Below are 228,038 nucleotides of genomic sequence, written 5' to 3' on the forward strand. Positions count from 1 at the left end.
TGATAGGGTTACGGCGGTTATGGCGGAAGGGAAACGCCCGGTTACATTCCGAACCCGGAAGCTAAGCCTTCCAGCGCCGATGGTACTGCACTCGGGAGGGTGTGGGAGAGTAGGACACCGCCGGACATTCTTCGATTTGAGGGCCACCCTTGTTGGGGTGGCCCTCAAACGTATGTCCACACGAGACACTCACCGGCTCGGGACGGGGACGGACTTCGAGGTACGCCACCCCCCCCCCGGGGGCACGCGCCGGGCAGGCACACTGGCCCGCGTGACCGCGGCACCGACCCACCGCTCGTACCAGAATGCCGTGCCCCCTGCCAGGACGCCGACGCCACGCAATGCCACGGCCGGCGGGCCGGGCATGCCGGCCTGAACTGCTTTGCTCTGCTTCAACCCACGCAACAACCAGCAACGAAAACCAGTGCGTGGATTGAAGCAGAGCAAAGGCCTACCCAACGACGGAGACCGCCAGCGACAAGAGCCGCCGGCGAGAGTGGGCTGCTGGCGGGACCGAGACTGGCGAGAGAGGTCGGTTGGAGGGTCAGTCGCGGGTCTGTACGGTTTCCCTGATCTTGCGGAGGAGTCCGGCTGCTTCGTCGACGGGGCGGAAGGGGAACATGGCGATGGCCACGCTGCCGTGGTCGGCCCAGCCGCAGACTGCGAAGTCGCCGCCCTCGCCGCTGGTGGTGCCGCATTTCATCACGCCGCCGAGTCGGCCCGGGGTCATGTCGCGTAGGCCGGTTACCGCACCCGTCTCGTCGGACATCAGGCCGAAGAGGCTCTCCAGGTCTCGCTCGGGCTGCCAGAGCAGGGTGGTGCCGCCGAAGAACAGTACCGACCGACGCTCGTCGGCGGGGTCCTGGTAGACGGCACCGAAGCTGGTGTCGAGCTGGATGTCGGCGGCGAGGCCGCTGCGCAGGTAGTCGGCGGTGCTCACGGCCCGTTCGCTGTCGTCGCGGGTGAGCCCTGCGATCGTGTCCGGCGTGGCGATCAGGGTGTCCTTCTGCTGGACGATCCGCCAGCCCCAGGCGCCGAGCGCACCCACACCCGTCAGCGCCAGGACGGCCAGGAGGGCGATCACGACGCGGCGTCGGCGGCCACGGGCTGTGGGGCGATCCGGGTCGTCCTGCGGGTCGCGGTTGCTCAGCTCGATCGGCTCGTCGGTCAGGTCAAGCGGCGGAGCCCCCTCGTCGAGCTGGCGCGCGGTGCGATGTGCGTCCGACATAGCCGCCACCGTACGCGAAAGCACCGGTGGTGGACGTCGGGTCTGCGGAAGCGCTCCGTAGACTTTCTTAGGTGACCGAGAACCTGGATACCCGACGCCCCGACGCCCCGACCATCGCCGGCCAGTACCAGCCCGGTGAGGTAGAGCAGCGACGGTACGAGCAGTGGGTAGCCGACGGTCGGTTCCGGGCGTCGGCAGACAGTGACAAGCCACCGTTCACCATCGTGATCCCCCCGCCCAACGTCACCGGCTCGCTGCACATGGGCCACGCGCTCGACCACACGGTGCAGGACGCCCTGGTGCGGCGGAAGCGGATGCAGGGGTTCGAGGCGCTCTGGCTGCCGGGCATGGACCACGCCGGCATCGCCACCCAGAACGTGGTCGAGCGGCAGTTGGCCGCGCAGGGGCTGTCTCGCCACGACCTGGGTCGGGAGAAGTTCGTCGAGCGGGTGTGGCAGTGGAAGGCGGAGTCCGGGGGCGCGATCCTCGGCCAGATGCGTCGCCTCGGTGACTCGGTCGACTGGGACCGTGAGCGCTTCACCATGGACGAGGGCCTGTCGCGGGCCGTACTGACGATGTTCAAGAAGCTGTACGACGACGGCCTGATCTACCGGGCGAACCGGATCATCAACTGGTGTCCGCGCTGCCTGACCGCCCTGTCGGACATCGAGGTGGAGCACTCCGACGACGACGGTGAGCTGGTCTCGATCCGCTACAGCGACGACGTGGTGGTGGCCACCACCCGGGCCGAGACCATGCTCGGTGACACGGCGGTGGCGGTGCACCCGGACGACGAGCGGTACCGGCACCTGATCGGCACCGAGGTCGAGTTGCCGCTGACCGGCCGTCGGATCCCGATCGTCGGTGACGCGCACGTCGACCCGGCCTTCGGCACCGGCATGGTGAAGGTGACCCCGGCGCACGACCCGAACGACTTCGAGATCGGACAGCGACACGAGCTGCCCGCGTTGACGATCATGGACGAGCGGGGTGTGATCACCGCGCCCGGCCCGTTCGAAGGGCTGGACCGGTTCGAGGCCCGCCCGGCGATCGTCGCGGCGCTGCGCGCCGAAGGGCGCATCGTGGCGGAGAAGCGGCCGTACGTGCATGCCGTCGGGCACTGCTCGCGGTGCCGGACCACGGTCGAGCCGCGGCTGTCGTTGCAGTGGTTCGTCAACACCTCCCCGCTGGCCAAGGCGGCCGGTGACGCGGTGCGCGACGGCCGGGTGGCGATCGAGCCGGCGGATCTGGCCAAGCGGTACTTCGCCTGGGTCGACAACATGCACGACTGGTGCATCTCCCGCCAGCTGTGGTGGGGCCACCGCATCCCGGTCTGGTACGGCCCGGACGGCGAGGTGGTCTGCGTCGGCCCCGACGAGCAGCCGCCGACCGGCGAGGGCTGGCACCAGGACGAGGACGTGCTGGACACCTGGTTCTCCAGCGGGCTGTGGCCGTTCTCCACCCTCGGCTGGCCGGAGCAGACCCCCGAACTGGCGAAGTTCTATCCGACCAGCGTGCTGGTCACCGGGTACGACATCCTGTTCTTCTGGGTCGCCCGGATGATGATGTTCGGCCTGTACGCGATGGACGGCAAGCAGCCGTTCGACGTGATCGCCCTGCACGGCATGGTCCGCGACGAGCACGGCAAGAAGATGTCTAAGTCGTTCGGCAACGTGGTCGACCCGCTGGACTGGATCGACCGGTACGGGGCCGACGCGACCCGGTTCACCCTGGCTCGGGGCGCCAACCCCGGCGGGGACGTGCCGGTCAGCGAGGACTGGTGCCAGGGGTCGCGCAACTTCTGCAACAAGCTGTGGAACGCGACCCGCTTCGCGCTGCTCAACGGCGCGCACACCGAGGGGCCGCTGCCGGGCGCGGCCGAGCTGTCGACCGTCGACAGGTGGATCCTGTCCCGGCTGGCGCAGGTCACCGCCGAGGTGGACGAGCAGTTCGAGGCGTACGAGTTCGCCAAGGTCTGTGACCTGCTCTACCACTTCGCCTGGGACGACGTCTGCGACTGGTACGTGGAGTTGAGCAAGCCGGTGCTGGCCGCCGGTGGCGCCGCCGCCGACACCAGTCGCCGGGTCCTCGGGCACGTGCTGGACCAGTTGCTGCGGCTGCTGCACCCGGTGATCCCGTTCGTCACCGAGGAGCTGTGGACCGCGTTGACCGGTGGCGAGACGGTGATGACGGCCGCCTGGCCGGTCGCCGACCGGGCCCGGATCGACACCGGCGCCGAGGCGGAGATCGCCACCCTGCAGCGGGTGGTCACCGAGGTCCGCCGGTTCCGTTCCGACCAGGGGCTGCGTCCGACCCAGCGGGTCGCCGCCCGGCTCGACGGGCTGGCCGGTGCCGGTGTCGCGGCGCACGAGCCGTTGATCCGTTCCCTGGCCCGGCTCGACGCGGCCGGTGACGACTTCCAGGCCAGCGCGACGTTGGCCATGCCGGGGGAGGTCAGCGTCGCGCTGGACACCCGGGGTTCGATCGACGTCGCCGCCGAACGCGCCCGGCTGACCAAGGACCGCGCGGCGGCCGAGAAGGAGGCCGGGCAGGCGCGGGCGAAGCTGAACAACCCGGCGTTCGTCGGTAAGGCACCGGAACCCGTGGTTGCGAAGATCCGTGACCGGCTCGCCGCCGCCGAGGCCGACCTGACCCGCATCGACGCCGCTCTGGAGGCGCTGCCCTCGTGACCGACAGCAACGAACACGACGACCGCAGTGGTGCGGGCCGACCGGCGTCCGCCGGTCGGCCCGGCCGCGCCGACGAGCGCCCCGAGCGGGGCAAAGCCGCCGAGCGGGCCGCCTTCGCCGAGATCGAGGCGGAACTGGCGGGGCGCGGCTTCACCCGGATGGTCTTCGAACTGGACCGCATCTCGGACCTGCTCGACCTGCTGGGCAGCCCGCAACGGGCGTACCCGTCGATCCACCTGACCGGCACCAACGGCAAGACTTCCACGGCCCGGATGATCGACTCGTTGTTGCGGGCGTTCGGGCTGCACACCGGGCGGTACACCAGCCCGCACCTGGAGACGGTGCGGGAGCGGATCAGCCTGGACGGTGAGCCGGTGGACGAGGCCCGCTTCACCGCCGTGTACCAGGAGGTCAAGCCGCTCGCCGAACTGGTCGACGACCGTTCGGCCGAGCCGCTCACCTACTTCGACATGACCACCGCGTTGGCGTTCGCCACCTTCGCCGACGCGCCTGTCGACGTGGCCGTGGTCGAGGTGGGACTGGGCGGAGCCGAGGACGCCACGAACGTGATCCAGGCCGGGGTGTGCGTACTGACGCCGATCGGGCTGGACCACACCGAGTGGCTCGGTGACACGTTGCAGGACATCGCGGTCGCCAAGTCCGGCATCATCCATCCGGGCGCGACGGTCATCGCCGCCGCTCAGGAGGAGGAAGCCGCGCGGCCGATCCTGCAACGCTGCGCCGAGGTCGGTGCCACCATCGCCCGCGAGGGCTCGGAGTTCGGCGTACTGCGCCGGGCGGTGGCGGTCGGCGGGCAGGTGCTCACGTTGCAGGGCCTCGGCGGGGTGTACGAGGAGGTGTTCCTCCCGCTGCATGGCGCGCACCAGGCGCAGAACGCGGCGGTGGCGCTCGCCGCCGTGGAGGCGTTCCTCGGCGCCGGTGCTCGGCGTCAGCTCGACCTGGAGACGGTCCGGGAGGGTTTCGCCACCGCCAGTTCCCCGGGTCGGCTGGAGCGGGTGCGTACCGCCCCGACGATCCTGCTCGACGGCGCGCACAACCCGCAGGGCATGGCGGCCACGGTCACCGCCCTGCAGGAGGAGTTCGCCTTCAGCAAGCTGGTCGCCGTGGTGGGCACGCTTGCCGACAAGGACGCGGCCAGCATGCTTGAGCTGTTGGAGCCGGTGGTCGATCAGGTGGTGGTGACCCGCAACAGTTCGCCACGGGCCCTGCCGGCCGACGAGTTGGCCGCGCTCGCCGCCGAGGTGTTCGGGCCCGACCGGGTCGAGGTGGCCGAGGAGATGCCGGACGCGATCGAGGCGGCGGTGGCGCTGGCCGAGGAGGACGTACCGGGTGAACTGGCCGGGGTCGGTGTGATCGTCACCGGTTCCGTGGTGACGGTGGCCGACGCGCGCCGGTTGTTGAAGCGATGAGCGGACCGGAGGGCCCGCAGCAGCGGCGCTCGGGGCTGCGTGACCCGCAGCGGGCGGTACGCGGCCTCGGGGCCGGCACCCTGGCCCTGGAGGCGCTGGTGCTGCTGCTGGCCATCCAACCGATCCGGTTGGTCGGCGGTGACCTGAGCGCTGCCGCGATCGGGGCGGTGGTGGCGCTGGCCGTGGCCGCCGCCATGCTGGCCGGTCTGATGGGCCGGCCGTGGGCGTGGAACGCCGGCACCGTGTTGCAGGGGCTGCTGCTGCTCTCCGGGCTACTGCACTGGTCGCTGCTCGTGCTGGGGGTGATGTTCGCGTTGGTGTGGGCGTACGCCTGGCATGTCCGTCGGGTGATCCTCGGCTGAGCCGTGCTCAGGCGTCGGCGCGTTCCCGCCACTGGGTGAGGGCGATGCCGTGACCGTCCGGGTCACGGAACGCCGCCGCCCACACCTCCAGCCGGTTGCCCCGGTTGACGACCCTCGGGGCGTAGGTGAACCGCACACCGGAGTCGCGTAGCTGTTCGTACGCCCCCTGGATGTCGTCGACGTCGAGGTTGACGTGCACCAGTCGACGGCTGACCGGCTGGGCGCCGGACACCTCGCGCAGCACCAGTCGGGTCGCCCCGGAGGCGAGCACGGCGTTGCCGGTGCCCCGGTCGACCTCGGTGAAGCCGAGCCGCCCCTGGTAGAACGCCAGGGAGCGGGCAAGGTCGGTGACCAGCAGGGTGATGCCGACACCGCTGATCGGCGCGGCCGGGTCCGCGGTGTCGACGGCCTCCGGGTCGTACCCGAAGATCGCCTCGTCCAGCTTGCGGGCCTCGACGGCGTCGTCGACCGCGGCCTCGCTGTCGACGGAGGCCTCGCTGTCGACGGCGGACGGTGCCGGGTCGCTCGCCGTCGACGGCCCTGATGCGAGGTCGCCCGCGGCCGTCGGTCGTGGTTGCGGGTCGTCCAACGGGAGGTCGAGCGGGTCGAGCGGATCGGGTGAGCGGGGGGCCGCCTCGGCCAGCCGGGCCCCGCTCGGCTGGGCGTCGACGAGAGCCTCCGTGGAGGCGGTGGCGGCGGCGAACCGTTCCTCGGCCGGGGTACGAGGTGCCGGCGTGGCCCGGCGGGGCAGCTGATGGTCGTTCGACTGTTCCACCACCGTCCCCTCCAGCACGACCGGGCCGCCCGGACGCTGACGGACCCGTACCGGCTCCCGTGGCTCGACCGGCTCGACGGGTTCGTCACCGGTGGGACCAGCCAGCGGATCACTCAGCGGGAAGTCGTCCTCCGGCGCCCGGTCGGCCCACGGTGGGGCCTCCTGACCGATGAGGACCTCGTCCGGCGGCACCTGGGTGGCGTACTCGGGAGGCGGCTCGGTGGGGTCGGTCTCGGCGTGGGTGGGCACCTCGTCCCAGAGCACCCGGACGTGTCGCGGGTCGTCCAGGGCCACCCGGATCGGCAGGCTCTGGCCCAGCGACGGCCACTTCGACACCGGCACCCGAGGCTCGATGATCTTCTTCGACCGGGGTGGTAGGCCCGGGGCGTCGATCACCAGTTGGAGTTCGCAGCGCCCGAAGGCGTACTGGGTGGGTGGCTCCGAGGCGCTGTGCACGTGCCCGGCGCCCACGACCCAGGTGCGCCCGCCGGCGCGGACCGTGGCCAGCGCGATCGCCAGCGCCAGGACCGCGACGCCCAGCGCCACGATGGCCCAGCTGGTCATGCCCAGGCCGAAAAGGATGACGAAGGAGGCCACGGTGCCGAGCACCGCAGCGACCAACTTGCGTACCGGTGCGATGGGTCGGTTCCCGCCGTTCGCCACAGTGGACCTCCCGGGTGGTCAGGGCCAGGCTAGGCCGGATCGGGGATCGGGGGAAGCACCGACCACCGCGCCGGCGCCGGGACCGGGTCGCTAGGCTGACCGTACCCAGCCCGACCGGCTTCCGCTCTGAGGAGGAACCCAGCGTGTCCAGCAGCAGCCCGGACGAGCGTACGCTCGTACTGATCAAGCCCGATGCGGTCCGCCGTGGATTGGTCGGCGAGATCATCTCCCGCTTCGAGCGCAAGGGGCTGCGGATCGACGCCATGGTGTCCCGGACGATGGACGCCGCGCTGGCCGACGAGCACTACGCCGAGCACGTGGACAAGGCGTTCTACCCGCCGTTGAAGGCGTTCATGACCGGTGGTCCGCTGGTCGCCCTGGTGCTCTCCGGTGACCAGGTCATCGACGTGGTGCGCGGCCTGATCGGGGCCACCGACGGGCGTAAGGCCGCCGCCGGCACCATCCGGGGTGACCTGTCGCTGTCCAACCGGGAGAACCTGGTGCACGCCTCCGACTCGGCCGACAGCGCCAAGCGCGAGATCGCACTCTGGTTCCCCGAGCTGAGCTGACGCCTGGTACGCGGCGGGGCGGCTGTTCAGGCCGCCCAGGTCAGCTTGTCCGGGTTCGCCACCAGGAAGATGTCGGTGATCCGACCGTCTGCGGTGGCGAGGGTGAGGGCGTACCGGTGACCGGCCGCGGTGACCACGACGGCGGCCGGCTGGCCGTTGAGTTCCGTGCGGTGCACGGTGAGCGGCCAGCCCTTGGCGCGGATGCCCAGCAGGAAGCGGGTGACCCGGTCGACGCCGGTCACCGGGTTGCGGGCGGACCGCACCCGGCCGCCACCGTCGCTCCACGCGGTCGCCTCGGCGGCCACCAGGTCAGTCAGCGCGGCCAGGTCGCCGTCGTCGACGGCGGCGATGAAGGCGTCCAGCAGCCGCTGCTGCTCCGCCCGGTCGACGGTGAAGCGGCGCTGGTCGCGGCCGATCCGCATGGCGGCCCGATGATGCAGTTGCCGGCAGTCCTCGGCCGAGCGGTCCAGTAGCTCGGCGATCTCGGCGTACGGCATCTCGAAGGCGGTGTGCAGCACGTAGACCGCGCGCTCCGGCGGGGTGAGGCGTTCCAGCAGGTGCAGCAGCGCGGTGGCGAGCGAATCGCGCAACTCGGCACGTTCCAGCGGGCCGAACGGCGAAGGCGCGGTGGGCACCGGCTCCGGCAGCCACATCCCGACGTACGCCTCCCGGGCTGCCTGCCGGGCGCGGAGCCGGTCGATGGCCAGATGGGTCACCACCCGGGACAGGTAGCGGCGCGGCTCGGCCACGCCGGCCCGGTCGACCCGCATCCACCGCAGGTACGCCTCCTGGAGCACGTCCTCGGCGTCGTGCCGGCTGCCGAGCAGCCGGTAGGCCAGACCGAGCAGCATCGGCCGGTGCGCTTCGAGCGCACCGGCCGCCTCCACCGCGTCGATCGGGCTCAGACCTCGGTCGGCAGGTCCTTGCGGAAGGTCACCGCGATCCGGTTCCACACGTTGATTGTGGCGATCGCCAGCACCAGGTCGGCGAGGGCCTTCTCCGGCCAGACCTTCGCGGCGGCCGCCCAGACGTCGTCGGGTACCCCGTGCTCGCCGAGGCGGGTGACCGCGTCGGTGAGCGCCAGCGCGGTCCGCTCCCGCTCGTCGAAGAAGGGCGCTTCACGCCACGCCGCCACCGCGAACAGCCGCCGATGCGACTCCCCGGCGTCCATCGCATCCCGGCTGTGCATGTCGACGCAGTACGCGCAGCCGTTCAGCATCGACGCGCGCAGTTTCACCAACTCCAGCACGGTGTGATCCACGTTGGCCCGGACGTACTTCTCCAACCCCAGCACGCTCTGGTACGCCTCCGGCGCTACCTCAGCCACATCCATCCGCTGCACGACAACCCCTCCTGACAGTGCCTCCAACACCCCCACGACGCCCCACCCCACCCCCACCGTGACACCCCACCCCTGTGACCCCCACCACCCCCGCACCCTGACCCGCCGCCCCGCCCCCTCACGCCCCGTCACGCCCTCGCGCCCTCGCGCCGTCGATCTTGCACTTTGTGTCGGTGCATATCCATACAGAAGCCGCGTATGGGCGACCGGAAGTGCAAGATCGCGGGGGGAGGGGGGTGGGGTGGGGGTGGGGTGGGTTATGGGGGTGAGGGGGGTGGGTGGGGTGGGTAGGATGGGGGGAGTGGCGATGATCCGGCTATCACCGGGGAGCCTCCGGAAGAAAGGGCCTTGTGCCCGAGTAGAACCGGACGGGTTCGGCCCGTTACAGCCGGCCTAACGAGCGGGCGGTTGATCCTGACCGTCAAGCGGGGTGGTACCGCGGGCCTTGCCCGGGGCGCTGGTGACGGCGTACCGGTGACGGGCTCGTCCTCGCAAGACCCACACGACAGTGAGCGTCAGCGAGGAGAGCGACAGGCGATGGCCTATCCGTTGCACGACCCGACCGCCGCCGGAGTCCCGGCGAGCCCGGACCTGCCCGCGGTCGAGCGCCGGGTGCTGGAGCACTGGACGGCCGACAAGACCTTCGAAGCCAGCGTCGAGCAGCGGCCGGCCTCCGGCCGGCAATCGGAGACGGGTGCCGGCGGAGACGCCGACAACGAGTACGTCTTCTACGACGGCCCGCCGTTCGCCAACGGGCTGCCGCACTACGGGCACCTGTTCACCGGGTACGTCAAGGACGTGGTGCCGCGCTACCAGACCATGCGGGGTCGCCGGGTCGAGCGGCGTTTCGGCTGGGACTGTCACGGCCTGCCCGCCGAGGTGGTGGCGGAGAAGCAGCTCGGCATCACCAGCAAGGCGGAGATCCTCGACCTGGGCGTGGCCCGGTTCAACGAGGCGTGCCGCACGTCGGTGCTGGAGTTCACCCACGACTGGGAGCGGTACGTCACCCGGCAGGCCCGCTGGGTCGACTTCGCCAACGACTACAAGACCCTCGACCTGGACTACATGGAAAGCGTCATGTGGGCCTTCAAGACCCTGCACGACAAGGGTCTGGTCTACGAGGGCTTCCGGGTGCTGGCGTACTGCTGGCGCTGCGAGACGCCGCTGTCGAACACCGAGACCCGGATGGACGACGTCTACCGGGACCGGCACGACCCGACGCTGACCGTGTGGTTCGAGCTGACCGGCGACGAGTCCGCGCCGGAACTGGTCCGTGGGCCGGTCAAGCTCGGTGTCTGGACCACCACCCCGTGGACCCTGCCGTCGAACCTGGCCCTGGCCGTGGGCCCGGACATCGAGTACGCCGTGCTGGAGCGCGACGGCGAGCGGTACCTGGTGGGTGCCGGGCGGGTGGCCGCGTACGCCAAGGAACTTGAGGGGTACGAGCAGGTCGGCACGGTACGCGGGGCGGACCTGGTGGGGCGGCGCTACACCCCGCTGTTCGACTTCCTGGTCGAGCAGGCCGGTGCGAACGCGTACCAGGTGCTCGGGGCGGAGTTCGTGACCACCGAGGACGGTACCGGGATCGTGCACCTGGCCCCGGCCTTCGGTGAGGACGACCAGAACGTCTGCAACGCCGCCGGCATCCCCACCATCGTCACCGTGGACGACCACACCCGGTTCACCGCGCTGGTGCCGCCGTACCAGGGCGAGCAGGTCTTCGACGTCAACAAGCCGGTGATCCGGGAGCTGAAGGACCGGGGGGTGGTGCTCAAGCAGGACACCTACACCCACTCGTACCCGCACTGCTGGCGCTGCGACACCCCGCTTGTCTACAAGGCGGTGTCGTCGTGGTTCGTCGCGGTGACCAAGTTCAAGGACCGGATGGTCGAGCTGAACCAGCAGATCAACTGGACCCCGGGGCACATCAAGGACGGCTCGTTCGGCAAGTGGCTGGCCAACGCCCGGGACTGGTCGATCAGCCGGAACCGGTTCTGGGGCTCGCCGATCCCGGTGTGGCGCTCGGACGACCCGAACTACCCCCGCATCGACGTGTACGGCTCGCTCGCCGACATCGAGCGGGACTTCGGCGTACGCCTGACCGACCTGCACCGGCCGGCGGTGGACGACCTGGTCCGCCCCAACCCGGACGACCCGACCGGCAAGTCGATGATGCGTCGGGTGCCGGAGGTGCTGGACTGCTGGTTCGAGTCCGGCTCGATGCCGTTCGCCCAGGTGCACTACCCGTTCGAGAACGCCGACTGGTTCGAGCATCACTACCCGGGCGACTTCATCGTCGAGTACATCGGGCAGACCCGCGGCTGGTTCTACACCATGCACGTGCTGGCCACCGCGTTGTTCGACAGGCCGGCGTTCCGTAACTGCCTCAGCCACGGCATCCTGCTCGGCTCGGACGGGCGCAAGATGTCCAAGAGCCTGCGCAACTACCCGGACGTGTACCACGTCTTCGACTCGTACGGCTCGGACGCGATGCGCTGGATGCTGATGTCCTCGCCGGTGCTGCGTGGCGGCGACATGCCGGTCACCGAGTCGGGCATCCGGGACGCCGTCCGGCAGGTGCTGCTGCCGCTGTGGAACGTCTGGTACTTCTTCTCGCTCTACGCCAACGCCGACGGCTACACCGCCCGGCGTCGGACGGACAGCACCCACCTGCTCGACCGGTACGTGCTGGCCAAGACGAACGAGCTGGTGGCGACGGTCGGCGCGCAGATGGACGCGTACGACATCTCCGGTGCCTGCGCCACCGTGCGGTCCTACCTGGACGCGCTGACCAACTGGTACGTGCGTCGCTCCCGGGACCGGTTCTGGTCCGGCGGCCCCCACGCGTTCGACACGCTGTCGACGGTGCTGGAGACGCTGTGCCGGGTGGTGGCGCCGCTGGCGCCGCTGACCGCGGAGGAGATCTGGCGTGGGTTGACCGGTGAGCGGTCGGTGCACCTGACCGACTGGCCGGTCGCCGAGGAGTTCCCGGCCGACCACGACCTGGTGGCCGCGATGGACAACGTCCGGGCGGTCGCCTCGGCGGCGCTGTCGCTGCGCAAGGCCAAGGGTCTGCGGGTGCGGCTGCCGCTGTCCACGCTTACCGTGGCCAGCCCGGTCGCCGAGCAGCTGCGTCCCTTCGCCGACCTGGTGGCCGACGAGGTAAACGTCAAGCAGGTCGTCTTCACCGGCGACGTGTCGGCGTACTGCCAGCAGGTGCTGACGGTGGTGCCCCGGGCGCTCGGGCCCCGGGTCGGCAAGCAGGTCCAGCAGGTGATCAAGGCGGTCAAGGCGGGGGAGTGGGAACTGGTCGACGGTGACCCGGTCGCCGCCGGGGTCACCCTCGCCGAGGGCGAGTACGAGCTGCGCCTGATCGCGGCCGACGCGGAGCACTCGGCACCGCTGCCCGGCGGCGAAGGGGTGGTGGTGCTGGACACCACTGTCACCCCGGAACTGGCCGCCGAAGGGCTGGCCCGCGACGTGGTCCGGGTGGTGCAGCAGGCCCGGCGCGACGCCGACCTGGACATCTCCGACCGGATCGTGGCGACTGTCGACGCCTCGGCGCAGGTGCGGGAGGCGGTGTCGGCGTACGCCGACTTCGTGGCTCGGGAGGTGCTGGCCGACCGGGTCGACTTCGCCGAGGGAATCGACGGGTTCGCCGGCGAGGCCGGTGAGGGCGAGCGGGTCACCGTCTCGGTCCGCCGCGTCTGACGAGTGAGCGGGCGCGGTCGCCGCGCCTGACGGATGAGCAGGGGCCCTTGTCGACGCCCTCGGGCGGCAGCGGGGGCCCCTGTCACCATCCGGTCGTCCAGCCAGCGGATCCGGCCCACCTCGCGCATCACGACGTGCGTCCGTCCGCTACGGTGTCAGCGCCCCACTGCGTACATCACCCATCGTCGGAGGACCAGTGCCGCTGCTCTACACCATCGGCAAGCTCACCGTGGCGCCCACGCTGCGGCTGGCGTTCCGACCGACCGTGGAGGGTCTGGAGCACGTACCGGAGACCGGTGGGGCGATCTTCGCCGGTAACCACCTGTCGGTGGCCGACGAGTTGTTCCTCGGCACGGTCGTCCCCCGGCACCTGGCCTTCTGGGCCAAGTCCGAGTACTTCAAGGGCACCACCCTCAAGGGGCGCTTCTCGAAGTTCGTCCTCACCGGCCTCGGCGCGATCCCGGTGGAGCGGGCCGGTGGGCGGGCGGCGCTGTCCGCGTTCGACGCGGCCATCCCCGCGCTCAAGGGCGGTGACCTGGTGGTCGTCTATCCCGAGGGCACCCGTTCGCCGGACGGACGGCTCTACCGGGGTCGCACCGGAGCGGTCCGTCTCGCCATCGCGGCCGGGGTCCCGATCATCCCGGTCGGCATGATCGGGACTGACAAGGTGCAGCCGATCGGCGCTCGGGTGCCGCGGCCCTTCACCGGGAAGAAGATCACCGTCAAGTTCGGTAAACCGCTGGACTTCACCGGCCGACCGGACGACCGGCTCTCGCTGCGGAAGATGACCGACGAGATGATGGCCGAGATCCAGAAGCTCACCGGTCAGGAGTACGTGCCCCGGTACGCCCCGCCGCGCGCTCAGCCGAAGGCCACCGGCGAGCCGAGCGCCGACTGACCCACGCCGGTCACGGCGCCTTCGAGGAGCGGCGTTTCTCCTGATCGCGTACGGCGTCGAGGTCGCCGAGCCGGTTCATCTGCGCCATCGTGCGCGCCATCCGGGCGTTGGCCGGGATGCGGTCGCGGTTGCGATCGAGGAACGACCAGTAGCCGGCGGTGAACGGGCAGGCCCGCTCACCCAGGCGGACCTTCGGGTCGTACCGGCAGCCGCCGCAGTAGTCGCTCATCCGGTTGATGTACGAGCCGCCGGCCACGTACGGCTTGGTGCTCATCCGTCCCAGGTCGGCGTACTGGCTCATGCCGACGACGTTGACGGTCATCACCCAGTCGTAGCCGTCGACGAAGCTGCGGCGGAAGAAGTCCACCACCTCGGCCGTTCGCCAACCGCGCTGCAACGCGTAGTTGCCGAGCACCATGAGCCGGGGGATGTGGTGCACCCAGCCGTGGTCACGCAGATCGGCCAGCACATCCGACAGGCAGCGCGCCTGCACCGCGTCGGCGTCCAGGTCGCGGAACCAGCCCGGCATCGCCGCGCGGGCACCCAACGCGTTGCTCCGCTGGTAGCCGGGCTCGAAGTACCAGTACAGGTTCCAGACGAAGTCCCGCCAGCCGAGGATCTGCCGGATGAAGCCCTCCACGCTGGGCAGCGGCACCTTCTCCTTGCGGTACGCCTGCTCCGCGCCACGGATCGCCGCCATCGGGTCGAGCAGCCCGAGGTTGAACGAGGAGGAGAGCATGCTGTGCGCCAGCCACGGGTCACCGGCGAGCATGGCGTCCTCGTACGGGCCGAAGTGGGGCAGCCGATGCTTGAGGAAGTGCCGTAGCCGTGCCTGGGCCTCCTTGGCAGTGACCGGGAATCGGCGGGGACCGTCCCGCCCGACGAACCGGATGCCCTCCCGTTCCCAGCGGTCCAGATCCTCCCGCACCTCGGCGTCGATGTCGTCCTCGCGGGGCATCGGCGGAGGCGGTACGTCGAGCCGCTCGACACCCTTCGGTGGCGGCTGGCGGTTCTCGGTGTCGAAGCTCCACCGCCCGCCGACCGGCTCGGCACCGTCGACGAGCACCCGATGGTGTTCCCGGGCGAACCGGTAGAAGGTCTCCATCCGCAGCGCGCCGCGCCGAGCGTCCGCCCAGTCGGCGAACTCGTCCAGCCCGGTGACGAAGCCGCGAGGCGGCAGTACGGTCACCTGGTCCAGCCCACGGACGAAGTCCAGCGCGGCGCGGGACGTCGGGTGGCAGACCTCCAGCGGTTCACGTACCCGCCGCAGTGCCTGCCGGTAGGTCTCGGCGCGCAGGAAGATCGCCTGATTGCCCAGTTCGGCCGCCCGGTGGCGCAGGGCGGAGAGCACCAGGTGGGCCTTCTGCCGGTGGAAGGCCCGACGACGGAAGACCGCCTTCGACTCGATCAGCAGCACCGGTTGGCGGCGCTCGTCGAGGAAGTGTGGTCCGAGTTGGTCGGCGAACAGCCAACGCCGAGGCATGACCCGATTGTCCCCGAGCGGGCGCGGGTCGGGGTGGAAACCGGCTCAGGTCAGGCAGGCGTGATGATCTCTTCCCGCAGGGTGTCGAGCAGCCGGGCGCTGTCGTCCACCGAGAGGCCGGTGAACACCGCGGTGGTGAGGCTGCCATGGTCGACGGAGGTGCAGACGACCACCCCGATGCCGTCGGAGCTGCCCACCGCGCAGCGCCCGTGCCGCCCCCGGACGCCGCTGTCCACCACCTCCGCCGCGCCGAGGGAGTACTCCTGCGTGAGGCGTTCGATCTCGGCGTCGGCGTCGGAGGAGGGGGTGAGCCGGAATCCGGTGCCACCGAAGACCGTCACCCGCTTGCCGACGCTTGTGGTGTACACCCCGGCGAAGATGTTGTCGGAGAGCAGGTGCGCCTGGCGCGTCTGGGCTTCCAGCTTCCGGGCGGTCTGCGCGTTGCGCGGATCCTCCCGCAGGCGCAGATCCGCCACCTGCCTGGGAAGGGCCGCATCGGCCGGGTACTGGGTGGCCATCGGCATGCCGTAGTAGGCCGGGCAGCCGCAGCAGCACGCCAGGGTCAGCAGCAGCACCCAGGGCCAGCGGCGCCGTTTGCGGGCCCGAACGTTTCCGGGAGGCGGTTGCCAGCCGGGCGGCGGCGCGGCCGGTGGCAACTTCTTCACCTTCCGCCCTCGGGCGGGCGGTGGCGGTGGCCCGACCGGGGCCGGCGGTCGGGCGGCGGGACGCGGCGACGGCGCGGGCGCCTGGTGCACCGGTGGCGGCGGATAGCCTGCCTGCGGATACGCCGGAGAAGCCGGTGGCATCGGGGGAGCCGGCACCGCCGGCGGGGGGAAGTTGGCGGCCGGTGGCTGCTGGGCTGGCGGCTGGTGGGCCGGTGGCCCGGAGTACGGCGTGGTCGGCGGTGGCGCCGGGTAGGAAAGCGTCGGCGGCAGCGCCGGGAAGTCGGCCGAGTGCAGTTCCCATCCGCTGGTGTCGACACCCGCCCACGGGTCGACCGGGGTCTGGTGCTCCGGCTGGTGGGCCGCGGCGACCGGCGGCGGGGTCGGCTCGGCCGACTCGCCCCAACTGGGGCGGCGCGGCGCTGCCGGCGGTACGGCGGCGGACCCGCTCCAGCGCGGCGCGGGCTCCTCGTCCGGTACCGGTTGTGACATGACGCGGGTGCCCTGCGGACCGACAGCCGTGGGCGGCGTACCGGCGGACTGCGCGTCACCTGGGTCGATGGCGGTGCGCTGCGCGTCGCCCGGGTCGATGGCGGTGCGCTGCGCTTCACCCGGGTCGATCGTGGTGCGCTGCGCGTCGCCCGGATCGATCTTGGTGGGGTGCGCGTCACCGGAGCCGCCGGCGGCCTGCCGGGGGCTGCGCGGCACGTCGTCGGGTTGTCCCGGTGCGGTGGCGGTCGGTGCCGTGGCGTCGGCGTCTGCCGGCGGGGCTGCCGTGGCGTCACTTCCGACGGCGCTGTCCTCCCGCGTCGGCTGGTCCGCGTCACGTGGTGCACTGGTGGGGTCGGGCGCGTCGGCAGGCAGCACCCGGGTGCCGTCAGGGCCGGTGGGGGCCCCGAGGACCACCGGGGTGGGCTGTTCCTGGGTGACCGCGGGCTCCCCGTCGCGGTGTGCGTCCGGCCGGTTCCCGTCGACCGGCCGGTCGGTACCCGGCTGCGGCTCCGGCATCGCGGCAATCTCCTCTCACGCCGACCCGAGGTTAGTACCGTCGTGCCAGCGTGTCCGAATCAGGCCGCGTCCGGTCCCGGTGGTCGGCCACTTCAGGGGGGCCGGTGGCCCGGCGTGCCGGGGGGACAGGTGTGGCGCGGCCGTCGACGGGCGGGCGCGTACCCTTGGGCATCATGAGCGTCCCGTCCACCACACCGCGCCCCGTCGCGGCCAATTCCGTGTGGCCCCGACTGGAGCCGCTGCTGCCCCAGGTGACCAAGCCCATCCAGTACGTCGGTGGCGAGCTGGGTGCAGTGGTCAAGGACTGGGACTCGGCGACCGTACGTTGGGCGCTGATGTACCCGGACGCGTACGAGGTCGGCCTGCCCAACCAGGGCGTGCAGATCCTCTACGAGGTGCTCAACGAACTGCCCGACACGCTCGCCGAGCGGACGTACGCGGTCTGGCCGGACCTGGAGAACCTGATGCGCGCCCACGGCGTGCCGCAGTTCACCGTCGACGCCCACCGGCCGGTACGCGACTTCGACCTGTTCGGCGTGTCGTTCGCCACCGAGCTGGGTTACACAAACCTGCTCACCGCGATCGACCTGGCCGGCATCCCGCTGCTTGCGGCCGACCGGACCGACGCCGACCCGGTGATCGTGGCCGGCGGGCACGCCGCGTTCAACCCGGAGCCGATCGCCGACTTCGTCGACGCCGCGGTGCTGGGCGACGGCGAGGAGGCGGTCCTGGAGATCACCGCGATTCTTCGGGACTGGAAGGCCGAGGGGTGCCCCGGTGGCCGCGACGAGCTGCTGCTGCGGCTGGCGCGTACCGAGAGCGTCTACGTGCCGCGCTTCTACGACGTGGACTACCTGCCCGACGGTCGGATCCAGCGGGTCGTGCCGAACCGGGCGGACGTGCCGTTCCGGGTGCACAAGCGCACGACGATGGACCTGGACGCCTGGCCGTACCCGAAGAAGCCCCTGGTCCCGCTGGCCGAGACGGTGCACGAGCGGTACGCGGTGGAGATCTTCCGGGGTTGCACCCGGGGCTGCCGGTTCTGCCAGGCGGGCATGATCACCCGCCCGGTACGGGAGCGGTCCATCACCACGGTCGGGCAGATGGTGCAGCAGGGGCTGGAGTTCTCCGGCTTTCACGAGGTGGGGCTGCTGTCGCTCTCCTCGGCCGACCACTCCGAGATCGGCGACATGTGCTCCGGCCTTGCCGAGCAGTACAAGGGCACGAACGTGTCGCTGTCGCTGCCGTCGACCCGGGTGGACGCGTTCAACATCGAGTTGGCCCAGGAGTTGTCCCGCAACGGGCGGCGCACCGGTCTGACCTTCGCCCCGGAGGGCGGGTCGGAGCGGATCCGCAAGGTCATCAACAAGATGGTCTCCAAGGACGACCTGATCCGTACGGTGGTCACCGCGTACACCAACGGGTGGCGGCAGGTGAAGCTCTACTTCATGTGCGGGCTGCCCACCGAGACCGACGCCGACGTCCTGGAGATCGCCGACATGGCCCACGAGGTCATCCGGGCCGGTCGGGCCGCCACCGGGTCCAAGGACATCCGCTGCACGGTCTCCATCGGCGGGTTCGTGCCGAAGCCGCACACCCCCTTCCAGTGGGCGGCGATGGAACGGCCGGAGGTCATCGACCACCGGCTCAGGCTGCTCAAGCAGGCGATCAACGCGGACCGCTCGCTGGGCCGGGCCATCGGCTACCGCTACCACGACGGTGAGCCGTCCCTGATCGAGGGGCTGCTGTCCCGGGGCGACCGCCGGGTCGGCGCGGTGATCCGCAAGGTCTGGGAGAACGGCGGCCGGTTCGACGGCTGGAGCGAGCACTTCTCGTACCAGCGCTGGGTGGAGGCCGCCGCCGAGGTGCTGCCCACCTTCGGCGTGGACCTCGACTGGTACACCACCCGCGAGCGCGACGAGCTGGAGGTCCTGCCCTGGGACCACCTGGACTCGGGCCTGGACAAGGACTGGCTCTGGCAGGACTGGCAGGACGCGCTCAGCGAGTACGAGCAGGACGACTGCCGGTGGACGCCGTGTTTCGACTGCGGCGTCTGCCCGACCATGGACACCGAGATCCAGATCGGTCCGACCGGCCGGAAGCTGCTCCCGTTGACCCCGGTCAACGGCTTGAAGCTGCCCACCGGCGCCCAGCAGTGATCTGATCGGATCTCTCAACGAGGAGCATGAAGATCAGTAAGAGACCACAGCCCGAAGGGGGCCAGGCGCCGGTCGTCCAGCGTGTGCGGATCCGGTACGCCAAACGGGGCCCGTTGCGGTTCACCTCGCACCGGGACTTCGCCCGGGCGTTCGAGCGTGCGTTGCGCCGCGCCGGCGTGCCGATGGCCTTCTCGCAGGGCTTCACCCCGCACCCCAAGATCTCGTACGCCAGTGCGGCGCCGACCGGGGTGGCGAGCGAGGCCGAGTACCTGGAGATCGGCCTGCGTGAACCGGTCGATCCGGACGCGCTGCGTCTGGCGCTGGACGCCGCGCTCTCTCCCGGCCTCGACGTGCTCGACGCCGTGGTGGCCACCGGCAGCGGGTTGGCCGACCGGATCGAGGCGTCCCGGTGGCGCGTCGAGTTGCCGCAGGTCGATCCGGAGGTGCTCGCCAAGGCCGTGGCCGCGTTCAGCGCCGCCGAGGAGGTCCAGGTCGAGCGGATGACCAAACAGGGGCGGCGCACCTTCGACGCGCGGGCGGCAGTCATCGCCATCGATGTGGGCGTTGCGTCGGCGACGCCTTCCGAGGCATCAGCCGTACCGTGTGCGATACTCGAACTGGTTGTACGGCAGGTCACCCCGTCCGTACGACCCGATGACGTCCTTTCCGGCCTCCGCGTGGTGGCCGGCCTGGAGCCGCCGGTGGCCCCGAAGGTGATCCGGCTGGCTCAGGGCACGCTGACCGCGCAGGGTGCGATCGTGGATCCGCTGGACGCGGATCGCGACGGGGCAACCATCGGCGGACGCTGACCGACGGTCGGCGTCCAGGCAGGCAGACTTCGCCGGTCGCGCACGCCGTGCGCCCGGGGAAACACCTTTTGCGGCATCCCTGCGTGGCAGCGCTCACCCGCGCCCGGGGAAGCCAGAACTGGAGAACGTCCATGCTCGAGAACGAGCCCGAGGGCGGCGAACGGACCGGTGTGAACCCGGCCGCCGAGCCCACCACCGTCGACGCGGCGAGCGAGGCCGGCGGCACCGCCACGCCGCAGGAGACCACTGCCACCGGAGCGGGTGCCTCCCCGTCGCAGGAGGCCACCGACACGGTGAGTGGTACGGCCGACCTGGCGGGCGTGCCCACCGGCGAGACACCGCCGCGGCGGCGGACCACCCGACGGCGCGCCACCCCGGTCAGCCAGCCCGAACAGACCGACGCTCCGGTGGACGCGCAGAGCACGCCGGCCGTGGGCAGTGCGGAAGCCCCGCAGGCGGAGGTCCTGGCCCCGGTCTCCGGTGACCTCGAGGCGGCACCCAAGACCACACGGCGACGCCGCAAGGCCACCACCGCGGCGAAGAGCACCGAGGAGCCCGTGGCCGCGGCCGAGGTCGAAGCGGCCGCCGGTGACGTCGTACCGCCGGTCAAGGTGACCCGTACCCGGCGGCGGAAGGCCACGCCCGCGGTGGTCGAGCCGGCCGTCGAGACCCCGGCGGAGATGCCGAGCGCCGAAGAGCCGGCGGCGGCCGAACCCGCCGCCGGAACCGACTTCGGAGCCGCAGCCGTTCCGGCCGAGAGCGCTGCCCCCGCACCTGACGAGTCCACCGAAGAGGTCGAGCCGACGGCGCCGACGCCGGCTGCGGGCGCGGCGGCCGAGCCGGCACCGGGCGCGGTGCCGCCACCGGTGACGCAGGTGCCACCGGCGCCGGAGCCGGTCGCGGAGCCGGAGCCCAGGTCGCGCCGCCGCCGGGCCGCGCTCACCGCGCCGACGGTGCTGTTCATGGCTCCCGAGGAGATCACCGCGGCCCGTATCGCCGCCGCCGCGGCGGCGGCCGAGGAGGAGGTCGCCGAGGAACCGGTCGAACCCTCCCGCCGCCGACGGCGTAGCCGGCGCGAGCCCGAACCGGTCGTGACGGTCGAGGCCGACGAGGAACCCGCCGTCGAGGAGGTCGAGGAGACCGCCGACGAGGACGAGGACGAGGAGACCGCCAGCGCACGGCGTCGCCGTCGGCGTGGTCGCCGGGGCCGGGGACGCGGCAAGGGTGGCGCGGAAGAGGCCGAGGACGGCGAGGACGCCGAGGCCGAGGCCGAGACTGAGACCGCCGAGGCGGGGGAGACCGAGGCCGAGGCCGAGACCGACGAGAACGGCGACGACACCGAGGGCGACGGGTTGACCCGTCGGCGTCGGCGGCGTCGTCGGCGGGGTGCCGGTGACACCGAGGGCGCCGCCGATGACGGCGTGCCGACCGTGGTGAAGATCCGGGAGCCCCGTCGTACGGTCGACGAGGTGCAGGGCGTCTCCGGCTCGACCCGGCTGGAGGCCAAGCGGCAGCGCCGTCGGGACGGTCGTGAGCAGCGCCGTACCCGCCCGCCGATCCTCAGCGAGTCCGAGTTCCTGGCGCGCCGGGAAGCCGTCGACCGGGTGATGGCGGTACGCCAGCGCGGCGACCGCACCCAGATCGCGGTGCTCGAGGACGGTGTGCTTGTCGAGCACTACGTCACCCGCAGTTCCACCGGCACCATGGCCGGCAACGTCTACCTCGGCAAGGTGCAGAACGTGCTGCCCAGCATGGAGGCGGCGTTCGTCGATATCGGTCGCGGTCGCAACGCGGTGCTGTACGCCGGAGAGGTCAACTGGGACACCAGCGGCCTGGAGGGCCGGGCCCGCTCGATCGAGCAGGCCCTCAAGTCCGGCGACTCGGTGCTGGTGCAGGTCACCAAGGACCCGATTGGGCACAAGGGCGCCCGGCTGACCAGCCACGTCGCGCTGTCGGGCCGGCACCTGGTGTACGTGCCCGGTGGCAACGCCTCCGGGATCAGCCGCAAGCTGCCCGACACCGAGCGCAAGCGCCTGCGTGACGTGCTGAAGAAGCTGGTGCCCGACGGCGCCGGTGTGATCGTCCGGACCGCGGCCGAGGGGGCCAGCGAGGACGAGTTGGCCCGCGACGTCAAGCGGCTCCAGGCGCAGTGGGAGGACATCCAGGCCAAGGCCGCCGAGGGCGGCGCGCCGGTGCTGCTCTACGAGGAGCCTGACCTGGTCATCCGGGTGGTCCGGGACCTGTTCAACGAGGACTTCCGTGAGCTGGTGATCGAGGGCGACCAGTCGTACGACATGGTCGAGTCGTACCTGTCGCACGTCTCGCCGGACCTGCTCGCCCGGCTGCGTCGGCACGTGGGCACCACTGACGTCTTCGCCGAGTACCGCATCGACGAGCAGATCCTCAAGGGGCTCGACCGCAAGGTCTTCCTGCCCTCCGGCGGTCACCTGGTCATCGACCGGACCGAGGCGATGACCGTGGTCGATGTGAACACCGGCAAGTACACAGGTGCCGGCGGCAACCTGGAGGAGACGGTCACCCGCAACAACCTGGAGGCGGCCGAGGAGATCGTCCGTCAGCTGCGGCTGCGCGACATCGGCGGCATCGTGGTGATCGACTTCATCGACATGGTGCTGGAGTCGAACCGGGAACTGGTGTTGCGCCGGTTGACCGAGTGCCTGGGCCGGGACCGTACCAAGCACCAGGTCACCGAGATCACTTCGCTGGGCCTCGTGCAGATGACCCGTAAGCGGATCGGCGCCGGTCTGCTGGAGGCGTTCAGCGAGACCTGCGAGTGCTGCAAGGGCCGGGGCCTGGTCATCCACACCGAGCCGGTGCCGGAGAAGCCCCGCTCCGGTGGCGCGGAGAAGGTCAAGGCGGTCGCCTCGGCTGCTGCGCCGACGACGGAGCAGCCGACCGCCTCGTCCCGGCGTCGGGCTCGTAAGAGCGCTGCCGAGCGGACCGTCGTGGAGGTCGCCGAGGTCGACGACACGAGCAGCGCCGACGCCGACTACCACGACACCATGGGCTACGACCTGTCGCGCTACGAGGCGGAGACCCCGGCCACGCCGGACATCGCCGACAGCCAGCAGGGTGAGTCGGCGCGGCTGGCCGCGCCGGACGACCCGGATGCGCTCGCCGAGGACGACGAGGACGACAGCGGCTCCGGTCGCCGTCGCTCCCGCCGGGCCGGTGCTCGGCGCCGTACCCGGCCCTGACCTGAGCACAGTCGTGGTGGCCCCTCCCTGCGGTGACGTCCGCGAGGAGGGGCTGCTGCGGGTCGGCGGTCGGGCCGGGCCCGGCGTGGGGCGGGGGCGGTTTGGGGCGCGGGGCAGGCATGGCGTACGCTTGCCTGCGGCGCACCCTTGTGTGCCGAGTTCTCGCGTGCCCGCGCCGCCGTGCCTCTGCTACCCGGCGAGCCGCCGCGGGGACGACCGACCGGCAACGGTGGGTAAAGACGCTAGCAGCCTCAACGACAGGGAGTGCGCCTCCGATGTACGCGATCGTCAAGACCGGCGGCAAGCAGTACAAGGTCGCCGAAGGCGACGTGATCGAGGTCGAGAAGCTCGTCGGTGCTCCCGGCGACGCGGTGAAGCTCGCCGCGGTGCTCCTCGTCGACGGTGACGACCTGGTGACCGACGCGGCCAAGCTCGCGCAGGTCGAGGTGTCCGGCGAGATCGCCGCACACACCAAGGGCCCGAAGATCCGGATCCACAAGTTCAAGAACAAGACCGGCTACCACAAGCGCCAGGGTCACCGCCAGCCGCTGACCCAGGTCAAGGTGACCGGCATCTCCAGCGGGAAGTAGGTCGTCTCAAGATGGCTCACAAAAAGGGTGCGTCCAGCTCGCGTAACGGCCGGGACTCCGCGGCCCAGCGGCTCGGCGTGAAGCGCTTCGGTGGTCAGGTCGTCAGCGCGGGCGAGATCATCGTCCGGCAGCGCGGCACCAAGTTCCACCCCGGTGACCTGGTCGGCCGCGGCGGCGACGACACGCTCTTCGCGCTGGCCGCCGGTGCGGTCCAGTTCGGCAGCAAGCGCGGTCGCAAGACCGTCAGCATCGTGCCGCAGCAGTAACTCTCCGGCGTGAGCGGGCCGTGGACCTGATGTCCCGGCCCGCTTCGCCTTTTCAGATGCGGGGCTGCTCCCCGCTGGAAGGATTGCGGCGTGACGATGTTCGTTGACCGGGTCGTCCTGCACCTGCAGGCCGGCGACGGTGGGCACGGCTGTGTCTCGATCCACCGGGAGAAGTTCAAGCCGTTCGGCGGCCCCGACGGGGGTAACGGCGGGCACGGCGGCAGCGTCTCCCTGGTGGTCGACCCGCAGGTGCACACGCTGCTCGACTTCCACTTCCGCCCGCACATCAAGGCGCAGAACGGTCGCGGGGGTGCCGGTTCCAACCGGGACGGCGCCAACGGCGCGGACCTGGTCCTCACCGTGCCCGACGGGACGGTCGTGCAGACCATGGACGGCACCGTGCTCGCCGACATGGTGGGTGCCGGCACCACCTTCGAGGTGGCCCGGGGTGGTCGTGGCGGCCGGGGCAACGCCTCGCTGGCCAACGCCCGCCGCAAGGCCCCCGGTTTCGCCGAGCTGGGCGAGCCGGGTGAGCACCTGGATGTGGTGCTGGAACTCAAGAGCGTCGCCGACGTCGGCCTGGTGGGTTTCCCGTCGGCCGGCAAGTCGTCGCTGATCTCGGTGATCTCCGCAGCCAAGCCGAAGATCGCCGACTACCCGTTCACCACCCTGGTGCCGAACCTCGGTGTGGTCCGGGTCGACAACCACACCTTCACCGTGGCCGACGTACCCGGCCTGATCCCCGGCGCGGCCACCGGCAAGGGCCTCGGGCTGGAGTTCCTCCGGCACATCGAGCGGTGCGCCGTGCTGGTGCACGTCATCGACACCGCGACCCTGGAGCCGGGTCGGGACCCGTTGGCCGACATCGACACCATTGAGGCGGAACTCGCGGAGTACGGCGGTCTGGCCGATCGACCCCGACTGGTCGCGTTGAACAAGATCGACGTGCCCGACGGGCGGGACCTGGCCGACATCGTCCGGCCCGACCTTGAGGCGCGCGGGCTGCGGGTCTACGAGGTGTCCGCGGCCACCCGGGAAGGGCTCAAGGAGCTCACCTACGCGATGGCGGAGCTGGTGGAGCAGTCGCGTGCTGCGGCGCCGCCGGCCGAGCCGACCCGGATCGTGCTCCGACCGAAGGCGGTCGACGACGCCGGCTTCACCATCGAGGCGGAGCCGGACGGCTCGTACACCGTACGGGGTGTCCGACCCGAGCGGTGGGTGCGCCAGACGAACTTCGACAACGACGAGGCGGTGGGCTACCTCGCCGACCGGCTGGCCCGACTCGGTGTCGAGGACCAGTTGGCCAGGGCGGGCGCCCAACCGGGCGACCTGGTCCGCATCGGTGAGCGGGAGTTCGACTGGCAGCCGACCCTCTACGCGGGTGCCGAGTTCACGCCCGGGACCCGGGGACGTGACATCCGGCTGGAGGAGAAGTCGACCCGGGCGAGCGCGGCCGAACGGCTGGCGGCCCGCAAGGCTCGCCGGCAGCGGCCCGCCGACGAGGTGGAGGCGGCACCCGAGGCTACGGCGGCCATCGAGGCTAGGGCGGCCATCGAGGCGGACGACGCCGAGTAGGCCGGCGGCCGCCGCTGCGAAAGATCAGGGGCGGTCGAGGGGATCATCGAGCCGACCGCCGGTGCCGACGTTGTTGGACAGCAACAGGCCCAGGGCCAGCATGCCGAACCCGAGCCCGAGGTGCAGGAAGTCGTCCGCGCTGTTGACCGGGATGAAGTTGGCGCTGCTGTCGTCCTCGGTCGCCCACCCGTACAGCCACAGGGCCAGGTAGACGGCCCCGCCGGCGGTCAGGAAGATCCGCGCGCCGGCCAGCCGGCGGGCCAGCAGCAGGCCGATCAGGCCGAAGCCGAGATGCAGCAGGTTGTGCAGGATCGAGACCTGGAACAGGCCGAGCAGCTTCGCCCCGGAGTGGTGCCCGGCGAAGGTCATGTCGCCGTAGCCGGTGGTGATGCCGGGGATGAAGCCTGCCACGCCGAGGACCAGGAAGAGGGCTGCCACGGCCAGGGCGGCGAGTTGGACGCGGCTACGTCCGGGCCGACCGCGGCGTGCGTGATGCGCCATTGATGTCACCCCTGTGGATCTGGATACGCGCGCGGCCGAGGGGGCGGCGAGGCTGGGCACCGTGCCGGGCGATCTCGCTGGCCCGTTGGTCCTCCATTGTCGTAAGCCCGGCGGTGCTCCCGCAGCGAAACGACCAATCAGACACGACCCGGCACCTGGCGACTGGAAGCGCCTGACGTGTCGTTTCGTCGGCCGCGGTCCGGGTAGCGCTCGGGGTGGACGGTTCAACGCCGGACGTCCGAGTGGAGGAGACATGACGACAAGCAACGGCGCGAGGTGGGCGCTGCTCGGCGCCGCCACCGTGACCGCGATCGGCGTCGGCCGGGCGGTGGCCCGGCGGCGACATCGGCACCAGCCTGTCAAGCAGGACGGCTGGTACGTGGTGCGGCGCGGGGTGACGATCGACCGGCCGGTCGAGGCGGTCATCGGCTTCTGGACCGACCAGGAACGGCTCGACCGTGCCCTGGCCGAGTGGGCGACCCTGGAACGGATCGACGACGAACACTGGCGGTGCGTGGCGCTCGACGACTCGGGCGCAGGCGTCGAGTGGCGGGCCGAGATCACCGTCACCGGTCCGGGCCGGTTGAGCTGGCAGGTCACCGACGGGCCCGAACAGCAGGGCACGGTGAAGTTGGTGACCGCACCGCAGGGCCGGGGCACCGAGATCCGGGCCGAGTTGCGGTACCGCTCCGGTCCGCTGCGCCGGGCCCTCGGCCTCGCCGGTGACCACGAGCCGGACCTGCGACTGCGCGACACGCTGCGCCGGGTGAAGTCGCTGATCGAGTGCGGTCAGATCATCGAAACCCGACGTGACCCGTCCGGTCGTGGCCGGATGCAGGAGCGCGCCACCGACAAGGTGCGTGAGCGGCTGTCGGCGGGAGGACGGGCATGAGGGCGCTGTGCTGGGAAGGAGTCGGCAAGCTGAAGGTGCGCGACGTGCCGGAGCCGACGGTACGCGCGGACGGGGACATCATCGTCAAGGTGCGGGCCAGCAGCGTCTGCGGCTCCGACCTGCACCTGATCAACGGGTTCCTGCCCGCCATGCGGGAGGGGGACATTCTCGGCCACGAGTTCATGGGCGAGGTGGTGGAGACCGGGCCGGGCGTACGACGCATCGCTGTCGGCGACCGGGTGGTGGTCGGCTCGGTGGTGGCCTGCGGCGGCTGCTGGTACTGCCGGACCGAGCAGTACTCGTTGTGCGACAACTCCAACCCGCAGCCGGTGTTCACCGAGAAGCTGTGGGGCCATTCACCGGCCGGCATCCTCGGCTACTCGCACGCCGCCGGCGGCTACTCCGGCAGCCACGCCGAGTACGTCCGGGTGCCGTTCGGTGACATCGGTGCCTTCAAGGTGCCCGACGGCGTACCGGACGACTCCGTGGTCTTCGCCTCCGACGCGCTGCCCACCGGTTGGATGGCCGCGGACTTCTGTGGCCTGACCGGCGGCGAGGTGGTCGCGGTGTGGGGTGCCGGGGGAGTAGGTCAGATGGCCGCCCGCGCCGCTCAGTTGCTCGGCGCCGAACGGGTCATCATGGTGGACCGGCTGCCGGAACGGCTGTCCACCGCCGCCGACCGGCTCGGCGTGGAGACGGTCAACTATGCCGAGACCGACGTGCTGGAGGCGCTGCGTGAGATGACTGCCGGCCGTGGACCGGACGCCTGCATCGAGGCGGTCGGCATGGAGGCGCACGACGTCGGCCCGGCGTACGCGTACGACCGGGCGAAGCAGGCCACCCGGACGCAGCTGGACCGGCCGACGTCGGTCCGGCAGGCCATCCTGGCGGCACGCAAGGGCGGCACGGTCAGCATCGTCGGCGTCTACGCGGGTTTCGTGGACAAGTTCCCGCTGGGTGCGGCGATGAACAAGGCCCTGGTGCTGCGGATGGGGCAGATGCACGCCCAGCGGTACATCCCGATGCTGCTGGAGCGGCTCGCCGCCGGGGAGATCGACCCCGCTTACCTGGCCACCCATCCGATGTCGCTGGAGGAGGGCGCCCGCGGCTACGAGATTTTCGAGAAGAAGCAGGACGGGTGCCTGCGGACGGTGTTGCACCCGGCCTGAGGCCTGACGCGCCGGGGCTGCGGCCCCGGCGTCACCAGGTGGACCGTTGTCGATTCGGCGGTGTGGGCCAGCTGGCCCCTCCCGCGAGCAGACGTTCCTGGTTGACTGCGGTCAGCGTCGGCGGCGCCGCCCACCCGGGCGGTGCGCACCGCGTCGGCCGGCCAAGCTTGCGGCAGAGCGTCGGCGGGGCGGGGTGCGGCAGGTGGGCCGGCGGGCACGCGGGGGAGGACGCATGCGGGACAACAGGCCGCCACACTGGCGACGGTGGATGGCCGGGGCGCTGTGTGGTGGCGGCGACCCACCCCTGATCGGGCCGCCCCGACGGGTGGTCCGGCCGGATCGGTTCTTCACCGCGCACCTCGGCTTCACCGCGCCTGATCTGGCGACCGCACGGGAAACGGCGGTCGGATACGCGGAGGCGCTGAGCGTGTTGCGGGCCGAGGTGGCGCTCGGCGCGTCCGCGGTGTCCCCGGCCGAGGACTGGCGGCGGGCCGAGCGGCTGTTCTGCGGGGCGGTCGGCCCCGACGGCGAGCGCTGCGTCGACGTCGCCGGTCACCCGGGGTTCCATCACGCGCCGGGGCCCGGTGGGCTGGGTTGGGGTGATGGCGATGTCGTCTGAGGGATCGCCCCGGTCCGGCACGGCGGGGTCGGGCCCGCCGACCGGGGCGGTGGGTCCCGCCGGTCAGTCGAGGTCGAACTCACCGTCCTGGGCGCCCGCGACGAAGGCGTCCCACTCGGCCTGGGTGAACACCAGCACCGGGCCGTCCGGCTCGGCGGAGTTGCGCATGCCGATCAGGTCGTCGACGAAGGCGACCTCCACGGCGGCCTCGGAGGTGTCCCCCTCGGCACGCTGCCAGACCGCCCGGGAGAGGTCGAAGTCGCCCTTGGGGTGCGTTGTCATGGTCCAGTCCTCCAGCGTCGGTGGGTGGGGGCGCTCCATGCGACCCCATCCGGCAGGATAAGCGGATGCCGAGCCTGAGCCGTGCAGAGTCGACCGCGCGTGGCGCGTCGATCGCCGTCGAGTCGTACCACGTGGATCTCGACCTGACCGGGGGCGGCGAGCGGTTCCGGTCGCAGGTCACGATCCGGTTCACCGCCACCGGCACCGAGACCTTCGCCGAGGTCAAGCCCGCGAAACTGCTGGCCGTACGCCTCAACGGCGTCGACCTCGACCCGGCCGGGCTGGACGACAACCGGCTGGCCCTGACCGGGTTGGCCGAGGAGAACACGCTGACCGTCGAGGCGGAGATGGCGTACACCAACACCGGCGAAGGGCTGCACCGGTTCGTCGACCCGGCCGACGGGGAGACCTACCTCTACGCCATGTCCTTCCTGGACGACGTGCAGCGCATCTTCGCCGCCTTCGACCAGCCCGACCTGAAGGCCCCGGTGACTCTCTCGGTCACCGCACCGCCACACTGGACGGTCGCGGCAAACGCCGAACTGGCCGCCCAGCCCGGGCCGGGGCGTTGGGAGTTCGCCCCCACCCTGCCGATCTCGACGTACCTGTTCAGCCTGATCGCCGGGCCCTGGCACGTCCGCCGCGACGAGCACGACGGCGTTCCGCTCGGCATCTACTGCCGGCGTTCCCTGGCCGAGCACCTGGACGCCGACGCCGAGGAGATCTTCACCGTCACCAGGCAGTGCCTCGACCGGTTCCACCAGCTGTTCGACGAGCGCTACCCGTTCGGCAAGTACGACCAGGCGTTCGTGCCGGAGTTCAACGCGGGTGCCATGGAGAATCCCGGGCTGGTCACCTTCCGCGACGACTACGTCTTCCGATCCGCGGTCACCGACACGCAGCGCGAGCTGCGGGCCACCACCATCGCCCACGAGATGGCCCACATGTGGTTCGGCAACCTGGTCACCATGCGGTGGTGGGACGACCTGTGGCTCAACGAGTCGTTTGCGGAATACCTCGGCACCCGGGTCACCGCCGAGGCGACCCGGTTCGACCAGGCATGGACGACGTTCGCCATGCGCCGCAAGGCGTGGGGGTACGCGGCGGACCAGCGTCCCTCGACCCATCCGGTGGCTCCGGACGAGCTGTCCGACGCGGCAGAGGCGCTGCTCAACTTCGACGGCATCTCGTACGCCAAGGGTGCCAGTGTGCTGCGGCAACTGGTGGCGTGGCTGGGCGACGAGCCCTTCCTGGCCGGGCTGAACGACCACTTCTCCCGCCACCGGTTCGGCAACGCCACCCTGGCCGATCTCCTCGCCAGCCTCGGCTCGGCGAGCGGGCGGGACCTGGCCGGTTGGGCGCAGGCGTGGTTGCGTGCCGCCCAGGTCAACACGTTGCGGGCCGAGGTGGCCCTGGACGCCGACGGCCGGTACCGGGAGGTGGCGGTCCTGCAGACCGCGCCGCCGGCGCATCCGGTGCTGCGTCCGCACCGCATCGGCGTGGGGCGGTACGCCGTCGACGGCAGCGCCGACCGCTTCGAGGTCGACCTGGATCCGAGCACCGACGGTGGCCGGACGGTGCTCGACCGGTTGACCGGTGAGCCGGCGTCGGCCGTCCTGCTGCCCAACGACGGCGACCTCACCTTCGCCAAGATCCGTCTCGATTCCGCCTCGGTCGATGCGGTGCCGCTGCTGCTTCCCCGGCTGGCCGATCCGTTGGCCCGCGCTCTGCTGTGGGGCGAGGCGCTGGACGCGGCGACCGACGGTGAGCGGCCGGTCATGGCGGTGGTGGAGCTGATCGGACAGGCGCTGCCCACCGAGACCGAGGTGATCATCACCGAGGACGTGCTGGCCCTGAGCCGTTCGCTTGTCGACCGTTACCTCGATCCGTCGATGCGGCCGACCGCCCTGGCGGTGATCGACGAAGCCTGCCGCCGGATGCTCGACACCGCTCCCGCCGGCGGGTCCATGCAGCTGGCCGCGGCGCGGGGCCGGATCGCCGCGACCATCGACGCCGCCCTGCTCACCGGCTGGCTCGGCGGCCGAGGTGTCCCGGACGGCCTGGCGATCGACACCGAGTTGCGTTGGAAGATCCTCGGTCGGCTGGTGGTGCTCGGTGCGGCGGGTGCGGCCGAGATCGAGGCGGAGGCGACGGCCGACCGGAGCGCGGCAGGTGCCGAGCATGCCGCGCGGTACCGAGCCGCGCTGCCGGATCCGGCGGCCAAACAGGCCGCATGGCAGATGATCGTGGCCGACACCACGGTCTCCAACCGGCTGATCGAGGCGACCGCAGCCGGCTTCTGGCAGCCCGAGCAGGCCGAGCTGACCGCCGAGTACGTGCCGCGCTACTTCGCCGACATGCCGGCCATGGCGCGGCTGCGTACGCCCTGGGTGGCCGACGAGGTGGCGAAGCTTGCCTTCCCCCGCTACGCGGTGGCGCAGCCCACCCGGGAGGCGGCCGCGGCGCTGCTGTCCCGGGACGACCTCACGCCCGGCCTGCGCCGGGTGATCACCGACGCCGACGACGACCTGCGCCGTGCCCTGGTCGCGCGGACGGCGGTGGCTGCCACGACTGCCTGATCTGCGTGGCGGGACGTGAGCTCTCCGTCATGCCCGGCCTGAAATGAGGTCGGCTCGGACTACGATCATGGGGTGACGGAAGACAACCGGCGGATCGGGATCATGGGCGGCACGTTCGATCCGATCCATCACGGGCACCTGGTGGCCGCCAGTGAGGTCGCGGACCGGTTCGGGCTGGACGAAGTGATTTTCGTGCCGACCGGCGAACCGTGGCAGAAGGCGGATCTTCCGGTCAGCTCGGCCGAGGACCGTTACCTCATGACCGTGGTCGCCACCGCCTCCAATCCACGCTTTCAGGTCAGTCGGGTGGACATCGACCGTGGCGGCCCGACCTACACCGTCGACACGCTGCGGGACCTGCACGCGATGTACGGCCCCAAGGCGCAGCTGTTCTTCATCACCGGCGCGGACGCGCTGGAACGCATCCTGAGCTGGAAGAACCTTGACGAGATCTTCGAACTCGCCCACTTCATCGGGGTGACCCGACCGGGATTCGCATTGTCCGACGCTCACCTGCCCGCCGACACGGTCAGCCTGGTCCAGGTGCCGGCGATGGCGATATCCTCCACCGATTGTCGGGCGCGGGTCGCCCGCGGTGAGCCGGTCTGGTATCTGGTGCCGGACGGTGTGGTGCAGTACATCGCAAAGCGGCGTCTCTATCAGCAGTGATACGTCCACTTATGCGATAGATAATGCCGATTCCGGGCTGAAGCTGGCGGGTCGCACTCGCGGGCCGTGTGAGAGGCTTGGGTATCGCACGGTTGATCGAAGGAGAACGGTGACAGTTTCCGAGCGCGCTCACGAGCTGGCGATCGCCGCAGCCCAGGCGGCGGCGGACAAGAAGGCTCAGGACATCGTCATCATCGACGTGGGTGACCAGCTCGCCATCACCGACGCGTTCGTGCTCGCCGCGGCGTCGAACGAGCGGCAGGTGCTGGCCATCGTCGACGCCATCGAGGAAGCCCTGCTCAACCTGCCGGAGAAGGCAAAGCCGATTCGGCGCGAGGGCGAGCGCGGCGGGCGCTGGGTGCTGCTCGACTACGTCGACATCGTGGTGCACGTCCAGCACACCGAGGAGCGCGAGTTCTACGCCCTCGATCGGCTCTGGAAGGACTGCCCGACCATCCCGTTCGTCGACCGGGACCTGGCTCGCGTCGAGGCCGCCGCCGGATCGGGCGAGTGACCCGGCTGCTCATCTGGCGGCACGGCAACACCGACTGGAACGCCGCCAGCCGGGTGCAGGGGCAGACCGACATCCCCCTCAACGATCTCGGCCGTGAGCAGGCCCGCGAGGCCGCGCCGTTGCTCGCGGCACTGCGTCCGGACGCGATCGTCGCCAGCGACCTGAGCCGCGCGGCGGACACCGCCGCCGCGCTGGCCGCGCTCACCGGCCTGCCGGTACGCTCCGACGCCCGGCTGCGGGAACGCCACTTCGGCCGCTGGCAGGGGCTGCTGCTCGCCGAGGTCGCCGCACAGTTCCCCGACGAGTATGCCCGTTGGCGAGCCGGTGACCCGGCACCCGGCGCGGACGTCGAACCCCTCGACGAGTTGGGCAAGCGGATGGGCGCTGCCCTGCACGAGATCGCCGACGAGATGGCCGGTGGCACGATCGTCGTCGCGACCCACGGCGGCGCGGCACGGCAGGGCTGCGGGCAACTACTGGGCTGGGATCAGTCCGTGCTGCGTGCCGTCGGCTCCCTACGCAACTGCCACTGGACCGAACTGCACCACCACCCCGAACAGGGCTGGCACCTGCGCGCCCACAACGTAGGCCGCATCACCACACCCCCCACCGAACCCGTCTGAACCACGCCGCCCCCGGCTGGGTAGTTGATCAAGAAGTTTGCGTCGTGGTCGCGTTGTTCGGTGACGCAAACCTCTTGGTCAACCAGATGGTTCGGGGCCCAGGGTGGGTTTGGGGGTTGAACCGGTGGGGGTGGTGGCAGGGGTGATCCGCTACGGTGCCGGCATGCCCGTCGCGGTCGTGACCGACTCCACCACCTATCTGCCACCCGAACTGGTGCTGGCGCACCGACTGACCGTGGTGCCGCTGACCGTGGTGCTCAACGGCGTCGAAGGGCTGGAGGGAGTGCAGGTCTTTCCCGCCGACGCCACCCGGGCCCTGAGCGCGCGACGGATCTCGGTGAGCACCTCCCGCCCGTCACCCGAACAGTTCACCCGCACCTACCGCAGCCTGCTGGAGGCCGGCGCGGAAGGGATCGTCTCGGTGCATCTGTCGGCCGCGCTCTCCGGCACCGTCGAGGCCGCCGAGTTGGCGGCGGCCCAGTTCGGCGGGCAGGTGACGGTGGTGGACAGCCGATCCTGCGGCATGGGCCTCGGCTTTGCGAACCTCGCCGCGGCCCGGGCCGCCGCCCAGGGCGCCGACCTGGCAGGCGTACGCGCCGCGGCCGTCGACGCGGCGGGGCGTACCGCCACCTTCTTCTACGTCGACACGCTGGAGTTGCTGCGCCGAGGCGGCCGGATCAACGCGGCCGAGGCACTGCTCGGCACGGCACTGTCGGTCAAACCGATCCTGCACATGCCCGACGGCGGCATCGTGCTGAAGGACAAGGTGCGTACCGCCAGCCGAGGGGTGGCGCGCCTGGTCGACCTGGCCGTCGAGGCGGCCGGCGACGCACAGGTGGATCTCGCCGTGCACCACCTCGCCGCGCCGCAACGCGCCGAGGATCTGCTCGGTGCGCTGACGGCTCGGCTCGGCGACCGACTGCACGACACGTACGTCACCGAGGCCGGTGCGGCCGTCGCCGCCCACGTCGGCCCCGGGCTGGCCTGCGTGGTGATCCACCGACGACCGTGAAGCGTGAGCGAGGTGGCGGATGTCCTGTGTGGTGACCGGCGGCGGGCGGGGGATCGGGCGGGGGATCGTCGAGCACCTGCTCGCCGGCGGTGAGACCGTGGTGGTGATCGAGCGGGACGCCGACGTGGTGTCCTGGGTTTCCCGACATCCCCACGCGGACCGCCTGACCGCCGTGGTGGGCGACGCCGCCGACGAGGCGGTCACAGGCCGGGCCGCCGACCTGGCGGAACGGCACCAGCCGCTCACCGGGTGGGTGAACAACGCCGCGGTGTTCCGGGACGCCTCCGTACATGACGCCCCGGTGGGCGAGGTGCTCGACCTGATCACGCGCAACCTGCGGCCTGCCGTGGTCGGGGCGGCCACCGCCGTACGGCGTTTCCTCGCCGCCGCGACGCCCGGCGCCATCGTGAACGTCTCGTCCCACCAGGCGAGCCGTCCGGTGCCGGGCTGCCTGCCGTACGCCACCGCGAAGGCCGCCGTGGAAGGACTGACCCGGGCGCTCGCGGTCGAGTACGGCCGGTACGGCGTCCGGGCCAACGCGGTCGCGCTGGGTTCGGTGACGACCGAGCGGCACGAGGCGTTCCTCGCCGGCCAGGACGCCGGTGAGGTGCAGCGGATCGAGGCCGAGTTGGCCCGGCTGCACCCGGTGGGCCGGATCGGACAGCCGCAGGACGTGGCGAGTGCGGTGGCATACCTGCTGTCGCCGGCCGCCGGCTTCGTCAACGGCGTGATCCTGCCGGTCGACGGTGGGCGCAGCGTGCTTGGCCTCGACCCGGAGTCGGCCTAGCACATCGAGGGCATGATCAGGGCGTTGTCCACAGGGCGCTGGTTGTCCACAGCGAAGCGTTCGGGACCAACGGGCGCCGTCCCGATCGTCCTAGCCTCGCGCGGTGTCCAATGACGAGGAGACGGCGGTACGGGCGCGCCTGTGGCGACTCATGCCCGGCGCGGCCGAACGCGCTGCTGACGTACCGGCGGTTCCCGGCGCACCTGCGGCCGAGCCGGAATCCGAGGACTCAGGCCTGCCCGAGTTCTCCCTGCGCGACCCTCGTCCGGCGTCGGTGACGGCCTCCACGCCGCTGGATTGGCCGACGGTACCGCTACCCGTCCGCCCCACCACCGTCGGCCGGAGCCCCCTCCCGCCGACCGTGGCCGGGCCGACCGTGGCCGGGCCTGCCCGATTGGCGGGGCCGGGGTGGAGCGATGTGGAGCCGTCGGTCGGGCCGGGGTCGGCTGATCCGGGGCCGTCGGTCGGGCCGGAGTCGTCCGATTCGCAGTCCGGGCTCGACGCGGCCGAGGTCGCGTCGGCGTCGCGGTTGCCGGGGCCGGGGGCGTTCGATCCGGGTCGGCGGGGGGTTCGGGCGCTGGCCGTGGTGGCGGTCCTGGTGGTGCTCGGTGCCGCCGGCTGGACCTGGCGATCCCGACCCCAGGTCGAACCGGTGAGCGCGGTGACCGGTGCCCCCACGACGGTCCCGTCCGACAACCGGGGAAACGAGCCGGGAGACGAGCCGGCCGACAGGGCGACCGGCGAGGTGGTGGTCGCGGTAGCGGGCAAGGTCCGGCGTCCCGGGCTGGTGCGACTGCCGGCCGGTGCGCGGGTCGCCGATGCCGTCGAGGCGGCCGGCGGAGCGTTGGCCGGAGTGGACGTGGCCATGCTCAACCCGGCCCGCAAGGTCGCCGACGGCGAGTTGATCCTGGTTGGCGTGGCGGCGGCCACCCCGGCGGTGGGGGCTGCGCCAGGTGCCGGCCCGGCGGCGGGCGCGGACCCGGGTGGGCGGCTCAACCTCAACACTGCGAGTCAGTCCCAACTGGAAACGCTGCCCGGCGTCGGGCCGGTGCTGGCCCGACGCATCATCGAGCACCGCGACGAGCATGGCGGCTTCCGGTCCGTCAGCGACCTGCGCCAGGTCAACGGCATCGGCGACGCACGGTACGAGGAACTCAAAGACCTGGTGACGGTGTGACGACGGACGGGGCACCCACATCCCGGCACACCTCGGCGCCGGGCGGGCTGGTGCGCTCGGGCGACGGCACCTTCGGAGCGGCCGGGGCGATCGCCGGCCTGGACGGTGCCCAGATCCCCGATCTCCGGCTGGCCGGGCTGGCCGTGGCAGCGTGGCTGACCGCCCTGGCGGGGCTGCACGTCGACGCCGGGCGGGCGCTGCTGGTGGCCGCCGTCGCGGCCGGTCTGGCCGTGCTGGTGGCACTGCACCTGATCGGGGTGGCAGGCCGTCCCGGCACGGTCGCACGCCGCTACGGCTGGATCGTGGTCTCGGTACTGATCGGCGTGGTCTGCGGCGGCGCCGCGACCTCGGCCCGGTTGGCCGTACGCGACGCCGAACCGATCCGCGCACTTGTCGACGACCGGGCACAGGTCACCGCCGAACTGGTCGTCCGGGACGATCCACGACCGGTACGCGGCGGCATCGTGGGCCGCCCGCCCACCCTGCTGGTACGGGCCAAACTGGTGAACGTCACCGGCCCGGCGGGGCAGCGGGTGGCCGTACCGGCCCGCGTGCTGGTGCTCACCGATGATCCGGCCTGGCGGCAACTGCTGCCCGGGCAACGGCTCACCGCCGAGGGGCGGCTGACCGAACCGCGCGGTGGTGACCTGAGCGCCGCCGTACTGCTCGCCGCCGGCCCGCCGGACCGGCTCGGGGCACCCTCGGCGCTGCAGCGGGCCGCCGGTCGGCTGCGTGCCGGTCTGCAGCAGGCGTGTGCGTCGTTGCCGGACGAGCCCGGTGGCCTGCTGCCCGGGCTGGTGGTCGGCGACACGAGCCGGCTGCCCGACGCGGTCGAGGAGGACTTCCGCGCCACGGGAATGACGCATCTCAATGCGGTATCCGGTTCCAATGTCGCGATCATCGCCGGGGCGGTGTTGCTGGTGGCCCGCTGGGCGCGAGCCGGCCCCACCCTGGCCGCCGTGCTCTGCGGGCTGGCTCTGGTGGGCTTCGTGATCCTGGTGCGTCCCTCGCCGAGTGTGGTTCGGGCAGCCACCATGGGTGCGATCGGGCTCGCCGCGCTGGCCGCCGGCCGCCCCCGAGCGGCGGTACCGGCGCTGGCCGCTGCTGTGGCGGTGCTGGTGCTGGTCGACCCGGATCTGGCCGGGGATCCCGGCTTTGCGTTGTCGGTGATGGCCACCGGTGGTCTGTTGCTGCTCGCGCCACGGTGGCGTGACGGGCTGCGGCGGCGGGGCGTACCTCCGGGGGCGGCCGAGGCGCTGGCGGTGCCGGCTGCCGCGCAGTTGGCCTGTTCACCGGTGATCGCCGGTCTGTCGGGCACCGTCAGCCTGGTCGCGGTGCCGGCGAACCTCCTCGTGGTGCCGGCGATCGCCCCGGCCACCGTGCTCGGTGTGGTGGCCGCGACGGTGTCGCCGGTCTGGCCGTTCGGCGCCGAGATGGCCGCCTGGTTGGCGCACTGGCCGGCGTGGTGGTTGGTGCTGGTCGCCCGGTACGGCGCACGCATGCCGATGGGGAACCTGCCCTGGCCGGGCGGGGTGACCGGGGCGCTGCTGCTGGCGGCGCTGACCGTGGCCCTGTTGGTCGCCGCCCGGCGGCCGGTGGTGCGCCGCCTGGTCGCGGTGGGCACGGTCGCCGTGATGCTCGGCACCGTGCCGGTGCGGGTGATCGCGCCGGGCTGGCCGCCGAAGGGCTGGGTCATCGCGGTCTGCGCTGTCGGTCAGGGTGACACGGTGGTGTTGCCGGTGGCGCCCGGGCGGGCGGTCGTCGTCGACACCGGCCCGGATCCGGGGGCGGCGGACGCCTGTCTGCGCCGGCTCGACGTGCGCAGGGTGCCGTTGCTGGTGGTCAGCCACTTCCACGCCGACCACACCGCGGGGGTGGCGGGGGTGTTCCGGGGGCGGCGGGTCGACCTGGTGTCGACTCCGCAGTGGCCGGAGCCGGCAACCGGGCGGAACCAGGTCCACGACACCGCCGCCACCCACGGCACCCGGGTGGTGCCTGTTGCCGCCGGATGGCGGTACCAGGCCGGGGCGGTCGACCTTCTCGTCGTCGGCCCGCCTTACCCGATGCGGGGAACCCGGTCGGATCCGAACAACAACTCGCTGGTGTTGCTCGCCACGGTGGCGGGGGTGCGGATCATGCTCACCGGCGACGCGGAGACCGAGGAGCAGCAGGCACTGCGGGAACGGTTGCCCGCACACCGGCTGCGGGCCGACGTGCTGAAGGTTGCCCACCATGGCAGCGCCTTCCAGGACGCAGCCTTCCTGGACGCGATCGCCCCGGCGGTCGCTCTGGTGCCGGTGGGTGCGGGCAACACCTACGGGCATCCGAGCGACGCGCTGCTGGCCCGGTTGTCCCGAGGCGGGGCGCGGGTGCTGCGTACCGACGTCGACGGGGACGTGGCGGTGGTGCTCGACGCGTCCGGGCTGGCAGTGGTGCTGGGCGGTGTCGATCTGAGCCGGTCCACCTCGTGAAGCAGGTTCACTACCGACCAGAAAATAGACCCCAATTTATGGGGATTGGCGGCAAATTAGATATATGTCTGGATTTGCGCTGTGTGCGGGGTCTGCCCGTGCGGTGCGGCCGACCGGACTGGACCGGGCCGCTGAGCGTGCGAATATGGGCGGCGTGACCGCCGCCAGTGCCGCTCCTATTGTGCTCGTCCTCGGTGACGAGGAGCTGCTCGCCACGCGTGCGGTGGCCGAAACCGTCGCCGCCGCCCGGGCCGCCGACCCGGACGTCGATGTCCGCGAATACCAGGCTGGTCAGCTCAGCGTCGGCGAGATCGACGAGATGCTCAGCCCGTCGCTGTTCGGTGGTCGCCGGGTGCTGGTGCTGCGTTCCGGTCAGGACGCCCGCAAGGACCTGGTCGCGGCCCTGCTGGCGTACGCGAAGCATCCCGACCCGGACGTACAGCTGATCGTGCAGCATCTCGGTGCGGCCAAGGGCAAGGCGTTCGCCGACGGGCTGAAGGCGGCCGGTGCCCACATCATGCCGGCAGCCAAGCTGAAGGGGCACCGTGACCGGGTGGCCTTCGTCCGGGACGAGTTCCGCCGGGCCGGCGGGCGGTGCACCGACGACGCCGCCGAGGCGTTGATCGCCGCGGTCGGCAACGACCTGCGGGAGCTCGCTGCGGCCTGCGCACAGCTGATCGCCGACACCGACGGTCGGATCGGCGCCGACACCGTGGCCCGCTACTACCGGGGCCGGGTGGAGGTGAGTGGCTTCACCGTGGCCGACGCCACCATGGTCGGTGACCTGCCGGGTGCGCTGGAGGCGCTGCGGTGGGCCCTGCACGTCGGAGTGGACCCGGTGCCGATCGCCGACGCGCTCGCCGACGGGATCCGGACAGTCGCCCGGGTCGCCTCCGCCGGGAGGGGCAGCCCGTACCAGTTGGCGAGCAGCCTGGGCATGCCGCCGTGGAAGGTCGAACGGGCCCAGCGGCAGGCACGTGGCTGGACGCCCGAGGGGCTGGTTCAGGCGATGCAGGCGGCGGCCGAGTGCAACGCGGCGGTCAAGGGCGGCTCGGACGACCGGGCGTACGCGCTGGAACGGGCCGTCTTCTCAGTGGCCGCCGCGCGGCGGGACGGCAGCAGATGAGCGGAGCCTCCCGTGGCTCGTGGGCCACGATCCCGGCGGACGAGCAGCGGTACCGCCCGTTCTACGCCCGGGCGCTGAGGCTGCGTTTCGTCAATCCGGGTGGGGTGCTCTGCTTCCTGTTCTTCGAGGGGGCGATCGCGTTGGCGACCCTGCTCGTCCTCGCCGAACTGGTCAAGTGGTGGGCGATCGTGGTGCTGCCGACGGCGGTGGCCGTCATGGTCAAGCTCAACGACCTGGTGGCCGCGGTGGTGATCCGTTCGGCGGCCGCCGTGCCCGAGCAGGAACGCGACCGGTTTCGGCGGCAGATGGAACCGGTCGTGGGGCGGGCCCAGGTCGACTGGCTGCCGCACAGCGTGCCCGGTGTGGTGGTCCGGGTCGGGCCGGCGGACGGCGTCAAGCCGACCAGCGGCACCGAGGCGGCGTCCGGCCGGTCAGCAGGCAGGCGAGAGTAAGCCCCGGCCGGTCGACGGGGTGGCAGAGAGCAAGCCGCAGCCAGTCGGCGGGTGGACGACGAGAGCGGTGGACGACGAGAGTAAGCCCCAGGGCAGTGCCCCGGGGCTTACGTCAGGTCAGCGGTCGCTGGCTCAGGAGGCGAGCGACGCCACGCGCTTGGCGATCGCCGACTTACGGTTCGCCGCCTGGTTGGCGTGGATGACGCCCTTGCTGGCCGCCTTGTCCAGCTTGCGGGAGGCCTCCTGCAAGAGCACGGTGGCCTTCTCGGTGTCACCGGCCTCAGCAGCCTCGTGGAACTTGCGGATGGCGGTCTTCAGCGACGACTTGACCGACTTGTTACGCAGCCGGCGCTTCTCGTTCTGCCGGTTGCGCTTGATCTGGGACTTGATGTTCGCCACGCGACAGCCTCGTCTTGATAGCTCGGGTTGGTCAGCTTGTGCGCGCGACGAGCATGCGTCATCGCTGCGCGAAGAGCCAGGTTACCAGGTCGGCTCGGACGAGCCAAAACGGCACCCGACCAGTCAGGTCCACGCCTGGCGGCGGGCCAACCAGGCCAGGGCCTGCTCGCCGGTCCACCGCTGGTGGGCGGGTAGCTGGGCCGACGCCGTCGGTGGGGGCGAGGCGGCGGCCGTCAGGTGGTAGCCGGCCAGGGCGGCCAGCGTCACGTCCAGCGCGTCGGCCGGCGCGTCGGCGGCGGCCGGGTGGGTGGCGAAACGGCTGTCCACGTCCAGGCCGCTGGCGTACCCGGTGATCAGTAGTCCGGCCAGGTCGAACCAGGCCGGCCCGTGACACAGCCAGGTCCAGTCGCAGAACCAGGCGGTCGCGTCAGTGCCGATCAGGATGTTGTCCACCCGCAGGTCACCATGGGTCAGACCGGTCGCCTCGGCGGCGTACCCGGGCAGTTTCGACTCCAGCGCGACCAGTTCGGCCAGCCGGCCCGCCACCGGTGCGGGTAGCGGCGGTGTCGGTTCCCGGCCGGCGGCCACCTCACCCCACCAGAGGATGTCCTCGCGGGCCAGGTCGGCGAGGCGGGGCAGCCCGAGTTCGGCGAGGTCGGTCGGCGGCTCGGCGAGCGCGGCGGCGATGTCGACGAACCCGGCGAGCGTGGCGTCCAACTCCGCCGGATCCCACGGCAGCCGGGGTGTGTGCCCGTCGACCGGGTCCAGGCAGAGCGCGTACCAGCCCGCCTCCCACAGTGTCCAGCGCAGTCGCGGAACGGGCAGCCCGGCGGGTAGCCGGGTGAGGATCGCGGCCTCCCGGGCGTACCAGTCGACCAGGTGTGGCTGCTCGGCGTGGGCCGCGGCCTTGACGAACGCGCTGCCGCCGTCGGCGGTGCGCAGCACTGCGGCGAAACCCCGGGTGAAGCCGGCGGTGGCGACCCGGGCCTCGACCACCGGCGCGCCGAGGCGGGCCGACAACGCGGCCCGGACCGCCGCCGGCAGGGCCGCCCAGCCGGGCCGCTGGGCGGTGGCGTGGTACGACACGGGCGACGCAGGCGGGTTGCTCACCCCACCATGCTGCCCGGTGGCAGCGCCACCGCACGCCCGGCTGCCGAGGGGCACGGCGCGACCGGCCAGCGCGTCCGGGGAGCGACCACGCAAGGGCGACCATCACCGCGCGTGCCGTGCGGTGGTGGTCGCGGCGTCTGCCAGACTGCCAGGCCATGAGGACCGACGAGTTCTGGCAGTTGATCGACAGCGCCCGGTCCGGTGGGGGAGAGCCGGACGCCATCGCCGCTCGGGCGGTCGCGCTGCTCGCCGCCCGCGATCCCGAGGAGATCATCGGGTACGCCCGCCACCAGCGGCGTGTCCTCACCGCCTCCTATCGGGTCGACCTCTGGGGTGCGGCGTACCTGATCAACGGCGGTGCCTCCGACGACGGCTTCGAGTACTTCCGGGGCTGGCTGATGACCCAGGGCCGGGAGGTCTTCGCCCGTGCGGTGGCCGATCCGGACTCGCTGGCCGACCTGCCGCGCGTGCGGTCCGCCTCGCTCAGCGGCGAGGAGTTCGAGTGCGAGGACATGCTGGCGGTGCCGTGGGACGCGTACCGCAAGGCGACCGCGACCGAACTCCCCACCGACCGGGAATCGCCGCCGGTGCCCGACCTGAACGACTTCTGGGACTTCGACGACGCCGACGAGGCCCGGCGTCGGTTGCCCAAGCTCGCGGCCCTCTTCGTGGAGCCGCCGCAGGAGTGACGGACGCCCGGCCGACGCGCGGCGGGGACGTGGGAGCATAGAGGGGGCCGGCACGAGCCGGCCTGCTCACGTCAGCCGACCAGAACGGACCGCTGTGCCACCGACGCTCGATACCGGCGCGAACGCTCCTGGTGCCACCGACCCGGCGCGGATCAGGAACTTCTGCATCATCGCCCACATCGACCATGGGAAGTCGACCCTGGCCGACCGGATGTTGCAGCTCACCGGAGTGGTCGACCCTCGGCAGATGCGTGCGCAGTACCTCGACCGGATGGACATCGAGCGCGAGCGCGGCATCACCATCAAGAGCCAGGCCGTACGCATGCCGTGGACCATCCGCGATGGTGAGCGGGCCGGCGAGCAGGCCGTGCTCAACATGATCGACACTCCGGGGCACGTGGACTTCACCTACGAGGTGTCCCGCTCGCTGGCCGCCTGCGAGGGCGCGATCCTGCTGGTCGACGCCGCCCAGGGCATCGAGGCGCAGACCCTGGCGAACCTCTACCTCGCCCTCGAGAACGACCTGCACATCATCCCGGTGCTCAACAAGATCGACCTGCCGGCCGCCCAGCCGGAGAAGTACGCCGAGGAACTCGCCCACCTGATCGGCGGTGACCCGGCGGACTGCATCAAGGTCTCCGGCAAGACCGGTGAGGGTGTGCCGTACCTGCTCGACGAGATCGTCCGGCAGTTCGTCCCGCCGGTCGGTGACGCCGACGCGCCGGCCCGCGCGATGATCTTCGACTCGGTGTACGACGTCTACCGGGGCGTGGTCACCTACGTCCGGGTGATCGACGGGCGGATCAGCGCCCGCGACCGGATCAAGATGATGTCCACCGGCGCGGTGCACGAGTTGCTGGAGATCGGCGTCATCTCGCCGGAGATGGTGAAGTCCGAGGCGCTCGGCGTCGGCGAGGTCGGCTACCTGATCACCGGGGTGAAGGACGTCCGCCAGTCCCGGGTCGGTGACACGGTCACCATCAACGGGCGCCCGGCGGCCGAGCCGCTCGGCGGCTACAAGGACCCGAAGCCGATGGTCTACTCGGGCCTCTACCCGATCGACGGCTCGGACTACCCGGCCCTGCGTGACGCACTGGACAAGCTCAAGCTCAACGACGCCGCGCTGACCTACGAGCCGGAGACCTCCGGTGCGCTCGGCTTCGGGTTCCGCTGCGGCTTCCTCGGCCTGCTGCACCTGGAGATCATCGGGGAGCGGCTGGAGCGGGAGTTCAACCTGGATCTGATCTCCACCGCGCCGAACGTGGTCTACCGGGCCATCTCCGAGGACGGCCAGGAGGTCGTGGTCACCAACCCGAGCGAGTACCCCACCGGCAAGATCGCCGAGGTGTACGAGCCGACGGTGCGGGCCAGCGTGCTGACCCCGAACGACTACGTCGGTGCGGTGATGGAGCTGTGCCAGAGCCGTCGGGGCAGCCTGCTCGGCATGGAGTACCTCTCCGCCGACCGGGTGGAACTGCGCTACACGCTGCCGCTGGCGGAGATCATCTTCGACTTCTTCGACCAGCTCAAGAGCCGCACCAAGGGCTACGCCTCGCTGGACTACGAGCCCACCGACGAGCAGGCGTCCGACCTGGTGAAGGTCGACATCCTGCTGCACGGCGAGCCGGTGGACGCGTTCAGTGCCATCGTGCACAAGGACAAGGCGTACGCCTACGGCACCACGATCGCCGCGAAGCTGCGCAACCTGATCCCGCGCCAGCAGTTCGAGGTGCCGATCCAGGCCGCCATCGGCAGCCGGGTCATCGCCCGGGAGACCATCCGGGCGATCCGCAAGGACGTGCTCGCCAAGTGCTACGGCGGTGACATCAGCCGCAAGCGCAAGCTGCTGGAGAAGCAGAAGGAAGGCAAGAAGCGGATGAAGATGGTGGGCCGGGTGGAGGTCCCGCAGGAGGCCTTCATCGCCGCGCTCTCCTCCGACTCCGGGGACGGGAAGCCCACCGGCAAGAAGTAGCCCCCTCGGGTGCGGTAGTCGTTTCGCCGCAATGGCGGTCACCAGGCAATCCGGTGACCGCCATTGCGGCGAAACCGTGTTGACCCACGGGTACGGGCAGGGCGGTGAGACCGGTGGACTGTCGACCGGCATAGGTCGGTTTGAGTTCTTCGCGGGTCGGGCATTAGGCGGTCACGACAGGAAAACCACAAATGTGGATCGTCTTTTGTGAAGGAGAGCGACCATGGAGCTCACCGTCTGGGGCATCATCACCGCGCTGATCGTCGGTCTGATCGTCGGCGCACTGGGCCGCCTGGTGGTGCCGGGCCGTCAGCCCATGCCGATCTGGCTGCACATGCTCATCGGTGTCGGTGCCGCGCTGCTCGGTACCGTGATCGCCCGCGCCTCCGGCTTCGCCGAGACCGCCGGCATCGACTGGCGGGAGCTGATGCTCCAGGTGCTGCTGGCCGCCATCGCGGTCGCGCTGGTCGCCGGGGTCGGCCGCAGTCGCCGGGGCGTCACCCACCGGTAACCGCTGATCACGAGAAAGGCACCCGACCATTCAGGTCGGGTGCCTTTCTTTGCCGTGCGCTTCGCCACCCGCGTTGCTCTCATCAGCGCCGGTGCGGCGGTGTGTGCCGCGAGGTGCTGCCGGGTGTTAAGAAGGGCACCTTTTAGTACGCGAGGCGTTAATAAGGGGCCCTTCCTTACACCTCAGCGGAGCCAGGGGATGTTGCGGTTGAGCAGGCCGCGCTGCTTGAGTTCCTTGCGCAGCGGGATCTCGTCGTCGATGTAGCCGTCCCAGTTGATGCCCCAGTAGTTCGCGGTGTGGGTGCCCTCACCGCAGAGCTGGCGCTGCACCGGCGTGCGGTTGTTCCACCACTCGCCGTTCTTGTCGATGTGCAGCTCGTCGAGGGGACGGATCCACCGGTAGGTGTAGCCGACGAAGAGCATCTTGCGGGTGATGTTCGACAGGTTCGTCGACCGCGAGTGCCACTGGCGGCGGTCGAAGATGAAGGCGTCGCCCGGGTTGGCGGTGATCTCGACGGTGCCCTCCGGGTCCGGGTTGTGCACCGTGGTGTCCGCCGGACGCGGCAGCGAGTTCCACAGGTGGCTGCCCGGGATGACCTTGGTCGCGCCGCGGCCGGTCTCCGACAGGTCGGAGAGCACGTAGGCGACCTTCAGCGAGAACATCGGCCGGGGCAGGTTCGGGTCCATCGTCTCCGGGTCGGAGTTCTGCCGGTACCCGTCCTGGTGCCACCCCCAGTACGGCTTCTCCGGCTCCAGCGCCGGTGGAGTCACGTCGAGGTGGTTGTGGTGCGAGTAGATGTTCCACCCGGCCAGGCCCCACATGTACGGGAAGGCGATCGGGTGGGTGAGCAGATCGCCGAAGAGCTCGTCGCGCTCAAGGAAGCCCAGCAGGTGCAGGGTGCCGTCCTTGGTCGTGTTGCCCTTGGCCTTCTCCTCGGCGTACACCCGGTCGACCGCGGCTTCGAGGGCCGCCCGGTGGTCCTCGGTCAGGACGTTGCGCAGCAGGAGAAAGCCCTGCTCGTGGAACTCCTTGCGGTCGACGTCACTGATCGGTTCATAGCCGGTGCGGTCGCCGTAGTCGAAAGCCACGTCGTACCCCTCCCCAAGAGGTGAAACCATTTCTGGCACAGGTGGCCGATCGTAACGCGCCGTGGCATCGGCCGCCGGACCGCCCGTATCGATCCCGGCGATGATGACGACGCACCGCAGTGACGCGACTACCTGCAGTCACTCAGAGTGGCAATGCTGGGCTATTGATAACGGAATGCCGGTTTTTGCGGTTACTGCGGGTAAGGAGATCGGGGTCTGTCAGGCGTCCGCGAATACCTCGGCGACGACCTCGGCATGCTCCCGCGAACCGTCACCGACCCGGCTCCACGAACCACCCCGGTTGGTCCACTCCAGGTCGCCGAAGCGCACCCGTTTCACCCCGTGATCGTTGGCGTGGGCGACCAGCCAGTGCGCGTACCGCCAACCATCGAGTTGGTTCGCCGCGGTGACCGTGAGCCCGGTCAGATGCGCCGTGGTCGCCGAGGCGGTCAACCCCCAGTCGAGGTGGAGACCCTGGGTCAGCGCGGTGGCGGCAGCCTCACCCCGCATCGCCGGATCGCCGCCGAAGGTGCAGACCACCGCACCCGTGGCGTGGCCGAGCAGCGCGCGGGCGAGCACCTCCGACTCGTCGGCCCACTTCTCGTACGCCTCGGGGAAGGCGGACCGCTGCACCTTCTGCGCCGCGTCGGTGACCCGCATGTCCTGCCAGCCGCGCACCTTCTTCAGCGCGGCGTAGAACCGGTCGGCCGCGTACCGGGGATCGCGGATCTTCTCGGGGGTGCCCCAGCCCTGGCTCGGTCGCTGCTGGAACAGGCCGACCGAGTCGCGGTCGCCGCCGGCCAGGTTGCGCAGCCCGGACTCCTGGTAGGCGGTGGCGAGCGCCACCACCACGGCCCGGTCGGGAAGCTCGTGCTGGATGCCGATGGCCGCGATGGTCGCCGCGTTGGCCATCTGATGAGCGTCGAGGGTCACCTTCCCGTCGGCCTGCACCGTGCAGGCCCGGCTGGCCAACGGCAGCCGTAGCCGCTCTCCCACCTGCCGCATGCCGAGCACGATGCCGATCACGGCGACCAGCACGACGACCAGGAAACCACCCACGACCACCCGAGTTCGCACCCACACCTCCCGTACGACGTCCGCCGAAAGCGTACGTCCCTCAGCGCCCGACCTGGGTCGTCCGACCAGTTCCACCGCAAGCGATCCGCGTCGGGACGGAAGTTCCCCGATAGCGGCCGATCCTCACCTGTCGAGTTCGGCGACCCAGCGCGGCGGACGCTTCTCCCGGAACGCGGTGACCCCCTCGATGCCGTCGCTGGACAGGAAGTAGCGGGTGGACAGGGTGCTGAGGTCCGCAAGGTCGGCGCGCAGCTCGGTGGCGGGCGGACGGCGCAGCAGTTCCTTCGCCCCGGCCAGCGCCGACGGGGCGCCCCGCACCAGCGAGTCGAGGTAGCGCTGCACCGCGGCGTCCAACTCCTCGGCCGGCACCGCGGCGGTGACCAGACCGATCTGCGCCGCCCGCCGGCCGTCGAAGGTGTCACCGGTCAGGTACAGCTCGGCCGCCGCCCGAGGGTGCAACCGGGGCAGCACGGTCGCCGAGATAACCGCGGGGATCACCCCGATGCGTACCTCGGTGAAGGCGAAGGTGGCCTCGGCGGCGCAGATCGCCAGGTCGGCCGCCGCGATCAGGCCCAGACCACCGGCTCGGGCCGGGCCGGCGACCCGGGCCAGCACCGGCTTCGGGCACTGCCAGACCGCCGCGAGCACGTCACCCAGCATCCCGGCGGGCACCGTCCCACTGGCGTACGCCGCTGCCGTCTCCTTCAGGTCCGCCCCGGAACAGAAGACCGGGCCGGTGTGGTCCAGCACGATCACCCGGACCGTGTCGTCGGCGACCGCGGCGTCCAGCCCGGCCAGCAGTTGGGTCATCAACGGCGTGGAGAGGGCGTTGCGGTTGGGTGGGCTGTCCAGGGTGAGGGTGCTCACCCCGCGGGCCGTGGTGACCCGTACCAGCGCGTCGGGAGAGGTCATGGGAGGGCACACTAGTGGCCATGCCCGGCGTCCTTCCAGCAGGCGAACCCGTCCCGACCGACGGGTCGTTGCCCGCCTCCGCCCGAGCGAGCGTCGGTGACCAGGGCTTCGGTGTGTACGTGCACGTGCCCTTCTGCGCCAGTCGGTGCGGCTACTGCGACTTCAACACCTACACGGCGCAGGAGTTGGGCGGCGGCGCGAGCCGGGACAGCTACGCCGACACCGTGCTGGCCGAGTTGGCGCTCGCCGCGCGGGTGCTGGGCGACCGTCCGCCCCGTCGGGTGGAGACCGTCTTCGTCGGCGGTGGGACCCCCACCCTGCTGCCCGCCGACGACCTGGCCCGCATCCTCGACGCCGTCGACCGCACCTGGGGACTGGCCGCCGACGCCGAGGTGACCACCGAGGCCAACCCGGAGTCGGTCACCCCCGCCTCCCTCAAGGAGTTGCGGGCCGCCGGCTACACCCGGATCTCGCTGGGCATGCAGTCGGCCGCCCCCGGGGTGCTCGCCGTGCTCGACCGCCGACACAGCGCCGGCCGGGCCACGGCCGCCGCGCTGGAGGCCCGCGACGCCGGATTCGACCACGTCAACCTGGATCTGATCTACGGCACGCCGGGGGAGCGGCCGGAGGACTTCGCCGCCTCGCTGGACCAGGTCGTGGCGGCGGGCGTCGACCACGTCAGCGCGTACGCCCTGATCGTCGAGGACGGCACCCGGCTGGCCGCCCGGATGCGTCGCGGTGAGCTGCCGTACCCGGACGACGACGTCGCCGCGGACCGCTACCTGGCCGCCGAGGCCGCCCTCGACGCGGCCGGCTTCTCCTGGTACGAGGTGTCCAACTGGGCCCGTACGCCGTCGGGCCGGTGCCGGCACAACCTGCTCTACTGGACCGGCGGCGACTGGTGGGGTCTCGGTCCGGGGGCACACAGCCACGTCGGCGGGGTGCGCTGGTGGAACGTCAAACACCCCACGGCGTACGCCCAACGCCTGGCCGCCGGCCGGTCACCCGGCCTGGCGCGGGAGGTGCTGACCGCCGACGAGGCCCGGATGGAGGAGGTCATGCTCCGGCTGCGGCTGGCCGAGGGCCTGCCGCTGGACGTCCTCGACGACGCCGGGCGCGCGGCTGCGGCGCGGGCGGTGGCCGACGGCCTGCTGGCCGCTCCCGCCCACGCGGCCGGCCGCGGGGTGCTGACCCTGCGCGGCCGGCTGCTCGCCGACGCCGTGGTGCGTGACCTGCTGCCCTAGCTGCCGATCAGCCCTTTATGAAGGAGAAGCTCATCGGGTACCGGTAGAGGACGCCTTCGTTGGCCTTGACCCCGCCGATGATGCCGAAGATCAACGGCACGAGCCAGACCAGCATCGGGACGAAGAAGAGAATGCCGCAGGTGATCGCGGTGAGCACCCAGCTCAGCAGCCCGACGACCGCCCAGGTGAGCTGGAAGTTCAGGGCCGCGACGGCGTGCGCCCGGACGACCGGGGACTGCTGCCCGCGGGTCATGTTCGCGATCAGCGGCGCCACCCAGCCGAGCAGGCCGCCACCGAAGACCACGCCGAGCGGGCCGCCGAAGTGGGCGATCAGGGCCCACGTCTTGTCTTCGTTGGTGCCGTAGCCGCCACCGGGCGCGCCGTAGCCGCCGGTCGGGTAGCCGACACCGGGCGGAGGGTAACCACCGGGCGGCGGATAACCACCCGGCGGTGGGTAGCCGGCCGACGGAGGCTGGTCACCGGGCGGCGGGTAGCCGCCGGGCGGGGGATATCCGCCCTGGCCAGACGATCCGGAAACGGGAGCCGTGGGATCGTCGCCGAAACTCGGGGGACGAGGTGGTTCAGTCATGGGGCTCACGGTAGGTGCCAGCGGCAATGACGCACCATAGCGACACCGGCGAGTGTCAAGTCTCCGATCGGACTGCGGACAACTCCGTTTTCTTGATCATCGCGCTGCGGGGGGCCTCGACGTAGACTGGCACTCGCTACAGTCGAGTGCCAGGGCGTCCGCCGACGGTGGGTGACGCTCGACACTGACCTGCGACAGGAGGTGGAGATGGGTCTCGACGACCGCAAGCTCGCCGTACTGCGGGCGATTGTCGAGGACTACGTCGCCACCCAGGAGCCGGTCGGCAGCAAGGCCCTGGTCGAGCGGCACCAGCTCGGTGTCTCGCCGGCCACCGTCAGAAACGACATGGCCGTGCTTGAGGAAGAGGGCTACATCCGGCAGCCGCACACCAGCGCCGGTCGAGTGCCCACCGACCGCGGCTACCGGCTCTTCGTCGACCGGTTGAGCCGGGTCAAGCCGCTCAGCCCGGCCGAACGCCGGGCGATCGAGCGCTTCCTGGCCGGCGCAGTCGACCTCGACGACGTGGTGCACCGCACCGTCCGGCTGCTGGCACAGCTGACCCGGCAGGTCGCCGTGGTGCAGTACCCCAGCCTGGCCCGGTCCCGCGTACGGCATCTGGAGCTGGTGCCGATCTCCACCACCCGGCTGATGCTCGTCGTGATAGCCGACACCGGGCGGGTCGAGCAGCGGCTGGTCGAGCTGCCCGCCCCGATCCACGCCGACGACGTGCTGGATCTCCGCCGGACGGTCAACGAGAAGCTGGTCGGCATCCAGTTGTCGGAGACCCCACCGCTGGTGCAGACCCTCATCGACGAGTGCGTCCCGCATCTGCGTGGTGCCATGACCACCCTGTCCACCGTGCTGCTGGAGACACTTGTCGAGCGGCACGAGGAGCGGATCGCGCTGGCCGGCACCGCCAACCTCGCCCGCGGCGGTCTCCTGGACTTCCAGGGTTCCCTGCGGCCGATCCTCGAAGCCCTCGAGGAGGAGGTCGTGCTGCTCAAACTCATCGGCGAGGTGGAGCCGAGCACGCTACGGGTACGCATCGGTGACGAGAACGAGATCGACAACTTGCGGGCGGCCTCCGTGGTCAGCACCGGCTACGGCCCGGGCGCGACCATCGTCGGGGGGATGGGCGTGCTGGGGCCGACCCGGATGGACTACCCCGGGACCATCGCCACGGTGAGGGCCGTGGCACGCTACGTGGGCGAGCTGCTGGCCCAGAACTGATCAGTCAGGGCCGACGGTGGGCTGCCGCCGCCGACCGGCGTAACGCGAGACGAACACGAGGACACGGAACGCAGTGGCCAGGGACTACTACGGCATTCTCGGCGTCAGCCGGGGCGCCTCCGATGACGAGATCAAGCGCGCGTACCGCAAGCTCGCGCGGCAATTCCACCCGGACGTGAATCCGGATCCGGAGGCACAGGAGAAGTTCAAGGACATCAACGCCGCGTACGAGGTCCTCTCGGACGATCGGAAACGGCAGATCGTCGACCTCGGTGGCGACCCGTTGGCCCCGGGCGGTGGCGGTGCCGGTGGCCCGGGCGGGCCCGGCGGCGCCGGTCCGTTCGTCGGCTTCCAGGACATCATGGACGCCTTCTTCGGCGGGGCCACCGGTGCCGGCCGGGGACCGCGACCGCGTACCCGCCCCGGTGCCGACGCGATCCTGCGGCTGGAACTGGACCTGCAGGAGACCGCCTTCGGGGTGGAGGCGCCGATCACCGTGGACACTGCGGTGCTCTGCACCACCTGCTCCGGTGCGGGCACCGCCGCCGGCACCCACCTGGCCACCTGCGAGGCGTGCGGTGGCCGCGGCGAGGTGCAGTCGGTGCAGCGCACCTTCCTCGGTCAGGTGGTCTCCGCCCGGCCGTGCACGGTCTGCCAGGGCTACGGCACCACCATCCCGAGCCCCTGCCCGACCTGCGCCGGTGACGGCCGGGTCCGGACCCGCCGGTCGCTGACCGTCAAGATCCCGGCCGGGGTGGAGGACGGCATGCGGATCCGGCTGGCCCAGCAGGGCGAGGTCGGCCCGGGCGGTGGCACCGCCGGTGACCTCTACGTCGAGATCCACGAGCGGCCGCACGACGTCTTCTCCCGCAAGGGCGACGACCTGCACTGCCGGGTCACCGTGCCGATGACCGCCGCGGCGCTCGGCACCCGACTGACCATCAAGACGCTCGACAGCGAGGAGCCGGTCGACGTCAAGGCGGGCACCCAACCCGGCAGCACGCTGCGGCTGCGGGCCCGGGGCGTACCCCATCTGCGGGGCACCGGTCGTGGTGACCTCTACGTCCACCTCGACGTGCGTACCCCGACCAAGCTCGACGCCGACCAGGAGCGGATGCTGCGCGACTTCGCCAAGACCCGCGGCGAGGAGGTCGCCGAGCTGACCAAGCAGGGCGGCTTCTTCTCCCGGATGCGCGACGCCTTCAACGGTCACGGCTGACCGACGTCCCGTGTCCGCTCCGCTGTTCCTGGTCGAGTCGCTGCCCACCGCCGACACGATGGTGCTCGACGGCCCCGAGGGGCACCACGCCGCCACCGTGCAACGGCTACGGGTCGGCGAGGAACTGCTGCTCGGCGACGGCCGGGGCGGCACGGCCGCCGCCGTGGTCAGCGCCGTCGGCCGGGGCACCCTGGACATCGAGATCACCAGCCGGGGGTACGTCGACGCGGCGAACCCCCGGCTGGTGGTGGTGCAGGGCATCGCCAAGGGCGACCGGGGGGAACTGGCCGTACAGGCGATGACCGAAGCGGGAGTGGACGAGATCGTCCCCTGGGCGGCCGGCCGGTCGGTCGCGCAGTGGCGAGGGGACCGGGGCGTACGGGCCCGGGACAAGTGGGTGGCCACGGCCCGCGAGGCGGCGAAGCAGGCCCGCCGGGCGTGGCTGCCCGTGGTGGCGGGCGCGCCGGACGAGCCCACCGCATCGGTGGCCCGACGCATCTCCGGCGCCGCCGCCGGCTACGTCCTGCACGAGGAGGCGACCGACCGGCTGACCACCGTCGAGTTGCCCGACCAGGGCGAGATCGTGCTGGTGGTCGGCCCCGAGGGCGGCATCACCCCGGCCGAGCTGGCAACCTTCCAGCAGGCCGGCGCACACCCGGTCCGCCTCGGACCCTCGGTGCTGCGCACCTCCACCGCCGGCGTGGCCGCCCTGGCCGTCCTCGCCACCCGCCTCCTGCGCTGGTAGAACCCGCTGTCGGCCTGCTGCGTCAGGTGCGCAGGTAGGAGGCACCGTTGAGGTCGATGATGGTGCCGGAGGCCCATTCCGCCTCGGGGCTGGCCAGCCAGTGCACGGCGGCGGCGATCTCCTCGGGCCGGGCCACCCGGTCGAACGGGCTCTGTGCCCGGATGGCGTCGCCGCGCGGCGCCTTCAGGTGCTCGTTGGTCATGTCCGTCTCGACGAAGCCGGGCGCGACCGTGGCCACCGCGATGCCGTACGGCGCCAGGGCCACCGCCAACGACTGGGCCATCGCGTTGAGACCGGCTTTGCTGGCGCCGTACGCCGGGTTGGTCGGCTCGCCGCGGAACGCGCCGCGCGAGGAGACGTTGACGATTCGCCCACCTCGCGTGCGCATGTGCTGGGCGGCGCACCAGGCGGCGTTGGCCGCCCCGAACAGGTTGGTGTCGCAGACCTCGCGCCAACGTTGCCGCCACTGCTCGTAGCTGCTGTCGAAGACGGGGTGCGGCGGGTCGGCCGGCCCGAACACGCCGGCGTTGTTGACAAGTACGTCGAGCCCGTCGAGGCGGTCGGCGGCCTCGTCGACCATCGCCCGTACCGCGTCGGGGTCGGCGAGGTCGGCGCGGACCACCACATGGCCCGTGCCCGGCAGCTCGGCCCGCAGCTGCTCGGCCAGGTCGGCCGAGTCGCGGTGGTGGATCGCCACCCGGTCGCCGGAGGCGGCGAACGCCTGCACCACCGCCCGCCCGATGCCACGTGAACCGCCCGTGACCAGCACTGCCCGTCCTGCCATGGGCGACATCCTGCCGTACCTGCTCGGTGGTGTTAACAAGGGGCCCTTGCTCTACCTGAGGCGTTAAGCAGGGGCCCTTCCTTACACTGCCCGGGTGAGTACTGACTGTCTGTTCTGCCGGATCGTCGCCGGGGAGATCCCGGCCACGGTGGTCCGCGAGACCCCCACCACGCTCGCCTTCCGGGACATCGACCCGAAGGCGCCGGTGCACGTGCTGGTCATCCCCAAGGAGCACTACGCCGACGTGGCCACCCTCGGCCAGGGTGACCCGGCGTTGGCCGGTGAGGTGCTCGCCACGGCCGCCGCGGTGGCCGAGGACGAGGGGCTGCTCGGCGACGGCTTCCGGCTGATGTTCAACACCGGCCCGTACGGTGGCCAGGAGGTCTTCCACGCGCACGCGCACGTGCTGGGTGGTGCGCCGCTCGGACCGATGCTGGCCCGGAGCATGGCGTGAGTTCGGCCGCCGGCCGTACCGCAGCCGCCCAGCACCTCGAACGGCTGGTGCGGCGGGTCCAGGCGCAGGCTCGGGTGCCGGCGGTCTCGGCCGCCGTGCACCGGGCCGACCGGGCGCTGTGGACGTGCACGGTCGGCGGCACCGGCAACGACACCGCGCTTGACGAACAGACCCGGTTCCGGATCGGGTCGGTGACCAAGACCTTCACCGCCGTACTGGTCATGCAGTGTCGCGACGACGGGCTGCTCGACCTCGACGATCGGTTGGACCGGCACCTCGACCTGCCGGCGCACGGCGAGTTGACCGTACGCCGGCTGCTGTCGCACACCGCGGGCCTGCAACGCGAGCCGTACGGCGACGTCTGGGACACGCTTCAGGTGCCCGACGTCGACCGGCTGGTCGCCGAACTGGACCGGGCCGAGCGGGTGTTGCCGCCCGGCCGGCGGTTCCACTACTCCAACCTCGGCATGGCGCTGCTCGGCCGGCTGGTCGGGCAGGTACGCGCAAGCACCTGGGCCGAGGTGCTGACCGAGCGGGTGCTGACTCCGCTCGGACTGACCAGCACCACGGTTTCGCCAGGCCCCCGGGCGGCCACCGGTTACCTGGTCGACGCGTACTCCGACGAGGCGCATGCGGAGCCGCCGAGCGACTTCGGTGCCGTCGGCCCGGCCGCCCAGCTCTGGAGCACGGCCACCGACATGGCGCGCTGGGCTGCCTTCCTGGCCGACCCGGCGGCGATGGACGCGACCGGCCGGGTACTCAGCCCGACCACCTGTGAGGAGATGCGCTGGCCGGTCACGGTCACCGACGAGGCGCTCTGGAACGCCGGGTTCGGCCTCGGCCTGATCCTGGTGCCGCAGGGCGACCGGGTGGTGCACGTCGGGCACGACGGCGCCATGCCCGGGTTCCTGGCCGGGGCGTACGGCCGCCGGGGCGGCGAGGGCACACCTGCCGCCTTCGGGGCTGCCGTGCTGGGCTCCTCGGGCACCTCGGCGGAGCTGCTGGAGCTGCCGCACCGGCTGCTCGCCGCCGCCGCCGAACACGACCCGGCCGAGATCACCCCGTGGCGACCCGGCGAGCCGGCCCCCGCCCAGCTGCGTGGGCTGCTCGGCCGCTGGTGGGGCGAGGGTTTCCAGTACGTGTTCAGTTGGCGGGACGCGACCCTGCAGGCCCGGGGCGCGGACGATCCGCCGGGCAAGCCGCCGGCGGTCTTCGCGCCGCTACCGGATCGGCCGGACGTGTTCCGTACGGTCGCCGGGCGGGAGGTCGGCGAGTTGCTCCGGCTGACCCGCGACAGCGACGGGGTGGTGGTCCGGATGCACTGGGCGACCTACCGGTTCACCCGGCACCAGGAGGCCTTCGACGGGTACGACTTCCGGGCCTGACCCGCCCGGACCGCCACGCCTTTTGTGCCGGTTCGTCCGCTCGTGTACGCCTGTATCGTGCCAGCGGAATTGGGCAGCGTGTCCGCGCGGGCGACCCGATACGATGGAGGTAACGTCAGCACGCCGTGGCGCCACGCCCGGCACCGAGATCGAGAGCAGGTGGCGCAGGGCCCCTTGGCCCGACCTATGACCGGCACCCCACCTCCCGGCCCACCCCGGGTGCAGACCAGGATCACCGTCCCCGACTCGAAGATCATGGTGAACCTGCTCGGCGCGGGTGACGAGATCCTGCGACTGGTCGAGCGCTCGGTGAACAGCGACGTGCACGTACGGGGCAACGAGATCACCATCACCGGCGCGCCCGCCGACAATGCCCTCGCCGAGCGGATCTTCAGCGAGCTGCTCGAACTCATCGAGAAAGGCGAGACCCTGACCACAGATGCTGTCCGGCGTACCGTCGGCATGCTCGAACAGGGTGGCACGGAACGACCCGCCGAGGTGCTCACCCTCAACATCCTCTCCCGGCGCGGGCGCACCATCCGGCCCAAGACGCTCGGGCAGAAGCGCTACGTCGACGCGATCGACGCGCACACCATCGTCTTCGGCATCGGCCCGGCCGGTACCGGCAAGACCTACCTCGCCATGGCCAAGGCCGTCCAGGCGTTGCAGGCCAAGCAGATCAACCGGATCATCCTGACCCGGCCCGCCGTCGAGGCGGGGGAGCGGCTGGGCTTCCTGCCCGGCACGCTCAACGAGAAGATCGACCCGTACCTGCGCCCGCTCTACGACGCGCTGCACGACATGCTCGACCCGGAGACGATCCCGAAGCTGATGGCGGCGGGCACGATCGAGGTCGCCCCGCTGGCGTACATGAGGGGCCGGGCCCAACCGTACGACGCGCGGGTTCTCACGCCTCAAGGGTTCAAGCGGTTCGGGTCGCTTCGGATCGGTGACCTGGTCATCGGCTCGAACGGCAGGCCGACCCCGGTGATCGGCATCTACCCACAGGGGCCCAAGCAGGTCTACCGGGTCACCACCGGAGACGGGGCCTCCACCCTGTGCTGCGGCGAACACCTCTGGACAGTCGCTACCGCCGAGGACAAGCGACGCGGATGCCGGCGCACGCTCGAGACGCAGGAGATGATCGGCCAGGAGTGGCGGGGCCACACCCGCCGGTACGAGCTGCCGGTCGTGGCGCCCGTGCAGATGGAGCCGCAGGACGTCCCACTCGACCCTTACGCGCTCGGGCTGCTGCTCGGCGACGGCGCCATCTCGTGCCAGACGACGCCAGGGTTCAGCACCGCGGACCCGGAACTCGCCCGCGCGATGGAGGATGCGCTCGCCGACATCGAACTCGTCCGCAAGAGCGAGTACGACTACGTGCTGCGGCACGTCAACGGGCAGCGGGGCGGGGTGATCGTCGCGAACCCGGTGACAGTCGCGCTCCGTGAGCTGGGCCTGGCCGGGACCAGGTCGGGCACCAAGTTCGTGCCCGAGGTCTACCAGCGCAACAGCCTCGACGTTCGGTTGGCTGTCCTTCAGGGGTTGCTGGACAGCGACGGGGGGCCGGTCGTGCAGGCCGGACGCACCTGCCGGGTGCAGTACGCGACCACCTCCGCCCAACTGCGAGACGACGTCATCTACCTGGTCCAGTCGCTGGGTGGGGTCGCGACGTGGCGCGGCCGCGCGGCCGAGGGTCGGCCGCCCGGTCGGGCGAAGGGCCGCCCGGTCCCGTACCGGTCCGACGCGTACGTCGTGGAGATCCGCCTGCCCGAGGAGATTCCGCCGTTCCGGCTGGCTCGCAAACGCCAGCGGTACGAGGAGTACGGTGGCGGGCGGCCGATGCGGTTCATCGACTCGATCATCCCGGCCGGGGTGCAGGAGACGATGTGCATCCAGGTGGCGGCGGAGGACTCGCTCTATGTCACCGACCATTTCCTGGTGACGCACAACACGCTCAACGACGCGTTCATCATTCTCGACGAGGCGCAGAACACCACGCCCGAGCAGATGAAGATGTTCCTCACCCGGCTCGGCTTCGGCTCGAAGATCGTGGTGACCGGTGACGTCACCCAGGTCGACCTGCCCGGTGGGACGACAAGCGGCCTTCGGGTCGTCCGGGAGATCCTGGCCGGCGTCGAGGACGTGCACTTCGCGCAGCTGTCCAGCGCCGACGTGGTACGCCACCGACTGGTGGGTGAGATCGTCGACGCGTACGCCCGCTGGGACGCCGAGCGGGAGAACCAGCAGGCGCAGGCCGTGCACGCGGTGCCGGGGCGCAACGCCCAGGGCAACCGCGCCGGTCGGCGCCGCTAGACCGAGGGAAGACAGTTGTCCATCGAGATCGCCAACGAGTCGGGTGTCGCCGTCGACACCGACGCCGTGCTGGCCGTCGCCCGGCACGCACTCGACGAGATGGGGGTCAACCCCCTCGCCGAGCTGTCCGTGCTGCTTGTCGACGTCGGCTACATGACCGAGCTGAACCATCGCTGGATGGGCGGCGACGGCCCGACCGACGTGCTCGCCTTCCCCATGGACGAGGGCAGCATCGACCACGGGCCGGGTGAGAACGCGGCCGTCGGCGGCGAGCCGGCGCTGCTCGGTGACATCGTGCTCTGCCCGGAGGTGGCGGCGAAGCAGGCTGCCACCGCGGGCCACAGCGCCGACGACGAGCTGCACCTGCTCACCGTGCACGGCGTCCTGCACCTGCTCGGCTACGACCACGCGGAGCCGGAGGAGGAGCGGGAGATGTTCGGGCTCCAGGCCCGGTTGTTGTCGAGCTGGCGGTCGACCCGCACCCGGTGATGGATACCTCGCTGGCCGCGTCCGCCACCGGCCTTCCCGACCTGCAACTACTCGCCTTCGCCGCCGGGCTGGTGGTGCTCGGCGGTCTCATCGCGATGACCGAGGCCGCCCTGGCCGCGGTCTCGCCGGCTCGGGCCGCCGAGCTGGCCCGGGAGGGTGCCCGGGGCGCGCCCACCCTCCAACTGGTCGCCGGTGACGTGGTCCGCCACCTCAACCTGCTGCTCCTGCTGCGGCTGCTCGCCGAGCTGACCGCCACCACGCTTGTGGCACTGGTCGCGGTGGACACCTTCGGTGCGGGCTGGCGGGCGGCGCTGGTCACCGCCGGGGCGATGACCGTGGTCAGCTTCGTCGTGGTGGGTGTGGGTCCGCGCACCATCGGGCGGCAGCACGCGTACGCCGTGGCCCGCTTCGCCGCGCCGCTGGTGCGCTGGCTCGGACGGGCGCTCAACCCCCTCGCATCGCTGCTGATCCTGATCGGCAACGCGGTCACGCCGGGTCGCGGGTTCCGGGAAGGACCCTTCGCCACCCAGGTCGAGCTGCGGGAACTGGTCGACCTCGCCGAGCAGCGGGGCGTCGTCGAACACGGCGAACGGCAGATGATCCACTCGGTCTTCGCGCTCGGTGACACCATCGCCCGCGAGGTCATGGTGCCGCGTACCGAGATGGTGTGGATCGAGTCGACCAAGACGCTGGCGCAGGCGTTGGCGCTGTTCCTGCGTTCCGGCTTCTCCCGCATCCCGGTGATCGGCGAGAGCGTCGACGACGTGCTCGGTGTGCTCTACCTCAAGGACCTCATCCGGCGTACCCAGGGTGGCGCCGCCGAGGACCGTCAGCTGCCGGTGGCCGAGCTGATGCGCCCGGCCACCTTCGTGCCGGACTCCAAGCCCGTCGACGACCTGCTGTCGGAGATGCAGGCCGCCCGCAACCATCTGGTGATCGTCGTGGACGAGTACGGCGGCACCGGCGGGCTGGTCACCATCGAGGACATCCTGGAGGAGATCGTCGGCGAGATCACCGACGAGTACGACGTCGAGCGTCCGCCGATCGAGCAGCTGCCCGACGGTGCGGTGCGGGTCACCGCCCGACTGCCGGTCGAGGATCTCGGCGAGCTGTTCGACACCGAGTTGCCGCACGACGAGGTGGAGACCGTCGGCGGCCTGCTCGCCCAGTGCCTCGGCCGGGTGCCGATCCCCGGAGCGGAGGTCGAGGTGGCCGGGCTGCAACTGCTCGCCGAGGGCACCACCGGCCGACGCAACCGGATCGACACGGTGCTGGTGCGCCGGGTCGAGCCGACCGACACCCAGGACAACCCGGGCGGTGGGCCGACCGCCTCCCGGGGCGACACCGATCGATCAGAGGAGAGGCAACCCGCCGATGCCTGAGTCACCTGCCGTACCAGCCGCCGTACCCGCCGGCTCCGAGCTCAGCGCCGAGGACGGCAAGCTGGTGATCCTGGCCCGGGGGGCGCGCGGCCGGGTGGGCGCCGTGGAGGGTGCCGCGGTACGCGACCAGGACGGTCGGACGTACGCGGCGGCCAGCGTGTCGCTGCCCTCGTTGACGATCACCGCGCTGCAGTTGGCGGTCGCCTCGGCGGCGGCGGCGGGTGCCACCCGGTTGGAGGCCGCCGCCGTGGTCACCGAGGCCTCCACTCTCGACGGTGCGGGGTACGCGGCCGTCCGCGACCTGTCCGCCGATGCACCGGTGCACGTGGCCGCGCCGGACGGCACGGTGCTCGGCACGGTGACCGAGTGAGCGCCGCGCCGACGCCGCGCGCCTACCGGGCGGGCTTCGCCTGCTTCGTCGGTCGACCGAATGCCGGCAAGTCGACGCTGACCAACGCGATCGTCGGGCAGAAGATCGCGATCACCTCGAACAAGCCGCAGACCACCCGGCACATCATCCGGGCGGTGCTGCACCGGCCGGATTCGCAGCTCGTGCTGGTGGACACGCCGGGTCTGCACCGGCCGCGTACCCTGCTCGGCGAGCGGCTCAACGACCTGGTCCGGCAGACCTGGAGCGAGGTCGACGTGATCGGCCTGTGCATCCCCGCCGACGAGCCGATCGGCCGTGGCGACCGGTTCATCACCGGCGAGCTGGCCGAGTTGAAGGCGACAGTGCTGGCGGTGGTCACCAAGACCGACCTGGTGGACAAGAAGCGGCTGGCCGAGCAGTTGCTGGCGGTCAGCGAGCTGGGCGAGTTCGCCGAGGTGGTGCCGGTCAGCGCGGTCGCCGGGCACCAGGTGGACACGCTCGTCGAGGTGATGACGCGGTATCTGCCCGAGTCTCCGCAGCTCTATCCCGACGACATGCTCACCGACGACCCGGAGCAGGTGCTTGTCGCGGAGCTGGTCCGGGAGGCCGCCCTGGAGGGTGTCCGGGATGAGCTGCCGCACTCCATCGCGGTGGTGGTCGAGGAGATGATCCCCGAGGGGCAGCTGACGAAGATCTACGCCGATCTGTACGTCGAGCGGCCCAGTCAGAAGGCGATCGTCATCGGGCACCGGGGCAGTCGGCTCAAGGCGGTGGGCACCGCCGCGCGGCGGCAGATCGAGGAGTTGCTGGGCACCCGGGTCTATCTCGACCTGCATGTGCGGGTGGCCAAGGACTGGCAACGCGACCCCAAGCAGCTGCGCAAACTCGGCTTCTGACAGCGCCGGTAATCCGGACTTCTCGCGCTGCATCTGACTGATCGGTACCGGTCAGGCATATGGGAAGGTTCACTATCTGGTCGGGCCTCTGGGCGTTTCCACCGCCCACCCCGGAGGGTAGAGAGACGTACCTATGCCCCCGGATACAGATGCAGGCTGATGCGAAATCGATACCTGGACCTGCTGCGCTTCCTGGCCATCGTGCGAGTCGTCGTCTACCACGTCACCGGTTGGGCGTCGCTGACCCTGCTGTTCCCGGCGATGTCGGTGATGTTCGCGCTGGCCGGGTCGTTGATGGCGACCTCGCTGCTCAGGTCCGGTCCCACCGCGGTCGGCCGTCGGCTGCGCCGGCTGCTGCCGTCGCTGTGGGTGCTGGCCGGGATCTTCGTACCGGCGATGCTGCTGACCGGGTTGCCGCTGACACCGAAGGTGCTGCTCTGGCTCTTCCCGGTCGCCGATCCACCGGCGAACTACTGGGGCGCGTTGGCGCTGAGCCCGATCTGGTACCTGCGGGACTACCTGTGGTTCGTGCTCGCCTCACCGGTCGCACTCTGGCTGTTCCGGCGTTATCCACTGCCCACCCTGCTCGCCCCGTACTGCCTGCTGTTGGCGATCGAGTTGGGCATCTACCCGAACGCCCCCGGCGTGCTGCGGGAGTTCGGGCTCTACTTCGGTGCCTGGCTGCTCGGCTTCGCCCACCAGGCGGGGATGCTGCGCCGCCTGGCGAACCGGGTGCTGGTGCCGACCGTGCTCGCCCTCGCGGCGACCGGTGGTGCCTGGCTGCTGGCCCATCCCGGGCCGCGCGGCTACGACCTGAACGACAACCCGCTCGGCAACGCCCTCTGGTCGGCCGCGTTCATCCTGGTGGCGCTGGGACGGGCCCCGTCGAGTGCGGACTGGGTCGACCGTAACCACGTGTTCGGTCGCGCGGTGACCGTGCTGAACCGCCGGGCGTTGACCGTCTACCTGTGGCACATGGCGTTCGTGGTGGCGCTCACCCCGCTGGTGGACGTGGTCGGCTGGTCGCATCAGGACCTGCTGGGCCTGGCGATCCGGGTGATGCTGGTCTTCCTGCTGGTGGGGGTGGTGACCGCACTTGTCGGCTGGGTCGAGGACGTCGCGGCGGGGCGCCCGCCCGAGTTGATCCCCGGCGGACGCCGTCACGCCGTTCCGGCCGCCCGCCGGCACGCGGAATCCCGCCGCGGTGTCGAGGCCGACCGGACCGCCGAGCCCGGCGAGACGGCCGTACCGGGTCAGCGTGACCGGGAGACCGAACCCCGGGAGGACGCGGTGTCGGGTCGGCGGGGCCGGGACGTCACCGGGTCATGAGGGAGATGTCGCCGCTGCCCGTTCGCACGTCGAGCACCAGAGCGGCGGTCGGGTCGTTCGGTACGCTCACGTCGACCGAACCGGAACCGGCCTCCGACCGGATCTGGTAGCTGCCGGCGGGTACCCGCAGCTCGACGTTGCCGCTCGACGCGTGCGCGCGGGCCGAGGCGGGAGCGTCCAACTCGACCGTCACGTTGCCCGACGAGGCCTGTGCGTCCACCTCCCCGCGCAGCCGGGTGGCGGTGATGTCTCCGGAGCCGGTCCGCAGCACCACGGTGGACGTCAGGTCGTACACCTCGATCTCGCCGGAGCCGCTCTCCACCCGGACCGGGCCGGCGGCACCGACCACCCGGACGTCGCCGGAACCGACCGTCACCTCGACCTGTCCCACCCAGCTCAGGTCGATGTTGCCCGAACCGGTCTCGCCCTCGACCCGGACCCCCTCGCCCGCGACCACCTCGTAGGAGACGCTGCACCGGCGTCCGCACGAGGTGTCGAGCACCAGTTCGGTGCCCTTGATCTCGTACGTGATGCCCGGCTCGTCACCCTGGTACCGCACCACCCGCTTGATGCGGATCCGGTCCGGTTCGCCGTCGGCGCGGATCACCACGTCACCGGCGCCCGGCAGCAGGCGGATGGTGCTGATCCGGGCCTCCTCGGTGGTGTCGAAGTCGAGCCGACGGAAGGAAAGGTTGTTGCAGCCGGCCAGGACGGTCAGGGCGATCGCCGCGGCGATCACCGTGCCGACCCGACGGACCGGGGTACGCCGAGCAGGACGAGCAGGTCGAGGGGGGATGGTCCGGTGTGCAGCCATGCCGAGCACGCTAACGCCGGTGCTGGTGGGGGCACATCCGGGTCAGTGGCCCCCGATACCCGGAGCGGACCCTGAAATCCGACCCGGGGTGCCGACGGGTGTCCGGCCGCGAGGGAGAATGACGCGATGGCCGGATACCGCCGACAGCTCTACCGCGACGACGCGGTGGTGTTACGCGTACAGAAGCTCGGCGAGTCCGACCGGATCGTCACCCTGCTCACCCGGCGGCACGGCCGGCTGCGTGCGGTCGCCCGAGGCGTACGCCGGACGACCTCCAAGTTCGGTGCCCGGTTGGAGCCGTTCGGCCACGTCGACCTGCAACTCGCCGGTGACCCCAAGGGCGAGTTGGGCAGTTCCCTGCACACCGTCAGCCAGGTCGAGGGGATCGACCTGTACGGCAAGCGGTTCCTCGGTGACTATCCCCGCTACACGGCGGCCAGCGCGATCGCCGAGACCGCCGAGCGGCTCACTCCCGTCGAGCGGGAACCGTCGTTGCGGCTGTTCCAGCTCACCCTGGGTGCGCTGCGGGCCCTCGCCCAGGGCGAACACGCCATTACCCTGGTGCTCGACGCCTACCTGCTGCGGGGCATGGCCCTGGCCGGCTGGGCGCCGGCGTTGACCGCCTGCGCCGTCTGCGGCACCCCCGGCCGGCACCGGGCCTTCTCGGTGCCCGCCGGCGGCGCGGTCTGCCCGGACTGCCGTCCCCCCGGTGCCGCCCATCCCGCCCCGGCCACCATCGACCTGATGTCCGCGCTGGTCGGCGGAGACTGGCGGGTCGCCAACGCCACCGACACCGGGGTACGCCGGGAGTGCAGCGGGCTCGTCGCGGCGCACCTGCAGTGGCATCTGGAGCGCACGCTACGCTCGCTGCCGCTGGTCGATCGGGGTGGCCCGGCGACCACAGCGGTCCCAGAGCGTGAACAGGGGAGAGCCGAGTGATCCGATCCATCAGGGCCGGCCGGCGCGAGCCGGTGCCGCCGACCCCGCACCCGTCGGGTGCCCGGCCGCCGGCGCTGCCGCCGGGGGCGGTGCCCAAGCACGTCGCCGTGGTGATGGACGGCAACGGCCGTTGGGCCAAGGAGCGTGGGCTGCCCCGCACCAAGGGACACGAGGCGGGGGAGTTCTCCCTCTTCGACACGGTCGAGGGGGCCATCGAGATGGGCATCCCCTACCTGTCGGCGTACGCCTTCTCCACCGAGAACTGGCGGCGCTCGCCGGACGAGGTCCGGTTCCTGATGGGCTTCAACCGTGACGTCATCCGTCGACGCCGGGACCAGTTGATCGACCTCGGGGTGCGGGTGGTCTGGTCCGGGCGGGCCGGGCGGCTGTGGAAGAGCGTGATCAGCGAGTTGCAGACCGCCGAGGAGATGTCGCGGGGCAACTCGACGCTGACCCTGCAGTTCTGCGTCAACTACGGCGGGCAGGCGGAGATCGCCGACGCCGCTGCCGCGATCGCCCGGGATGCGGCAGCCGGGAAGCTCGACCCGGCGAAGGTGACCGAGAAGACCGTCGCGCGCTACCTCTACCACCCCGAGGTGCCCGAGGTGGACCTGTTCCTGCGGCCCTCCGGTGAGCAGCGCACCTCGAACTTCATGCTCTGGCAGAGCGCGTACGCCGAACTGGTCTTCCTGGACACGCTCTGGCCGGACTTCGACCGCCGCCACCTGTGGTACGCCTGCGAGCTGTACGCCCAGCGGGACCGCCGCTTCGGTGGCGCGCTACCCAACCCGGTGGCACCGACCACCTGAACGCATAGGGTGCGCCCGGACTGGGTACCACCGCTGGTAGCAGCCACTGACGGAGGTGAAACCACATGATCCGCAAGCGCGTTGCCCAGTGGGCGGTGATGGCCGTGGCGGTTCCGTTGGCGGCAGCGGGTGCTCGCCGGCTCAGTCACACACTGGAGTCGCGGCGCGGCCCCTCCGGGGCCAGCCGCATGCTCACCCGGGGAGCCGACCTGCTGCGCCCCCAGAAGGCCCGGCGTCGCCGCTTCTTCTGACCCCGTAACCTGACGCGCCCTGTCCCGGTGTCCCGGGGCAGGGCGCGTCAGCGTCGGCTCAGGCGTCGGCTCGACGGTGCGGTCCTCAGGCCTCGACCTCGGCGCGGTCCGGCGTGGCCCACAGGGTGTGGAAGGAACCGTCGCGATCGACCCGACGGTAGGTGTGTGCGCCGAAGTTGTCCCGCAGGCCCTGGATCAGGGCGGCGGGCAGCCGCTCGGCGCGCAGCGCGTCGAAGTAGGCCAGGGACGAGGCGAAGGCGGGCGTCGGGACACCGGCCTGCGCCGCCTCGGCCACCACCCGCCGCCAGCTGGGCACGCCGTCGCGCACGGTGTCGGCGAACCACGGTGCCACCAGCAGGGTGGGCAGCTCCGGTTGCTCGTCGTACGCCTGCTTGATCCGGTCCAGGAAGCGGGCCCGGATGATGCAGCCGCCCCGCCAGATGCGCGCCGTGCCGCCCAGGTCGATGTTCCAGTCGTACTCGGCGCTGCCGGCACGGATCTGGTCGAAGCCCTGGGCGTACGCCACGATCTTCGAGGCCAGCAGGGCCCGGCGGACGTCCTCGATGAACGCCTCGCGGTCGGTGACCTGCCACTTCTCCCCGGAGTCGGGGAAGGCCCGGACCGCGGCCTCACGCTGCCCGACGTGCCCGGACAGCGACCGGGCGAAGGTCGCCTCGGCGATGCCGGTGATCGGGATGCCCAGGTCGAGGGCGATCTGGACGGTCCATCGCCCGGTGCCCTTCTGCTCGGCCCGGTCCTGCACGACGTCCACGAACGCCTCGCCGGTGGCGGCGTCGGTGTGCGCCAGCACGTCGGCGGTGATCTCGATCAGGAACGACTCCAGCTCGCCGGTGTTCCACTCCCGGAAGATCTCCGCGAGTTCCGACGGCGTCGCGCCCAGCCCGGCCCGCAGCAGGTCGTACGCCTCGGCGATGAGCTGCATGTCGGCGTACTCGATGCCGTTGTGGACCATCTTGACGAAGTGCCCGGCACCGTCCGGCCCCACGTGCTGGCAGCACGGCTCACCGTCGACCTGCGCGGCGATCTTCTCGAAGATCGGGCCGAGCTTGCGGTACGACTCGACCGAGCCACCCGGCATGATGCTCGGCCCCCACAGCGCGCCCTCCTCACCACCGGAGACACCGGTGCCGACGAAGTGCAGGCCGTGGGCCCGCAGCGCCTCCTCCCGCCGACGGGTGTCGGCGAAGTGCGCGTTGCCGCAGTCGATGATGATGTCGCCCGCTTCGAGCAACGGCACCAACTCGTCGATCACCGCGTCGGTGGGGCCGCCCGCCTTGACCATGATGATCACTGCGCGGGGGCGCTCCAGCGCGGCGACGAAGTCCGCAAGGGACTCCGTCGGGACGAAGGTGCCCTCGTCGCCGTGCTCGGCCACCAGCGACCGGGTCCGCTCCGGCGAGCGGTTGTGCAACGCCACGGTGAACCCGTTGCGGGCCAGGTTGCGGGCCAGATTTCGACCCATCACCGCCAGCCCGGTCACACCGATCTGCGCCGTAGCCCGATCCGCCATCCTCGTCGCCACCTTCCGCGTCTGTCAGTAGTGCTGCGACGGTAGCGCGCTTCGATGCCCGCCCGCGTCATCCCCCACCCCTGGTCACCATGTGGTCGCCCCCTCTTGCGGCGACGATCATGCACTCTCGGTCGCCGTTGCGCGTAGATTATCCCCTTTGCGGGGACGGCAACTGCATGATCGACGGGAGCCAGGGGGAGGGGCGTAGGGGAGGGTGGAGGGGTGGAGGGTTAGGGGGTGAGGGGGGTGAAGGTGCCGAGGGTGATGCTGATGGTGAGGGCGGCGGCGGCCAGGGCGGGGGCGCAGATGAGCAGGAGCCAGTCGGCGGTGGAGAAGGGCTGGTGGCGGGCGAAGGTGCGCCCGGTGGTGGAGTCGAAGCCGCGGGCGTCCATGGCGACGGCGAGTCGGGTGCCCCGGCGGATCGCCCCGACCAGCAGGGTGAACGCGGTCGAGGCGAACAGTCGCAGCTTGGCCACCGGGTTGCGGCCGGCCTCCACGCCCCGTGCCCGGCGGGCCATGGCGATCATCTGCCACTCCTGGCTGAGCAGCGGTAGCAGCCGGAACGCGGCCAACGCGCCGATGGCGAACCGGGCCGGTGCCTTCGCGTTCTGCACCAGCGCGTCGGCCAGATCGGTCGGATCGGTGGTGGCGAAGACGATCACGCCGGGCAGCGCGACCGCGAACAGGCGCAGCACCAGGCCGAGGGCGGTGAGCAGCACCGACGAGGTGACCATGATCGGCCCGGCGTCGAGCAGCACCCGTCCCGACCGGTCGGCGGCGAACAGGACCAGGGTGACCAGTACGCCGCCGGCGGCGAGCAGCAACGGCCAGGCCCGACGGAGCAGCACCCGGTACCGCAGGCCGAACAACGGCAGTACTGCCAACTCCACCGCCAGGGCGATCGCCGGCGCGACCGGATCCAGCGTCGCCAGCAGCGGGAAGGCGAACAGCAGCGCCGCTGCCAGCTTGGCCACCGGGTTACGGCGGGCCAGCGGGGCGTCCGGGTGCGCGACCGGTTCGAGGTCGATCATCGTTGCCCCGCCGTCGCCGGCCCGGCATCGTCTGTCGGCGACATCCGCATCCCACCCTCGCTTCCAGCCGGCCGTCCACGATCAACGGGGCGACCGTCACCCGGCTCGCGGGTAGGCAGGTCGGGGCGGTCGCTGGGGTCGTCGCCGCGGCGCGGTACGGGCCGCAGGGTCAGGGTGCGGTCGGCCAGCGCGGCCACGAAGTCGGTGTCGTGGGTGACCGTCACCAGGCCGTGGCCGGCGTCGCGCAGTTCCGCGAAGAGGTCCACCAGCTCCCGCCAGGTCCGCCGGTCCTGCCCGAAGGTGGGCTCGTCGCAGATCACCAGCCGGGGCGCGGTGGCCAGGGCGGTCGCGACACTCAGCCGCCGCGCCTCCCCGCCGGAAAGGGTGTACGGGTTGGCCCCGACCAGCTTGTCCAGCCGCAGCCGCTGCAGCAGGTCGTCGACGCGCTGGCGGACCACCGCATCGGTGGCGCCCGTCCGGCGCGGACCCAACGCCAGTTCGTCGAAGACCGTGCTGGTGACGAACTGGTGTTCCGGATCCTGGAACACCGAGCCGATCCGGCGCGCCAGCGCGGGCGCACGCCACCGGTGCGGTGCCGTGCGGGCGTCGGCCCCGGCCAGTTCCGTGCTGCCCGACAGTCGTCCGGTGCCGGGCTTGAGCAGCCCGCCGAGCAACAACGCGAGGGTGGACTTGCCTGCGCCGTTGGGACCGAGCACGGCGAGCGCCTCACCGGCGCGTACGGTCAGGTTGGTGGGGGCCAGCCGGGGTGGCTGGCCGAGGCGGTCGGCGGTGAGCAGCACCTCGCCTGCCGGAGCGATGGCCGGGCGTGGCGGGAACTGCCGGCCCGGCACCCAGACGCCGTCGGCGGCGAGGGCGTCGCCGTGCGCGGCGAAGACGGCTTCCGGCGTACCGTCGGCCCGCACGCCGCCACCGGCTTCGAGCACGACCACCCGGTCCACCAGGGGCAGGGCATCGGCGATCCGGTGCTCGACCAGGATCAGTGTGGTGTCGCCGTCGACCGCGCGGGCGATCGCGGCGCGGATCAGGTCGGCACCGGCCGGGTCGAGGTTGGCGGTGGGCTCGTCGAGCAGCAGCAGGTCGGGGCGCAGCGCGAGCGCACCGGCCAGGGCGAGCCGCTGCTGTTCGCCGCCGGAGAGCGCCGCGGTGCGACGGTCCCGGTGGTACGGGAACCCGACCCGCTGCAACGCCTCGTCGACGCGGGGCCAGATCTGTGCTGCCGGTACGCCCCGGTTCTCCAGCCCGAACGCCACGTCGTCGCCGCTGCGGGCCATGACCAGCTGGGACTGCGGATCCTGAAAGACGATGCCGACCCGTTCGCGGACCTCGGCCGGCGGGCGACCGTCGATCTCGATGGTGCCCTCCTGCTCACCGGAGTCCTCCGGCAACAGTCCCGCCAAAGCGGCCAGCACCGTGCTCTTGCCCGCCCCGGAAGGCCCGAGCAGCAACACCCGTTCCCCTCGCCGCACCCACAGGTCCACCCCGCGCACGGCCCACGCCCGCCGCCCCGCATGCCGCCACCCGAACCCCCGCAGCCGCACCCCACCCACCCCGTACCCCCCTCCTCCCACCGTCACCCACCCACCGTCACCCACCACCCCGCCATCGCGCGTTGATCAAGACGTTTGCGTCCGAGAAATGCAGGTCGACAGACGCAAACTTCTTGATCAACAGGGGCGGGGGGTTAGACGAGGGTTTGGGTGCGGCCGGAGGGGAAGCGGGACAGGGCGCCGGTGCGTGCGAGGGAGTTGGTGAGGGCGTACGCGCCTACGCCGGCGATCGCGGCGGCGCTGAGGATGGTGAACAGCGCGTACGGGATCCGGTAGCTGACCAGTTCGTACGCGGTGTTCCAGACGAAGAAGTCGAACAGGGCGGCACCGAGGCCGGTCATCGCGCCGGCGAGCAGTGCGGTCGGCAGCCGGAACGAGCGGTAGCGGAAGGCGGCGAAGGCCAGTTCCGCGCCGAGGCCCTGGATCAGGCCCTGGACGATGGTGACGCCGCCCCACTCCGAGCCCAGCAGTGCGGAGACCGTCGCCGCGACCGCCTCGCAGAACAGCGCGGCACCCGGCTTGCGGATCACCAGGCCGCCGAGCACCGCGGGGATCAGCCAGACGCCGTACATGATGGCCTGGCTGGCCGGGAAGAAGGCGAAGGCCGGGTCAACGGCCCGCCAGAGCAGCCCCCAGGCCCAGAAGATCACACCGAAGGCGACGGCGATCACCGCAGCCACGACGATGTCGATGGTGCGCCATCGGTTGGCGGTCGGTCGAATCATGATTGCTCCCAGTCCAGTGTTCGAACCAGGTAAGACGCACGCCGCGCCCGACGGCACCGGGCCGTGGCGGGCTGGAGGTGGACCGAACTCCCTGCGCTGGCATTACCCAGATCAGGTACGGAGGGTCTGCGGGCGAACCCGCACTCTCAGCGCTGTGCGCTCCCCTGTCGGAGGTGAAGTTGTCTCGCCGACGCTAACACCTTTAAAGATCAACAGGCAATGTGATCTACGCAGGTCACGCCAGGTGCGGCCCGAGCCGCCCGTACGTCCGCCCGCCACATCCACCCGTTTCCGTGACATTCATCGACGTTGTCGGTTCCGGACGGTAATCTCAGCCCGCCAAATCTCCCAGGTGAAGAGACGACAGGGTGAGCACAGACACGGATCACGCCGTACCGGCCGACGAACCGCAGGGCCGTCCCGGCGGCGTCACCACCGAGGCGCCGGCGACCCACCCGGACGGCCCCACGCCACCCCGACGATGGCTCGGTGACCGGATCGGCTCGGTGGAGGTGCTGGCCGCGCTGCTGATCCTGCTGATCATCTTTCGGGATCCGCTGGCCGGGGCGCTTGACGATCCGCGCCTGCAGACCTGGACCACGGTGTTCGTCTCGATCATGGTGCAGGCGGTGCCGTTCCTGGTCTTCGGGGTGCTGCTCTCGGCCGTGATCGCGGTCTTCGTACCCCGGTCGTTCTGGGCCCGGGCGCTGCCCCGGCACCCGGCCCTGGCGGTGCCGGCGGCCAGCGCGGCCGGCGTGGTGCTGCCCGGCTGCGAGTGCGGGTCCGTGCCGATCGCCGGTTCGCTGATCCGCCGCGGGGTCACCCCGGCCGCCGCCCTGGCCTTCCTGCTCGCCGCACCGGCGGTCAACCCGATCGTGCTGACCGCCACCGCGGTCGCCTTCCCCGACAACCCCGAGATGGTCCTCGCCCGGGGCCTCGCCAGCCTCGTCGTGGCGATGGTGATGGGTTGGCTCTGGCTGCGTCTCGGGCGTACCGAGTGGATCAGGATGCCGCGCCGACCCGAGTTGGACGACCCCCGGCGCGGGCGGGCGTTCTGGGCCGCCGTCCGGCACGACGTCACCCACGCCGGTGGCTTCCTGGTGCTCGGCGCGATGGCCGCCGCCAGCATCAACGTCCTGGTGCCGGAACGCTGGCTGCAGACCCTCGCCGACAACGCCTGGCTGTCCATCCTGGCGCTGGCGGCACTCGCCGTGCTGCTCTCGCTCTGCTCCGAGGCGGACGCCTTCGTGGCCGCCTCGCTGTCGCAGTTCTCCCTCACGTCCCGACTGGTGTTCCTGGTGGTGGGGCCGATGGTCGATCTCAAGCTGATCTCGATGCAGGCCGGTGTCTTCGGCCGCCGGTTCGCGTTCCGGTTCGCGCCGACCACGTTCGCGGTGGCCCTGCTGATCGCCGTCGGTGTCGGGGCGGTGCTGCTGTGAACCGGCAGGCCCAGGCGGTGGTCCTGCTGCTGCTCGGCGGCGCGGTGCTGCGGGCCAGCCTCTCCGACCTCTACCTGCGCTACGTCAAGGAAGGGCTACGACCGTTCCTGATCGCCGCCGGTCTGTTGCTGGTGGTCGCGGCGATCATGACCCTCTGGTACGAGCTACGTCCGGTCCGCACCCGCTCCGACGAACCTGCCGACGACCACGACGACCACACCCACCACGAACCGCGCGTCGGCTGGCTGCTCATCCTGCCCGTGCTCGGCCTGCTGCTGGTCGCCCCGCCGGCCCTCGGCTCGTACGCGGCCAGCCAGTCCGGCACCGCGCTGAACGCCCCGCGACAGTCCGACTACCCGCCGCTGCCCGACGCCGACCCCGCGCCGGTAAGCGTCCTCGACTACGCGGCCCGGGCGTTGTTCGACCGAGGTGCCTCGATCGGCGACCGGCGGGTGCTGTTGACCGGTTTCCTCGCCACCGGCGAGGACGGCCGACCCATCCTGGCCCGCATGGTGCTGTCCTGCTGCGCGGCCGACGGACGGCCGGTCAAGCTCGGCCTCACCGGCGACGTGCCGGCCGGTCTGCCCGACGACACCTGGGTCGAGGTGATCGGCCGGTACAGCGACCGGATCGGTCGTGACCCGGTCAACGACGCCGAGATCCCCTACCTGCAGGTCGAGTCCTGGCGGCCGATACCCACCCCCAAGCAGCAGTACGACTGACCGTCCACCTCGGTAGGCTGCGGGTCATGCACATCGACGCCCGAGGTATGCGGTTCGACGTCACGGCGGGCGGCCCGGAGCACGGTGAGCCGGTGCTGCTGCTGCACGGCTTCCCGCAGCACGCGGGCGAGTGGAACGACGTGACGCCGACCCTGCACGTGGCCGGTCTGCGCACCTACGCGGTCAACCAGCGTGGCTACTCGCCGGGCGCCCGACCGACCGAAGTCGAGGCGTACCGGTTGACGGAGCTGGTCGCCGACGCGGCCGCCGTGCTGGACGCCCTCGGCGTCGACTCCGCCCACGTGGTGGGGCACGACTGGGGTGCCGTGGTGGCCTGGGCGCTGGCCGCCGAGCATCCGGAGCGGGTCCGCACGCTGACCGCCGTCTCCGTGCCGCATCCGGCCGCCATGGCGTACGCGCTCAGCGAGGATTCGCAGCAGAAGGCGCGCTCGGCGTACATGCTGCTGTTCCGCCGGCCCGGGGTGGCCGAGAAGACGCTGCTGGCCCTGGGGGCCCGCGGGTTGCGCCGGATGTTGCGCGGCGTCGGCGACGCGGCGCGGGTGTCGGCGTACGCCGAACCGATGCGCGAGCCCGGCGCGTTGACCGCGGCGCTGAACTGGTACCGGGCGATGTCCTGGACGGACCTGGCGGCCACCGGCCCGTCGCGGGTGCCGACCACCTTCGTGTGGAGTGACCGGGACGTGGCGATCGGGCGTACGGCTGCCGAAGCCTGCGTCAAACATGTGCAGGGGGACTACCGGTTCGTCGAGATCGCCGGGGTCAGCCACTGGATTCCGGACGAGGTGCCGACGCGGCTGGCCGAGGCGATCGTGGCCCGGGTGCGCTCCGCGGCCTGAGCCCGGCGTCGATGGTGCCGTCGTGCCTTGATGCCTGCGGAGGGCTGGCGGAAGGGCTGGCGGAGTTGCTGGCGGCTGGCGGAGTTGCTGGTTCGGCGAGAAAGCGGAGTGACGATGACGTTGAGTGCCGACGGTTACCTGGCCGTGGTGACCGCGACGATGAACCGGGTGGCACAGGGTCAGCGGGACCAGGTGGCCCGTGCTGCGGACCTGATCGCCGAGGCGATCCGGGCCGACGGGGTGGTGCACGCCTTCGGCACCGGCCACTCCGAGGCGCTGGCGATGGAGATCGCCGGCCGGGCCGGCGGGCTGGTGCCGACCAACCGGATCGCCCTGCGTGACCTGGTGCTGCACGGCGGAGCGTCCGCCGATGTGCTGGGACCGAAGCTGGAACGGGACCCGTCGGTGGCCCACCGCCTCTACGAACTCGCCCCGGTCGACCCGGCCGACATCTTCGTACTCGCCTCGAACTCGGGGGTGAACGGGGCGATGGTGGAGTTCGCCTCGCTGGTACGCGAGCGCGGCCACCGGCTGGTGGCGATCACCTCGGCGGAACACTCGGCCCGGATGGAGTCCCGCCATCCGTCGGGTCGCAAGCTCGCCGACTTCGCCGACGTGGTGCTGGACAACGGCGCCCCGTACGGCGACGCGACCCTGCCGCTGCCCGACGGTGGCGCGGTCGGTGCGGTCTCCTCGATCACCGCCGCGTTGCTGGCCCAGCAGATCGTGGTGGAGGTGGTGGCCCGGCTGCTCGCGGCAGGTGAACGTCCGCCGGTCTACCTGTCCGCCAACATCGCCGGCGGCGACGCGCACAACGACACCCTGGAGGCCCGGTACGCGGGACGGATCCGCCGCGGCTCCTGAGCGCCGGGCTTCCTGAACGCCGGGTTTCCTGAACGTCGTGGCTCCTGAGCGCTGCGGCGGGTTGGCCGGGGCGCAGTGGCGGTGGTCCTGCGAACCGGTTTCGGATCGACGGCGGTGGGGCAATCAGCGTTGCCGCCGTCGCCGAACCGGTCCGGCGGCAGGCCGTACCCCCGGAGGTCAGCGGTGTCCAAGGAAACCGAGAAGCAGCGGTGGCAGCGCAACTTCGCCGACCTGTTGCAGGAGTTGCGGGTCGCGCAGACCGGCGTGCAGATCCTCTTCGCCTTTCTGCTGACCCTGCCGTTCAGCAACGGCTTCGGCAGCACCAGCCCGTTCCAACGGGACGTCTACATCGTCGCGTTGCTCGCAGCGGCCGGCGCCACCGCGATGATCATCTCGCCGGTGGCGTTCCACCGCGCGCTGTTCCGTCAGGGACGTAAACCGGAGTTGGTACGGTTCGCGCACCTGATGGCCTCCGGTGGCCTCGCCCTGATGCTGATCGCGATGGTCAGCTCGGTCCTGCTGATCACCGACTTCGTGCTCGCCCGCCCGATCGCCTTCCTGCTCAGCGCTGTCACCGGACTCTGGTTCCTCACCTTCTGGCTGATTCTGCCCTTCTCCCGCCGCAACTGGGGCGACGACGACATCGACGACGACGAAGACCCCAGCGGCCTGGCCAACACCTGACCCACCCCCCTGCCTGTCCCCACCTCGCCCCGTTGATCAAGAAGCTTGCGCCGGAATTCGGGCCGATGATGACGCAAACCTCTTGATCAACGCGGACGGGTGGCTGGGGACGGTGGGGTGGGGGTGCGGAGACCCAGGTGGCGGAGTTCGAGGGTGGCGAGGGCGGTGATGGTGTGCTCGTCGCCGTCGCGCCACGCCTGGGCCACGTCGGGGTTGATGCGGGTGAGTCGGCGTAGTGGTTGGTTGGCGAGGGCGCGCAGGGCCAGCAGGTCCTGACCGGCGGGTGCGGCGGCCAGCGTCGCCGCCGAGCCGGCCCGGCGCATCCAGCGCACCCGCAACGGCAGCCAGCCGAACAGCACCAGCCCGAGCGGGACGATCATCACCCCCACCGACAGGGCCAGGGCCAACTGGTCGACAAGTTCCTGCTGGTCACGCCCAGCCTCGGCGAGCGACCGCGCCGCGTCTGCCGCCCGTTCGAACGGCGCCGTCAACTCGTCACCCACCAGCGGCACCCGGCCGACCTTCCCGCCGGCCTCGGCCAGGTTGTCGGCCAGCCCACCGCCGGCCCCTTCCAACTTCTGCCCGGGTACGGCCAACCTCTGCACCAGGTCGTGCAACCACAACGCGCCCCGGATCGTCCCGTAGACCCAGGCGACGACGAGCAGATCGGTGAATACCTGCCGCAGTGCCACCGGAAAGCGATCAGCGTAAATCTTCACGCCGCCCACCCTGCCACGCCCGACCCGCCCCCGCCTCACCACCCAGCCCTAATCGATCTTGCCCAGCCCTCGCCCCGCCCGCCCAACCCTCCCCACCGCGCCCGCTCCTCCCACCGCCCTCCCGCCCGTGCTGCCCCGCCCCGCTCCGCCCTCTCGCTCTGTCCCGCTCAGTCCCGCCCCGCCCCGCCGTGCCCCGCCCCGCCGCGCCGATCTTGCACTTCTGGTCGCTGATTCGCCCCTTATGCAGCCTTTGGGGCGGCGCAAAGTGCAAGATCGCGTGGGCCTGGGTGGACGCCCCACCTGCACGTGCCCTCGCCTCGCCCGCACCCGCCTCGGCTCCGTCGATCTTGCACTTTTGGTCGCGGATATACCCTTTTCGCGGCCTTCGCGGCGACACAAAGTGCAAGATCGCGCGGGCGGGCGCGGGCGGGGGCGGGCGGGGGCGGGGAGGGGGGCGGGGAGGTCAGGGGGTGCAGGTGGGGCAGGTGCCGAAGATTTCCAGGGTGTGGCTGACGTTGGTGAAGCCGTGTTGGGCGGCTACCTTGTCGGCCCAGGTCTCCACTGTGGGGCCGGCGACCTCGACCGTGCGACCGCAGGCTCGGCAGACCAGGTGGTGGTGGTGTCCCTCGCTGCACCTGCGGTAGAGGTGCTCGCCGCCCGGCGGGCGCATCACGTCGATCTCGCCCGCGTCGGCCAGGCCCTGCAAGGTCCGGTACACCGTGGTCAGGCCGACCCGCTCGCCGCGATCCCGCAGCATCGCGTGCAGATCCTGGGCGCTGTGGAAGCCTTCCACCTCGGCCAGCAGGGCGCTCACCGCCGAGCGTTGCCGGGTGTTACGGACCGCCGTCCCGCTGTCGCTCATGACGGCACTCCACTGCGCTGCTCATCACCCCGAGGCGCGGTCGCGCTGACCTGGCAGACCACGATGGTGCCGGGCTGGGCGTCGCCACCAGGCATTGACGTTCTGAGCTGACCGATTCGCTCGCTCATGATCCCTCCCCGGCATGGCTCACCGCGTCGGCGACGATGTGCGCAACATGCTCGTCGACCAGGGCGTACGCGATCTCCCGGCCGCGCCGGGAACCGCGGACCACGCCGGCGCCGCGTAGTACCCGTAGGTGCTGGGAGACCAGCGGTTGGGCGACGCCGAGCTTGTCGACCAATTCGTGCACGCAGCGCTCGCCGCCGGCCAGCTCGCTGACGATGGCGAGCCGGATCGGCGCGGAGAGGGCACGCAGGAGCTCACTGGCGCCCTCGTACGCGTCGTATCCGGATTCGCTGCTCACTCTGCAACGGTAACCAATACCGACAGGGTCATCGTGGTCAGGACCGGTCGAGCACCACCTCGGGTGGCTCGGGTGCGGGCACCGGCTCCGGTCGGGTCCGGCGGATCCGACGCCAGCCGGCGGCGAACAGGGTGATCACCACGAACGAGGCGATGGCGAGCACCACCACCGAGGCGCCGGGCGCGGTGTCGGCGACCGCCGCCACCCAGATGCCGGCGCCGGCGGCGAACAGGCCGAGGGTCATCGCCGCCGTCATGGTGGCGCGGAAGCCTCGGGTGACCTGTTGGGCGGTGGCCACCGGCACCACCATCAGCGCGCTGATCAGCAGTACGCCGACCGCCCGCATCGCGATCGTCACGGTGATCGCGGTGGTGACCGCCAGCAGCAGGTTCAGGGCGCGTACCGGCAGGCCGGAGACCCGCGCGTACTCCTCGTCCTGGCAGACCGCGAACAACGCGGGCCGCAGGGCGATCATCGTGATCAGCACGGCCACACCGAGCACCGCGATGGTGACGAGGTCGCTGCGGGAGGTGGTGGTGAGCGCCCCGAACAGGTACGCGTTGAGGTTCGCGCTGGTGCTGTCCGACAGGCCCACCAGCACCACGCCACCGGCGATGCCGCCGTAGAAGAGCAGGGCCAGGGCCAGGTCACCGGAGGTACGGCCCCGTTCGCGGATCAACTCGATGGCGACCGCACCGATCACAGCCGCGATCACCGCCATGATCACGGGGGAGGTGCCGAAGAGCAGGCCCGCGCCGACACCGGTCAACGCCACGTGCCCGATGCCGTCCCCGATCAGCGCGAGCCGCCGCTGCACCAGGTAGATGCCGAGCGCCGGTGCGGCCACCCCGATGACGAGCGCGCCGATCAGCGCGTTCTGCATGTACTCGTACTGAAAGAGGGTCAATTCGTGCCCCACAGCCCGGCGGGTTCCTCGGGACAGTGCGGATGCACGTGGTCGTGGTCCGGCGCCGCGTGGTGCCCGGCCGGTTCCGGCACCGCGCCGTCGTGCGCGATCAGACCCTGGTGTACGACGACCGCCCGGCTGATCAGCGGCTGGAGCGGACCCAGCTCGTGCGCCACCAGCAGGACGGTGCCGCCGCCGTCGGTGAAGCCGCGCAGCGCCTCGGCGAACGCCTCCTGGCTGGCGGCGTCCACCCCGGCCGTCGGCTCGTCGAGCACCAGCAGTTCGGGCTTACCGGCCAGCGCGCGGGCGATCAGGGTGCGCTGCTGCTGCCCGCCGGAGAGGGTGGCCACCGGGTCCTTCGCCCGGTCGGCCAGACCGACGGCGTGCAGCGCCTCGGTGACGGCCGTGCGGTCGGCGCGCCCCGGTGGGCGCAGGATGCCCCGGCGGGCCAGCCGGCCGGAGGCCACCACCTCGGCCACCGTGGCCGGTACGCCGCTGCCCGCGCCGAGGCGCTGTGGGACGTACCCGATGCGGTGCCACTGGCGGAACCGGCGTGCCGGCTCGCCGAAGAGGGTCACCGAGCCGGAGCTGAGCGGGACCAGCCCGAGCACGGCGCGGATCAGGGTGGACTTGCCGGAACCGTTGGCGCCGAGGACCGCGACCACCTCACCGGCGGTCACGGTCAGTGAGACGTCCCGCAGCACGGGGCGGCCGTCGTAGCCGACCACCCCGTGCGTGACGGTGATGACTTCAGGTGTCACGAGCAGCTCAACGCCGTCCGCAGGGTTTGCAGGTTGGTACGCATCACCGAAAGGTAGTCCTCCCCGCTGTTGCCGGTGGACAGGCCCTCCAGCGGGTCGAGCACCGCGGTCTGCGCGCCCACCTCCCGGGCGATTGTCTCGGCGACCTTGGGGCTGACCAGCGTCTCGAAGAAGATCGTGGTGGCGCCGTGCTCGCGCGCCTCCTCGGTGACCGCGGCCAGCCGCTGCGGCGACGGCTCGTCCTCGGGCGAGAGGCCGGTGATGCCGATCTGCTCCAACTGGTAGCGCTGCGTGAGGTACCCGAACGCGGTGTGGCTGACCACGATCTCCCGGCGCTGGCAGGTCTTCAGCCCCTCGGTGAACTCGGTGTCCAGCTGCTCCAGTTCGGTGCGCAGGGTGGCGGCCCGCTGGGTGTACTCGTCGGCGTGGTCCGGGTCGACGGCACCGAGGCGTTCGGCCAGCTTGTCGCCGATGGTGGCCAGCCGGGTCGGGTCGAGCCAGACGTGCGGGTCCTTCGCGCCGTCGGACACCTCGTCGGCATGCTCGTCATCGTGGTCGTGCTCGTCACCGTGGTCGTGGTCGTGGCCGCCGGCGGTGGCGTCCAGCAGGGGCTCGACGGCGGCCACGTCGAAGGCCCGGTCGCCGCCGTTCTGCTCGATCGCGGTGTCCACCGCGGGCTGGAAACCGTCCAGGAAGATGATCAGCTCCGCGTCGATGATCTGACCGACCTGTCGCGGGTTCAGCTCCAGGTCGTGTGGCTCGGCACCCGGACGGGCCAGGTTGGTCACCGTCACGGCGTCCCCGCCGATCCGCTCGGCCAGGAACTGCAAGGGGTAGAAGCCGGCCACCACGTCGACCCGCTCCGGGTCGCCACCGGAAGTGGTGTCGGTGCTGCAAGCGGCGACGCCGGTCAGGGCGAGCAGCGCGGCGGTGGCGGTGGCCAGGACTCGGGGGGTGGTGCGGAAGGTCATGTCATCGACTGTCCGCGACAATGACAATGATTGTCAAAAACGCATAATTGCATGTCGGAGCAGGTCGATCAGAGCAGCTTCACCAGGCCGACGGTGACCAGCAGGGTCAACATCAACAATCGGATCAGCCGGGTCGGCGGCGTCTGCACCGGCCAGGTCGTCACCAGCAGGGCGGCCACCGCGGCGGCGAGCAGCAGGGTGAACAGCCCGCCCAGCGGGCCCGGGGTGAAGAACGCGACAAGTACGAGAAGCAGGGTGATCAGGAACACGGTCGTCGGGTTGGCCCGGGCCAGGCGGCCGGCGACCCGGCGCTGCGTACGCTGCATCCCACAGACTCTACGAGGAGGAGTGCCCGGTGCTCGTGACCAACCGGTTCGTGGTCGACGACGACGGCGCGCAGGATTTCACCGAACGGGCCCACGCCGCCCTCGCGGCGCTGGCTGCCCGCCCCGGTTACCTGCGCGGGCAACTGGTCCGGGCGCTGGACGACCCGCGACACTGGTGCCTGGTCACCGAGTGGGAGTCGGTGGGCACCTACCGCCGCGCGCTCGGTGGCTTCGACGTCAAGGTCACGGCGATACCGCTGCTCGCCGAGAGCATCGACGAGCCGTCCGCGTACGAGACGTTGGCCAGCGCCGCGCCCGACGGCGACGTGGTGGTGGTCGACAGCGATCGCGCTGCGGGTCCTTACCGCTGAGCTGTCGGGCACTACGCTGGCTGCTATGACCGATCCCGGACCGGCGGCCCCACCACCCCAGCCCCCGCTGCCCGGCCAGCAGAATCCCCAGCCGCCGAGCCAAGGTGCCTTCGCACCGCCCGGTGTGGTCGAGTCAGGCGTGCCGACACCACCGACCGGCCCCGGAGTGGCGCCGCCGTTCGCGGCGCCGCCGACCGAGGGCCGTCGCTCCCGACTCTGGCTCGGCCTCGGTGCCGGGGCGTTGGCGCTTGTGCTCTGCTGCGGTGGCGGGGGCGCCGCAGTGGTCGGCCTGCTGGTCAGCGGGGTGCAGGCGATCGAGGAACAGGGCCGTACGGTCTCCAGCGACTACTACCGCGCCCTGGCCGACGGCGAGTACGGCCAGGCGTACGACCAGCTCTGCGAGGACGCCAAGCGGCGCGAGTCCCGGCAGGAGTTCGAACGCCGGGCCGCCGCCGAGCCGCAGATCGTCTCCTACCGGGTCGGCAGCGTGGACACCACCACGCTTACCGTGCCGGTGGACGTCACCCTCGCCGGCGGCGGTCAGGAACGGCAACAGGTCGTGCTCGGCCAGGACCAGCAGACCGGTGCCATGGAGGTCTGCGGAGTCAACTGACCGGCCGCAGGTAATGTGCTGGGTTCGGGACCACGGCAGTCGTACCGTTGTCCCGAACTGTTCCTGCCATCCCACCGCGTCCCCGCCGACCGCCAGTCGGCGTAGGAGGAAACATGCCAGCAGACCGTATCGACGCCATCGTCAGCCTCGCCAAGCGCCGAGGCTTCGTCTTCCCCTCCAGTGAGATCTACGGAGGCACCCGATCGGCGTGGGACTACGGCCCGCTCGGCGTGGAGCTCAAGGAGAACGTCCGCCGGCAGTGGTGGAAGACCATGGTCCAGCAGCGTGACGACGTGGTCGGGCTGGACTCCGCGGTCATCCTGGCCCGGGACGTGTGGGCGGCCTCCGGCCACCTCGACGCCTTCGTCGACCCGCTGACCGAGTGCCAGTCCTGCCACAAGCGGTTCCGCGCCGACCACCTGGAAGAGGCGTACGCGGAGAAGCACGGCAAGCCGCTCGCCTCGCTCACCGAGCTGAACTGCCCGAACTGCGGCAACAAGGGCACCTTCACCGAGCCGAAGATGTTCAACGGGCTGATGAAGACCTTCCTCGGCCCGGTGGAGAGCGACGAGGGCCTGCACTACCTGCGCCCGGAGACCGCCCAGGGCATCTTCGTCAACTACAACAACGTGGCCAACGCGGCGCGGAAGAAGCCGCCGTTCGGCATCGCGCAGACCGGCAAGTCGTTCCGCAACGAGATCACCCCGGGCAACTTCATCTTCCGTACCCGCGAGTTCGAGCAGATGGAGATGGAGTTCTTCGTCGAGCCCGGCACCGACGAGCAGTGGCACGAGTACTGGCTCTCCGAGCGCTGGAACTGGTACGTCGACCTCGGGCTCTCCGCGGAGAACATGCGCTTCTACGAGCACCCCAAGGAGAAGCTCTCGCACTACTCGAAGCGCACCGTCGACATCGAGTACCGGTTCCAGTTCGGCGGCAGCGAGTTCGCCGAGCTGGAGGGGATCGCCAACCGCACCGACTTCGACCTCTCCACGCACAGCAAGCACTCCGGGGTCGACCTGTCGTACTTCGACCAGACCAAGAGTGAGCGCTGGGTCCCGTACGTGATCGAGCCGGCCGCCGGCCTGACCCGCGCGGTGCTGGCGTTCCTGCTGGAGGCGTACGACGTCGACCAGGCACCCAACGCCAAGGGCAAGATGGAGGAGCGCACCGTCATGCGCTTCGACCCGCGGCTGGCCCCGGTCAAGGTGGCGGTGCTGCCGCTGTCGCGCAACGAGGCGCTCTCGCCCAAGGCCAAGGACCTCGCGGCGCAGCTGCGCAAGCGTTGGGTGGTCGAGTTCGACGACTCGCAGGCGATCGGCCGCCGCTACCGTCGCCAGGACGAGATCGGCACCCCGTTCTGCGTCACTGTCGACTTCGACACCCTGGACGACAACGCGGTGACCATCCGCAACCGGGACACCATGGCCCAGGAGCGCATCGCCCTGGACCAGGTCGAGCGCTACCTGATCGACCACCTCCCCGGCTGCTGAGGTGTAAGGAAGGGCCCCTTCTTAACGCCTGGCGTAGAGGAGGGGCCCCTTGTTAACAAGTGGGCTGGCCGACGCATACCCGGGCCGTGGCACCGACACCGCGTCGGGAGTCGTACGCGTCCTCCACCGTGCGGCGCACCCGGCGTGGCTCGCGGCGGATCTGCGCGGGCGTGAAGTGCAACACCAGGATGCCGTGCCGACTCAGCTCGTTGTGCCGGTCGAGCGTGCGCGTCCAGTCCGCAGGTCGGAAGTGGTACTCCTGCGAGTCGACCTCCAGCGCCACCGCCGCGTCGGCCAGATAGCCGTCAGGTGTCGGCAGCGACGTGTCGTCCGCGCCGAGCAGCCGGGGATTCCAGTGGATCTCGCTCAGCACGCTGCTGCCCGCCAGACACTCCCGCAAATCCGCCTCGGGCGCGGACCGGGTGCCCGCCGTCACCTCCTCGAACGCCTTCCTGATCAACGCAGTCCGGCTGCGTCGGGCTCGCCTGATCTCCTCGTCCAGGGACGTGAGATCGGCGTACCCCCGCTGCACGGCCTCGGCCACGATGGCGCGCACCGGGCGGAGTTGCCGCAGGTCGCGCGCCGCGTCGACCACCGCGCGGGCCGGTGAGCACACCGGGTACAGCGGCGTGGCCCGGGCCCGGTCGTCCAGGGCGAGAGCCCGCGAGACCACCGCGAAACCTGCGGACCTGCGTCGTGCGTGATGCGGCACGATCAGCTGTACGTCGTCGCTGCGCGGGCTCTGCCTGAAGCCGTACCAGGTCAGCGCGGCCAGGCCGGTGAGTTGCGCCTCGCCACCGGCGTACAGCGCCGCCGAGATTCGCCGCTGCTCGTCGGTCAGGGTGCCGGTGACCAGGGCGTACGTCGCGGGCAGGACCCGTTGCCAGAGGGCGCGCCGGGTCTGCCGGTACAGGTACATGTCGTCGAAGCCGCAGGCCAGCAGTTGGGTGCGGCTGACGATCTGCTGTTGCCGCTCCGCCAGCTCGGAGAACTCGGGTGGATGGGTACGCATGCCGCGCAGCATCACCAGCCGTGCCGGCGCGTGTCCCGCCCGCGCCGGGCATCTGTGGACGACCGCGCACGCTGTGGACAGCGCCCCGACCTCGACGTGAGTGTGTTATGCGTCGCGTTAACAAGGTGCCCTTCCTATGCACGAGGCGTTAAGAAGGGGCCCTTCCTTACACTTGGGCGGTGATGATGTCGAGTGCTGCGCTGGGGCCGTTGAGGATTGGGCGGCACCAGGTGTGGCCGCCGGTGGTGCTCGCGCCGATGGCGGGCATCACCAACGTCGGTTTCCGGCAGCTCTGCCGGGAGCAGGGCGGCGGCATCTACGTCTGCGAGATGATCACCACGGTCGCCCTCGTCGAGCGGAACCCGAAGACCCTGCGCATGATCGCCTTCGGGGCGGACGAGAGCCCGCGCAGTCTCCAGCTCTACGGCACCGACCCGGAGATCACCGCCGCCGCCGTGCGGATCGTGGTCGAGAAGGACCTCGCCGATCACATCGACCTCAACTTCGGCTGCCCGGTGCCGAAGGTCACCCGACGCGGCGGCGGCGCGGCCCTGCCCTGGCGACGCCGACTCTTCGCCCGCCTGGTCAAGGCCGCGGTGGACGCCGCCGCACCCGCCGGGGTGCCGGTCACGGTCAAGATGCGCAAGGGCATAGACGACGACCACCTGACGTACGTCGAGGCGGGGCTGGCCGCCCAGGACGCCGGCGTCGCCGCGGTCGCCCTGCACGGGCGTACGGCGGCACAACGCTACTCGGGCACCGCCGACTGGGACGCCATAGCCACCCTCAAGCAGGCCCTCGACGTGCCGGTGCTCGGCAACGGTGACATCTGGGAGGCCGACGACGCACTGCGGATGGTGACGCACACCGGCGTCGACGGGGTGGTGATCGGGCGGGGCTGCCTCGGCCGCCCGTGGCTCTTCGCCGACCTGGAGGCCGCCTTCGCCGGGCGTACCGACCGGCGCCTGCCCACCCTCGGCGAGGTGGCGCTGACCATGCGCCGGCATGCCGAACTGCTGGTCGAGCAGTTCACCGCCGGGGCGCGCAACCCGGCCCGGGGTGAGCGCGACGGCTGCACCGACTTCCGCAAGCACGTCGCCTGGTATCTCAAGGGCTTCCCGATCGGCAGCGAACTGCGCCGCGCCCTGGCAATGATCGACAGCCTGGCCCAGCTCGACGACCTGCTCGGCAAGCTGGACCCGACGGTGCCCTTCCCGACCGAGACGCTGGGCCAGCCGCGCGGACGGACCAATTCCCCGGGCAAGGTCTTCCTGCCCGACGGTTGGCTGGCCAGCCGAGACGACGACACCGTCCCCGAGGGTGCCGAGCTGGACGACTCCGGCGGCTGAGCGCAGACCGGCGGCCTTCGGGCATTACCTGGCAGGTAATCGACTACGCACCGGTGGTCCGGCACGCTGGCGTGGACGCCCGAGGACGAGGAACCCGATGAACCTGCCCCCACCGCTGTGTCGATCGTGCCTGTGCCCGTCCGCGCTGGACGCGGTACCGCCGGAGCTGCCGTGACCGCCACCGTGCCGGCGCTCTCGGTCGGTCCGGCGCTGCGCCGGTGGCGGGAGGCGCGGCGGTTGAGTCAACTGGAGATGGCCGCGCGGGCCGACATCTCCACCCGCCATCTGAGCTTCGTCGAGACGGGCCGGTCGCGACCGAGCCCGGAGATGGTGCTTCGCCTCGCCGAACACCTCGACCTGCCGCTACGCGAACGCAACCGGCTGCTGTTGGCGGCGGGCTACGCACCGGCGTACCCGCAGACCGCGCTGACCGCCCCCCGGATGGCGTCGGCCCGCGCCGCCGTCCGGCAGGTGTTGGCCGGCCACGAGCCCTACCCGGCGGTGGTGGTCGACTGCAGGTGGCAGATGGTGGACGCCAACCAGAGCCTGACCATCTTCACCGATCTGGTCGCGCCCGACCTGCTGGCGCCTCCGGTGAACGTGCTGCGGGTGAGCCTGCATCCGGACGGCCTCGCCCCGCACATAGCGAACCTCGGCCAGTGGCGTGCGCACCTGCTGGCTCGGCTGGCACGGCAGGTCGAACTGGCCGGTGACGCGGGGCTGGCCGCCTTGGACGGCGAGTTACGTGGCTATCCAAGCGACGGCCCGGAACCGGACGTCGAACTGCCCGGCCCAGGCGACATCGTGGTGCCACTGCGACTGCGGCACGACGGTGGAGAGTTGGCCTTCATCAGCACCATCGCGACGTTCGGTACGCCACTGGACGTCACGTTGGCCGAACTGTCCATCGAGTCGTTCTATCCGGCGGACGAGCGTACGGCGGCAGTGCTGCGCGAACGCAGCCGATCGTGACCGTTGTCCCCTGCCATTGGAGGTCGTGAAGTGTCCGCTACCCGGCAGACCGTCGACACGCTGCTGTCCCGCATCGTCGCCGGTGCGGCACCCGAGCAAGTCGCCGAGCTGTACGCCGACCAGGTCGACTGGCAGGTCAACTGGCCGAGCAGCGAGCACCTCGACGTGCCGTGGATCCGTCCGCGCTCAACCCGTGCCGACGTCGTCGACCACCACCGCACGCTGGCTGCGGCCACCGTGCCGGGGCAGGCCGAGGCGACCGTCACCGGCATCCTCGTCGACGGGCCGGACGCCGTGGTGTTCGGCCAGGTCGCCCAGACGGTACGCCGTACCGGCAAACGGTTCACCGCTCGTTTCGCCCTGCACCTCACGGTGGTCGATGGCCGGATCGTCCGGCACCACGTTTACGAGGACAGCCTCGCCATCGAGGCAGCCTGCCGGAGTTGACGCCTGCGGGTGACGACGGCAAGGGCCGACCCCGTGCGGGGTCGGCCCTTGCCGTTCGCGATGGTGGATCGTCAGCTGGTGGCGGTGTAGCCGCGGGTGGCGATCCAGTCGGCGAGGTCGTCGATGGTGAGCTGGTAGGTGGCGGTGGCGGGGTTGGCGGAGTCGGCGATGGTGACGGTGTCGCCGTCGTCCTGGTAGCCGGTGACGCTGATGTAGTGGCCGCCTTCGAAGCTGTGGACGACGCCGTCGGTGTCGGTGGTGGTGCCGGCGATGTTGGCGACCACGGCGTGGCCGCTGTCGACGGTGCGCTTGATGTCCTCGCGCAGCTTGTCGGTCTGCTTGTCATCGGCCTTGGCGCCGGGGAGCTCCACCGACTTGTAGACGTCCTTGCCGGTTTCCTTGTTCAGCACCGGAGTGATGTCGTTGATGGAGTCGGTGCCGTTCTCGGTGGTGCCCATCTCCTTGGCCATGGTGTGGACGTCGATGTTCTTGCCCTGCACGCTCAGGGCGTTGCGGGCGGCGGCGGGGCCGCAGTAGTAGAAGTTGGGCTGCGCTTCGTAGCGCACGTCGAGCTGGCGCTCGCCGCCCGGCTTGCGGTCGGCCTGCACGGCGGTGGGGGTGCTGGGTGCGGCATGGGCGGCGATGGCGGGGCCGGCGATGCCACCGGCGGTGGCGGCGGCAGCGGCGATGGTCAGGGCGGTCTTGCGCAGCATGGTGGTACGCATGATGGTGTTCCGCCTTTCGTTTCGGGGGTGCGCGCGGCAGCGATGGGGGTCGCGGGTGCCGCGCGAAAAGGGGGAGATCGTGATGGGCCGTCTCAGGCAGCATCGTGTTTGGGCTGCTGCTGTTGGCCTTGTTCGGGCGTCGTGAGGCCCGGTACGAACATCGCGGGAGAGGCTGCTGGGCTGCTCACCGGCTCGGGAGCCGTTCACGATGTCCGGGAGATGTGTAACGCCGGGTGGGGGGCGGTCATTCCGACCCGGTCCCGGGGGCGTCGCCGTCGAGGGGGCGTCGCGGTTACCCCCTGTACAACGCCCGGGCTGGGGACATGATTCCGCCGCCACGGTGACCCAGCCCACTGGCCACCGGGGCATTCGTCGGACATATCGCCTGAGCGTCGCCGGGTCCGCCCTCGCCGTTACGCCGAGACGGCGGGTTCAGAGTGGCAGGAAACCGCCATTCCGGCGTAATGGAGTCGATCACGCCGGTCAGGTCACATCCCACCGATGCTGAGGTGGGACCGCCGGGTTGACGATCCTGCCGTCGATGTCCGGGTTGAGCGCAGCCTTGGGCGGGACCGTCAGCCTTGGGCGGTATGGGGCGCGCTTTCGGCAGGCGGCGCGGGTCGGGGCGCGGGGACTGAGGGCTGCGCCGGCCAGGGTAGGTCGGGCGAGCGGTGGAAGGCGATTCCCGCCGCCGTCCAGCGCGGGGCGTGGCCGGCCAGCCGCTGCCGAAAGTCGGACCAGTCGTGAGCGGCCCGGTCGGACTGGGCGGCCCGGTCGGACTGGGCGGACGGGTGGGGCTGGGGGGACTGGGGGGACCAGGCCAGTTCGGCGATTGCGGGGAGGCGGGGGAAGAGCATGAACTCGATCTCGGTGCGGGTGGTCACGGACTCGGTCCAGAGCGGTGCCTCGACGCCGAGCACCGCGTCGGCCGGTACGTCGGTCAGGTGGGTGGCGGGGTCCCAGTCGTACGCCTGGTGCACGTCGATGTGGGCGGCCCAGTCGTGGCCGATCGGGGTGTCCGGGGCGTACTTCATGTCCAGGTAGGCGTGGTTGGCGGGGGAGAGGATCAGTTTGGCGCCCCGGCGTACCGCGTCGGCGGTGGTCGGGTCGTCGGGGCGGGTGCCCCACCACTGCAGGATCCGGCCGTCGGTGTGCGCGGCGGGGGCGATCTGGTGCCAGCCGATGACCGTCTTGCCGAGCCCGGTCACGATTCGTTGTACCCGTTCGACGAAGCGGGTGTAGACCTCGGCGGGCACCTTGAACGCCTCGTCGCCGCCGATGTGCAGCCACGGGCCGGGGGTGAGCGCGGCGAGTTCGCCGAGCACGTCGGCGACGAAGTCGTACGTCCGCTCGCTTGTCGGGTCGACGTAGCTGAACCCGATCTCGGTGCCGGCGTACGGCGACGGGGTTGTTCCCGGCGGTGCCAGTTCGGGGTGGGCGACCAGCGCGGCGTTGGTGTGGCCGGGCAGGTCGATCTCGGGGATGACGGTGATGTGCCGGGCGGCGGCGTACGCCACGATGCGCCGGTAGTCGGCCTGGGTGTAGTGCCCGCCGGGGCCGCCACCGACCTCGGTCGCCCCGCCGACGGCGGCCAGTCGGGGCCAGGAGTCGATGGCGATCCGCCACCCCTGGTCGTCGGTGAGGTGCAGGTGCAGCCGGTTGAGCTTGTACCGGGCCAGGTGGTCGATGACCCGCAGCACGTCGGCGACGCCGAAGAAGTGCCGGGCCACGTCGAGCATGGCGCCTCGGTGCGGGTACCGGGGGCGGTCGAGGATCGACCCGCCGGGCAGCAGCCACCGCTCGGCGACCGGCGTGCGGCTCTCGATGGCGGCGGGTAGCAGTTGGCGCAGTGTCTGCACCCCGTGGTGCAGACCGGCGGCGGTGCGGGCGCGCAGGCGTACCCCGTCGCGTGTGACGTCGAGCCGGTATCCCTCGGCGCCGAGGTCGGCCTCGTCGGTCAGCTGCAGGGCGATGCCGCCGGCGGGCGGTTGCCCGACCACGGCGGTCACCGGCAGCGGGTACCCGGTGGCGGGGCGGAGCAGCGCGGCGAGTTGTTCGCCGACGGCCAGTGCGGCCGGGTCGGCGCTGACCCGGATCACCGCGTCGGCGGTCAGCAGGTGGTCGGCGTCGGGATCCGGCTCGACCCGCTCGGGCGCCGGGATCACCTCACCCAGCCGGACCACCGAACCCAACTGGACCGCCGCGCCCAGCTGCACCACCGAACCGAGCCGGACCGGCGCGGCCGGGGCGAGCTGCGTCGCCGCCGCCCGCTCCGCCGCGCCCGCCAACTCCTCGGCGGTACGCGTGGTGCTCTCGGCCGGGTGCAGCGGCTGCGGTGGGGTGTCAGGCGGCGAGGACAACGACAGCTCCGAGGACAACGAGGGCTCCGGGGGGTGTATTCGCGGCAGGGGTGGCAATGGTGCGAGGTGTGGTCACAATGCGTGTCGTCAAGAGTACGGCGAGGCCGCCCAATGCGTATTCGTGCGTATGGAAACGTTCCCAGAAACCGCGACGATCGCGGACAGTCGTGATTGCTGTGCCTATTGTCACCGAATGGCCCCGAGCCACTCGTTGTTCGCTTAACCTTCGCCCACCGATCGGCACAACTCCCTGGATTGCCAGCGAGTACTTCCGGGGTAGAAAACTGAACCTTCGTTAAGTGTCAGTCCGGGCGCGTGGGAGGCTCTGGTGGCAGCGCAGGAAACGGTCGAGCACAAGTACGTCTACGACTTCGCCGAAGGCAACAAGGATCTCAAGGACCTGCTCGGCGGCAAGGGTGCCAACCTGGCCGAGATGACAAACCTCGGTCTGCCGGTTCCGCCCGGCTTCACCATCACCACCGAGGCGTGCCAGGCGTACCTGGCCAGCGGGGAGCAGCCCGCCGGGCTGGCCGACCAGATCGCCGCGCACCTGGCCGCCCTGGAGCAGGGCATGGGTCGACGCCTCGGTGACCCGGACGACCCGCTGCTGGTCTCGGTACGGTCCGGGGCGAAGTTCTCCATGCCCGGAATGATGGAAACCGTCCTCAACGTGGGGCTCAACGACCGCAGCGTGGTCGGGCTGGCCGCGCAGGCCAACGGCAACCAGCGGTTCGCCTGGGACTCGTACCGGCGACTGATCCAGATGTTCGGCAAGACCGTCTGCGAGGTGCCGGGCGAGGAGTTCGAACACGCGATCGACGAGGCCAAGCGGGCCAAGGGCAGCACCGACGACCTGGACCTGGACGCGGACGACCTGCGTGCGCTCGTCGACACGTACAAGAAGATCTTCAGTAAGCACACCGGGCGGGAGTTCCCGCAGGACCCCCGTGAGCAGCTCGACCTGGCCATCGGTGCGGTGTTCGACTCGTGGAACGCCGAGCGGGCGGTGATCTACCGTCGGCAGGAGCGGATCCCGGCCGACCTCGGCACCGCGGTCAACGTGGTGGCCATGGTCTTCGGCAACCTCGGCCCGGATTCGGGCACCGGCGTCGCCTTCACCCGCGACCCGGCCAGCGGCGCGCAGGGCATCTACGGCGACTACCTGGCCAACGCCCAGGGCGAGGACGTGGTCGCCGGCATCCGCAACACCGTGCCGTTGCAGGAGTTGGAGCGGATCAACAAGGCCGCCTACGACGAACTGCTCGACTACATGGCCCGGCTGGAGCGACACTACAAGGACCTCTGCGACATCGAGTTCACCATCGAACGCGGCAAGCTGTGGATGCTGCAGACCCGGGTCGGCAAACGCACCGCCGCCGCCGCGTTCGTCATCGCCGGCCAACTGGTCGACGAGGGCCTGATCGACCTCGACGAGGCGCTGCACCGGGTCAACGGCGCCCAACTCGCCCAGCTGATGTTCCCGCGCTTCCAGCTCGACCACGGCTTCGAGGCGGTCGCCACCGGCATCGGCGCCTCGCCGGGCGCGGCGGTCGGCAAGGTGGTCTTCACCTCGGCCCGCGCCGTCGAGCTGGCCGGTCAGGGCGAGGACGTCATCCTGGTCCGGCGGGAGACCAACCCGGACGACCTGAACGGCATGATCGCGTCCAGGGGCATCCTCACCTCACGGGGCGGCAAGACCAGCCACGCCGCCGTGGTGGCCCGGGGGATGGGCAAGACCTGTGTCTCCGGCGCCGACGCGCTCGACATCGACGTGCCGAAGCGGCGGTTCACCGTGGCCGGGCAGACGGTCACCGAGGGCGACGTGGTCTCCATCGACGGCACCACCGGCAAGGTCTACCTGGGCGAGGTGCCGGCCACCCCGTCGGAGGTGGTGCAGTACTTCGAGGGGGAACTCGACCCGGAGGCCACCGACGACGCGCTGGTCAGGGCCGTACACCGGATCATGTCGCACGCCGATGCCACGCGGCGACTCACGGTACGCACCAACGCCGACACGGCCGCCGATGCGGCGCGGGCGCGGCGCTTCGGCGCCCAGGGCATCGGCCTGTGCCGCACCGAGCACATGTTCCTCGGCGACCGGCGGGAACTGGTCGAGCGGTTGATCCTGGCCCGCGACGCCAACGAGCGGGACGAGTCGCTCGCCGCGCTGCTGCCGTTGCAGCGGGCCGACTTCGTGGAGATCTTCCGGGCGATGGACGGGCAACCGGTCACCGTCCGGTTGATCGACCCGCCGCTGCACGAGTTCCTGCCCCCGCTGGAACAGCTCGCCGTCGACGTGGCGGTGGCCCAGGAACGCGGCGAGGACGTGGCCAAGGAGGAGGCGCTGCTGGCCGCCGTACGCCGGATGCACGAGGAGAATCCGATGCTGGGGCTGCGCGGCGTACGCCTCGGTCTGGTCATCCCCGGCCTGTTCGCGATGCAGGTCCGGGCGATCACCGAGGCCGCCGTGGAGTGCACCCGCCAGGGTGTGCGCGCCTGCCCGGAGATCATGGTTCCGCTGGTCGGCGCGGTGCAGGAACTGGAGACGGTACGCACCGAGGCCGAAAAGATCATCGCCGAGGTGGTCGGCGGCAGCGACGTCGAGGTGCTGATCGGCACGATGATCGAGGTGCCCCGGGCGGCGTTGACCGCCGGGCAGATCGCCGAGGCGGCCGAGTTCTTCTCCTTCGGCACCAACGACCTGACCCAGATGGGCTGGGGCTTCTCCCGCGACGACGTGGAGGGTGCCTTCTTCTGGCGCTACCTGGAACTGGGCATCTTCGGCATCTCGCCGTTCGAGTCGATCGACGCCGACGGCATCGGCCGGCTGGTGCGGATCGCGGCCGAGGAGGGTCGGGCCGCTCGCCCCGGCCTCAAGCTGGGCGTGTGCGGCGAGCACGGCGGTGACCCCGACTCGGTGCACTTCTTCCACTCCGTCGGGCTCGACTACGTCTCCTGCTCGCCGTTCCGGGTGCCGGTGGCCCGGCTGGAGGCGGGCCGGGCGGCCGTGGTCACGGCGGGCTCGGACAGTCGCTGAACTGATCGGGTCGGCGGGCGATCGTCCGCCGACCCGGCCGGTGCTCAGATCGGTGGCCGCCGCCAGGTGATGTGCGGGTCCCGACGGGGACGTGGGCCGGGCAGGCTGGCCATCGGGGTGCGTACGGCCAGCGGGGTGCGCCCGTCGGTCTGCAGCGGCGGCATCGGCGTCGATCGGCGGCAGGCGGCAAGCGTCGGCCCGGCCCGATGCACCATCGCCAGCGCCTCCTCGCGCAGCGCCACCAGGTCGGCGCCGGGGGCGGTGACCACGGTCAACAGGACATCCCCGCCGGCCGGATAGGTGATCACACAACCGGCTGCGGTGTGCACCACGGACTCGTGGAACGGGCCCTGCCGGACCGTTGCCGCCATCCGGTTGCCGACGCCGAAGTTCGCGGCGGCCAGGGCTGCCAGGTAGGTGGCGTCCGTCGTGGGCAGGTCGCTGGAAATCAACAGGCCGTCCGTGCCGGCGAGCACCGCGCCGGTGACCTCGGGTCGGCGTCGGCGCAGCGCCTGCAACTCGGTGCCCATCATCGTTTCCGCGTTCACGAGCGTGTCTCTCCCACCGGTCGTGTCTCCGCCTCAACAGGTGACGTTCCGCGTTGGCGACGCTACCCGTGGGCGTCGATAAACGCGATCCCGTGACCGTCGGCAATCGGACGACAACTCTAGTCTGATCGGAGGATGTGAACTCGTCGGCCTCAGTTCGTCGTCGCGCCGTCCGGCGCGGTCGGGCGTAACCTGATGCTCGCCGGAGGACCGTCGTCGCAAAGGGGTGGCCGGATGAGTGTGCGTACCGGGCTGTCGGGTCCTGCCGGTGACCGACCGGAGGTGTCGGCATGACCGTCGTCTGGGCGAGCCTGACCATCGACGCCCGCGATCCGGCCCGGTTGGCCCGCTGGTGGGCCGAGGCGCTCGGCTACCAGGTGATCACCGAGCAGCCCGACGAGGTGGAGATCCGGCAGTCCGTCGACCGGCTGCCCGGCATCGTCTTCGTACCGGTCACCGGTGCCAAGGAGAGCAAGAACCGGCTCCACCTCGACCTGCGCCCGGCCGACCGGGAGGCCGAGGTGGAACGGCTCGTCGACATGGGTGCCCGGCACGTCGACGTGGGCCAGGACGGTACCGACTGGACGGTGCTCGCCGACCCGGAGGGCAACGAGTTCTGCATACTCGCACCGCGTGACGACTGACGCGCAGCGGCGGGTGACGGAGCCGGTCAAGGACGCCGGGGGAGGCCGTTCGCCGTACGAGCGGGACCGGGCCCGGGTGCTGCACTCGGCGGCGTTCCGCCGGCTCGCCGCGAAGACCCAGGTGCACACGGCCGGCACGGACGACTTCCTGCGTACCCGGCTGACCCACTCGCTGGAGGTGGCCCAGATCGCCCGGGAGATGGGCGCGCGGCTGGGCTGTGATCCGGACGTCGTGGACACCGCCGGGTTGGCGCACGACCTGGGACACCCGCCGTTCGGACACAACGGCGAGGCCGCCCTGGACACGGTGGCCGCCGCCTGCGGCGGCTTCGAGGGCAACGCGCAGACGCTGCGGGTGCTGACCCGTCTGGAAGCCAAGGTGTACGACGCCGACGGCACCTCGGTCGGGCTCAACCTCACCCGCGCCTGCCTCGACGCGGTCAGCAAGTACCCCTGGCCACGCCGGCCGGGCCGACGCAAGTTCGGGGTGTACGCCGACGACCGGCCGGTCTTCGACTGGCTGCGGCGCGGCGCGCCGCCCGGCGAGCGGCGTTGCCTGGAGGCGCAGGTGATGGACTGGGCCGACGACGTCGCGTACTCGGTGCACGACGTGGAGGACGGCATCCACGGCGGATACCTCACGCTGGGGTTGCTGCTCGCCGACGCCGACGAGCGGGCCGCGCTCTGCGCCGACGTGGCCGCCACCTACTCCGCCGAGCCACCCGACTACCTCGGCCAGGTGTTGATGGAGGTGCTGGCCGACCCGCTGCTCGCTCCGCTGGCCGGCTACGACGGCAGCCACCGCGCCCAGGCCGCGCTCAAGGCCACGACAAGCGTGCTCACCGGCCGCTTCGTGGCCGACGCGGTCGCCGCCACCACCGCCCGGTTCGGTCCCGGCCCGCACCGTCGCTACGCGGCCGACCTCGTGGTGCCCCGTTCCCTGCGGGCCCGGTGCGCCCTGCTCAAGGGCATCGCCCTGCGCTACGTCATGCGTCGCCCCGGGGCGCAGGGGCGCTACCAGCGGCAACGGGAGATCATCACCGACCTGGTACGGGTGCTGACCGATCGGGCCCCCGAGGCCCTCGACCCGGTGTTCGCCCCGCTGTGGCATGCCGCCCCGGACGACGCCGGCCGACTGCGGGTGGTGATCGACCAGGTGGCCTCCCTCACCGACCCGGCCGCCCTGGCCTGGCACGCCCGCCTGATCGACTGACGCCGCCCGGCTGCCGCTCTCGCCTGGCCCGCCGGCATGACCGACTGATGCCGCCCGGCCGGGGGGCGGTGGGTGAGGTTAGCCTAACCAGATGACGGAGCGCCCGAAGACAGTCACCGCCACCCGCGTGGTCCGCACCGAACGACCCACCGCGCACGTGGTCCGATTGGTGTTCGGCGGGCCCGAGCTGATCGGCCTGCCGGTGGGCGAGTTCACCGACCACTACATCAAGTTCGTCTTCCCGGTGCCGGGGGTCGACTACCCGCGCCCGATGGAACTTGCCGCGATCAAGCGGGAACTGCCCCGCGAGCAGTGGCCCCGGCTGCGGGCGTACACCGTGCGGGACTGGGACGCCGCGACCGGGCAGATGACCGTCGACGTGGTGTACCACGGTGACGCCGGCCTCGCCGGGCCCTGGGCCGCCGCCTTGCGACCCGGCGACGAGGTGTTGTTCACCGGCCCCGGTGGGGCGTACGCGCCGAGCCCGGACGCCGACTGGCACCTGCTGGTCGGCGACGAGAGCGCCCTGCCGGCGATCGCCGCGTCCCTGGCCCGGCTGCCGGTGGGCGCGCCCGCGCACGTCTTCGTCGAGGTCGACGGCCCGGCCGACGAGCAGCCGCTGCCCAGCCCCGGCACGGTGCAGCTGACCTGGCTGCACCGCGGCGGAGGCCCGGTCGGTGCGGCCCTGGTCTCCGCCGTCCGTGAGCTGGAGTTCCCGCCCGGCACGGTGCACGCCTTCGTCCACGGCGAGGCAAGCTTCGTCCGCGAGCTGCGCCGCCTGCTGCGGGTCGAGCGGGCCGTGCCCCGCGAGGCCCTGTCCATTTCCGGCTACTGGCGTAAGGGCTTCGACGACGAGGGCTGGCGCGCCACCAAACCCGACTGGAACCGCCAGGTCGAAGCCGACGAACAACCCCAACCGCTCCCCGCCCGGTGATCACGAGGCCGACGGCGGCCAGGTAGTGCCAGCCACCTCATGGCCAACCCGGGAATCGGGGGCAGGGGTGGGCAGGGGAGGATGTGAGCAGAAGGGGGTGGGGGTGTGGCGGGGCGGATTCGGGACGAGGACATCGCGCTGGTTCGGGAGCGGGCCTCCATCGCTGAGGTGATCTCCGACACGGTGACCTTGAAGTCGGCGGGTGCGGGCAACCTGAAGGGGTTGTGTCCGTTCCACGACGAGAAGAGTCCGTCGTTCAACGTCTCGCCCGCTCGTAACGTCTGGTACTGCTTCGGCTGCGGTGCCGGTGGCGACGCCATCAAGTTCCTGATGGACGCCGAGCATCTGAGCTTCGTCGAGGCGGTGGAGCGGCTCGCCGCCCGGGTCGGCCTGCAACTGCGGTACGTGGAGGACGACCGGTCCACCCCCCGCCGGGAGCGACCGCAGCAGGGCCAGCGGCAGCGGCTGGTCGCCGCGCACGCCGCCGCGGCGGAGTTCTACACCGCCCAGCTCACCACTGCCGGCGCGCGTGCCGCCCGGGAGTTCCTGGCCCAGCGCGGCTTCGACCGGGCCGCCGCCGAACGGTACGGCTGCGGATTCGCCCCCGAGGGCTGGGACCCGCTCACTCGACACCTGCGCCAGCGCGGGTTCAGTCACGACGAACTGGTCACCGCCGGGCTGTCCCGACCGGCCCGCTCGGGCAGCCTGATCGACCGGTTCCGGCGTCGGCTGCTCTGGCCGATCCGCGACCTGACCGGCGACGTGATCGGCTTCGGTGCCCGCAAGCTGTTCGACGATGACGACGGCCCGAAGTACCTCAACACCCCCGAGACGCCGATCTACAAGAAGTCGCAGGTGCTCTACGGCATCGACCAGGCCAAACGGGAGATCGCCAAGCAGGGCCGGGTGGTGGTGGTCGAGGGCTACACCGACGTGATGGCCTGCCACCTGGCCGGCGTACCGACCGCGGTGGCGACCTGCGGCACCGCCTTCGGCGGCGACCACATCGGCGTACTGCGCCGGCTGCTGCTGGACACCGACGCCGTGGCAGGGGAGATCATCTTCACCTTCGACGGGGACGCCGCCGGGCAGAAGGCAGCGCTGCGCGCCTTCGAGGACGATCAGCGCTTCGTCGGGCGTACCTTCATCGCGGTCAGCCCCGACAACATGGACCCGTGCGAGCTGCGCCTGGCAAAGGGCGACCTGGCCGTCCGTGACCTGGTCGCGCGCCGCGAGCCGCTCGTCGACTTCGCGCTGCGCCACGTGATCAGCCGGTTCGACCTGGACACCGTCGACGGGCGGGTCGAGGCGATGCGTCGGGCCGCGCCGCTCGTCGCCAAGCTCAAGGACCAGGAAAAACGCCCCGAGTACGTACGCAAGCTCGCCGGTGACCTCGGCATGGAGATCGAGCCGGTGCAGCGGGCCGTGCTGGCCGCCGCCTCCGGACGACCGATGGACACCCCGGCGCGTCCGGCGCGCAGCGAGCCGAGCGTGGACAGTCCGCAGTCGATGGTCGAGCGGGAGGCGCTCAAACTGGCCCTCCAGGAGCCGGTGCTGGCCGGGCCGATGTTCGACGCGGTCGAGGCGACCGACTACCGGCACCCGGTGCACGTGGTGGTGCGTACCGCCATCGCCGAGGCCGGTGGCGCCGCCTCCGCGACCGCCGGTGCGGTCTGGGTCGAGGCGGTACGCGACGCCTGCGAGGACCTCGCGGCCCAGGCCCTGGTCGGCGAGTTGGCGGTCGAGCCGCTGCGGATCGACGGCGAGCCCGACCCGCGGTACGTCTCGATCACCATGGCCCGCCTGCAATGGGGATCGGTCACCGCCCGGATCCGGGACCTCAAGTCGCGGATCCAGCGGATCAACCCGGTCAGCAACAAGGACGAGTACTTCGCCACCTTCGGTGAGCTGCTCTCGTTGGAGCAGCACGCCCGGGCCCTGCGCGAGCAGGCAGCGGGAGGATTGTGATGATCAAGTTGTTCCGTCGCCGACCCAAGCTGCCGCCCGCCGCCCGGCCACCCCTGGAACGCGACGAGCGGGTGCTGGCCTGGGCCGCTGTCGGCAACGGCGAAGGCGACGGGGTGGTCGTCGCCAGCAACCTCGGGCTGTGGCTGCCCGGCCGTGGCCACCGGATCGGCTGGCACGACATCGTCAAAGCGGTCTGGTCGGGCCGGGAACTGACCGTCACTGTCGGTGAGCAGGTCGCCGAGCGGGACGGCTATCTCGTCATCGCCGACCGCCCGGCGGAACGCTACCTGCTGCTCGACCCGGGCGAGCTGCCGCACCAGGTCCGCGCCCGGGTCACCAAGTCGGTGGCGTACACCCAGCATCACGCCCTGCCCGGCGGTTCCGGCCGGATCGTCGGTCGGCGGGTACCCGGCGTCGACGGTCTGACCTGGATGGTCCACTACGACGTCGGCACGCCTGTGGACGACGAGGCCGTGATCGCCGAAACCGACCAGCTGGTCGCAGCGGCCCGCGTAGCCACCACCCCCGAGGGCCTCTGACCCCCGCCCCTCCTGCTCGCACCGTTCTTTCGCGCCGCGCCTCACGCGCCGGGATTGCGTCGACTCGATCTGGGATTGAGTGGCTATGCCGCGGAGGGAAACCACTCGATCTCAGATCGAGCGTGGGAACGACAAGTGTCCAAGATCTGGTGGAGAGATGGTGATCGGGCGGCCACGGTAGGCGGGTGATCGTTCCTGACGAGCGGGCGGGAGTGCTGGAGCGGCTCGTGGCCGAGCAGGCCGGGGTGCTCACCGTCGCGCAGGCCCGTACTGTGCTCGGCGAGCGGGCCGTGCGAGGGCTGGTGCGTTCCGGGCGGTGGCGTTCGATCAGTCGGGGCCTGCTGCTGGCCGGCAGCGGGCGACTGACCAGGGAACAGCAGTTGTGGGTGGCGGTCCTCGCGGCGGGGTCGGGTGCGGTCCTCGCGGGTGCCACGGCGGCCATCGAGGCCGGGGTACGCGGGCTGCGGATCGAACCCGTGCATGTGCTCGTGCCGTCGGCCCGTCGACCGGGTCGTCGGAGCCTGCGGGGGATGCCGATCGACATGGCGGCCGTGGCGGTGCATCGGACGACGGTGTTGCCCGCCGCGCACCTTGAGGTGGGGCGTCCACCTCGGACCATCGTCGCTCGAGCGCTTGTCGATGCGGCCGGGTGGGCGTCGTCTGCTCGGCAGGCGCAGGAGATCGTCGCGGGTGGGTGCCAGCAGGGGCGGGTGTCGCCGGAGGAGTTGGCGGCGGTGCTCGAGGTGTTGCCTCGGGCGCCTCGGCGGCAGGTGATCCGCCAGAGCATCGACGAGCTGGCTCAGGCGTACGGTCGGATCGAGTTCGTCAGGTGCTGCCGTCGGGCGGGGCTGCCGGAGCCCGAACTGTCGTCACGGCGTACCGACGGGTCCGGACGGGCCGGCTGGTGGGACGCGTACTGGCGGGCGTGGCGGGTGCACGTGGAAATCGACGGTACGCATCAAGGAGACGTACGCGATTGGGTGGACGTCCGCAATCAGGTGGCGGACCTGGAGCATCAGAACGACATCTCGACCACCGGCGACCGCGTCCTGCAATTTCCGGCCTGGCTGGTGCGGACCCACCCGGATCAGGTAGCCGACACCGTAAGACGTGCTCTGCTCGCCGGCGGCTGGGGGCCTGACGAGTGAATCCTGCGGCCGAACCACGATCGCAGACATTGTCGATCATCGTTGTACGTGCCCCTGTCCGTCGTTGGGGAAAGCCAATTTGCTCGGCGTCGATTCAGGCTCATTGAATGCGACGACGGTTGTTCGGGCCGGCTGTGGGGGAGGTGAACCGGCGGCGGCCGAGCATCGGAGAGTCGTCGGGCGCCGCGTGGTGACGCTCCGTGAACGTTTTTGTGGAGCGCGGCGGGTGTGAAGCCGGGAGCGCGGGCCTCCGTCGGGGTGTCGAGAGGATCTCCATCGAAGCCCATCATGATCGCGAACGGTGCGCGGGAGATGACTCTTCGGAGCCCTATTGACCTGGGGAAAGGCAATCGGTCCGTACCGGCGGTAGCTTTTGCTTGATCCAACAAAAGTTGGCACCGATTCTCTCTAAGGTCTGGACACCGCGCATCGAAGGCTCCTACTGTGTCGGGCACTACACGTCGGTATTTCATCGATGTGAACGAGCCTGGTGGAGAGGTGAGCCGTGCACACCGCCGACCCCCTGCACGTACGGTTGCTGCGGTTGCTCCGTGACGAGGGCGCGCTGTCGCGCGCCGAGCTCGCCGACCGGCTGGAGATGCCTCGCCCCCGACTGCTCACCGAGCTGGAACGGTTGGTCAGCCTCGGGTTCGTCGCCGAGGCCGGCAAGGCCGCCTCCCGCGGTGGACGTCGCTCCACCCTTGTCGAACTCAGCCCGCACCTGCGGTTCGCCGCCGTCGACCTCGGTGCCAGCTCCATCGACGTCGAGGTGGTGAACGGCCGCCTCGAACCGGTCGCCGCGTACGCGGAGTCGGCCGACATCCGGTCCGGGCCCAAAGCCATTCTCCAGCGGGTCAGCGAGTTGCTGCACAAGGCCCGGGTGGACGGTGCCTACGACCGGCTCGACGCGGTCGGCATCGGGGTGCCCGGCCCGGTCAGCTTCCGCGACGGCGTGCCGGTGTCCCCACCGATCATGCCCGGCTGGGACCGCTTCCCCGTCCGGGAACTGCTCACCCGCGAGCACGGCTGCCCGGCCGTGGTCGACAACGACGTCAACATCATGGCGATCGGCGAGCGGCACGGCGGCGTCGCCCACTCCGTCGACGACTTCCTGTTCGTCAAGATCGGCACCGGCATCGGGTGCGGCATCTACCTCAGCGGCGATGTCTACCGGGGCACCGACGGCTGCGCCGGGGACATCGGCCACATCCAGGTCGACCCGCATGGGCCGATCTGCTCCTGCGGCAACGCCGGCTGCCTGGAGGCGCTGTTCAGCGGGGCCGCGCTGGCCAAGGACGCCACCGCCGCGGCGCGTACCGGCGCCTCGCCCGCGCTGGCCGAGCGGCTGGCCGCCAACGGCACGGTCACCGCCCTGGACGTCGCCGCCGGTGCGGTCGAGGGCGACGTGACCTGCATCCAGCTCATCCGCGAGGGCGGTCGGCGGGTGGGCAGCGTCCTCGCCGGGCTGGTCAGCTTCACCAACCCGTCGATGATCGTGATCGGTGGTGGACTCGCCCAGCTCGGGCACGTGCTGCTCGCCGAGATCCGCAGCGTGGTCTACCGCCGCTCGCTGCCGCTGGCCACCGGCAACCTCCCGGTGGTGCTCTCCGAACTGGGCTCGCGCGCCGGCGTCGCCGGTGCCGCCGTGCTCGCCAGCGACCTGGCCTTCGGGGAGGCGACGTGAACCACCGCCAGACAACGGACCGAGGCCCGAAGTGGAGTGGAGAGCCGGCATGAGCGAAACCGGACGTCCCCTGGTCGAGGCACCCGCCGACGCCGTCGCCGGTGAGGTGGTGCTGCGGCTGTCCGACGTGGTGAAGACCTTCCCCGGCGTACGCGCCCTGGACGGGGTGCAGTTGGAGGTCCGCGCGGGCGAGGTGCACTGCCTGCTCGGGCAGAACGGCGCCGGCAAGTCCACCCTGATCAAGGTGCTCGCCGGGGTGCACCGGCCCGACTCGGGGCTGGTCGAGTGGCGGGGTCAGCCGGTCAGCTTCGCCAACCCGCAGGCCGCCATGCGCGCCGGCATCGCCACCATCTACCAGGAACTCGACCTGGTCGAGGACCTGTCGGTGGCCGAGAACGCCTTCCTCGGCCACGAGCCGCGCAGCCTGGGCTTCATCCGCCGGGGCCACATGGCCCGCCGTACCCGGCAGATCCTCGGTCGCCTCGGGCACGCCGAGATCCCGCCCGGGCGGATGGTCCGGGCGCTGCCGGCGGCCGGCAAGCAGGTGGTCAGCATGGCCCGCGCGCTCTCCCACGAGGCCCGACTGATCATCATGGACGAGCCGAGCGCGGTGCTCGCCCACGACGAGGTCGAGAACCTGTTCCGGATCATCCGTGAGCTGACCGCACAGGGCATCGCGGTCATCTACATCTCCCACCGGTTGGAGGAGATCCGCGAGATCGGCGACCGGGTCACCGTCCTCAAGGACGGCCGGACCACCGCGGCGAACCTGCCGGCCCGCGACACCCCGACCCGCGACCTGGTCTCCCGGATGACCGGCCGCACCATCGAGTACGTCTTCCCGGAGCCCTCCGCCGACACCACGGTCGGCGAGAAGCTGCTCGAAGTCGACGGGCTGACCCGATCCGGCGAGTTCGCCGACGTCTCGCTCACCGTCGCGGCCGGCGAGATCGTCGGCATCGCCGGGCTGGTCGGCTCCGGCCGCTCCGAGGTGCTGGAGACCATCTACGGCGCCCGTCGCGCCGAGTCGGGCACCGTGCGGATGGCCGGCAAGGCGCTGCGGCCCGGCAGTGTCGGTGCGGCCGTACGGGCCGGTCTGGGCATGGCCCCGGAGGAGCGCAAGAGCCAGGCTCTGCTGCTCGGCGAGCCGATCTACCGCAACGTCACGCTTGCCACCTTCGCCCGCTACGCCCGGCTCGGCTTCACCGACATCGGCAAGGAGCGGGCCGAGGCCGACCGGATCGCCGAGAGCCTGGAGATGCGGCCGCGCGACGTGAACCGGCCGGTACGCACGCTCTCCGGTGGCAACCAGCAGAAGGTGGTGGTCGGACGCTGGCTGCTCGGCGGCACCCGGCTGCTGCTGCTTGACGAACCCACCCGGGGCGTCGACGTGGGCGCCCGAGCCGAGCTGTACCAGGTGATCCGGGAACTCGCCGCGCAGGGCGTCGGGGTGCTGCTGGTCTCCAGCGAGGTGCCCGAGGTGCTCGGCCTGGCCGACCGGGTGCTGGTGATGCGGGAGGGGCGGGTCGTGCGTACCGCTCCCGCCGCCGAACTCGACGAATCCACCGTCCTCGACCTCGTGATGTCGGGGTCCCTGATGGAAGGCGCAGCGGCATGACCGATAGTCCGCCCACGACCAAGCTGCCGGCGCAGTCGCCGCCGGTAGACCCGGCCGAGACGGAGGTGGCTGGGCACAAGGCATCGGCCGGTACCGCTCGACTGTCCTGGTGGCACGGCGACGGCGGTGACGGGGCACGGCGCAACCTGGCCCTGATCGGGGTGCTGCTGATCCTGTTCGTGATCGGCGCGGCGACCCGCTCGGACCTCTACTCCAACCCGGACTGGGTCTGGGCGAACATGCTCAGCATCCTCAAGCTCGCCTCGGTGGTCGGGGTGGTCACCGTCGGGATGACCTTCGTCATCATCGGCGGCGGCATCGACCTCTCCGTCGGCGCGATCGTCGCGCTCGCCGGGGTCTGGTGCACCACTGTGGCCACGCAGAGCTTCGGCGCCGCCGGCATGATCTTCACCGCGATCGTCGTCGGGATGGCGGTCGGCCTGGTCAACGGCACCCTCATCGCGTACGGGCGACTGGTGCCGTTCATCGCCACGCTGGCCATGCTGGTGGCGGCCCGAGGGCTGGCCGCCGAGATCTCCGACAAGCAGACCCAGATCTCGCAGAACAGCACCATCAACGGCATCGCCAGCAACAGCCTGCTCGGCATCCCGCTGCTGGTCTACATCCTGGCCGCGGTGGTCATCGCCGGTTGGGTGCTGCTCAACCGCACCACCTTCGGCCGGCGTACGGTCGCCGTCGGTGGCAACCCGGAGGCCGCCCGGCTGGCCGGTATCAACGTCAAGCTGCACACCCTGCTGCTCTACGTGCTGTCGGGACTGTGCTGCGGCATCGCCGCCATCATGCTCACCGCCCAGGCCACCTCGGCCCAGGCGGCGATGGCGAACCTCTACGAGTTGGACGCGATCGCTGCCGTGATCATCGGTGGCACGCTGCTCAGCGGCGGGCGGGGCACCATCGTCGGCTCCCTGCTCGGTGTGATCATCTTCGCCACCATCACCAACCTCTTCGCCATCAACGGCCTCTCCACCGAGGCCCAGAACATGGTCAAGGGCGGCATCATCGTCGCCGCCGTCCTGATCCAGCAGGTCCAGTTCGGCAGCCTGTCCCAGTTCTTCCGTCGCAACAACCGGCTGACCACCAGCTGAACACCGATTCACCCAGATCACCGGCGCGCATCGACGGTGGTCGGGTCTCGCACACCCAAATTCCCTCTCCACCACTGATAATCAGGAGGTCGTGATGACCCAGCACAGTCGCCGCCGGCTGCTCTTCGGCGGGGCGGCCGTCGGGGCCGGCGTACTGCTCGCCGGCTGCACCAGCAACGAACAGGCCACGCCGACCGAGGCGCAGACCAAGGCGGCCGAGGGCGGCGGCAACTCCGAGCCCGGCAAGCAGGTGACCATCGGCTTCTCCGCCCCGGCCGCCGACCACGGCTGGATCGCCGCGATCACCAACAACGCCAAGGCGCAGGCCGCCGCGTACTCCGATGTGGAGTTCAAGACGGTCGAGGCCGGCGCGGACGCGGCGGCCCAGCGGGCGGCGCTGTCCACGCTGATCGCGCAGAAGCCCGACGTGATCGTGTTGCTGCCGCACGACGGCAAGGAACTCAACTCGTTCGGCCTGGAGGCGATGGCAGCCGGCATCCCGGTGGTCAACCTGGACCGGGCCTTCCCGGACGCCAAGGCGTACCGGTTGCAGATCAAGGGCGACAACTACGGCATGGGCGTGGCCGCCGCCACCTTCATCGTCGAGCAGCTCAAGGCCAAGGGCGTCAGCAACCCGGTGATCGCCGAGATCGCCGGCATCGACTCGCTGGAGCTGACCCAGGAGCGTACGCAGGGCTTCAACGACACCCTGGCCCAGCACAACTTCAAGGTGGCCAACCGGCGGGCGGCCGAGTTCACCGTCGACTCCGGGCAGCGTGAGGCGAGCCAGCTGCTCCAGGCCCTGCCGAAGATCGACGCGATCTGGAACCACGACGACGACCAGGGCATCGGTGTCCTGGCGGCGATCAGCCAGGCCAACCGCAACGAGTTCTTCATGGTCGGCGGCGCCGGCTCGAAGAAGGCGATGGAGGACATCCAGGCCGACAACACGGTGCTCAAGGCGACGGTGACCTACAGCCCGTCGATGGCCTCCTCGGCCATCTCGCTGGCCCGGCTGATCGGCCAGGAGCGGGGCATGTCCGACCTGGTGGAGCTCCAGGTGCCCAAGGAGATCGTCCTCGCCTCCGAAACGATCACCAAGGAGAACGCGAGCAACTACCTCAAGCTCGGGTTCTGACACGACCGGGGGGAGACCCAACCTTGTCCACGAACGACAACGAACTGCGGGTCGGCATGGTCGGCTATGCGTTCATGGGCGCCGCGCACTCACAGGCGTGGCGCACCGTGAACCGGGTGTTCGACCTGCCGGCGCGGGCCCGGATGGCGCTCATCTGCGGCCGGGACTCCGGGAAGGTGGCCGAGGCCGCCGACCGGCTCGGCTGGGACGAGCACACCACTGACTGGCGGGAGCTGGTGTCCCGACCAGACATCGACGTGGTGGACATCTGCACACCGGGTGACAGCCACGCCGAGATCGCGTTGGCCGCGCTGGCCGCCGGCAAGCACGTACTGTGCGAGAAGCCGCTGGCCAACACAGTCGCCGAGGCACAGGAGATGGCCGCCGCGGCGGCCAGCGCCCGCGCCGGCGGGGCGCGGTCGATGTGCGGATTCAACTATCGGCGGGTGCCCGCGGTGGCGCTGATGCGCCAGCTGGTCGCCGAGGGGCGGCTCGGCGAGATCCGGCACGTGCGGGCCACCTACCTGCAGGACTGGATCGTGGACCCGCAGTTCCCGCTGGTCTGGCGGCTGCGTAAGGAGGTGTCCGGCTCCGGCGCGCTCGGTGACATCGGTGCGCACATCATCGACCTCACCCAGTACGTCACCGGCCAGCAGATCACCGGCGTGAGCGCGGTGACGGAGACGTTCGTCAAGGAACGGCCGCTGCCGAGCGAGTCCAGCGGGTTGGCCGCGCAGACCGACGGGGGCAGCGCCGCCACCGGACCGGTCACCGTTGACGATGCGGCGATCTTCGTCGCCCGGCTCAACGGTGGAGCGTTGGCCACGTACGAGGCGACCCGGTTCGCCACCGGGCGTAAGAACGCTCTCCGGGTGGAGATCAACGGGTCACTGGGCACCGTCGCCTTCGACCTGGAGCGACTCAACGAGCTGGAGTACTACGACGCGACGCGACCCGCCGTCGAGCAGGGCTTCAGCCGGATCCTGGTGACCGAGAGCGATCACCCGTACCTGTCGGCCTGGTGGCCGCCGGGGCACATCATCGGGTACGAGCACTCCTTCACCCACCAGATGCGCGACTTCATCGAGGCGGTGGCGACCGGGGTCGACCCGAGCCCGTCCTTCGCCGAGGCGTTGCAGGTGCAACTGGTGCTGGACGCGGTGGTCCGGTCGGCCGAACTGGGGTCCTTGTGGACCGCTGTGGAGCCGGCACTGGCGACGGCCACCGCCTGAGCCACCTTCGGTACCCGACCGGTGAGGGCCGGCCGCGGTTGCGCCCCGCAGCCGGAACGGGTCGGGTACCGGAGGACGTGCCCTCGGGCTGCCCGGCCCGCAAGGCACGAGCAATGCGGTTCCTCCGGTGCGGTCGGACCGGGATTCCCCGGCCGCACCGGAGGACCGCCGCCCGATTCGTCACCAACCGGCCCCAGGACCCACCCGGGGCTACCACCGGAGGAGTTCAGTCGTCGTCCGGCCGGTCGCGCTGCCATGCGGCCGGACCGGATGCGGGTAGGCAGAGGCGAGACGCCGACCGTCGCTGCCTGCCAGCCCCGTCCGTCCGTACCGCTCCGGGTCGCCGGTCCGGCGGTGACGCCGCCGACGTCGGCGCCGGTCGGTGACTCGCATCGGAGCGGACGGCGGACGGGGCGCAACATCCCCAGGACGGTCCCATCGAACGGGAAGGAGCGCCATGCGTACGGGTGTCTGGCTGGTGGGAGCGCGCGGCTCGGTCGCGACCACCAGCATCGTCGGGGCGCTCGCGCTGCGCGCCGGGCTGACCAGGCCGACCGGGTGTGTCACCGAACTGCCCGCGGTGGGTGGTCCCGCCCTACCGACCTTCTCCGACCTGGTCTTCGGCGGGCACGACGTGGTCGCCACCCCACTGGCCAAGCGGGCCGAGACGCTCGCCGCCGCCGGGGTGCTGCCCGCGCGACTGGTCGCCGCACTGCCCGAGGAACTGGCCGCGGTCGACCAGGAACTGCGTCCCGCGCCGACCGACGGCAGCCAGGCCGACCGGGCCGCCGCGATCGTCCGCGACCTCACCGGGTTCCGTGACCGACACGGGCTGGCCCGGGTCGTGGTGGTCAACGTCTCGGCCACCGAAGCGGCCCCCGAGCCACACCCCGCCCACGCCGACCCGGCCGCGCTCAGCGCCGCCCTCACCGGCCCCGACGAGGTGCTGCCACCCAGCTCGCTGTACGCGTACGCGGCGGTGACGGCGGGCTGCCCGTACGTCGACTTCACCCCGTCGACCGGGCTGCGGCTGCCGGCGCTTAGCGCGTTGGCCGAGCAGCACCGGGTGCCGTACGCCGGGCACGACGGCAAGACCGGCGAGACGCTGCTCAAGTCCGTACTGGCTCCGATGTTCGCGATGCGCAACCTGCACGTGCGCTCCTGGTCCGGCACCAACCTGCTCGGCGGGGGAGACGGCGCCACCCTGGCCGACCCGGCCGCCAACGCCGCCAAGGTACGCAGCAAGCAGCGGGTGCTCGGCGAGACGCTCGGCTACCTGCCCCAGGGCGACACCCGCATCGACTACGTCGAGGAACTGGGCGACTTCAAGACCGCCTGGGACCTGATCACCTTCGCCGGCTTCCTCGGCACCGGCATGCGCCTGGAGTTCACCTGGCACGGCTGCGACTCGGCGCTGGCCGCCCCGCTCGTGCTCGACCTGGCCCGGCTCGCCGCCGCCGCGCACGCCGCCGGCCGTAGCGGGCCGCTGACCGAGTTGGCCTTCTTCTTCAAGGACCCGCTCGGGGAAGGCACCCACTCGCTGGCCGACCAGTGGACCCGGCTGTGCGAGTTCGCCCACCGGCTGCACACCGGAGGCACCGATGACCCGCGTGGCTGACCTCGTCGAGTTGGTCCGGGCCCCGGCCGCCCTCTCGGTGCCCGGTGACGTGGTCGCCGGTGCCGCCGCGGCCGGCGCGCTCGGTCCCCGTACGCCGGCTCTGGCGACCGCGTCGGTGCTGCTCTACTGGGCCGGCATGGCCGCCAACGACTGGGCCGACCGAAAGCTGGACGCGGTCGAACGCCCGGAGCGGCCCATCCCGAGCGGGCGGATCAGCCCCGGCGCGGCGGTCGGCCTCGCCGCCGGCCTCACCGCCGCGGGCGTCGGCCTCGCCGCCGCCGCCGGGGGACGCCGCGCCGCCGCCGTCGCGGTGCCGCTGGCCGCCACCATCTGGGGGTACGACCTCCTGGCCAAGAACACCGCCGCCGGCCCGGCCGTGATGGCCGCCTGCCGTGGGCTGGACGTGCTGCTCGGTGCCGCCGGTGGCCGCCCGCTCCGGGCACTACCGGCAGCGGTGACCGTGGCCGCACACACCTGGACCGTCACCGCCCTGTCCCGACGCGAGGTCGACGGCGCTGACAAGGCGCTGCCGCTGCGTACGCTCGCCGGCACCGCCCTGGTCGCGGCGAGCGCCGCGGTACCCCCCGCCCTCCGTGCGGAAGACCCCGCCGCCCGGCAGGCGCACGGCCCCCGCCGCGGCGAGCGCTTCGGAGTCGGCCGCCGTGCGGTCGGCGCGGTAGCGGCGGCGCTGCCGGCCGTTCTCGCCGGGTGGTACGCCGCCCGCTACGGCGCCGCGCAGGCTCGGGTGGTCAGCGAGCCCACCGCCGGCCGGGTCCGCGCGGCTGTCGGTGCCGGCATCACCGGTCTGCCCGCCCTGCAGGGCGCATTGACCGCACGGGCCGGTGCCGGCCTGCTCGGGGTGGCCGTGGCGGCGGCGGCACCACTGGCTCGACGGCTGGCCCGGAAGGTCTCCCCGACATGACCGCTGCCGAGGGCAGGCCCGTCCCCCCGGTCGGCGGGCCTGGCGGCCTACGCTTCGGGTACGGCACCAACGGCTTCGCCAACCATCGTCTCGACGACGCGCTGGCGGTCATCGCCGACCTCGGTTACGTCGGCGTCGCGCTGACCCTGGACCACGACCATCTCGACCCGTTCGCGCCGGAACTGGCCCGGCGGGTCGACGCCGTCGCGCGTCGGCTGACCGACCTCGGCCTCGCCGTGGTGATCGAGACCGGTGCCCGGTACCTGCTCGACCCGTGGCGCAAGCACGCCCCGACACTGCTGCACGACGACGCCGCGCTGCGGGTGGAGTTCCTGCGCCGGGCCGTAACCATCGGCGCCGACCTCGGTGCCGAGGCGGTCTCCTTCTGGGCCGGGGTACGCCCCGAGGCGGTCGCACCGACCCTGGCCTGGGACCGCCTGGTGGCCGGCTGTGCCACAGTGGTCGAGGCGGCCGACCGGGCCGGCGTGACGCTCGGTTTCGAACCCGAGCCGGGCATGCTGGTCGAGGACATCGCCGGCTGGCGGCGGCTGCACGCGGCGCTCGGCGCACCGGCCTGCCTGGGCATCACCCTCGACATCGGACACTGCCGCTGCCTGGAGTCGCTGTCCGTGCCCGACTGCGTCCGTGACGTCGGCAACCACCTGGTCAACGTGCAGATCGACGACATGCGGCGCGGTACGCACGAACATCTGGAGTTCGGCGAGGGCGAGATCGACTTCCCGCCGGTGCTGGCCGCGTTGCGCGAGGTCGACTACCGAGGCCTGGTCGCGGTCGAGCTGCCCCGCCACTCGCACGCCGCACCGGCCGTAGCAGCCCGATCGCTGGACTACCTCCGCATCGCCTCCACCGCGCTGCCCGCCCTGGCCACGCCGGTGGCCGGCACTGCTGAGCGTGCCGCCGCGGCGGACGACATTCCTACCGAACCCCTTTGCTCTGCTTCACCGGACGCATCACTGGCGTCCGATATCCGGACAGCGACCGCTGCGTGGGTTGAAGCAGAGCAAAGGGGCCGTGGGGACGACCCGGGTCTGCGATGACGAGGCAGCGCGACATGAGAGGGGTGAGGACGGCGATGAGATCGGACGACCTGCGGGCGGCCCTGCGGGGCATACCCGACCCGGACTGGTTGGTGGCGGCCCTGGCGGGCGTCGCGGCACAGCCGTCGGCGATCACGAGGTTCTTCCCGGCGGTCGGCCGGCGCTGCGGCCGGGCCGACCTGCCCGACCTGCCCGGGTGGACCGCTGACGAGGCGGCCCGCGCGCTGCTGCTGGCCAACCTGCCGGCCGAGCACGCCGAGCGGGCCGAAGCGCTGTACCGCACCGGCGACGCCGCCGAGAAGCGGGCCGTGCTCAAGGCGTTGCCGCTGCTGCCGATCGGTGCGGCCGGGGTGCCGCTGCTGCACGACGCGCTGCGTACCAACGACACCCGGCTGGTCGCCGCAGCCCTCGGCCCGTACGCGGCACATCTCGACGCCTCGACCTGGCGGCAGGCGGTGCTCAAGTGCGTCTTCACCGGCGTACCGCTGGCGGTGGTGGCGGATCTCGACGCCCGCGCCGACGGGGAACTGGCGGTGATGCTCGCCGGGCTCGCCGCCGAACGGCAGGCCGCGGGCCGGAGCATGCCCGACGACGCCACCGCGCTGCTGGACCGGCTGACCGCCGGCAGCCAACCGCACCACAGGGAGGCGTGATGCGCATCTTCGACCCGCACATCCACATGACGTCCCGCACCACCGACGACTACGAGCGGATGGCCGCCGCAGGGGTGCAGGCGATCGTGGAGCCGGCGTTCTGGCTGGGCCAGCCGCGTACCAACGTCGGATCGTTCACCGACTACTTCGACTCGCTTGTCGGCTGGGAGCCGTTCCGGGCCGGGCAGTTCGGGATACGGCACCATGCCACGGTCGCGCTCAACCCGAAGGAGGCAAACGACCCGCGTTGCCGGCCGGTGCTCGACGTGCTGCCCCGCTACCTGGAGAAGGACGGCGTGGTCGCGGTCGGCGAGATCGGGTACGACTCGATGACGCCGGAGGAGGACGCCGCCTTCGCCGCCCAACTCGCCCTGGCGGTCGCCCACGACCTGCCGGCGCTGGTGCACACCCCGCACCGGGACAAGGCCCGCGGTGTCGACCGCACCCTGGCCGTGGTCGCCGAGTCCGGCATCGAACCGGGGCGCGTGGTGGTCGACCACCTCAACGAGGTGACCGTGAAGCAGGTCCGGGACACCGGCTGCTGGCTCGGCTTCTCGATCTATCCGGACACCAAGATGTCGCCGCCCCGGATGGTCGAACTGCTCAAGGCGTACGGCACCGAGCGGATGCTCGTCAACTCCGCCGCCGACTGGGGGCGGTCGGATCCGCTGCTGACCCGGGCCACCGGCGAGGCGATGCTGGCTGCCGGGTTCACCGACGAGGACGTCGACCGGGTGCTCTGGCGCAACCCGATCGAGTTCTACGGGCAGTCGGGTCGGCTCGACCTCAGCGACGGTGACGGTGCCGAAGCCACCTTCGCCGGCAACTCGATCCTGCGCGGCGGCGGCTGATGCGACTACGGCATGCCGGCGGGCGCACCATCCACCTCGGCTACTGCACGAACGTGCATCCGGCCGAGGACCTCGCCGGCATCCTCGCCCAACTCGACCGCTACGCGCTGCCGGTCCGTACGGCGCTCGGTGCCGACCTGCTCGGCCTGGGCCTGTGGCTGGCCGCCCCGGTCGCCGCCGAACTGGCCGCCGACGCGGACGCCCGCCGTCGGTTGCGCACCGAGTTGACGGTACGGGGGCTGGAGGTGGTCACGCTCAACGGCTTCCCGTACGCCGCCTTCCAGGCGCCGGTGGTCAAGGGCGCGGTCTACCAGCCGGACTGGACCACGCAGCAGCGGCTGGACTACACAGTGGATCTGGCCCGGGTGCTGGCCGACCTGCTGCCCGACGACGCCGCCCGAGGCTCGATCTCCACCCTGCCGTTGGCCTGGCGTACGCCCTGGGACACCGCACGTGCGGACGCGGCCCGGCGGCGTCTCGACCAGCTCGCCGCCGGCCTGGCCGCGGTCGAGCGGGACAGCGGCCGGGTGATCCGGGTCGGCTTCGAGCCGGAGCCCGGCTGCGTGGTGGAGAGCAGCGCGCAGGCGGTGTCGGCGTTGTCCGGGATGGACACCGAGCGGCTCGGCGTCTGCCTGGACCTGGCCCATCTCGCCTGCGCGTGGGAGGAGCCGAGCATCGCCCTCGACCGGCTGGCCGCGGCCGGCCTGCCGGTGGTGAAGGTGCAGGTGTCCGCCGCGCTGGAGGCCACCGACCCGGCGGGCGAGACGGCCGCGCTGCGCCGCTGGGTCGAGCCGCGGTTCCTGCACCAGACCCGTACCGTCGGCTGCGCCGGGTCGCACGACCCGGCGGATCCCCGGTGGGCCGCCGACGACCTCGATCTCGCTCTCGACGCCGGGCTGCCCGGCCCGTGGCGGGTGCACTACCACGTGCCGTTGCACGCCCCGCCCGAACCGCCGCTGGACTCGACCCTGCCGGTGCTGCGCGCCGCGCTGGCCGCCCTCTTCGCCGGGGTCGATGCCGGCTGCGACCACCTCGACGTCGAGACGTACACCTGGGGGGTGCTGCCGGCCGCGCGGCGCCCCGGCACCGACGCGGAGCTGGCCGCCGGGATCGCCGCCGAGTTGGCCTTCGCCCGCGACGAACTGGTCGCCCTCGGGCTGACCCCGACCGAAACGGTGGTTACCCCATGACCCGAAAACTGCTGGTGCTGGACGTGGTGGGGCTGACCCCGCGGCTGCTGGCCCACATGCCCCGGCTGCGCGCGGTGGCCGACACCGGCTTCTCCGCCGAGCTGGGTACGGTGCTGCCGGCGGTGACCTGTTCGGTGCAGTCGACCTTCCTCACCGGTGCGCTGCCGGCCGAGCACGGCATCGTCGGCAACGGCTGGTACTTCCGTGATCTCGGTGAGGTGCTGCTCTGGCGGCAGCACAACGCGCTGGTCGGCGGGGAGAAGCTCTGGCAGGCCGCCCGGCGGGTACGCAGCGACTACACGGTGGCCAACGTCTGCTGGTGGTACGCGATGGGCGCGGACGTCGACTGGACGGTCACCCCGCGGCCGGTCTACTACGCCGACGGCCGCAAGGAGCCGGACTGCTACACCGATCCGCCGCAGCTGCACGACGACCTCACCGCGCGACTGGGCACCTTCCCGCTGTTCACCTACTGGGGGCCGGGCGCGGGTCTGCCGTCATCGAGCTGGATCTGCCGGGCCGCCGAGCAGATCCTCACCGAGCAGTCTCCCGACCTGACCCTGGTCTACGTGCCGCACCTGGACTACGACCTGCAACGCTTCGGGCCGTCCGCACCCCAGGCCGCCGCCGCGGCAGCCGAACTGGACGGGGTGCTCGCGCCGCTGTTGGACGCCGCGCAGGCTCGGGACACGACGGTGGTGGTGCTCTCCGAGTACGGCATCACCGACGTCTCCCGGCCGGTCGACGTGAACCGGCTGCTGCGCGCCGAAGGGCTGTTGCGGGTGCACACCCAGGCCGGCATGGAGTACCTCGACCCGTGGACGTCGCGGGCGTTCGCGGTCGCCGACCACCAGATCGCCCACGTCTACGTCCGCGATCCGGCGGACGTGCCGGCGGTGGCGAAGCTCTGCGCCGGGCTGCCCGGGGTGGCCGAGGTGCTCGACGCGGACGGCAAGGCGGCACACGGGCTGGACCATCCGCGCGCCGGTGAACTGGTGCTGGTGGCCGAGCCCGACGCCTGGTTCACGTACTACTACTGGCTCGACGACGCCCGGGCGCCGGACTTCGCCCGGCTGGTCGAGATCCACCGCAAACCCGGGTACGACCCGGCGGAGCTGTTCTTCGACCCGGCCGCACCGGGCGCGGCGAAGCGACGGGCGGCCGTTGCGCTGGCCCGCAAGAAGCTGGGCATGCGGTACCTGATGAGCGTGGTCGGCCTGGACGCCGGTGCGCGGGCGGTACGCGGCTCGCACGGTCGGCTGCCGACCGACCCGGCCGACGGGCCGGTGCTGCTCTGCTCCGACCCGTCGCCGGCCCGGGACCGCATCGCCGCCACGGAGGTGAAGGGGCTGCTGCTGGAGCTGGCCGGACTGGAGGCGTTGTGACGGCCACGATCACTCCGACGGACGCGAACGAACTGCGGGCCCGGTTCGACGCGGAGTTGACCGCCTTTCTCGACCGGCAGGACCCGGACTGGCCGGACGGCGCGCCACGGGGCGTTTTCACCACGCTGCACCGCTTCGTGCTGGCCGGCGGCAAGCGGCTGCGACCGCTGTTCTGCTACTGGGGCTGGCGGGCGGCCGGTGGCCCGGACAGCACCCCGATCGTGACCGCCGCCGCGGCGCTGGAGCTGTTCCACGCCTTCGCGTTGATCCACGACGACATCCTCGACGGCAGCGACCGCCGTCGGGGCGAACCCTCGGTGCACCGGATCTTCGCCGACCTGCACACCCGGTCGTCCTGGCGGGGCGACCCGGAGGCGTACGGGCGCAACACCGCCCTGCTCTGCGGCGACCTCTGTGCGGCCTGGTCGGACCAGATGTTCCACGAGTGCGGGTTGGACGCCGAGTCGGTGCACCGGGGCTACGCCGTCTTCTCGTTGATGCGTACCGAGGTGATCGCGGGGGAGTACCTCGACCTGGTCTCCGGTGTCGGGGGCGGCTCGGTGGCCAGCGCGCTCACCGTGATCCGGATGAAGGCGGCCCGGTACACGGTGACCCGGCCGTTGCAGATCGGCGCCACGTTGGCCGGGGCGTCATCGGAGCTGGTCGACGCGCTGGCCGAGTTCGGCGACCCGTTGGGCGACGCCTTCCAGCTGCGTGACGACGTGCTCGGGGTCTTCGGTGATCCGGCGGTCACCGGTAAGTCGATCCTCGACGATCTGCGCGAGGGCAAGCCGACGGTGATGATGGCGTTGGCCCGCGACGCGGCGAACCGGGCGCAGAGTGCCCGGCTGCGGGAGCTGTTCGGCAATCCTGACCTGGACGCCGAGGGCGCCGCCGAGCTGCGCGAGATCATCGAGAGCACCGGTGCGCGTACCACGATCGAGCAGATGATCCAGGTCCGGGCCGACGCCGCGTTGGCCGCTCTGGCGCAGACAACTGTGACGCCGGAGAGTCGGGCGGCGCTTACCGCGTTGGCGGCTCAGGCGGTCGACCGCCACCGTTGACGTGCAGGTGGATCGTTCGGAACCTCCCCAACTTCTGATCATATATACGAAAGTCCATGCGTCCTCGGCGGAAGGTATGGACACATCGACGAATGCCACTTAGTGTCATAGCCGGTACCGAAATGTTTCGATGAGGTGAACCGGCGGCGCGGGAACCTCGGACTGACCCGTCTCCATCCCCGCGCGACCACGCACCCCGGCCATCGGTCGTCCGGGCAATCCCCCCCGCTACGGCATTCGGCGCGACGGCGCGCGCCCCGCCTGGCTTTACCCGTCAGGAAGGGACAGCCTCCAATGTCCACAATGGACAGCACTCGCCACCCCGCACGGTGGCTCACCTCCGGCGCGGCCCTGCTCCTGGCCGTCACGGCCGGCACGGTCGCCCTCGGTGCCGGTCCGACCGCGCTCGGCGGACCGACTCCGGCCCAGGCCCACCCCATCGTGGCCACCGACTTCCAGCAGGTCACCCTCGCCAAGGGGGTCGCCGAGGTCGGCGAGCCGATGACCCTGGCGGTACTGCCGGACCGCTCCGTCCTGCACACCGCCCGCAACGGCACGTTGCGCCGCACCGACGCGGCCGGCAACACCACGGTGATCGGCACGATCCCGGTCTACACCCACGACGAGGAAGGGTTGCAGGGCGTCGGCGTGGACCCCAACTTCGCCAGCAACCGGCACATCTTCCTCTACTACGCGCCGCCGCTGTCCACCCCCGGCGGTGACGCCCCGGCCACCGGCACCAGCTTCTCCGCCTGGCAGGGCGTCAACCGGCTCTCCCGGTTCACCCTCAACGCCGACTTCACAGTCAATGCGGCCAGCAAGGTCGACGTCCTCGACGTCGCCGCCGACCGGGGCATGTGCTGCCACGTCGGTGGCGACATCGACTTCGACGCCGCCGGCAACCTCTACCTCTCCACCGGTGACGACACCAACCCCTTCGACTCCGGCGGCTACGCCCCGATCGACGAGCGGACCAACCGCAACCCGGCGTACGACGCACAGCGCAGCGCGGCCAACACCAACGACCTGCGCGGCAAGATCCTCCGGATCAAGGTCAACGCCAACGGCTCGTACTCGATCCCGGCCGGCAACATGTTCGCCCCCGGCACCGCGAACACCCGCCCGGAGATCTACGCCATGGGCCTGCGCAACCCGTTCCGGATGAGCGTCGACAAGGCCACCGGCATCGTCTACGTCGGCGACTACGGGCCGGACGCCGGCTCCACCAGCGCCCGTGGCCCCTCCGGACAGGTCGAGTTCAACCGGATCACCGGCCCCGGCTTCTACGGCTGGCCGTACTGCACCGGCACCAACACCACCAACGAGACGTACGCCGAATGGAACTTCGCCAACAACACCGCCGGGGCGAAGTACAACTGCACCGGCGGCGCCACAAACAACTCGTTCCGCAACACCGGCCTGACCACCCTGCCGGCGGCCAAACCCGCCTGGATCCGGTACGCCGGAGACGCCGGCAGCCCGCCGGAGTTCGGTGGCGGCTCCGAATCCCCGTCGGGTGGGCCGGTCTACCGCTACAACGCCGCGTCGACGTCGACCACCAAGTGGCCGCAGAGCTTCGACGGCCAGTTCTTCGCCGGTGAGTTCGGCCGAGGCTGGATCAAGCCGATCCACGTCAACGCCGACGGCTCGGTGGGCACCATCGACGCCTCGTTCCCGTGGAACGGCAAGCAGGTCATGGACATGGCCTTCGGCCCGGACGGCGCGCTGTACGTGCTCGATTACGGCACCGGCTACTACAACGGCGACGCCAACTCCGCCCTCTACCGCTACGACTACGTCGGCGGTGGCAACCGGGCGCCGACGGCGGTGGCCTCGGCGAACCGCACCTCCGGGATCGCCCCGTTGACCGTGAACTTCTCCTCGGCCGGGTCATCGGATCCGGAAGGTGGGACGCTCACCTACTCGTGGGCGTTCGGCGACGGCACCACCTCGACGGCCGCCAACCCGAGCAAGACGTACACCGCCAACGGCAACTACACCGCCACGCTGACCGTACGCGACCCGCAGGGCGCGACCGGCACGGCGAGCGTACGCATCGGGGTCGGCAACACCGCCCCGACGGTCACCATCACCAGCCCCGGCAACGGCCAACTGTTCAGCTTCGGTGACACGGTGCCGTTCAGCATCACCGTCACCGACCCGGAGGACGGCACCATCGACTGCACCAAGGTCAAGATGACCTACGTACTGGGCCACGACAGCCACGGTCACCAGATCACCTCGCAGAACGGCTGCACCGGCACGATCGCCGTACCGGTCGACGGTGAGCACGACGACGCGGCCAACATCTTCGGCATCTTCGACGCCGAGTACACCGACGCCGGTGGGCTGACCACCCACACACAGCACACCCTCCAGCCCCGCAAACGGCAGGCGGAGCACTACAGGACCGCCTCCGGTGTCGACGCCTTCGACAAGCCGACCGCCGAGGGCGGCAAGACCGTCGGCAACATCAACAACGGTGACTGGATCGCGTTCGAGCCGTACCGGCTGGGCAACGTCACCTCGTTCAGCGCCCGGGTCTCCTCCGCCGGGGCCGGCGGCACCCTCCAGGTGCGGGCCGGTTCGGCCACCGGCACCGTCCTCGGCTCGGCGACCGTTCCCGTCACCGGGGCCTGGGACAGCTTCACCACGGTCACCGGCGCCATCAGCAACCCGCCCACCGGCACCACCACGCTCTACCTGACCTTCGCCGGCTCGGGCACCGGCCACCTCTACGACCTGGACTCGTTCGCCTTCACCACCGGCAGCGGCAGCACCGTCCGGACCGGGCCGATCACCGGCCTGGGCGGCAAGTGCCTCGACGTACGCAACGCGGCCACCGCCGACGGCACCCAGATCCAGATCTACACCTGCAACGGCAGTGCGGCGCAGACCTGGACGGTGACGCCGAACTCGACGATCCGGGCGTTGGGCAAGTGCCTGGACGTCAACGCCGCCGCCTCGGCGGACGGCACGAAGATCCAGCTGTGGACGTGCAACGGCGGCGTCGCCCAGGTCTGGTCGGCGCAGTCGAACGGCACGTTGCGTAATCCGAACTCCGGTAAGTGCCTGGACGTGTCGAACAACAGTTCGGCCGACGGCCAGGCGGTGCACCTGTGGACCTGCCACACCAACACCAACCAGCGCTGGATCCTTCCGTAGCTGAAAGGAAGGGCCCCTTGTTAACGCCTAGCGTTGTACAAGGGGCCCCTCCTAACACGACGACCGTTTGGGAGAGCGACATGCGCAGACTGCTCCGCCCCGTTCTCGGCGTGGCCACCGCGGCCCTCGCCGTGATCGCCTGCACCGCCCCGGCCACCCCGGCCAGCGCCGCCGACACCCCGTACGACGTGCTGGTCTTCTCCAAGACCGCCGGCTTCCGCCACGACTCCATCGCGGTGGGCACCCAGACCATCCGCGACCTGGGCGCGGCCAACAGCTTCACGGTCACCGCCACCGAGGACGCCGGTGTCTTCACCACCGGCAATCTCGCCCAGTACGAGGCAGTGGTCTTCCTCAACACCACAGGCGACGTGCTCAACGCCAGCCAGCAGACCGCCTTCGAGTCGTACATCGGCTCCGGCGGCGGCTACGTGGGTGTGCACGCCGCCGCCGACACCGAGTACGGCTGGTCCTTCTACGGCAACCTGGTCGGGGCGTACTTCCGCTCCCACCCGGCCATTGCGCAGGCCACCGTCCGGGTGGAGAACCGCGCCCACGCGGCCACCGCCCACCTGCCGCAGAACTGGACCCGCACCGACGAGTGGTACGACTTCCAGGCCAATCCCCGCCCGGGCGCCCGCATCCTGGCCAACCTCGACGAGTCGTCGTACTCCGGCGGGGTGATGGGGGCCGACCACCCGATCGCCTGGTGCAAGACGTACGCCGGAGGTCGGTCCTTCTACACCGGGGCCGGGCACACCCAGGCGTCGTACTCCGAGCCGGCCTTCCGGGCGCACCTGCTCGGCGGCATCCGGTACGCGGCCGGCCGCACCAAGGCCGACTGCCGGGCCGAGACCGGCTACACAACGCTCTACAACGGCTCGACCACCGGCTGGTCGCAGGCCGGCCCGGGCAGCTTCACCAACTCCGACGCCACCCTCAGCTCCACCGGCGGGATGGGCCTGTACTGGTACAGCGCGAAGCAGTTCACCAACTACTCGCTCAAGCTGGACTGGCGGATCGCCGGAGACGACAACTCGGGGGTGTTCATCGGCTTCCCGCCGTCGAGCGACCCGAACTCGGCCATCAACAACGGCTACGAGGTGCAGATCGACCCCACCGACACCGCCGACCGCACCACCGGCGCGGTGTACGGCTTCAAGTCCGCCGACCTCGCGGCCCGCGACGCCGCGCTGAACCCGGCAGGGGAGTGGAACACCTACGAACTGCTGGTGGAGGGGGAGCGCCTGCAGGTGTTCCTCAACGGGGTGAAGATCAACGACTTCACCAACACCGACCCGGTCCGCTCGCTCGCCGGTCACATCGGCATCCAGAATCACGGTACGGGCGACGACGTCTCGTTCCGCAACATCCGGATCAAGGAACTGGGTGGCACGAACCCACCGCCGGGCAGCAACACGACCGTGCAGGCCGAGGCGTACAACTCGGCCAACGGGGTGACCGTGGTCGGCAAGACCGGCGCCAACGGCGGCCAGGTGCTGGGCTACATCGATCCGGGTGACTGGGCGGCGTACAACAACCTGGACCTGACCGGTGTCACCTCGCTGCGGGCCCGGATCGCCTCCGCCGGCCCCGGCGGGACCATCCAGGTGCGTACCGGCTCGACCACCGGCACCGTGCTCGGGTCGGTGTCGGCACCGAACACCGGCAACTGGAACACCTTCGTCGACGTCAGCGCCCCGCTGTCAAACGTCCCGTCCGGCACCCGCAACGTCTACCTGACCTTCACCGGCTCGGGTGGCAGCCTCTTCGACGTCGACGACTTCACCCTGGTCCGGGGCGGTGGCGGCACCGGCGGCACCGGCCCGATCACCGGGCTGGGCGGCAAGTGCCTCGACGTACGCAACGGGTCGTCGGCGGACGGTACGCAGATCCAGATCCTCACCTGCAACGGCAGTGCGGCGCAGACCTGGACGGTGACGCCGAACTCGACGATCCGGGCGTTGGGCAAGTGCCTGGACGTCAACGGCGGGGCCTCCGCGGACGGCACGAAGATCCAGCTGTGGACGTGCAACGGCGGCGGCGCGCAGAACTGGTCGGCGCAGTCGAACGGCACCCTGCGCAACCCGCAGACGGGCAAATGTCTGGACGTGTCGAACAACAGCTCCGCCGACGGGCAGGCGGTGCACCTGTGGACCTGCCACACCAACGCCAACCAGCGCTGGATCCTCCCGTAACGAGGTAAGGAAGGGCCCCTTGTTAACGCCTGGCGTGGTACAAGGGGCCCCTCTTAACACCGGCAAACCGGAGGGCCTTTTGCGTCGCGGGTGACAGGCCTAGAGTGAAGGCGGCGACCGCGAGGTGGCCGGTGAGCCGACGGGAGGCGCAACCCGTCGGCCCCAGGCGCGACCACGCCCACCGGCACACCGTCGAGGCCGCCGCATCCGGCATCCCTCGCCCCGGTCCCGCAGTCACGGAATCCCCAACACCACGACAGGGGAAAAGGACAGATGGCGCGACCGATCACGCTGTTCACCGGCCAGTGGGCCGACCTTCCGTTCGACGAGGTGTGCCGGCTCGCCGCCGAGTGGGGCTACGACGGCCTGGAGCTGGCCTGCTGGGGCGACCACTTCGAGGTCGACAAGGCCCTCGCGGACGACTCGTACATCGAGCGCAAGCGCGAGACGCTGGCCAAGCACAACCTCCAGGTCTTCACGATCTCCAACCATCTGGTCGGCCAGGCGGTCTGCGACCACCCGATCGACGAGCGGCACCAGGGCATCCTGCCCGCCCGGATCTGGGGCGACGGCGAGCCCGAAGGCGTCCGCCAGCGGGCCGCCGAGGAGATCAAGGACACCGCCCGTGCGGCGGCCAAGCTCGGCGTCAACACCGTCGTCGGCTTCACCGGCTCGTCGATCTGGCACACCCTGGCGATGTTCCCGCCGGTGCCGCCGTCGATGATCGAACGCGGCTACCAGGACTTCGCTGACCGGTGGAACCCGATCCTCGACGTCTTCGACTCCGTCGGGGTGCGGTTCGCCCACGAGGTGCACCCGAGCGAGATCGCCTACGACTACTACACCACCAAGCGGACCCTGGAGGCGATCGACCACCGGCCCGCCTTCGGCCTGAACTGGGACCCGTCGCACTTCGTCTGGCAGGAGCTGGACCCGGTCAACTTCATCTTCGACTTCGCCGACCGGATCTACCACGTCGACTGCAAGGACGCCAAGGTGCGTACCGGTGACGGCCGGCGCGGCCGGCTGGCCTCGCACCTGCCCTGGGCCGACCTGCGGCGCGGCTGGGACTTCGTCTCCACCGGTCACGGTGACGTGCCGTGGGAGGACTGCTTCCGGGCGCTCAACGCGATCGGCTACGACGGGCCGATCTCGATCGAGTGGGAGGACGCCGGGATGGACCGCCTGGTCGGTGCCCCCGAGGCGCTCCAGTTCGTGCGCCGGCTCGCCTTCGACGCCCCCTCCGCCGCCTTCGACGCGGCGTTCAGCAGCAAGGACTGACCGCACCTTCCGTGCGGCCCGACGACCACCGGGCCGCGCGGACGCGGTCAGCCGGACGTGAAGACGTGATCGCTGGCCAACCGGGCCGCACCGACCAGGGCGGCCCGGTCCGCCAGGTCGGAGAGCACCACCGGCATGGTCCCGGTGGCCAGCGGCGCGGACCGGCGGTAGACCACGCCACGGATCTCGGAGAGCAGGATGTGCCCGAGCCCGTCCGGTGCCCCGCCGATCACCACGATGCCCGGGTTGAAGAAGCTGACCAGTCCGACGAGTACCCGCCCCACCCGGCGGGCCGCGTCGCGGACCAGCGCCTGGGCGGCTGGATCACCGGCGGTCGCCGCCGAGGCGATGTCCGGCACGGTGAGCGTGCCCGTCTCGGCCAGTCGGGCCGCCAGCAACTCCGACCGGCCACCGCGGGCAGCCGCCGACGCCGCCCGGATCAGCCCCGCGTCCCCGCAGTACGCCTCCAGGCAGCCGAATTCGCCGCAGGCGCAGACCGGCCCGTCCTCACCGAGCGGCAGGTGGGCGATGTCACCGGCGCTGCTCGTCGCCCCCCGGTAGAGCGAACCGCTGAGCACCAGCCCGCAGCCGATCGCGGTGCCGAGCTTGAGGTAGAGGAAGTCGTCGAAGGTCCGGCCGATGCCGGCGTGCTGCTCACCGAGGGCGAGCACGTTCGCGTCGTTGTCGACGAGCGCCGGACAGCCCAACTCGGTGGCGAACGCGTCCCGGACCGGGAACCGCTGCCAGCCGGGCAGCACGGCCGGCGCGACCGAGGCGCCGCCGTCGACCGGCCCGGGCAGCGCGATGCCGACCCCGGTGAGTTCGGCGACGCCGAGTTCGGCGCGAAGCTTCTCGACCAGTTCGACAGCCCGGGCGATCACCGGCTCCGGCCCGCCCCGAACGTCCGCCGGTTCACCGGTCTCGGCCAGCACGTTGAGCTCACCGTCGGTCAGCGCCACGCTGATCCGGTCGGCCGCCACGACGACGCTGGCGAAACGCACCCGACCGGCGAGGCGCAGCAACGACGACCGGCGTCCGCCCCGGGAGGCGGCCTGCCCGGCGGTCTCGACCAGCCCGCGGGCGACGAGTCGATCCAACTCGGTGGTGAGCGTCGAGCGGGACAACCCCAGGATGTCACCCAGCTCCACCCGGGAGCGGGGGCCGTCGTCGCGCAACAGCCGGACCAGCCTCGCCTGCTGCGGATTCTCTGGGCGGACGAGTGTCATCACCAACACCTCCCGTCCGAAGTCTTTCATGTAGGTGTTTCCAGCCTGTAGCGAGCCGGGGCCGCATCCGTCACCGGATGCGGCCCCGGGATTGAAGATGTCACCGCGGGCGGTGCCGGCACGGCGGGCGGGCCCGCCGCGCCGGCACCGCGTCCACGGTCTCCCGCATGTCGAGTCCGTCAGCCCCGCAGACCCGACATGTGCTGGTAGCTCACCTCGGCGTAGCGCAGCGAACGGCCCGGGTCGGCGGCCCCGCCCGGCGCGTTGTCCTGCTCCCACATCGGGTTGTGGTAACCCTTGGCGCCCATGTTGGCGAAGAAGTTGCCGTAGTCGATGTCGCCCTGGCCGAGCGGCACCATCTCGTACCCGGCCGCGACGTTCGGGTTGAACGCGCCGTCCTTGGCGTGGAACAGCGGGAACCGCATGGTCCGGGTCGCCACCGTGGCCAGCGGGTCGAAGACGTCGGTCTGCAGGTTGCCGTCCGGGTCGGTGTAGGCACGGAAGCGGTGCTGGGCCACGTGCGCCCAGTAGATGTCCATCTCGAAGAAGACCCGGTCGGCCTCGGTCTTGTCGAAGAAGTACTCCAGCTTGCGGATGCCCGAGGAGCGGGTGGGCCGACCCAGCCCGTCCAGCGGCCCGCTGTCGAGCAGGAAGTTGTACGCCGCGTCGTGGTTGTGCGTGTACAGCTTCAGCCCACGGGCACGGGCCATCTCACCGAACAGGTTCCACCGGTCGGCGGCGGCGTCCCAGTCGGCCTTGTAGTTGCTGCTCGTCGGGTCGCTGCCGGTGCCGATGTGCTGCATGCCGAGGATCTCGGCGGTGTCGAGGGTCTGCTCGAACGCGGCGATGGTGTTCGGCGTGACGGTGCTGGGGATCGAGGCGTGCGAGCCGTTGGCGCGCAGCCCGTTGTCGTCCAGGATCTTCCGGATCTCCGTCGGGGTGATCTGCCGGCCCAGGATGCTGGTGTGCTGGGTGTAGCCGGCGAACTCCACCTCCTTGTAGCCGATCTCGGCGAGCCGGCCGAGCACCCGCTCGAAGCCGTACGGCACTCCGCTGGTGTCCGGGGCGGCGCTGATCCGGTCCCGGACGCTGTACAGGATGATGCCCCGCTTGCCGGGCGGGACGAGCACCCCGTTGCCGTTGCCCTTGCTGTTGGCAACGGCGGCGGAGCCGAAGCCGGCGGCGCCGACGGCCGCCGCGCCGGCGACCCCGGCGAAGGCGCCGAGTATCCGACGCCGGCTCATTCCGTGCTGACTGTCGCTCATGTCCTACTGCCTTTCTCGGTGGTGTTACCGGTGGGGTGGCTGGGGTCGTCGGGTGACGACCCCAGCCGGAGGGTGCCTACGGGGTGAGGCCGATGCCCGGACCGTTGAACTGCACCCAGTTGAGGTTGCCGAAGCCGCTGGCCGGACCGCCGGCGACGGTGGTGAACACCAGGTACAGCCGGAACGTCTCACCGGGGTCGGTGATCGGCACGCTGGTGCTGGTGAAGGCGTTGTTGCCGGTGGTCGCGTTGACCGTTGCGGTGGTCAGCAGCGGACCGGTCGGCGAGTCCCGGCGGAACTCGACGTTGAAGCGTGGCTGCCCGGCCGTGGCCGCGCTGCCACCGGAGGTACGCAGGGTCACCGAGTCGATGTTCCGCAGGTTGACCGTGCCGTTTATGGCGATCCAGTCACCGTTGTCGAGGCTGCCGCGTTGCTGCCCGCCGCCGGCGTCCGCGGTGTTGCCGACCGTGGTGCCGGACTGTTCCCGGGCGAACTCCACCTGCTGCAACTTGTCCTGGATGACCTGCTGACCGATGGTGGTCAGCGGCGGCTGACCGTTGGCGCCGTTGTCGGTGTAGGTCGCGCTGATCACGCCGTAGATGTAGCCGCCGTGTGAGGCGTCGTCGGCGAGCGTGGGCAGCACCCCGGAACAGCCGAGCTGGTTGGCCTCCCCGTGCCCGTGGTCGTCGTGACCGAGAACGAAGGTGACTTCCACCTTCGCGCAGTCGATCGGGCCGTCCTCCGGGTCGGTGACCGTCACCGACCAGGGGATGTCGTCACCCCAGCTGAAGAAGCCACCCTCGATCGGTACGTCCACCCGTACCGTCGGGGCGGTGTTGCCGACCGTGATGGTGGTGTTCGCCGTCGCGGTCTTGCCACTGGAGTCGGTCACCGTCAGCCGCGCCGTGTAGACGCCGTTGCTGGTGTACGTGAACGAGGGGTTCGGGTCGACGGAGTCGGTCGTGCCGTTGCCGTCGAAGTCCCAGGCGTACGAGATGGAGTCCGCCGGATCCGGGTCGCGTGACCCGTCACTGGAGAACGCCACGGTCAACGGGGCCTGCCCGTTGGTCGGGGTCGCGTTCAGCACGGCCGTCGGTGCCCGCAGGCCCTTGACGTAGCTGAACTTCACCATCGCCGCGTCCGGGTTGATGTTGAAGAACCCGTCCCCGTACGTGAGCAGGTAGAAGTTGCCGTCCGGACCCCACATCATGTCCATCGGGTTGTCGCAGAGGAACGGCCTGGCCGGCGTGACCGGACCTCCGCCGCAACTCAACAGATCGTTGATCTTCAGGACGTCGCCCTGCGAGTCGAGCCGGATCTCCCGCAGGTAGTCCCGGGTGAACTCACCGAAGAAGATCGCGCCGTCGTAGTACGCGGGGAACTTCGTCTCCGACCTCAGCTCCGGGTCGTAGTCGTACTTCGCCGCGCCGTGCGGACCCACACCGCCGGTGCCGAGCTCCGGGAAGAGCACCGGACAGGTCTGGGTCGGGGTGGACAGGTAGGACTCCGGGCAGGGCGTCGGGGCCTGGAAGGAGTACCAGAGCTCCGACTTCTCCACCGGCGGCAGGTCGACCAGGCCGGTGTTGTGCCGGGAGGTGTTCTTCGGCGCCGCACAGTCGAACGGCGCGATCGGCGAGATCGGGCTGGTGGTCCAGTTCATCTCGTAGTACGGCAGGTCCGGCTGTACGCACAGCGGCCAGCCGTAGTTCGCGGGCTTGTCGACCACCATCATCCGCCCGGTGCCCGCCGGCCCTCGCCCGACCGCGGCGGTCGAGGAGTCGGGAGAGTAGTCGGTGATGTACGCGACGTCGTTCTTGTCCAGGGTGATCCGGAACGGGTTGCGCAGCCCCATCGCGTAGATCTCCGGTCGGGTCTTGTCACCCGGATCCTGCGCCTCGGGGAACAGGTTCCCCTCGGGGATGGTGTAGCTGCCGTCCGCCTGGACCTTGATCCGCAGGATCTTGCCCCGCAGGTCGTTGGTGTTGGCGGAGCTGCGCCGGGCGTCCACGAACGGTGCCTGGTAGACCCCGCTCGCGCTCACCGAGTCGTTGTGCGGGGAGAAGCCACCCGAACCGCCGCCGCCGGCCGGGGTGTCGTCCCCGGTGACCAGCCACAGGTTGTTCTCCGAGTCGAAGGCGATGTCGCCGCCGACGTGACAGCAGGCGCCCCGGTCCACCGGTACCTGCATGATCTTCTGTTCGGTGCTCAGGTCGAGCGAGGGGTTCTCGCCGTCGACGAACTTGAACCGCGACAGCTGGAAGTAGCCCTTCCAGTTGTCCCAGGCGTTGGGGTTGGTGCTGGTCGTGGGCGCAGCGCCGGTGGGAGTGTCACCCGGTGGGGCGTAGAACAGGTAGACCCACTTGTTGGTGGCGAAGTCCTTGTCGATCGCCGGGCCGTACATCCCGTCCTCGCTGTGGGTGTAGACCGGGATCTGGGCCAGCAGGGTGGTGCGGTTGCCGTCCGGCTCGTGCAGCCGTACGCCACCACGTCGGTCGGTCTGGATGACCCGCCCGTCGGGCAGCACGTCGAAGCCGATCGGCTCGTTGACGTTGGGCTGTGCACCGATCACCGTCATCTGGTAGTTGGCCAGCACCGTCGCGCCACAGTCGCCGTCGGTGACGCCGGCCGCCCACTGGATCGCGCCACCGAGGTGAGCGCGCAGGTCGGTGCCGCTGAAGCTCTCCGGGGTGGCGCCGAGTCCGGTGTAGAACGAGCGTCCGCCCTGGTAGTCCTTGCACCAGGTGATGGGGTGGTCGAAACCCATGCTGCCGCCGGCGTACGTCTTCTCGTCCACCGTCGCCAGGACGTGCGAGAAGCCCCGGACGTTGGCCGCGAAGTTGTACCACCGGTCCGTCGTGGTCCACCGCTCGGGCAACGAGGCCGAGGCCGGGTGTACCCGGTCGGCCACGGTCACCGTGGCGGCGCTGGCCGGCGTCGCCGCGCCGACGGCGCGGGTGCCGAGGACCTCGTCGAGGAAGCCCCAGCCCGGCTCCGCCTCGATCGCCGAGTGCACGCCGACGAAGCCGCCACCGGCGCGGTAGTACTTCTCGAACGCGGCTCGTTGGTCGTCGTCGAGCACATCGCCGGAGGTGTTCAGGAACACCACGGCGCGGAACTGCTTGAGGTGCGGCTCGCGGAACTTGCGGGCGTCGTCGGTGACGTCCACCGTGAACCGCCGTTGCTTGCCGAGCTGTCGGATGGCGTCGACGCCGGCCGAGGTGGCGGGGTGGGCGCCGTCGGCCGACCGGGTGAAGACCAGCACCTTGTACTGGATGCCGTTGTTTGTCGATGTCGCCTCGCCGGCCACCGGCGCGGCTTGCGCCGGCGTGGTCTGCGGGGCGCCGGTCGCGACGAGTGTCGCGCCGACGAGGGTGAGGAGACTCAGATAGGTGAGGGCTCTGCGGCCCAACGGTCTGTGCATCGAACCTCGCTCTGATCGGTCAGTTCCGTCCCGGCACGCGCGGTGCCGGGGCGGTTGGGGGTTACCAAACGAGCCTGGCCAGGTCTAACGAGGACGATATTTGCGGCCGGCAATAAAGAGAAGGGGTCAGAGGCAGAAGTTTCAGCGATATCGCCGGGACTTTCGTTCAATACGGGCGAAAGTTACCGCGAGGGTGGACACTTTGCCGGTGCGCACACAGCAGCCGGGCCCGACCGCCACACTGGCGATCGGGCCCGGCTGAAGGGTTGCTACAGATTCGTGCCGTTGGTGCCGGACGGCTTGCTGCGGGCCGTGGTCGACGTCGTCGACCCTGCGGTCGACCCCGACGAGCTGGGGCCGGGCTTGGCGCCGGCCGTGGCCGGCGTGCCGGCGAAGGCGTCGTCGGCAGCGGTGGGCCCGTGCTTGCCGTTCTGGTTCAGCTTCTCGCCCAGCTTGGAGTGGCCGAGCTTGTCCTTGCCCTCGTGGTAGAGCCGGCTGGCCTGGGCCTGGGCGACCCCGGCCGCCTCCTGGACGGTCGGGTGGTCGAGCACCTTGCGGCCCTGGACCATCAACTCCTCGTACTTCTCCCGGCCGGCACGGGCGCCCAGGACGAACCCTGCAGCCAGCCCGCCAAGGAACATGATCTTTCCGCGCATGGCGGCTCCTCTCGTACCTGACGCGCCGTCGACCCGCCCTCGATCACCGGGAGCGGGGCCGACCAGTTCGCGCCTGCGTCCTGTCGTCGGCAGCTAACTACCCATCCTGCTCTCTGCTCATACCTCCTTGTGCCCCGATGGCGATTTGCCCCAGACAATCCGATCGGTCGGTCCGATGATCAGGAGGGTAACCCCCCTGGACCAAGACCCCCCGGAGTCCTGTACTCTTGTGCCCGGCGCACGGCGCGGAGAGATCCGCACCGGGCGGCTGTGCAGTCCCCCGTAGCTCAATTGGCAGAGCAGCCGGCTGTTAACCGGCAGGTTTTTGGTTCGAGTCCAAACGGGGGAGCTTGCTTCTCCAGCACGACATGCCCACCGGCAGTCCGGTGGGCATTCGCCGTTCCCGGGCCGCCGAGATGTCCGTACCCCGCCGCTACCAGGACGCCAGCCGCATCGACCGTGCTGGTGCGGCCGGTGGGCGGGGCGGGATCAGATTTCCCGGCTGCCCGCTGTATTCTCGCGTTGCCCATCGTGCTGCTGAGGCGGAGGGCGACGCCGGTATGAGCGGCCGGTGATCGACAGGGGCGGGATCACTCCGGCCCCGGTGCCGGGGCGGTAGCTCAGCCGGTTAGAGCAGGGGACTCATAATCCCTCGGTCGCGGGTTCGAGTCCCGCCCGCCCCACTCGAAACGGATACCCAAACGGAGGGGTGCAAGTCCGCGAACGCAGGCCACGGCCGTCGTCGTGGCCGGGCGTCAAGCGGCGGCCGGACTTCGTACAGGGTGGTGGATTCGCGGGTCAGTTCTGGCCGGGGCTTGCTACGGGTAGTCCTGCTTCCTTGGCGCAATCGAGCAGCCGCCGGTCGTAGGTGACGAAGGCGGTGAGTGCCGTGCCGGACTCGTTGGTCAGTACCTGGGCGGTGGCCAGGTGGATGGCGTCGAGGCTGCGGAGCGTCGGCTCGGCGAACGCGGCTGCGGTTGCACGGATCGTGCTGTCGATCTCCAGTCGGAACAGCCGTCCGACAGCAGCCGGCACTCCGATCAACGCCTGCGGAGCTGATCGGCGCAGCGCTCTGGGCACTTCCACCTCGACGAGCGCGGAGGAGACCAGCGGCACGTCGTCGTGCTTGTTGAGCCAGGAGACAAGGTCGGCGCTGCATGCTTCCTGCCGCACCAGCTTGACGACGGCGGCGGAATCGAGATAGATCACCAGCGCTCCTCGTCACGCATCGCAGCGAGCGAGGCGGCCACGTCTACACTCTCGTCACCGAGCTTCGGTGGAAGTGGAACAGAGCCCCCTCCGGTGGGGGCGACGGCCCGCCCTGCCGCTACCAGCTTGGCCAGAATCGACCTGTCGTCGCCCACCGGAACAAGTCGAGCGATCGGGTGTCCACGATCGGTGATCTCGACGGTCTCCCCGCCACTCACCCGAGCCAACACCTGGCTCGTGTTCTGGTTTAGCTCCCGGACACCGATGCGTTCCATGGACACGAGTGTAGAACTAAATGTTCTACGGTTCTAGCTCCTGGCGTAATCCGGGCTGTCTGTTCGCTGACCAGGGAGATCAACGAGGCATGCCACGCTAGATCCCGACGCCGCCGACTTGCCGTCAACGTCGAGGCGGATCGATGGCGGTGTGACACCTGACCCGGTCTGGCACCCGCCGCTGACTCGTCTCCGTGCATCCGGCGGGCCGGTCAGCGCAGGAACGCTGTCAGGGTCTGTCGGAACCACTGCGGATCGTCGTGCCAGGGCTGGTGTCCGCCGGTTGGCAGCACGGCCAGCTCAGCCTGCGGAAACAGCTTGGCGTACGCGGCGGCGCAGCTCGGGGGAAGTGCGACGTCGTATTCGCCGGCGACGAGCAGGACCGGTGCCCGGAGGTGGGCGAGGTCGGCTCTGGTCGCCTGCGGGTCAAGGGTTCCGGCCGAGTAGTAGATGCCGGCCGCCTCCGCGTTCCTCTGACTCGCCTCCCGGTCGAGCCGAGTCCGGAGGTCGGCATCCCATCGCCCGTGCATGAAGGGCTCGATCGCCTGCCAGTCAGCCGCGGTGGCATCGCCCGACCAGATCCGCTCGAAGGCGGCGAAGGCGGCAGGGAACCAGGGCTCGCTGTGGCGCAGTTCCGCGACCTGGCGACGGTCGGCGTCGGTGACCTCCAGGTCGACCACCCGCGGGCTGGGGGTGACCAGCACGAGACGGCCGATCCGGTCGGGGTGGCGGGCGGCGTACCGCACGGCGAGACCGCCACCGGCCGAGTGCCCCAACAGGTCGATCCGCTCCTGGCCGAGATGCGCGCGTAGCGCTTCGACGTCCTCGACGAGCCGGTCGACGCGATAGGTCGTCGGGTCCGCCGGGATGGCCGAATCACCGGTCCCGCGCAGGTCGAGACGCACGATCCGGCGGTGGGCCGACAACCCGCCCAGGTCACCGAGGTAGGCCGAGGACTGCATCGGGCCGCCGGGAAGGCAGATCAGCGGGGAACCCTCGCCAACCTGGTGGTAGGCGAGCCGGGTGCCGTCGGTGCCATCGAAGAAGACCATGCAGGGACCGTACGCGTCGGAAGCCTTTGTCAGGGGGCGGCGGACGGGGCTTGACCCTGACGCAGCGTCAACCCTCCATGCTGCCGGTCATGAGCATTCCACCACCAGCCGGTCGGGCCGAGGGGCCGGCGATCCAGGTACGAAATCTGGAGAAGTCGTTCAAGCAGTTGCCGGTGCTGCGCGGCGTGGACCTCGACGTGGCGCGGGGCAGCATCGTCGCCCTGCTCGGCTCGAACGGGGCGGGCAAGACCACCCTGGTGAAGATCCTGGCCACGCTGCTGCGGGCCGACGCGGGCACCGCCCGGGTCAACGGTTTCGACGTCGCCGGGCAGGCCGGCCAGGTACGCGAGTCGATCAGTCTGACGGGGCAGTTCGCGGCGGTCGACGAGATCCTCACCGGGCGGGAGAACCTGGTCCTGGTCGCCCGGCTCCGGCATCTCGCGGATCCGGGTGCGGTCGCGGACGACCTGCTGCGGCACTTCTCGCTGACCGAGGCGGCCAACCGGCGGGTGGCGACGTACTCCGGTGGCATGCGCCGCCGGCTGGACATCGCGATGAGTCTGATCGGCAACCCGCCGGTGATCTTCCTCGACGAGCCGACCACCGGGCTGGACCCGCAGGCGCGCATCGAGGTGTGGCACACCGTCAAGGAACTCGCCGGTGGAGGTACGACGGTGCTGCTCACGACCCAGCATCTCGACGAGGCGGAGCAACTCGCCGACCGGATCGCGATCCTCCACCAGGGTCGGATCCTCGTCGAGGGGACCCCCGACGAGCTCAAGCGGCTGCTCCCCGCGCCCGAGGTCGAGTACGTCGAGAAGCAGCCGAGCCTGGAAGACGTCTTCCTCGCCCTCGTCGGCACCGCAACGGAGAAGGCAGACCTATGAACAAGCATCTTCTCGGCGACACCGCGGTCCTGCTGGGCCGCTCACTGCGCCACATCGCCCGCAGCCCGGACACCATCATCACCACCGCGATCATGCCGATCGCCTTCCTGCTGCTGTTCGTCTACGTCTTCGGCGGCGCGATCGAGACCGGCTCCGAGTCGTACGTGGACTACCTGCTGCCCGGCATCCTGGTCATCACGATCGCCTCCGGCATCTCCTACACCGCCTTCCGGCTCTTCCTGGACATGCAGGGCGGCATCGTCGAACGGTTCCAGTCCATGCCGATCGCCCGGTCCTCCGTACTGTGGGCACACGTCCTGACCTCGCTGGTCGCGAACCTGATCTCGCTGGCGGTCGTCCTCGGTGTCGCCCTGGTGGTGGGCTTCCGCACCGGGGCGGGGGTGCTGGGGTGGCTCGCGGTCGCCGGCATCCTGGCCCTGCTCACCCTGGCGTTGACCTGGCTCGCTGTGCTGCCCGGCCTCACCGCGAAGTCGGTGGACGGCGCGAGCGGGTTCGCGTACCCACTGGTGTTCCTGCCCTTCGTCAGCTCGGCCTTCGTGCCCACCGAGTCGATGCCCGGCCCGGTCCGGGCCTTCGCCGAGCATCAGCCGGTGACCGCGATCGTTGACGCGATCCGGGACCTGTTCGCCGGGCAGCCGGTCGGTGCCGACATCTGGACCGCCCTCGCCTGGTGTGTCGGCATCCTCGTCGTCGCCTACGTCCTCGCGGTCGTCACCTACCGTCGTCGGGTCGCCTGAGTCGGCGGCGACAGGGGGCAGGATCAGAGCATGCTGACGATCGGTCAACTGGCGGCGTACGCCGGTGTCACCGTGCGCGCGGTGCGGCACTATCACCAGGTCGGGCTGCTGCCCGAGCCGGACCGGGACGCTTCCGGTTACCGGCGCTACAGCGCCAGGGCGGTCGTGTCCCTCGTGAAGATCCGTACGCTGGCCAACGCCGGCGTGCCGCTGGCCCGCATCGGTGAGTTGCTCGACGCCGATCCGTCGGCCTTCGCCGACGCGGTCCGGGCCATCGACGAGCGGCTGCGCGACCAGATCGAGCGGCTGGAGACCAGCCGCAGGCAGATCGCGCAACTGGTCGGCGGCGACCGGCTGACGCTCCCGCCGGAGGTCACCGCCTACCTCGATCGGCTCCGCGAGCTGGGGGTGTCGGAGCGGGTGGTGGAGGGTGAACGGGACGGCTGGATCCTGGTCGCCGCTCGCTGGCCCGAACGGATAGCCGAATTCATGCCCGGCAAGCTCGCGCAGCTCGACGATCCGCAGGTCGTCCGGCTCTACCGGGTGCTGTCGGAGATCTTCGACGACGAGCCGGGTGAGACCGACGACCCACGGCTGGCGGAAGTCGCCGACATCATGGTGGGCCTGGCCGAGCAGGCGTACCGCGCCGGTGAGATCCTCCGCGACGAGGCGTCCGACGAGTTGCCACAGGACCTCGTCGACGTGCTCGCCGTGGAGTCCGATCCGAGGGTGCAGCGGCTACGGGACCTGCTGCGCGAGCGGGGCTGGGCCGGGTGGAACCGGATGGAGCCGCTGCAAGGGTGCTGACCTCAGGTGTCGCAGGCGACGCCGATGCCGAGGCGTACCTGTGACGTCCGCCCCTGCGAGCGGATCGTCAGTGGCAGGCAGGTCGGCTGCGCGACCCACGTGCCGCCGACGAAGGCCAGCCACTGGGCCTGGTCGTCGTCGGGGGCACAGGCCTGCACCTGAACGCTTACCGCTGGTACCGCCGGGCGGCCCCAGCCGACCCGGGCCCGGTCTTCCCAGCCGGGCCCGACCCGCAGGTCGACCACGGCGCCGACGCGTACGACAAGTCCCCATTTGGCGAACAGCCGGGCCGCCGGATCCGGTTTCTCCGACTCCTGGGCTTCGATCACCTCCCGGTCCGGCACCGCGACGTCCGCACCCACGATGCGGTAACCATCAGGTGGTTCCCGCAGCTTGTCGACCGCGGCGGAACACGACACCACCCCGTCGCCGACCTGGCTCGACCCGGTGGTGTCGGGGTCGGCCAGGGACGTGGCAGGCACCGGCGGACGCGGTTCTTCCTGGCCGGTCTCCTCGGTCGTGCAGGCGGCCGAGGCGAGGAGCAGGCAGCAGGCGAGCGGCCACGACAGGATTCGGCTGGTCGGCATCCGCGTCACCTCCGTCAGCGGCGGGTCTTCGGCAGGTCGAACTGGTCGGCCCGGCGGCAGTCGCGCTGGTTGCCGATCGCTTCGGGCCCCAGCCGGTCGAGCACCTCCCGGGCGCGGTCCCGGCCCCGGTTCCAGGCGTACCACGGGTCGGGTTCGGCCAGGTCGTCGGCGATCCAGCTGAGCGTGCAGCGGCGTACCGGGTCGGGCAGGGCGGCCAGGGCGGGCGTGGCGTCGGCGGAGAGGGCGCGCAGGTACCAGGCGTCGATGCGGCCGGTCTCCTGGTACCGGGCGACGCTGCGCCGGGCCGCGTAGTCCTCCGGGTTGAGCACCGCCAGGCCGAGCAGCAGCACCACCGCGAGCGCCGTGGCCAGCCGGGGGATCCAACCGCCGCGCCAGCGTACGCCGGCCACCAGGATCATCAGGAAGACCGCGCCGAGCAGCAGCTCGAAGCCCATCACGAAGATCCGCTCGCCGGTGAAGCTGTAGACCTTCTGGTACGTGTACATCCGCGACAGCGCGGACACCACGATGACCACGGTCAGGGCGCTGAGCAGGCCGAGCAGGACCCGCAGCAGCACCCGGTCGAGGTGGCGGTCCCGGCGGACGAAACGGGTCACCCCGCCGAGCACCGCCAAGGTCAGCACGGTCACCACGACCAGCTGCCAGAAGCCGCTGCGGGCGTACTCGGCGTAGCTCAGGCCGGTGGTCCGCAGCACGTGCCGCTGCCCGCCGAAGAGCACCGTGAACTGCACCGCCACGAAGCCGCCGAACAGGGCGGTCAGCGCGGCGATCGGCGGCGCCCATTCCAGCAGGCCGACGCGGCGTTCGGTGGGCCGGTCCACCGCGGACAGATCCGGCGGCGCGGCGAGCGTGTAGACGGCGGCCACCGCGATCAGGCCGCCCACGGCCGCCAGGAACAGCCACCGGAACACACCACTGACACTGATCTCCGGCAGCAGCGCGCCGAGGACCTGCGAGAACGCCGCATCGGCGGAGGAGAGCAGGGGACCGAACACCACGAGGACGACCACGGTGGCGACCACCGAACCGACCACCCGCCGTACGCTGCCGGGGCTGCCGGGCGCGCGCAGGTGTCGGCGCACCCAGGGCAGCCCGCGCAGCCCGGCGATCGGTGCGGCCACCAGGCTGAACAGGATCGACCGCACCCGCTGCCCACCGACGATGGCCAGGGCGGCGCAGCCCAGTGCGCCCAGCACGCAGAAGGTCACCAGCCACCAGGCGTTGCGGAAGGCCAGCACGGCGAGCAGCGCCAGGGCGGCACCGGCCCAACCGGCCCGGACCCACCGTTCGGTAGGGGCAAGTTCGGCGGTGTGTTGCCGTACCGCCACGACGACCGCGACGGTGAGCACCAGCCAACCGAGGAACCAGCCGATGCCGGTGCGCCCCAACGGCACGAAGGCTGCCACCCCCAGCGCGCCGACCAGCACGGCCAGCGGCGTGGCCAGGTGACCTGTCACCTCCGGGCCGGGCCACACCCGCTCGAAGAAGGTCGGTGGCGGTGGGGTCCGTCGGAAGGCGTACCCGGGGCCGGGCGGCGGATACGAAGCCGGAAGCCCACCCGACGTCACCGCCACCGGCCGCCCGCCGCCCGCCGGCTGGCCTGCGGGTGGGGACTGGCCGGCGGGTGGGGACTGGCTGGCGGTGGTGGCGGCCGAGGCTGTCGCGGCGGGCGCGGTGTCCGGCGGCGCTTCAGCAGCCGATGCTGCCGTGGACGGTGTGGTGGTGGCCGGTGACGTGCTGGTCGGCGCGGGCGCCACCGCCGCGGCGACGGCGGGTGGCGCGGCGGCGGTCGTGGCCCCGCCTTCCTGCACCAGCGGTAGGAAGATCGCGTAGCCCCGGGTGCCGGCCGGCACCTGCACCGGGATCGCCCAGGCGGGTTGGTCGGTCGGACCGGGCCACACGATGGACGGCAGCCCTTCGACCGCCGGTACGACAAGCAGCCGGGGCACCGTCCCGGCGGGATCCGCCGGGACGGCGACGGTCGGGGCAGGGGCCTCGCGGGATTCCCCGATGTCAGCCGGGGACGGCTCGACCGGTGGCGGCTCGGACACCGCACCTCCTTGGACGATGATTGCCGTCACTCTAGGCGCGGACGCGCATTCTCGACGCCCCGTGTCGCCGAGCTGCGCCGCGCCGCAAACCCGCCGGACGCGCCACCGCCCCGGAGGACGCCGCCCCTAGCTGCGGCCCCGGTCGTCGAGGGTGAGGGGAGCACGCCCGTGCACCGCGTACCGGATGTGGGTGATCTGCGGGGCCGACACGACGCGGGTCGGGGTCAGCTCGATGGCCTCGAACTCGTCCACGTCCAGGTCGGCGTCGAACAGCCGCATCCCGGTGCCCAGCACCACCGGCGCGATGTGCAGTTCGAACTCGTCGAGCAGCCCGGCGCGCAGGACCTGCCGGAACAGGGTGCCGCCCCCGGAAACCGCCACGTCCTTGCCACCTGCGGCGGCCCGGGCCTGCGCCACCGCGCTGGCCACGCCGTCGGTGACGTACGTGAAACTGGTGCCGCCCTTGCGCACCACCGGAGGGCGGGGCCGGTGGGTGACCACGAAGACCGGTGCCCGGAACGGCGGCTCGTCGCCCCACGGCACCTCACCGCCGTCGGCCATCCGGCGACCCATCACGTACGCGCCGGCCGCCTCGAACGACTCGGCGAGGATGTCGGAGTTGACGTCCTGCGCGCCGCCGGCGAAGCCCTGCCGTTCCCGCCAGGACATCGCCTCGGTGGCCCAGCGCGTCACCCGGAAGAAGCCGTGGCTCTCCGCCGAATGCAGCCAGTCACCATCGCCGTCGTGCCGGGGGCCGGCGTAGAAGCCGTCCAGCGACACCGACATCTGCGCGGTCACCTTGGTCATCTCGTTCCTCTCGGTCTCGCGGCACCCGTCATGGGTGCTGCTCGCCGATGGATCGGAGCGGAGCCGACGCCAACTACCGCCCTTGGTTGTGATCTGAATCACTGGCAGGTTGCGGGTGAGTCGATTCAGCGCCTCGTTGCGACGCCGCTGTCTGGCTGGAGACAGAGACGTTCGTGCCGCGGCGTGGACCGTCATCATTCGGTGAGAGATCCACTGCTCGTGGACTCGTGCTTCACGACGGAGGAACCGATGAGGACACTGGCCCTACGACGGTCGGCCGCCACACTGGCCGCCGCACTTGTCGCCACGCTCGCTGTTGCCCTGCTGCCCGCCACGCCGGCGCTCGCACTGCCCTCAGGTGCCGGCTGGTCGGCCTCGTGGAGCTACTACCAACCGAACGCCTACCAGTACTCCGGCACACTGCCCGGGGTACGCCTGACCGGTTACGCCACCGACAACGCCGGCACCTCGGCCACGCTCGGCACCATCGAGGACACCGCGGCGGACGGACGCTGCGCCCGGGTGATGCTCTACGCGTACGGTGTCGGCTACATCGCCGACCGCACCACCTGCGGTAACGGCAGCTACCTGACATACAACACGGTCAGCTACGACCAGGGGCTGTTGGTGATCGTCTACCGGATGATCGACGGAACGAACACCAACGACAAGGGTTTCTACATGTTCATCCCCGGCTCGGCCACCGATTCGGAGCTGCGCACCGTCGGGACCGGGGCCAGCTGGTCGTACTACACCTCCACGGCGTACCAGTACACGGTCACCCGATCCGGCGTCAGCCTCATCGGATACGGCGTCCACCAGGCGGGGGATCTGCGTTCCTCGCTGAACACGGTGGAGAAGACCGCCGTCGCCAAGGGGGCGTGCGCCAGCGGGACGGTCACCGGCGGGACGACCGTCAGCGGCAGCACCTGCCTCAACGGCGGCACCACCTCCTTCCACCGCAACGACCACAGCTACAACCTGGAGGCGTCCGCCTGCTACAAGCCTCTTCTCGGCACCCAGCGCTGCCTGGCGGTGAACATCCCCGAGCCCTGGTGATCCCCCTCAATGCGACCTGAGTCGCTTGCGGCGGCGGCCCGGCGGAGCAGGTGCCGGCGTTCGGGGTCGCTGCCGGCGGCGAGCTCCGCCGCCTGCCGCCAGGCCGTTGCCGCGCTGGCCCGGTCGCCGGCCAGCTCCAGCAGGTGCGCGCGGACGGCGTGCAGCCGGTGGTGCCCGGCGAGGATGCCCGATTCCAGTTGCGCCAACAGGGCCAGCCCAGCGGCCGGCCCGTGCACCATGCCCACCGCCACGGCCCGGCTCAGGGTCGCCACCGGGTTGGGTGCCAGGCGTTCCAGCAGCTCGTACAGGGCCAGCACCTGCGGCCAGTCGGTCTCCTCAGTGGTCGACGCCTCGGCGTGCACGGCGGCGATCGCGGACTGGATCTGGTACGGCCCCGGGGCCGAGGTGGTCAGGGCCCGCTCGACCAGCGCGCTGCCCTCGGCGATGGCCCTGCGGTCCCATCGGCGACGATCCTGCTCGGTCAGCGGCACCAACTCGCCGTCCGGGCCGACCCGCGCGGCGGACCGCGCCTCGGTCAGCATCATCAGCGCGAGCAGGCCGGTGGTCTCCCCGTCGTCGGGCAGCCGGTCGTGCAGTCGGCGGGTCAGCCACAGCGCACGCCGGGTCAGGTCGGACCGGTGCAACTGCGGGCCGCTGCTGGCGCTGTAACCCTCGTTGAAGATCAGGTACAGCACCTGGCGGACCACGGCCAGCCGCGCGCTCTGCTCCGCCTCCGGCGGCAACTCGAACCGGGCGCCCACCTCGCGCAGCCGCTGCTTGGCCCGGAAGATCCGCTGGCTCATGGTCTTCTCCGGCACCAGGAACGCCGCCGCGACCTCCGCCGTGGTCAGCCCACCCACGGCCCGCAGGGTCAGGGCCACCTGCGCGCTCGTCGACAACGCCGGGTGGCAGCAGAGCAGGAAGAGTTCCAGCAGGTCGTCGCGGGGCACGTCGGCGTCCGACGGCGGCCCGACCAGCGCGTCACGCCCGGTGGTGTCGAGCACCGTACGCTCGCGGCGCGCCCGGGCGACCTCGGACCGTACGTGGTCGACGTAGCGGCGGGCGGCCACGGTGTGCAACCAGGCCGCCGGATGCTCCGGTACGCCGTCACGCGGCCACGTTTCGACGGCGGCGACGATCGCCTCCTGCACGGCGTCCTCGGCCGCGCTGAAGTCGCCGTAGCGGCGGACCAGCACGCCGAGCACCTGGGGGGAGAGCCGGCGCAGCAGTTCGGCAGCGGCCTCGTCGAGGCTCAGTTCTCGACCCCGTCGCGGATCATCAACGGCCACATCTCGATGCCGCCACCGACACCGGGAGCGAACCGCAGCCCCGGGTACGACCGGGCGATCTCCAGCGCCCGTTGCTCACTGTCCACGTCGACCACGAAGTACGAGCCGACGTACTCCTTCGCCTCCAGGTACGGTCCGTCGGTGACGGCCGGGGTGTCGCCGGCCATCCGCACCGAGCGGGCCGGGGCGTCCAGTCCCTGCACGTCCACCAGTTCACCACGGGCGCGCAGGTCCTCGTTGAAGGCGTCCACCTCGCCGATCAGCGTGGCCAGGTCGCCGGCGGGCAGGCTGCCCCAGATCTGCTCGTTGCCGTAGATCAGCATCAGATACTTCACGTGGAACCCTCCGTCACGGTGTCCGCAAGGTGACAGGACGCCCGGGCCTGCCCCGATGCACTGTTGTAGCAGGTCAAGAGGCTGCGGATGGCGGGCCACATCCGACTCTGCCCGAGCCAGGAAGGAACCGCCATGGCCGCTCCCACCGTGACCGCCTCTCTCAACGCGACCAGCTACGCCCCTGGTGCCCAGATGCTGCTCACCGTCACCTACGGCGACCCCGACACCAAGACCGTCACCGTCACCGTCGTGGTCACCGATGCCCAGGGCAACAGCAGCGCACCAGCCAAGGTCAACGCCGTCATCGACCCGCTCACCGTCACCGTCACCGACGACTCGAAACGTACCTGGACCCGGGTGTCGGACAACGGCACCGTGGCCGTGTACCGGGCGGTGGCCTGATGCCCCGGGTGACCGTCACGGTGCGTGACTCGTCCGGGCAGACCGCCACCGCCGTCGCGACCTACAGCCTCGCCCCACCGGTGCTCGGTGGCTACTACCTGTCCGGCAACGCCGACCCGACGACCGACATGTCGGGCGGCAACTTCCGCTCGCTGACCCAGTACCGCAGCTTCGCCGACAGCAACATCTTCCCCGGCTACAACCGGCCGTGGCTGGTCACCCTCGGCCGGTCCGGGGTGCAGATGAACATGGTGCTGGAACTCAAGCACTACGGAGCCGGTGACACCGGGTCCCAGACCTTCACCGTGGACGGGGTGCGCTACACGGTGCCGGCCCCGGCGATGACCATCCAGCAGCGGCCGGGGACGGTGTGGCCGAAGGCGTACGGCTACAGCCAGGTGATCTCGGGGCAGTGCGACGGACTGTTCGCCCGGGCGCTGTCGCAGTACCGGACGCTGGGCTTCGGGGTGAACATCCAACTCGCCTCCGAACTCGACACCGACCACGAGTTCGGCACCACCGAGTCCGGCAAGGCGTACACCTGGGCGGAGTCGGACGCCAGGGCGGTGCAGGCGATGACGTACATCGTCAACTGGTTCCGGGTCAAGGCACTGCCGGCGGGAACCACCTTCTCGGTCGGCGTCGGCGGCTTCGACCGGGCCTCGTTCACGCGCACCCACCCGGAGTCGCTGATGTCGCGCCTGGACTACCTGCAGTGGAACGTGTACGCGACGAGCGCGTCGGACACCGCGCTGGCCCGGTTCCGCCGCACCAAGGACTGGGCGGTGGCCGACCTCGGTCCGGTGGCGCTGTCCCGACCGGTGATCGTCGCCGAGTGGGGGGTCCGGGTCGCCGAGATCCCGGACCAGGCGGCCTGGATAGCCACGGTGCCGGCCGCGATCGCCCGGCTCAACGCGGAGCGCGGGCCGATCTTCGCCCGGACCAACTACTTCAACTCCGGCTGGGGCACGTTGAGCCCGAAGGCCACCGGGTTGGCCGCGTTGCGGTCCGCGTACGCCCGCTCGCCGTACGCCTGAGCCGGCCGGTGGTGCCGGGTGCGTGCCCGGCGCCACCGGCCCTTCGCCGCCCGGAGATCGGCCCCTGGCCGCCCGGCGGCCGGAAAGCCGACGACTGCCGTGCCTTGACAGCGAGCCGTGCTGGTTGCATGGTTAGTTACATGAGTAATGAACCAGCCAACCGATGGAGCGCAGCGGGGCGGCGGGTGTGATGGACGACGGCCGGCCGATCTTCCAGCAGATCGCGGAACTGCTGGAGAGCTCGATCCTGGACGGGACGCTGGCCGAGGAGAGCCAGGTGCCGTCGACGAACGAGCTGGCGGCCTTCCACCGCATCAACCCCGCGACCGCCGCCAAGGGCGTCAACAAGCTGGTCGACGACGGAACGCTCTACAAGAAGCGAGGAATCGGGATGTTCGTCTCCTCCGGCGCCCGCGCCAAGCTGCGCGCCCGCCGCCGTGACGAGTTCGCCCGGCAGTACGTGCAACCGCTGGTGGCCGAGGCCCGCAAGCTCGGCATCGACCCGGCCGAACTCAAGCACATGATCGACAATTGGGAGGAGACCCGATGAGCCCGGTGGTCACCGTCACCGACCTCACCAAACGGTACGGCGACGTCACCGCGCTGGACCGCGTCAGCTTCACGCTCGCGGAGAACCGGATCTACGGCCTGCTGGGGCGCAACGGCGCCGGCAAGACCACCCTGATGCAGCTGCTCACCGCGCAGATCTTCGCCACCAGCGGGGAGATCAGCGTCTTCGGTGAGCACCCGTACGAGAACGAGCGGGTGCTCTCCCGGATCTCCTTCATCAAGGAGAGCCAGACCTACCCGTCGAACCTGCGGGTCAAGCACGCGCTGCGGGCCGCCGCCCTGGTCTACCCCAACTGGGACGAGGAGTACGCCCAGCAACTGGTCGAGGACCTCCGGCTGCCGCGCGAACGCAACGTCCGCAAGCTCTCCCGGGGCATGCTCTCGGCGCTCGGCATCGTCATCGGACTGGCCGCCCGGACCCCGCTGACCTTCTTCGACGAGCCGTACCTCGGCCTCGACGCGGTGGCCCGGCAGATCTTCTACGACCGGCTGCTGGCCGACTTCACCGAACAGCCGCGCACCATCGTGCTCTCGACCCACCTGATCGACGAGGTCAGCGACCTGATCGAACACGTCCTGCTGATCGACCAGGGACGCCTGTTGCTGGACAGCGAGACCGACGCGCTGCGCGGGCAGGTGGTCACCGCCTCCGGTCCGGTCGCGGCGGTGGACGAATTCGTCCGCAGTGGCACCGAACTGCACCGGGTACGCCTCGGCGGAACGGCCCGGGCCACCGTGCGCGGTGACTTCGGCGCGGCCGAGCACGAGCGGGCCCGCGCACTGGGCGTGGACCTGGTCGCCTCGTCGCTCCAGGACATCGTCGTACGCCTGACCACGTCGTCAAACGGACCCGCAGCGGACGCCGGCAGCGCCGTCGCGGCCGACAAGGAGGCCGTCCGATGAACCGCACCCTGACCGTCGCCCGGATGCAGTTCGTCGCCTGGCGCAGCGTGGTCGGCTGGCCGTGGGCGATCCTGCTGCTCAGCTTCGCCATCAACCTGGCGTTGTTCAGCGCGATGAACGAGAAGGACGACTTCGAGCCGACCACCGGCGGCCTGATGAGCATCTACGTGGTGATGTTCGTCGCCAGCATCAGCGCGATCACGATGGACTTCCCGTTCGCGATCGGGCTCGGTGTCTCCCGTCGCAGCTTCTACCTCGGCAACGTGCTGCACTTCGTCGGTCAGGCGATCGTCTACGCGGCGGTGCTCTACCTGCTGGCCGTGATCGAGCAGGCCACCGACGGCTGGGGCGTGAACCTGCGCTTCTTCGGCATCCCCTTCCTCATGGTCGAGCATCCGGTCCTGCGGTACCTCGGCTTCGCGATCCCGTTCCTGCTGCTGGGCTTCGTCGGCATCGCCATCGCCGTGGTCTTCAAGCGCTGGGGGATGAACGGCATGCTCACCCTGTCGACGGTGGCGCTGGTCGCCGTCGGAGGCTCCGCGGTGCTGATCACCTGGCAGGGCTGGTGGTCGGCGATCGGTCGCTGGTTCGCCGACCAGCCCGGCGCCGCCCTGCTGGTCGGCTGGCCCGCCCTGCTGACCGTGCCGCTCGCCGTGGTCAGCTACCTGATCATCCGCCGCGCCACCCCCTGATGAAAGGAAGGGCACCTTGTTAACGCCTGCGGTAGAGCAAGGGCCCCCTTTTAACACCACGACCGGCGACGACCGGCTGTGTGCCGCAGGGCGCGACGGTTCACCGTGAGACAACGGGGGCGGCCCCTCCCGATCGGGTTCGGGAGGGGCCGCGCGGTGGGTGCGGTCAGCGCCAGGTGTCGGTCAGGGTCACCGAGCCGGACGCGGTGGCGGTGCGGTTGGTGCCCGACTCCCACACCACCTGGCCGGAGTCGGTGCGCTTGACGTACTTGTAGGAGAAGGTGGTGCCAGCCGGCAGGTTCAGCTGCCCGGTCCACACCGGGTACGCCGTCGGCGAGAGTCGTACCCCCTTGGCCGGGTCCCAGCCGCCGAGGGCGGGCAGGTCACCGACGACGTAGATGTTCTGGCCGTACGTGGTGCTCGCGGTGGCCTGGAAGGAGACCGTGGCCTCGCCGGGCGGGTTGGTGGCCGGCTGGTTCCAGGTCACCGTGAAGGTCGTCCCGCCGGTGCCGGTGCGGTTGGGGTCGTTCTCCCACTGCACGCCGTTGCCGACCTTTACCAGCTTCCACTCGAAGGCGGTACCGGCCGGGACGTCGACCGCGCCGCTCCAGGTCGGGTAGCTGCCCGAGGTGGTGGACAGCTTCACCCCGTTGGCCGGGTTCCAGGAGCCGAGCTGCGGGATCGAGCCGACCACGTACACCTCCTGGCCGGGGTTGGTGGTGACGGTGGCGGTGAACCGGGTCGACCCGGCCGGCTGCGTCGGGCTCGCCGTCGGCGTGGGGGAGACGGTCGGGGAAGCGGTGGGGGTGACGGTCGGACTGGCCGTCGGGGTCGGGCCGTCCAGGCGCGCCTCGACGTGCAGGGCGACCGCCTGGTCCGCCGGGATGGCGGCGCTGAAGCTGCCACCGGAGACGGTCACCGCCCCGCCGGGGCAGGCCCCGGTCGACCGGTCGTACGCGCCCCGACCCACGTTGCAGTACCGGCCGTCCGGCAGTGAGGTGCTGAAGCTGCGGCTCCACGTGCTGCCGGTGGCGTTGAAGGCGGCGTACCCCCGGTTGCCCCGGGCGAACGCGAGCCGGCCGTTGCCGTCGGTGACCACCGAGGCGATGCCGGTGCCGGCGACCGCGTTGCGGAAGCCCGGCATGCCGGCCACCCCCGCGTCGCGGTGCTCGCAGATCCAGGCGCTGCTGGTGCAGTCCGTGGCCAGGGTGGTGCCGTTGGAGGCACTCGGCGGGCCCTGCCCGTGCACCGAGCCGAACGCGTAGCTCGACATCAGCTGGGGCCGGCCGTACGGGTGGGCCATCATGAACGTGTCCGCCAGGTAGTAGCGGGCACCGTTCTTGTAGGTGAGCGTCGGAGTCTCCCGCTGGGTGTCGTGGTTGTCGATGAACACCACCGCCTGCTGTCCGGTCAGGCCACCGTAGTGGGGCAGGTTGCCCAGCTGCGCGATGTTGCCGTCGCGGAAGGCCGACGAGACCGACCGCTGGTAGTCGAAGTTGGTCACCCCGCCGTACGGCGCGTACGCGGTGTAGGGGATCGTGCCGTCGCCGTACACCTCGTGGAACAGGTCCGGTCGGCCGCCGAAGCCGGGCACGTCACGCAGCCGGTTGATGATGTCGGCCAGGTGCGACTCCTGCACGTGCTTGGCCGCGTCCACCCGGAACCCGGCCACGCCCAGGTCGATCACCGCGTTCATGTACTTGGCGATCTTCCGCCGTACCTCGGGGTCGGCGGTGTTGAGGTCGGCCAGGTCGAGCAGCTCGCAGTCCTGGACCTCCTGCTTGTTGCCCCAGTTGTTGATCTTCCGGTAGCAGGGCCCGAAGTCGGCGTAGCCGTAGCTGTCGCCGGAACCGTCGTTGAACAGGTTCGGGTAGCTGTACTTGCTGTAGACCGTGCCGGCGCTGCCGGGGCCGCTGTTGGCCGAGCCGGTGCCGCTCATGTGGTTGAGCACCATGTCCACGTAGATCTTCACGCCCTGCGCGCGGCAGCGCTCGACCATGTCGACGAACTGGGCCTTCGATCCGCGCCGGGTGGCGTCCAACCGGTACGACACCGGCTGGTAGTCCTGCCACCACGGGTAGGTGGCGCCCTCGGCGCTGGGCAGCACCACGTGTTCCTGCGGCGGTGAGACCTGCACCCCGCCCCAGCCGTTCGGGCCGAGGTTTGTCTCGCACTCCTCGGCGATGGAGTCCCACCGCCACTGGAACAGGTGGACGATCGCGTCGCCGTTGGCGCGTACCTCGGCTGCGCTGGCCGGGGCGGTGGTGGTGGCGACGACGGTGAGGCTGGCCGCGACAAGTGTCGCGGCCAGGGCCGCGGGTATCGCGGCGCGGGGACGGGGAACTCGCACGGGCCCTCCTCGGGGGACGGTCAGGTAGCGGTGGTGGTAGCCAACGTTTCCTGCAAGTTATGCAAGAACTTGCGATGATGCGTGACCGTAACAGTGACATCGATGCTTGGGAACCTCTGATTCACAAGTCGCCCGTATGAGAACAGGCTCTTGCGGACCGCTGCAATCACTGCAAGGATTTGCGTCCACTTCGTTCGAAACAACCGGTGGCTCACACCGGCGGCACAAGTCGGGGCGGTACGGTCGTGAGCTTTCTATGCTCGACTCATGGAACTGCGGATCTTCACCGAGCCCCAACAGGGCGCGACCTACGACGCCCTGCTCGCCGTGGCCCGTCGCGCCGAGGAGACGGGCTTCGGCGCCTTCTTTCGCTCGGACCACTACCTGAAGATGGGGTCGGTCAGTGGCGACCCCGGCCCCACCGACGCCTGGACGACCCTGGCCGGACTGGCCCGTGACACCCGCTCCATCCGGCTCGGCACGCTGATGACCGCCGCGACGTTCCGGCTGCCCGGCCCGCTGGCCATCACCGTCGCGCAGGTCGACCAGATGAGCGGCGGACGGGTCGAGCTGGGCATCGGCACCGGCTGGTACGACGCCGAGCACAGCGCGTACGGGATTCCGTTCCCGGCGCTGGGGGAGCGGTTCGACCGGCTCGCCGAGCAGTTGGCGATCATCACCGGGATGTGGCGGACCCCGGCGGGGCAGACGTTCGACTACACCGGCCGCCACTACCAGGTCAGCGACTCACCAGCGCTGCCGAAGCCGGTGCAGCGGCCGCACCCGCCGATCCTGCTGGGCGGCATGGGCGCGAAGCGTACGCCGCAACTGGCCGCCCGCTACGCCGACGAGTTCAACCTGCCGTTCGTCTCGATCGCCGACACCGTCACCCAGTTCGAGCGGGTCCGGGCCGCCTGCCAGCGCATCGACCGGGACCCGACCGAGCTGGTCTGGTCCAACGCGCTGGTGCTCTGCTGCGGCAAGGACGACGCCGAGGTGGCCCGACGGGCCGCCGCGATCGGCCGGGAGCCCGACGAGCTGCGCGAGAACGGCGTGGCCGGCACCCCCGCCGAGGTCGTCGACAAGATCGGCCAGTACGCGGCCGTCGGCAGCCAGCGCATCTACCTCCAGGTACTCGACCTGAGCGACCTGGACCACCTGGACCTGGTCGCCGGCGAGGTGATGCGCCAGCTCTGACGTCAGCGGACCGACGAGCGCACCACGGTGTCCAGCCGACCGTCCCGATCACTGTCCAGGTAGGTGACGTCCGGAATCCCGTCACCGTCGAGATCGAACTGCACCACGTCGGCCACCCCGTCGCCGTCGACGTCGGTGACCACCTGCACCGAACCGTCCAGGTGCCGGCTGACGATCGACCGGCCGCCGCCCGCCTGCCGCGGCGGCGGCCCGGGGGTGGGCACCGGCGTCGGCGCCGGTCCAGGCATCGGGTTCGGTTGCGGGCCGGGCTGGCTCGCCACATCCGAGGCGTACGCCCCGGCCGGGCCGCTGGCCGGCTCGACGCCGCTGCCGCCCGGATCGATCTCCTCCTCGGAGGGGTACACGTCGCCACGAGGGGCGGGATCACGGTAGCTGCTCATCGGCGTAGGGTTCCCCGACGGAGCCGGCGGTAACCGCCGCCGCGGAGAAGGGGGTCGCAGTGCCGACGCACCGTAACTGGGCCGGCAACATCCAGTACTCCGCCCGGGCGTACCACCGGCCGACAACGGTGGCGGAGCTGGCGACACTTGTGGCCGGCAGCGACCGGATCCGGGCGGTGGGCAGCGGACACTCCTTCAACCCGCTCGGCGACACCACAGGCGACCTGGTCACCCTGGCCGGGCTCCCGGCCGACGTACGGCTGGACGAGGAACGCCGTACCGTCGACGTCCCGGCCGCCATGCGCTACGGCGACCTGGCGAGCTGGCTGCACGAGCGGGGGTACGGCCTGGCCAACCTGGCCTCCCTGCCGCACATCTCGGTGGCCGGCGCGATCGCCACCGGCACCCACGGCTCCGGCGAACGCAACGGCAACCTGGCCACCGCCGTCGCCGGTCTGGAACTGGTCACCGCCACCGGCGAGCTGCGCACCGTGCACCGCGACAGCGACGACTTCGCCGCGATGGTGGTCTCCCTCGGGGCGCTGGGCATCGTCACCCGGGTCACCCTGGACGTGCTGCCCACCTTCGACCTGCGCCAGTACGTCCACCTCGACCTGCCCCGCGCGGCACTGGACGAGGCGCTCGGGTCCGCGTACAGCGTCAGTGTCTTCACCGACTGGCGCTCGACGCGCGGCACCCAGGTCTGGCGCAAACAGCTCGCGGACGCGCCCGCGCCCCCGGCGGGCTGGCTCGGCACCACGGCGGCCGACGGGCCCTGGCATCCGGTGCCCGGCATGCCGACGGCCAACTGCACCGAACAGCTCGGCGTGCCCGGGCCGTGGCACGAGCGGCTGCCGCACTTCCGGCTCGGTTTCACCCCGAGCAGCGGCGACGAACTGCAATCCGAGTACCACCTGCCCCGCGCCGACGCGGCCGACGCGCTTGCCGCCCTGGACGAGGTGGCACCCCTGATCGCCCCGGTGCTGCAGATCAGCGAACTGCGGACCATCGCCGCCGACGACCTCTGGCTCAGCCCGCAGTACCACCGCGACAGCCTCGCGATCCACTTCACCTGGATCGCCGACACGACACGGGTGCTGCCGGTGGTCGCCGAGGTGGAACAGGCCCTGGCCCCCTTCGCACCCCGCCCACACTGGGGCAAGGTCTTCACCACCGCCCCCGAAGCGATCGCCGCCACCTACCCCCGCTGGTCCGACTTCGCCACCCTCCTGCACCACCTCGACCCCACCGCCAAGTTCCACACCCCCGCCCTAAACCCCCTCTTCCCCCGCTGACCCCCCACCCCCACCCCACCCGCGTCCCGCCCGTCCCACCCGCGTCCCACCCGCGTCCCGCCCGCCCACCCGCCCGCCCCGTCCGCGTCGATCTTGCACTTTGGGTCGCCGATACATCCCTTTCCGCGGCAATTGCACCGACAAGAAGTGCAAGATCGCGGGGTGCTGCGGTGCTGAGGGTGGGGGTGGGGGTTAGGGGCCGGTGGTGGTCTGGGTGCGGAGGTGGCCGCGTTGGACGGCGCGGCTGATGTCGCTGGGGGAGACGATGCCGACCAGGTTGCCGTTGGCGACTACCAGGGCTCGGCCGTCGGCGCATTCGCTGAGGCGGGGCAGCAGGTCGGTGAGCTGCTCGTCGGGGGAGGCGAGCACCAGGTCGTCGGCCCGGCAGGCCACCGCCTCCAGGGTGGTGCTGCTGCGCTGCTCGCTCGGCACGCCGCGCACCCGGTCGAGGGTGACCAGGCCGACCGGCCGTCCGTCCTCGGTCAGCGGCAGCGCCGTGTGCCGGTACGCGAACAGGTAGTTGTCGACGAAGTCGGCCACGGTCAGCTCACCCGAGGCGGTCTGCGGCTGCGGGGTCATCACCTCGCCGACCCGTATCCCACGCAGTGCGCTGCCCATCCGGGCCTGCCGTTCCTCCATGCTGGCCGCGCCGATCAGGAACCAGCCGATCAGCGCCAACCAGAGCCCACCGAAACCGGCACCGCTGAGGAACCGCCACAACCCCAGCCCGATCAGCACCACACCGAGCACCCAACCCGCCCGAGCCGCCACCACCGACGCCCGGGTCCGGTCCCCGGTGGCCTTCCACACCGCCGCGCGCAGCAGCCGCCCGCCGTCCAGCGGCGCCGCCGGCAGGACGTTGAACAGGGCCAGCAGCAGGTTGATGCCGGCCAGCCAGGCCATCACACCCAGCAGCAGCCCGTGCACCCCGGCCACCCCGAGAACCATCGCGATCACCCCGAAGAACGCCCCGATGATCAGGCTGACCAGCGGTCCGACGCCCGCGATGCGCAACTCCGCGCCCGGCGTACGGGCCTCGCCCCGTAGTTCGGCGACCCCACCGAAGAGCCACAGCGTGATCCCCTGTACGCCCAGCCCGTTGCGCTTGGCCACCACCGCGTGGGACACCTCGTGGGCGAGCAGACCCAGGAAGAAGACCACCGCCGCGGCCAGACCCGCGAAGACGTACGCGACGACCGACCGATTCGGGTACGACACCGGGAACAGGTTCGCCGACAACCCCCACCAGATCAGCGCGAAGATGACCAGGACACTCCAGTTCACGCCGACCGGTACGCCCGCGATCCGACCGAGCCCGAAACTCGCCCTCATGCCTGGGTGATACCCCCGCAGGCCAAACCCATGCCCAGGTCGGAAACGTCGCCGCCTGCCGCAGGTGGTCGCGCCGGCCTCAGATGGCGGTGGTGATCGAACCGATCTGGTGCCAGAGCAGTGCAGCGACCAGGCTGGCCAGCAGGGACGTGGCGGCGAAGATCGGCCACGACGTCGGGGCCCGACGGTACGCGAGCAGCACGGTCGTCCCGATCATCGCGAGCAGGACGCTGGCCGTGGCGGACAGCACCCGGCCCAGGAAGAACGCGTCCAGGGCATGCCAGGCGCGGAAGATCATCAGGAACTCCAGGCCCTGACCGGCAAGGAGCCCCAGTGCCGCACCGGCGGCCACCGACGCCGCGATGCGTGTCCCCCGTCGGACTAGCGCACCCAGCCCGCCCAGCAGGACACCGGCGACGACCGAGGCGGTGAGCCAGAACGCGGTGGCCCGCCCGACCGAGGCCAGACCGTTCAGGGCGGAAGAACTGCCGTCCTCGAGAGTGCCGAGACGCCAACGGCGGCCGTGGGCGACGATCAGTCCGTAGTAGACGACCGTCGCCGTCACCAGGACGACGCTGGCGCTGATCGGCGCCACTGCCCGACTGATCGGCGCCACTGCCCCGCTGGTGGTCAGGTAGCCGGCCAGCAGGGCTGCGCCACCCCAGGCGAAGCCGGTACTGGTGAGAGTCAGCACGACCATCCCGGCGATGCCGGGTAGTTCGTCACCGACGAAGGCGAACAGGCCCAGGCCCGCTCCGACCAGCAGCAACGGCGTCCAGGACAGACCTCGGTACGCGGTGACAGCTCGCAGCGCGGCGGCGCGAGTCCGGCGCAACCCGACCTCACCGTCGCCGGAGCGGGTGATCGGGCGAGGTGCGGGACGCGCGGTGGTCATCGGTGATCCCCACTGCCCGGCCGCCGTCGGTCAGCGATGCGGGTCTTCATGTCGGGCGAGCATGCCACGACCGGTCAGGTTGCGCGTACCCGAAATGCCGGCGGTCAGGCCGGGACCGTTCGGCGGCGGTCAGGCGGTCGGCGGTGGGGTGGGTAGCGTGTCGACGACGGTCACCGGGCTGCCCGGGGGGACCTCCTTGAGCAGCAGTCGCTGCCCGGAGGGGGTCAGTCGGATGCAGCCGTTGGTGGTCTGCCGGCCCAGTTCCCCGTCGTGGTACCAGGTGTGGATGCCGATGTGCGCGCCGCGCAGACCGGCCGGTACGGATTCCGGGTCGTCGGGCACCGAGCCGAGGGCGTAGATGTCGACGCCACCGTAGACCGACTCCGGCGGTGGCGTACGCCCCAGCACGAAGGTGCGGCCCAGCGGGGTCTCCTGGCCGCGCTGGCCCAGGCTGACCCGCCAACTGCGCTTCGCGACGCCGTCGCGGTACCAGGTGAGCCGGTACGGCACCCGCTCGACGACGATCTGGTCCCGCAGCTCGACCGTGTCGAAGCCACCGGGTGGCAGCCAGGCCAGCTTGCGGTTGGCCGACGGCAGCAGCACCGCCGTCCAGCCGGCCTCGCGGCGCGCCACCGGGACGGTCAGATCCACCCCGCTGATGGTGGGCATGAGGAAGGCGATCGGCCGCCCACCGGGCCCGTCGTAGGCGGCGAGACGGCGCTGCGGGCGTACGCCCTCGGTGAGCGGCGTGGTGTCCAGCGCGTCCGGGTCGTCGGGGAAGCCGACGGGTGCCGGGTCGTAGTCGATCTCCGGCAGGTCATCCGGAGCAGGCGCGGCCGGCGCGACCGTCTCGGCGCTCTCCGTCGGCACCGGCACCTGATCGCTCGGCCGGGCCACCGGTGCCGGCCCGGCCGACGGCGTCAGCGCCCAACCGGCGTACGCCGACCCACCCACCAGCACCGCAACACCCACCGCCGCGACGACCCCCCGCCGCCCTCGTCCAAACCGACCAAAAGCCACAACTCACCCTAACCTCCCCACCCGCCCCACCACCCCCAAACCCACCCTCTCCCCACCCGCCCTGAACCGTGTTGATCAAGAGGTTTGCGTCGGGATCGAGCCGATTCCTGACGCAAACCTCTTGATCAACGAAGCGGGAGCGTGGACAGGGGGTGGGGAGGAGGGTGGGGCGTTAGGGGAGGCGGGCGGAGAGGTGGATGGCTATGGCGTCGTGGGCGGGGACGTTGGCGGTGAACCAGCCGTTGGTGTCGACCGTGATGACCGGGCCGGAGCAGGTGCCGGCCGAGAAGGTGCCGTGGATGACGTCGCAGTAGCGGCCGGCGGGTAGGCCGGTGTAGTAGGAGCGGCCGTTGACGGCGAAGTCCTCGTCGTTGATGGTGATGAAACCCTTGCCGGTACGGCTGAACGCGATGTGCTGGTAGCCGTTGTCGTACCAGTTGCTGACGCCGGTGCCCTCGGTGGCGTTGCGGAAGCCGACCATGTTCGCGATGACCGGCCAGCGGTGCTCGCACTCCCAGCCGGAGTAGCAGACCGTGTTGCGGGTCTTGTTGCTGCTGTCCGAGGGTGGGCCCGCGTCACGGCTGCTGTAGGTGTAGCTGGACATCACCGTCGGCGAGCCGTACGGCCAGGCCAGCATGAAGGCGTTGGCCAGCGCGTAGATGCCCCGGTCGCGGTAGGTGAGCACCCCGCCGTCGTCGCGTTGGGTGTCGTGGTTGTCGATGAAGACCGAGGAGACCCCGCTGGGCAGGTGACCCCAGCCCTCACCGAAGTTGCGCAGGTACGCCAACCGCTCGGAACGGAACACCCGGGCGAGGTCCTTGCCGTAGCGGAACTCGTGCACGTCGCCGTTGCCGGTGTACTCCTCCGGCCGGATGGGCTCGCCGGCACCGTAGATGACCTCCTGCACGATGTACGGGCGGCGGTTCAGTCGACTGAGGATGTTGGCGATGTCGGCGGCGGGCATGTGTTTGCTGGCGTCCAACCGGAAGCCGTCCACCCCGAGCGACAGCAGGTCGTTGAGGTACGCGGCCAGCCGCGAGCGAACGTAGTCCGAGCCGGTCTTCAGGTCGGCCAGGTTGACCAGCTCGCAGTTCTGCACCTCGTACCGGTCGTTGTAGTTGACGATGTCGTTGTTGCCGTTACGGCCGCAGTAGTTGAAGTCCTGCGCCTGGTAGATGCCGGGGTAGACGTGGTGCTGGTACGACGACCCGGCCCAGCCGGTGCCGCCGTTCGTCTGACCGGACATGTGGTTGATGACGGCGTCGACGATCACCTTGACGCCGGCCGCCTGGCAGGTGGCGACCATGGACCGGAACTGGTCGCGGGTGCCCTTGCGGGATTCGATCCGGTAGCTGACCGGCTGGTACGCCACCCACCACTGGTTGCCGCGGACGTGTTCCTGCGGGGGCGAGACCTGGACGTAGCCGTAGCCCTTCGGGCCGAGGGTGCTGGTGCACTCGCTGGCCACCGAGGGCCAGTTCCACTCGAACAGGTTGGCGATGACCTTCTTGCCGCCGGTCGGGGCGGCGACGGCCGGGGGTGCCGTCACGACGGTGGGGGCGAGCAGGGTGGTGATCGTGCCGAGGGCCACGATCGCCGTACGGAGTCGACGTCGGTGCATCGGAAGCTCCTGGGGGAGTGAGGGCTGCCTGACTCTTGCATCGATGCTGAAAAATTTCAGCAAGGTTACAAGCTGATTTCATCGACTGTCAACGTATGGATGTGCGTCAGTGGCCGGATCGGGTCTACACGCGCCGGGCGGGGGGACGGTTCGACAAGTCGTGGAGATTTTTTCGGCGCGGGCTGATCCGTCCGGCATCCGACTGCGTACTGGAGTGGGGAACAGGGTCGGCCGGTGGTACGCCGCCGCGAGACGATCGAGGAGCACATGGCCCGGGCTATGCAGAACGAGACGACGCCTGCCGTCCGTACCAGCAGCAGCAGTAGAGGCGTCCAGGTGGCCTCCCGCGGCCAGATCCTGGCGCTGTCCGCGTCCGGGCTCGCCGCGGTGTGGGCGCTGGTCATGCTCACCGGCGCCGGCCAGAAGGCGTACGCGATGGGCTTCTTCTTCACTGAGTTCTTCGCCGGCGTGATCGCCCTGGTCGCGCTGAGCCTCACCGTGATGATGGGGCTGCTCTCCACCGACCGGCTGGTGCTGCTCATCCGGCACCGGGTCCTGTTGCAGTCCGCGCACCGGGCCACCGGCATCCTCGGGGTGGCGGGTCTGGGCTTCCACGTGATTACCAAGATCACCACCGGGCGGGCCGGGATGACGGACGCGGCCGTGCCGTTCGTCGGTGGGCGGGGCCTCTACGTCGGGCTCGGCACCATTGCCGCGCTGCTCATGGTGAGCGTGCTGTGGACGGGGATCATTCGGGCCCGGTTCGCCGACATCGGTCCGAAGTGGGTGTGGCGGGCGCTGCACTCCCTGGCGTACCTCTCCTGGCCGTTCGGCATCTTCCACGGCCTCGGTGCCGGCCGCCCGCCGGCCACCTGGGTCAGCCTGAGCTACGGGCTCTGCGTGGTGCTTGTCGTGATGGCGCTGTTGGTCCGCCTCTCGGTCACCCTTCAGCGGCGCAGTCGCGAACGGCACCAGGCCGCCGCCCTCAACGAGGCGATGACCGGCAAGGGCAGTGACGAGACCCGACCGAAGACCCTGCTCGGCAGCCTGACCAAGCGGGCCGGCGAGGGCGAGCGGACCCGCCGCGACACCAGTTGGGCGGAGAGCACCTCCGGCACCTGGGCCAGCCCCACCATCCGCCGCAACGACCCGGAACGCTTCACCGTGCCGGTGGTCCCGGAGCCGGGCACGCTGCGCGGACCGGTCCGCCCCGGACGCCGGGACGAGGAGTTGGAGCCGGTCGCCCGGCGTACGTCGTGGCGCGACGAGGAGGACCTGGAGCGCGCGGTACGACGGGAGACCGAGTTGCTCGAACCGGTGGCCCGTCGGCGGCGCGACGAGGAGCCGGTCGGGCGGCGTGGCTCCCGCCACGAGGAGGAACTGGAGCCGGCACCGCGCCGTTCCCGGATCGACGACGACGCGGAACCGCGTCGTTCCCGACGGGACGAGGAATCGAGCCGGCGTCGCGTCGACCGGCGGGAAGAGGAGTACGAGCCGGTGGCACGCCGCGCCACCCGACGCCGCGACGAGGAACCGGTGGCCGACGTCGACCGTGAGCCGGGCGGCCGGCGCTACCGCGACGACGAGGTGTACGGCCGCTCGCGGCGGTCCCGGTCCGACCTGGACGCCGGCACCCGTTACTCGGCACCCCCGCAGGGCATCGTCGACGAGCCGGAGGAACCCTGGGACAGCCCGCGCCGCTGGGAGTCCACCGCGCCGATCTCCGGCTCGCCGATCTCGGGCTCGCCGATCTCCGGTTCACCGATCTCGGGCTCGCCGATCTCGGCCGCGCCGCGCAGTGGTGGCGGTCGGCACAGCGCCGACGACGACGGCCCGGAGGCGGAGACCGACTACTGGCGTCCCCCGGCCCGGTACGCCCCGGACGACGTCGCCGACGACGACACCCCGACCCTTGTCGACCTGGCCGCCCGGCGGGCTCAGCGGGCGGCCGCGGACAGCCGGCGTCGCCGCCGGGCCGACCCGGACTCGGTCGACGGGGCCTACTGGGCCGGCCTGCGAGGTGAAGCCAAGTGACGATGCGTACCACCGTGCCACCGGTCGCCTGCGTGGGTGAGCCACGGATCACCGCCGGGTTCGCCGAGTTCGGTCGCCTCGACCTGCGGGCGCACGAGATGGTGCACGGCCCGATCAGCCCGATGGAACCGTCCAGCCTGCTGCGACTGGCCGAAGGCATCCAGCTCAAGGGCAAGGGCGGTGCCGGGTTCCCGTTCGCCCGGAAGCTGCGCGCGGTGCTGGAGTCCTGCGAACGCCAAGACCTGCCCCCGGTGGTGGTGGTCAACGCCACCGAGGGTGAGCCGGCCAGCTGGAAGGACAAGGTCATCCTGACCCGGGCACCGCACCTGATCCTCGACGGTGCCGCCCTGGCCGCGTTCGCCCTCGACGCCGAGGAGATCGTGCTCTGCGTGGCCGACGACCTGATCGGCCGGGACTCCCTGATGGAGGCGCTGGAGGAGCGCCGGATGCCGGTACCGACAAGCGTGGTCACGGTGCCGCACCGCTTCATCAGCGGCGAGGGTGGCGCACTTGTCAACGGGATCAACGGCCTGCCGCACATCCCGCCCGGTACGAAGAAGCGGTCCAGCGACTCGGGTGTCAACAACCTGCCCACCCTGCTGTCCAACGCCGAGACGTACTCGCAGATGGCGATCGCCGCCCGGCTCGGCCCGTACGAGTACGCGGCGCTCGGCACCGACGACGAACCCGGCACCGTGCTGCTCAGCATCACCGGCGCGGCCAAACGCCACGCCGTGGTGGAGTGCGCCGCCGGCACCCCGCTGCGGGAGATCCTCGAACTCTGCGAGGTGCCCGAGGGGCCGGGCATCCTGATGGGCGGCTACCACGGCAAGTGGATCACCTGGGAGGCGGCGAACAAGGCCGAGGTCTCCCGCAAGGGGCTCGCCGCGGTCGGCGGCACCCTCGGCGCCGGCATCATCGTCCCGCTCGCCAACGACACCTGCCCGCTCGGCGAGGCCGCCCAAGTGGTGCGGTACCTGGCCGGTGAGTCCGCCGGGCAGTGCGGCCCGTGCAAGCGCGGCCTGCCGGACCTGGCCCGCGCCGTCGACCTTGCGGTCTCCGGCAGCGCCCCGGTGGAGGTCGTGCGCGCGGCAGCCGGCGACGTCAAGGGACGCGGCGCGTGCAGCCACCCCGACGGTACGTCCCGATTCGCGCTGTCCGCGATGGAGGTCTTCGCCGAGGACCTGAAGAAGCACACCACCGGCGAGGGCTGCGGTCGACGGGTCAAGGGTGTGATGGGCCTGCCCGGTGCGCCCGACCCGGATCCGCAGAAGCTGGTCCTGGACTGGTCCCGGTGCGACGGTCACGGGCTCTGCGCGCACGTGGTGCCGGACTTCATCCGGCTCGACCAGAACGGATACCCCGCCTTCCCGCCCACCCCCGTACCGACCTGGCTGCGGGAGGGCGCGTCGAAGGCGGTCAAGGTCTGCCCGGAGCTGGCACTACGACTGACCAAGGCCTGACGGGCCGCTCCGGGCCGCCCGGCAGGTCCCGACCTCGGCGGACCGCCTCGGCCTGCCATGTGATCCGACGAAGGAGGCGCGGATGGGGACGGCACGAACGACCGGACGACTCGCCGCCGCCCTGCTGGCCGTCGTCCTGACCGGGGCCGGCTGCGGTGCGGAGGCGGACACCCCGCCCGCCTCGACCTCCGCCGACAGCGAGGCCACTCCCGCGGGCGGCGCCGTCTCCCCGGGGGGCGCGCCCACCGGCCCGGTCACGGTGCCGGACACCCTCCGGTTCACCGGCAAGACCCTCGACGGTACGGCCTTCGACGCCGCCGGTCTGGCCGGTCGTCCGGTCGTGCTCTGGTTCTGGGCGCCGTGGTGCGCCGCCTGCGCGAGCCAGGCGTGGACGGTGGCCGAGATCGCCCCCGGCTTCCGCGACACCGTGCCGATCATCGGCGTCGCCGGCCTCGGCGAACACCAGGCGATGGCCGACTTCGTCACCGAGTTCGAGTTGGCGCCGGTGACGCAACTCGACGACCGTGCGGGGGCGATCTGGCGGCGCTTCGAGGTCACCGAGCAGAGCACCTTCGTGATCATCGATCGGGACGGTCGGGTGGTGCACCAGGGCTGGCTGGACGGGGAGGACCTCACCCGCCGGGTCACCGCGCTGGCCGCCTGATGCCGGGGATGTACCGGCGCTGCCCGCCGTGGCCGGGGGCGTACCGGCGCTGCCCGCTGTGGCCGGGGGCGCAACAGCGCTGGCCGCTGCGACCGGGAGGTGGTTGATGGAGGCCACCCTGCTGCTCGCGTTGACCGCGGGGATGCTCGGCGCGGTCAACCCGTGCGGCTTCGCGATGCTGCCGGCGTACCTGTCGCTGTTGGTCGCCGGAGCCACCGACACCCGTGGTGCGGTACGGCGGGCGCTCACCGCCGCCGCCGCGCTCACCGTCGGGTACGTCGTGGTGTTCGGTGCCTTCGGCCTGGCACTGGCCCCGGTCGCCGGCTGGCTGCGCCCCCGGCTGCCCTGGTTCACCGTCGGGCTCGGACTGCTGCTGGTGCTGCTCGGCTGCTGGCTGCTCGCCGGCCGGCGACTGCCCACCCTGCGCCCGTTGGCCCGGGCACCCCGACTGACCCGTTCATGGCCGTCGATGGTGCTGTTCGGGATGGCGTACGCGGTCGCCTCGCTGGGCTGCGCCATCGCACCGTTCCTGGCGATCGTGGTGACCAGCCTGCGGGCCGGTACGCTGCCGCGCGGGCTGGCGCTGTTCGGCGCGTACGCCCTCGGGATGGGGTTGGTGGTGGCGGTGGCCGCCCTCGGCGTGGCCCTGCTGCGCGGGGAGGTGGTGGCCCGGCTGCGCAATGCCGGCGCGTGGGTGCCCCGGCTCAGCGGCCTGGTGCTGCTGCTCGCCGGCGGCTACGTCGCCTGGTACGGCTGGTACGAGGCCCGCCTGTTCGCCGGCCACCGAGCCGCCCTCACCGACCCCGTCATCCTCACCGCGGCCCGTGTCCAACGCTGGCTGGCTGCCACCCTCGACACCGCCGGCCCCACCACCCTGGCCCTCCTCCTAACCACCCTCACCGCCCTCACCCTCCTCACCCGCCCTCGCCACCCCCACCCCCCTGACCTCCGCGATCTTGCACCTTCTGCCTCGACAAAAGTGGCAAATGCGGACGTTTCAGCGACCACAAGTGCAAGATCGACGCAGAGATCGAGGCGGGGCGAGGGGGAGGGGGAGGGGTTAGCGGGGGGTCAGGCGGTCGGTGCCTAGGCGGGGGCGGAGGACCTCGGGGACCAGGACTGAGCCGTCGGGCTGCTGGAACTGCTCCAGGATGGCCGGGAGAAGTCGACTGGTGGCCAGTGCCGAGCCGTTGAGGGTGTGGACGAAGCGGGTCTGCTTGCCGCCCGGCTCCCGGTAGCGGATCGCCGCCCGGCGGGCCTGGTAGTCACCGCCCCAGGAGACCGACGAGACCTCCTTGTACTTGCCGGTGCTCGGCATCCAGACCTCGATGTCGAGGGTCTTGCGCATCGAGGCGCTGGAGTCACCGGCGGCCAGCAGGCTGCGCTGGTAGTGCAAGCCGAGCCCCTCGACCAGGCTCTCCGCGTGGGTGACCATCTGCTCCAGCGCGGCGTCGGCCTGCTCGGGCAGGGTGAACTGGAAAATCTCCACCTTGTTGAACTGGTGGCCGCGGACCGTCCCGCGCTCGTCCGAGTGCGACCCGGCCGCCTCGCGGCGGTAGCAGGGGGTGTACGCGAACACCTTCAGCGGCAGCGACGCGGTGTCCAGGATCTCGTCCTGGTACGCCCCGAGGATCGCCGTCTCCGCGGTGGGCAGCAGGAACTGGCCGCGCGGGGCGGACTGCTTGTCCAAGTGGTAGACGTCGTCGTAGAACTTGGGGAACTGGCCGGCGGCGAAACCGGCGGTGTCCAGCAGCAGGTGCGGCGGGAGCAGGAACTCGTACCCGGCCTCGATGTTCCGCTCGATCAGCCAGTTGATCAGCGCCCACTCCAGCCGGGCGCCCAGCCCGGTGTACATCCAGAAGCCCGAGCCGCCCAGCTTGACGCCCCGCTCGTGGTCGACAAGCGCCAGCATCCGGCTCAACTCGACGTGGTCGCGGATCTTCTCGATGGCCGGTGGGGCACCGAAGGTCTTGACCACCCGGTTGGCTTCCTTGCCGCCGGGCAGCACGTCGTCGGCGGGCAGGTTGGGCAGCTCGCTCATCACGGTACGCAGCCGGGACTGCACCTGGTCGAGCTCGGCCTCCAACTCGGCGACCTGCTTGCGGCCGGTCTCGTCGGTCACCTGCGGCTCGACACCGGCCCGCTTGGCCTGCGCGTACGCCCGGGCCTCGGCCTTGCGACGCTGCCGCTCCCCGTCGATCTCGGTGATCAGCCGGCGGCGTTCCCGGTCGAGGTGCTGGATCTCGTCAAGCGCCCGGTCGACCTCGGCGGCATCGAGCCGCTTGGCCAGCGCGGTCGCCACCGCGTCGCGATCCTTACGGATCAACTCCATGTCGAGCATGCTGCTCCGTACCTTCAGGTCAGGCTGACCCGGTGATGCTACCGCCGTACGCGGATCGCCCTGCCCCCCGCACCCGACCGTCCACCTTCCGCAGCGGCTCGGCCGCAGAGTCGGCTCGGCATCAGAGTCGGCTCGGCATCAGGATGGAGAAGGCGCCCTCGTCGTCCGGGCGGCGGATGGTCAACGGCGTGAGCGGGCTGTCCAGTTCCAGCGTCAGATGCCGGCCGCCCGCCGCGTCCAGCGCGTCGAGCAGGTACTCGCCGTTGACTCCGACCCGCAACTCGGTGCCGTCCTCGCCGGCCCGGTCAGCACCGGCGGCCAGGCCGGGACGATCCGGATCGGGCAGGTCGTCGGGATCGGGCAGGTCGTCGGGGCCGAGCAGGCGGAGCCGGTCCGGCAGGCCGAGACCGAGCACCGTCACCGGCAACGACCGGCCGGCGTACTCCCGTACGACCGTGGGCCCACCGGCCCGCAACGCGGTGACCAGCCACTCGGCGTCGACCGGTACCCGTCGGGTCGGCCCGGCGGCACCGGAGCGTGGCAGCAGCGCGTGGTAGTCCGGGAAGTCGTACGGCAGCGCGGTGGCCCGCAGTTCATGCCCGGCCACGTCGGCGACCAGCGACGAGCCGGACACGGTCAACTCGACCACAGCCCGATCAGCGCCAGCGCCAGCGCCAGCGCCAGCGCCAGCGGATGCGGATGCGGATGCGTCGAGCAGGTGGCGCAGGGCGTCGACCGTGTCCAGCGGCAGCAGGGTGCGCACCGCCGGGCCGTGCACCGTCGCCTCGGCCGTCGCCACCGCCAGCCGGTGCCGGTCGGTCGCCACCAGTTCCAGGCCCGAGTCGGTCACGTCGAACAGCACACCGGTCAACGCCGGCACCGTCGGGTCGGTGCCGACGGCGAACCGTACGGCGTCCACGGCGGCGGCCAGCGCGGCACCGGTCAGGGTGAGTCGGGTGATCCCGGGCTGGTCGGCCGGTAGCAGCGACCGCAGCCGGGACACCTCGCGACGCGCGTCGGCCAGCCCCTGCTCCAGCCGCCGCAGGTGCGTGTCGAGCAGCCGGTGCACCAGCGCCGGTTCGGCGCGTACCGCCTGGGCGATCTCGGCCACCGGCATGCCGACGCGGCGTAGCCCGGCCACCAGCCGCGCCGGCGCCACCTGGTCGTCGGTGTAGCGGCGGTAACCGGTGACCGGGTCGACCCAGGCGGGCACCAGCACCCCGGCGGCGTCGTAGAACCGCAGGGCGCTCACCGTGAGCCCGCTGGCCCGGGCCAGCTCACCGATGCTGCGCAGGTCACTGTCCACGCCGAGATCCTGCCCCCTCGACCTGCTTGAGGGTCAAGCCGCTGTCGGGTGTTAACAGGGGACCCCTGCTCTACACCAGGCGTTAAGAAGGTGCCCTTCCTTCGTCCAGGACTCCGAAGGTGAGGCCGGCGGTGGTGAGGCGGTGCAGCAGGGCGTCGCCCATCGCAGTGACCGGGGTGACCTGCCCGGCGGTGGACGGCAGATCGTCCAGGGCCAGGCAGAGCGCCGACTCGGCGAGCATCTTGGCGGTCTCGTCGTAGCCCGGATCTCCGCCGGCCACCTCGGTGATCACCCGTCGGTCCCCACCGCGACCCACGAACCGGACCCGGAACCACGACCTGGCCCGCTGCTCGGGGCTCGGCCCCTGGCCGGAGGCGAGCCGGCCGAGCAGCCAACGCCGGGTCGGTGGCAGCTTCACCAGCGCGGTCAGCGCGCCCAGACCGGCACCGGCGACCAGCACCGTCGGCAGCCGCCGTACCGCCGCGAAGTGCCGGTAACGGAAGTCCGGCCCGTACTCCGGACGGGCTGCGGCCGATCGGCGGACCACCTGCGGGTCGATGGTGGGCAGTGGCACCGCCCAGACCGGCAGGTCGCGGGAGCGGGCCACCTTGCCGGGCACGGCCCGCACCTGGCGGCCGGTCGGGCGCGGCTCGACGGCGCGGCGTTCGTGGGCCGCCCGGGCGGTCTCGGCGGTACGCGAGAAGGCGGTCAACGCCGAGTGGTAGGTGCCGGCGGAGAACCGGCCCCCGGCGCGTACGTAGCCGTCCACGGTGATCGGCACGTCGGCCGGCAGATGTTTGATCGTGAACCAGACCCCCAGGTCGTGGGGGATCGAGTCGAAGCCGCAGGCGTGCACCAGCCGGGCCCCGGTGCGTACCGCCTCGGCGTGGTGGCGCACGTACATCAGGTCCACGAACTCCGGCTCGCCGGTGATGTCCAGGTAGTCGGTGCCGGCGGCGGCGCAGGCGGCCACCAATGGTTCCCCGTGCCGGATGTACGGCCCGACGGTGCTGGCCACCACCCGCGTGGCGGCGGCCACCGCGCGCAGCGAATCCGGGTCGGTGACGTCGGCGGTGAGCAGCGGCAGTTCCGCAAGCGCCGGGTCGACCGCGGCCAGCCGGTCGCGGACCGTGGCCAGCTTGTCGCGGTTGCGTCCGGCGATCGCCCAGCGCAGCCCGGGTGGGGCGTGCCGGGCGAGATAGTCGGCGGTGAGCCCGCCGGTGAAGCCGGTCGCCCCGAACAACACGATGTCGTACGCCCGCTCCGCCGTCATGCCGAGATGATGCCAGCCGGAGCGCCTCACCGCTCGGCACCTGTCACCGGTCCCGGCCGGTCGGGGGCAGCTCACCGCTCTCGGCGAGCTGCTTGGCCTGCCACAACGCGTGGCGGACCGCGAGCTGTGGTTCGTCACCGATCAGATGCGCGGCCAGCCCGGTGGGCGCCGGTTGGGTGACCGGTCGGGCGGCCAACTCCGTACGCCGACCGTCGGGCGGGCTCCGCAGCTCGACCTGGATGGCACCGTCGAGTCGGCGCAGCGGCTCCGGCCAGACCCCTTCCGGCAGCACCTCCCCGGGCGGCCGGGCGATGGCCACCACCTGCCACGCCTCGGGCCACCGGCGGACGGAACGGGAACGCCGCCTCAGCCGTCGGACGACAGCGGTGCGTACGGTCCGGAGCAGGGCAGCGCCGAGGACACCCGTCACGGCGAGTGCCGTTCTGAGCTGTCCCACCCGTTACCTCCCGTGCTCCGCGCGATCTCCATCGTCACCGCGCTCCGGGTGAACCGGACTCCTCCCGAAGGGGTGAACCGCCCGGTGCCGGGTAACCGCCGGACCGCAGGGCCTGGGGAGGGTGGACGCGTCCGTGGGGGTGGGCCGGATGCCGGATGACCGCAGCGAGGTCCGGGGTGCCGCACGGGCCCGTACGCCGGGCGGGTCGGCCGTGCTGGCGTCCCGCCTGTCGCCCGCCGTGCTGCCCGAGCCGGTGGTGCTGCGGCCACGGCTGGCCCGGTTGCTCGACGAGGCCGTGGCCCGACCGGTCACCCTGCTGCGGGCCCCGGCGGGCTGGGGAAAGACGACGCTGCTCGCCTCGTGGCGGCGTACGGCCACGCAGCGCGACTCGGGCACCCCGCCGCCGGCCTGGGTCTCGGTCGAGGCCGGCGACGACGCCGAGCGGCTCTGGGCGTACCTCGCGGCGGCCCTGCGTTCGATCATCGACGTGGCGGCGACGCCGATTCCCGACCGGCCACCGGGCCCGGACGAACTGGAGGTGCTCGCCGCCGCGCTGGCCGCCCGGGAGCAGCCCGCGGTGCTGGTCCTGGACGACCTGCACCGGGTCACCGACCCGGCGGCGGTGGCCGGGCTGGAGTTCCTGCTGCGCCACACGGATCAGCGGTTACGTCTGGTGGTGACCGGACGCTCCGGCCCACCGCTGGCCGTGCAGCGTCTGCGCCTGGCCGGTGAGTTGACCGAGATCGGACCGGACGAACTGGCCTTCACCGGCGACGAGATCGCCGACCTGTTGACCGCCCACGCGGTGGCGGTCCCGGTGGCCGCGGTACGGCGACTGCGGCAGCGCACCGAGGGTTGGGCCGCGGCGCTGCGGATCGCCGCGCTGGCGCTGCGCAGGCAACCGGATCCGGAACGCTGGATCGACCAACTCGGTGCCGACCACCCGGAGATCGGCGGCTACCTGCGCGAGGAGGTGCTCGCCGGGCTGACGCCGCAGGACGGAGAGCTGCTGCGGCGGGCCGCGGTCGTGGACACCGTCTGCGCCGGTCTCGCCGGTGCGCTGACCGACGACCCGAGCGTCGAGGGGAGGCTGAGCGGTCTCGCCGAGGACGCCGGGTTGCTGCACCACGACGGGGGACGCCCGGCGTGGTACCGCTGTCATCCGCTCCTGGCGGACCTGCTGCACCGCGAGCTGGGTCGGTTGCCCGCCGACGAGCTGCGTGACCTGCACCTGCGTGCCGCCGGCTGGTATGCCGGCAACGGTCGACCGGCCGAGGCGTTGCGGCACGCGCTGGCCGCCGAGGACTGGGTCAGCGCCGTCGACCTGTTCGTCACCCGGTGGCCGGAACTCGTCCCGAACGGCCGGGTCGACCGGGACGTCCCTGCGGCGGCACCCCCGCCGGAGGCGGTGGCGCGGGATCCGGAGCTGGCGCTGGCCTGTGCCGCCGACCGGGCCCTGCACGGCGACCGGGAGGCGGCCGAGGCGCAGCTGCGGCTGGCCGCCGAGCACGGTGGCGCGCTGCCCGAGCCACGTCGGGGCCGGTTCGGTCGGCTGGCCGCCGCCGTGACGCTCACCCTGGCCCGGTCGACCGGCGACCCCGAGACGGTACGCACCGCCGCCGCCCGGCTGCTCGCCACCGCCTCCGTAGCGGGCGCCGCCCCGGTGGCCCGCGTCGAGGAACGGGCCGCCGGGCAGACGCCTCGCGGCGACGCCGGTGACGATGCCGACGTACGGGCGGTGGCCGGCACCGAACTGGCCCGGCTGGCGCTCGACGCCGGGGAGCTGACCGAGGCGGCCGACGGGTTCGCCGCGTCGTTGACGGCCGCCCGGGTGACCGGCCGACTCCGCCCCGAACTGGTCTGCGCCAGCCGTTGGGCGTTGCTGGCGGCGCTGCGTGGGCATCTGCGGGCGGCCGAGGAGGCAGCCCGGGCCGCACTCGCGCTGCCGCCCTGCCAGGGCTGGTCGGCCCAGCTGGACTGCGGGTACGCGTACCTGGCGCTGGGGTTTGTGGCGCTGCACCGGGACCAGCCGGCGGAGGCCGCGGCGAACCTGACCCTGGCCGCGGCGGCGACCGGCGAGGCACCGGCCGGTGCGGTGGCGGCCTGGTGCCACTCGATGCTGCGCCACGACGAGGGCGACCTCGTCGAGGCGCACCGCCTGCTCGGGCAGGCTCGGGAGTGCTGGTCGCAGCGCTCCGGCCCGGTGGCGGCCTGGTTGCTCGCCGCCGACGTGGATCTGCACGCGGCCCGAGGTGACCTGTCGACCGCCCGCGAGCTGGCCGTCGCCGGGATGGCGCGGTTCACCTCACCGACGCAGGCCGGGCCGGCCTTTCCCGCAGCCGTGCTGTCGGTCGCGGCGGCCCGGGTGGAACTGCGGGCCGGTGACCTGCACGCCGCCGCGCGGCTGCTGCCGGACTGGGCCGCCGGGCCGGCAACCGACTGGCCCCTGCCGGTACGCCTCGACGCCGCGTTGCTCGACGCGGTGCTCGCCGGGCGCGGCGGCGATGAGCGCCGGGCCGGGCGCACCCTGGAACAGGCGCTCGATCTCGCCGCCCCCGACGGGTACCGCCGGCCGTTCACCCGCGCCGAGCCGGGCCTGCGTCACCTGCTCACCGCCCACCTGGACGCCGGTACGGCGCACTGGCCGATGGTCAGTGACCTCGTTCGGGCGGTGGACCCGCCGGCGGACCTCGCCGCGTCCGGTGCGTCGGTGGCCCCGCTCGACGAGCCCCTGACCGAGCGGGAACTGACCATCCTGCGCTACCTGCAGAGCATCCTGTCAAACGTGGAGATCGCGGCCGAGCTGTCGGTGTCGGTGAACACGGTCAAGACGCACGTACGCAACATCTACCGCAAGCTCGACGCCACCCGACGCCGGGACGCCGTCCGCCGGGCCCGCGAACTCCACCTCATCTGAGTGGGCGGTGCCGGCGGGTCGTAGGCGGACGGCGTCCCGTCACCAAATGACCTGCAAGGAGGGGCCCCTTGTTAACGCCTGCGGTAGAGGAGGGGCCCCTTGTTAACGGATCCGGTGCCCGGATCAGGTGATGGCCGGATCAGGTGGTGGCGGCGTCGACGGTGGCCAGCAGGGTGGCCAGGTCGAAGTCGCCGTCGTGGCGGGTGTCGTTGACGAACAGGGTCGGGCTGGCGTCCACGCCACTGCGGATGCCGCTGACGAAGTCGTGTCGGATCCGGTCACCACCGGCGTGTCGACCGATCTCCGCGTCCACCTCGTTCACCGGCAGCCCGAGCTGCTCCACGCCGAGCATCAGGTGCACCCGATCCAGCTGCTCCTGGTGCTCGTAGAGCCAGTCGTGCATCTCCCAGAACCGTCCCCGCCGTCCGGCGGCCTCGGCCGCCTCGGCGGCCATCTCGGCGTACGGATGCAGGTTCGCGATGGGGAAGTGCCGGTAGACCAGGCGGACGGTGTCGGCCCGCTCTCGGAGCACCTCCTGCAGGCTGGCGTGCGCCTGGCCGCAGAAGGGGCACTGGTAGTCGCCGTACTCGACGATGGTCACCGGCGCGTCCGTCGGACCTCGGACGTGGTCGTGTTCCGTGACGGGTGTGCGGAGCCGCGCAGTGACCTGCAGTGGTGTGGTCAGCTGATCGGTCATGAGTGCCAGGCTGCTGCCCGGCCGGGTGAGGGGGGCTCACCCGGCCCGGGTGGTTGCGGCGTACGCCGCCTCAGCGCAGCACCGGTGCCACGGCGATGTGGTTCTGCACCTCCCGGATGCCCGGCGCGGACCAGACGACCCGCTCCACCTCGGCGCGTTCGGGCATCGAGTGCACCAGCCCGCCCAACAGCACGGTGTCGCCGTGCACCCGCACCGTCACCTGCTCGGCGTCGGTCGCCCGGTTGCGGGCCAGCGCGTCGACGATCCGGTCGGCCAGCCTGCTGCCGTCGGGACGCACCGTCGGCCGTACGGTGATCCCGTTGCTGATTCCGCGTACGCCGTTGAGCTGGTTGACCGATTCCTCCGCGGCGCGGCGTTGGTACTCCCATTCGACCTGGCCGTGCAGGGTGACCCAGCCGTCCGCGACCGTCACGTCGAGCTGCTCCACCGGCACGAAGGCACGCCACTGCAGGGCGTGTTCCACCGCGGTGGCGATCTCCGGATCGGTGCGCTCCGCGCCGGTGATCAGCCGTACGGCGATGTCGTTGGCGACCACCCGGACCTGGGCGACCCGATGTGCCGCGCGTTCCGCGGCCCACTTCTTGGCGTAGCTGTCCACCCGGCCGGTCAGCGTCACCACACCCTCGGCCACGGTCACCCCGATCTCGTGCGGCTGTACGCGGGGCTCCCAGTCCAGTTCGTCGAGTACCGCGGAACGGATGTCCTGATCGATGCGGTTGATCGTCGAGATGCTGGCCATCGCCTTGCTCCTCCCTTGCCGGCGTGGCGCGGCCCGCTTTGCCGGGTCCGCGGCACTCAGCCTGGTGGCGGTCCGGGTGACCCGGCCTCACCCGGGTCGGAGGAGGTCCGTGGGAGCGCTTCCATTTGCTCGTCGAAACGGTTAGGGTGAGCCCATTCCTCGGGTGCGGGAGCCAATCGCGCCGGTGCCGGAGCCAGGGCAGCTCCGTTGGGTGTCTGCTGTGCGTCCACCTCACCTCGGTCACGGGGTGTGGGGCGTCTCCCCCCGAGAGGAACTCAGATGCGGAGAGGTCTCGTCGATCCGGCGGTGTCTGCGCCCGGCTGTGCCGGCGCCGGCCCCGTCCTGCGAGCCCGACCGGGGGCACCGTCCGCCGCGCCCACGCCACCCACCACCGGCACCGTACGCCTCAAGGCCCGGCCCGCTAAGGAGGGCGATCTGTGGCTGGCTGGGCAGGGTGGGCCGGGGCGTCGCACCGGAGCCACCCGCCTCACGTCGACGAACGTCAGCAGCGCGGGCTTCTTCTTCCCCGAGCCCGACCGGCCAGACGGCGTCGCCCCCGGGTCCGTCCGCGTCCACCCCGGCCACCGGCCCGGCCGCGTTCCCGACCCGCCCGCCGCCGTCGGGCGGCGCTCCGGCCGCCTGCCTCAGCGCCGGCTCGTGACGCGAGTGAGCTTCCGACGACCACCACCCGCACCACTCGCTGGCCGTCCACACCCGGTCAGCGCAACGGACCCCGTCCGACCGGATCGGTCGGACGGGGTCCCGTCCCGAGCTGAGCCCGTTCGACGCCAGCAGGGTGAAGGCCGCCGCTCAGCGGTCGGTCTCGGCGGGGGAGTCGGGGCGCTCGACGTCCACGAACTCGATGTCGTCGACGGACCGGTCACGGCTGCCCGCGGCGCGGGCGGCGGTGCCGGCAGCCCAGCCGAGCGCGGCACCGACCAGCGCCGCGCCGATCAGCAGGGTCCACGGCAGGGCGGGACGGCGACCGGCAAGGGCGTCGAAGGCCCGGGTGGCCCGGCGGCGGGCCTCCTCGGCGGCCGATCCCACCAGCTCCCCGGCGTCGTCGGCCAGCCCCGCAGAGGTGTGCCGGGCGGAACGGGCGGTGTCCCGGAGGTTGTCACCCGCGGTGCTCACCGCCGACACGAGGTGGTGCCAGGCGTCGTCCGCGATCCGCTCCGGCTTGCTGCGGCGTTCCAGCAGGTTGGTTCCGAACATGCTTCCCTCCTCGACAGGACCGAGGCCGGTGCCCGAATGAGACCTCCTCGGCGGCTTGCCCGGCGTGCGGCGGGGGTACGCCTTCGGAGGCTGTGCCCCGCCGGATGCCCTCGCAAACCGGATCAGCGGGACGACACCACCGCGACGGCGGCCCGGGCGAAGTCGTCGTCGTCATCGTCGTCGTCATCGCCCCCGCCGCCGAAACCGCAGGCCAGGACGAGGGTGAGCAGTGCACTGACGCCGGCCAGGGTGGCGAGCCTGCGAAGCATGTCGTCGTCCTCTCATCGATTCGGTCAGTGGTGATGCTAGGCACATTCCGGTACTGACCGCAGCCCGGCTACCAGCGGAGCCGGCCCCACGGCGGACGCCTCGCCGCGCTGGATATCGAAACCGCTGGCATCGGCCCGCTACCCTGGTTCGACGGCGTGGGCTGGCGCGCGGTGTGGAATAGCGGCCAGCGCGTCGAGTGATAGGACATGAAAAGTCCGGACAAGGGCGACTTGGCACGCCCCTGTCCGCGAATTGCTCATCCCGAGGGGTGGCGACCGAGGCCGTTGGAGGAATACTCTCGGTCGCGGCCCGCGTACTGATGAGGCGCCCGTCGTACGGGCGAGTGGAGGTGCTCGCGTGAGCCTGTCGATCCTGCAGACGGTTCGGCCTGGTGGTGTCATCGAGATCGCCCCGCGAGGGGAGATCGACGTCGACACCGCGTACGAAGTGAAAGAGGCCATCGCCGAGGTGCTGGCCAAGGGCCGGCCGGCCCGGATCGAGCTCAACATGCGGCTGGTCACCTTCATCGACTCGGTAGGCATCAGCGCGATGGTCGCCGGATTCCAGACTGCCGAGGTCAGTGGCGTGAAACTGGTCGTGACCGAGCCGAGTCGGTTCGTGCACCGGCAACTCTGGGTGACCGGCCTGCTCGGCCTGTTCGGCGCCCCCGAGCCGTACTACGCGGGGGCCGCCACACCCGAGGTCCTTCCGGGGGCCTGACCCCTTATCCGGCGTCGAGGCCGGACAGATCAATATCGGTCGCCTCGGTGACGGCCCGAATCGCCGTCACCGAGGCGTAACCCTCGGCGAGCAGGGCCAGGTCGGTACCGGGCTGCACCGCCTGACCGGGCTCCTCCAGCGACGTGCGGACGAAACCGTGACCGGCTTCGGCGACCGTCATCTGCACCTGGCCGAAGGTGGCCAGGCTGCCTCGGCGTACCCCGCGAAGCCGCTCGTACGGCAGATCCGGCGCGTTGACGTTGAGCACGCTCGCCACCGGCCCGGTGGGTAACCTGGGCAGCAGGTCCAGGGCGACCCGGGCGGCGGTCGACCAGTACCGGTCGGCGTCGCGTACCCGTGCGGCGGCGGCCACCGCCGCCCCGCCGCTGGCCGCGGTGGCCTCACCGGCCGACAGGACGTCCAGGGACACCGCCATCGCCGCACAGCCGTTCGCGGCGGCGGTGAACGCGGCACCCACGGTGCCGGAGTGCAGCACCGCGCGACCGGCGTTGGCACCACGATTGATTCCGGACAGCAGCACCTGCGGCGGCGGCCCGAAAGCGCCGTGCACGGCGATGAGCGCGATGAAACCGGGAGACCCGCCGACCGCGAAGGCGGGCGTACCGTCCAGGTCCGGCAGCGGGTGCTCGTGGACCACCACCCGGCCGTCCTGCTCGATCGCGCTCATCGCGGCGCTGGTGCCGCTGGCCTCCTCCAGCGGGGCGGCCACCACCACGTCCAGACCCCGGTCGACGGCGGCCCGGGCCAGCGCGTGGATGCCGGGGGCGGCGATCCCGTCGTCGTTGGTGATCAGTACCCGCAGCGTCATCGCCCGCCCGCCCGGTGGGCCAGCTCGTCGGGGGTCGTGCGGTGCTGCGGCCGGATGCTCGCCGGCTCCAGCTGCACCCGCTCGACCAGGCCGGTGATCGAGTCGACCCGACCGGTGCCCAGCCCGTGACGCGTGACGTTCAGCGCGCCGGCCGCCGCCCCGGTACGGATGGCGGTGCGGACGTCGCCGCCCTGGGCCACCACGGCGGCCACCCCGGCGGTCATCGAGTCGCCCGCCCCACGCGGGTCGGCCGCTTCCAACTGGGGCATCAGGACCTCGAACACCTCGCCGTCGACCAGGGCCAGCGCCGGCTTCTCGGCCCGACTGACCACCACGTTCTCCGCACCGGCGGCGTGCAGGTCGTACATGGCGCGGGTGAGCTGTTCCTCGTCGTCGTCGGCGGCTCGGCCGTCCGCGATCAGCTCCTCGTGGCTGACCTTGAGGAAGAACACGCCGCTGTCCACGACCGCCGTCAGGTGTTCGCCACTGAGGTCCACCACCACCCGGCTGCCGTTGGCGCCGAGGTCGGCGGCGAAACGGCGGTACAGGTCAGCGGGCACCAGTGACGGGTCGTTCGGGCCGCTGAGCACGCACACCTCCGCGCGCAGCCCTTCGCTGAGGGCGAGGTTGTACAACTCGTCCAGCTCGTGCCGGCTCAACGGTTGGCCGGGCACGTCGACGATCTCCCGCCGGGTGCCCCCGCGGCGGTCGTGCACGTACCCGCCGCTGCCGCCGGAGTCGCGGTTCACCACCTTGAGGTCCACTCCCTCGCCGACCAGCAGCGGCGCCAGGACCTCCCCGATCTCGCCGCCGAGCGCCGTGCAGAGCACCACGTCGACACCGAGCGACAGCACCATCCGGGCCTGCCAGACGCCCTGTCCGCCGGGGTGCAGGTGCAGCTCCGGTACGTCGCTGGGCTGGTCGACGGTGACGGTCAGCAGCGGTGTGGGCGCGAAGACCATGACGTGCCCGGTCACCGGGCCCACCCGCAGGTGCCGGACCGGGTGAACCGCGTGGTGGGTTGTCTCATGCGCGTTGCGCCCCTTCGTGGCGAAATGTCCACTTCCGTCTTAGACGGTAACCAAGGTGGCGGAACCGCGCGCGTCGACCGGCGGGGAGTGTGGGCGTTTCGCGGGCACGATGCGACGCCGCCGGGCGGAAGTCCCACCCGGCGGCGTCGTGTGAACAGGTCAGTACACCGACAGGTGCACGTGGTTGGTGTGGTCGCTGGACGGGTCGCCGCGACCGCCGCTGTAGGACTTCCAGCCGCTGCTGGGCAGCCAGATCTGCTTGTACCAGATCACGTAGAGCACGGCGAGCCGGTCGGCGTTGTTGACGAAGTACGCCGCCAGGTTGTTGCCGTACGTCCGGTCGCCGCCCGTGGCGACCCCACCGAAGCCGTTCTTCTGCGCGGCGAAGTCGCAGGCCCGACCCTTGGGGTGCTCGCCCGAGCCGCCCGAGCGGTAGCAGGAGACGTACCGGGTGAAGCCGGCCGCCTTGGCCTGGTTGAGCGCGTGCAGCGTGCGCGGGGTGATGCAGCCGTTCGCCGGGGTCGGGTCGTTGACACTGCACGACTCCGAGGGCCACGAGCCGTCCGAGTTGCGGGGCGCGGGCTTGGCCGTCGGGCTGGAACCGCCACCACGGCTCGGGGTGCGGGCGGCGCGTTCGGCGGCCTGGGCGCGTTCGGCCGCCTCCGCCCGCTCGTTGGCCACGGTCAGCGCCCGCTCGGCCTGGTCCTTGCGCTTGGCCATCACCGCGACCTGCTTGCGCTGCTCCTGGACCTCCACGTCCAGCGCCTGTTTGGTCCTGCTGACCTCGTCGCGGGTGGCCCGCAGCTCACCCAGGGCGCGCTCCTCGTTCGCGGCCACCGCGTCCAGCGCCGCCGCCCGGTCCATGAAGCCGGCCGGAGAGCCGCTGTTGAGCAGCGCTGACGCCGCACCGAGCCGGCCGCTGCGGTACGCCTGTGCGGCGATCTCGGCGACCTTGGCACCGCGTTCGGTGAGTTGGTTCTCGGTGGTGGTGAGCTGTGCGGCCAGTTGCTTCTGTCGCTTGACCGAATGGTCCAGCGCGGCCTTGGCGTCGAGGTAGCCCTTGCTGGCCGCCTCCAGTTGGGCGCGCAGCGCCGGGGTGCCCCCCTCGTCGCCGACGTCGGCGGGAGCCGCCGCCAGTAACCCGTGTGCCGCGGCCGGGCCGGGTACGAGCGCGACGCCTACGGCGAGAGCGAGCGCCGCGCAGATCAGGGCCGCCGTTCGGGCGGCCGGTTTCACGGTTGCCACTGCTGGCATGCACATGTCCTTCCGTCAGCCGCCGACCGGGTTAGCTGACGGGTTCGGGACGGAAGATCCCTACCGCGCGTGCGCGGATGCACCCCAGGAACATGGTTCCCCGGCTCGCCCCTGCGGGCGATTAGGCGGCGACCACCGCCGGCACCGGTGGGTGCCGCCTGGCGGAGGCCGGGTCCGAGCCTACCGGTGCTGCTGTGACCCGTGCAGCCGGTGTGACTCGTGGTGTTCGTCCGGTCACCAGGAAATCGGACGAAAGTATCATTTTTGGTAAATGGCGGTAGCTCGGTGTCAGGTGGCCACATCGACCGTGGTCAGCCGCTGGGTGGCCCGGGACAGCGCGACGTAGAGCGTACGCACACCGGAATCGGGCACCGCGCGGATCTCACTCGGCGCGACGAGCACCACCGCGTCGTACTCCATGCCCTTGGCCTCCAGGCTCGTCACCACCTGCAGGCGGTCGCCGCCGAGGCCATCGAGCCAGCCCGCCACCTCGTCGCGCCACGGCACCGGAGTGATCACCCCGACGGTGCCCTCGACCTCGCCGAGCAGGGTGCCCGCGGCCGACACCACGCTCGTCGTCAACTCGGCGGCCGGCACCACGAGTTGCACCGGGTCGACTCCGGTGGAGCGGACCGCCGTGGGCAGCGGAAGATCCGGGTACACCCGGCGGATCTCCTCGGCCGCCACCGCGAAGATCTCCGCCGAGTTGCGGTAGTTGGTGGTGAGGGTGAACCGGTGCCGCGGCCGCCGACCCAGGGCCTGCTCCCGAGCGCGATTCAGCTCCTGCGGATCTCCCGTCCAGGCGGTCTGCGCCGGGTCACCGACCACGGTCCACGAGGCCAACCGGCCCCGCCGGCCGATCATCCGCCACTGCATCGGCGAGACGTCCTGCGACTCGTCGACCACCACGTGGGCGTAGTCCCGGTAATCCTCCGGACGCTCGCGGGCGGCCTGTCGGGCAGCCCGCTGCCGGTCGGCGAAGGTGCTCAGCTCCCGTACGCCGCCGGCCAGCTGGAACGGATCCCGCTTGGCTCGGGCCGGGCGTACCGGCTTACCGAGCAACGTGTCCAGCTCGTCGAGCAGCGCGGTGTCGGCGACCGTCGGGCCGTCCGTGGCCAGCCCTCGGTAGGCCTCGCCCAGCAGCCGGATCTCGGCCCCGGACAGGATGCCGCCGGCGTACCGGCGCAGTCGCTCGTGGTCGGCCAGCCAGCCGAGCACGTGCCGGGGATGCAGCCGGGGCCACCAGGCCTTGAGGAACTCTCGGAAGTCGCTACGGTCGATCAACTCGTCCTCGAAGGCGCGCTGCTCGGGCAGGCCGGCGATGCCCAACCGGCGGGCCTGGGCCCAGAGCGCGGCGAGGACGCCGTCGAAGCCGGCCCGGCGTACCTCGTTGCGGCGGGCGCCACGGGGCAGCGCACGGTTCCAGACCGTGTTCAGCTCGGCCCGCTCCAACCGCAGCAGCTGTCCCCGGTAGAGCAGCCGCAACTCGGTGGGGGCACCCGGCGCGGTGTCCCGCACGGCACGTTCCAGGACCCGCCGCATCCGCAACGATCCCTTGATCGCGGCCACCCGGGGCGGGTCGGTGCGGGTGGCGACCAGGCCGGGGAAGATGCTGCCCAGCGACTGCAGGGTGGCATTGTCCTCGCCCAACGACGGCAGCACCGAGGCGATGTAGGAGACGAAGACCGAGGAGGGGCCGACGACCAGGATGCCGCCTCCGGCGTACCGGCTCCGGTCGGCGTAGAGCAGATAGGCGGCACGGTGCAGGGCCACCGCCGTCTTGCCGGTGCCGGGGCCGCCGGAGACGAGCGTCACCCCGGAACTGGGGGAGCGGATCGCCTCGTCCTGCTCACGCTGGATGGTCGCGACGATGTCGCGCATGCCCCGGCCGGTGGTGCGGGACAGGGTCGCCAGCAGCGCGCCGTCGCCCACCACCGGCATGTCCGGCGGTGCGGCTTCCGGGTCGAGCAGGTCGTCCTCGATCCGGGTGACCCGTTCCCCGCTGGACTGGATCGTGCGTCGGCGTACCACGCCGAGCGGCTCGGCGGGAGTGGCCTGGTAGAACGCGGCGGCGGCGGGGGCCCGCCAGTCGACCACCAGGGTGCTGGCGTCCTCGTCGCGGATGCCGAGCCGCCCGACGTAGATCACCTGGCCGTCCCGCAGGTCGAGTCGGCCGAAGACCAGCCCTTCGTACTCGGCGTCGAACAGGTGACGTCGCTGCGCGGCGTGGAAGACCATCGCGTCGCGTTCGACGAGCGCCCCGAAGTTGCCGACCCGGGCCAGCCGGTAGCCGTCCCGTTCGGCGCGGACCGCCCCGCGCCGCAGCTCGGCCAGTCGCGCGTACACCCGGTCGAGATGCCGTTGCTCGACGGCGATCTCCTGATCCAGGGTGCTCTGATCCACCGCTCGTGCTCCTCGTCCCGCCGCCCGGCCAACCGCACGAGATTACGCCCCGCCGTCCACGTGCAAGGAAGGGCACCTTGTTAACGCGTCAGGTAGAGCAGGGGTCCCTTGTTAACAGTCGCGGACGGGGCTGGTGTCGAGGACCCGGCGCAGCACGCCGGAGAGTGCGCCGTTGACCTCCTCGGCGCGTTCCATCATCAGCATGTGGCCGGCGCCGGGGCACACCACCAGGTCGGTGGCCGGCAACGCCTCGGCGATCGACTCCGCGCACGGCGGTGGGGTGAGCCGGTCCCGGTCCCCGACCAGGGCGGCCGCCGGCAGATGGGCCAACGCGGCGAGCGTCTCCAACCGGTGCTGGGCGCCGATCGACGCCCGGAACCCGCCGATCGAGCGCAGCGAGGCGCGAGCCACCGCCGAGGTGACCAGGCGGATGTCCGCCGGATCGCAGCGCTCACCGAAGAGCATCCAGCGGATGCTGGGCTGCAGCGCCCGCAGCAGGGCCCGGGGCGGACGCCACGAGCCGCAGCGGGCCAACACCCCGGCCCCGGTGGTCTCGGCCAACCGGATGATCCGGGCGATCCGCGGTGAAAGACCGTAGACGGTGTGCGTGTGCCCCTCGGCGGTGGTGGAGACGAAGAGCAGTCCGGCCGTACGGCGCGCGAAGTGCTCGGGGTGGCGGTGGGCGTACTCCATGATCGTCATGCCGCCCATCGAGTGGCCGACGAGCACCACCCGGCCGCCGCCGGAGGAGACGGTGTCCAGCACGGCGGCCAGATCATCGCCGAGCTGGGCCAGGGTGGCCGTGGGCAGCGCCATGCAACTGGACCGGCCGTGCCCGCGCGCGTCGTAGGTGACCACCCGCACCGACGGATACGTCTCGCGCAGCGCCGCCACCTGCCGGTGCCAGCTGCGCCCGTCCAGCGTCCAGCCGTGCAACAGCACCACGGTGACCTCGGCGTCCGCCGGTCCGCTGGCTTCCACATGCAGGCGTACGTCGTCAGGAAGCCGTACTTCGACCTGCTCTGGCATCGCCACCTCCCCCATGGCCGCGCGAGTGCGCAACACCGGGGATACCCGGTGGTAACACCGGCTACCCGCCATGACACCACGAGAACCGCGATGTTGAGAAGATTCCGGTTCGGGTCCCCTGCTCGACCGGCTGGGCCGGAGACGACGAAACGCCCGCCGAGAAGACCCGACGGGCGTTTCGTGGTGGTGCGGGAGGCTGGCTCAGCCCTCGAAGACGCCGGCCTCGACCAGGCGCTTCTCGGCGGCGTCCCAGCCGTCGCCCGGGTGGGCGGCGTTGAGGCTGTTGATCTCCGCCCGGATCTTGGCGGCGTGGCCGGCGGCGGCCAGCACCCGGATCTCCTCGACGAAGGCCTCGGAGTCGGTGCGCAGGTGCACGGTCTTGCCGTTGGTCAGGTTCCGCACGTAGGCGTGCTTGCCGCCGTTGAGCGGGATCAGGTACTTGAACTCGCCCAGCACGCTGAGGGCGCCACCCTGGCCAGCCTGGCCGGCCCGGACTGACGCGCGCGCGGTCTTAGAGGTGTTGCTCGCCACGGAGGTACTCCTTGCAAGACGTACGGAGGACGGAACGTCCGGGGGCTGTTGCGGGGCGGCACCCGATGGGAGGCCCCGCGAGAGGCTTACGCGGCACAGGCCGCCGATGGAACTGTACACGACCCACGATCCCGGCTGGTCATCGCGGCGTCACGAGGTGGAACGGCGGTCACCTGTCCGGGTATTCCGACCGGCGGATTTTCCGATTCCCTGGCGCACCATCCGTCCCACCAGTCATCATGTGTGACAACAACGCACCCGGAATCGGTCGAGGTCGTAGGGGAAGACGCACCTCGCTCTCCGGGAGGTCACCGTGCCAACGCGTGGCGTCGTATACGTCCATTCGACCCCGCTCGCCGTGTGCTCACACGTCGAGTGGGCGATCGCGCGCGTCCTTGCCGCGCCGGTCAACCTGCAATGGACCGCCCAGCCCGTCGATCCCAGCGCCCGCCGGGCCGAATGCGGCTGGTCCGGTCGCGCCGGGACGGGCGCCGAACTGGCTGCTGCCCTCCGGCAGTGGCCCATGATCCGTTTCGAGGTCACCGAGGAGCCCAGTCCGGGCGCCGACGGTGAACGCTTCATGTACGTCCCCGGCCGCGGGCTGTTCCGGGCCACCGTGGGCGCGGCCGGGGACATCCAGCTCGGCGAGGACCGGCTGCGCAGCATCATGGCCGCCGCGCGGGGACCCGAGGCCCTCGCACACGCTCTCGACAAGGCACTCGGCAGCGCCTGGGACGCCGAACTGGAGCCGTACCGCTACGCCGGGGACGGCGCGCCGGTGACGCTGCTCACCAGGGTCGGCTGAGCGTCGCCGACCACCCGGGATCTCCGTCCGGGCGGTCGGGGGCGTCGCCCGGCCGCCACCGGACCAAGTTGCCCGATACGCGGTGAGCTGGTGGGATGGGCCGCGTGTCGACTACCCCTCGGCGTGTCGCCGCCGTGCTCGTCGCCGTGACCATGCTGCTCGCCTCCGGTTGCTCCCAGCCCGGGCAGCGTCCCGGCTCGGCCCCGGCGTCCGGCTCGACGTCACCGTCCACCCCGGCGGCACCGGATCCCTCGCCGACCGCCACGCCGGACGACCCGGCCACCCGGGCCGCCGCTCTGGTCGCCGAACTCGGCGACGAGGACCTGGTCGGCCAGGTGCTCATGCCGTACGCGTACGGCGACCGGGCGACCCAGGTGTCGGCCGGATCGGCCGCCGGAAACCGGGCCCTCGCCGGAGTGGACACCCCGGCAGAAATGATCGAGAAGTACCGGCTCGGCGGACTTATCCTGGTCGGCTTCAGTGCCGACGACCCCACCCAGGGCAACCAACCGACCACCAACGTCGACAACCCGAAGCAGGTCCGCGAGTTGACCACCGGGCTGCGCGAGGCCGCCGGGAAGCTGGCCGCCGGTGCGGCACCCCTGCTCATCGGCACCGACCAGGAGTACGGCGTGGTCACCCGGGTCACCGAGGGAGTGACCCTGCTGCCCAGCGCCCTGGCCGCCGGGGCCGCCGCTGATCCCGCGCTGACCGAGGCGGCCTGGCGGGCCGCCGGCACCGAACTGGCCGCCATGGGCATCAACGTCGACTTCGCGCCGGTCGCCGACGTGCTTGTCACCCGCAGCGCGGTGATCGGGTCCCGGTCCTTCGGCGCGGACCCGCAGCGCGCCGGGCAGCAGGTCGGCGGGGCGGTACGCGGACTGCAGGCCGCCGGGGTGGCGGCCACCGTCAAGCACTTCCCCGGGCACGGGCACAGCGCCGACGACTCCCACCAGGACCTGCCCGTGCTCAGCCAGTCCCGCAAGAAGTTGGCGGCGCAGGCGTGGCCACCGTTCACCGCCGGCATCGAGGCCGGTGCGCTGGCCGTGATGTCCGCCCACCTCGACGTCCGGTCGGTCGACCCCGGTGTGCCGGCGACCTTCTCGTACAAGCTGCTCACCGAGGTGCTGCGCGGCGAACTCGGCTTCCAGGGCGTGGTGGTCACCGACGGCATGAACATGGCACCGGCGCGCCGCTGGGGGCCGGGGGAGGCCGCGGTACGCGCCCTGAAGGCCGGCAACGACCTGATCCTGATGCCGCCGAATGTGAGCCAGGCGTACGACGGGCTGCTGGCGGCGCTGCGGGACGGCTCGTTGCCCCGGGCCCGACTGGTGGAGGCGGCCACCCGCGTGCTGACCATGAAGTTCAGCCTCGCTGGCGCGCCGACGCCGGAGTTGTCCGCGCTGGCCACCCCGGCGCACCGGGCGGCCGCACGGGCGTTGGCCGCCGCCGCGGTGACCGTGCTGCGCGGCCGGTGCGACGAGGTGGCGATCCGTGGACCGGTCACCGTCACCTCCTCCGACGGGCGGGCGCACACCCGGACCGCGTTGACCGAGGCGCTGACCGAGGCCGGGGTGCGGGTGGTGGCCAGCGGCGGCACGATCGTGCACCTGGTCGGGTACGGCGACCGCGCCGGGGACCTACGGGCCGACGCGGCGGTCACGGTGGCGATGGACACCCCGTACGTGCTGGGTCAGGCGAAGTCGCCGACGCTGCTGGCCACGTACTCGTCGAGTCGGGCCTCGATGGAGGCGCTCGCCGACGTGCTGGCCGGCAAGGCAACTGCGCCGGGGCGTTCTCCGGTCCCGGTGTCCGGGCTGTCCGCCACCACCTGCGCCGGCTGACGCCACGGTCAGCACGGGCGCCGGCGGCGCTCAGGGCGTCGCGGTCAGCGTGTCGCGGGCCAGCCGGTACGCGGGCAGCAGGTCGAGCGGGTCACCGAAGCTGGTGCTGCTGGCCTCCAACAGCACCGTCGCCCCGCCGACCCGGACCACCAGCGCCCACTCCCGGATGTCCTCGTCGAGCAACTCCCGATGGCTCAACCAACTCGCCTCGATCACGTCGAGGTCGCCGACACGGGTCTGGCGGTACTGCGGATCGGTCGCCTTCTGCTCGGCGGCGACGAACGCCTCCAGCGTCTGCCGGGCCGGGGCGTCCGCGTCGTCGGCCGTCCACACCCGCAGGAAGCCCGACGCGACCGCGCGGCCGTCCACCTCGCAGCGCGCGGTCGTGCCGCCGCGTCGGGTCAACGCCTCGGCCACGGCAGCGGCCACCTCGTCGTTCGGGTCGGCGGTCTTGATCTCACTTACCCGCCACCCGTCGGCCAGTCCGAACGTCACCGGCAGCGGACAGGGGGCACCGGCGCCTACCGTTTCGCTCGCCGTGGCCGCGGTCACCTCGTCGTGCCACGGCGCACCCGTCGCGGCACCGCCGGGCTGCTCGCCGGTATCGGTCTGCGCACCGCCGCCGCAGCCGGCGAGCAGCCCGATGGCCAGGGCCGCCAGCGCGAGCCGGGATCGTCGCACGATGTCCACTCCCCGTTGTTGATCTATTGAAGCGCTCAGCAAAGCGAAACCGGGGGGCGCCGTCAAGTCGGTAAGCCCGCTGCGCCCGACGACACGAAACCCCTGCCGTCGCGATGACAGCGACGGCAGGGGTGACGGGCGGACGGTCAGGCGCGGGTGAAGACCAGCGCCACGTTGTGACCACCGAAGCCGAACGAGTTGTTCAGCGCGGCCTCGATCGACATCTCGCGGGCCTTGTTGGTGACCACGTCGAGGTCGAGACTGTCGTCCGGGTCGTCCAGATTGATCGTCGGCGGCACCACACCGTCGCGGATCGCGAGGATCGTCGCGATCGACTCCAGCGCACCGGCGGCACCGAGCAGGTGCCCGGACATGGACTTGGTCGCGGTCAGCACCGGGTGGTCGCCCAGCGCCTGGTGCAGTGCCTTGATCTCGGCCAGGTCGCCCACCGGCGTCGAGGTGGCGTGCGCGTTGACGTGCACGATGTCCGACTTGGCGACGTCCGCGTCGGCGATCGCCTTCTCGATCGCCCGGATCGCCCCCGCACCCTCCGGGTGGGGCTGGACGATGTCGTAGCCGTCGGAGGTGATGCCGGAGCCGGCCAGCCGGGCGTACACCCGGGCACCTCGGGCGGCGGCGTGCTCGGCGCGTTCCAGCACCACGATGCCGGCACCCTCACCGAGGACGAACCCGTCCCGACCCTTGTCCCACGGCCGCGACGCCCGCTGCGGCTCGTCGTTGCGGGTCGACATGGCCCGCATCGAGGCGAACCCGGCGATCGGCAGCGGGTGGATGACCGCCTCGGTACCGCCGGCCACCACCACGTCGGCGCGGCCGGACCGGATCATGTCCAGACCCAGCGCGATCGCCTCCGCGCCGGTGGCACAGGCACTGGCCACCGAGTGCACACCCGCCTGGGCGCCGAGTTCCAGGCCCACCCAGGCGGCCGGGCCGTTGGGCATCAGCATCGGCACGGTGTGCGGGGAGACCCGGCGAGGGCCGGAGGCCTCCAGGATGTCGTCCTGGGCGAGCAGGGTGACTGCGCCGCCGATGCCGGAGCCGATGCTGACACCCACCCGTTCCCCGTCGGGCCGGGCGTCGGCCAGGCCGGCGTCCGCCCAGGCCTGGTGGGCGGCGATCAGGGCGATCGCCTCGGAACGGTCCAGCCGGCGCAGCTTCACCCGGTCCAGCACGGTGGCCGGGTCGACCGCCAGCTGGGCGGCGATGCGGACCGGCAGCTGCTCGGCCCACTCCTGGGTGAGAGCACTCACCCCGGAGCGGCCGTTGAGCATGGCGTCCCAGGTCGACGCGACGTCCCCGCCCAGCGGGGTGGTCGCGCCGAGCCCGGTGACGACGACGTCGGATCGAGTCATGATCAGGACTGCGCCTCGATGTAGCTGACGGCGTCCCCGACCGTCTTGAGGTTCTGCACCTCGTTGTCCGGGATCTTGACGCCGAACTTCTCCTCGGCCGCCACCACGACCTCCACCATGGAAAGGGAGTCGACGTCCAGGTCGTCGGTGAAGGACTTCCCCTCGGCCACGTCGTCCGGGCTCACCCCGGCAACCTCTTCGAGGATCTCGGCGAGGCCGGCGGTGATCTCGTCACGGGTCATTGCGGTGGGTTCCTCTCATCGGGTTTCTCTCGGCGGCGGCGACGCCACCGCCTTGCTCCTCGGCGACGACGCGCCGAGGGGGTATCAGGGGCAGCGGACGACCTGACCGGCGTAGGTCAGGCCGCCGCCGAAGCCGAACAGCAGCACCGGCGCGCCCGAGGGCACCTCACGGCGCTCGACCAGCTTGGACAGGGCCAGCGGGATGCTGGCCGCGGAGGTGTTGCCGGACTCGACGAGGTCCTTGGCGATGATCGCCTGCGGGATGTTCAACCGCTTGGCGATGCCGTCGATGATCCGGGTGTTGGCCTGGTGCGGCACGAAGGCGGCCAGCTCGGACGGGTCGACCCCGGCCCGCTCGCACGCCTGCAACGCCAGGGGCGCCAGCGCCGTGGTGGCCCAGCGGAACACCGTCTGGCCCTCCTGGGCGACGTACGGACGCCAGCCCTCGATGCGTACCGCGTCGCCCCGCTCGGGCACCGAACCCCAGATCACCGGGCCCACGCCGGGCGCTTCGTCCGTGCCGGTGGCGGTGACCACCGCGGCACCCGCGCCGTCACCGAAGATGATGCAGGTGGAGCGGTCGGTCCAGTCGGTGAACTCGGAGAGCTTCTCGGCGCCGATCACGATGGCGTTGCGGCTGGCACCGGCGCGAATCGCGTGGTCGACCGTGCCGAGCGCGTACGAGAAACCGGAGCAGGCGGTGTTGACGTCGAACGCACCGGGGGCGCTGATGCCCAGCTTGGCGGCGACCCGGCAGGCCACGTTCGGGCTGCGGTCGACCGAGGTGCAGGTGGCGACGACGACCAGGTCGATATCGGCGGCGGTCAGGCCGGAGTTCGCCAGGGCCTTGTCGGCGGCGGCAGCGGCCATGTCGGCGACGGTCTCGTCACCGGCGATGCGCCGGCTGACGATGCCGACCCGGTCGCGGATCCACTCGTCGTTGGTGTCCACCAGTTGGGCGATGTCGTTGTTGGTCACCACCCGGGACGGCTGGTAGTGGCCTAGCGAGAGGATCCTGCTGCCGCTCATGCCGAGCTCTCCCTGCGGTCGGTCTCGTCGCGAGACTCGTTCGAATCGAGCCGGCTGCCCGGCTCCTGGCGGGCGGTCGTGCCGTGCCGGGCGATCAGGTCGCGGGCGGCGGGCAGGTCGTCCGGGGTGTTCAAGGTGACGATCTCCGGGGCGCCGTTGCCCTTGAGTTCCCGCTTCACCAGGCCGGCGAGCGTGCCTGCGGGCGGCAGTTCGATCACCGCGGTCACGCCGAGTTCGGCGAGGGTGGCCATGCAGAGGTCCCACCGGACCGGGGCGGTGACCTGGCGGACCAGCCGCTGCAGGACCTCCCGGCCGTCGTCGACCGGCGCGCCGTCAAGGTTGGACAGCAGGATCCGGGTCGGGTCGTCCGGGGTGATCCCGTCTGCCACCGAGGCCAGCGCGGTCTCCGCCGGGGCCATGTACGGGGTGTGGAACGCGCCGGCCACCTGGAGGCGGATGATCCGCGCCCGGGTCGGTGGCTCGGCAGCGAGCTTCTCCAGCCCGGCGACCGCACCGGCGGCCACGATCTGGCCACTGCCGTTGCGGTTCGCGGCGTGCAGGCCGTGCCCGTTGATCACGGCGACCACCTCGTCCGGGTCGCCACCGAGCACGGCGGCCATGCCGGTCGGCTCCAGCGCGCAGGCGGCAGCCATCTCCCGGCCGCGTACGCCGGCCAGGGTGATCGCCGCCTCGGTCGACAGGGTGTCGGCCAGCGCCGCCGCGCCGAGTTCGCCGACGCTGTGCCCGGCGGTGAGGGCCACCTCGGTCAGCGGCAACTGCTCGGCGGCGAGCAGGGCGGCGGCCACCAGCAGCGGCTGGGTACGGGCCGTGTCCCGGATCTCGTCGGCGTCGGCCTTGGTGCCCAGGTGAACCAGATCGACCTCGGCCAGTGTCGACCAGCTGCGCAGCCGGTCTTCAACGCCGGTCAGGTCGAGCCAGGGAGTGAGGAAGCCGGGTTTCTGAGAACCCTGGCCGGGGCAGAGTACGGCGAGCACGTGTATGACTCTCCCGGATAGCCACGCGATGCGCTGTGCCGACTGACACCAAACCGCACTAGGACCTTTGGAGGGATCCTACAAAGATTGGCGATGATCGTCACTTGCCTGTGATCTTTTACCGGCGGGTGGGGGCAATGTCTGGGTCGGTACCACCGGGTCCAGCCGACCCACCGTCAGCGCGACACGCAGGGCGAAGGCGTCCCGTGGCATCAGCGGGCTGAACCCGGTGACGTCGGAGATCCGCCGCAGCCGGTAACGCACCGTGTTCGGGTGCACGTACAACGCCCGGGCGGCGCTCTCCAGCGTCCCGCCCGCCGCGAAGAACGCGTCAAGCGTCTCCAGCAGTTCGCCGCCGGCCCGCGCCAGCGTCGCGTACACATCGTGCCGCAGCCGCCGACGGGCCTCCGCGTCACCGGCCAGAGCCCGCTCCGGCAGCAGGTCGCCGGCGTGGACCGGGCGGGGCGCGGTGGGCCAGGCCGGTGCCGCGCGGTAGCCGGCCAGCGCCGCCCGCGCCGACTCGGTCGCCTCGTCCAGGCTCGGCACCGCCGGGCCGACCACCACCGGCCCCGGACCGAACGCGGTGAGCAGCTTGCCGGTGGCCGCCACCGGCTCGGCCGCCCCGCCGAGCACGATCACCAGCCGGTCGCCGTGCACGCCGCCGATCACCTCCACACCGATACGCCGCGCCTGGCGGTAGACGTTGTGCAGGACGGCGGCCACCTCACCGCCCGGGGAGGTGCCCACCGCCACCGCCACCGGCGGCGCGTCCGTCCAGCCGAGGGCCGCGGCGCGGCTGGCCAGCACGTCCGGGGAGTCACCACGCAACAGCGCGTCCACCAGCAGGGCCTGCAACCGTGCGTCCCACGAGCCACGGGACTCCGCCGCCCGCGCGTAGACCCGGGCGGCGGCGAAGGCGATCTCCCGGGAGAAGCGCAGCACCGCATCGCGCAACTGCGGCTCCTCGCCGGGGGCGGCGAGCTCGCTCACCTGCTCTTCGACCACGTCGATGGTGACCTTGATCAGTGCCACGGTCTGCTGGAGGGTGATCGAGCGGGCCAGCGCCTGGGGCGCGGTGGCGAAGACCTCGTCGGAGACCTCCTGGGTGCCCTCACCGGTACCACCGCCCGACCAGAGCCACTGCACCAGGGAACGGACGCCGGCCTGGGCCACCAACATCACCCAGGAGCGCTGGTCGGCCGGCAACTCCCGGAACCAGGGCAGCGTCTCGTCCATCCGGGCCACGCTGGCGGTGGCCAGGGTGCCGGCCGCGCGTTCGATCCGGCGCAGCGTGGCCGACAGTTCCGTCCCGCCCGATCCGCTCACCCACCTAGCCTGACATGCCCTGAACTGGACCTTCACGGCAGCCGTCCGGTCCCATCCCTGACCTCGACCGGGTACGCGGTGCGTGGCGCGTCGGTACCGGCCAGTACCGTGTCAGGACACGTCGGGTGGGCACCGGCGGGTGAGGGCGAGAGCGTGAGGAGAAGCCGATGGCGCAGGGGGACGCCGAATACGGCTGCGCCCAGGACGAGCCGAGCCGACCGGGCGCTCACGAACAGCCGGCCACCGCCAAGCACCACCACCGGCGGCCGACCGGCCTCAGCCAACCGGCCGACGCGCATGCCGGCTGGACGCCGGAGCGTGGCGACGAGGAGCCGGCGGTCGCGCGACCCGGCCCGACCGAGCCGGCGGTGCCCCGGCAACGGGCGGCCGAACCGCCGGTCGAGCCGGTCGAGCCGGACGCCTCCGGCTGCCGCAGCGAGCAGCCCGGCTGGGCCGGCGCACACCGACACGGCCCGGTACGCCCGGCTCGCCGCGCCACCCGACGGGAGCGCCCACCGCGACGCTGGTGCTGATCACCCGACGCTGGTCCCGATTGCGGTGTCGAGCGCCCCGACGCTGGTGCTGAGCACCAGACGATGGTGTCGAGCGCGCCGACGATCAACGCCCGGCCAGGCCGGGTGTCGATCGCGTGGGTGAGCGGTGAGCTGACGGTCAGCGGGTCCGGCGGCGGATCAGCAGGGCGATCCCGGCGAGCCCGAGGGTGATCACGACGACCACCGCGACGTTGAGCAGCAGGAGGCGACGCAGTTCCCCGAAGGCCTCGTTGATGTCCTGCGCCGGGTTGAGGGTGTCCTCCGGGATGATCCGTTCGCCGCCGCCGATGCCACCGCTGACCGCCTCGTACGTGCGCTCCAGCGGTACGCCGGCGGTGCGCAGCGTCTCGGACATGGTGACGCGGCCGAGGAACCAGGCCGCCGTGGTCTTGCGCGAGTCCGGCTGCTTGGCCGGCCGGTAGACCCGGGGCCCGCCGACGGCCTTCGGGTAGAGGTCGTAGGTCTGCTTGGGAACGTCGCCGGCGAGCACCACGACTGTGTACTTCGGACCGAGATTCGCCTTCTTCGGGCTGCCCGGCTGGCGTACCAGCACCTTGGCGCTGACCTGGTCGACGATGGCCTTGACATGCTCGGGATGCTGCTCGGCACGCAGTCGCAACGGTTCGGCGAGGCCGTGCCCGGTGATGTCCACCCCGGCCGGCGGCGACTTCGGTGCCGCCTTCGCCGGTTCCGCCACGGTGAGGGACAGCAGCATGGCCGCCAACCCGCCCAACGCCACTACGGCCAGTCGCCTCATCCGTCGGACCATGCCGCCTCCTCGCCCCGTTCGATGGTGGCTCTGCTGCAGGAGTCACGTGCCGGAAGCTGACGGCGGTGACCGTACCCGCAGGACGGGTACCCACCTAAAGACTCCGCCGAACGTCGATCGGTTGCAGCCGGTGGAACACTAATTGGAACTATCTGCGATCTCGACTCGGCACGGTAGCGGTCGTCAAGCAGTGGGCGGATCTTACCTGTGCCGGGACCAGTGATGCAGGCAGGATAACCTGCCGCCGCCACCGGGGCGGTGTCGGTGGCCGCCTAGACGAGGCGTAGCCGGGCGGCGCGCAGGCGGGTGAGCGTGCGCTCGGGGCCGAGCACCTCCAACGACTCGAACAGCGGCAGGCCGACGGTGCGGCCGGTGACCGCGACCCGTACCGGCGCCTGGGCCTTGCCGAGCTTGAGTCCACGCTCGGCACCGACCGCCTCCAGGGTGGCCTTGAGTGTCTGCGCGTCCCAGGAGTCGACCGCCTCGAAGGCGGCGATTGTCGCCTCCAGCAGCTCGGCCGATCCCTCCTTCATGGCCTTCGTCCAGGCCGCCTCGTCGATCAGGGGCGTCGCCACGAACAGGAAGTCGACGTTCGGCACGATCTCGCTGAGCACCGCGATCCGGGTCTGGGCCAGGGGCGCCACCGCGGCGAACACCGCCGGGTCGAACTCCTCGGGCTGCCACGGCGGCGGCGCGATGGTGCCGGTGCCGGTCAGCCACGGCCGGCAGGCCTCGATGAACTCCTCGACCGGCAGCGCCCGGATGTACTCGCCGTTGAACGCGCGCAGCTTCTTCTCGTCGAAGAACGCCGGTGACGGGTTCACCTCCGACAGACGGAACTCGTCCTCGATCACCGACCAGGGCACGATCTCCCGGTCCCCGGAGGGCGCCCAGCCCAGCAGCATCAGGTAGTTGCGCATGGCGGCGGCGAGGTAGCCCTCGTCCCGGTACGCCTCCAGGGCGACCTTGTCGCGGCGCTTGGACAGCTTCTGCCGCTTCTCGTTGACCACCACCGGTACGTGCGCCCAGACCGGCGGCTTGACGCCGAGGGCGTCCCAGAGCAGTTGCTGCTTGGGGGTGTTGGGCAGATGCTCCTCGGCCCGGATCACGTGGGTGATCCCCATGGTCATGTCGTCCACCACGTTGGCCAGCAGGAACACCGGCGAGCCGTCACCCCGGGCGATGACGAAGTCCTCGATGAGCTTGTTCTCGAAGGTCGGCTCGCCGCGGATCAGGTCGGTGACCACCGTGGTGCCCTCGTCCGGGGTACGGAACCGCAGCGCCCGGCCCTCACCCGGCGGCAGACCCCGGTCGCGGCAGTAGCCGTCGTAGCCGGTGTACTGGTTGCCGGTGCGGGCCTGCACCGCCTCGCGGGTGCAGTCGCAGTAGTACGCCCGGCCCGAGTCGTGCAGCCGGGCGGCGGCGGCGCGGTGCTCCTGCGCGTACGAGGACTGGAAGTAGGGGCCCTCGTAGCTGTCCCGGGAGATGCCGATCCAGTCCAACGCCGACAGGATGCCCTCGGTCCACTCGGGCTTGTTGCGCGCCGCGTCGGTGTCCTCGATGCGCAGCACGAACACCCCGCCCTGCTGCTTGGCGTAGATCCAGTTCTGCAGTGCCGAGCGGGCACCGCCGACGTGGAACATACCGGTCGGGGATGGGGCGAAGCGCACACGTACCGTCACGACCACAGCCTACCGTCAGGGCACCGAGCGGATCTTCAGCACCAGCACGCTACCGAGGACGGTCACCGCGGCCGTGGTCGCGTACAGCGCCGGATAGCCGCCCAGGTACACGACGATCGGGGCGGCGATGGCCGGACCGAGCACCTGCGGCGCCGAGTTGGCGATGTTGATCACGCCGAGGTCCTTGGCCCGGTCGGTGGCCCGCGGCAGCACCTGCGTGATCAGGGCGGCGTCCACCGACAGGTACACGCCGTAACCGGCGCCGAGCAGCAGCGCGGCGACGATCGCCATCGGCCAGGTGGGCGCGGCGGCCAGCAGCAGCGCCGCCACCGCCATCACCATCCCGGCGGCGATCACGAAGACCTTCCGTCTGCCGGAGCGGTCCGACAGCCGGCCGGCGATCACCGTGGTGGCCATCAGCCCGGCGGTGTAGAGCAGGATCAGCACCAGCAGGCCGGTGTCGGGGTCGGCCAGCCGTACCTCGTCGGTGAGGAAGTAGAGCAGGTAGAGGGTGCCGAAGGCGTTGCCCAGCTGGACCAGGAACCGGGTGATCCAGGCCCACCCGAAATCGGGGTGGCGACGCGGCGACACCCACATGCCGGCCAGCATGCCGCGCAGCGCCGGCCGGTGCGTACGCGGCAGCGGATCGTCGGTGGTGCGCAGGGCGAACGGCACCGCGAGCAGCACCACGGCCGCGGCGATCGCGTAATAGCCCGCGGCGTTGCCGGTGACCACGGCGGTGACCAGCACCACGCCGAGCACCAGCCCGAGCGCCTGCGGGATGCCGACCCAGCCGGAGACACCACCCCGCTGCGCCACCGGCACCCGGTCCGGTACGGCGGCGGTCAGGCTGGCCAGCATCGCGTTGAAGCACACCTGCGCGGCGACCCAGCCGACCGTGACCGCGGCGACGGTACGCGCCTGGGCGAGCAGCACCAGCGCCAGCGCACCGATCAGCGCCCCACCGACGGTCCAGACGTGCCGGCGACCGAGTTCCCAGCGCCCGAACCGCAGGCAGGTCCGGTCCGACAGCGCTCCGGCGAGCGGGTTGGCCAGCACCGCGGCCAGCGCGCCCACCCCGGTGACCACCGCCAGCATGGTCTCCTTGTCCGTCGGCGCGATCTGCTCGATCTGCTGCGGCAGCAGCACCTGGATCGGGGTGAAGAACGCCATCCAGACGCCGAGGTTCGCGGCGAACAGCAGCGCGATCCAGCCTCGCCGTACCGGCACCGTCGGCTCGGCGAGCGCCGCCGGCAGCGAGGCCGGCATCGGGTCGACGGTGGTCACCGGGCGGTGTCCCGCCGGGCCGTCGCGATGACCTCACGCAGCCAGGCGTACGACGACTTCGGGGTACGCCGTCCGGTGGGGTAGTCGACGTGTACCAGGCCGAAGCGCTTGGTGAAGCCCTCGGCCCACTCCCAGTTGTCCAGCAGCGACCAGACGAAGTAGCCGGTGACGTCGACCCCGTCGTCGACGGCGGCGCGTACCGCCCGCAGGTGGCCGTCGAGGTAGGCGATCCGGTCCGGGTCGTGCACCCGGCCGTCGGCGTCGGGCTCGTCGTCGTAGGCGCAGCCGCTCTCGGTGATCTGGACCGGTGGCAGGTCGGCGCCGTAGCGACCGTGCAGCCAGCCGAGCAGTTCGCGCAGCCCGTCCGGGGCCACCGGCCAGTCGAAGGCGGTACGCGGATAACCGTCGAGCGGCACCAGCTCGAACGGCAGCGGTGAGCCGTCCTCGGGTGCCCGTACGCCTGTGGGGTTGTAGTAGTTGACCCCCAGCACGTCGATCGGCGCGGCGATCACGTCGAGGTCGCCGTCGCGCACGGCGCCCTGGTCGAAGCCCAGTTCGGTCGGGTAGCCGCGGCCGAACAGCGGATCGGTGAACAGCTGGTTGTGCAGCGCCTCGTACGCCGCGACGGCGGCCCGGTCGGCCGGGCCGTCACCGGCGGCGCGTACGGGGGAGTAGTTGTTGGCGATGGCGACCGGGGCGGCGGTCCGGGCGCGCAGCGCGGTGACCGCGAGACCGTGGCCGAGCAGTTGGTGGTGGGCGACCGGGAAGGCGTCGAAGAGCAGCGCCCGGCCGGGGGCGTGTTCGCCGGTGCCGTGACCGAGGCTCATGTGGATGAACGGCTCGTTGAGGGTGATCCAGAGTTTGACCCGGTCACCGAGGCGCTCGGCCACCAGGTCGGCGTACTCGGCGAAGCGGTGTGCGGTGTCCCGGTTGAGCCATCCGCCGGCGTCCTCCAACGGCTGCGGCAGGTCCCAGTGGAACAGCGTGGCGACCGGGTCGATGCCGCGCTCCAGCAGCCCGTCGACCAGCCGTTCGTAGAAGTCCAGCCCAGCGGGGTTGACCGCGCCGCTGCCGGTCGGCCGCACCCGGGGCCAGGCCACCGAGAACCGGTACGCGGTCACTCCCAGCTCGGCCATCAGGGCGATGTCCTCGGCGTAGCGGTGGTAGTGGTCGCAGGCGACGTCGCCGCTGCTGCCGTCGACGATCCGTCCGGGGGAGTGCGCGAAGGTGTCCCAGATGGACGGTCCCCGCCCGTCGGCGCCGGCCGCACCCTCGATCTGGTACGCCGATGTGGAGACGCCCCAGCGGAATCCGGCGGGGAAGCTGGGCATAGCTGCGGTCGACATGCGCCCTCCCGGAGAAATGCGAAACGTGTTCGGGACTCTAGGGCGCGCAGGGGCTCGGGTCTATAGGCCGATGTGCATGGGAAAGCAATACCTTTCGGCGTGTCTTTTGCGAACACGTCCGCATACGTCCGATTTGACGCATAGAGTGCCGATATCGTGGGATGTCCTCACTGGAGGAAGACGGAATAATGATCCTCGTGGAACGCAGCGCGCACGTGGCGGCGCCGGTCGAAGCGGTCTGGGATGTGGTACAGCGGGCCGAGCAGTTGCCCGCCTGGCTGGCCGGCGTCCGTGCGGCCGAGGTTCTCTCGGGAGAGGGCTTCGGCAGACGGCAACTGGTCCAGGCCGGACGCGGCGCCGCGCACGAAGCCGAGGTGATCGCCTACCAGGAACCGACGCTGATCGGCTGGCGGGAACGCGCGAAGGGCGCCGGTGCCCGAGCGGAGGCGCGCACCGAGATTTACGTCCAGCTCACTCCCGACGAGGAGGAGGGCGGCACGATCGTGCGGCTGATCGTCGTACGCTGGCCGGCCGGCCCGGTCAAGGCCGCCCTGCTGCGACTCGGCCTGCGTCGGGTCGGCGCCGATCTGGAGGACTCGCTGGCCCGGCTGACCGACCTGGCCGCCGTCGGCTGACCGGCCGCGTCCTGGCGTCACCCGCGACGGTGGCGGCCCCGGTGTCCCGTCCAGAGGCACCCGGGCCGCCACCGCTTTCGCGACGCTCACACGACCACGGTGAACGCGGCGACGCGTACCTCGTCGAGATGCCGGAACTCGAAGAACAGCCGGTAGGTCCCGGCCGATGGCACGGTGACCCCGAACGCCACCACCGAGCTGGGTTGGCTCGCCGCCGCCGGATGCACGTGCAGGTACGCCAGGTCACCCTGGCGCAGCGCCACCAGGTGCCCGTACGCGCCCAGGTGCAGTTGCAGGTCGTTGACCGGCTGCCCGTCGCGGCCGAGCCAGACCAGCACCTGGTTGGACTCGCCGGGCCGCAGGCCGCCGTCCAGGGTGACCGTGTAGCCGTCCACCAGCACGGTCTCCTCGGGTGGGGCGAGTTCCTCGGCCGCGTACCGACCGGGAACCGGCAGGTCGATGCCGAGCGTGGTGCCGGCCGCCGCCCCCGTCGGCCAGAAGTCGGCGATCGCCCGTAGCGGGCCGGGTGCGGCCGGGGTGATCGTGACCCGCCAGCTGCCGTCCGGCGACATCTCCGGATGCACGTGCTGATACCCGCCGAGGTCGCGGCCGACCAGGATCAGGTGCAACGGCCGGTCGTGGACCACCTGGAAATCGGTGAGCGCCGCCCCGGCCGTGTCGGTGATCCGGAAGACCAGCTCACCCGGCTTGCCGGCACGCAGCCTCGCCTGGTCCACGGTAAGCGTCCAGCCGTCCCGGGAGACCTCCAGCCCGCCGGGCCCGTGATTGGCGTGGGCGAGCGCCCCGGCCGCCGCCGGCCGAGCCGGAGCGGTCGTGCCGCCGGCCCGACCCGCGAAGAAGCCGACCGCCAGGGTCAGGCCGAGCACCAGGACGGCGGCGGCGTAGCGACCGACCCGACCCGCCGGTGCACCGTCGGGGCCGGGGCGCCCCGGCTGGGACGCCCCGTCCACGATCTCGGCGAGGGTCGCCGGCCGCTGGTCGGTCGTGGTCACGACAACCGGGGCTGCAACACGAACAACCCCTGCTCGATACCGCTGACCACGACGATGCCGCTGGGATAGTAGGGGTAGACGCTCCACGCGCCGTTCATCGACGCGCTGTTGCTCGACGGGTAGATGTCGAAGAAGCCGGCCTCGGTGGCCCGGCCGCTGGACACGTCGGTCAGGTCCAGGATGCGCAGCCCGGCCCGGTAGTTGGCCTGGTAGCTGTACCGGCCCTTGACGTACTGGTTGTGGTCGGTGGCGGCGACCCCGCTCGGCGCGCTGTAGGTGCCGATGTGCCGGGGGGCGTCCAGGTCGGCCAGGTCCCAGATGTACGTCTGGGTGTTCACCCCGCGCCGGGACTCGTCCAACTCGTCGTCGAGCAGGAAGTACCGCTGGTCCTCGGTGAACCACCCCTGGTGGGTGTACGCCCGACCGGTGTAGCCGATGCGGGCCAGCTGCCGGGGCGACGACTTGCTCGTCACGTCGACGATGGTCACCGTGTCCTCGTTGGAGCTGACGCAGATCTCCCGGCCCGAGTACGCGGTGTCCGGCCCCCGGTAGACGACGCACTGGGTGTCGTGGGTGTAGCCGTCGTTGCTGACGCAACCCGCCGAGACCGGTGACTTCGGGGTCCGGATGTCGATCATGTGCAGGCCGCCGCTGCAGGTGTTGGTGCCCACCGCGTACGCGTACCCGGTCTGCTCGTTGATCGCGATGTTGTGCGAGTTGCCGAACCCGCTGTAGTGCGCGTTCGCCGTCCAGGTCTGCGGGGTGGTCACCCCACGCAACCGGGTGAGGTCGAAGACCTGCATGCCGTGACCGGAGACGTCCGCCACCACGTACGCGTGGTCGCGGTAGACCTTGATGTCCCGCCAGACCGCCGTGCGGTTCTGGTACGCGGGCAGGTTGCCCAGGTAGACCGGGGCGCTCGGGTTGGACACGTCCACGAAGGAGGTGCCGTTGCGACGGCCGACAAGCGCGTACTCCTTGCGGGTCTGCGGGTCGGTCCAGCCCCAGATGTCGTTGGCCTGGCTGCCGCCGATGCTGGACAGCGGCATGAACGACAGCAGGTCCACGTTGCGGCAGGGGTAGCCGGCTGCCTGACCGTTGGTGCAGGCGGTAGCGGCCTGGGCGGCCATCTGCTGGGTGGGTTCACGCTGGGCCATGAACTCCTGGGCCGAGGCCCGCCCGGCGGGGGTCGCGGGATCGTGGGCCACCGAAGGCGAGCCCGGCCCGAGCATCGACACCACCAGGGCGCCGACAGCCAGGGCCAGGCCGATCCGGACAGGTCGCATGTGCACTCCCTCCCGTCGCGCCCGGCCGTCGACGGCGTCCGGGCCGGCGGTGGGACGGCGCGACGGGATAGTCCACCCAACCGACCCAATGCCCGCAAGGAGCTGACGCCTATAGACCATTCTGGATGAATCGTGTTACAGGCAACAGCATCCGCCCATACCACCTGCGTCATACCATCGCCCGCTCCCGCCCGCACCCCACGGGGCCGGTAAGCCGAAGGGCCCGGCACGCACAGCGCGCCGGGCCCTTCGAAGACGGAACGGATCAGGTGTCGCCGCCGGTCTCGCCGACCGGGGCGGCGTTCACGTCGTCGATGGCGTACTTCTTGGCGGCCTCGGCCGGTACGTGGGCCGGTACCGTCCCGCGCAGCGCGAGCTGGCGCAGGGTCGCCACCGTCACCGACTCGGCGTCGACGTGGAAGTGCCGGCGCAGGGCGTGACGGGTGTCGGACAGGCCGAAACCGTCGGTGCCCAGCGAGGTGTAGTCACCCGGCACCCAGCGGGAGATCAGGTCCGGCACCGCGCGCATCCAGTCGCTGACCGCGACCTTCGGCCCGTCGGCGTCGGCCAGCTTCCGCTGGATGTACGGCACCCGCTGCTCCGCGCCCGGGTGCAGGAGGTTGTACTCCTCGCACTCGACCGCGTCGCGGCGCAGCTCGGTCCAGGAGGTCACCGACCAGACGTCCGCGGCCACCCCCCAGTCCTGGGCGAGCAGCTGCTGCGCCTTGAGCGCCCACTGCATGCCGGTGCCGGAGGCCAGCAGGTTGGCCCGCGGGGCGTCGCCCTCCACCGACGGGGCGGCCGAGTAGCGGTAGATGCCCTTGACGATGCCCTCGGCGTCCACACCCTCCGGCTCGGCCGGCTGCTGGATCGGCTCGTTGTAGATGGTGAGGTAGTAGAAGATGTTCTCCTGCTGCTCCCCGTACATCCGGTGCAGGCCGTTCTCCACGATGTGCGCGATCTCGAACGCGAACGCCGGATCGTACGCCACGACCGCCGGGTTGGTGGCCGCGATCAGGTGGGAGTGGCCGTCCTCGTGCTGCAGACCCTCACCGTTGAGCGTGGTGCGGCCGGCGGTGGCGCCGAGCACGAAACCGCGCACCATCTGGTCGGCGGCGGCCCAGAAGCCGTCGCCGGTGCGCTGGAACCCGAACATCGAGTAGAAGATGTACATCGGGATCATCGGCTCGTCGTGGGTGGCGTACGACGAGCCGGCGGCGGTGAAGGAGGCGACCGAACCGGCCTCGTTGATCCCCTCGTGCAGGATCTGCCCGACGGTCGACTCCTTGTACGACAGGAACAGCTCCCGGTCGACAGCGGTGTACCGCTGACCGTGCGGCGAGTAGATCTTCGCGGTCGGGAAGATCGAGTCCAGGCCGAAGGTACGCGCCTCGTCCGGGATGATCGGCACCCAGCGCTTGCCGAACTGCTTGTCCTTCATCAGGTCCTTGAGCAGGCGGACGAAGGCCATCGTGGTGGCCACCTTCTGCTTGCCCGAACCGCGCTTGATGTCGGCGAAGCGCTCGCTGCCCGGGATCGGCAGGGACTTGGCCTTGGTACGCCGCGACGGCAGATAGCCGCCGAGCTGCTGACGCCGCTCGTGCAGGTACTGCATCTCGGCGGACTTCTCGTCCGGACGGTAGTACGGCGGCAGGTAGGGGTTGTCCTCCAGCGCCGAGTCCGGGATGTCCAGGTAGAGCCGGTCGCGGAAGGTCTTGAGGTCCTCCAGCGTCAGCTTCTTCATCTGGTGGGTCGCGTTGCGGCCCTCGAAGTGCGAGCCGAGCGTCCAGCCCTTGATCGTCTTGGCCAGGATCACCGTCGGCTGACCGGTGTGCTCCGTGGCCGCCTTGTAGGCCGCGTAGAGCTTGCGGTAGTCGTGCCCGCCCCGCTTGAGGTTCCAGATCTCGTCGTCGCTGAGACCCTCGACCATCTTGCGGGTACGCGGGTCACGGCCGAAGAAGTGCTCCCGCACGTACGCCCCGGACTCCGCCTTGTAGGTCTGGTAGTCGCCGTCGGGCGTGGTGTTCATGAGGTTGACCAGCGCGCCGTCGGTGTCGGCGGCGAGCAGCGGGTCCCACTCCCGGCCCCAGACCACCTTGATCACGTTCCAGCCGGCACCCCGGAAGAACGCCTCCAGCTCCTGCATCACCTTGCCGTTGCCCCGCACCGGCCCGTCGAGCCGCTGGAGGTTGCAGTTGATCACGAAGGTGAGGTTGTCCAGCTCCTCGCGGGCGGCCACCCCGATCGCGCCGAGGGTCTCCGGCTCGTCCATCTCACCGTCGCCGAGGAACGCCCAGACGTGCTGGTCGGAGGTGTCCTTGATGCCCCGGTGGTGCAGGTAGCGGTTGAACCGGGCCTGGTAGATGGCGTTCAGCCCACCCAGACCCATGGAGACCGTGGGGAACTCCCAGAAGTCCGGCATCAGCCGCGGGTGCGGGTACGACGGCAGGCCGCCGCCGGGGTGCGACAGCTCCTGGCGGAAGCCGTCGAGCTGGTTCTCGCTGAGCCGGCCCTCGAGGAACGCCCGGGCGTACATGCCGGGGGAGGCGTGACCCTGGTAGAAGATGTGGTCGCCGCCGCCCGGGTGGTTCTTGCCCCGGAAGAAGTGGTTGAAGCCCACCTCGTACAGCGAGGCGGAGCTGGCGAAGGTGGAGATGTGGCCGCCGACACCGATCTCCGGCCGCTGAGCGCGGTGCACCAGCATCGCCGCGTTCCACCGCACGTACGCCCGGATCCGCCGCTCGACGTGCTCGTCGCCGGGGAACCACGGTTCCCGCTCCGGCGGGATGGTGTTGATGTAGTCGGTGGTGGTCAGCGACGGCACCCCGACCTGGCGCTCGCGAGCGCGCTCCAGCAGACGAAGCATCACGTAGCGGGCACGCTTGGCGCCGCGCTCGTCGATGACACCGTCAAGCGACTCGACCCACTCGCTGGTTTCTTCCGGGTCGATGTCTGGAAGCTGGCTAGGCAGGCCGGCCGTGATCACCGGGCGCTTGCGTTCCGTAGCCACAGGCGTTCCCTCGGTTGTGTTTGGGACAGGTCTCTAGCGCCATCCTGCCCCGTCGTACCACTTGTCGTCACGCCCACCCGTGTCAAGGGCGATGCGCAACACAGATACTCATCAGTAACGTTGGTCTTTTTGTACTTACCGGCTCCGAGCTGTGGTGGAAGCGGTGCGGGCCGCGGTTCGGCCCGGACGGAGTGACGATCACCACGGGTCCGGTGCGAACCGGTCGACTGCGGCAGAATGCGACACATGCGCAGTGAGGTGATCACCGTCCGGACCGGCTCCCGGCCCACCGTGCAGGACATCACCGCCGAGGCGGAGTCGTTCGTCTCCGGGCAGGGCGACGGACTGCTGCACGTGTTCGTGCCGCACGCCACCGCCGGGGTGGCCATCATCGAGACCGGCGCCGGCTCCGACGACGACCTGCTCACCGCGCTGGACTCGGTGCTGCCCACCGACAACCGGTGGCGGCACCGACACGGCTCACCCGGGCACGGGCGTGATCACGTGCTGCCCGCCTTCGTCGCCCCGTACGCGACGCTGCCGGTGCTCGGCGGCCGGCTCGCCCTGGGCACCTGGCAGTCGATCTGCCTGGTCGACACCAACGGCGACAACACCACCCGCCAGGTCCGCTTCTCGTTCCTGCCCGGCTGACTCTCGTTTCTGCCCGGCTGACCGCATCCGTTGAGTCGGGGCCGGACGGCGACACGAGTCGGGTTCGAGTGGGCGAGGTGTGCTCCGGTCGGTAATGCTGTCCGACGTGACCACCCCGCAGGATCTTGACGACCGACTCCGGGAGTCCCTGGCCGCGTTGACCATGCCGCGGCACCGTACCGACCCGGCCCAACCGGTGGCCGAGGGCGCGGCGCTGACCGGCGCCCAGCTGTTGGAACTCTTCGACGCCCAGGTCACCAGCCGGCAGCTCGATCTCGCCGGGCGATGGCTGCGCAGCTTCGGCGAGGGTTACCACACGATCAGCTCGGCGGGCCACGAAGGCAACGCCGCGGTCGCGGCGGCGCTGCGCCCCACCGACCCGGCGCTGCTGCACTACCGCTCGGGGGCGTTCTACTGCGTCCGCGCGGCCCAGGCCGCCGAGCCGGCGACCGGTTCCGTGCTGCTGACCCCCGACAACGGCCCCGACGGTACGCCCGCACCCCCGGCCGACCCCGCCGAACCGGACGACGCGCCTGATCCGGCCAGCTCGGCGGAGCAGGTCGACCCGGTCGACCCGGCGGCGGACAACGCCTCGACCGGCCGGGAGACGGACGACGACCAGGCCGTACCGTCCGCCGACGCTGCTCCGGCCGAGCCTGTCGTGGCGAACGAGCCGGGTGACGGCGTACCGGTAGAAACCGACGCCACCGACTCGACCGCGCCGGCCGGTGACGAGGTCGCAGGGGGTGCTCGTCCGGCGGTGGTGCGGCGGCCGGTGGTGTCGGCGTACACCGAGGCGGCGCGGGACGTGCTGCGCGGGATGGTGGCCTCGCGTGAGGAGCCGACGGCCGGTGGCCGGCACAAGGTCTTCGGTCGCGCCGACCTCACCGTGGTGCCGACCACCTCCACCGCCGCCTCGCACCTGCCCCGGGCGGTGGGCATGGGACTGGCGGTGGAGCGGCTGCGTCGCCTGGACGCCCGGGGCGTCGCGGCACACGTCGACGTGGCCCCCTGGGCGCCGGACGCGATAGTGGTCTGCTCGTTCGGTGACGCCGCGATCAACCACGCCGACGCCACGGCGGCGTTCAACACCGCCGGCTGGTACGACCACACCGGCCTGCGTATCCCGGTGCTGTTCGTCTGCGAGGACAACGGCCTGGGTGGCAGTCTGCGGTCGCCGCAGGGCTGGGTGGCGACCGCCCTACGCGCCAAGCCGGGCATCCGCTACTTCGCCGCCGACGGTGCCGATCTGGTGGCGACCTACGAGGTGGCGCGCGAGGCGGCGGCCTGGGTCCGTCGCCACCGTCGTCCGGCCGTGCTGCATCTGAGCACCGTCCGGCTGCTGGGGCACGTCGGCGCGGACGCCGAGAGCGCGTACCGCAGCGCGGAGGAGATCGCCGCCGATCTTGCCGGCGATCCGCTGGTCGCCACCGCGCGGCGGCTGGTCGAGGCCGGTCTGGCCGGTGGCGCGGAACTGCTGGACCGCTACGACGAGATCGGCTGGCAGATCCGTCGGCTCGCCGAGCAGGTGCTCGACGAGCCGAAACTGAGCAACCCCGCCGAGGTGATCGCCCCGCTGGCACCGCGCCGCCCGGTGCGGGTCGCCCAGGCGGTCGCCGACGCGGGCGCCCGAGCTGCCGGGTCGGAGGCGGGGGCACGGCTGGAGGCGTTCGGTGGCAAGCCGCCGGAACTGTCGGGCCCGCTCACGCTCGCGCAGAGCATCAACGCCGCGCTGACCGATGCCCTGCTGACGTACCCGCAGATGGCCGTCTTCGGCCAGGACGTCGCCGCCAAGGGCGGCAGGTACGGGGTGACCAGGGACCTGCGCGACCGGTTCGGCCCGGCCCGGGTGTTCGACACGCTGCTCGACGAGACCTCGGTGCTCGGCCTGGGCCTCGGCGCGGGACTCGCCGGCATGCTGCCGGTGCCCGAGATCCAGTCGCTGGCGTACCTGCACACCGCCGAGGCCCAGGTGCGCGGTGAGGCCGCCACCATGGGGTTCCTCTCCCAGGGGGCGCTGCGCAACCCGATGGTGCTGCGGGTGGCGGGCCTGGCGTATCAGGAGGGCTTCGGGGAGCACGTCCGGGACGACAACTCGGTGGCCGTACTGCGGGACGTGCCCGGCCTGGTGATCGCCGTGCCGGCCCGACCGGACGACGCGGCGGCGATGCTGCGCACCTGCCTGGCGAGCGCGGCGGTGGACGGCAGCGTCTGCGTGTTCCTGGAGCCGGTCGGGCTCTACCACGCCCGCGACCTCTACGCCGACGGCGACGGTGAATGGTCGGCCGGCTACGCCGAGCCGGGGGCCTGGGCGAGCGGGCACGTCCCGGTCGGCCGGGCCCGGGTGTATGGCGTCGGCTCGGCCGAGGACATCACGATCGTGACCTTCGGCAACGGCGTACGGATGGCGTTGCGGGCGGCCTCGGTGCTGGCCGACGAGGGGATCGGCAGCCGGGTGGTGGATCTGCGGTGGCTCGCGCCGCTGCCGGTGGCCGACCTCATCCGAGAGGCCGCCGCGACCGGGCGGGTGCTGGTGGTGGACGAGACCAGGCGCTCCGGCGGCGTCGGCGAGGGTGTGATCGCTGCCCTGGTCGACGCCGGATATGTCGGGGCGGCGCGCCGAGTGGCGGCAGTTGACTGTTTCGTGCCTTTGGGTCCGGCTGCCCGTCAGGTCCTGATCTCCGAGGAGGCCATCACCCAGGGTGCCCGTACGCTGCTGGCACGGTAAATTTCGTTCCACCCGGTGCGCCACTTGCGCGCGGCGGCACAACTGTGTGGACTTGCCTGACGGCGCCGGCCGGGTGCCGCGAGCTTGGACGAGATGAGGAGGCACGCGACAGTGAGCGCGACCGCTGGTCAGGCTGCCGACGGGGTACGCAGCCTGGCGGACCGGTTCGGCATCGAACCGGGAATGGTCGTCATGGAGATGGGCTACGACGACGACGTCGACGCCGATCTCCGGGACGCCCTGACCGACCGTTGTGGAGACCTGGTCGACGAGGACACCGACGAGGTGGTCGACGCGGTGCTGGTGTGGTACCGCGACGGCGACGGTGATCTTTTCGAGCTTCTCGTCGACGCCCTCGGCCCGCTGGCCGACAACGGGGTCGTGTGGCTGCTGACGCCCAAGGCCGGCCGTGACGGCCACGTCGAGCCGAGTGAGATCGCCGAGTCCGCTCCCACCGCCGGCCTTCAGCAGACCTCGACCGTCAACGCCGGCAAGGACTGGAGCGGCGCCCGTCTCGTGCTACGTCGCGGCGCAAAGGCCAAGAAGTAGTCTCCCGCCCGACGTACACCCGCATCTCGACTCGATCCAAGGAGTTCGCATGCCCATCGAGGTTGGCGCAGAGGCGCCGGACTTCGTACTCAAGGACCAGAACAATCAGCAGGTCCGGCTCTCCGACTTCCGTGGTCGGCGTACGGTCCTGCTGGTCTTCTACCCGCTGGCCTTCACCGGCGTGTGCCAGGGCGAGCTGTGCGAGGTCCGGGACAACCTCAACGACTACGTCAACGACGACGTTCAGGTGCTGACCGTCAGCGTGGACTCGGTCTACGCCCACAAGATCTGGGCGGACCGGGAGGGCTACCAGTTCCCGCTGCTGGCCGACTTCTGGCCGCACGGCGCGGTCGCGCAGGCGTACGGGGTCTTCAACGACGTCGCCGGTATCGCCAACCGGGGCACCTTCATCATCGACAAGGCAGGTGTCGTCCGCTTCGCCGAGATGAACATGCCGGGCGAGCCGCGCGACCAACAGGGCTGGCGCAAGGCACTGGCGGACGCCACCGCCTGAGCCCGGTCCCAACGGGTGCGACCGTCCGGCAGGGCCGGCGCGTGGCAGGGTAAGCTGCCAACCGCCGGTCCGCCGTACGGCGTTTCCGGGCGCGTAGCTCAGTGGGAGAGCACTCGCCTTACAAGCGAGGGGTCGCAGGTTCGAAACCTGCCGCGCCCACCAGCACAAACAATGGCCCGGAGATCAACTCTCCGGGCCGTGACAGCTACGGTGACAGCAACGGCGGTTACGAGAGCCGGCCGTCGAGCTTGCCGAGCGCCTGACGCATGGCGTCAAGGTTGGCGTGCGAATAGATCTTCAAGGTCAGCTTCACGTCCGCGTGTCGGGCGATGGCCTGGACGACGTGCGGCGGTACGCCCAGCTCCATCAGCAGCGACACGACCGTGTGCCGCAGGTCGTGTAGCCGCACATCGGGACAGCCGGCCCTCACCCGGAGTGCCGCGAAGTGGCGATTGAGGTTGCGCGGCTCGATCGGGGTGCCGACCTCGGAGGGGAAGACAAGGCCGTGATCCTGCCAGACCTCGGATAGCCGCTTGCGCTCCCGCTGCTGGCGCTCCTGGTGGTCGAGCAGGGCCACCCAGGTCCAGTCGGGTAGCGGAAGGATGCCTTCGGACTCCTCGGTCTTGGTGTCTTGCAGGTGCAGCTTTCCGCCGGCCCGCTGGACGGTCTGGTCGATGGCGGCGGTGCCTTTGTCGAGATCGAGATCTGACCAGCGCAGCCCAAGCAGCTCACCGCGCCGCAATCCGAGGGTCGCTGCCACGACGTAGAGCGCGTGTAGGCGGTGCCCTTCGGAGGCTGCGATGAGCTTGCGTACCTGGTCGACCGACAGGCCCTTGCCGACCTTGTAGCGCGGCGAGGGGACGCGCACCAGCTTGGCTACGTTGCGGGACACCAGCTCCTCCCGCATGGCGTGTTGCAGTGCGTTGCGTAGCACCGCGTGGACGTACTGAATCTGTCGGGCGCTGGGGTAATGCTGGCAGCACTTGCCGACCGAGCAGCACTGCCGGTCGGGCCGGCGGGTGGCGTCAAGCCCAGCAGTACAGCAGAGGCACTTACGGCGGAACTCGTCCATGAACGTCTTGACGTGTTTGACCTGCAACGCGTCGAGACGCTTGGTACCGAGCCCGGGGATCAGGTGAAGCCGAACGGCGCTCTCGTAGCCCCGGGCAGTGGTGGGCTTGAGGTCGGTCACGTAGGCCGCCAGCCAGTACGGTAGGTAGTCGGCGACCTTCCAGGCACGATCGGGCACGGGTATCCCGCGCTGAGAGCGAGACTTCAGCTCGACGAGCTTCGCGTGAGCCTCCTCCCAGGTCGCGCCGTAGACGAACTTGCGTTTGCGGGTGCCATCGGTGGTGAGGACGTACGCCTGTCCGACCCAGCGGCCATCGCTGGCCCGCTGATAGATGGACCCTTCTCCGTTCGGATTGCGGCGGGCGGCGGATTGGCGGGACTTCGGCGGTTTGGGCATCAGGCGGCTTCTTCCGTGAGTGTGGTGATGACTTCGTCGACGGCGGCGGCGGGGATGAGCCGGCGGCTGCCGACTTTGAAGGAGCGCAACCGTCCGGAACGGATCAGGTCGTAGACGAGCGAACGGCCGATGCCGAGCGCACGGGCGGCTTCCTCGACGCGCAGCACGCGAGGAGTGATCGGAGTCGGGTTGTCCAACGGGTGGCCTTCCTCGTGTGACTGGGGCAGGGTCAGGCGGCGGCCGGCGTGGTGCCGGCCGGGGTGGTGCCGAGTTCGTGGGCGAGTTCTTCGCGGCCGATGGCTTGTCGTTCTCTGGCCATGGCGGCGGCGGTGTTGGCGAGGAGGGCGTCTCCGGTGGTGTGCCAGCCGACGCCGGCGAAGGTGAGGGTGCCGACGATGAGGGTGGTGTTTTCGTTGACGAGCTGGCCGCCGTCTGTCGGGTGCCCGTGTTCCTCGTGCTGCCGGTGGGCGCGGCGAGTGTCGCGCAGGAGTTGGAAGGTGACGGAGTACCGCCGGGCTTTGGTGAGGAAGTGGCCGCCGAAGCCGAGCATGTGCGCCCAGCGGCGCAGCCGGGCGTAGGGGTTGGCGTTGGCCGGTTTCGTCGATTCGGTGTCAAGGGCGGCTTGACGCTGGGCGACGCAGACCGGGCAGGCGGCGTATCGGGTGTGGGTGCCGCAGACGGGGCACTCCCAGCGCGGGACGAAGCCGGGGCGGGGCCGGTGGTCGCGGGGCCGCTGGGACAGTGGCACGGGGGTGCCGGTGGGCCGACCGAGTCGCCAGCAGGCGTCGATGAGGCGGGCGGTGTGGTCGCCGTCAGGATCGGCGTGGTCGCCGATGGTGTCGGCGGTGAGGCGGGTGGAGCAGTGCCCGGTTACCTCGGTGCTCTTGGTGGCGTACTTGGCAAGGTAGCCGGCGACCATGCTGTCGGTGACCTCACCGTGGCCGGTGAGGGTGATGGGCCGGATGTCGAGCTGCTCGCCCCAGGCGATCGGCCAGCCGCCGGGCCGGTCCGGGTGGGCGGGGGTGGTGAACGCGACCTGTGCGGCGGCGTGCCGGAGCGCGTCGACGAGGTCGTCAACGGTGAACGCGGCCGGTGGTGGGACGACGGCGGCCGGGTCGCCGGGGTCGACGCCGTCCAGGCGAACGAGGGCATGGAAGTGGACCGCGCCGCGTGCCTGGAACTCTGCCGCTTTGCCGTGGGACAACCGAACCGGTGGGACCGTGCGGATGTTGCCTGAGGCGGTGGTGACCTGGACGCGCGGAATGCCGCGGCGACGGGCGAGCTTGGCCAGGTGTCGTTCCGCGGCTTGCTTGGTGCGGTGCCACAGCTCGCCGGAGAACAGGTTCCAGACGACCTGGTGGTCATGGTCGTAGCAGTCCAGGCACAGCGGCTGACCGAGCGCGGCGTCACCGGGCTCGTGTCGTGCCCAGCAGACTGCGGGGCGGCCGTGTGGGCAGCGGCCGGCGGTGGGGTCGTCGGCGCGGCGAGCGTGGCAGGGGTCAGGGCGGCAGTCGCAGCGCTTGCGGTCCCGGCAGGTGTGCTTGCGGACCGCGTGGACATGGACCGGCCCGAAGGATGGGGCGGTGAAGGTGGGGAACACGGCCGGGTGTTGGGTGACGGTGTCGGGGACGCCCTTGCCGCCGACGAGGCCGGCGCGTAGGAGCTGGTACGCGTCGCGTTGGTAGGTGCGGGCGCAGGACGGGCAGACGGTAGCCCGCCGGTTGCCGCAGGCGGTGTAGATGACCGCGTCGGGCATGGCGTCGGTGTGCCGCTGCTCGACGACGCGTCCGGTGACCTGATCGACGGTGAGGAGCTGGCCGGCGAGCCGGATCGGGCGGGTACAACCAGCGGCGGCGCGGACATGCTCGATCCAGCCGAAGTAGTCCGGTCGGGTGGCACGGGCGAAGGCAGCCCCGGCGGCGGTGTAGTCGTAGACGATGGCGTCGGCGTTCGAGCCCACACCCCGGGCCGAAGCACGGGGTGTGAGATCCAGCGTCGAGGCCATCAAACCGCAGCCCCGTCCGGGGTACGGGTGGTGATGGTGCGTTCGGTGACGATGACCCGGCAGGCGCCGCACTGGCGCTTGGCCGGCTCGTGCCGACGGCACGGAATCAGGACGGTCTGTCCACCGCAGCGGACGGTGACCGGTGCCCGGCAGGGTCCGCCGGGGATGACGTCGACGACAGTGCGCCGGACGTCGTAGGGGTGCCCGTCAGGGTGGACGGGACAGGTGTGGACGACCTGCTCGATGTCGACGAGGTAGATGGTCATCGGGCATCACCGGTCAGGGTGGTCAGGAGTTGCCCGGCGACGGCCGGGGTGACGTCGAGCCGATCGGCCAGCTCGGCGGCAGTGATCGGTGACCCGGTGTTCTGTTCGTGCTGCGCAGCAGCGAACCGGGCCATGGGCAGGAGATGAGTTGGAACCTCGACCGGCTCCAACTCGGTGGCCGGCATGGTGGGCTGGATGGCCGGACGGGGTTGCGGGTCGATGATGAGAGCAGCCGGCGGTGCCGGTTCGGTGGTGACCTGCTCGGCCACCTCAGCCCGGATGGGCTCGGTCGGCTCGACAGCCGGCGCGGTGGGGTTGTCGCCCTTGACGGGTGCGAGGACGAGTTTCACCAGAGCCATGAAGGCCAGCGCCGGTACGGCCGAGAGCAGCCAGCCGGAGATGCCCGGCTTGGCGACCGCGAGTTGCGCGGCGAGGGAGAGACCGGCGGCAGCGATGAGCAGAAACAACGGGTAGCCGATGGGAGCACCGATCCGGCGACGACGCCGGATGGTCAGCAGGCAGGCGATGGGGACGAGTTCGGAGATGACGGCGTTGGCCCAGCCGAACCATTCGCCCGTTCCTGCCGGGGAGTTGTCGAGGGTCCAGTCCTTGACGTGGGTGAACGAGGCGGCACCGGCGAATCCGGCGACGGTGAGCAGGATGAGGACCAGGACGACACCCTCGATTCGGGTGCCGGTGGTGGGTTGGCGGTTCATCGCACACCGCCCATGTAGGCCATGGCGACGCCGATGAGCAGGATGACGGCGAAGGTGATCAGGACGCCCATCAGGAGTCTCCTTCGTGGCAGTCGAGGCAGCAGCCGTAGCGGCGACGGATGTAATAGGGCTGGACCAGGCCGCAGACGGCGCAGGTCTGTCGGGCACGCAGCGCCTTGCCGATGGCCTCTCGCTGGGCAGGAGTGGCGGTGCGCTTGGGCTTGGCCATATCGAGGCGGTAGAGGTAGGCAACGCGCTTACCGCGCCGCCAGAGGATCTGGGCTACGGGGGCGTGTCCGCCGGGGCGCAGACCGGCAGCACGAAGCTGCCGCAGGGTGGCGAGCCCGCTGGGTGCCATCCGATAGGGGTAGGTAGGGAACCCGAAGCGGGTGCCGGTCGGGTCGTAGTAGGTGGTCACGGCCGGTCCCCCCAGCGTTGCTGGGCGGCTTGGCGGGAGATGCCGAGGCGTTGCCCGATCTCGGCCCAGGAGTAGCCGAAGGAGCGGAGCCCGACGACGGCGTCGGTGATTGCCTCGTCGATGACGGTGGAGAGGGCGACCAGATCGCGAAGGGCTTCGACGTCCCCGGTGGCGACGCGGCGACCGTGGGCACGGATGATGCGCCGGGTGAACGCGGCAAACTCGGTGTTTTCGACGACCTCCCGCCGCTTCTGAACGGGGATGCGAGGCGTCAAGGACTTCTTGACAGTGCTCACCGGTTCTCACCCCCGGTGGTGTGGAGGTCATCCCACTCGTCGGCGGCCGTCTCAAGGGCCGTGATGACCTGCTCGGCGGTACGCGCAGGGTCGTCGTTCCACGAGTACGGAGAGGTGTGTTCGTCGATGACGAAGCCGTCTTCGTCGACGAGGAAGACCGGCGCGGTGGTGTCGAGGTAGTCGACAAATGCGTCGAGCGCGGCGAGGTAGTCACCCAGGGCATCGGGGGTGAGTTGGGAGAAGTGCTGCACACGGTGGCCGGCGGCGGCGATGCCGATGGCCCCGGCGACGCAGGCCGGTGGGGTGGGGGTGTCGGTGGCCGTGGGGTAGTAGGTGCCCTGGTGCCAGCCGTGCCGGCGCAGGTAGAGGGCAGCCATCCGAAGCAGGTCAGCAGTGGTGACCGTTCCGGTGGTAGGTGGGCTCTGGGTAGCCTTCATGGCAGCCACGTCCTTTCAGAAGGGCTTGGTGGGAGGTCGGCGGAACCGGTCTGCTTTCCAGGGCTTGAGCCGGTTCCGTCGGCCGATCAGTTGGCGCGCAGCCGCAGGTAGCGGCGGAATCGGGTGGGATCTCCGGGCACCTGTACGGGTGCTGAGGCGAAGACGAGGAGCCCGCGTTCGGTGGCCAGCGCCATGAGCGTGGCGATCTCCTCGGCGGTACCGATGACGTGTCGGTCGGTGTACCGGGTGGCCGGTGGCGGGGTCCGACGGGCGCGGATCAGCTCTCGCAGTTTCATGCGGCGGTTCCCCAATCGAGTCGGGATCCGGTCGGGTCGGATGAACGGGTGGGACGACGAGTCCAGGTGGCGTAGTCGGCGATGCCGGCGATCTGGGCGTCGGTCAGGTAGGCGACCTTGATGCGGCGCGGGGTGCCGCCTTCGGCGATGAGGTACGCCGCGCCCTGGTTGGTGGGGGCGATGTCGGTGGCGGTGTAGCCCTGTTCGGCCCAGCCGTGGCCGAGGACGATGTTCGAGCTGTTGGGAGTGGTGCAGCGGAACGCGGCGCGGTAGCCGAACAGGTCCCGCAGGCTGGTGGGGATGATGTCGAACGAAGGCCGCTGGGTGGCGGCGACGACGGGGATACCGGCCGCTCGACCCCGAGCGACCAGGTCCCGTAGGAGAGCGACGAACTCTTCCTGTTCCTGCTTGCTGCCGATGGTGGCGGAGTAGAAGGCGATTTCGTCGACCAGGACGGTGATGACGGAGAGCCCATCGAGGGCGGTGACCTTGCGGCGCCCGTGGGCGCGCAGCCAGGCGTACCGGTTGTTCATCACCTGCTGTAGGCGTCGGAGGACGTCGAGCGCGGCGGTGATGTCGGGGCCGATGAAGGCGTCGGCGCAGTCTTCCCACTGGCCGAGTTCGACGAGTTTGCCGTCGAGCAGAACGAGGCGGGAGTCCGCCGAGAGAGCGGCGTGGGCTGCGATGGTGTTGAGCAGGCCGGACTTACCTCCACCGGGTTCCCCGCCGGCGAGCAGGTTGCGGTAGGCCAGGGTGATGTAGACGGGCTGACCGAACTCGTCGATGCCGACGAAGACCGGGTCGAACATCGACAGGCCAGGCCCCACCGGAATACCGGCGGTTGGGGCGGTTGCCGTAGTCATGGGTGCCCTCCTTGGGCGTTGATGGGCGCGGAGAGCCACACGAAGGAGCCCGTAGGGCTCCCCGCGTCCGGGATGGGTTGCGGGATCAGATCCAGTCGGAGACGTCGTCGACGTCCGACGACGCTGCGGGGGCCGGCTTGCTGCCGTTGGCCGACGTGGCGGCCGGCTTCTTGGGCTGGATGGGCAGGGTGACCGTGGGTGCCTGCACGTCGGGCAGGTCCAGGGCGGTGGGGATGACCGGCGTCGGTCGGTCGGTGGCCGGAGCGTCGGGAGTGATGACGTCCGCCAGCGGGGACGTGACAGTTGCGGTGAGCACCTCGCGGCGCTTGACGTCGAACCGCAGGTACGCGGCGTTTCCGTCGGAGGCGCGTTCGACCAGGACGGACGAGGCGTGGCAGGTGACGGCGATCTTGTCTAGGCGGCCTTCCAGGTCCGCCAGGGACAGGCCGGGCCGCAGGTAGACCCAGACTCGTTCGCCGACCGGGGTCGGCTTGGCCCAAAGGATCAGCGGAAGGGACCCCGACTGGTTGGCGACGATGAACTGTGCGAAGCAGACCCGCAGCCGGTGGCGCACGATCAGGCACCAAACCCAGGCGACGACCTGGCGGCGAACAGTGGGGACGGCGGTCGGGACGCCGAGGACGACCGCGACGACGGCCAGGGTGACGATGGTCGGGGTGTGAGTGGCGAGTTGCACCCACGCCGTCAGCAGCGTGACGGCAAGAACGATTTCGGGGGTCCACCACCACAGCAGCCGCAGGACCGGCCAGATGCGGACCAGGAGCCAGGCCAGCGCGCCGCACGGGACGCCGATGGCCGCGCCGATGAACAGCGCGATGATGGGGTGTACGTAGGAAGCGGCCACCACGGCACCGAGTACGCCGAGGATGACCGCAGTGAGGATGAACGCCATTCGGGCGTTGCGGGCCGAGGACCGGTGAACTTTGGCCTCGATTACTGTCACCGTTCCGGTTGACTTCCGGCCGAACGAGCGGCGAGGGCTAGACTTGGACATGACACGTCCTCCCAAGTGATTGGGCTGGATGGGTTGGAGAGCACGGGGTCGGCAGGTGTAGGAGCCAGTACCGGCCCCGGGCTCGAAATCACTCAGGCCGCGTAGCGACCCTTGCGCCTACAAGCAGGCGATGAGCAGCGCGGATACCCACAGGCAAGCCGCGTGCAGGGACTGATCCGCCAGGTACATGCCGCAGATCGGGGTCTGCCGGTCGGCGAAATCCCGGCTACCGGTGTGGATGAGCAGCCACCGCACCGGCCAACGCCGGTCGAGGAATGCGTGTGAGACGGCGGAGAAGCCGACTCCGGCGGTGAGCCCGACGACGGTGACGGGCAGATCAAGCGCCACGATGGCGATGGTCAGCATGACCACCACCACGAGGTGATAGGCCACGACGTGGCCCAACAGGTGACGCCAGCCGTCCCAGCCGGGAGCGGCCTTATAGGCGGCTTGCTTGTCGGACTGGCCGAAGACGTGATCGGCCACCTGGTGGCCGGCGTAGAGAGTCGCCGCGACAACGGCGAAGACGATGGCGGAAACGAGCACGACAACCACTCCCAACGTGTGGGCGAACGGGTTGGAATGGCAGGCGGGGCCGGCAGGTGTAGGAGCCAGTACCGACCCCGCGCCATATCGAGAGGGCAACCATGGGTTGCCAGGGCCGGGAGAATAGGAGCCAGAAACGCTCCCGGACCGAAGATGGATCAGATCAGCGGACCGTCAGGCCGCTTCGTGCATCAGACACCAGAGGCTCACACAGCGCGGTGAGCGAAGAACTACTTAGCCGCCGAGTTACCAGCCTTCGGCTTCAGCGAGATGGCGCGGAACGCGACGCCGTTACGCCCGTTGGTCGCCCACGGAATGGCCTCCAACTGCTCGACAGCGACGAACTGTCCCACCGTCACGCTCGGCTTCTCTCCCGCCGTGGTGATGGTGATGATCTCGCCGCCGGTCTCGTCGAGTACGAAGACCTGGGTGGACCACATGAGCCGGCCGGTGTTCTTCTCCGACCGCTGGTTGCCGTTCTGGTCGTTCTTCGGCTCGGGGTCCTTCGTCACCTGGACCTGCTTGCTCTGGGTGTCCACGTACAGCTTCACAACAGACCTCCTGTGTCTCGGGCCAGGTATTGAGCTTGTCCCCGGTGGACTCTTGCTCGTGGCCTCTGCGGATAAGGCTCCCGGAAAGCAGGGGACAGCCCATCCGATGGGCTGGACGACTATGGGACGTCTTGGTTATCGTCTAGTTGTCCCTAGTCGTCCCTTGAGGAGGGTCGGATGCCAAACGACCGGCTACGCGATGCCATCCTGCGCAACGGCCTGACTCCCGTCGTCGTGGCCGAGCGGATCGGAGTCGACCCGAAGACCGTGGAACGGTGGATCACGCAGGATCGGACGCCGTACCCCCGCCACCGGCACGCGATCGCGGCGATGGTGCGTGAGGATGTGCCGTATCTGTGGCCCGACGCGGTGAGTCCGGAGAAGGCGTCGAAGATCGGGCAGAGCGAGATGGTCCAGCTCTACTCTCGGCGATCCTCCGTGCCGTACGACCTCTGGCGACGACTGATCGAACGAGCCGAGACCCGGATTGATGTGCTGGCCTACGCCGGCCTTTTCCTGTTGGAGCAAGATCCGAGGCTTGTCGACGTCCTGCGTCGGAAGGGCGCCGGTGGCGTGGCAGTGACGATCCTGCTCGGGAACCCGGACAGTGCCGCAATCGAGCGGAGAAGCATCGAGGAGGGTGGGCCCGGCGTGATGGCCGCGAAGATTCGTCAGGTGCAGCAGTACTACAAGCGGCTTGACGATGCTTCCGGCGTGAAGGTGCTCTACCACGAGACGACGCTGTACAACTCGATCTACCGATTCGACGACGAAATGCTGGTCAACACCCACGTCTACGGCTTCCCGGCCCCACACGCGCCCGTGATGCACCTCCGCCGGCTCAACGGCGGCGACCTGTTCGGTACCTACGCCGACAGCTTCGACCGCGTCCTGTCCGCCTCGAAGCCGCTGCCAGTCGGTGAGGTGGCAGCCTAGAGCCATGGCGAGAACCGAGCACTACCACGACCCGAACGCGCCGAAGGCCAACAGCATCGTCGTGGCCGTCTCCGTCTTCGTCCGCGACGAGCACGGCCGGGTACTGCTCATCCAGCGCACCGACAACGGCCTGTGGTCACTGCCCGGTGGGGGCCAGGAGATCGGCGAATCGGTCGCCGAGACAGCGACCCGAGAGACCCGCGAAGAGACCGGCATCAGCGTCGAGGTGACCGGCCTGGTCGGCGTCTACTCCGACCCAGGCCACGTCGTCGCCTACTCGGACGGCGAGGTACGGCAGCAGTTCTCGCTCTGCTTCCGAGCCGTTCCCGTCGGTGGCACCCCAACCCCGAGCGACGAGTCGAGCGACGTCCGGTGGGTGGCCCGCGACGAGCTGGACGCACTCGACATCCACCCGTCGACCCTGCTCCGCATCACCCACGGGTACGAGGACAGCGCCGAGCCCTACATCGGCTGAGGGACGCTGCCGACAAGCCGTTGTTGCGTCCGCTGCACAGCGGCGACCATCTCCGGTTCCGCCCGGCCGATGAACCGGGTCACCAGGTGCTCCGGCCCGTACCGCGACCGAATCTCCGCGAGCCGATCCAACACCTCGAAGTCTTGCCCGTCCGGCCCGGTCGTCATGTCCGAGAAGCAGAGCGCGTCAGTCACCGCGGTTTCCTCCCGAGTGAACTCGGCGGCCAGGACCTCACCGAGCCCACGCTCCTCAGCTTCCAGCCAGGCGCACGAGTGGTGAGCCACCAGGGCGGCAATCCGCTCGTTGAACCGCTCCCGCCGCAGCCAGCGGCCTCCATCGAGCGAGTGAAAGCCGGTGTCGACCAAGTCCGGGCTGTAGCCCACATCGTGCAGCCACGCCGACGCCACGAGCACCGCACGATCCTCAACCGGTACGGCAGCGCTGACCCGGTCCGCCTTGGCGGCCACCGCCTGAACGTGACTCCATCGACGAGGCAGCGGAGTCTCCAACAGATGCCGCGCAACTTCCCGAGCGGTATCGACGAGGTCGGCCATGCCGCCAGGGTACGGAGCGCGTGAGGTCCGCACCATCCTGTGTCCGCTGGGCGACGGCACGAGGCCGGCCGGCTGCCAGCAATGTGGTTCAAACTTTCTGTACGTCTTCAAGGCGGCCCGCAACGGGCCGCACGCGCCGCCGCCTGGGCGCGCGCCCGTCGCTCCGCTGACGCTCCGACTCCGGCCACGCAACACGCCCGGCGGCTGGCGCGGAGAGCGGAAAGCCCGGGGCCGCCGCAGACGGCAGCGCCGAGAGTGGTCGAGGTTATGGGGCCGGCAGCCGGCCGGGGCGCGGCGGCCGTCGCACCGCCGTGCCGTAGGGCGAGGCACCGCCGGTCGTGGTGGGGATGCGGCGCTGAGGATGCGGGGCCGCCCCTCCGGCCTCAAGGGCGCTTCGCGTCGCTACGCGACGTCCCTACGGGCCGCCCTTGACCCCGGAGCCTCTGCGGCCCCTCGGGCCGGCGTTGCCGGCAGGCGGGGGCCTGCCCGGTTACACGCGCCGCATCCCCACCACGACCTTGTCGCGTAACCTGTCAGCGTGCGCTATTAACACTCATTCGAGCAGGCCATGCAGATCATTGCTCTGCGAGTTCCGGGTAGGCGCTCTGTAGTGCCTCTATCTCTTCGCGCCAGACAAGAAGGATGCCGCGAAGATCGGCCATCCGAAGACACGCCTTCTGTATGGCCTTCAGCGGCTGATCTAGGCGACCAGAGAGTCCAACACTCTGCTCAATAATGGTACTCAATCCCTCTACTTGTGCGAGAGCGTCAGATCCCGTTGTCGACAGATCCCAGACGACTCTGGCGAACTCGACAAGGTCCTTGTCTAGCTTTCCCTCAGTGCTCTTAGCTAGATCAACCAGCAATTGGACAGCGTAGCCCCAGTCGCCGAATTGCGCCACCAAGCGATCGGCAACCTCGGCCATCTCTATAGAGATCGGCTCCAGTTGCTGGGCTAGGGCGCTGGTTACCGCCAATTTCTTGCCGAACGTGTTGGCTCTTCTTAGTTTCGGTGTCGCCTGTGTCGTGGCCTCATTGAGTCTGCCCATCAATTGAACGAAGCGTTCCAGTCCTTCCACCATGAGAGGGCTTTCCTCTTCGATGGCGGCCATGCGTTCAACCATGCCTCTGGTTTCGCCCTCGTCCTCAGTGGCCGTCTCGGCTTTTTCTTTCCGAAGAGAACTTCTTTCCTCAAGCGCAGGGGCCATCTCCGTAAGGACGGAGTCCACTCTGTCCGCTATCTCTTCAACCTTGGTGATCCATTCAGATGAGCCCGGATCGACAGCGCGAAGCTTGGCAATGTTTATCCGCTGAAGCCGCGACATCTTCAGCCAGAGGTCATCGTTGGCGAAATGTGAATCCATTCGCGCCGGATCGGCAAACAGTAGCGGCAGCACCAAGCGGGTACTTGAATTAGCGTTGAGGAATCCGAGGAACTCATTGAACTCTTGTCGGCAAAAAGTGCTACGTAGATAGGCGGGGGAGATAAACGCGAGAAAAATGGACGAGGATGACAGTCCTAGGCGAATCCGGTCTCTCCAGTCGTCGCCCGCCTCGATCGATTCCGAGTCCTTGAATACTCCTACTTCCCTGCCGGTCATGCTTCGGTAGGAGTTAGCGATATCGTCAATCAAGCGCGATACCCTGCCATAAGTGGCGTCGTTGTCTACGTGGGCATATGAAGCAAAGACGGAGACCTCGGGCTGCCGCTTTTCCCGCATTGGCTCGATTTTCTCGCGGGTCTCGATCCATAGTTCTTGGAAGCGATCGCTATCCCCGCCGAGGTATTCGACCAATTTAGCCAAAATGGGCCAACTCGGAACCTTTGGACCCTTCAGGGCTAAATTGATGGTTGTGTGGCTTGTTCCGCCGATAGCTGACGCGATCGTCCGACTGCTCGGCTCGCCGGCGCGGACGTGTAGCTCGCGGAGCGCAGTGAACAGCGCACGCGTGGCCGGGGATTGTACATCACTACTGGGAGTAGCCACAACTCATCCGTTCCTTGACCGGCCCACCCTCGCCGCGTACTGTCCTGTCAGGTTTCCGGATTCTTACGGATCCTGACGGGCTATCCGGGCGGAGCTCGGTGCCGAGTTGATGCGGCAGTGCCGCAGTGAGGGCGGGTGTACTCAGATGTACGTTACCGTAAAGTTGGCCTGGGTTATCGTGGCGGTGATCGTGGGTGGACTCACGTGGTGCGCTTGGAGATACCCGCGCTCGGCCATGCCGATGACCATCGGTATCGCCGCGCTCGCAGCTCTGGCCATGGTGGTTGACCTCTAGTTGATCACCTGAAGGTCTCATTGAAGCTCTGTAAGCGCAGCGTCAGGCAGTACGGCGGCGAACGCGGCCGGTCGCCATGCGAGTGGCTAGGTGGTGGACCGCCCGGAGTCCCTCATGCGTCGGCGGACGGGGTGTCTTGTGCCCTCTGTGTGCTGGCGCCGCAGGAGCAGGCAGAGCGTGCTCAGCCTTACCCTGCTCGCTGTTCAACCGTCAAACGTCGGCAACCAACCAGCGGCGACGGCAACCCGAGACGGAGCGTGACCAGCCTGCAGACCAGATCGCCACAGGTCATGTGCAAGCCGGTCTAAGTTCCGCTTCAACGTTTGACACTCCAGCTGGGCGGCGATGGGCACGAGCAACCCCGGACGTCCGAGGACTTCGGTGGACCTTTCGGGCAGGGCAGCCCTGCTGCTCGCGCTGCTCGCCGACGGCTGGTGGTTCCTTTCGGGGCGAAGGAGTCAGCTCGCCGGACACCAGGTGTGGCTATCATCGGTAGGACCATCCGGATGAATTTGTGGACCTCAGCTTCGTTTCAGGATCTGATCGGTCATGGGAGTCGATATATGAGCGCCAAAAGACTGCTGCACAACGTCAAGTCGCTCGTTATCGTTCTTCTCTCTGATTTCCTCTATGCGCTGCACCAGAAGAGTGTAATTGTTCCCACTTGCATATTCCCCGACGCTCGTCCTGTACATGCGGAATTCGCGGCTCAGGCTCGATACCCGCCGAGTATCTAGGACTGCACGCTCGTTTAGCCGCGTTAGTTGAATAGCTCCCTCTGACAGGAAGGCGACGGTTCCCACGCCGGCTGTTATCCACGTCGCGGCGTTGAGTAGGGCTACTGCGGGCGTTACAGCGGATGCGGCAAGTGCCGCGAAGCGTAGGGTGCGGTAGATGACAAGCCGCCTGCGCGCCGCCTTGGCTACAGCGGTGATTTCGTTTTCAAGCTCCGACAGGTATTCGCTGATCTCATCCGGAGTTCCGCTCTGTTCGGCAGATGCGGCGGCCGAGGTGGCCCGCGTCGCCCCTACGACCACCTGGCCGCCTGCAATGTACGCGTAGTCACGGCCGCTCTGAAAGATGTTGGTTTGAATCGGTACGTTTTTCTCGTCCCGAGTAGCCTCGATAAATCGCTCATAGGCTTCCCGCCATTCTTCAAGATCCAGGCTTCCTTGCGTGGCGGGGTTGACTTTGTGCATTGCCTCAAGAATGGTCTGCATAAGCAGCCAGGGAGCTGCCTTTTTGCCAGCAAGGATGTCGGAGACCTGCCTTTTCAGAACACGTATTCCCCTTTCCCTGGCTGCTGAAGTAAGGTATTCGAGTGTTGCATTGCCGTGCTTGCGCCTAAAATCCGCTATTTTCGACGCGAAAGCCTCACGCGCTTGGTTGCGGCTGGCTTGAAGTTCTGCCAGATGGCGGGCTTCTCCTGACATGGCCCCGAGATTAGCGTTCAGAGACGATTAGAGATAGATGCGTGACGGCATTCAACCACTCGCCTGGAACGAGCCGAGGCGGACCTCTGGCGCCGTCTCTGGGCCCTCTGGCCGTCAGTATGCCCTTAAGGACTGCGGCGGCCGGGAGCGAGACGGCACGCTCGCGTATCCGGGTTGTGGCGAGAGGTGGCTGTTGACAGCAACGGTGACAGCAACGAGCCGGGACACGGACAGCCGCAGGCAGCCGGGCAGGGACAGGCGGGCGAGGTCCGGAACGGGCATGGATCCAGCCAGACAAAGCGCCCAGAACTTACAAGCGAGGGGTCGCAGGTTCGAAACCTGCCGCGCCCACCAGTACCAACGGCGGTAGGGCCGGGTCGCCCTCACCGTTACGGCGTAATGGCGGAATCCAGGCGAGCCGGAAACCGCCATTACGGCGTAACGGAGTCGATCACCTCGCACGAGCCGACCGTCGAGGGTCTGGCGCAGGGCGTCAACCGGTCACCCAGCAGTAGCGCTGCTACGTTCTTCGCGATGGCAGGTGGGTCACTGCCGCGTGGGTCAGGATGCCGATCGCGCTTCCGACGAGAATGCCGATCAGGGTGGCCCACTGCGCCCCGATGCTGGCTTCGAGCAGGGCGTTGATGCCCAGGCCGGCAGGCACCCCTGCCGCTGTGCCCGCCCCGAGAGCCCACCAACGGTGCCGTACGCCCGCGACGTGCAGGTCGAGGTAGGGCGGCAGGATCGCGAGGAACACGATCAGCAGCGGGGTCGAGGGAATCAGCAGGATGAGGGCCGTGCCGGAGATCGCCCCGATGACGAGGCTCAGCAGGCCGAGACCGATTGCATGATCCAGGTCAACGGGCAGGTGGCTCATGCCCGGCTGCCGTCGCCAGAGCCGTCGCCATCTGTTGGTGAAGGTGTGCTCGGGTGCCCGGCCGACCTGCGGTTCGGCTGGTGGGGAAGCACCGCCGGGGCCGGCTGTGCCGTCGGGAGCGGAGGACGCGTCCGGCGAAGCCATGCCAGCAATTGTGGCGTGTCCCGGCCGTCAGGTGACGGTGGCGGCGGTGAGGAAGAACGTGACTGCGTAGGTGAATCGGTGGGTGCGAACGGCCTCGTCGAACTGGTCTTCGAAGGCGCGGGCTTCGCTGGGGTCGAGGGCACCGCGTTGAGCTGCGGTGGCGGCCCAGCTGCGCAGGCCGAGGACGTTGTCGACGGCGGTCGGGTCTCGTACGACAAGCGTTCGGGGTTCGACGGTGATGTCGACCAGGCCGTGTGCGGCGAGCAGGCCGGCGTGTCGGTGGGCCAGGGTGCCGTTGCGGAGGAGGGCATCGGCCCGGAACCTCAGTACGCGCCGGGCCAGCTCCTGGTCGGCGATGTCGAGCACCTGGGTGTCGTAGTCGGGGTCGGCGAGGACGATGCGGCCACCGGGTCGTACGACCCGGACCAGGTCGGTGACCGCGGCGTGGGGATCGGCGAGGTGTTGCACGGTGCGGTCGGCCCACGCCCCGTCGAAGGCATGGGTGCGAAACGGCAGGTGGTGAGCGTCGGCGGCGGCGCATCCGGTGAGACCACGGGCCCGCATGGCGGCAGCCATGGTCAGCGAACGATCCACGGTCGCCACGCTGACACCGTGTGCGTCTCTCAGGTGGGCCGCGCTCGCTCCGGTGCCGGCGCCGACTTCGAGGTAGCGGCGGCCGGGCGTCGGATCGAGCAACTCGCGGACCCGCTGCTGGTACGCCCGGTAGAAGGGCTCCTCGGCGAGGCGGTCGAGCACGCCGACCCACGAGTTCGGGTCTGACTGGCGGTCGACGTCGGTAAATCCGTGCATCTCGGCAGCCTATTGCGGCGGCACCGCCACCGACCGCAACACCGGCAGTGGATCAGCGTGGGGTGAGCAGGCAGAACTCGTTGCCCTCCGGGTCGGCGAGGACCATCCAGTGGACATCGCCGTCCAGGCCGATGGAGGTGGCGCCGAGCGCCCGCAGCCTGGCCGCCTCGGCCGCCAGGTCGTCACCGGGGTACGGGCGGACGTCGAGGTGGACGCGGTTCCACACCGTCTTCACGTCGGGGGTGCGGACGAACCGCAGGTAGGGGCCGACGCCCTTGGCGGAGCGCAGCACCGCGTGGTCGTCGTTGACCTCGTGCACGGTCCAGTCCATGGCGTTGCCCCAGAAGTCGACCATGGCCCGGGGGTCCGTGCAGTCGGCCACTATCGCCGCGATCGGTCCGGTGTCTCGGGGCGAGGTGCGCCAGTCCAGCACGCAGAACTCGTTGCCCTCCGGGTCGGCCATGACGGTCCACGGCACGTCACCCTGGCCGATGTCGGCGGGGGTCGCCCCGAGTTCCGTCAGTTGGGCGATCAATTCCGCATGATGGGCCGCGGAGGTGGTGGCGAGGTCGATGTGCACGCGGTTCTTCACCGTCTTGGGGTCATCCGGGTAGGCGACGAGGTCGATGCAGACGGCGACGGGGTCGGGGTAGACGGAATCCTCCGGTTCGAGGTTGGTCACCCTCGGCCCCTCGCTGGAGACTCCCCACCCGAGCACCTCGGCCCAGAAGCGGCCCAGCGCCGCGTCGTCCCGGGCCTTCATGTTGATCTGAACAAGTCGGGTCGCCATGTCGACGATGCTAGATCCTCTGACCTGCGACTGCTGGCCCGCGCTGGGCGCAGCGGCAGATCCTCAGCGGCCGCTCGGCACCGCCGGCCGGGTGAACACCGCCAACGGGCGATCGTTCACCTGGAACGAGAATCGGCGTTCCCAGCCTGCGCGTTGGTAGAGCCGGGCCGCTGCGGCGTCCGGGTGGGTGGCCAGCCATGCGGCTCGGTCACCGACCTGGCGCGCCAGCAGTTCCCGGCCCAGGCCGTGGCCTTGGTGTGCCGGCGCGACCATCAGTTCGGCGACCACCAGGGCCGGTGCCACCAGCAGGTCCGCCACGTCCGGTGGTGCCGCGTCCCGTACCGCGATGTCGAACGCGTTCGCCGTCGGCAGCGTTGTCGGCGCCGGCCACCCGTAGATCGCGCCGACGATCTCACCGTCCCGTTCGGCGATCGAGCCGTACGCCCCGGGTTGGCTCGTGTGCCGTGCCAACCGGGCGGGGAAGTCGGCGATCTTCTCGGCCGGCTCGCTCCACGGTGGGGCCGCGAAGCAGTCCCGGTAGATCGGATGGAGCTGCGCGACCAACTGCCGTAGCCCGGCTCCGTCCAGCCCTCTCATCACCAGGGACAACGACCTCACCCACCTTGCTGCCACTAACTTGCAATTACTAGATGCTGGCGAGAAGGGTACGTGCCGATGATCCAGGCTTCAAGCCGGCAACCGGCACCTGCCCGCACCGGTGTCGTGCCACCGTGGTCGCAACGGCGGCGGAGGGGGACTGGTGAGCTACGCACAGATCAACGGCGTCCGGTTCTGGTACGAGACGCACGGGGCCGGCCGACCGCTGGTGCTGCTGCACGGCGGGTTCGGTGCGGTGGAGACGTTCGCCGCCGTCCGGCCGGCGCTGACCCGGCGGCGTCGGGTGATCAGCGTCGACCTACCCGGTCACGGGCGTACCGCCGACGTCGACCGGCCGCTGCGCTACGAGTCGATGGCCGACGACATCGCCGCGCTGATCGTCGAGCTCGGGCTGGCCCCGACCGATGTGCTGGGTTTCTCGCTCGGTGGTGGGGTGGCGCTACGGCTGGCGATCCAACATCGGGAGCTGGTGCGTCGACTGGTCGTGGTCTCTGCGCCCTGTCGACGTCAGGGTTGGTTTCCCGAGGTGCTGGCCGGGATGCCCGACCCCGACGAGGCGGCCGGTGATCAGCTGCGCGGCACCCCGCCGTACCAGCTCTACCAGGCCGTCGCGCCCCGCCCGCAGGACTGGTCGCGACTCTGGGTCAAGACCGGGGAACTGCTCCGCCGGGAGTACGACTGGTCGCCGGAGGTCGCCACGCTGACCACGCCGACGCTGCTGGTCTTCGCCGACGCCGATTCGGTCCGGCCGGACCACATGGTGGAGTTCTTCGGACTGCTCGGCGGCGGTCACCGCGACGCCGGCTGGGACGGCACCGACCGCCCCGACGCCCGGCTGGCCGTCCTGCCGGGGCTCACCCACTACGACATCGTCGACTCGCCTGCCCTGCCCGCCGCCGTCCTCCCTTTCCTCACCCACACCCTTCACACGCCCGCCTGACCCGTCGTGGCTCGACCGTCGAGGGCTTCGGCGCTCATCGGGTGTAGTGCAGGACGACGACTCCGGCACCGGTGGGGGTGGCGGCGAGCAGGGTCAGGTGTTGTGGGGCGAAGGAGTGGTCGAGCAGGGGGATGCCGCTGCCGGCGACGACGGGGTTGACCTTGATCACCCACTCGTCCACCTCGGACAGGAGTTGGCCGGCGAGATGTCCGCCGCCGCAGAGCCAGAGGTCGCCGCCGGGGCGTTCCTTGAGGTCGCGGACGAAGGCTGCCGGGTCGCCGGAGACGATCTCCACCGCCGGGTCGTCGGACGGCGGCAGTGAACGGGCGAAGACGTACTGCTTCAGATGGGCGTACGGGCTGGTGACGCCGACGCGAAGGGCGGGCTCGTAGGTGGCCCGGCCCATCAGGACCGTGTCGAACCGGCCCTGCGGGCGGTCGATGCCGAGCTGTGCGTGGGCGAAGGTCGGGAAGGTCTGCGGCCACTGGGTGACGAGGTGTCCCGCCGGGTCGGGGTGCAGATCGAAGAAGTCGTACGACCCGTCGGGGGCGGCGATGAAACCGTCGACGGTGGCGGCCACGTAGTAGACGAGCTTACGCAAAGGGGACTCCCAATCACTACGGATGTTGTGGTCCTGGCAACGTACAACAGGTGTTGTGGTTGCTGCTAGGGTTTTTCCGTGGCGCGCAACCCGCAGCGGCGGGCGGCCCTGGCGGACGCCGGGCTGCGGGTGCTGGCCGCCCACGGCGCCCGCGGCCTCACCCACCGGGCCGTCGACGCCGAGGCGGGGGTGCCCGTCGGCACCACCTCCAATTACTTCCGCTCCCGCGACGCCCTGCTCGGCGCGCTCGGCGAGCGGATCTTCGAACGGTTCGCCCCGGACGACGCGGTCGTGGCCGAACTGGCCGCCCGTCCGCCCTCCTCGGCCCTGCTCACCGACTACGTCCGGTACATCGTCGAGCGCACCACCCGGTATCCGGAACTCACCCGCGCCCTGATCGAGCTACGCCTGGAATCGGCCCGCCGCCCCGACCTGGCCCGGATCCTCGGCGACACGCTGCGCCGGGGCTACCGTGCCGACGTCGCGTACCACCTCGCCGCCGGGCTGCCCGGCGGCGCGTTCGAGGTGGCCCTGCTGCGCTACGCCGTGGACGGGCTCCTGCTCGACCTGCTCACCACCTCGATCGACACCGGGTTCGACCCCGACCAGGTGATTGCCGCCCTGGTGTCCCGCCTCGCCGGCGACGTCCCGCCCGGCGGCTGACTCTGGGTCACGGCGATGACTGTTCGGCGGTGCAGCGGGGAAACGTTGATCTGACGCACCTGGGGAGGAGCGACGGATGACGCGTGGCGGACTGACCATCGGCGTGCTCGGCTCATACGGTGGCCGCAACCTCGGCGACGAGGCCATCCTCACCGGCCTGCTGACCGACCTGCGTCAGCAGGAGCCCAACGCCCGGATCATCGTCTTCTCGCGAAACCCCGAGCACACCGCGGTGGCCCACCCGGACGTGGAAGCGGTGCCCTGGGAAGGGGTCAGCCGCACCGACTCCGCCCTCGTACTGTCCCAGCTCGACCTGCTCATCCTCGGCGGTGGCGGAATCCTCTACGACAAGGAGGCCCGCCGGTACCTGCGGGTGGTCCGGGTCGCGCAGGAACGGGGCCTGCCGGTGCTGACCTACGCGGTGGGTGTCGGGCCACTGAGCGAGATGGTGGACACCGGCATGGTGCGCGAGACGCTGGCCGGCGCCACCCAGGTGACCGTACGCGACCAGGAATCGCGGATGGTGCTGGAGGAGGCCGGGCTGCTCAACCCGATCACCGTCACCGCCGACCCGGCGTTCCTGCTCGAACCCGAGGAGTTCCCGGCGGAACTGCTGCGCGAGGAAGGTGTGCCGGCCGGTAAACGGCTGGTCGGGATGAGCGTACGGGAGCCGGGCCGGGCCGCCGAACGACTGGACGTGGACGGCTACCACCGGCTGCTCGCCCAGATCGGTGACTTCCTGGTGCACCGCATCGACGCGCACGTGCTGTTCGTCCCGATGGAACGCGACGACATCCGGCATTCACACGGTGTGCTGTCGCACATGATCGCCGCCGAACGGGGCCGCATCCTGCACGGCACCTACTCGCCCCAGCAGGTACTCGGCCTGATGCGCCACTTCGACCTGGCGGTCGGTATGCGGCTGCACTTCCTGATCTTCGCCGCGATGATGGGTACGCCGTTCCTGCCCCTGCCGTACGCCGGGAAGGTCTTCGACCTGGCGCAGCGACTCGGAGTGCCGGCGCTGCGCGGCGTGGAACGCGAGGTGGAGGGCCCGTTGCTGGCCGAGGTCGACCAGTTGTGGGACGAACGCGACCAGCGGGCCGAGACCACCGCGCAGCGGGTGGCGCAGGTCTGCGACGAAGCCCGCGGCACCTCCCACGTGACCCGGGCGGTCCTGGAGAGCCTGCGCAGCCGCTCCCTGGTCGAGGTCGGCGCCTGACCCGAACTGCCCGCCTCGCGGTCAGACCGCCGGGCCTGAGGTGCGGGCCTCGCGGTCAGACCGCTTGGCCGCAGGTGCGGGCCTCGTGGTCAGACTGCTTGGCCGCGCCAGCGGTAGCACCACTGCTGGGCCTGGGCATCGATCGATTCCAGCTCGTAGATGTCCGCCTCGGCCAGGCCGCCCGACCCGACGTGGTGGTGGGTCAGCGGCGGCCGGTCGTTCGGATCCAACTCGACGGTGACCAGCTGACCGTCCGCAGAACCGCCCACCAGCGGGATCTCAACCGTTGCTGCCATGCGCCCATCCTGCCCCGAGCACCGCGCCCCCGCAGCGGATCGGCAGGCCCACGGCACCGAGCCCGCTGGCCGGCGCTTGCCGACCGGCGGTGTCCAGCATGCGGCAGAGTGTGTTTCGGGCCTGGCCGCTCGGGATAACGTCTCGACATGGCGGAGATCGCGATTGATCCGACACTCGGACCGGTGGTCAACCGGACGGCCGGCGAGCGGGAGGTCCTCGAATCCTTCCTGGATTTCCATCGGACCGTCCTGCTGCGCAAGCTGCACGGCCTCAGCGACGCCGACGCGGCCCGCCGTCTGGTGCCCTCGGCGACCACCGTCGCCGGGCTGGTCAAACACCTCACCGAGATCGAGCACAACTGGTTCCACATCCTGCTGGAGCCGTCGCCCGGCGAGACGTTCCCGACGACCGACGAGGCGGCGCTGGCCAGCTTCACCCTCGCCGAGGACGACACCGTGGAGCGCCTCGCCGCCGACTACCACCAGGTCTGCGCCCGGTCCCGGGAGATCGTGGCACGCTTCGACCTCGACCACGTCGTGCCACATCCGCAGCTGGGCGAGGTGTCGGTGCGCTGGATCCTGGTGCACATGATCGAGGAGACGGCCCGGCATGTCGGACACGCCGACATACTCCGGGAACTCACCGACGGCACCACCGGCGCCCTCTGACATTCAGATCGTCGAACCTGCTCCCTGGCGGGACCCACAGGCAGACCATGATCGTGCTCGATGCGAGATCGAGTGGCCTCGTAAGCCGAGAATAGGCACTCGATCCCAGATCGAGCGTGATCATGCAAACGGTCGCGGCAAGGGCGGGGCGGGCGCGGCGTGGCGCAGGGGCGCGGGGTGTGGGGTCAGTGGTGGGGAAGGAGACCGGGTGGGTACTCCATGCCGTCGTGGGTGCAGGCTGCGGCGGCGACCCGGGCCGCGTACCCGGCGGCTTCCGCCCACGTCGCGCCTCGTGAACGGGCGGTGATGATGCCGGCCGCGAAGGCATCCCCGGCACCGTTGGTGTCCACCACAGGGCCGGGCGGCGTGGCTGCCGGAATCCGGGTGACGACACCGCCGAGGTGCAGATCCGCGCCGTCGGCACCCCACGTCACCAGCACCGGCCGCGGTGCCAGCGCAGCGCCCACCGCCGTCGACCGGTCGCCGAGCGTGACTCCGCTGACCAGCACCAGTTCGGCGATCTCGGCGAACGGGCGATGGTACGGATTCTGCCCGTCCCAGTCGTGCAGATCGGTGGAGCTGCCCACACCCTCGCCCAGCATGTCGCCGAGAGCGGGCAGCAGGTCCCGTACCCAATTCATGATCGAAAGGTGGACGTGCGTGGCCTGCTCGACCAGCGTCGCCACCTGCGCCACCGGAATGGGGGCGGTCCCGTCGGAGGGGCGGGGGTCGTACAGCGACATCCGCCGTCCGGCGGGATCGACCAGGTTGACCGAGCGGCGGGTGCCGGCCGGCGTCGAGGCCAGCACGGCGTGCACCCCGGTGCGGGACAGCGCGGCCCGCACCACGTCGCCGGCCGAGTCCGTGCCGAGCGTGTCGACCACCGCCACCCGTAGTCCGAGGGCGTGCGCGGCGAGTACCACGCCGGCGCCGGTGTTGCCGATCCGCAGGTCGATCGGTTCGACGGTGACGGAGTCGACCACCGGTAGGGGCAGGTCAGGCACCCGGACCCGGATGTCCACGCCGAGGCCGCCGAGCACCAGCAGGTCGTACATGGCGCCGACGGTAGCGGGCCGGGGCCGCCTATCCTGACCCGGGTGTTAAGCGGGGGCCCCTGCTCTACCGGAGGCGTTAACAAGGGGCCCTTCCTTTCAACAAGATGGGGTGCGGGTGCTGGTCGTTCATGGGGCGTGGCTGCCGGGTCGGGGGCTCGCGGTCTGGGGTGAGGACAGCACCCTGCCGCCGCGCGCTGCGCGCCGTCCCGGCCGGGTACCCCGGGAACGTCCGCATCCGTTCGCCGCCGCGCACACCACGCTGGCTGCCGCGCTGGCCGAGGTGGCCGAACCGACAGACCTCGGCACCGCGCTGCTCCGCCTGCCCACCCGCGCCGGATCCCCGGTCGACTCGCCGGAGTTGGTCCGAACCGCCGTCGTGGACCCGGTCCGCGGCCCGGTCACCCTTGCCGGCTGGCGGGTGCCCATCCTGGCGTACGCCCCGGACGCGGCGCTGTCGTTGCTGCGTACCCTCGACAGGCTGACCGCCGTGCCCGGCGCGACGCTGCGGCACCTGGCGGAACTGGCCACCTTCGCCGCCGACCTGGCCACCCGGGGTCGGGTCCTGCCCGGCCTGGCCGCCGGCCAGGGGAGCGAGGTCGGGGCCCGTGCGGTGTGGCGACCGCTGCTCACCGGGACCGACGCGGCCTGGGCTCGGGCGTTGGCGCTGGCCCTGCCACCGGTCGCCCGCGCGGTGGCCGAGGCCGACCTGCCCGCGACTGCCGTACCCACCGGGGCGGGATTGGAGGCTGAGGGTGCGGCCGGCGCGGGGGTGCTGGTGGGTGATGCGCTCGACGCGCTCACCGATGCGGCGGTGCGGGCGGCGCTGCCGCAGACCACCTTGGCTCGCGGGGTACGCCGCGACGGGGCGGTGGCGGCCTGGCTCGGTGCGCTCACCGGGCCACAGCGGGAATTCACCGCCGAACCGGCGGCGCTGGACGTCCTGCGTGACGAGCTGGAAGCCTGGCAGCGGGACGCGGCCGGCGGGACGGTACGGGCCAGCTTCCGGCTCGTCGAACCACCCGACGACGAGATCGAGACCCCGCTGACCGTGGTACCGGCCGACCCGGACGCCAACGTGGCGACCGAGGGGACGTGGCGGGTGGAGTTCGGGCTCCGCGCCCCCGACGAGTCCGGTCTGCACGTCGACGCCGGGCAGGTGTGGTGGGGTACGACCGGGCCCGCGCTGGACAGCCCGCAGGAGACGCTGCTGGCGGAGCTGGGCCGGGCCAGCCGGCTCTGGCCGGAGCTGGACTCGGCGCTGCGGACCGCGACGCCGGAGGCGCTGGAGCTGGACGCCGAGGGTGCCCACCGGTTCCTGCGCGAAGGTGCCCCGCTGCTGCACGCGGCGGGCTTCACCGTGCTGCTGCCGTCGTGGTGGCAGCGGCCGTCGGCGCGGCTCGGCGCGCGGCTGCGGGCTGCTTCCCGCACCGCGCCCGGCACGGTCGCCGCCGCCGGTGAGCAGGTCGGGCTGGACGCGCTTGTCGACTACCGGTGGGAAATCGCCCTGGGCGACCAGCCGCTGACCGCCGAGGAGTTGGCCCGCCTCGCCGAGCTGAAGACGCCGCTGGTGCGGCTGCGCGGCCACTGGGTCGAGCTGGACCCGAAGCGGCTCGCCGCCGGCCTGCGGCTGTTGCGGTCCACCGGCGAGCTGACTGTCGCCGATCTGCTCCGGTTGGGGCTCACCGACGCCGAGCAGCCGGATGCGCTGCCGGTGCTGGAGGTGAGCGCGGACGGGGCGTTGGGTGATCTGCTCGCCGGGTCGGTGGAGCGGCGGCTCGCCCCGTTGACCGAGCCGCCGTCGTTCGCCGGCACCCTGCGGCCGTACCAGCGGCGTGGTCTGGCCTGGTTGACGTTCCTCCAGTCGCTCGGGCTGGGCGGGGTGCTCGCCGACGACATGGGGCTGGGCAAGACGGTGCAGCTGCTGGCGTTGTTCGCGGCCGACCCGCCGCAGGCCGGGCCGACCCTGCTGGTGTGTCCGATGTCGCTGGTCGGCAACTGGCAGCGGGAGGCCGCCCGGTTCGCCCCCGAGCTGCGGGTGCACGTGCACCACGGCGCGCAGCGGGCCCGGGGCGCCGAGTTCGGTGACGCCGTACAGGCTGCGGATCTGGTCCTGACCACGTACCCGACGGCGGCCCGGGACGCGGCGGACCTGGCCGGTGTCGACTGGCACCGGGTGGTGCTCGACGAGGCGCAGGCGGTGAAGAACGCCGCCACCCGGCAGGCCGAGGCGGTCCGCGCGCTGCCCGCCCGGCACCGGATCGCGGTGACCGGTACGCCGGTGGAGAACCGGCTGGCCGACCTGTGGTCCATCATGCAGTTCGCCAACCCGGGCCTGCTCGGCCCGGCGGCGACGTTCCGTAAGCGCTTCGCCGAGCCGATCGAACGGCACGGTGACACCGACACCGCCGAGCGGCTGCGCCGGATCACCGGCCCGTTCGTCTTGCGCCGACTCAAGACCGACTCGTCGATCATCTCGGATCTGCCGGAGAAGCTGGAGATGGAGGTCGTCTGCAACCTGACCGCCGAGCAGGCGGCGCTCTACCAGGTGGTGGTCGACGACATGATGGCCCGGATCGAGGCCAGCGAGGGCATCGAGCGGCGCGGCCTGGTGCTGGCCACCATGACCCGGCTCAAGCAGGTCTGCAACCATCCCGCCCAGTTGCTGCGCGACGGGTCGGCGCTGGCCGGGCGCTCCGGCAAGCTGGCCCGGTTGGAGGAGATCCTCGACGAGGTCCTCGCGGCGGGGGAGAAGGCCCTGTTGTTCACCCAGTACGCGGAGTTCGGCGGGATGCTGCGCGGCCACCTGTCGGCCCGCTTCGGCCGGGAGGTGCTGTTCCTGCACGGCGGCCTCGGCAAGGCCGACCGGGACGAGATGGTGACCCGGTTCCAGTCCGACGACGGCCCGGCCCTGTTCGTGCTCTCCCTCAAAGCCGGCGGGACCGGGCTGACCCTGACCGCCGCCAACCACGTGGTGCACGTGGACCGGTGGTGGAATCCGGCGGTGGAGGACCAGGCCACCGACCGGGCGTTCCGCATCGGTCAGCGCCGCCGCGTGCAGGTCCGCAAGTTCGTCTGCGCCGGCACGGTGGAGGAGAAGGTCGCCGCGCTGATCGCCGACAAACGCAGTCTGGCCGCGTCGGTCGTCGGCACCGGCGAGCAGTGGGTCACCGAGCTGTCCACCACCCAGCTGCGCGAGCTGTTCAGCCTGGAGGCCGGGGCGGTGGCGCAGTGACCAGCCCGACCGGTACCGGTGGGCGGGGCCGGTTCGCCGACTACGGGCGGCCCCGCCGGGTCGACGGCGGATTGCGGGCCCGCAGCAGCCGAGGCGCCATCGGGGTGTCCTGGTGGTCGCGGCGGTTCCTGGAGGTGCTGGAGTCGTTCGCGCTCGGCACCCGGTTGACCCGTGGCCGCGCGTACGCCCGAGCCGGTCAGGTGGTACGCCTCGACATCGCCCCGGGCACGGTGACCTCGACGGTGCAGGGCTCCCGCCCCCGGCCGTACCAGGTCCACATCGCACTGCCGGTGTTCCCGGAGCAGTTGTGGGCACGGATCGAGGCGGAGCTGGCCGGGCAGGCGTTCTTCAGCGCCCGGCTGCTCGCCGGTGACCTGCCGGCCGAGCTTGAGGAGCTGTTCACCGCCGTCGGTGCACCGCTGTTCCCGGCCACCGTGACGGAGTTGGCGCAACGCTGCTCATGCCCGGACGCCGCGGTCCCCTGCAAACACCTCGCGGCCACCTTCTACCTGCTCGCCGAGGCGTTCGACGCGGATCCGTTCGCCCTGCTGCACTGGCGTGGCCGCAGCCGCGACGCCCTGCTCGACCGGCTCCGCGAGCTACGTGGCACCGGCAGCAAGCCGAGCAGCACAGGTACCCTCGGAACCGATCGGCCTGCGGCGGGTGCGGCGCGAGCCCTCGCCGATCTGCCCGTCGCCCCGTTGGCGGAGACGGTCGATCGGTTCTGGCTGCCGCCCGTGCCCCTGCCGGATCGCCCGCCGAGTCTGGCGAGCCGTCCGGATCTGCTGTTGCGGCAGCTCGGTGCACCCGCACCGGCGATCGGTGGACCGGGTCTTCTGGAGCGACTGCGCCAGGCGTACCGGCAGCTCGGTGAGTGAGCGGCCGCGGCGTCGACCCGGTCGGGCAGCTTCGGCGCTGTTCAGAGCCAGCGTTGCCGGAACCGCCACATGAGTACGGCGTTGGTCAGCAGCACCACGGCGAAGATCGCCCCGGTGAGTCGTCCGAACGCCACGGTCGCGGCCGGCAGGGCCGCCCACAGCAGGATGGTCAACAGCAGCAGCCATCGTCCGCGTCGACCCCGGGCCCGGTTGTCGAGCCGGGCGAAGAACGCCGGGTCGCTCTCTCGGAGATTGCGGGTGATCTGCTCAAAACGACGCTGATCCTCTTTGCTGAGCATGTGCCTTCCCCTCACGCGTTCAGCAACGGCGAGGCGGAATACCCACTGGGGTCACGGCTCACGCTTCTTCTGCTGCTTCTTTCGCCAGCAGGACGGGGCGAGCGCGGCGACCCGTGCACACCGGGTGCCGATGTCGTCGCACAGCTTCGGTCGGCCGAAAAGGATGCCGCGTACCCCGAACCCGTCCGATAGCGCCGCGAGTCCCTTTTCGC

211 protein-coding genes, 3 tRNA genes, 1 rRNA gene, 2 pseudogenes and 2 riboswitches are annotated in these 228,038 nt (G+C 71.0%); of the genes and pseudogenes, 116 read left to right on the forward strand and 101 right to left on the reverse strand.

Features of this window, described 5'->3' with window-relative positions:
- Positions 1-9 precede the first annotated feature (9 nt).
- Positions 10-126, forward strand: a 5S ribosomal RNA gene (gene rrf, locus EG812_RS23230).
- A 418-nt stretch (positions 127-544) separates the two neighbouring features.
- On the opposite strand, the gene EG812_RS23235 is transcribed toward rrf, so the two are convergent.
- Positions 545-1,228: a hypothetical protein gene (locus EG812_RS23235; protein WP_013735437.1), complete on the reverse strand. Its 684-nt coding sequence runs from the start codon at positions 1,226-1,228 to the stop codon at positions 545-547.
- Positions 1,229-1,299: 71 nt separating this feature from the next.
- On the opposite strand from EG812_RS23235, the gene EG812_RS23240 reads away from it, so the two are divergent.
- The 3 genes from EG812_RS23240 (at position 1,300) to EG812_RS23250 (ending at position 5,710) form a co-directional block, all read left to right on the forward strand.
- Positions 1,300-3,918 (forward strand): valine--tRNA ligase, encoded by a 2,619-nt coding sequence (locus EG812_RS23240; RefSeq protein WP_126712764.1) that lies wholly within the window; start codon positions 1,300-1,302, stop codon positions 3,916-3,918.
- Positions 3,919-4,076: 158 nt separating this feature from the next.
- The gene (locus tag EG812_RS23245; protein ID WP_233579611.1) at positions 4,077-5,348 is read left to right on the forward strand and encodes a bifunctional folylpolyglutamate synthase/dihydrofolate synthase; all 1,272 of its coding nucleotides are present in this window, start codon (positions 4,077-4,079) and stop codon (positions 5,346-5,348) included.
- Entirely contained in the window at positions 5,345-5,710 is a 366-nt protein-coding gene (locus tag EG812_RS23250; RefSeq protein ID WP_013735434.1) for a DUF4233 domain-containing protein, read from the forward strand. Before EG812_RS23245 ends, EG812_RS23250 begins: the two co-directional genes overlap by 4 nt.
- A gap of 7 nt (positions 5,711-5,717) precedes the next feature.
- Here the strand turns inward: EG812_RS23250 and EG812_RS23255 are convergent, their stop codons facing one another.
- A complete protein-coding gene (locus tag EG812_RS23255; protein WP_126712765.1) occupies positions 5,718-7,148 on the reverse strand; it encodes a VOC family protein in 1,431 nt (476 codons plus the stop codon).
- 143 nt (positions 7,149-7,291) lie between these two features.
- Here EG812_RS23255 and ndk point away from each other — a divergent pair, with 143 nt between their 5' ends.
- On the forward strand, positions 7,292-7,717 hold the full coding sequence (gene ndk, locus EG812_RS23260; RefSeq protein ID WP_013735432.1) for a nucleoside-diphosphate kinase: 426 nt from the start codon (positions 7,292-7,294) through the stop codon (positions 7,715-7,717).
- 26 nt (positions 7,718-7,743) lie between these two features.
- On the opposite strand, the gene sigJ is transcribed toward ndk, so the two are convergent.
- Positions 7,744-8,670 carry an RNA polymerase sigma factor SigJ gene (sigJ, locus tag EG812_RS23265; protein ID WP_233579593.1) on the reverse strand — a complete coding sequence of 309 codons (927 nt, stop codon included), beginning with the start codon at positions 8,668-8,670 and terminating at the stop codon, positions 7,744-7,746.
- Positions 8,619-9,050: a carboxymuconolactone decarboxylase family protein gene (locus EG812_RS23270; protein ID WP_199743934.1), complete on the reverse strand. Its 432-nt coding sequence runs from the start codon at positions 9,048-9,050 to the stop codon at positions 8,619-8,621. The genes sigJ and EG812_RS23270 overlap by 52 nt, the downstream gene beginning before the upstream one ends.
- 546 nt (positions 9,051-9,596) lie before the next feature.
- Between EG812_RS23270 and ileS the strand changes: the two genes are divergently transcribed.
- Both ileS and EG812_RS23280 read left to right on the forward strand, forming a co-directional pair.
- The gene (gene ileS / locus EG812_RS23275; protein ID WP_126712768.1) at positions 9,597-12,770 is read left to right on the forward strand and encodes an isoleucine--tRNA ligase; all 3,174 of its coding nucleotides are present in this window, start codon (positions 9,597-9,599) and stop codon (positions 12,768-12,770) included.
- A 196-nt stretch (positions 12,771-12,966) separates the two neighbouring features.
- The gene (locus tag EG812_RS23280) at positions 12,967-13,668 is read left to right on the forward strand and encodes a lysophospholipid acyltransferase family protein (RefSeq protein WP_013735428.1); all 702 of its coding nucleotides are present in this window, start codon (positions 12,967-12,969) and stop codon (positions 13,666-13,668) included.
- Positions 13,669-13,678: 10 nt separating this feature from the next.
- On the opposite strand, the gene EG812_RS23285 is transcribed toward EG812_RS23280, so the two are convergent.
- Both EG812_RS23285 and EG812_RS29740 read right to left on the reverse strand, forming a co-directional pair.
- On the reverse strand, positions 13,679-15,151 hold the full coding sequence (locus tag EG812_RS23285; protein ID WP_013735427.1) for a cryptochrome/photolyase family protein: 1,473 nt from the start codon (positions 15,149-15,151) through the stop codon (positions 13,679-13,681).
- Positions 15,152-15,201: 50 nt separating this feature from the next.
- Entirely contained in the window at positions 15,202-16,821 is a 1,620-nt protein-coding gene (locus EG812_RS29740) for a hypothetical protein (protein WP_013735426.1), read from the reverse strand.
- A gap of 173 nt (positions 16,822-16,994) precedes the next feature.
- Between EG812_RS29740 and EG812_RS23295 the strand changes: the two genes are divergently transcribed.
- From EG812_RS23295 to obgE, 6 genes are all read left to right on the forward strand, one after another.
- A complete protein-coding gene (locus tag EG812_RS23295; RefSeq protein ID WP_043721711.1) occupies positions 16,995-18,980 on the forward strand; it encodes a TIGR03960 family B12-binding radical SAM protein in 1,986 nt (661 codons plus the stop codon).
- A 26-nt stretch (positions 18,981-19,006) separates the two neighbouring features.
- Entirely contained in the window at positions 19,007-19,789 is a 783-nt protein-coding gene (locus EG812_RS23300; RefSeq protein WP_013735424.1) for a TIGR03936 family radical SAM-associated protein, read from the forward strand.
- 131 nt (positions 19,790-19,920) lie between these two features.
- A complete protein-coding gene (locus EG812_RS23305; RefSeq protein ID WP_013735423.1) occupies positions 19,921-23,007 on the forward strand; it encodes an Rne/Rng family ribonuclease in 3,087 nt (1,028 codons plus the stop codon).
- 275 nt (positions 23,008-23,282) lie between these two features.
- On the forward strand, positions 23,283-23,597 hold the full coding sequence (gene rplU, locus EG812_RS23310; RefSeq protein WP_013735422.1) for a 50S ribosomal protein L21: 315 nt from the start codon (positions 23,283-23,285) through the stop codon (positions 23,595-23,597).
- 11 nt (positions 23,598-23,608) lie between these two features.
- A complete protein-coding gene (rpmA, locus tag EG812_RS23315) occupies positions 23,609-23,863 on the forward strand; it encodes a 50S ribosomal protein L27 (RefSeq protein ID WP_013735421.1) in 255 nt (84 codons plus the stop codon).
- A gap of 90 nt (positions 23,864-23,953) precedes the next feature.
- Positions 23,954-25,438 (forward strand): GTPase ObgE, encoded by a 1,485-nt coding sequence (gene obgE / locus EG812_RS23320; RefSeq protein WP_013735420.1) that lies wholly within the window; start codon positions 23,954-23,956, stop codon positions 25,436-25,438.
- A gap of 24 nt (positions 25,439-25,462) precedes the next feature.
- Here obgE and EG812_RS23325 read toward each other — a convergent pair whose 3' ends face one another.
- Positions 25,463-25,939: a DUF4383 domain-containing protein gene (locus tag EG812_RS23325; protein WP_013735419.1), complete on the reverse strand. Its 477-nt coding sequence runs from the start codon at positions 25,937-25,939 to the stop codon at positions 25,463-25,465.
- Positions 25,940-26,192: 253 nt separating this feature from the next.
- Here EG812_RS23325 and EG812_RS23330 point away from each other — a divergent pair, with 253 nt between their 5' ends.
- The 3 genes from EG812_RS23330 to EG812_RS23340 all read left to right on the forward strand — a co-directional run bounded on the left by EG812_RS23330 (position 26,193) and on the right by EG812_RS23340 (position 28,619).
- Entirely contained in the window at positions 26,193-26,831 is a 639-nt protein-coding gene (locus tag EG812_RS23330) for an SRPBCC family protein (RefSeq protein WP_013735418.1), read from the forward strand.
- Entirely contained in the window at positions 26,828-28,000 is a 1,173-nt protein-coding gene (locus tag EG812_RS23335) for a zinc-dependent alcohol dehydrogenase (protein WP_013735417.1), read from the forward strand. Before EG812_RS23330 ends, EG812_RS23335 begins: the two co-directional genes overlap by 4 nt.
- Before the next feature lie 232 nt (positions 28,001-28,232).
- Complete coding sequence (locus EG812_RS23340; protein ID WP_013735416.1) at positions 28,233-28,619, forward strand: hypothetical protein; 387 nt, start codon at positions 28,233-28,235, stop codon at positions 28,617-28,619.
- Positions 28,620-28,682: 63 nt separating this feature from the next.
- Here the strand turns inward: EG812_RS23340 and EG812_RS23345 are convergent, their stop codons facing one another.
- On the reverse strand, positions 28,683-28,901 hold the full coding sequence (locus tag EG812_RS23345; RefSeq protein WP_012014682.1) for a DUF397 domain-containing protein: 219 nt from the start codon (positions 28,899-28,901) through the stop codon (positions 28,683-28,685).
- Positions 28,902-28,966: 65 nt separating this feature from the next.
- Between EG812_RS23345 and pepN the strand changes: the two genes are divergently transcribed.
- From pepN to EG812_RS23395, 10 genes are all read left to right on the forward strand, one after another.
- Positions 28,967-31,480: an aminopeptidase N gene (gene pepN / locus EG812_RS23350; protein WP_013735415.1), complete on the forward strand. Its 2,514-nt coding sequence runs from the start codon at positions 28,967-28,969 to the stop codon at positions 31,478-31,480.
- A 72-nt stretch (positions 31,481-31,552) separates the two neighbouring features.
- Positions 31,553-32,149 (forward strand): nicotinate-nucleotide adenylyltransferase, encoded by a 597-nt coding sequence (nadD, locus tag EG812_RS23355; RefSeq protein ID WP_043721701.1) that lies wholly within the window; start codon positions 31,553-31,555, stop codon positions 32,147-32,149.
- 109 nt (positions 32,150-32,258) lie between these two features.
- A complete protein-coding gene (rsfS, locus tag EG812_RS23360; RefSeq protein WP_013735413.1) occupies positions 32,259-32,663 on the forward strand; it encodes a ribosome silencing factor in 405 nt (134 codons plus the stop codon).
- On the forward strand, positions 32,660-33,286 hold the full coding sequence (locus tag EG812_RS23365) for a histidine phosphatase family protein (protein WP_013735412.1): 627 nt from the start codon (positions 32,660-32,662) through the stop codon (positions 33,284-33,286). The genes rsfS and EG812_RS23365 overlap by 4 nt, the downstream gene beginning before the upstream one ends.
- A 163-nt stretch (positions 33,287-33,449) precedes the next feature.
- A complete protein-coding gene (locus tag EG812_RS23370) occupies positions 33,450-34,298 on the forward strand; it encodes a DegV family protein (RefSeq protein ID WP_043725501.1) in 849 nt (282 codons plus the stop codon).
- 19 nt (positions 34,299-34,317) lie between these two features.
- Positions 34,318-35,085 carry an SDR family NAD(P)-dependent oxidoreductase gene (locus EG812_RS23375; RefSeq protein WP_013735410.1) on the forward strand — a complete coding sequence of 256 codons (768 nt, stop codon included), beginning with the start codon at positions 34,318-34,320 and terminating at the stop codon, positions 35,083-35,085.
- A 103-nt stretch (positions 35,086-35,188) separates the two neighbouring features.
- Positions 35,189-36,262, forward strand: a complete 1,074-nt coding sequence (locus EG812_RS23380) for a ComEA family DNA-binding protein (protein ID WP_502697211.1) — start codon at positions 35,189-35,191, stop codon at positions 36,260-36,262.
- A 113-nt stretch (positions 36,263-36,375) separates the two neighbouring features.
- Complete coding sequence (locus tag EG812_RS23385; protein WP_126712862.1) at positions 36,376-38,733, forward strand: ComEC/Rec2 family competence protein; 2,358 nt, start codon at positions 36,376-36,378, stop codon at positions 38,731-38,733.
- Between the two features lie 145 nt (positions 38,734-38,878).
- Complete coding sequence (holA, locus tag EG812_RS23390) at positions 38,879-39,859, forward strand: DNA polymerase III subunit delta (protein ID WP_043721697.1); 981 nt, start codon at positions 38,879-38,881, stop codon at positions 39,857-39,859.
- Positions 39,856-40,311, forward strand: coding sequence for a hypothetical protein (locus EG812_RS23395; RefSeq protein ID WP_126712769.1), 456 nt, complete (start codon positions 39,856-39,858; stop codon positions 40,309-40,311). The genes holA and EG812_RS23395 overlap by 4 nt, the downstream gene beginning before the upstream one ends.
- Positions 40,312-40,443: 132 nt before the next feature.
- Here the strand turns inward: EG812_RS23395 and rpsT are convergent, their stop codons facing one another.
- Both rpsT and EG812_RS23405 read right to left on the reverse strand, forming a co-directional pair.
- Positions 40,444-40,710: a 30S ribosomal protein S20 gene (gene rpsT / locus EG812_RS23400; protein WP_126712770.1), complete on the reverse strand. Its 267-nt coding sequence runs from the start codon at positions 40,708-40,710 to the stop codon at positions 40,444-40,446.
- 123 nt (positions 40,711-40,833) lie between these two features.
- On the reverse strand, positions 40,834-41,820 hold the full coding sequence (locus EG812_RS23405; RefSeq protein ID WP_233579595.1) for a phosphotransferase family protein: 987 nt from the start codon (positions 41,818-41,820) through the stop codon (positions 40,834-40,836).
- A 155-nt stretch (positions 41,821-41,975) separates the two neighbouring features.
- On the opposite strand from EG812_RS23405, the gene EG812_RS23410 reads away from it, so the two are divergent.
- The 3 genes from EG812_RS23410 (at position 41,976) to EG812_RS23420 (ending at position 44,992) form a co-directional block, all read left to right on the forward strand.
- Positions 41,976-42,509, forward strand: a complete 534-nt coding sequence (locus tag EG812_RS23410; protein WP_126712771.1) for a DUF4240 domain-containing protein — start codon at positions 41,976-41,978, stop codon at positions 42,507-42,509.
- Positions 42,510-42,603: 94 nt separating this feature from the next.
- A complete protein-coding gene (gene lepA, locus EG812_RS23415) occupies positions 42,604-44,481 on the forward strand; it encodes a translation elongation factor 4 (RefSeq protein WP_126712772.1) in 1,878 nt (625 codons plus the stop codon).
- 223 nt (positions 44,482-44,704) lie between these two features.
- Complete coding sequence (locus EG812_RS23420) at positions 44,705-44,992, forward strand: GlsB/YeaQ/YmgE family stress response membrane protein (protein WP_013735401.1); 288 nt, start codon at positions 44,705-44,707, stop codon at positions 44,990-44,992.
- Positions 44,993-45,174: 182 nt separating this feature from the next.
- On the opposite strand, the gene EG812_RS23425 is transcribed toward EG812_RS23420, so the two are convergent.
- The 3 genes from EG812_RS23425 to EG812_RS23435 form a co-directional block, all read right to left on the reverse strand.
- A complete protein-coding gene (locus EG812_RS23425) occupies positions 45,175-46,080 on the reverse strand; it encodes a phytanoyl-CoA dioxygenase family protein (RefSeq protein WP_233579597.1) in 906 nt (301 codons plus the stop codon).
- 219 nt (positions 46,081-46,299) lie between these two features.
- Positions 46,300-47,163, reverse strand: coding sequence for a hypothetical protein (locus tag EG812_RS23430; RefSeq protein ID WP_126712774.1), 864 nt, complete (start codon positions 47,161-47,163; stop codon positions 46,300-46,302).
- A gap of 117 nt (positions 47,164-47,280) precedes the next feature.
- Positions 47,281-48,069, reverse strand: a complete 789-nt coding sequence (locus EG812_RS23435) for an enoyl-CoA hydratase-related protein (protein WP_126712775.1) — start codon at positions 48,067-48,069, stop codon at positions 47,281-47,283.
- 20 nt (positions 48,070-48,089) lie between these two features.
- Between EG812_RS23435 and hemW the strand changes: the two genes are divergently transcribed.
- On the forward strand, positions 48,090-49,313 hold the full coding sequence (gene hemW / locus EG812_RS23440) for a radical SAM family heme chaperone HemW (RefSeq protein ID WP_126712776.1): 1,224 nt from the start codon (positions 48,090-48,092) through the stop codon (positions 49,311-49,313).
- A gap of 7 nt (positions 49,314-49,320) precedes the next feature.
- Here hemW and EG812_RS23445 read toward each other — a convergent pair whose 3' ends face one another.
- Complete coding sequence (locus EG812_RS23445) at positions 49,321-49,902, reverse strand: DUF4870 domain-containing protein (protein WP_126712777.1); 582 nt, start codon at positions 49,900-49,902, stop codon at positions 49,321-49,323.
- Between the two features lie 207 nt (positions 49,903-50,109).
- Between EG812_RS23445 and hrcA the strand changes: the two genes are divergently transcribed.
- From hrcA to EG812_RS23460, 3 genes are all read left to right on the forward strand, one after another.
- Positions 50,110-51,132, forward strand: a complete 1,023-nt coding sequence (gene hrcA, locus EG812_RS23450) for a heat-inducible transcriptional repressor HrcA (protein ID WP_043725487.1) — start codon at positions 50,110-50,112, stop codon at positions 51,130-51,132.
- Between the two features lie 73 nt (positions 51,133-51,205).
- Complete coding sequence (gene dnaJ, locus EG812_RS23455) at positions 51,206-52,351, forward strand: molecular chaperone DnaJ (protein WP_013735394.1); 1,146 nt, start codon at positions 51,206-51,208, stop codon at positions 52,349-52,351.
- A 10-nt stretch (positions 52,352-52,361) separates the two neighbouring features.
- Positions 52,362-53,096, forward strand: coding sequence for a 16S rRNA (uracil(1498)-N(3))-methyltransferase (locus tag EG812_RS23460; protein ID WP_013735393.1), 735 nt, complete (start codon positions 52,362-52,364; stop codon positions 53,094-53,096).
- Between the two features lie 22 nt (positions 53,097-53,118).
- Here the strand turns inward: EG812_RS23460 and EG812_RS23465 are convergent, their stop codons facing one another.
- Positions 53,119-53,880 (reverse strand): SDR family NAD(P)-dependent oxidoreductase, encoded by a 762-nt coding sequence (locus EG812_RS23465; protein WP_043721687.1) that lies wholly within the window; start codon positions 53,878-53,880, stop codon positions 53,119-53,121.
- Positions 53,881-53,974: 94 nt separating this feature from the next.
- Here EG812_RS23465 and EG812_RS23470 point away from each other — a divergent pair, with 94 nt between their 5' ends.
- From EG812_RS23470 to EG812_RS23505, 10 genes and pseudogenes are all read left to right on the forward strand, one after another.
- Entirely contained in the window at positions 53,975-54,334 is a 360-nt protein-coding gene (locus EG812_RS23470) for a histidine triad nucleotide-binding protein (protein WP_013735391.1), read from the forward strand.
- Positions 54,331-55,719, forward strand: coding sequence for a serine hydrolase domain-containing protein (locus EG812_RS23475; RefSeq protein WP_013735390.1), 1,389 nt, complete (start codon positions 54,331-54,333; stop codon positions 55,717-55,719). The genes EG812_RS23470 and EG812_RS23475 overlap by 4 nt, the downstream gene beginning before the upstream one ends.
- A 186-nt stretch (positions 55,720-55,905) precedes the next feature.
- Positions 55,906-56,652, forward strand: a pseudogene (locus tag EG812_RS29745) (PhoH family protein); the annotation flags it as partial.
- 393 nt (positions 56,653-57,045) lie between these two features.
- Positions 57,046-57,393, forward strand: a pseudogene (locus EG812_RS29750) (LAGLIDADG family homing endonuclease); the annotation flags it as partial.
- 213 nt (positions 57,394-57,606) lie between these two features.
- Positions 57,607-58,035, forward strand: coding sequence for a PhoH family protein (locus tag EG812_RS29755; protein WP_269764268.1), 429 nt, complete (start codon positions 57,607-57,609; stop codon positions 58,033-58,035).
- Between the two features lie 15 nt (positions 58,036-58,050).
- Positions 58,051-58,524: an rRNA maturation RNase YbeY gene (gene ybeY / locus EG812_RS23485; protein ID WP_013735388.1), complete on the forward strand. Its 474-nt coding sequence runs from the start codon at positions 58,051-58,053 to the stop codon at positions 58,522-58,524.
- On the forward strand, positions 58,500-59,906 hold the full coding sequence (locus EG812_RS23490; RefSeq protein WP_193386335.1) for a hemolysin family protein: 1,407 nt from the start codon (positions 58,500-58,502) through the stop codon (positions 59,904-59,906). The genes ybeY and EG812_RS23490 overlap by 25 nt, the downstream gene beginning before the upstream one ends.
- Complete coding sequence (locus EG812_RS23495; protein ID WP_013735386.1) at positions 59,899-60,276, forward strand: cytidine deaminase-like protein; 378 nt, start codon at positions 59,899-59,901, stop codon at positions 60,274-60,276. Before EG812_RS23490 ends, EG812_RS23495 begins: the two co-directional genes overlap by 8 nt.
- Positions 60,273-61,172: a GTPase Era gene (era, locus tag EG812_RS23500; protein ID WP_013735385.1), complete on the forward strand. Its 900-nt coding sequence runs from the start codon at positions 60,273-60,275 to the stop codon at positions 61,170-61,172. Before EG812_RS23495 ends, era begins: the two co-directional genes overlap by 4 nt.
- Positions 61,173-61,331: 159 nt before the next feature.
- Positions 61,332-62,501, forward strand: coding sequence for an acyltransferase family protein (locus EG812_RS23505; RefSeq protein WP_126712778.1), 1,170 nt, complete (start codon positions 61,332-61,334; stop codon positions 62,499-62,501).
- On the opposite strand, the gene EG812_RS23510 is transcribed toward EG812_RS23505, so the two are convergent.
- Positions 62,488-63,315: a DUF4097 family beta strand repeat-containing protein gene (locus EG812_RS23510; RefSeq protein WP_081476192.1), complete on the reverse strand. Its 828-nt coding sequence runs from the start codon at positions 63,313-63,315 to the stop codon at positions 62,488-62,490. The genes EG812_RS23505 and EG812_RS23510 overlap by 14 nt on opposite strands.
- A 126-nt stretch (positions 63,316-63,441) precedes the next feature.
- On the opposite strand from EG812_RS23510, the gene recO reads away from it, so the two are divergent.
- The 3 genes from recO (at position 63,442) to EG812_RS23525 (ending at position 65,314) form a co-directional block, all read left to right on the forward strand.
- Complete coding sequence (gene recO / locus EG812_RS23515) at positions 63,442-64,254, forward strand: DNA repair protein RecO (RefSeq protein WP_013735382.1); 813 nt, start codon at positions 63,442-63,444, stop codon at positions 64,252-64,254.
- A gap of 32 nt (positions 64,255-64,286) precedes the next feature.
- A complete protein-coding gene (locus tag EG812_RS23520) occupies positions 64,287-65,063 on the forward strand; it encodes an isoprenyl transferase (RefSeq protein WP_193386334.1) in 777 nt (258 codons plus the stop codon).
- 65 nt (positions 65,064-65,128) lie between these two features.
- Positions 65,129-65,314 (forward strand): hypothetical protein, encoded by a 186-nt coding sequence (locus tag EG812_RS23525; protein ID WP_013735380.1) that lies wholly within the window; start codon positions 65,129-65,131, stop codon positions 65,312-65,314.
- 85 nt (positions 65,315-65,399) lie between these two features.
- On the opposite strand, the gene gnd is transcribed toward EG812_RS23525, so the two are convergent.
- The 4 genes from gnd to EG812_RS23545 form a co-directional block, all read right to left on the reverse strand.
- Positions 65,400-66,845, reverse strand: a complete 1,446-nt coding sequence (gene gnd / locus EG812_RS23530) for an NADP-dependent phosphogluconate dehydrogenase (RefSeq protein WP_013735379.1) — start codon at positions 66,843-66,845, stop codon at positions 65,400-65,402.
- Between the two features lie 230 nt (positions 66,846-67,075).
- A complete protein-coding gene (locus EG812_RS23535) occupies positions 67,076-67,876 on the reverse strand; it encodes an energy-coupling factor transporter transmembrane component T family protein (protein ID WP_126712780.1) in 801 nt (266 codons plus the stop codon).
- Complete coding sequence (locus EG812_RS23540; RefSeq protein ID WP_126712865.1) at positions 67,873-69,444, reverse strand: ABC transporter ATP-binding protein; 1,572 nt, start codon at positions 69,442-69,444, stop codon at positions 67,873-67,875. The genes EG812_RS23535 and EG812_RS23540 overlap by 4 nt, the downstream gene beginning before the upstream one ends.
- 134 nt (positions 69,445-69,578) lie before the next feature.
- Positions 69,579-70,169 (reverse strand): ECF transporter S component, encoded by a 591-nt coding sequence (locus EG812_RS23545; RefSeq protein WP_013735376.1) that lies wholly within the window; start codon positions 70,167-70,169, stop codon positions 69,579-69,581.
- A 70-nt stretch (positions 70,170-70,239) separates the two neighbouring features.
- A riboswitch (TPP riboswitch) is annotated at positions 70,240-70,345 on the reverse strand.
- A 321-nt stretch (positions 70,346-70,666) separates the two neighbouring features.
- On the opposite strand from EG812_RS23545, the gene EG812_RS23550 reads away from it, so the two are divergent.
- The 5 genes from EG812_RS23550 (at position 70,667) to EG812_RS23570 (ending at position 74,735) form a co-directional block, all read left to right on the forward strand.
- Positions 70,667-71,608 carry a permease gene (locus EG812_RS23550; RefSeq protein ID WP_199743935.1) on the forward strand — a complete coding sequence of 314 codons (942 nt, stop codon included), beginning with the start codon at positions 70,667-70,669 and terminating at the stop codon, positions 71,606-71,608.
- Positions 71,605-72,330 (forward strand): TIGR03943 family putative permease subunit, encoded by a 726-nt coding sequence (locus EG812_RS23555; RefSeq protein ID WP_013735374.1) that lies wholly within the window; start codon positions 71,605-71,607, stop codon positions 72,328-72,330. Before EG812_RS23550 ends, EG812_RS23555 begins: the two co-directional genes overlap by 4 nt.
- A 26-nt stretch (positions 72,331-72,356) precedes the next feature.
- Entirely contained in the window at positions 72,357-73,187 is an 831-nt protein-coding gene (locus tag EG812_RS23560) for an alpha/beta fold hydrolase (protein ID WP_013735373.1), read from the forward strand.
- 114 nt (positions 73,188-73,301) lie between these two features.
- On the forward strand, positions 73,302-74,051 hold the full coding sequence (locus EG812_RS23565) for a sugar isomerase domain-containing protein (protein ID WP_013735372.1): 750 nt from the start codon (positions 73,302-73,304) through the stop codon (positions 74,049-74,051).
- Positions 74,052-74,234: 183 nt separating this feature from the next.
- Positions 74,235-74,735: a DUF6328 family protein gene (locus EG812_RS23570; RefSeq protein ID WP_013735371.1), complete on the forward strand. Its 501-nt coding sequence runs from the start codon at positions 74,235-74,237 to the stop codon at positions 74,733-74,735.
- Between the two features lie 86 nt (positions 74,736-74,821).
- On the opposite strand, the gene EG812_RS23575 is transcribed toward EG812_RS23570, so the two are convergent.
- The 8 genes from EG812_RS23575 to EG812_RS23605 all read right to left on the reverse strand — a co-directional run bounded on the left by EG812_RS23575 (position 74,822) and on the right by EG812_RS23605 (position 79,705).
- On the reverse strand, positions 74,822-75,454 hold the full coding sequence (locus EG812_RS23575; protein WP_126712782.1) for a hypothetical protein: 633 nt from the start codon (positions 75,452-75,454) through the stop codon (positions 74,822-74,824).
- Between the two features lie 463 nt (positions 75,455-75,917).
- Positions 75,918-76,316, reverse strand: a complete 399-nt coding sequence (locus tag EG812_RS23580) for a Fur family transcriptional regulator (RefSeq protein ID WP_013735369.1) — start codon at positions 76,314-76,316, stop codon at positions 75,918-75,920.
- Positions 76,313-76,444, reverse strand: a complete 132-nt coding sequence (locus EG812_RS29985) for a hypothetical protein (RefSeq protein WP_269764261.1) — start codon at positions 76,442-76,444, stop codon at positions 76,313-76,315. The genes EG812_RS23580 and EG812_RS29985 overlap by 4 nt, the downstream gene beginning before the upstream one ends.
- Entirely contained in the window at positions 76,441-76,740 is a 300-nt protein-coding gene (locus EG812_RS23585) for an ArsR/SmtB family transcription factor (RefSeq protein ID WP_013735368.1), read from the reverse strand. The genes EG812_RS29985 and EG812_RS23585 overlap by 4 nt, the downstream gene beginning before the upstream one ends.
- 37 nt (positions 76,741-76,777) lie before the next feature.
- On the reverse strand, positions 76,778-77,647 hold the full coding sequence (locus EG812_RS23590; RefSeq protein WP_043725473.1) for a metal ABC transporter permease: 870 nt from the start codon (positions 77,645-77,647) through the stop codon (positions 76,778-76,780).
- Positions 77,644-78,408, reverse strand: coding sequence for a metal ABC transporter ATP-binding protein (locus EG812_RS23595; RefSeq protein ID WP_013735366.1), 765 nt, complete (start codon positions 78,406-78,408; stop codon positions 77,644-77,646). Before EG812_RS23595 ends, EG812_RS23590 begins: the two co-directional genes overlap by 4 nt.
- Complete coding sequence (locus EG812_RS23600) at positions 78,405-79,379, reverse strand: metal ABC transporter substrate-binding protein (protein ID WP_013735365.1); 975 nt, start codon at positions 79,377-79,379, stop codon at positions 78,405-78,407. The genes EG812_RS23595 and EG812_RS23600 overlap by 4 nt, the downstream gene beginning before the upstream one ends.
- 68 nt (positions 79,380-79,447) lie before the next feature.
- Positions 79,448-79,705: a hypothetical protein gene (locus tag EG812_RS23605; RefSeq protein WP_013735364.1), complete on the reverse strand. Its 258-nt coding sequence runs from the start codon at positions 79,703-79,705 to the stop codon at positions 79,448-79,450.
- A gap of 29 nt (positions 79,706-79,734) precedes the next feature.
- On the opposite strand from EG812_RS23605, the gene EG812_RS23610 reads away from it, so the two are divergent.
- The 3 genes from EG812_RS23610 (at position 79,735) to EG812_RS23620 (ending at position 82,182) form a co-directional block, all read left to right on the forward strand.
- Complete coding sequence (locus EG812_RS23610; protein WP_013735363.1) at positions 79,735-80,076, forward strand: antibiotic biosynthesis monooxygenase family protein; 342 nt, start codon at positions 79,735-79,737, stop codon at positions 80,074-80,076.
- 139 nt (positions 80,077-80,215) lie between these two features.
- Positions 80,216-80,689, forward strand: a complete 474-nt coding sequence (locus tag EG812_RS23615) for an Rv0361 family membrane protein (RefSeq protein WP_126712866.1) — start codon at positions 80,216-80,218, stop codon at positions 80,687-80,689.
- A 113-nt stretch (positions 80,690-80,802) separates the two neighbouring features.
- Positions 80,803-82,182 (forward strand): glycine--tRNA ligase, encoded by a 1,380-nt coding sequence (locus tag EG812_RS23620; protein ID WP_013735361.1) that lies wholly within the window; start codon positions 80,803-80,805, stop codon positions 82,180-82,182.
- Between the two features lie 52 nt (positions 82,183-82,234).
- Here EG812_RS23620 and EG812_RS23625 read toward each other — a convergent pair whose 3' ends face one another.
- Complete coding sequence (locus EG812_RS23625) at positions 82,235-83,194, reverse strand: hypothetical protein (protein WP_126712783.1); 960 nt, start codon at positions 83,192-83,194, stop codon at positions 82,235-82,237.
- Between the two features lie 182 nt (positions 83,195-83,376).
- On the opposite strand from EG812_RS23625, the gene dusB reads away from it, so the two are divergent.
- The 3 genes from dusB to EG812_RS23640 all read left to right on the forward strand — a co-directional run bounded on the left by dusB (position 83,377) and on the right by EG812_RS23640 (position 85,962).
- Positions 83,377-84,543 (forward strand): tRNA dihydrouridine synthase DusB, encoded by a 1,167-nt coding sequence (gene dusB, locus EG812_RS23630; RefSeq protein WP_502697212.1) that lies wholly within the window; start codon positions 83,377-83,379, stop codon positions 84,541-84,543.
- Positions 84,544-84,714: 171 nt separating this feature from the next.
- The gene (locus tag EG812_RS23635) at positions 84,715-85,515 is read left to right on the forward strand and encodes a helix-turn-helix domain-containing protein (RefSeq protein ID WP_126712784.1); all 801 of its coding nucleotides are present in this window, start codon (positions 84,715-84,717) and stop codon (positions 85,513-85,515) included.
- Between the two features lie 30 nt (positions 85,516-85,545).
- A complete protein-coding gene (locus tag EG812_RS23640; RefSeq protein WP_126712785.1) occupies positions 85,546-85,962 on the forward strand; it encodes a nuclear transport factor 2 family protein in 417 nt (138 codons plus the stop codon).
- A 71-nt stretch (positions 85,963-86,033) separates the two neighbouring features.
- Here EG812_RS23640 and EG812_RS23645 read toward each other — a convergent pair whose 3' ends face one another.
- Both EG812_RS23645 and EG812_RS23650 read right to left on the reverse strand, forming a co-directional pair.
- Positions 86,034-86,687: a C39 family peptidase gene (locus EG812_RS23645; protein WP_126712786.1), complete on the reverse strand. Its 654-nt coding sequence runs from the start codon at positions 86,685-86,687 to the stop codon at positions 86,034-86,036.
- Positions 86,688-87,262: 575 nt separating this feature from the next.
- A complete protein-coding gene (locus EG812_RS23650) occupies positions 87,263-89,053 on the reverse strand; it encodes a beta-N-acetylhexosaminidase (RefSeq protein ID WP_502697213.1) in 1,791 nt (596 codons plus the stop codon).
- 322 nt (positions 89,054-89,375) lie between these two features.
- On the opposite strand from EG812_RS23650, the gene ppdK reads away from it, so the two are divergent.
- On the forward strand, positions 89,376-92,084 hold the full coding sequence (ppdK, locus tag EG812_RS23655) for a pyruvate, phosphate dikinase (RefSeq protein WP_013735354.1): 2,709 nt from the start codon (positions 89,376-89,378) through the stop codon (positions 92,082-92,084).
- A 44-nt stretch (positions 92,085-92,128) separates the two neighbouring features.
- On the opposite strand, the gene EG812_RS23660 is transcribed toward ppdK, so the two are convergent.
- Positions 92,129-92,632: a roadblock/LC7 domain-containing protein gene (locus tag EG812_RS23660; protein WP_126712788.1), complete on the reverse strand. Its 504-nt coding sequence runs from the start codon at positions 92,630-92,632 to the stop codon at positions 92,129-92,131.
- A gap of 290 nt (positions 92,633-92,922) precedes the next feature.
- On the opposite strand from EG812_RS23660, the gene EG812_RS23665 reads away from it, so the two are divergent.
- The 22 genes from EG812_RS23665 to EG812_RS23770 all read left to right on the forward strand — a co-directional run bounded on the left by EG812_RS23665 (position 92,923) and on the right by EG812_RS23770 (position 121,241).
- On the forward strand, positions 92,923-93,276 hold the full coding sequence (locus tag EG812_RS23665; RefSeq protein ID WP_013735352.1) for a VOC family protein: 354 nt from the start codon (positions 92,923-92,925) through the stop codon (positions 93,274-93,276).
- The gene (locus EG812_RS23670; RefSeq protein WP_126712789.1) at positions 93,266-94,489 is read left to right on the forward strand and encodes a deoxyguanosinetriphosphate triphosphohydrolase; all 1,224 of its coding nucleotides are present in this window, start codon (positions 93,266-93,268) and stop codon (positions 94,487-94,489) included. The genes EG812_RS23665 and EG812_RS23670 overlap by 11 nt, the downstream gene beginning before the upstream one ends.
- A gap of 91 nt (positions 94,490-94,580) precedes the next feature.
- A complete protein-coding gene (locus tag EG812_RS23675) occupies positions 94,581-95,423 on the forward strand; it encodes a siderophore-interacting protein (protein WP_126712790.1) in 843 nt (280 codons plus the stop codon).
- Between the two features lie 105 nt (positions 95,424-95,528).
- Positions 95,529-97,391: a DNA primase gene (dnaG, locus tag EG812_RS23680; protein ID WP_013735349.1), complete on the forward strand. Its 1,863-nt coding sequence runs from the start codon at positions 95,529-95,531 to the stop codon at positions 97,389-97,391.
- Positions 97,392-97,393: 2 nt separating this feature from the next.
- The gene (locus tag EG812_RS23685; protein ID WP_043725461.1) at positions 97,394-97,930 is read left to right on the forward strand and encodes a hypothetical protein; all 537 of its coding nucleotides are present in this window, start codon (positions 97,394-97,396) and stop codon (positions 97,928-97,930) included.
- 185 nt (positions 97,931-98,115) lie between these two features.
- A complete protein-coding gene (locus EG812_RS23690) occupies positions 98,116-99,078 on the forward strand; it encodes a hypothetical protein (RefSeq protein ID WP_233579601.1) in 963 nt (320 codons plus the stop codon).
- Between the two features lie 505 nt (positions 99,079-99,583).
- Positions 99,584-100,762, forward strand: a complete 1,179-nt coding sequence (locus tag EG812_RS23695; protein ID WP_013735346.1) for an ROK family protein — start codon at positions 99,584-99,586, stop codon at positions 100,760-100,762.
- A 49-nt stretch (positions 100,763-100,811) separates the two neighbouring features.
- Positions 100,812-102,380: a sugar ABC transporter ATP-binding protein gene (locus EG812_RS23700; RefSeq protein ID WP_013735345.1), complete on the forward strand. Its 1,569-nt coding sequence runs from the start codon at positions 100,812-100,814 to the stop codon at positions 102,378-102,380.
- Positions 102,377-103,486 (forward strand): ABC transporter permease, encoded by a 1,110-nt coding sequence (locus EG812_RS23705; RefSeq protein ID WP_013735344.1) that lies wholly within the window; start codon positions 102,377-102,379, stop codon positions 103,484-103,486. The genes EG812_RS23700 and EG812_RS23705 overlap by 4 nt, the downstream gene beginning before the upstream one ends.
- A 94-nt stretch (positions 103,487-103,580) precedes the next feature.
- The gene (locus EG812_RS23710) at positions 103,581-104,624 is read left to right on the forward strand and encodes a substrate-binding domain-containing protein (protein ID WP_126712791.1); all 1,044 of its coding nucleotides are present in this window, start codon (positions 103,581-103,583) and stop codon (positions 104,622-104,624) included.
- Positions 104,625-104,680: 56 nt separating this feature from the next.
- Entirely contained in the window at positions 104,681-105,856 is a 1,176-nt protein-coding gene (locus EG812_RS23715) for a Gfo/Idh/MocA family protein (protein ID WP_502697214.1), read from the forward strand.
- Between the two features lie 457 nt (positions 105,857-106,313).
- Positions 106,314-107,474, forward strand: a complete 1,161-nt coding sequence (locus EG812_RS23720) for an inositol-3-phosphate synthase (protein ID WP_013735341.1) — start codon at positions 106,314-106,316, stop codon at positions 107,472-107,474.
- The gene (locus EG812_RS23725) at positions 107,458-108,396 is read left to right on the forward strand and encodes an SCO3242 family prenyltransferase (protein ID WP_126712793.1); all 939 of its coding nucleotides are present in this window, start codon (positions 107,458-107,460) and stop codon (positions 108,394-108,396) included. Before EG812_RS23720 ends, EG812_RS23725 begins: the two co-directional genes overlap by 17 nt.
- Positions 108,393-109,454: a sugar phosphate isomerase/epimerase family protein gene (locus EG812_RS23730; RefSeq protein ID WP_081476191.1), complete on the forward strand. Its 1,062-nt coding sequence runs from the start codon at positions 108,393-108,395 to the stop codon at positions 109,452-109,454. Before EG812_RS23725 ends, EG812_RS23730 begins: the two co-directional genes overlap by 4 nt.
- A gap of 35 nt (positions 109,455-109,489) precedes the next feature.
- Positions 109,490-110,107: an EboA domain-containing protein gene (locus EG812_RS23735; protein ID WP_126712794.1), complete on the forward strand. Its 618-nt coding sequence runs from the start codon at positions 109,490-109,492 to the stop codon at positions 110,105-110,107.
- Complete coding sequence (locus EG812_RS23740) at positions 110,107-110,958, forward strand: TatD family hydrolase (protein WP_013735339.1); 852 nt, start codon at positions 110,107-110,109, stop codon at positions 110,956-110,958. Before EG812_RS23735 ends, EG812_RS23740 begins: the two co-directional genes overlap by 1 nt.
- Positions 110,958-112,148: a metabolite traffic protein EboE gene (gene eboE, locus EG812_RS23745; RefSeq protein ID WP_126712795.1), complete on the forward strand. Its 1,191-nt coding sequence runs from the start codon at positions 110,958-110,960 to the stop codon at positions 112,146-112,148. The genes EG812_RS23740 and eboE overlap by 1 nt, the downstream gene beginning before the upstream one ends.
- Positions 112,145-113,533, forward strand: coding sequence for an alkaline phosphatase family protein (locus EG812_RS23750; RefSeq protein WP_013735337.1), 1,389 nt, complete (start codon positions 112,145-112,147; stop codon positions 113,531-113,533). The genes eboE and EG812_RS23750 overlap by 4 nt, the downstream gene beginning before the upstream one ends.
- Entirely contained in the window at positions 113,530-114,597 is a 1,068-nt protein-coding gene (locus tag EG812_RS23755; RefSeq protein WP_013735336.1) for a polyprenyl synthetase family protein, read from the forward strand. The genes EG812_RS23750 and EG812_RS23755 overlap by 4 nt, the downstream gene beginning before the upstream one ends.
- Before the next feature lie 303 nt (positions 114,598-114,900).
- Positions 114,901-117,762: a PQQ-dependent sugar dehydrogenase gene (locus EG812_RS23760; RefSeq protein WP_126712796.1), complete on the forward strand. Its 2,862-nt coding sequence runs from the start codon at positions 114,901-114,903 to the stop codon at positions 117,760-117,762.
- Between the two features lie 80 nt (positions 117,763-117,842).
- Positions 117,843-119,960 carry a ThuA domain-containing protein gene (locus EG812_RS23765; protein WP_126712797.1) on the forward strand — a complete coding sequence of 706 codons (2,118 nt, stop codon included), beginning with the start codon at positions 117,843-117,845 and terminating at the stop codon, positions 119,958-119,960.
- Between the two features lie 273 nt (positions 119,961-120,233).
- Positions 120,234-121,241 (forward strand): sugar phosphate isomerase/epimerase family protein, encoded by a 1,008-nt coding sequence (locus EG812_RS23770; RefSeq protein ID WP_013735333.1) that lies wholly within the window; start codon positions 120,234-120,236, stop codon positions 121,239-121,241.
- A 47-nt stretch (positions 121,242-121,288) separates the two neighbouring features.
- Here EG812_RS23770 and EG812_RS23775 read toward each other — a convergent pair whose 3' ends face one another.
- The 4 genes from EG812_RS23775 to EG812_RS23790 form a co-directional block, all read right to left on the reverse strand.
- Complete coding sequence (locus tag EG812_RS23775; protein WP_013735332.1) at positions 121,289-122,467, reverse strand: ROK family transcriptional regulator; 1,179 nt, start codon at positions 122,465-122,467, stop codon at positions 121,289-121,291.
- A gap of 179 nt (positions 122,468-122,646) precedes the next feature.
- Positions 122,647-123,732, reverse strand: coding sequence for a sugar phosphate isomerase/epimerase family protein (locus EG812_RS23780; protein WP_233579602.1), 1,086 nt, complete (start codon positions 123,730-123,732; stop codon positions 122,647-122,649).
- 76 nt (positions 123,733-123,808) lie between these two features.
- Positions 123,809-127,153: a ThuA domain-containing protein gene (locus EG812_RS23785; RefSeq protein WP_126712798.1), complete on the reverse strand. Its 3,345-nt coding sequence runs from the start codon at positions 127,151-127,153 to the stop codon at positions 123,809-123,811.
- Positions 127,154-127,422: 269 nt separating this feature from the next.
- Entirely contained in the window at positions 127,423-127,809 is a 387-nt protein-coding gene (locus EG812_RS23790) for a hypothetical protein (protein WP_013735329.1), read from the reverse strand.
- Positions 127,810-128,085: 276 nt separating this feature from the next.
- On the opposite strand from EG812_RS23790, the gene EG812_RS23795 reads away from it, so the two are divergent.
- Positions 128,086-128,158: transfer RNA gene (locus tag EG812_RS23795), tRNA-Asn, on the forward strand.
- Between the two features lie 260 nt (positions 128,159-128,418).
- Positions 128,419-128,492 (forward strand) — tRNA-Ile (locus tag EG812_RS23800).
- A 115-nt stretch (positions 128,493-128,607) separates the two neighbouring features.
- Here EG812_RS23800 and EG812_RS23805 read toward each other — a convergent pair.
- The 3 genes from EG812_RS23805 to EG812_RS23815 form a co-directional block, all read right to left on the reverse strand.
- Positions 128,608-129,018: a type II toxin-antitoxin system VapC family toxin gene (locus EG812_RS23805; protein ID WP_119578710.1), complete on the reverse strand. Its 411-nt coding sequence runs from the start codon at positions 129,016-129,018 to the stop codon at positions 128,608-128,610.
- The gene (locus EG812_RS23810; RefSeq protein ID WP_199714641.1) at positions 129,015-129,293 is read right to left on the reverse strand and encodes a type II toxin-antitoxin system Phd/YefM family antitoxin; all 279 of its coding nucleotides are present in this window, start codon (positions 129,291-129,293) and stop codon (positions 129,015-129,017) included. The genes EG812_RS23805 and EG812_RS23810 overlap by 4 nt, the downstream gene beginning before the upstream one ends.
- 212 nt (positions 129,294-129,505) lie before the next feature.
- Entirely contained in the window at positions 129,506-130,345 is an 840-nt protein-coding gene (locus EG812_RS23815; protein WP_126712799.1) for an alpha/beta fold hydrolase, read from the reverse strand.
- An 89-nt stretch (positions 130,346-130,434) separates the two neighbouring features.
- Between EG812_RS23815 and EG812_RS23820 the strand changes: the two genes are divergently transcribed.
- The 3 genes from EG812_RS23820 to EG812_RS23830 are packed head-to-tail and all read left to right on the forward strand — an operon-like array spanning position 130,435 to position 132,797.
- On the forward strand, positions 130,435-131,232 hold the full coding sequence (locus EG812_RS23820; protein WP_199743933.1) for an ABC transporter ATP-binding protein: 798 nt from the start codon (positions 130,435-130,437) through the stop codon (positions 131,230-131,232).
- Positions 131,229-131,990 carry an ABC transporter permease gene (locus EG812_RS23825; protein WP_126712800.1) on the forward strand — a complete coding sequence of 254 codons (762 nt, stop codon included), beginning with the start codon at positions 131,229-131,231 and terminating at the stop codon, positions 131,988-131,990. Before EG812_RS23820 ends, EG812_RS23825 begins: the two co-directional genes overlap by 4 nt.
- A 30-nt stretch (positions 131,991-132,020) precedes the next feature.
- Positions 132,021-132,797: a MerR family transcriptional regulator gene (locus EG812_RS23830; RefSeq protein ID WP_013735325.1), complete on the forward strand. Its 777-nt coding sequence runs from the start codon at positions 132,021-132,023 to the stop codon at positions 132,795-132,797.
- Positions 132,798-132,799: 2 nt separating this feature from the next.
- Here EG812_RS23830 and EG812_RS23835 read toward each other — a convergent pair whose 3' ends face one another.
- The 3 genes from EG812_RS23835 to EG812_RS23845 all read right to left on the reverse strand — a co-directional run bounded on the left by EG812_RS23835 (position 132,800) and on the right by EG812_RS23845 (position 136,263).
- On the reverse strand, positions 132,800-133,384 hold the full coding sequence (locus EG812_RS23835) for a hypothetical protein (protein WP_126712801.1): 585 nt from the start codon (positions 133,382-133,384) through the stop codon (positions 132,800-132,802).
- A 14-nt stretch (positions 133,385-133,398) separates the two neighbouring features.
- Complete coding sequence (locus EG812_RS23840) at positions 133,399-135,456, reverse strand: DUF4153 domain-containing protein (protein WP_233579604.1); 2,058 nt, start codon at positions 135,454-135,456, stop codon at positions 133,399-133,401.
- A 126-nt stretch (positions 135,457-135,582) separates the two neighbouring features.
- The gene (locus EG812_RS23845) at positions 135,583-136,263 is read right to left on the reverse strand and encodes a dihydrofolate reductase family protein (protein ID WP_013735322.1); all 681 of its coding nucleotides are present in this window, start codon (positions 136,261-136,263) and stop codon (positions 135,583-135,585) included.
- 249 nt (positions 136,264-136,512) lie between these two features.
- Here EG812_RS23845 and EG812_RS23850 point away from each other — a divergent pair, with 249 nt between their 5' ends.
- Complete coding sequence (locus tag EG812_RS23850) at positions 136,513-137,322, forward strand: hypothetical protein (RefSeq protein ID WP_126712802.1); 810 nt, start codon at positions 136,513-136,515, stop codon at positions 137,320-137,322.
- On the opposite strand, the gene EG812_RS23855 is transcribed toward EG812_RS23850, so the two are convergent.
- Both EG812_RS23855 and EG812_RS23860 read right to left on the reverse strand, forming a co-directional pair.
- Positions 137,262-138,611, reverse strand: a complete 1,350-nt coding sequence (locus tag EG812_RS23855; protein WP_233579606.1) for an RNA polymerase sigma factor — start codon at positions 138,609-138,611, stop codon at positions 137,262-137,264. The genes EG812_RS23850 and EG812_RS23855 overlap by 61 nt on opposite strands.
- Positions 138,575-138,946, reverse strand: a complete 372-nt coding sequence (locus EG812_RS23860; protein WP_126712803.1) for a YciI family protein — start codon at positions 138,944-138,946, stop codon at positions 138,575-138,577. Before EG812_RS23860 ends, EG812_RS23855 begins: the two co-directional genes overlap by 37 nt.
- A 132-nt stretch (positions 138,947-139,078) precedes the next feature.
- On the opposite strand from EG812_RS23860, the gene EG812_RS23865 reads away from it, so the two are divergent.
- The 5 genes from EG812_RS23865 (at position 139,079) to EG812_RS23885 (ending at position 142,550) form a co-directional block, all read left to right on the forward strand.
- Positions 139,079-139,348: a hypothetical protein gene (locus EG812_RS23865; protein ID WP_102659995.1), complete on the forward strand. Its 270-nt coding sequence runs from the start codon at positions 139,079-139,081 to the stop codon at positions 139,346-139,348.
- Positions 139,348-140,385, forward strand: a complete 1,038-nt coding sequence (locus EG812_RS23870; RefSeq protein ID WP_126712804.1) for a hypothetical protein — start codon at positions 139,348-139,350, stop codon at positions 140,383-140,385. The genes EG812_RS23865 and EG812_RS23870 overlap by 1 nt, the downstream gene beginning before the upstream one ends.
- Positions 140,386-140,548: 163 nt before the next feature.
- Complete coding sequence (locus tag EG812_RS23875) at positions 140,549-140,935, forward strand: GntR family transcriptional regulator (RefSeq protein WP_013735316.1); 387 nt, start codon at positions 140,549-140,551, stop codon at positions 140,933-140,935.
- On the forward strand, positions 140,932-141,858 hold the full coding sequence (locus tag EG812_RS23880) for an ABC transporter ATP-binding protein (protein WP_013735315.1): 927 nt from the start codon (positions 140,932-140,934) through the stop codon (positions 141,856-141,858). The genes EG812_RS23875 and EG812_RS23880 overlap by 4 nt, the downstream gene beginning before the upstream one ends.
- Positions 141,855-142,550: a hypothetical protein gene (locus EG812_RS23885; protein ID WP_013735314.1), complete on the forward strand. Its 696-nt coding sequence runs from the start codon at positions 141,855-141,857 to the stop codon at positions 142,548-142,550. The genes EG812_RS23880 and EG812_RS23885 overlap by 4 nt, the downstream gene beginning before the upstream one ends.
- Positions 142,551-142,716: 166 nt before the next feature.
- Here the strand turns inward: EG812_RS23885 and EG812_RS23890 are convergent, their stop codons facing one another.
- Positions 142,717-144,900 (reverse strand): carbohydrate-binding module family 20 domain-containing protein, encoded by a 2,184-nt coding sequence (locus EG812_RS23890; RefSeq protein ID WP_126712805.1) that lies wholly within the window; start codon positions 144,898-144,900, stop codon positions 142,717-142,719.
- A 267-nt stretch (positions 144,901-145,167) separates the two neighbouring features.
- Here EG812_RS23890 and EG812_RS23895 point away from each other — a divergent pair, with 267 nt between their 5' ends.
- Complete coding sequence (locus EG812_RS23895; protein WP_126712806.1) at positions 145,168-146,097, forward strand: LLM class F420-dependent oxidoreductase; 930 nt, start codon at positions 145,168-145,170, stop codon at positions 146,095-146,097.
- 2 nt (positions 146,098-146,099) lie between these two features.
- On the opposite strand, the gene EG812_RS23900 is transcribed toward EG812_RS23895, so the two are convergent.
- Positions 146,100-146,498, reverse strand: a complete 399-nt coding sequence (locus EG812_RS23900; RefSeq protein ID WP_126712807.1) for a hypothetical protein — start codon at positions 146,496-146,498, stop codon at positions 146,100-146,102.
- Between the two features lie 59 nt (positions 146,499-146,557).
- Between EG812_RS23900 and EG812_RS23905 the strand changes: the two genes are divergently transcribed.
- Positions 146,558-147,793, forward strand: a complete 1,236-nt coding sequence (locus EG812_RS23905; RefSeq protein ID WP_126712808.1) for an FAD-binding protein — start codon at positions 146,558-146,560, stop codon at positions 147,791-147,793.
- Positions 147,794-147,985: 192 nt separating this feature from the next.
- Here the strand turns inward: EG812_RS23905 and EG812_RS23910 are convergent, their stop codons facing one another.
- The 4 genes from EG812_RS23910 to EG812_RS23925 all read right to left on the reverse strand — a co-directional run bounded on the left by EG812_RS23910 (position 147,986) and on the right by EG812_RS23925 (position 152,661).
- A complete protein-coding gene (locus EG812_RS23910) occupies positions 147,986-149,125 on the reverse strand; it encodes a site-2 protease family protein (protein ID WP_126712809.1) in 1,140 nt (379 codons plus the stop codon).
- A 79-nt stretch (positions 149,126-149,204) separates the two neighbouring features.
- Positions 149,205-150,020 (reverse strand): hypothetical protein, encoded by an 816-nt coding sequence (locus EG812_RS23915; protein ID WP_013735308.1) that lies wholly within the window; start codon positions 150,018-150,020, stop codon positions 149,205-149,207.
- A gap of 129 nt (positions 150,021-150,149) precedes the next feature.
- The gene (locus EG812_RS23920; protein ID WP_126712810.1) at positions 150,150-150,980 is read right to left on the reverse strand and encodes a L,D-transpeptidase; all 831 of its coding nucleotides are present in this window, start codon (positions 150,978-150,980) and stop codon (positions 150,150-150,152) included.
- Positions 150,981-151,212: 232 nt separating this feature from the next.
- Positions 151,213-152,661, reverse strand: coding sequence for an alpha-amylase (locus EG812_RS23925; protein ID WP_126712811.1), 1,449 nt, complete (start codon positions 152,659-152,661; stop codon positions 151,213-151,215).
- Positions 152,662-152,895: 234 nt separating this feature from the next.
- Between EG812_RS23925 and EG812_RS23930 the strand changes: the two genes are divergently transcribed.
- The 4 genes from EG812_RS23930 to EG812_RS23945 all read left to right on the forward strand — a co-directional run bounded on the left by EG812_RS23930 (position 152,896) and on the right by EG812_RS23945 (position 157,912).
- Positions 152,896-154,695 carry a hypothetical protein gene (locus EG812_RS23930; protein WP_233197110.1) on the forward strand — a complete coding sequence of 600 codons (1,800 nt, stop codon included), beginning with the start codon at positions 152,896-152,898 and terminating at the stop codon, positions 154,693-154,695.
- A 2-nt stretch (positions 154,696-154,697) separates the two neighbouring features.
- Positions 154,698-156,158, forward strand: coding sequence for an NADH-quinone oxidoreductase subunit NuoF family protein (locus EG812_RS23935; protein ID WP_043721652.1), 1,461 nt, complete (start codon positions 154,698-154,700; stop codon positions 156,156-156,158).
- An 82-nt stretch (positions 156,159-156,240) separates the two neighbouring features.
- Positions 156,241-156,822: a redoxin domain-containing protein gene (locus tag EG812_RS23940; protein ID WP_126712812.1), complete on the forward strand. Its 582-nt coding sequence runs from the start codon at positions 156,241-156,243 to the stop codon at positions 156,820-156,822.
- A gap of 106 nt (positions 156,823-156,928) precedes the next feature.
- On the forward strand, positions 156,929-157,912 hold the full coding sequence (locus EG812_RS23945) for a cytochrome c biogenesis CcdA family protein (protein ID WP_126712813.1): 984 nt from the start codon (positions 156,929-156,931) through the stop codon (positions 157,910-157,912).
- Here EG812_RS23945 and serS read toward each other — a convergent pair.
- The 4 genes from serS to EG812_RS23965 form a co-directional block, all read right to left on the reverse strand.
- A complete protein-coding gene (gene serS, locus EG812_RS23950; protein WP_126712814.1) occupies positions 157,883-159,163 on the reverse strand; it encodes a serine--tRNA ligase in 1,281 nt (426 codons plus the stop codon). The genes EG812_RS23945 and serS overlap by 30 nt on opposite strands.
- A 121-nt stretch (positions 159,164-159,284) precedes the next feature.
- Positions 159,285-160,457: a DNA polymerase III subunit beta family protein gene (locus tag EG812_RS23955; RefSeq protein WP_199743936.1), complete on the reverse strand. Its 1,173-nt coding sequence runs from the start codon at positions 160,455-160,457 to the stop codon at positions 159,285-159,287.
- Between the two features lie 94 nt (positions 160,458-160,551).
- Complete coding sequence (locus tag EG812_RS23960; RefSeq protein WP_126712816.1) at positions 160,552-161,742, reverse strand: saccharopine dehydrogenase family protein; 1,191 nt, start codon at positions 161,740-161,742, stop codon at positions 160,552-160,554.
- A gap of 43 nt (positions 161,743-161,785) precedes the next feature.
- Positions 161,786-162,199: a hypothetical protein gene (locus EG812_RS23965; RefSeq protein WP_233579608.1), complete on the reverse strand. Its 414-nt coding sequence runs from the start codon at positions 162,197-162,199 to the stop codon at positions 161,786-161,788.
- A gap of 148 nt (positions 162,200-162,347) precedes the next feature.
- Between EG812_RS23965 and EG812_RS23970 the strand changes: the two genes are divergently transcribed.
- Positions 162,348-165,116 (forward strand): winged helix-turn-helix domain-containing protein, encoded by a 2,769-nt coding sequence (locus EG812_RS23970; protein ID WP_126712817.1) that lies wholly within the window; start codon positions 162,348-162,350, stop codon positions 165,114-165,116.
- 139 nt (positions 165,117-165,255) lie between these two features.
- Here the strand turns inward: EG812_RS23970 and EG812_RS23975 are convergent, their stop codons facing one another.
- The 4 genes from EG812_RS23975 to EG812_RS29125 form a co-directional block, all read right to left on the reverse strand.
- Positions 165,256-165,801 carry a DsbA family protein gene (locus EG812_RS23975; protein ID WP_043725422.1) on the reverse strand — a complete coding sequence of 182 codons (546 nt, stop codon included), beginning with the start codon at positions 165,799-165,801 and terminating at the stop codon, positions 165,256-165,258.
- Between the two features lie 82 nt (positions 165,802-165,883).
- Positions 165,884-166,573: a BON domain-containing protein gene (locus EG812_RS23980; protein ID WP_013735295.1), complete on the reverse strand. Its 690-nt coding sequence runs from the start codon at positions 166,571-166,573 to the stop codon at positions 165,884-165,886.
- An 810-nt stretch (positions 166,574-167,383) separates the two neighbouring features.
- On the reverse strand, positions 167,384-167,788 hold the full coding sequence (locus EG812_RS23985; RefSeq protein ID WP_013735294.1) for a hypothetical protein: 405 nt from the start codon (positions 167,786-167,788) through the stop codon (positions 167,384-167,386).
- 122 nt (positions 167,789-167,910) lie between these two features.
- On the reverse strand, positions 167,911-168,057 hold the full coding sequence (locus EG812_RS29125; protein ID WP_013735293.1) for a hypothetical protein: 147 nt from the start codon (positions 168,055-168,057) through the stop codon (positions 167,911-167,913).
- A 358-nt stretch (positions 168,058-168,415) separates the two neighbouring features.
- Here EG812_RS29125 and EG812_RS23990 point away from each other — a divergent pair, with 358 nt between their 5' ends.
- Complete coding sequence (locus EG812_RS23990) at positions 168,416-168,778, forward strand: STAS domain-containing protein (protein WP_013735292.1); 363 nt, start codon at positions 168,416-168,418, stop codon at positions 168,776-168,778.
- Between the two features lie 4 nt (positions 168,779-168,782).
- On the opposite strand, the gene surE is transcribed toward EG812_RS23990, so the two are convergent.
- The 6 genes from surE to EG812_RS24020 form a co-directional block, all read right to left on the reverse strand.
- Positions 168,783-169,607, reverse strand: a complete 825-nt coding sequence (surE, locus tag EG812_RS23995) for a 5'/3'-nucleotidase SurE (protein WP_126712818.1) — start codon at positions 169,605-169,607, stop codon at positions 168,783-168,785.
- Positions 169,604-170,584 (reverse strand): 1-phosphofructokinase family hexose kinase, encoded by a 981-nt coding sequence (locus EG812_RS24000; RefSeq protein WP_013735290.1) that lies wholly within the window; start codon positions 170,582-170,584, stop codon positions 169,604-169,606. Before EG812_RS24000 ends, surE begins: the two co-directional genes overlap by 4 nt.
- Before the next feature lie 213 nt (positions 170,585-170,797).
- Positions 170,798-171,892 (reverse strand): coiled-coil domain-containing protein, encoded by a 1,095-nt coding sequence (locus EG812_RS24005; RefSeq protein ID WP_126712819.1) that lies wholly within the window; start codon positions 171,890-171,892, stop codon positions 170,798-170,800.
- 4 nt (positions 171,893-171,896) lie between these two features.
- A riboswitch (cyclic di-AMP (ydaO/yuaA leader) is annotated at positions 171,897-172,030 on the reverse strand.
- Positions 172,031-172,180: 150 nt separating this feature from the next.
- The gene (locus EG812_RS24010) at positions 172,181-174,295 is read right to left on the reverse strand and encodes a HelD family protein (protein WP_013735288.1); all 2,115 of its coding nucleotides are present in this window, start codon (positions 174,293-174,295) and stop codon (positions 172,181-172,183) included.
- A 111-nt stretch (positions 174,296-174,406) separates the two neighbouring features.
- The gene (locus EG812_RS24015) at positions 174,407-175,324 is read right to left on the reverse strand and encodes an alpha/beta fold hydrolase (RefSeq protein ID WP_126712820.1); all 918 of its coding nucleotides are present in this window, start codon (positions 175,322-175,324) and stop codon (positions 174,407-174,409) included.
- A 201-nt stretch (positions 175,325-175,525) separates the two neighbouring features.
- Positions 175,526-175,855, reverse strand: coding sequence for a hypothetical protein (locus tag EG812_RS24020; protein ID WP_013735286.1), 330 nt, complete (start codon positions 175,853-175,855; stop codon positions 175,526-175,528).
- 313 nt (positions 175,856-176,168) lie between these two features.
- Between EG812_RS24020 and EG812_RS24025 the strand changes: the two genes are divergently transcribed.
- Positions 176,169-176,660, forward strand: coding sequence for a DUF3145 domain-containing protein (locus tag EG812_RS24025; RefSeq protein WP_013735285.1), 492 nt, complete (start codon positions 176,169-176,171; stop codon positions 176,658-176,660).
- A gap of 95 nt (positions 176,661-176,755) precedes the next feature.
- On the forward strand, positions 176,756-178,504 hold the full coding sequence (locus EG812_RS24030; RefSeq protein WP_126712821.1) for a glycoside hydrolase family 3 protein: 1,749 nt from the start codon (positions 176,756-176,758) through the stop codon (positions 178,502-178,504).
- A gap of 30 nt (positions 178,505-178,534) precedes the next feature.
- On the opposite strand, the gene EG812_RS24035 is transcribed toward EG812_RS24030, so the two are convergent.
- The 6 genes from EG812_RS24035 to EG812_RS24060 all read right to left on the reverse strand — a co-directional run bounded on the left by EG812_RS24035 (position 178,535) and on the right by EG812_RS24060 (position 184,186).
- Positions 178,535-179,185: a lipoprotein gene (locus EG812_RS24035; protein ID WP_126712822.1), complete on the reverse strand. Its 651-nt coding sequence runs from the start codon at positions 179,183-179,185 to the stop codon at positions 178,535-178,537.
- Positions 179,186-179,331: 146 nt separating this feature from the next.
- Positions 179,332-180,558, reverse strand: coding sequence for a beta-ketoacyl-ACP synthase II (fabF, locus tag EG812_RS24040; protein ID WP_013735282.1), 1,227 nt, complete (start codon positions 180,556-180,558; stop codon positions 179,332-179,334).
- 2 nt (positions 180,559-180,560) lie between these two features.
- Positions 180,561-180,800 carry an acyl carrier protein gene (locus EG812_RS24045; protein WP_013735281.1) on the reverse strand — a complete coding sequence of 80 codons (240 nt, stop codon included), beginning with the start codon at positions 180,798-180,800 and terminating at the stop codon, positions 180,561-180,563.
- A gap of 84 nt (positions 180,801-180,884) precedes the next feature.
- Positions 180,885-181,829, reverse strand: a complete 945-nt coding sequence (locus tag EG812_RS24050; RefSeq protein WP_013735280.1) for a beta-ketoacyl-ACP synthase III — start codon at positions 181,827-181,829, stop codon at positions 180,885-180,887.
- A complete protein-coding gene (locus EG812_RS24055; protein ID WP_126712823.1) occupies positions 181,826-182,824 on the reverse strand; it encodes an ACP S-malonyltransferase in 999 nt (332 codons plus the stop codon). Before EG812_RS24055 ends, EG812_RS24050 begins: the two co-directional genes overlap by 4 nt.
- A 78-nt stretch (positions 182,825-182,902) precedes the next feature.
- Positions 182,903-184,186: a PucR family transcriptional regulator gene (locus tag EG812_RS24060; RefSeq protein WP_269764260.1), complete on the reverse strand. Its 1,284-nt coding sequence runs from the start codon at positions 184,184-184,186 to the stop codon at positions 182,903-182,905.
- A gap of 131 nt (positions 184,187-184,317) precedes the next feature.
- On the opposite strand from EG812_RS24060, the gene EG812_RS24065 reads away from it, so the two are divergent.
- A complete protein-coding gene (locus EG812_RS24065) occupies positions 184,318-184,683 on the forward strand; it encodes a hypothetical protein (RefSeq protein WP_126712824.1) in 366 nt (121 codons plus the stop codon).
- 139 nt (positions 184,684-184,822) lie between these two features.
- Here EG812_RS24065 and EG812_RS24070 read toward each other — a convergent pair whose 3' ends face one another.
- From EG812_RS24070 to EG812_RS24085, 4 genes are all read right to left on the reverse strand, one after another.
- A complete protein-coding gene (locus EG812_RS24070) occupies positions 184,823-185,473 on the reverse strand; it encodes a hypothetical protein (protein WP_043721642.1) in 651 nt (216 codons plus the stop codon).
- A 272-nt stretch (positions 185,474-185,745) separates the two neighbouring features.
- Complete coding sequence (gene gltX, locus EG812_RS24075; RefSeq protein WP_126712825.1) at positions 185,746-187,155, reverse strand: glutamate--tRNA ligase; 1,410 nt, start codon at positions 187,153-187,155, stop codon at positions 185,746-185,748.
- Between the two features lie 15 nt (positions 187,156-187,170).
- Positions 187,171-188,442 (reverse strand): MFS transporter, encoded by a 1,272-nt coding sequence (locus EG812_RS24080; protein ID WP_126712826.1) that lies wholly within the window; start codon positions 188,440-188,442, stop codon positions 187,171-187,173.
- On the reverse strand, positions 188,439-189,788 hold the full coding sequence (locus EG812_RS24085; RefSeq protein WP_233579609.1) for a GH1 family beta-glucosidase: 1,350 nt from the start codon (positions 189,786-189,788) through the stop codon (positions 188,439-188,441). Before EG812_RS24085 ends, EG812_RS24080 begins: the two co-directional genes overlap by 4 nt.
- Positions 189,789-189,976: 188 nt before the next feature.
- Here EG812_RS24085 and EG812_RS24090 point away from each other — a divergent pair, with 188 nt between their 5' ends.
- Positions 189,977-190,423: an SRPBCC family protein gene (locus EG812_RS24090; RefSeq protein WP_013735272.1), complete on the forward strand. Its 447-nt coding sequence runs from the start codon at positions 189,977-189,979 to the stop codon at positions 190,421-190,423.
- 86 nt (positions 190,424-190,509) lie between these two features.
- Here the strand turns inward: EG812_RS24090 and EG812_RS24095 are convergent, their stop codons facing one another.
- From EG812_RS24095 to aceE, 3 genes are all read right to left on the reverse strand, one after another.
- Positions 190,510-191,436 (reverse strand): DUF8832 domain-containing protein, encoded by a 927-nt coding sequence (locus tag EG812_RS24095; RefSeq protein ID WP_126712827.1) that lies wholly within the window; start codon positions 191,434-191,436, stop codon positions 190,510-190,512.
- On the reverse strand, positions 191,433-192,722 hold the full coding sequence (locus EG812_RS24100; protein WP_013735270.1) for a choice-of-anchor B family protein: 1,290 nt from the start codon (positions 192,720-192,722) through the stop codon (positions 191,433-191,435). Before EG812_RS24100 ends, EG812_RS24095 begins: the two co-directional genes overlap by 4 nt.
- 265 nt (positions 192,723-192,987) lie before the next feature.
- Positions 192,988-195,732 carry a pyruvate dehydrogenase (acetyl-transferring), homodimeric type gene (gene aceE / locus EG812_RS24105; RefSeq protein ID WP_043721636.1) on the reverse strand — a complete coding sequence of 915 codons (2,745 nt, stop codon included), beginning with the start codon at positions 195,730-195,732 and terminating at the stop codon, positions 192,988-192,990.
- Between the two features lie 246 nt (positions 195,733-195,978).
- Here aceE and EG812_RS24110 point away from each other — a divergent pair, with 246 nt between their 5' ends.
- The 5 genes from EG812_RS24110 to EG812_RS24130 all read left to right on the forward strand — a co-directional run bounded on the left by EG812_RS24110 (position 195,979) and on the right by EG812_RS24130 (position 200,336).
- On the forward strand, positions 195,979-196,383 hold the full coding sequence (locus tag EG812_RS24110) for a YjbQ family protein (protein ID WP_013735268.1): 405 nt from the start codon (positions 195,979-195,981) through the stop codon (positions 196,381-196,383).
- A gap of 94 nt (positions 196,384-196,477) precedes the next feature.
- Entirely contained in the window at positions 196,478-199,111 is a 2,634-nt protein-coding gene (locus tag EG812_RS24115; protein ID WP_126712828.1) for a thiamine pyrophosphate-dependent enzyme, read from the forward strand.
- Between the two features lie 111 nt (positions 199,112-199,222).
- A complete protein-coding gene (locus EG812_RS24120; RefSeq protein ID WP_013735266.1) occupies positions 199,223-199,660 on the forward strand; it encodes a DUF3052 domain-containing protein in 438 nt (145 codons plus the stop codon).
- 49 nt (positions 199,661-199,709) lie between these two features.
- Entirely contained in the window at positions 199,710-200,174 is a 465-nt protein-coding gene (locus tag EG812_RS24125) for a peroxiredoxin (RefSeq protein ID WP_126712829.1), read from the forward strand.
- 87 nt (positions 200,175-200,261) lie between these two features.
- A tRNA-Val gene (locus tag EG812_RS24130) sits at positions 200,262-200,336 on the forward strand.
- Between the two features lie 64 nt (positions 200,337-200,400).
- On the opposite strand, the gene EG812_RS24135 is transcribed toward EG812_RS24130, so the two are convergent.
- The 13 genes from EG812_RS24135 to EG812_RS24195 all read right to left on the reverse strand — a co-directional run bounded on the left by EG812_RS24135 (position 200,401) and on the right by EG812_RS24195 (position 209,051).
- Positions 200,401-201,642 (reverse strand): tyrosine-type recombinase/integrase, encoded by a 1,242-nt coding sequence (locus EG812_RS24135; RefSeq protein ID WP_126712830.1) that lies wholly within the window; start codon positions 201,640-201,642, stop codon positions 200,401-200,403.
- Entirely contained in the window at positions 201,642-201,809 is a 168-nt protein-coding gene (locus EG812_RS24140) for an excisionase family DNA-binding protein (protein WP_233579610.1), read from the reverse strand. Before EG812_RS24140 ends, EG812_RS24135 begins: the two co-directional genes overlap by 1 nt.
- 62 nt (positions 201,810-201,871) lie before the next feature.
- On the reverse strand, positions 201,872-203,647 hold the full coding sequence (locus EG812_RS24145; protein WP_126712832.1) for a replication initiator: 1,776 nt from the start codon (positions 203,645-203,647) through the stop codon (positions 201,872-201,874).
- Positions 203,647-203,913, reverse strand: coding sequence for a hypothetical protein (locus EG812_RS24150; RefSeq protein ID WP_126712833.1), 267 nt, complete (start codon positions 203,911-203,913; stop codon positions 203,647-203,649). The genes EG812_RS24145 and EG812_RS24150 overlap by 1 nt, the downstream gene beginning before the upstream one ends.
- Positions 203,910-204,629 (reverse strand): hypothetical protein, encoded by a 720-nt coding sequence (locus EG812_RS24155; RefSeq protein ID WP_126712834.1) that lies wholly within the window; start codon positions 204,627-204,629, stop codon positions 203,910-203,912. The genes EG812_RS24150 and EG812_RS24155 overlap by 4 nt, the downstream gene beginning before the upstream one ends.
- Positions 204,630-204,699: 70 nt before the next feature.
- Positions 204,700-205,047, reverse strand: coding sequence for an RRQRL motif-containing zinc-binding protein (locus tag EG812_RS24160; RefSeq protein WP_286047868.1), 348 nt, complete (start codon positions 205,045-205,047; stop codon positions 204,700-204,702).
- Positions 205,044-205,343, reverse strand: a complete 300-nt coding sequence (locus EG812_RS24165) for a hypothetical protein (protein ID WP_126712835.1) — start codon at positions 205,341-205,343, stop codon at positions 205,044-205,046. Before EG812_RS24165 ends, EG812_RS24160 begins: the two co-directional genes overlap by 4 nt.
- Entirely contained in the window at positions 205,340-205,780 is a 441-nt protein-coding gene (locus EG812_RS24170; protein WP_126712836.1) for a DUF6197 family protein, read from the reverse strand. Before EG812_RS24170 ends, EG812_RS24165 begins: the two co-directional genes overlap by 4 nt.
- Before the next feature lie 86 nt (positions 205,781-205,866).
- Positions 205,867-206,076: a hypothetical protein gene (locus EG812_RS24175; protein WP_126712837.1), complete on the reverse strand. Its 210-nt coding sequence runs from the start codon at positions 206,074-206,076 to the stop codon at positions 205,867-205,869.
- Positions 206,073-206,939, reverse strand: coding sequence for an FtsK/SpoIIIE domain-containing protein (locus EG812_RS24180; RefSeq protein WP_126712838.1), 867 nt, complete (start codon positions 206,937-206,939; stop codon positions 206,073-206,075). The genes EG812_RS24175 and EG812_RS24180 overlap by 4 nt, the downstream gene beginning before the upstream one ends.
- A gap of 85 nt (positions 206,940-207,024) precedes the next feature.
- Positions 207,025-207,954 (reverse strand): hypothetical protein, encoded by a 930-nt coding sequence (locus tag EG812_RS24185; protein ID WP_126712839.1) that lies wholly within the window; start codon positions 207,952-207,954, stop codon positions 207,025-207,027.
- Positions 207,955-208,071: 117 nt separating this feature from the next.
- Entirely contained in the window at positions 208,072-208,500 is a 429-nt protein-coding gene (locus EG812_RS24190) for a DUF3307 domain-containing protein (RefSeq protein WP_126712840.1), read from the reverse strand.
- A 230-nt stretch (positions 208,501-208,730) separates the two neighbouring features.
- A complete protein-coding gene (locus EG812_RS24195) occupies positions 208,731-209,051 on the reverse strand; it encodes a hypothetical protein (protein WP_126712841.1) in 321 nt (106 codons plus the stop codon).
- Between the two features lie 177 nt (positions 209,052-209,228).
- Here EG812_RS24195 and EG812_RS24200 point away from each other — a divergent pair, with 177 nt between their 5' ends.
- Together EG812_RS24200 and EG812_RS24205 are read left to right on the forward strand one after the other, a co-directional pair.
- Positions 209,229-209,987, forward strand: coding sequence for an XRE family transcriptional regulator (locus tag EG812_RS24200; protein WP_126712842.1), 759 nt, complete (start codon positions 209,229-209,231; stop codon positions 209,985-209,987).
- A 4-nt stretch (positions 209,988-209,991) separates the two neighbouring features.
- Positions 209,992-210,462 (forward strand): NUDIX hydrolase, encoded by a 471-nt coding sequence (locus tag EG812_RS24205; protein WP_126712843.1) that lies wholly within the window; start codon positions 209,992-209,994, stop codon positions 210,460-210,462.
- On the opposite strand, the gene EG812_RS29760 is transcribed toward EG812_RS24205, so the two are convergent.
- From EG812_RS29760 to EG812_RS24240, 7 genes are all read right to left on the reverse strand, one after another.
- Complete coding sequence (locus EG812_RS29760) at positions 210,450-211,016, reverse strand: HD domain-containing protein (protein WP_126712844.1); 567 nt, start codon at positions 211,014-211,016, stop codon at positions 210,450-210,452. The two genes, EG812_RS24205 and EG812_RS29760, sit on opposite strands and share 13 nt — an antisense overlap.
- Positions 211,017-211,591: 575 nt before the next feature.
- On the reverse strand, positions 211,592-213,004 hold the full coding sequence (locus EG812_RS24215) for a toll/interleukin-1 receptor domain-containing protein (protein ID WP_126712845.1): 1,413 nt from the start codon (positions 213,002-213,004) through the stop codon (positions 211,592-211,594).
- An 816-nt stretch (positions 213,005-213,820) separates the two neighbouring features.
- Positions 213,821-214,732, reverse strand: a complete 912-nt coding sequence (locus tag EG812_RS24220) for a DUF4231 domain-containing protein (RefSeq protein WP_126712846.1) — start codon at positions 214,730-214,732, stop codon at positions 213,821-213,823.
- Between the two features lie 520 nt (positions 214,733-215,252).
- Entirely contained in the window at positions 215,253-215,753 is a 501-nt protein-coding gene (locus EG812_RS24225) for a hypothetical protein (RefSeq protein ID WP_126712847.1), read from the reverse strand.
- Positions 215,754-215,780: 27 nt separating this feature from the next.
- Entirely contained in the window at positions 215,781-216,563 is a 783-nt protein-coding gene (locus EG812_RS24230) for a methyltransferase domain-containing protein (protein ID WP_126712848.1), read from the reverse strand.
- A 52-nt stretch (positions 216,564-216,615) separates the two neighbouring features.
- Positions 216,616-217,353 (reverse strand): VOC family protein, encoded by a 738-nt coding sequence (locus EG812_RS24235; protein ID WP_126712849.1) that lies wholly within the window; start codon positions 217,351-217,353, stop codon positions 216,616-216,618.
- A 63-nt stretch (positions 217,354-217,416) separates the two neighbouring features.
- Positions 217,417-217,971: a GNAT family N-acetyltransferase gene (locus tag EG812_RS24240; RefSeq protein WP_126712850.1), complete on the reverse strand. Its 555-nt coding sequence runs from the start codon at positions 217,969-217,971 to the stop codon at positions 217,417-217,419.
- A 142-nt stretch (positions 217,972-218,113) separates the two neighbouring features.
- Here EG812_RS24240 and EG812_RS24245 point away from each other — a divergent pair, with 142 nt between their 5' ends.
- A complete protein-coding gene (locus EG812_RS24245) occupies positions 218,114-218,911 on the forward strand; it encodes an alpha/beta fold hydrolase (protein ID WP_013735260.1) in 798 nt (265 codons plus the stop codon).
- A 34-nt stretch (positions 218,912-218,945) separates the two neighbouring features.
- Here EG812_RS24245 and EG812_RS24250 read toward each other — a convergent pair whose 3' ends face one another.
- Positions 218,946-219,512, reverse strand: coding sequence for a dihydrofolate reductase family protein (locus EG812_RS24250; RefSeq protein ID WP_126712851.1), 567 nt, complete (start codon positions 219,510-219,512; stop codon positions 218,946-218,948).
- A 78-nt stretch (positions 219,513-219,590) separates the two neighbouring features.
- On the opposite strand from EG812_RS24250, the gene EG812_RS24255 reads away from it, so the two are divergent.
- Both EG812_RS24255 and EG812_RS24260 read left to right on the forward strand, forming a co-directional pair.
- A complete protein-coding gene (locus tag EG812_RS24255; protein WP_013735258.1) occupies positions 219,591-220,175 on the forward strand; it encodes a TetR/AcrR family transcriptional regulator in 585 nt (194 codons plus the stop codon).
- A 76-nt stretch (positions 220,176-220,251) separates the two neighbouring features.
- The gene (locus EG812_RS24260; protein WP_013735257.1) at positions 220,252-221,397 is read left to right on the forward strand and encodes a polysaccharide pyruvyl transferase family protein; all 1,146 of its coding nucleotides are present in this window, start codon (positions 220,252-220,254) and stop codon (positions 221,395-221,397) included.
- 89 nt (positions 221,398-221,486) lie between these two features.
- Here the strand turns inward: EG812_RS24260 and EG812_RS24265 are convergent, their stop codons facing one another.
- Entirely contained in the window at positions 221,487-221,693 is a 207-nt protein-coding gene (locus EG812_RS24265; protein WP_013735256.1) for a DUF8847 domain-containing protein, read from the reverse strand.
- A gap of 147 nt (positions 221,694-221,840) precedes the next feature.
- Here EG812_RS24265 and EG812_RS24270 point away from each other — a divergent pair, with 147 nt between their 5' ends.
- Positions 221,841-222,362: a DinB family protein gene (locus tag EG812_RS24270; RefSeq protein ID WP_126712852.1), complete on the forward strand. Its 522-nt coding sequence runs from the start codon at positions 221,841-221,843 to the stop codon at positions 222,360-222,362.
- Positions 222,363-222,547: 185 nt separating this feature from the next.
- On the opposite strand, the gene EG812_RS24275 is transcribed toward EG812_RS24270, so the two are convergent.
- Positions 222,548-223,417 (reverse strand): carbohydrate kinase family protein, encoded by an 870-nt coding sequence (locus EG812_RS24275; RefSeq protein ID WP_126712853.1) that lies wholly within the window; start codon positions 223,415-223,417, stop codon positions 222,548-222,550.
- Positions 223,418-223,532: 115 nt separating this feature from the next.
- Here EG812_RS24275 and EG812_RS24280 point away from each other — a divergent pair, with 115 nt between their 5' ends.
- Both EG812_RS24280 and EG812_RS24285 read left to right on the forward strand, forming a co-directional pair.
- Positions 223,533-226,649, forward strand: coding sequence for a DEAD/DEAH box helicase (locus EG812_RS24280; RefSeq protein ID WP_126712854.1), 3,117 nt, complete (start codon positions 223,533-223,535; stop codon positions 226,647-226,649).
- The gene (locus EG812_RS24285; protein WP_126712855.1) at positions 226,646-227,527 is read left to right on the forward strand and encodes an SWIM zinc finger family protein; all 882 of its coding nucleotides are present in this window, start codon (positions 226,646-226,648) and stop codon (positions 227,525-227,527) included. The genes EG812_RS24280 and EG812_RS24285 overlap by 4 nt, the downstream gene beginning before the upstream one ends.
- Positions 227,528-227,568: 41 nt before the next feature.
- Here the strand turns inward: EG812_RS24285 and EG812_RS24290 are convergent, their stop codons facing one another.
- Positions 227,569-227,826, reverse strand: a complete 258-nt coding sequence (locus tag EG812_RS24290; protein ID WP_013735251.1) for a DUF3040 domain-containing protein — start codon at positions 227,824-227,826, stop codon at positions 227,569-227,571.
- Between the last annotated feature and the right edge of the window lie 212 nt (positions 227,827-228,038).

Source organism: Verrucosispora sp. FIM060022 (genome assembly GCF_003977705.1).
In the GTDB taxonomy this organism is placed as follows: Bacteria; Actinomycetota; Actinomycetes; order Mycobacteriales; family Micromonosporaceae; genus Micromonospora; species Micromonospora gifhornensis.

Bases quoted from the DNA above. Each gene is read 5' to 3' on its own strand.
- EG812_RS23235 (WP_013735437.1), bottom strand. From the start codon at position 1,228: ATGTCGGACGCACATCGCACCGCGCGCCAGCTCGACGAGGGGGCTCCG.
- EG812_RS23245 (WP_233579611.1), top strand. From the start codon at position 4,077: ATGGTCTTCGAACTGGACCGCATCTCGGACCTGCTCGACCTGCTGGGC.
- EG812_RS23250 (WP_013735434.1), top strand. From the start codon at position 5,345: ATGAGCGGACCGGAGGGCCCGCAGCAGCGGCGCTCGGGGCTGCGTGAC.
- EG812_RS23270 (WP_199743934.1), bottom strand. From the start codon at position 9,050: ATGGATGTGGCTGAGGTAGCGCCGGAGGCGTACCAGAGCGTGCTGGGG.
- ileS (WP_126712768.1), top strand. From the start codon at position 9,597: ATGGCCTATCCGTTGCACGACCCGACCGCCGCCGGAGTCCCGGCGAGC.
- EG812_RS23285 (WP_013735427.1), bottom strand. From the start codon at position 15,151: ATGCCTCGGCGTTGGCTGTTCGCCGACCAACTCGGACCACACTTCCTC.
- EG812_RS29740 (WP_013735426.1), bottom strand. From the start codon at position 16,821: ATGCCGGAGCCGCAGCCGGGTACCGACCGGCCGGTCGACGGGAACCGG.
- EG812_RS23295 (WP_043721711.1), top strand. From the start codon at position 16,995: ATGAGCGTCCCGTCCACCACACCGCGCCCCGTCGCGGCCAATTCCGTG.
- EG812_RS23300 (WP_013735424.1), top strand. From the start codon at position 19,007: ATGAAGATCAGTAAGAGACCACAGCCCGAAGGGGGCCAGGCGCCGGTC.
- EG812_RS23305 (WP_013735423.1), top strand. From the start codon at position 19,921: ATGCTCGAGAACGAGCCCGAGGGCGGCGAACGGACCGGTGTGAACCCG.
- rplU (WP_013735422.1), top strand. From the start codon at position 23,283: ATGTACGCGATCGTCAAGACCGGCGGCAAGCAGTACAAGGTCGCCGAA.
- rpmA (WP_013735421.1), top strand. From the start codon at position 23,609: ATGGCTCACAAAAAGGGTGCGTCCAGCTCGCGTAACGGCCGGGACTCC.
- EG812_RS23325 (WP_013735419.1), bottom strand. From the start codon at position 25,939: ATGGCGCATCACGCACGCCGCGGTCGGCCCGGACGTAGCCGCGTCCAA.
- EG812_RS23330 (WP_013735418.1), top strand. From the start codon at position 26,193: ATGACGACAAGCAACGGCGCGAGGTGGGCGCTGCTCGGCGCCGCCACC.
- EG812_RS23335 (WP_013735417.1), top strand. From the start codon at position 26,828: ATGAGGGCGCTGTGCTGGGAAGGAGTCGGCAAGCTGAAGGTGCGCGAC.
- EG812_RS23340 (WP_013735416.1), top strand. From the start codon at position 28,233: ATGCGGGACAACAGGCCGCCACACTGGCGACGGTGGATGGCCGGGGCG.
- EG812_RS23345 (WP_012014682.1), bottom strand. From the start codon at position 28,901: ATGACAACGCACCCCAAGGGCGACTTCGACCTCTCCCGGGCGGTCTGG.
- pepN (WP_013735415.1), top strand. From the start codon at position 28,967: ATGCCGAGCCTGAGCCGTGCAGAGTCGACCGCGCGTGGCGCGTCGATC.
- EG812_RS23370 (WP_043725501.1), top strand. From the start codon at position 33,450: ATGCCCGTCGCGGTCGTGACCGACTCCACCACCTATCTGCCACCCGAA.
- EG812_RS23375 (WP_013735410.1), top strand. From the start codon at position 34,318: ATGTCCTGTGTGGTGACCGGCGGCGGGCGGGGGATCGGGCGGGGGATC.
- holA (WP_043721697.1), top strand. From the start codon at position 38,879: ATGGGCGGCGTGACCGCCGCCAGTGCCGCTCCTATTGTGCTCGTCCTC.
- EG812_RS23395 (WP_126712769.1), top strand. From the start codon at position 39,856: ATGAGCGGAGCCTCCCGTGGCTCGTGGGCCACGATCCCGGCGGACGAG.
- EG812_RS23410 (WP_126712771.1), top strand. From the start codon at position 41,976: ATGAGGACCGACGAGTTCTGGCAGTTGATCGACAGCGCCCGGTCCGGT.
- EG812_RS23420 (WP_013735401.1), top strand. From the start codon at position 44,705: ATGGAGCTCACCGTCTGGGGCATCATCACCGCGCTGATCGTCGGTCTG.
- EG812_RS23435 (WP_126712775.1), bottom strand. From the start codon at position 48,069: ATGACCTCTCCCGACGCGCTGGTACGGGTCACCACGGCCCGCGGGGTG.
- hemW (WP_126712776.1), top strand. From the start codon at position 48,090: ATGCCCGGCGTCCTTCCAGCAGGCGAACCCGTCCCGACCGACGGGTCG.
- EG812_RS23445 (WP_126712777.1), bottom strand. From the start codon at position 49,902: ATGACTGAACCACCTCGTCCCCCGAGTTTCGGCGACGATCCCACGGCT.
- hrcA (WP_043725487.1), top strand. From the start codon at position 50,110: ATGGGTCTCGACGACCGCAAGCTCGCCGTACTGCGGGCGATTGTCGAG.
- EG812_RS23465 (WP_043721687.1), bottom strand. From the start codon at position 53,880: ATGGCAGGACGGGCAGTGCTGGTCACGGGCGGTTCACGTGGCATCGGG.
- EG812_RS29755 (WP_269764268.1), top strand. From the start codon at position 57,607: ATGTGCATCCAGGTGGCGGCGGAGGACTCGCTCTATGTCACCGACCAT.
- EG812_RS23495 (WP_013735386.1), top strand. From the start codon at position 59,899: ATGCCTGAGTCACCTGCCGTACCAGCCGCCGTACCCGCCGGCTCCGAG.
- EG812_RS23505 (WP_126712778.1), top strand. From the start codon at position 61,332: ATGCGAAATCGATACCTGGACCTGCTGCGCTTCCTGGCCATCGTGCGA.
- EG812_RS23510 (WP_081476192.1), bottom strand. From the start codon at position 63,315: ATGGCTGCACACCGGACCATCCCCCCTCGACCTGCTCGTCCTGCTCGG.
- recO (WP_013735382.1), top strand. From the start codon at position 63,442: ATGGCCGGATACCGCCGACAGCTCTACCGCGACGACGCGGTGGTGTTA.
- EG812_RS23525 (WP_013735380.1), top strand. From the start codon at position 65,129: ATGATCCGCAAGCGCGTTGCCCAGTGGGCGGTGATGGCCGTGGCGGTT.
- gnd (WP_013735379.1), bottom strand. From the start codon at position 66,845: ATGGCGGATCGGGCTACGGCGCAGATCGGTGTGACCGGGCTGGCGGTG.
- EG812_RS23535 (WP_126712780.1), bottom strand. From the start codon at position 67,876: ATGATCGACCTCGAACCGGTCGCGCACCCGGACGCCCCGCTGGCCCGC.
- EG812_RS23545 (WP_013735376.1), bottom strand. From the start codon at position 70,169: ATGATTCGACCGACCGCCAACCGATGGCGCACCATCGACATCGTCGTG.
- EG812_RS23560 (WP_013735373.1), top strand. From the start codon at position 72,357: ATGCACATCGACGCCCGAGGTATGCGGTTCGACGTCACGGCGGGCGGC.
- EG812_RS23565 (WP_013735372.1), top strand. From the start codon at position 73,302: ATGACGTTGAGTGCCGACGGTTACCTGGCCGTGGTGACCGCGACGATG.
- EG812_RS23580 (WP_013735369.1), bottom strand. From the start codon at position 76,316: ATGAGCGACAGCGGGACGGCGGTCCGTAACACCCGGCAACGCTCGGCG.
- EG812_RS29985 (WP_269764261.1), bottom strand. From the start codon at position 76,444: ATGAGCGAGCGAATCGGTCAGCTCAGAACGTCAATGCCTGGTGGCGAC.
- EG812_RS23600 (WP_013735365.1), bottom strand. From the start codon at position 79,379: ATGACCTTCCGCACCACCCCCCGAGTCCTGGCCACCGCCACCGCCGCG.
- EG812_RS23605 (WP_013735364.1), bottom strand. From the start codon at position 79,705: ATGCAGCGTACGCAGCGCCGGGTCGCCGGCCGCCTGGCCCGGGCCAAC.
- EG812_RS23620 (WP_013735361.1), top strand. From the start codon at position 80,803: ATGCCAGCAGACCGTATCGACGCCATCGTCAGCCTCGCCAAGCGCCGA.
- EG812_RS23625 (WP_126712783.1), bottom strand. From the start codon at position 83,194: ATGCGTACCCATCCACCCGAGTTCTCCGAGCTGGCGGAGCGGCAACAG.
- dusB (WP_502697212.1), top strand. From the start codon at position 83,377: ATGATGTCGAGTGCTGCGCTGGGGCCGTTGAGGATTGGGCGGCACCAG.
- EG812_RS23645 (WP_126712786.1), bottom strand. From the start codon at position 86,687: ATGCGTACCACCATGCTGCGCAAGACCGCCCTGACCATCGCCGCTGCC.
- EG812_RS23665 (WP_013735352.1), top strand. From the start codon at position 92,923: ATGACCGTCGTCTGGGCGAGCCTGACCATCGACGCCCGCGATCCGGCC.
- EG812_RS23675 (WP_126712790.1), top strand. From the start codon at position 94,581: ATGACGGAGCGCCCGAAGACAGTCACCGCCACCCGCGTGGTCCGCACC.
- EG812_RS23700 (WP_013735345.1), top strand. From the start codon at position 100,812: ATGAGCGAAACCGGACGTCCCCTGGTCGAGGCACCCGCCGACGCCGTC.
- EG812_RS23705 (WP_013735344.1), top strand. From the start codon at position 102,377: ATGACCGATAGTCCGCCCACGACCAAGCTGCCGGCGCAGTCGCCGCCG.
- EG812_RS23710 (WP_126712791.1), top strand. From the start codon at position 103,581: ATGACCCAGCACAGTCGCCGCCGGCTGCTCTTCGGCGGGGCGGCCGTC.
- EG812_RS23715 (WP_502697214.1), top strand. From the start codon at position 104,681: ATGGTCGGCTATGCGTTCATGGGCGCCGCGCACTCACAGGCGTGGCGC.
- EG812_RS23720 (WP_013735341.1), top strand. From the start codon at position 106,314: ATGCGTACGGGTGTCTGGCTGGTGGGAGCGCGCGGCTCGGTCGCGACC.
- EG812_RS23725 (WP_126712793.1), top strand. From the start codon at position 107,458: ATGACCCGCGTGGCTGACCTCGTCGAGTTGGTCCGGGCCCCGGCCGCC.
- EG812_RS23730 (WP_081476191.1), top strand. From the start codon at position 108,393: ATGACCGCTGCCGAGGGCAGGCCCGTCCCCCCGGTCGGCGGGCCTGGC.
- EG812_RS23735 (WP_126712794.1), top strand. From the start codon at position 109,490: ATGAGATCGGACGACCTGCGGGCGGCCCTGCGGGGCATACCCGACCCG.
- EG812_RS23740 (WP_013735339.1), top strand. From the start codon at position 110,107: ATGCGCATCTTCGACCCGCACATCCACATGACGTCCCGCACCACCGAC.
- eboE (WP_126712795.1), top strand. From the start codon at position 110,958: ATGCGACTACGGCATGCCGGCGGGCGCACCATCCACCTCGGCTACTGC.
- EG812_RS23750 (WP_013735337.1), top strand. From the start codon at position 112,145: ATGACCCGAAAACTGCTGGTGCTGGACGTGGTGGGGCTGACCCCGCGG.
- EG812_RS23760 (WP_126712796.1), top strand. From the start codon at position 114,901: ATGGACAGCACTCGCCACCCCGCACGGTGGCTCACCTCCGGCGCGGCC.
- EG812_RS23765 (WP_126712797.1), top strand. From the start codon at position 117,843: ATGCGCAGACTGCTCCGCCCCGTTCTCGGCGTGGCCACCGCGGCCCTC.
- EG812_RS23770 (WP_013735333.1), top strand. From the start codon at position 120,234: ATGGCGCGACCGATCACGCTGTTCACCGGCCAGTGGGCCGACCTTCCG.
- EG812_RS23775 (WP_013735332.1), bottom strand. From the start codon at position 122,467: ATGACACTCGTCCGCCCAGAGAATCCGCAGCAGGCGAGGCTGGTCCGG.
- EG812_RS23780 (WP_233579602.1), bottom strand. From the start codon at position 123,732: ATGAGCGACAGTCAGCACGGAATGAGCCGGCGTCGGATACTCGGCGCC.
- EG812_RS23785 (WP_126712798.1), bottom strand. From the start codon at position 127,153: ATGCACAGACCGTTGGGCCGCAGAGCCCTCACCTATCTGAGTCTCCTC.
- EG812_RS23790 (WP_013735329.1), bottom strand. From the start codon at position 127,809: ATGCGCGGAAAGATCATGTTCCTTGGCGGGCTGGCTGCAGGGTTCGTC.
- EG812_RS23810 (WP_199714641.1), bottom strand. From the start codon at position 129,293: ATGGAACGCATCGGTGTCCGGGAGCTAAACCAGAACACGAGCCAGGTG.
- EG812_RS23815 (WP_126712799.1), bottom strand. From the start codon at position 130,345: ATGGTCTTCTTCGATGGCACCGACGGCACCCGGCTCGCCTACCACCAG.
- EG812_RS23820 (WP_199743933.1), top strand. From the start codon at position 130,435: ATGAGCATTCCACCACCAGCCGGTCGGGCCGAGGGGCCGGCGATCCAG.
- EG812_RS23825 (WP_126712800.1), top strand. From the start codon at position 131,229: ATGAACAAGCATCTTCTCGGCGACACCGCGGTCCTGCTGGGCCGCTCA.
- EG812_RS23830 (WP_013735325.1), top strand. From the start codon at position 132,021: ATGCTGACGATCGGTCAACTGGCGGCGTACGCCGGTGTCACCGTGCGC.
- EG812_RS23835 (WP_126712801.1), bottom strand. From the start codon at position 133,384: ATGCCGACCAGCCGAATCCTGTCGTGGCCGCTCGCCTGCTGCCTGCTC.
- EG812_RS23845 (WP_013735322.1), bottom strand. From the start codon at position 136,263: ATGACCAAGGTGACCGCGCAGATGTCGGTGTCGCTGGACGGCTTCTAC.
- EG812_RS23850 (WP_126712802.1), top strand. From the start codon at position 136,513: ATGAGGACACTGGCCCTACGACGGTCGGCCGCCACACTGGCCGCCGCA.
- EG812_RS23865 (WP_102659995.1), top strand. From the start codon at position 139,079: ATGGCCGCTCCCACCGTGACCGCCTCTCTCAACGCGACCAGCTACGCC.
- EG812_RS23870 (WP_126712804.1), top strand. From the start codon at position 139,348: ATGCCCCGGGTGACCGTCACGGTGCGTGACTCGTCCGGGCAGACCGCC.
- EG812_RS23875 (WP_013735316.1), top strand. From the start codon at position 140,549: ATGGAGCGCAGCGGGGCGGCGGGTGTGATGGACGACGGCCGGCCGATC.
- EG812_RS23880 (WP_013735315.1), top strand. From the start codon at position 140,932: ATGAGCCCGGTGGTCACCGTCACCGACCTCACCAAACGGTACGGCGAC.
- EG812_RS23885 (WP_013735314.1), top strand. From the start codon at position 141,855: ATGAACCGCACCCTGACCGTCGCCCGGATGCAGTTCGTCGCCTGGCGC.
- EG812_RS23895 (WP_126712806.1), top strand. From the start codon at position 145,168: ATGGAACTGCGGATCTTCACCGAGCCCCAACAGGGCGCGACCTACGAC.
- EG812_RS23900 (WP_126712807.1), bottom strand. From the start codon at position 146,498: ATGAGCAGCTACCGTGATCCCGCCCCTCGTGGCGACGTGTACCCCTCC.
- EG812_RS23910 (WP_126712809.1), bottom strand. From the start codon at position 149,125: ATGAGGGCGAGTTTCGGGCTCGGTCGGATCGCGGGCGTACCGGTCGGC.
- EG812_RS23915 (WP_013735308.1), bottom strand. From the start codon at position 150,020: ATGACCACCGCGCGTCCCGCACCTCGCCCGATCACCCGCTCCGGCGAC.
- EG812_RS23925 (WP_126712811.1), bottom strand. From the start codon at position 152,661: ATGCACCGACGTCGACTCCGTACGGCGATCGTGGCCCTCGGCACGATC.
- EG812_RS23935 (WP_043721652.1), top strand. From the start codon at position 154,698: ATGCGTACCACCGTGCCACCGGTCGCCTGCGTGGGTGAGCCACGGATC.
- EG812_RS23940 (WP_126712812.1), top strand. From the start codon at position 156,241: ATGGGGACGGCACGAACGACCGGACGACTCGCCGCCGCCCTGCTGGCC.
- EG812_RS23945 (WP_126712813.1), top strand. From the start codon at position 156,929: ATGGAGGCCACCCTGCTGCTCGCGTTGACCGCGGGGATGCTCGGCGCG.
- serS (WP_126712814.1), bottom strand. From the start codon at position 159,163: ATGCTCGACATGGAGTTGATCCGTAAGGATCGCGACGCGGTGGCGACC.
- EG812_RS23960 (WP_126712816.1), bottom strand. From the start codon at position 161,742: ATGACGGCGGAGCGGGCGTACGACATCGTGTTGTTCGGGGCGACCGGC.
- EG812_RS23970 (WP_126712817.1), top strand. From the start codon at position 162,348: ATGCCGGATGACCGCAGCGAGGTCCGGGGTGCCGCACGGGCCCGTACG.
- EG812_RS23980 (WP_013735295.1), bottom strand. From the start codon at position 166,573: ATGGCCAGCATCTCGACGATCAACCGCATCGATCAGGACATCCGTTCC.
- EG812_RS23985 (WP_013735294.1), bottom strand. From the start codon at position 167,788: ATGTTCGGAACCAACCTGCTGGAACGCCGCAGCAAGCCGGAGCGGATC.
- EG812_RS29125 (WP_013735293.1), bottom strand. From the start codon at position 168,057: ATGCTTCGCAGGCTCGCCACCCTGGCCGGCGTCAGTGCACTGCTCACC.
- surE (WP_126712818.1), bottom strand. From the start codon at position 169,607: ATGACGCTGCGGGTACTGATCACCAACGACGACGGGATCGCCGCCCCC.
- EG812_RS24005 (WP_126712819.1), bottom strand. From the start codon at position 171,892: ATGCCAGCAGTGGCAACCGTGAAACCGGCCGCCCGAACGGCGGCCCTG.
- EG812_RS24015 (WP_126712820.1), bottom strand. From the start codon at position 175,324: ATGCCAGAGCAGGTCGAAGTACGGCTTCCTGACGACGTACGCCTGCAT.
- EG812_RS24030 (WP_126712821.1), top strand. From the start codon at position 176,756: ATGGGCCGCGTGTCGACTACCCCTCGGCGTGTCGCCGCCGTGCTCGTC.
- fabF (WP_013735282.1), bottom strand. From the start codon at position 180,558: ATGACTCGATCCGACGTCGTCGTCACCGGGCTCGGCGCGACCACCCCG.
- EG812_RS24045 (WP_013735281.1), bottom strand. From the start codon at position 180,800: ATGACCCGTGACGAGATCACCGCCGGCCTCGCCGAGATCCTCGAAGAG.
- EG812_RS24050 (WP_013735280.1), bottom strand. From the start codon at position 181,829: ATGAGCGGCAGCAGGATCCTCTCGCTAGGCCACTACCAGCCGTCCCGG.
- EG812_RS24065 (WP_126712824.1), top strand. From the start codon at position 184,318: ATGGCGCAGGGGGACGCCGAATACGGCTGCGCCCAGGACGAGCCGAGC.
- EG812_RS24070 (WP_043721642.1), bottom strand. From the start codon at position 185,473: ATGGTCCGACGGATGAGGCGACTGGCCGTAGTGGCGTTGGGCGGGTTG.
- EG812_RS24085 (WP_233579609.1), bottom strand. From the start codon at position 189,788: ATGTCGACCGCAGCTATGCCCAGCTTCCCCGCCGGATTCCGCTGGGGC.
- EG812_RS24090 (WP_013735272.1), top strand. From the start codon at position 189,977: ATGATCCTCGTGGAACGCAGCGCGCACGTGGCGGCGCCGGTCGAAGCG.
- EG812_RS24100 (WP_013735270.1), bottom strand. From the start codon at position 192,722: ATGCGACCTGTCCGGATCGGCCTGGCCCTGGCTGTCGGCGCCCTGGTG.
- EG812_RS24110 (WP_013735268.1), top strand. From the start codon at position 195,979: ATGCGCAGTGAGGTGATCACCGTCCGGACCGGCTCCCGGCCCACCGTG.
- EG812_RS24115 (WP_126712828.1), top strand. From the start codon at position 196,478: ATGCTGTCCGACGTGACCACCCCGCAGGATCTTGACGACCGACTCCGG.
- EG812_RS24125 (WP_126712829.1), top strand. From the start codon at position 199,710: ATGCCCATCGAGGTTGGCGCAGAGGCGCCGGACTTCGTACTCAAGGAC.
- EG812_RS24135 (WP_126712830.1), bottom strand. From the start codon at position 201,642: ATGCCCAAACCGCCGAAGTCCCGCCAATCCGCCGCCCGCCGCAATCCG.
- EG812_RS24145 (WP_126712832.1), bottom strand. From the start codon at position 203,647: ATGGCCTCGACGCTGGATCTCACACCCCGTGCTTCGGCCCGGGGTGTG.
- EG812_RS24150 (WP_126712833.1), bottom strand. From the start codon at position 203,913: ATGACCATCTACCTCGTCGACATCGAGCAGGTCGTCCACACCTGTCCC.
- EG812_RS24155 (WP_126712834.1), bottom strand. From the start codon at position 204,629: ATGAACCGCCAACCCACCACCGGCACCCGAATCGAGGGTGTCGTCCTG.
- EG812_RS24170 (WP_126712836.1), bottom strand. From the start codon at position 205,780: ATGAAGGCTACCCAGAGCCCACCTACCACCGGAACGGTCACCACTGCT.
- EG812_RS24175 (WP_126712837.1), bottom strand. From the start codon at position 206,076: ATGAAACTGCGAGAGCTGATCCGCGCCCGTCGGACCCCGCCACCGGCC.
- EG812_RS24180 (WP_126712838.1), bottom strand. From the start codon at position 206,939: ATGACTACGGCAACCGCCCCAACCGCCGGTATTCCGGTGGGGCCTGGC.
- EG812_RS24185 (WP_126712839.1), bottom strand. From the start codon at position 207,954: ATGTCCAAGTCTAGCCCTCGCCGCTCGTTCGGCCGGAAGTCAACCGGA.
- EG812_RS24200 (WP_126712842.1), top strand. From the start codon at position 209,229: ATGCCAAACGACCGGCTACGCGATGCCATCCTGCGCAACGGCCTGACT.
- EG812_RS24205 (WP_126712843.1), top strand. From the start codon at position 209,992: ATGGCGAGAACCGAGCACTACCACGACCCGAACGCGCCGAAGGCCAAC.
- EG812_RS29760 (WP_126712844.1), bottom strand. From the start codon at position 211,016: ATGGCCGACCTCGTCGATACCGCTCGGGAAGTTGCGCGGCATCTGTTG.
- EG812_RS24220 (WP_126712846.1), bottom strand. From the start codon at position 214,732: ATGTCAGGAGAAGCCCGCCATCTGGCAGAACTTCAAGCCAGCCGCAAC.
- EG812_RS24225 (WP_126712847.1), bottom strand. From the start codon at position 215,753: ATGGCTTCGCCGGACGCGTCCTCCGCTCCCGACGGCACAGCCGGCCCC.
- EG812_RS24230 (WP_126712848.1), bottom strand. From the start codon at position 216,563: ATGCACGGATTTACCGACGTCGACCGCCAGTCAGACCCGAACTCGTGG.
- EG812_RS24235 (WP_126712849.1), bottom strand. From the start codon at position 217,353: ATGGCGACCCGACTTGTTCAGATCAACATGAAGGCCCGGGACGACGCG.
- EG812_RS24260 (WP_013735257.1), top strand. From the start codon at position 220,252: ATGACGCGTGGCGGACTGACCATCGGCGTGCTCGGCTCATACGGTGGC.
- EG812_RS24265 (WP_013735256.1), bottom strand. From the start codon at position 221,693: ATGGCAGCAACGGTTGAGATCCCGCTGGTGGGCGGTTCTGCGGACGGT.
- EG812_RS24270 (WP_126712852.1), top strand. From the start codon at position 221,841: ATGGCGGAGATCGCGATTGATCCGACACTCGGACCGGTGGTCAACCGG.
- EG812_RS24275 (WP_126712853.1), bottom strand. From the start codon at position 223,417: ATGTACGACCTGCTGGTGCTCGGCGGCCTCGGCGTGGACATCCGGGTC.
- EG812_RS24290 (WP_013735251.1), bottom strand. From the start codon at position 227,826: ATGCTCAGCAAAGAGGATCAGCGTCGTTTTGAGCAGATCACCCGCAAT.